Genomic DNA, 230,686 nt, shown 5'->3' on the forward strand with positions numbered 1-230,686 from the left:
AGTTCTGATTCCATTCAGTGTACTCTCTACCCTGTGTTTTCTTGGTGGTGCAGCCTTTGGGTACCTTGTAGTCTTTCCACCTGCCTTCCGTTTTCTCGTTGGATATAATAACGAGTTTCTTACTTCACTTCCTGCTGTCAGCGAATATTTTTCATTAGCACTCAGGCTTCTGCTTGCATTCGGGGCAATATTTGAAATGCCGATCTTAATGGTATTTCTTGCAAAAGCAGGAGTTGTTGATGTTGCTTTCCTGAACCGAAACAGGAAATATGCGATTTTGATAAATTTTATTATTGCAGCTATTCTGACCCCGACTCCTGATGTTGTCAACCAGATGATGATGGGTGTGCCTTTGCTGATTCTTTATGAGATCAGTGTTGTTTCTGTCTGGATGTTCGGGCGAAAGAAATTTCTGGGATTCCAGGACGAGCAGCATGCTGAAGATTGAAACATCATGTAAAGGTTGTTTATACGTGTGGGAAATATCTTTTTTATAACAGTCCCCTGTCAATAACTCGTAGAAATGCAGCATATTACAGCCTCTGCTTTAAGGATGTGGTCCGTGATAGCTGATGTGTTTCTTTTTGCATAAATCACCCAACATCTCAATTTGGCGCGGTTAATGCGCTGGCTCTAATTTCGGAATACTGAATCGAAGGGTCATTGTGTTAGGTATTTGTATGAAAAATCCAACAATATGAGAGGATAATGTTCTCTGGATTTCTGGGTGAGGGTGCAGTATAAAGAACTATGATATGACGTTTCTTGAATCTCATCAGAGATGAAATAACCTGAAAGTTCGCCTTGCGGTATCAGGTACACATTACATACCGCACAGCATCTATGAATAAACGGAGGATACTATGAGTTTCTCGGAAGAATATGAGAAAGTTCTTAAAATAGGCAGACCACCCAACATCACCAGACTGTTTCCTAACTCGAAAGCATTGCTCGTTAGTGGCAAGGTTATTGATCGGGCTATGCTTGCTAAAGGAAAGGCGATGACCATAGCTGCTAATGGCCGCAGTCATCTGGTAATTCGAGGTGCCTTAAAGGCCGCTCAGCGTGCTGATGCTGCAATTATTATTGAAATTGCAAAATCTGAAGCCACCTACTGCCCGGTCAATTTTTATAATATTGCAAGACAGGTTGATGCTCTATGCAATGAAATGGAAATTACCGTTCCGGTGGCTATCCATGCTGACCATTATGGGATCAAGACTGAGGCGGATATTCCTCATGCAAAAGTTGAAATCCCGTCTATGTTTGAAGCAGGCATTACTTCAATAGCTGTTGATGCCTCGCATATGCCAGACGATAAAAATCTGTTGGCAAATATCGAACTCAACACATTGATTCCCGCCTGGGCAGGTCTGGAAACCGAGGTTGGTGAAATAAAAGGTGAGCAGGGGCTATCTACTGTTGATGATGCTTCTTTTCTTATTAAGGGGCTTAATGCATACGGTATATCTGCAGACTGGATTGCTCTGAACAATGGCACCACCCATGGCCTGGAGTCGAGCGGCCAGGGTATTCAGGTCGATTTAACCGCAGAGATTCATAAGGCTCTTGAGCCGTATCGGGTTTCCGGAGCCCAGCATGGAACTTCTGGAAACAGCTCTGTAAAATTGCGGGCAATTGCCGAGCAGACTAAAACCACCAAGGCTAATGTAGCGACTGCGCTACAGATGGTTGGCTGGGGTCTTGAGGTAAATGATGACGGCAATGCCATTGTAGATGAAGCGGGCAACTTCAAAAAAATCTCTTCTGAAGGCGTAACCGATGAGCTCTGGCAGAAGATGACCAATTATGCAGCGGAGCAGGGGTGGGGCGGTGGAGATTACAAGAAATTGAATCTACCATTTGAAAACCAGATATTATCTCAGGAAAAGCCGATACGGGATCGAATGACCAAGCGTGTCGAAGATTTTATTTACTCGATCCTGACGAATGTTTTTAACGCCGATGGAACAGCGACCATTGCTAAGGATTTACTGCTTGAGGCTGGAAGTTACGATCTTGGCCCGAAGGCGGAGCCTATAGAGGATTTGGCTGAATGGAGCAAAGAACTTATTATCAAACGTGCGCAGACACTTGATGTAGATAAAGGTCCTGAAGGCGATTTTGATGACTAATTGAATGTGCTGTCGCTTCGCGCTTATAGTTGAGCAATCTTTGTACATCGGTACTGTTCAATCATGTTTCAGCAACCTACCCGACTAGTTGCAGATGATCAGCTTAACCAGTAAGTGTTTCTGTGCTTGACGTCAATCCGGGGTCCCTGGCATTTCTGGACCCCGGAATTTTTTTGCATACTCTCGAGGAAAGACATGAAAAAGATTTTAGTTACAGGAGCAGCAGGCTTTATTGGTGCCCATTTGAGTCAAAAACTCATTGCCAACGGTGCTGAAGTATTTGGTATTGATAATTTAAACGATTATTACGATCCGCAGCTTAAGCGTGATCGTATGGCGGCTCTGGCTGAAGGTGATAATTTCACTCATATTGATCTTGATATTGCTGACCGCCCGGGTATGGAAAAGCTGTTTCAGGAACATAGTTTTGATGCTGTGGTTAATCTTGCTGCTCAGGCAGGTGTTCGTTATTCGCTGATCAACCCTCACTCGTATGTTGATACCAACCTGGTCGGATTTGTAAATCTGCTCGAAGGCTGTCGGCATTCACATGTTAAGCATTTTGTCTATGCCTCTTCCAGTTCGGTATACGGGGCAAATACTAATATGCCGTTTTCCGTACATGACAATGTCGATCATCCCGTATCACTCTATGCCGCATCAAAAAAAGCTAATGAACTGATGGCACATACGTATAGTCACCTTTTTGGGCTTCCGACGACAGGTTTACGCTTTTTTACTGTATATGGTCCATGGGGACGTCCGGATATGGCATTGTTTCTGTTTACTAAGGCTATCCTTGAGGGGCAGCCAATCAATGTTTTTAATAACGGTAATATGGAGCGTGACTTTACCTACATTGATGACATTGTCGAAGGTGTTTTCAGAGTGATTTACAAAGTTGCTGAACCAAACGATGAGTGGGATGGCAATGCTCCTGATTCTGCAACATCATATTGTCCATGGCGGGTGTATAATATCGGCAATAACAACAAGGAGAGACTCTTAAAGTATATTGATGTGCTTGAGACCTGTCTTGGCAAGAAAGCTGATAAGAATTTTATGCCGATGCAACCCGGTGATGTACCTGCAACATACGCAAATGTCGACGATTTGGTGCGAGACTTTGATTATAAACCGGCAACAACCCTGGAGTTCGGCATTGAAAAATTTGTCGAGTGGTATAAACGCTATTATGCAATTGCCTGAACAGGCATTCTGTAGAGTGTAGATTAATCCCGTCAGTTACCAGAACTGACGGGATTTTTCGTTATCACCCTTTTTTTACAATCGCCATACCCGGCAACAGGGTCTGGGTAGCCTGTACACCTTTCCATTGCCGGATAGTAGTAAAAAGAAACTGTGTGAGCAGTTCTGCATCTGATGATAAGAGGTCCCGGTTCAGGACGACTTTTATTATAATGTCGATAGAGCCATGCACCGAGTGAACTTCACGCACTTCATCGAGTTCGGCTAATTTATCAAAGATCCTTTTTTCGTACTTCCCCTCGACATTGAGCAGAATAAAAGCGGTTATTTCACGCCGCATTTCCGGATATTCCTGTTCTTTATGTTCGGCCATTTTAGTCCTGAACTGTTCCATATCTTTAGGGATGAGTTTATCCACTCCTATTCCGTATTTCCTGGCTTTACCCTTTTCCCACTGATGAACAGAAATATAGAGGTAAAGATCGTCGACGGTTCGGTTCTTAAACGATTTTACTAAACCACTATTTTTAATGAGTGTTGAGAGTGGGCGGTAAATTGTACGATACCAGTCAGCAGCTGCCTGCTGGTAAGAAATCTCAGTGTTTTGCTTCGCGTGGAGGTGGTTGCGATGTTCTTCTATTTGTCTCCGTAAATGCTGAAACTGGCCAAGCTCTGTGAGATCAATGGTGTGTGGGATGCCAGCCTCATCACGAAATGCGGTTTTCTCTACATAAAGCCTGTTTTCGAGGGTATCGGCGGTAGGAAGCAGTTCAAGTATGCAGGCACGTATGTGGCTGTGCTGGAGTTCTTTTGCCGCTGTAACACGATGATGGCCATCAAGTATAAAATAGTCATCTTTAATCTGGTAAACAGAGACAGGAGGCAGGGATTTGCCTTCCCGCATGCGGTGGATTATGCCTTGTAATCTTTCGCTGGTTGCCTGATGAGCTCTTTTGGGCTTAAACTGGCTGTCGAAATCGCGATAACGGCCTACGCTGCCGACAATCCTGTCTAATGGAATCATTGAGGTGCCACGATCAACCGAATCATAGGCCATCTCTGATTCCTGGCGTTCACCAAAATTCTGGAGCTGGTCTTTTGTATAATCTTTATCCTGCGGCAAAAATCTTTTCAGGAATTCAAGAGGACTGAATTTCGAGGGTGTAGTAGCCATAGCAGTTGATTATCTTGGTTGCGTCGAAGGTTGTGGTACGTAGCGACTGGTCTTCAAACAAGGTATGGATGTGACCATGCAGAAGATAGCCGGGCTTGTAGCGCGTAATGAATTTTCGAAAAACATGAAACCCTCTGTGGCAGGGGTCTTCAGCATCATTGATATACCGTGGTGGGGCGTGGGTAATGAGCAGGTCAATACCCTTTTGGCGCCATAATTGAAACCACATTTTCCTTATTTTTCCAGCCATTTCCTGCTCTGTGTACTGGTTCAGTCCACCATTATACCAGCGACTGCCCGAAAATCCGGTAATGCGGATACCGCTATGCGTTATGATGGTTCTGTCGAGTAATCGGCATCCAATCGGCGGGGAAGCATCATGACGAATATCATGATTTCCAAGGACATAGTACAGTGGGACATCATATCTGGCACGGAGGTTGCTCAGGTATTCGGGTGGCAGGTCACCGCAACCGATTATGAGATCAACATCAGGAATATACGGCAAGCCGTCAGCAGTTTTCTCAAGTAATTTTGCTGTTACTGTATCTGCGACGGCGAGGATTTTCATAGAAGAGGTATGAGCGGCTGGATCTCATATTGAGCAGAGCAACCGCATTCAGGTGTTAAAGAAATTTCAGAGGATCTTTACCCATTATCTTCAGTGCGGCTTTGACTATTGCGGGAGTGTCGATGCCGCTATTTTTCCATAGCGTTCTCTGTGGACCATGCTCTATGAACTTATCTGAGTAGCCAAGTAGAGTGGTTTTTACTGAATGCATCTGTTGCATACTGAGTAGTTCCAGTATTGAACTGCCAAATCCGCCTGCAACTGCATTATCTTCAATGGTAACAACCCGACCTGTTTTTTCGGCCCAGTGGCAGATCAACTCGCCATCAAGCGGCTTTAAAAATCGCGGATTGATGACTGTGGCCTTAAAGCCAAGTTCAGCGAGCTTTTTAGCAGCGGCCAAAGCCGGGTAAACCCGATTGCCTATAGGGAGAAGAAGAACGTCATCTCCTTCAACAAGCACTTCACCTTTGCCAATTTCCAATCTATTCAGTTCATCTGTAAGTTCAACCCCTTCGCCTGAACCTCGTGGGTATCTAATACAGGTAGGACCGTCATAGTTGACTGAGGTAAAAAGCATGTGGCGAAGTTCTTCTTCATCTTTAGGTGCCATAAGCACCAGATTAGGGATGAATTTAAGAAAAGAGATGTCGAAGACACCATGGTGGGTTGGACCATCATCGCCAACTACACCTGCCCGGTCAATAGCAAACGTTACTGGAAGATTGGGAATGCAGATATCATGAATAATCTGATCCATCGCACGTTGAAGAAAACTTGAATATATAGCGACAACCGGTCGAATCCCTTCTGTAGACATTCCTGCGGCAAAGGTAACGGCGTGTTGTTCGGCGATTCCAACATCGAAAAATCGTTCAGGATAGGTGGATGAAAATTCAGATAAACCGGTCCCTGCTACCATCGCGGCTGAGATAGCTGTAATTCGACTGTCTTCTTTGGCCATTGAGCAGAGGGTATCCCCAAACACCTTAGTGTAGCTGATGTTTCCTTTTGAGGAATGTGGTTTCCCTGTTTCAAGATTAAAGGGACCGACACCGTGATATGCTCCGGGATTTTTCTCAGCAGGCTCATAGCCTTTGCCTTTAGTGGTCAATACATGGATAAGAGTAGGACCATGAGAATTTTCGCGTGCGGTTCTGAGGGTAGGGATCAGCTCTTCGTAGTTATGGCCCATAATGGGACCAATATAATCGAATTTAAATGCCTCAAACAGCATGCCGGGGGTGAAGAATGATTTAAATGATTCCTCACTTTTTTTGAGCACGCTTAATATGTTCTCACCAACATTAGGGATAGCGGTAAGTCGTTCCTCAATGTGGTTTTTGACCCTCCTCATAGTTCTACCTGTGAGCTTACGGCTCAGGAAACTGGAGAGTGCCCCGACATTTGGTGAAATGGACATTTCGTTATCGTTTAAGATAACAATCAGATCTTCGTTAAGATGTCCGGCATGGTTAAGTGCTTCAAAAGCCATTCCGGCGGTCATGGAACCGTCACCGATGATTGCTATAGCCTTTTTGCCGTTTTCACCGAGGTTCTTGCCTACAGTCATGCCAAGGGCTGCAGAAATAGATGTTGAACTGTGACCAGTCTCAAAACTGTCGAACTCGCTTTCTTTAAACTTTGGAAAGCCGCTCATGCCTTTATATTGGCGGAGGCTGGCAAACTGCTCCCGTCGTCCGGTGAGGAGTTTGTGAGTATACGACTGATGACCAACATCCCAGATCAATTTATCATTCGGTGTATCGAATATATAATGCAGAGCGATGGTTAATTCCACGACACCAAGGCTCGGCGCAAGATGGCCTCCAGTCTTGGAAACAGTATGGATAATCGTATCTCGGATTTCCTGTGCCAGTTGTTCGAGTTCGGGCATAGAAAAATCTCGGATATCTGAAGGTGAATTTACTCTGGGTAATAACAGAGTATTCGGGTCTTGATTGAGTGTGGGTAGCATAGCGGTGGTTACAGGGGGAAGGCAAGTCATTACGTATCAACAGTAAATTAAAAACAATGTTTCAGACTGTCTAATGTACAACACGTTGCATGATCTGCAAGCCATAGCCTGTTTGTCGTACTTATTTAGTTTTTGTCCGGCGCGAAACTAGTTGCTCCGGGTATATATATATGAAGCTAATTTGCGTAGCGGTTCTGCATTGCTGTCAAAGTCTGCAAGCGCATCAATCGCACGGTCAACTGCTTCTTTGGCAAGATCACGGGTTTTGTCGATCCCGAAATAGGCTGGGTAGGTTGCCTTGCCACGTTCTGCATCGCTTCCTGCTGCTTTGCCGAGCTGCTCAGTTGTCGCGGTTGCATTGAGTAGATCGTCTACAATCTGGAAAGCCAGACCGATATTATCACCATAGATTTTAAGCTTTTCCAGCTGGACAGGGGTAGCGTCTGCACCAATTGCACCGGCAAGTACGGCACAGGTTATTAGGGCACCTGTCTTGTTGCGATGGATTGTCTTTAATGTCTCAAACGGGAATTCTTTGTTCTCGTTGGCGATATCAAGCGCCTGACCGCCAACCATTCCGAGGGAACCGGAAGCTTTTGCGATGAGGTTAACTATTTTTAAACGGCTTTCCGGTCTGAGTGTACCATTGTTTTCATCACTCAGCAGATCAAATGCATAGGTAAGCAGTCCATCTCCAGCTAAAATAGCGCCAGCCTCGCCATAGAGAACATGGCTCGTAGGTTTGCCGCGGCGCAGGTCATCATCATCCATGGCAGGAAGATCGTCATGGATCAGCGAGTAGGTATGAATGCACTCAAGGGCGCAACTTACCGGAAGCAGGTTTTCATGGGTTGCCGGGCTTTGATCAATTGCAGCTCCGGCGGCAAGGCAGAGAATCGGCCGGACGCGCTTACCTCCGGCAAAAAGGCTATAGCGCATCGCGTCTATATGCTCAGTAAACGGCTCATCCGCTTTCAGCATATATCGGTTCATGGCTTTTTCAACTAGTATTCGCTGCTCACTCAGATAGGTCGTTATGTTCACTATTCCCCTCGGTGAATGGTACTGCTTCAATTTTACCGTCTTTTTCCAGTAGCAGTTCCACCTTTGCCCGTGCTTCATTAAGCTGTTCACTGCAGAAGCGTGCGAGTTGGATGCCTTCGTCAAATTTTTTCAGGCTTTTGTCGAGGCTTAATTCACCGTCTTCGAGTTCCTGAGTAATCTGCTCAAGACGCGATAGAGCTGCTTCGAATGATTTTTTGGCCATGACACATATCCGGTTGTTTGGAAAAAGATTGTTGGACCCGTTCCTGTTTCTTTTTTGATAGAAGCGAGTTACAACTGGTTGTATTTTATACACCAAAGCTTGGGTCGTTATCGATCAAAAGCCCGGTTATTAAACGGCTTTAAATTTGGTGTGAATATATCTATCTGCTCTGTTCCGCGCAAGGATTGATTGCATTAATTTGCTACGCCGTATTATCTATACCACATAATTCCTGGAAAACAGCGGGACTACGAGGCACAAGAGTGACTAAATAGAACGATATGGAGATATCCTTATCATGATTAAATCAATCCAATTGTTTGTTCGATGGCTCGAAGTAGAAAAAGGGTATTCAGGCCATACCATTAGCGGTTATACACGTGATCTTGAGGAATTTACTGTGTTCCTGGGAGACTCTGCAGACGTGACAACCATTGACGCAAGCAGGGTTCGGTCATTTGTCGTCAGCCTTCACGGGCATAACAGTGCTGCGACAGTTGGCAGGAAACTTTCTGCTTTGCGCACATTTTTTCGGTATCTGCAGCGACGAAAAATCGTAAATAATGATCCGCTGGCCGGTATATCAGGGCCGAAAGTAGGTCAGAGTATACCGGTATTCTTAACAGTTGATGAGACCTTCGCACTTCTTGAAGAACCTGGTGAGACGGATACTTTCAGGCTTCGGGACCAGGCCATGCTTGAGTTACTGTATTCAACGGGGATGAGGGTATCGGAACTCGTCTCACGTGACATCCCTGACCTTGATTTCAATGAGGAAGTGCTTAGGGTGAGGGGCAAAGGAAATAAGGAACGAATTGTTCCGGTTGGTCGCCCGGCTCTGGAGGCCTTGACAGCCTGGTTACCCGGACGTGAGAGATTACTGGTAAACAGGGCGGCACGAGGTAAAGCTGCAGGCACTAAGGCGCTGTTTCTCAATAATAGAGGCGGAAGACTTACAGTACGGAGCGTTGAACGATTTGTGCGATCCTATGGTGAGAGGGCTGGCATTATCCAGATCGTTACACCGCACGCGTTGAGACATTCATTTGCAACACATATGTTGGAGATGGGTGCAGACTTGCGTTCGGTACAGGAACTTCTTGGGCATGCGAGCCTATCGACAACCCAGCGGTATACACATCTGACTGTCGATCATCTGGCTGATGTGTACGACAAAGCGCATCCACTTGCGACTGGCGGTAACTGACAATTCGATTATTTTATCAACCCGAGCGACAGACTGCTCATTGAACGGATAGAGAAGGTTTTTTTCGATGAAAATACGATCAACAACAATTCTGGCAGTTCGCCATAAAGGTGAAGTTGTTATAGCGGGTGACGGCCAGGTATCTTTAGGCAACACCGTGATGAAGCATGATGCCCGAAAAGTGCGCAGATTATATAAAGACCAGGTTATTGTCGGCTTTGCCGGTGCAACCGCAGATGCGTTTACCTTGTTCGAGAAGCTTGAGCAAAAACTGGAACAGTACAACGGTAACCTTATGCGGGCATCTGTTGAACTGGCAAAAGATTGGCGAACAGATAAAATGCTGCGTCGTCTTGAAGCGATGATCATAGCTGTGGATAAAGACCACTCTCTGCTTTTAAGCGGGACCGGTGACGTGATTGAGCCGGATCAGGGTATTCTTGCTATTGGATCAGGCGGCCCTTACGCTCAGGCTGCTGCACTGGCACTGGTGCAGAAAAGTGACCTGAGTGCTGAGGAGATCGCCAGGACAGGACTTGAGATTGCCAGTTCTATTTGTGTGTATACCAATAATTCAATTGTTGTTGAGAAAATATGAAAGCTAACGATTCGTTAACGCCAAAGGAAATACTGGCAGAACTTGATAAATATATTATAGGCCAGGCCGCTGCAAAGCGCTCTGTTGCCATTGCTCTCAGGAACAGGTGGAGACGGCGCCAGGTGCCATTGCCACTGCGTGAGGAGATAGTTCCAAAGAATATTATCATGATCGGGCCAACCGGTGTTGGTAAAACTGAGATTGCAAGACGGCTTGCCTCACTTGCTCAGTCACCCTTTATCAAGGTTGAAGCATCAAAATTCACTGAAGTTGGTTATGTTGGGCGTGATGTGGAGTCGATGATTCGCGATCTGGTTGAGCTTGCGATCAGTATGGTGAAAGATGAGGAGAAAAAACGCATAAAAGGAATTGCCGAAGCAAATGCCGAGGATAAAATTCTTGATCTACTCCTTCCCGGTCCCGCTGCAAATGTCCCTTCCGGACCTGCAGGAGCTGATTCTTTCACTATCAAGGATTACGAACTGCCTGCAACTACTCCAGAGCCGAAAGATAACTCCACACGCGAAAAATTCCGACAGATGCTGCGCGATGGAAGGTTGGATGAACGCGAGGTTGAACTGGCGCTTCAGGAATCACAGTCAATGCCGATGATTGAGATCATGTCAACCAACTCCGGTATGGATGACATGCAGAACAATATTAAAGACGCATTTTCCAAGATGTTCCCGCGTAAGACGAAAAAACAGAAGCTGAAAATTCCGGAAGCGCTTGAATCTCTGACCAAAGAAGAGATGGAACGTCTGGTCGATATGGACAAGGTTACCAAAGAAGCGCTACGCAGGACGGAGCAGTCCGGCATCGTTTTCCTTGATGAAATCGACAAAATTGCCTCCCGCTCCGGAAGCGGTGGTCATGGGCCTGAAGTATCCCGTGAAGGTGTTCAGCGCGATTTACTGCCGATTGTCGAAGGTGCGACTGTTTCCACTAAGTACGGCATGGTAAAAACAGACCATATTCTATTTATTGCAAGCGGTGCGTTTCATGTTGCGAAACCTTCTGATCTCATCCCTGAATTGCAGGGTCGTTTTCCGATCAGGGTTGAGTTGCAGTCTCTTGGTAAGGAGGAATTTGTACGTATCCTTACAGAGCCTGAAAATGCGCTCACTAAGCAGTATGTGGCGCTTATGGCCACGGAAGGTATCGAACTCATTTTCACTGAAGATGGTGTTGAAGAGCTGGCCGATATTGCTGTACAGGTGAATGAAAAGACAGAAGAGATTGGTGCGCGCCGTCTGCATACTGTCATTGAAAGGGTGTTGGATAAGCTCTCTTTTGATGCCTCTGAAATGGGGGATGAACAATTTGTGGTCACCGGTGAGTATGTTCGTACACAATTGTCAGACATCGTTCAGGATCATGATTTATCACGATATATCCTGTAGGCAACTCAGGTAATATACAGCGAAAGAGAGGCACTGTTTTAGAAATGCTAAAGAAATTGTTTGGCTGGGGAAAGAACTCAGCTCAATCGCAGGACCCGGATGCTTTACGGCTCGGGGTAGACATTGAGATGAATTATTGTCCATCCTGCGGTGATGAGTATCGTGCGGATATTGAACAATGTGTGGCTTGCAACGTTGCACTGATTTCAGGGAGTGAAAAACTTGCCCAGAAACGCGAGAAAGAAAAAGCGTTCAACGGTAAGTCGATGGATATCTCTGCTAGTGATCAGTTGGTTACCATTAAAAATGGAAAGCTTCGTGACTTGAAGCCATATCAGATATTGTTGGGGCGACAACGAATCCCCGCATTACTCAGCAGTGAAGCTGGTGGTTGTGCTAAGGGCTGAGGCGGCCCGGACCTCCAGTTGGAGGTTAAAACCGAGGATGCTGAACAGGCTATTGCAATACTGCAGCAGGAGTATCTGCAGTCCACAGGGCTTGCCAGTCATGATTTGAGCACTGCTGGCGCAGTGTTTGATGAAAATGCAGTAACAACGGTATGTCCGGCTTGTGGTACGACGTTTGTTCCGAAAGAGACTGTGACCTGTCCCGAATGCGAATTACGTTTCGGCTGATTTGAAATAGCATTATATGCACAAAAAAAAGGGCTGACCGGCTATTCCGGTCAGCCCTTTTTTTATTCTGACAGTAGAATCGGATTACCACTTATCCTAAACTAATATAGTGAGGCGTTAGGTATGAGGAGTAAGAGGTATAAAGCCTTTCAGAATCTGACTACTGAGTATTGATTCAGTACCGTAAGTTACCATTTTTTCTGGACTGATGTTGTGTTCACCTCACTCCTTACTCCTTTCTATCTGGGGCTGATTTTCGGCAGTAATCATATAGATGAATCAATTGCCATTGCCATTACCGTTTCCATTCCCCCATTGCTTTTTTTTGCGAGGAATGAGCACAATGGGTTTTCTGGTAAAGGTAATGGCGTCGTAAGTCAGGATTTCTTCCATCCTGTCAGTCAGTTCACGGCAAGGCCTGATCGTAAGATCCTGGGTCACCTCAATATCGACCTCTCCTCTTCCCGGATAATGAAGGGTGAGTAGAAGCGGGCATGAACCATGGAACTGGTAGAGTGTCTTTTTAACCTGTTCGATCTGTCTTCGATTGATCTTGTCAGCTACCAGCTTCACTTTAACAAGCTCCGTATATTTTTCACGGGCATCTGGCAGTGTTTCTATATTTTCTGCAAGGATTTTAGGGCCGCGCTCATCCTGCTGAATTGTTCCCTGCACAATGACCGGATCAGTTGATGAGAGCAGATGACTACATCCTTCATAGGCACTTGGGAAAACGACAACTTCAACTGCTTCAAAGATGTCCTCAATGGTCAAAAATGCCATCGGGTCACCCTTTTTTGTCTTATGGAGCTTGCAGCTGCGAATAAGGCCGCCAACACGTACAGCCTGTTCATCTGCGATGTTAGCCAGATTCTGGATATCGCTGTCTGTTACGCTTTTGATTTCAGGCAAAACATCATCAAGGGGATGGCCGGTGATATAAAACCCAACGGTCTCTTTTTCCCGGGAGAGTCGTGTACGTTCATCCCATTCGGGGATATCCGGAACAACAATTTCATTAATTTCTGTTGTATTTTCCGTTTCAGGAGCGACGGCAAAAAGTGACATCTGGCCGCTTTGAAGATCACGCTGAACGGCTTTGGCCTGCTCCATGGCCTTATCAAGAATAGCCATGTATTGAGAACGTTTGCATCCCATTGAATCAAGTGAACCTGATTTAATCAATGCCTCAATAACACGTGAGTTTACACGACGGGAATCGACCCGGTTACAGAAATTGGACAGCGAGCTATATATGCCGCCCGCCTCACGCTCTTCAATAATAGAGTCAAGAGCGGACTCACCAACGTTCTTTACAGCAGCAAGTCCAAATCGGATATGGTCATTTTTTACAGAGAAATCCTTGAGGCTGGCGTTGACATCAGGTGGTAATACCTCGATTCCCTGTTCTTTACACTCATTGATATACATGACAATTTTATCGGTGTTTGTCATATCACAACTGAGCAGGGCGGCCATGAACTGGGCAGGGTAATGTGCCTTCAGGTAGGCAGTCTGATAGGATACCAGGGCATAGGCGGCGGAATGAGACTTATTAAAACCGTAGCCGGCGAACTTGGCCATAAGGTCAAAGACGTACTCAGCCTTTTTCTCATCGATTTTATTTTTTAACGCGCCTTTCATGAATTTAACTTTTTCCTGATCCATAACCTCGGGAATTTTCTTACCCATGGCACGTCGCAGGATATCCGCATCACCCAGAGAATAGCTCGCCAGGATGTTGGCGATTTTCATTACCTGTTCCTGGTAAACAATAACTCCGTAGGTTTCTTCAAGAACAGGTTTGAGTTGAGGTAACGGAAAGTTGGCGGTTGCACGACCGTGTTTTGTTTCGACAAAGTCATCAACCATACCGGAGTCCAATGGTCCTGGGCGATAGAGCGCTACCAGAGCGACCAGATCGCTGAACTGCTCGGGTGCCAATTTGACCAGCAATTCGCGCATGCCTGAACTTTCTAGCTGGAATACACCCAGTGCATCACCATCACACAGCAGTTTAAACGTTTTGGGGTCATCCAGAGGGATGGTATCGATATCCAGTTCAATACCGATATCGGCTTTGACATGTTTGACAGCCTTGTCGATAACCGTAAGTGTTTTGAGTCCCAGGAAGTCAAACTTGATAAGGCCGGTCATCTCAGTATGCTTCATATCATACTGTGTGACTGTCTCATCATTGCTGCCTCGGCAGGTGGGCAGAAACTTGGTCATCGGCCCGGGAGAGACCACAACACCTGCAGCATGGGTTCCCGTGTGTCGGGCAAGCCCCTCAAGTGTTTGAGAAACGGTGAGCAGTTCCTGCATCCGGGGATCGCGTTTGGCTTCCTCCAGGAGACGTGGTTCTTCGACAATGGCCTTTTCAAGGGTCATTTTAAGAGCGTCGGGAACCAGCTTGGCCATTTTATCGACTTCACCAAAGGGAATGTCGAGTGCGCGTCCGACGTCACGGAGAACTCCGCGTGCCTTCATCGTTCCGTAGGTAACGATCTGTGCTACATATTTTGCACCGCCATATTTTTGGCGGACATAGTCGATAACCTCACCACGCCTGTCCATACAAAAATCGATATCAAAGTCAGGCATAGACTTGCGTTCGATATTGAGGAATCGTTCGAAAATCAGTCCGTGGGGCATTGGATCAAGGTTGGTGATTTCCATACAATATGCGGCAAGACTTCCAGCACCTGAACCTCGTCCGGGACCGACAGGGATATCGTGATCAAGAGCCCAGTTAATAAAATCTGCAACGATAAGAAAGTAACCGGGAAAGCCCATGGTGTTGATAACATCAATTTCGACATCAAGACGTTCGCGATAGGATTTCTCCATCTCCGGCGTGAGTGTGCCGAGTTCCCGCATTTTCGCGAAACGCTTTTTCAATCCGGCATTGCAGGCATCGATAAACATCGAGTCAAGTGTCTGGCCTTCAGGAACAGGGAAATCAGGGAAATAGTAATTACCAAAATCAATCTCAAGATTGCATCGATCGGCAACTTCCTGTGTGTTGGCAATAGCTTCCGGTATATAAGAGAACGCTTTTTTCATCTCGTCCGGTGACTTGAAATAAAACTCATCGGTGGAGAAGCGAAATCTTTTGGGGTCGTTAATGGTTTTACCGGTCTGAATACACAGCAGAACCTCGTGGGCGTGGGCCTCTTCACGATTAAGGTAGTGGCAGTCGTTAGTTGCTACCAGCTTAATGCCGAACTCTTTACTCAGTTGTATAAGGCCCTTATTCACTGGAGTCTGTTCGGGGATACCGTTTTCCTGTATCTCGAAGTAGAGCCTGTCTCCAAAAATATCCAAAAGTTCCTGAGTCTTAGCGCGGGCCCCGGCCATGTCTTTTTTGCCGATCAGATATGGAACCTGGCCATGCAGACAGGCGGTAAGCGCAATAATACCCTCGTTATGTTCTTTAAGCGTGGCCATATCGATACGAGGCTTATAATAAAAGCCTTCATGCTGAGCGATACTGGCCATCTTCATCAGGTTCTGGTAGCCGGTGATGTCCATTGCCAGCAGGACGATATGGTAGGCGATCTGGCCATCCACCTGTTTTTTTACCGTGCGGTCTTCCGGGGCGACATACAGTTCGCAGCCGACAATCGGTTTTATACCTGCCTTTTTGGCCTTGGTATAAAATTCCAGAGCACCAAACATGGCACCATGGTCGGTGATTGCGACACTTTCCATGCCGTACTCCTCGCATTTTTTCAGCAGATGCGGAAGACGGATTGCACCATCCAGAAGACTGTATTGGGTATGAACGTGAAGATGGGTAAAGCCTGCAGACATAATATGTGTAATTCCTGTTGTAGAACCGGTTGATACCCGGCTGAAAGGCTTAGATTAATACTATTCCTGAGCCTGTTTAATTAAATAGGCTCGTGTAAACCGCCTGGATTCTGCTGAGAAAATATCTTACTGCGGTATACGAACAACTCACTTCAGTATACGAATAAGAGTATACGTGTTTTATGATGTAAGCATACGTAGTATTTGGAAATAGTATTGATCTTTAAGGAGTAGGTCAAATCAGGAATTAGTATTAGCACACCATGGCGATTTTTGCACCTGAAAGAGACGCTGTTTGACACAATAACCAAAGGCATTCGCCAATGGACTGGAGTGCGTTTTTATTAGCTAACGGTTTGAGCTTATATGGTGATCTATGATAGATTACAAACGTAATGAAAACCAATTGATATCTTGACTCTGCGTAATCTTCTACTATACCTCTACCTTAATCTTGACAATTCATGAGGTGGGGAGGTCGAGTTTATGTCATGGTTTGGTCTAATATCAAAGACAATAATCGTACTATTCAGAAGTTTGATTTTTTAGAACGTTTCAATTTGAAAATGTAAAACTGTTCCACATAGCCGACTGAGGACAATTAATGAGCGATGACCAGCAACTGTACATAACAAAGTTTTTGAAACTGGAATCTGCAGGTGGCATATTTTTAATGACTGCCGCTGTACTTGCTTTGATTGTAGCTAATTCACCGTTGAAGTCCTACTACGATTTATTGCTTAACACTCCTGTAGAGGTCCGCATTGGCGCTTTGGAAATTGCAAAGCCCCTTTTGCTGTGGATAAATGATGGTCTAATGGCGGTTTTCTTTTTTTTGGTGGGGTTAGAACTGAAAAGAGAAGTAGTAGAAGGTGAATTGTCAGATAAGCGAAACATCATCCTTCCAGGTGTCGGGGCTGTCGGGGGGATGGCGGTACCAGCCATTATATATTGGTTATTCAACAGCGGTGATGCTGTTGCCATGAAAGGTTGGGCTATACCAGCAGCAACTGATATAGCCTTCGCGCTTGGAGTGCTATCTCTGCTTGGGCCACGGGTTCCCACAAGTTTCAAAATTTTCCTCACCTCGTTGGCGATTTTTGATGATATCGGCGCGATCATCATTATAGCATTATTCTATACTTCAAAAATATCTATCAGTGCGTTGTTGGTTGTGGTTTTGTGTGTTCCGCTATTGTTTGTGATGAATATCCGGGGGACTACCTCCAAAAGTGCATACATTTTTGTCGGTATAATTATGTGGATATCGATGTTGAAATCTGGGGTTCACGCCACACTATCCGGGGTATTGCTGGCAATGTTTATTCCTCTAAAATCACATCGTGATACTTCGCATTCACCGTTGAAGGACCTGGAGCACGATTTGCATACCGTCGTTGCTTTCCTGATCTTGCCGGTTTTTGCTTTTGCTAATGCTGGTGTCGGTTTTGCAGGGCTTTCTGTAGAACAATTTTTACATAATGTGCCGCTTGGTGTGGCTCTTGGCCTTATTGTCGGGAAGCAGGTTGGGATATTCAGTTTATGCTGGGTTACAGTGCGGTCGGGGGTTACCACTCTGCCCAAAGATATGACGTATAAAGCTCTTTACGGAATATCTGCACTATGTGGTATCGGGTTTACCATGAGCCTGTTTGTCGGGTCACTGGCATTTGAAGAGACAGGAGTCAATAGAATCTTTGATGAACGGCTCGGAATTATCTTTGGATCGCTGATATCTGGAATTATCGGTTATCTGGTCTTAAAGAAGATGCTTGGCGGGGAACGGTGAAATCGGCAATTCACATTGTGGTGAGAGTTGCAGTTACCTAATGATGTAATAAGAAAACCCTGATCGAGACATTGCTCTGATCAGGGTTTTTCATGACTGAACAAGATGATAATTATCTTATAGTTTAATAATTCCGATCTTGGTCAAAAATACAATCAGCACTGCAACCGGTGCAATATATCTGATGGTAAAATACCAGATATTGAAGATAGTCAGAAAGCCGGTGCCATCTTCTGTGATTTCCGCCTGGGCAATACGCTTATCAAGAATATATCCGCTATAAATTGCGATCAATAGTCCGCCAATAGGGAGCATGAAGTTACTTGCGACATAATCAAGCGAGTCCAGAACTTCCATGCCTTTAATCAGTTTAAAATTACCAAGTGTGGAGTAGGAAAGTGCGGACGGAATACCTGCAATATATACGGCGATTGTCATGCAGATAGTTGCTTTCTTTCTATCGAATTTTTTCTCGTCAATCATGAACGCAGTGAGAACCTCAAGCAGGGAAATAGCAGAGGAGAGTGCCGCGAATGCTAAAAGCAAAAAGAAGAGAGTGGAGAGAACGGCTCCCATCGGTATAGTTGCAAAAACCTGTGGAAGAGTCTTAAAGATTAGGCCCGGGCCGCTTCCAGGTTCCATGCCAACAGAGAATACAATCGGAAATATTGCAAGACCGGCAACGATAGCTACCAGTGTATCAAGGAAGGCAATACGTATGGAAACAGGATAGATCGCTTCCTTTTTGTCCATATAACTGGCGTAGGTGATCATCGCACCCATCGCTAGACTCAGAGTGAAGAAGGAGTGTCCGATTGCCTCAAGCACACCATTGATGGTGAGTTTAGAGAAGTCCGGATACAGCATGAACTTCAATCCTTCCTTGGCGCCACTTGTGGTCATTGCGTAGGCAGCCATGAAAAATAGAATGCCAAATAATGTAGGCATGAGGATTTTGTTCCATCGCTCGATACCTTCTTTGATTCCGCTGATAACTGCAATAAGACAGAGAGACATGAAGGCGGTAAGGCAGACCATCTGACGTGTCGGGTCTGTAACAAGAGCTCCGAACATCCCTGAGATCGCTTCAGGTTCCTGTCCGGCAAATGCACCTGTAAGTGATTTGAACAGGTAGTCGAGAGTCCACCCGGCAACAACCCCATAGTACGACAGAATGATGAAGGCGGCAGCCAGATTAAGCCAGCCGATACTTTTCCAGAATTTGGAATGAGGGGTAAGTTCCCTGAAAGACCCGACAACATCTTTCTGAGAGTGCCGACCGATAAGAAACTCTGCCATAAGAATAGGTAAACCACAGCACAAAATCGCCACGAGATATACCAGTACGAAAGCACCGCCACCATTCATTCCTGTAATGAATGGGAACTTCCAGATATTTCCAAGACCTACTGCAGATCCGACAGCAGCTAGAATAAAACCAAATCTACTACTCCAATGGTTACGCATAAAATAATCTCCTTTTTGCTCAATTTATACGGAAGGCGACTAATGTAGAATAAAATATGCGTATGTCAACGAAATAGTAATCAGTATTTAATGTAAAGATAAATTAGTAGACATGGTAATTGATGAAAAACTCAGTAATAACATTTTTGTAGGGAAGGCAGAGAATGATTGAAATTATGTGTGCTATTAAAGCGTTTTGGAATTTCGGTGAGTTGCCAAGGTAGAAACTATGCCTGCTAAGGGGGAAAATATCTATCGACTGGTGTAACAATGTTACATTGACTTCCATATATCAGCGTTGCCACATTGTGGTATTCGCCGCTAATGAAACGGAGAGCCTGGTAAGAAAATGTATCGAAATAGAGCTGAAAAAGAAAAAAATATTTTAAAATATGCTTTATATAAAATCCACGAAGAAACCACGTTTTATACAGGGAACTTTCAAGATTTCTCAACTAAATTACATGATAACAGGGCCTACAGGAGTGTTACAATGTCGGATATTGTAGTTTTTCTCTTATGAAAGGTGTAATACTGTATTGAGTTGTAGGCCAATGCACACAATGTGGCATCTGGTCTGATGAGTTAGGAGAAAGCGAATGTGTTGAAGTCTTCTCTCAAGTGGTAACCATTTTTTTTACGGGGCAATATATGAAGAAATTACTCGTCATGACAGTGTGTGGAGTTGACCAGCCAGGTACAATAGATAATCTGGTATCCGTGCAAAATGATTTGGGTGCAGAGATTGTAAGCAGTAAAGTTATGAGGCTTGAGGGGCAGATGGCAGCTATCATGAAAATTGCTGTGTTGGAAACTCAGGAGAAGTCATTTGCGACTGGCATGGTAGAGAGATTCCCAAATTTGCAGTTTTTATATTCTCCGGTATCGGGAAGTGCTGAGAATACAAAAGTTGCAAAAAAGGTGAACGTAGTTGTGGATTGCAAAAATCGTCCAGGTGTACAGAACGAATTGAATGATATTCTGCAGGGACTAAGTTTTCATGTGGAAAAAATGGAGCACACACTTTGTCGTGTAGCAAATATCGGAGAGACACTGTTTTCAGCACGTTGTGAATTGAGAGTGCCTGAAAACCTGAGTAGTGAGGCGGTTGCTGATGAAATTGAAGCATTAACTGCTAATGCCAGGGTTAATGTTATATAGATATTTGTTGGAATGATTATCTGATGGCCATTATTTTTTAGGCGTGAGGCGCGTTGTATAAGCTGCCGAGGTGGTTTGGGTATACCCTTTTTTTTTCATTATCCAAATCTGATCATTTAAGGCAATGACATCTACGCTACAAAATCGTTTTAGTAACTCATGCTGAGTTACTAAGGTAATCAGGAAAAATACTTCTCCGAACACACAGAATAAAAAAGGCCGGTAGTGTAGATATTACCGGCATTTTTTATTCTGTGTGACGAGGGTATCACCCCAGATCTAAGATGTTTGGAGAGGTTTACGGCTCTTTTCTTTCTGCAGCGGCTTTTCCGGCAACCCAGCCAGTTGAAAATGCAGCTTGTAGATTGTATCCACCGGTATCTGCATCCACATCCAGAAGTTCTCCTGTCAGGTATAACCCATTTACCAGAAGTGATTCCATGGTATTTGGGTTGACCTCTTTAACCTTCACGCCGCCAGCCGTAACTATAGCCTCTCGTAAAGGCCGGTGTCCTGTAATTTGAAAACGTAAATCTTTTAACCAGGTTCGCAGTCTTGCCCGTTCTTTTGCAGAGACTTCTCCAGCTGGTTTATCCCCCACGAGATCGGTCTGGTTAAGACAGAGTGCAACCAGTTTCTGGGGAATCAGCCCCCGGAGGACACTTTGCATTTCTTCCTGGTTACGTTTCTGGAAATCGCGAAGGAGCCGTGCATCCAGTTTTGCATCATCGAGTGCCGGTTTAAGGTCAAGAGCTACGGTAACTTTCTTTTTTACTCGTAAATTTTCAATAATAAAACGGCTGTGGGTAAGGGTTAACGGGCCGCCAATACCAAAACGGGTAAAACCGACTTCGCCAAAGTCTGAGATTTTCCGTTTGCCGTTTATGTATATCCGCATACCGGTATTTCGAAGATCCAGTCCTGCCAGCTTGTGGATATGTTTATCTCTGGTTTCTAAAGGAACAAGAGCCGGGCATAACGGGGTCAGTGTATGGCCAGCATCAGTGGCAAATTTATAACCGTCGCCAGTGGATCCGGTTCCGGGGTAGGAAGAACCGCCGGTAGCGAGAATAACGGCATCGGCAAATATTTTTTGACCGTTGCAGATAACGCCATAAACACTCCCCGAATCAATGAGTAGTTTGGTAACCGTGGAAGATGGCTGAAGTGTCGCACCGGTTTTTTTGAACCAGGCAAGAAGAGTATCTATTACATCCTGGGCGTTTCCATGTTTAGGAAAAATCCGACCACCCCGCTCAGTAACAATGGGCAACCCCTGGTTCGTGAAAAAGTCGACTAATTGCGGAGCAAAAAAACGGGAAAACGCTTGATGTAAAAATCTGCCATTCCTGTTGAAGTGTTTAAGAAATTCCTGAATGTCCGAATCGTTGGTGATGTTACACCGGCCCTTGCCACTGATAAGAATCTTATTTCCCGGCTGTTTCATTTTTTCAAGAAGCAGCACCTCGGCGCCTGAAAGAGCGGCCTGGCCAGCTGCAAGGAGGCCGGAAGCTCCGCCTCCTACTACGATAACTGAGTGTGTCAAAACAGGTTCATCCTATAACGATAAGTGTTGTGTGTTTGGGGAATACATTCGCAGTCAACCTGTACATGCATCTGGTCCTGATTACAACATACAATGTTATCTGAAGAACGATTTGTACATAGCAAAGATGGTTTAGATGAATAGAAGGTAGTCGGCGATAAAGAGATTTGCGGTGATGGTAAAGGTGGTTAATGTGCAGAGCGTAATCGGAAGCAGATTGCAAAAGATAAAGCTGGAACAGATCATTTTCCAGCTCTATCTTTAAGGTTTTAGAATTTGTTGATTGAAATTGCACTCTTTTTCGATATATCCCAATCAATTATTGAGATAGAACGAAAAAAACACCGAAATTCTGTGTGAAATATACAGACCTGTTTTATTTTTATCCATTATAGAGTTAACACAAATAAGCACCCTTTAATGCGTTACTGCTGCATTCTTAACCGGGAGGAATTGCCGATGGGTTGTAACCATCCTGGAGAGTGATGGCCAGGTGAGCTGTATCCGCGAACTTTTTGTGTTTTAACTGGCGAAAAATGTCAGTTTAACTGAAGTCGCACAGATGTTTTTCAGATGAGGAGTAATATATGAAAAGTACTTTTGTGATGAGTATTGTTGGTCCGGATATTCCCGGTTCTATAAAATCAATTGCTGAAACAACCCGCGGAGCAGGAGGCGAGTGGACTACCAGTAAAGTTATGCGACTCGATGGTCAGTTGAGTGCCATGATGAAGGTTGTTATTGAGTCGGAAAGGGAAGATGAGTTGAAATCAACCCTTAAAAGTGCGTTTTCCGGGCTCCAGTTCTTCTTCTCAGATGCGGTGTCAAGGAGAGATGCCGCCACTAAAAGTATCAGCCTGGTTGTCGATTGCAAGGATCGTCCGGGGTTAACCAAAGATATTAACACAATTCTGACAAATCTGGATCTGGTAGTTGAGAATATGGAGTGTAATCGAGCTCATGTTTCATCGATTGGTGAAGCTGTGTTTACTGCGAAAGTTTCGCTGAGTGTTCCTGAAGATGTCACTGGTGAGGCAGTTGCTGATGAGATAGAGGCGCTCTCTGACGATGTCCGGGTGAGTGTGTTGTAATTCACTGTCTTTAAAAGAGAATAGTTTGATACGCAGGCCGGGTCCGGATAATTTTCGGATTCGGCCTTTTTTATTCTTTTTGAGGCAGGCTGCGAAAACCTGGTGTTGAATTGATACAAACAAAAAAGGGGCCTGCGAGAAAAAACTCACAGGCCCCTTTTTATCAGGTGGTAGTCAGATCAAATAATCAGCCACCAATGAGTGCAGGAATTCCTGGAAGCATACCAACTACTGCCATGGCAATAGTGCTCACCAGAAGGGCAAGGCCTGGTATTACCAGGCGATCAAGAACAGACAGTTTACCTGGGCGCTCTTTGTCACCAATGAGACCGTTGTTGTCGAGGAACATGGTAAGTGCCCAGCCGAAAACAGGGTTGACGATAGCAGAAGAGAATATACAGATACCAGCAGACTGAGTGTCTTTGCTGTCCTGAACCATTTCCATGCCCGCCTCAAGAAGAGGCAGGTAAACGCCAACGAGAAGAGCGATACTCAATACCGGACGCCATACAGCGATGTCCATAGGAAAACCTGCTATCGCAACAATGATAGCGAGTACACCTGTTGCAATTGCTCCACCCGGAATCGGACGTTTGGCGATTGCCGCAGGGATCATGTAAGTACCCCAGGAAGAAGTAATGCAACCTGAGCCGAAGAATGCAGAAGTAACCTGACGCACAGAACAGCCGATCATGGTGTCATCTACATCCATAAGGACGTTTTTGGCTTTTTTCGGGTAATTCATCTCCTGGAAGATACGGTGACCAAGGAAGTCAGGAGACCACATTGCTACTGCAAGGATAGCAAACGGAAGAGAAGAAATAATGTGAGAAAAATTAGGAAGACCAAGTTTCCAGCCTGTATCTTCACCCCACCAGTAGAATGGGTTGAAGCTTGGCAGACCCGGACCTGTGGTGAACTCAAACGGTGCGCCGAGTACAAGGGCTACAACAGCAGCAAGCAGAGAGCATATTGGAATAGCCAGCCAGCGTTTTTTCATACGTGCAAGTAATGCGTAAAGAACAAGGTTGGCAATCAGTACGATAAAAGCCACATAGCCCATATCAATGCCTGCTCCCCATTTACGCATGGCAGCAACCTGCCCGATTACACCAATGGCACCGAGGTAAACCAGAAGACCTCCGGCAACACCTTGACTCGTGACATTTACAAGACGCGAACCGCCTTTTGTTATACTGAGAATAATACCAAATATTGCAATCAGGGCTCCGAGTGCAAGCGGATGAGTTCCGGACACCGCCATGAGTGGAATAAGTGGCATCATTGGTCCATGGATACCAGCCAGGTTGGCGCGTGGGTTGAAAAGACCGGAAAAGAGAATTACGAACAGGAAGGATACAACAAGCATATCAACCCTGACGTTCTCAATGATGAACGCTTTGTCGAGACCGTAAGCACTTGCAAAAGCATTGGTTACAGCTGTACACATTACGGTCAGCCCAATGGTGCCGGCGATAGCCGGAATCATGTCTTCCCATTCGAAGTTGAAATCGCGGCCCGGAAGGTTTAGCGCCCAGCGCTTCGGTTTCATTATAGTGAGTTCGTGGTCCAGATATTCCGATCTGGTTGCGAACTCGCTACGCGGTTTGCGTAGTTTGCTGTAGCTTTGTGAATCAGCCATAATAACTTAACTCCCTAAATTAAGTATAGATAAAAGTTTGGCAGTCAATCCCCCTATGTGCTTCTTCTCCTGGAAGGAAACAATGGCGACTACCGTTAAATAAATACACGTATTAGTTCTGAGAGTGCGCAATTGGTTGGAAAACGCACCTCAGTAATTACACGAGTGTATGGGTGTTTGATAATTCGGGGTCTGAGCACAACGCGCATTAGCCCCCATGGACATGCCTGAGCATCATAGGGTAATGAAAATGTGTGCAGTAAATTCTCGTAAATATGCAGTTAATTCATCAAGGATACGGACATAAAAAGCAATTAATCCACTATCGTCCTTCTGTTATAGTGTCCGTTATGAGGTGGGGAGCTCGACCACTGGAAGTGGTAGGGAAACGGTACTGCTTAACAGATTTGACAATACTACAAAGTAGCACATTTATGATCGAAATATAGCGAAGTGTCAATCTTAAAAATTATGACAACATACTCTTGGAGTAATGCATTTGAGCAACTGTCTTGCGTCATAAGTAGTTACAGCCTTGCGAGCATAGTATAAAAAATATTGATGCATAACTGGTCAGAAAACACGGTGCACGTGTATAGCAGCACAAAGGACTAATGTGTTACAGAGGAGAAAATGTTTTTGAGATATGTGTTAAGGCTAGATATTTCAGGTTGATAGTTCTTGTGATGTGTATGACATATTGTGAGGGTATAGGTAGGTTGCTATAGATTGATGGAAGTAGTGTGTATACGTTTAATTGATAGGTTGCTCTTGTAATAGGCAGATTTCAGAGTAGAAAACAGTCTTTTTGCCAGTAGGGTGAAACAGGGTTTCGAAATTCAAGATGAGATCTATTGATGAGTTAGGCTGTGTGGCTGGATAGTAATGTGACATAGTGTCACGATGTGGTGTATTCTTTGTTGTTCCAGATGGTTTTCTCTATGGTATGATAAAATTGGTTCTAATGAGATGACATGAAGTCCAATGAATATGTTGATGGAGGTGAAGATGAATAGAAGAACCTTTCTCAAGGATGTCCTTTTGTGGTCTGCTGGGATGGGGATTCCTGTACTGGATATAACTGACGTATTCGCTGCGGCTTCCCAACCTGCAATTGTAAAAGTGACAGGTTCTTCATATCCTGAGCTTGTTGCGCGAGCTATTGAAAATCTTGGAGGAGCACAACGATTTATATCCTCAGGTGATAGCGTTGTGATAAAGCCTAACATAGGTTGGGACAGAAAACCGGAACAGGGAGCCAACACCCACCCTGAAGTTGTTAAGAAACTTGTGGAGTTAGCACTTGATGCAGGTGCTTCAAAAGTAAAACTTTTTGATTACACCTGTAACGAGAAAAGACGTTGTTATGTGAACAGTGGTATCAAGGATGTTATCGATGGGTTTGGCGATAAGCGTGTGCGGCTTGAGCATATTGATAACCGCAAATTCATAGAAGTAGATATCAAAAAAGGCAGATCATTAAAACGCTGGGAGATTTATCGAGATGCCCTGGATGCTGATGTGTACATCAATGTTCCGGTTGCTAAGCATCATGGGTTGAGTCGTTTGACTCTTGGCCTGAAAAATTCGATGGGGGTTATCGGGGGCAGCAGGGGCAGTCTCCATTTCAATATCGGCCAAAAACTGGCAGATCTGGCTACCGTGGTAAGGCCGACCCTCACCGTAATCGATGCTACTCGAATGTTGCTTCGCAATGGTCCTCAGGGAGGCAATATTAAAGACGTAAAGATAGCAGATACCATCGTTGCCTCCGTCGATCCTGTTGCGGCAGATGCCTATGCAACAACCCTTTTTGGTATGCAACCGGAAGAGATAGCTTCGACAAAAGCCGCCTACAAAATGGGGCTTGGTGAAATGAATCTTGATAAGATGGATATCCGGGAACTTACTTTATGAAAACGGGTAAAGCGAAACCCGGTAGGCAAAACGGGGCTTCGGTTGTGCTTCTAAGAAGACTATCCCAGCTGGTATTTTTGTGTGCTTTCGGATTTCTCTTTCTGCAGACCGACTATAAAGGCTCTGACACGATTGAATATGCAGTAAATATTCTTTTCAGAATTGATCCGTTTCTTGCTGCGATAACTCTACTTGCAACACAAACATTTATCGCACTCATGTTACCGGCTCTGTTTGTCTTGTTGCTTGCGCTGGTTTTTGGGAGGGCATTTTGTGGCTGGCTATGCCCGATGGGAAGTGTACTCGATGGTTGCAGCAAAATTGCGAAACAACGGGTCAAAGGGTTGCCGACTTGTTATCCGCGACTTGGTCGAATTGTATTGTTTGGCTCCCTGCTTCTTGCTCTCTTCGGGGTTCATTTTGCCGGATATGTTGATCCGTTTTCAATACTTGTCCGCGGGCTTGTCCAAGCATTCTATCCTGCATTTCATGCAGCCGCTGAATCCTTTTTTACATTCACCTATACTTCTGCACCTGCATCGGTAAATAATTTTACAGAGCCTATCTATCAGTGGTTGAAAGATACTGTTCTGCCGGTTGATAGAAAATATTATGAACTGGCTTGGTTGTCGTTATGTATTCTTGTCGGCATATTCAGCCTCGAAATTATCCAGAAACGATTCTTTTGCAGAAACGTATGTCCTGTAGGCGCAATGCTCGGATTGGTCAGTCGCTATAGTCTCTTACACGGAAAGGGGGGCAATAAACAGTGCGGAAAGTGCAGGGTCTGTTCCTCGATTTGCCGGATGGGTGCTGTTGATGATAATCGTGAAATGGATATGTCGACGTGTAATCTCTGTTTTGAGTGTGTTCAGAAATGTCCGCGCCAGATAATTAGTTTCAATTATGGATTTAAACGGTTTGCACAAACTGGTACCGGTTTGACACGAAGACAATTTCTGGGGATTGTTGCTACTGGTATCCTCCTGCCTTCTGTTAAAAAAGTACAGGGACTCGAATTGCGTAATGAGCCATATCGTATTCGCCCGCCTGGCGCTGTAATTGAAAAAGAGTTCTTAGGAAAATGCGTGCGTTGTGCAGAGTGTATTCAGGTATGTATTGGTAATGCATTGCAACCTGCACTGCTTGAAGGTGGGATCGACGCAATCTTTACTCCGAAGCTTGTGGCGCGCACCGGCTATTGTGAATTCAACTGTACGCTTTGTGGGCAGGTCTGCCCGACTGGGGCGATTAAGGTGCTTTCAGTTGCAGAAAAGCATACGCTGAAAATTGGCCATGCCTGGTTTGATAAAAATAGTTGCCTGCCATACGCCAAAGGAATTCCGTGCATGGTCTGTGAGGAACATTGTCCTACTCCGGTGAAGGCCATTCAATTTAGGGAAACGGAATATGCAGAAGCCGATGGAAGCGTGAAGGTGATTAAGCAACCATATATTGTTGATGAATATTGTATCGGGTGCGGTATCTGTGAGAATAAATGTCCGTTACCGGGAAAATCTGCAATTATTGTAACCAGTGCAGGTGAACATAGAGATCCAAAGAACACTCTGCCAACAGCAGGTGGATCGGTTTACGGTTGATATCTAAGAACTGCCCATTTCCCAATATCTTCTCAGTTTTTGCGGAATAATTTACTTTTCCAGCATTCTGCATAGGCTGGAATCAGGTCTAATGACTTAGGTAACAGGATTACGTGTTTCAGAAGCATATTGCATTATCAATGCAATTTACACAGTCCTCAGTCCTTTTTGTTGTGTTTTCTCGGAAGGATAATGGGCAAGCTCCGCAGGTGATGATGCGAGGAGATCAACGATATCATCTGGTTCAATCCCTATGCGCGAGAAAATATGATTTTCCAGCTCTCTGCAGAGATTGAAGTTTATAATGATTCTTCTTTCGTACTCCGGGTTACTGAGCGCATATTTATCCAGAATATATTCAAGGCGTGCATCAAGGTTGACCACTTCGTCATGTCGAACGCGTTTATCGGCATAGAAGACAAGTTCTGTAGCCCCGAATATTCCGTCTTCGTACTTTTCTTTTTCAAAATTGGTCAGGATAACATGGTTGAGCACTATCTCTGCAATGTGTGGATAACCAAGCTCACGACAGATCTCTGCACCGACCTCAGCATGTCGGCAATTCTCCTGTAAACACTGTGTCTTGGCGATGTCGTGGAGCAGTGCACCTGTGACAACATGCTCTCTTTCGGGCAGGGGTGTTAACCCGGACAGATGCATTTCGCGCAGCAGAATGTTGGATACCCGGGCAACCATAAAGGAGTGCCTGCGGATATTTTCCCACATGCCGAAATCTTCCATTAATTTCAGGCAGTGTAATATGTCAGGTGTGGTTGTTTGCATAGAAAAAAGCGGGGAATTATACAATTCCCCGCAATATTTAATGGTGGCAGAATTATTTGCTGCTCAGTTCATGAACAAAGTCGACTGTCATTTTCGCCTGTTCAGGTGGCGTGAACTGGTGGATGCCGTGTCCAAGGTTAAAGATATGACCATGAGCGTCTTTGGCATCATCAAGAAGACGCTGAATACGTGCTTTCAGTTTGTCTTTTGGTAATAGCAGAGCAAAAGGATCGATATTACCCTGAACGGCTTTGTTACCAACGCGGGCAATGGCATCTTTGATGTTGATACGCCAGTCAAGACCGATAACATCCGCACCCGATTTGATTGAGTAATCAAGCAGCGTTGCACCGTTGTTGGCAAAAAATATGAGTGGAATATCGTACGACTGAAGGCTGTCGAGTATCCGCTTAACGTAAGGAAATGCAAATTCTTCGTAATCACATGGGGCAAGAATGCCGGCCCAGCTGTCAAACAACTGCAATGCCTGTGCTCCGGCTCTGGCCTGTGCCTGCAGATAGAGGATTGTGGCTTCGGTGATTTTATCCATAATTCCGTGGAACACTTCAGGCTGAGTGAACATCAGCTTTTTCGTTTCCCAGAACACTTTAGAGCTACCACCTTCAATGAGGTATGTCGCACAGGTAAATGGTGCACCTGCAAAACCGATCAATGGAACCTTAAGTTCTTTTCTGAGCAACTTGATAGTTTCCATAACAAAGCCGGTGGCTTCATCAGGATCAGGGATGATGAGTTTATCAAGTGCCTGCTGATCGCGGATGGTGGTCGCAAATACCGGACCCTTACCTTCATGAAAATCAAGCGGTGCGCCCATCGCTTCCATCAGGATCAGGATGTCAGAGAAAAGAATCGCTGCATCCATTCCGAGAATATCAATAGGCTGGAGAGTTACCTCTACACAGAGTTCCGGAGATTTACACAGCTCAAGAAAGGTGACGTTGCCGCGCACTTTCTGGTATTCCGGTAAGTAACGACCGGCCTGGCGCATCATCCAGATTGGGGTGTAGTCGGTTTTTTCGCCCCGGCATGCTTTCAGAAATGTATTGTTCATACTTTCCCATTAATGTTTGGGTTGTGGTGTATTAGATTCACCAGTCATCGAAGAGCTTCTGAGATGTATTTCACGATCAATGCGTCATGAGTAAGAAAATCGATACTCACAGAAAATCCTTCGAAAATGTCCTGGTTGAATCTACTCGCTATCTTTTGCTCGCTGCACTTTTAATGGAGTATAGCTGCAGAATGGCTCCTGGGCAAGATAATCGCCGGTCATGGCGTATGATCTTGCGCGGCATCCACCGCAGACTCCAACGTATTCACACTGGCCGCAATTGCCTTTGTAACTCTTGAAATCGCGAAGCTGCAGGAAGAGGTCTGAATTTTCCCAGATGTCCTTAAATGGAGTGGTTTTAACGTTGCCAGCTGATTTCGGGAAATAACTGCATGGCAGGATCTCACCATCCACATCAATCAGACAGATAAGCTGTCCGGCAAGACATCCTTTTGAACCACCTGTAGAAAACTTCAGATTACGACGTACGTGCTTTTCACCGTCTTCTTTCGCTTTCTGGCGAACGATTCGATAATAATGCGGAGCGCAGGTTGGTCGCATCAATAGTTCATTTTCTTGTTTTTCCACCTCGTAATGCCAGTCAAGGATCTCGTCGTACAGTTTTTCCGGAATGAGCTCCTCCATAATATCTTCGCCACGTCCTGTTGGCACAATCATGAACATATACCAGGCTGATGCTCCAAGCTTTTTTACGAGCTTGTAAATATCCGGAATTTCTTTCTGGTTGCGGACTGTAAACGAGGAGTTGACGAGAAACGGAATCCCGTGCTTATTAAACAACTCAATGGCTTTAAGTGTCCCTTCAAAAGCACCTTTCTGGTTTCTGAAATCGTCGTGGGTTTCAGCGCAGGCTCCATCAAGACTGAGTGAAACCATACGGATATCTGCTTTTTTGATTTTCTCGCAGATCTCGTCAGTGACCAGTGTGCCGTTGGTAGCCAAACACATTCGAAATCCAAGATCTGTACCGTATCGGGCAATTTCAAAAACATCTTTTCTCAGCAGCGGTTCGCCACCGGAAAGAACCATAACCGGACTTGCGTAGGAGGCAATGTCGTCGAGGATTTTTTTTGCTTCATCGAGGGTAAAGTCTGGGTGTTCGTGTGCCTGTAACTCTGAAGATGAGCGACAGTGGACACATTTGAGGTTGCAGCGACGGGTAATCTCCCAGGCAATCCATTTGGGTTCAAAATCCATACAGTAACTCCGGTAATGTTCAATAGGTAGGCTCCAAGCGACTCACTATATTATCTTTTTAGCCTCTGGCAAGTCTATAATACGTTTAAGCGATACTAAATTAAGCACTCAGAAGAAAAAATAAAGTCAACACGGTAGGTAAGAGGATCTAATTGGGTGTAGTCGGGAAAATAGGCAGAGCTTGACGCAATTTGTTTGTATTTTGCAATAGGTGAGCTATATTCTGTCCCTTCCGAAGGTCTGCCGCTCTTTATTTTACGAGGGAAATGGCGTATAGTGTCCCGCACTACCAGCAACATAGCTGCATTAGAGGTGCGGCTAGCCATATCATTTAGGCGAAACGTGTATAGTTTCCCATACCAGCTACCTATATAAATATATCATGATAATTACACCTGTATCGACATCCAGCTCTGAGGGCGAGAAAACTATCACCTCCTTACTGCAGCGTTTTCAGGCTGCGGACAACTCCTGTCAAAAGGCAGTGGAAGAGATTATTCAAGCGGTTCGTGAGCGAAAGGATGAAGCTGTCGTTGAATATGGTCGTCGTTTTGATTCCCCAAACCTGACAGTTGAAACCTTGCAGGTTAGCAGTGAGGAATTGCAGGCCGCATATACAGAGGTTGATGAAAAATTTCTTGAAACCCTTAGCCTTGCTATCGATCGCATTCAGTCATTTCATGAGCGTGAGATGGAAGATTCCTGGATGCAGACCCGTGAAGACGGCACCATCGTCGGTAGGCTTGTTCGTCCAGTCGATACTGCCGGGCTCTACGTTCCGGGTGGGCAGGGTGGTTCAACTCCTCTTGTTTCATCGGTCTTGATGAACGGCATTCCTGCGGGAATCGCCGGTGTGCATGAGCGGGTAATGGTTACTCCTCCAGACGAGCATGGTAAAATTAATCCGCATCTGCTGGTGGCGGCGCAAGAGATAGGAATTACCCAGATCTTTAAAGCCGGATCTGCCTGGGCTGTTGCTGCTCTTGCTTATGGTACCGAATCTATCCCAAAGGTTGATGTAATTGTTGGCCCTGGTAATCAGTATGTAACAGAAGCAAAGCGTCTGGTTTCAGGTATGGTGCGAATTGATATGATTGCGGGGCCATCTGAAGTGTTGATTGTTGCTGACGACACCGCAAAAGTCGAAAATGTTGCAGCAGATATGCTCGCTCAGGCTGAGCACGATCTGCTGGCTCTTGCAGTGGTTGTTACAACCGATGCACAGCTGGCAGCAGCAATTCCAGCAGAGCTTGAGAGGCAGCTTGCAACGTTGTCACGTAAAAGTATAGCCCAGACTTCATTGAAAAACCGGGGTGTGATTCTGGTTGCTGCCGATTTGACTGAGGCTATTAGTCTGGCAAATGATATCGCAATAGAACATTTGGAATTGATGATTAACGATCCGTGGTCACAGGTGCCTCACGTACGTCACGCAGGTGCAATTTTCCTTGGTAATAATACCCCTGAAGCGGCCGGTGATTATGTGGCAGGCCCTAATCATGTACTGCCTACTATGGGCACTGCGCGTTTTGCCTCTGCGCTTGGTGTGGAAACATTTTTAAAGAAATGCTCAATCATCAGTTACTCGGAAAATGCCTTGAGAGCAGATAGTGAACATATCCAGCGACTGGCAAATCTTGAGGGGCTGACTGCCCATGCAAACTCTGTAGCAGTGCGTGTTAAGTGAGCGGGCCGTATTCTGTGAGTGATAAAAAGAATAGCAATACATTTAAGGAGCGACTTGTCGAAGGGCTGAGTCGCTTGAAAATCGATCTTGATGACGATGCCGTAGACCGGTTGCATATCTATTTTGTCGAGTTGAAAAAATGGAATCGTAAGGTCAATCTGATCGCTAAAGGATCTGGAGACGACCTGATCATCGAGAATCACTTTCTAGATTCGCTGACCCTCCTGCCGCTTTTGCAGGGTGGCGATGTGCATCTGCTTGATGTTGGTACAGGTGGCGGATTTCCGGGCCTCATACTCGGGGCTGCAGATCCGTCTATTCGGCTTACTCTGGTTGAGCCCCGGCTAAAGCGTGTTTCCTTTCTCAAACATATTGTCCGCACTCTGGCGCTTACACAGGTCGATGTTCTGGCGTGCAGGATTGAAGATGAAGTGCAGTTGCCCTCAGAGACAGTATTTACTCATATTACCAGCAGGGCTGTAAATGAGGTGGCTCCGTTTCTTGAGATGGTGGTACGGTTTAGTCATCCGGATCTACAGATAATCTGTATGAAAGGTCCTAAATGGCAGGAAGAAGTTGACAGGGCTAGCGACATTGTGCAGAGCTTGCATTTTGTGCAATCGCAGGTCGTGTCTAGTGTGTTGCCTTTCTCTTCTGCTGAGAGGGCTTTAGTCGTATTCAAGACCCGTTCCGGGTTATAGCAGTAGCAAAAAACGAGATAATTTGGTAAAAATGCTTCCCTGGACATAACTCATGTTATGATCTCAGGGTGGTGTGTAACTATGGTTCGCATTATGCGAATTGAACGTGTTGGAAGGAGATCAGATGAAGAAAATAGCGGTTCTGCCGGGTGACGGTATTGGTCCGGAGGTGATGGCAGAGGCTATCAAGGTACTTGATGCTGCCCAGAAAAAGTTCTCTTTTGAACTTTCGTACACCCACGCTGACGTTGGTGGTATAGCAATTGACAATCATGGTGAGGCGCTTCCGCCTGCTACTCTTGAGTTGTGTGAGAAGAGTGATGCTATCCTTTTTGGCTCCGTAGGTGGTCCAAAATGGGAAAGCCTGCCGCCTCAGGAGCAACCGGAACGAGCTGCTTTGCTGCCGCTGAGAAAACATTTTGATCTGTTTTGCAACCTGAGACCTGCCAAAGTGTTCAAGTCGCTTACAGCTGCATGTCCACTCAGGCCTGATATTGTAGGTGATGGTTTTGATATTCTCTGCATGCGTGAGCTGACTTCTGATATTTACTTTGGTCAGCCAAAAGGTCGTGAAGGTGAAGGGCCTGAAGAGCGTGCTTATGACACAATGACCTACACCCGTGCGGAAATCGAGCGAATTACCCGTATGGCATTTGAAGCTGCCCGACTTCGCAGCAACAAAGTTACATCTGTTGATAAGGCCAACGTTCTGACCACAATGGTGCTCTGGCGTGAGGTAGTTATCGAGATCCACAAAGAATATCCTGATGTTGAGCTTAATCACATCTATGTAGACAATGCGACCATGCAGCTTGTGCGTGATCCGCATCAGTTTGATGTTTTGCTTTGCGGCAACATGTTCGGTGATATTATCTCCGATGAGGCTGCAATGCTTACCGGTTCTATGGGTCTTCTGGCTTCTGCATCCCTTAATGCAGATAAGTTTGGTCTTTATGAGCCTGCAGGTGGTTCCGCACCGGATATCGCTGGTCAGGGAATTGCTAATCCTATAGCCGAGATTCTCTCTGCTTCAATGATGCTGCGTTACAGTTTTGGTCTTGATGAAGCTGCTGATGCTATTGATGCTGCGGTAGAGGCGACTCTTGAGAAAGGAATATGCACAGCTGATATAGCTATAGATAAGAGTAAAGCCGTAGGAACAGCAGCAATGGGAGACGCCATTGTCGCTGCACTGTAGTCTGGATAAGGAGAAGATGCTCATCACGGGCATTTTCTCCTGAACAGGAGATCTGGCATGACAGGTAAATCCGATATCGTCATCGTTGCCAATGAGGCATCGCGGGATCTGGGACGAAAGGTTGCTGAATATACAGGGGTTGCTTTTTCGGAGATGATCCGGAAACAATTTTCTGATGGTGAATGTTATCACGCCTTTCCTACTTCGATCTCAGGAAAGGATCTGGTGATAGTGGGGGCAACCCATACAGAATCATCATACCAGGAGATTCTTGATCTCATCCAGGGAGGACGGTACTGGAATGCTGCATCAATTAATGTGGTTATCCCGTACATGGGCTACTCTACCATGGAAAGGGCTAAACCCAATTCTTATGAAATTCCAAAAGGTATAACCCGTACCCGCCAGCTTTTCAGGACACGACCTGACTTTGTTGCTTTTGTGGATCTGCATTCCGAAGCTGTCCTTCACGCTCATGCCGGTGAAATCCGTACTCAACATATTTGGACTGATCGTTTGGTAGTCGATAAGATACGCGCATCTGGATTAACAGATTACGTGCTTGTTTCACCTGATTACGGTTTTTCGAAGCGGGTGGCACGACTTGCCAGTCTTCTTGATTGTCCACATACCGCAGCCGATAAGGACAGATATGATACAGACAAGACCATCGTCAGTCAGGTATCCAGCGTAGTTAAAGGCAAAGTGGCTATCGTTTGCGATGATATGATCAGAACCGGTGGATCGATAATACAGACTGCTGAGAGATGTCTCGACGCCGGAGCCCGTGATGTGGCGGTTATGGCAACCCATCTGGTGTTGGCCGGTGGAGCACGAGAAAAATTTGAAGCCAGCCCGGTGACCAGGATAATTGGATCCGACTCATTTCCGGGAAGGTGTAGTGATAATTTGTTGGATGTATATTCAGTTGCCCCTTTACTTGCTGAAGTTTTGCGTAGTCATCTTCGATCAATCGGGCAGCAGGAGCAGCCACAATAAGAAGTTGCAGTACTACGAAACCGTTCAGAACTGTTTGCATGTATTTTTATCAAATTTGCTACAGATTTTCGGTTTTTCCCAAGTGGTTGCGGCCTAGTATGGAGCAGGCAGGTCTGATAATTAAATGAAGAAACAACTGATAGCACAGCATCTGCACCACTCGATTCTGTTTGCTGATGTAAGTCAATCCGATCTTGAAACGTATGCTGATTTTTGCAGAGTACAGATCGTCCCTGAAGGTGATTATATCTACCAGCAGGGGGAAGCCAGTGAACTTTTTTATGTTGTGGCCCAGGGAGAGGTTGAGCTGGTTCTCGAAAGAGAAGATGGCGACAGCAGGGTTGTAGGCAGGGTATCGCAGGGTGGGCATTTCGGTGAAACCGGGATACTTACAGGTAAACCCCGATCGCTCAGTGTGAAAGCCCTCTTTGATCTTGTTGTAATCTGTTTTGAACCGCGTATTTTTCGTTCGGTTCTGCTTGGTAATCCTCTTATTCATAAACAGCTTGATGCTGTGCTCGCAGAGCGTCTACGTGTTGCTTATCTGGATCAGGCCGACACTGCCAGTTCCAATGATCCCCACGCCAAATCAAGTGCTGATGATGTTATTCTTTTCCGTGAAAGAAACCTGTCCCAGATAAAACTGCGACGGCTGGAAAAGAAAAAGCAGAACATTATCTACGATTCCAAATCGGCAAGACAGGCCCAGACAGTTATCAGCGCCTTCGCAGCAAATAACGCACCGTATGTATTAACTGGCGAATCCGGGACTGGTAAGAAGATCATTGCCAGGCAGATTCACGCTGAAAGCGGAAGATCTGAGGGCCCGTATGTCGAGTTTGATTTACGTGACCATGATCAGGTTCTTCTTGAGCGAAAGCTTTTCGGTACAAAAAAATCAAATTACCCTTTTGCGCAGGCTCAGCAGGCTGGTGTTTTTGAACGAGGTTGCGGCGGCACAATTGCCTTTCATCATATACGCCTCATGCCGCACGAGCTTCAGCGAAAGATCGTCAAGGCAATTGAGAGTAATACCTTTACTCATATAGACAGTGACAGCCCTATAGCTATGCAGTCCAGGGTAGTTTTTATCTCGATTTATGATCTTGATTACCTTGAGAAGACCGGAAAAATTGTGCCTGAAATGATGGAACTCTTCCGCAGGCAGCATTTCAGTGTTCCATCACTTAGGGAGCATAAACGCGATTTACCCCGCCTGGTCGAGCACTATCTTGGCAGGTTCAGCAAGGAGTATGGAAAGAATATCACAAAGGCTTCGCCCGAGACGCTTGGCAACCTGATGAATTACGACTGGCCCGGCAATCTGACTGAACTTTCCAGTGTGCTGCGTCGTGCAGTGATGCTTGCCAACGAAGATGAGTTGCTTTCCGATCACATCCTTCTTGGTCTTCCAAAGTCAGAAGGGAAATGGGAATTTAATATTCTTCGTTTCCCACTTGTTAAACGGTTTATAACCAGTAATAAGTTTCCTACTATTCCACAGGGTATTGTCGGCCTTATAATCCTTGCAACAGTGCTGGCGCTCTTTCTGGGGCCACGTGAACCTGATAAAAATATCGGCCTGATTATGAGCTGGGCAATCGGCTGGCCACTACTCTTTTTCTCCTTCTTCTTTCTGGCACGAACATGGTGCAGTGTCTGTAGTCTGGCAATGCCGGGTAAACAGTTGCAGAACCTCATAAAACCACGAAAGAATACACCTCAGTTTATAAAAGAACATTCTGGCTGGATAATGGCTGTTCTCTGTATAATTGTGCTGTGGGTGGAGGTGGTCTGGAACGCCTATGAGAACCCTCTGCTTACCGGATGGATTATTCTGGCAGTAACGATAGGCTCATGTATCTGCAGTGTTCTTTATTCCCGCAGGACCTGGTGCAGGTATCTCTGTCCGCTAGGCGCGATCAATGCAATTTTCGCAATGCCTTCTATTATCGAGTTGCGGTCAAACAGGCATGTGTGCATGAACAGGTGTACGGAACATAACTGTTTTGGAGGCGGAGAAAAGAAGGGCGGTTGTCCAATGTTTCGTCATCCTTATCTCGTAGATAATAATCGTGACTGTATTATCTGCGGTGATTGTATCAAAAACTGTAACAACAGCTCCATTCATCTTAATTTGCGATTGGCACCTCAGGAGCTTTGGTCTCTTGAGACTCCTCGCAGAGCTGATAGTTTTCTTATTGTTGCGTTGGGGGCAATCTTTTTCCCTTTTGCCCTGCACAGTGAGTTTAGTCTGCTGGTTGAGTGGCTCTCCGATTCTATACGTGTCTATGGAGTCGCTGTCCCTGAATTTCTTGGGGGAAGTTTAGTTTTCTTCCTGCTGATATTAATCTTTCAGGTTGGATATTATCTTATGGTGCAGGTTCAGTCCTGGCATGCCCGTATGGATAAAAACTTTCTTCTGCCTATGCTTGGGTACGGTTTTATTCCGCTCATTCTTGGTGGGTATATGGCTGTGCATTTTGAAGTGTTTGTCAGAGATGCCGGAAGCATCGTACCTGCCATTCAGGAGTTACTTGGGAAGTCGGTAGTTTTCGAGCACGGACGTATTCTGAGCCCTGACAGTACATATGTCTTGCAGATTTTCACAGTGGTTGGTGGATTACTGGCATCAATGTATGCGACCTATAGGGTTATAGCCAGGATCCTCGTAGATGATGAAGTGAGCTCTAGATCACTGATGCTGCCTTATAGTTTTCTGATAACACTTGCCGGGTTGTTTGTTTTTATGGTTTAACCCGAAATGTAAGCACCGCTGTTAACTCCTGATTTCAAAGTGTTTTTTACGATTGCAATCTCAACTAACAGGGTGTTTGTCGTTTGAAGTCAAAAGAACTACACCCTGTAGTGTCGATATATTTTACAACAGCGATAAGTGTTACAAGCAACTTTCGGTAGTGTACTGCAGCAGGGTGGCTTGTTTCCTGGAGGCTGTCGGGAGAATGGCTCTTCTGTGGAGTTTCGCTTTACTTGCTTACCAGTCAATCGTATCGAAATTTCAGACAATATTGCTGCAGGTAATCAAAGACTTCATCATCATGTATATGGTTGTGTTTATGTTGTGAAAAATACATGGATTTTGAGCAAAAATAGTATTCTTTGTCACTCTCCTGGATCTGCAAAAAACGGTGTTGATGCGGAATTCGGATTAACCACTATAGCAAGAAAACATTCAGGTGAATGGGGATGTACGAGGCTACAAAAGGGGATCGGGTAGACCTGTACTTGCTGTACTGATCTACCCGATAAGGGGGGCTGAGAAAAAGAGTGTGCATCTCTCTTGCACACACATGTACTTGCATGCATTGTGCCAGGTGCAAATAATACCTTCAAATATCAATAGCTGCCTGATTAAATAAAGGAGTTATAATGTGTTATTGCTATACATGAATATAACACAATGATTGATTCAAAAAGCCAAACACATATTTGTAATTCGTTTGCGTAATTCGTATAGGTATTATGTAATTACCTTCAGGCAACTTGAGCTATATACGCTTATCCAGATATGTGTTGATTTCTGATGTTGCCTGCATATCTTTTAACCAGCTTTCATCGATTCCATCCATCCCCTGATGTGCACCAAGTATCATCCCGATCACCAGACCACGGGCTGCAGAGTCACCGCCAGCCATTACGTTCTGAATAAGCGCTTCTCTCAGATCCCCCTGATAGGTGAGTATCAGGTGTACGGCACCCGGTAAAGCTGAGGATACTTTACACATTTGGCCAAACTCTGCGATAACATCCCTGGTATTTATAAAGGTGGAGTCAAGACAACGCCTGAGACGAATGTCGAGATCAATATCACGAACACCTTCATCCACGAGTTGATGGACAGCTTCTGACGGTGATCGTCCTTCAAGTACAAGCAGAGCCAGCTTTACAATAAATTCAGTCGCGACATCTACACCTGGCCCTGCATGAGTAAATCGTGTCTGGGCCTGAGCAGCTTTAATGAGTAGATCCGGATTATTTGCATACCAGTAGATGAGGGGGGCAATTCGAGCCGGTCCGCCCAGATCAGTAGAGCTGGATCCTCCGGCATCTGGTGAAGTTCCAGCGTTAAGAGCGGCAAGGGTCGACTTTGTTGAGTGGTCAACGTAGCCTGTGTAGGTTGTGTTGAATTCCTGCCATTCTTTGGCGAAAGTGGCGAGCGCAAAGCCGTTGTTGGATGCCAGATGTTTTAAGAGTAGTAGTGTCTGATCACCGTAATGTGTGAATTCTCCTGTGCTCTTGGTGGGGTGATAACTTCCTTCCCCGGGAGGGAGCATGTGATCTATTATTCCAAATGTTGCGTCAATCTGATTTGTGTCGTAAATCCAGTGAGCACTCAGTGAGAGCGCATCGGCTGCAAACGATGCCAATACCATGGCTCGTGTATTGTCTGTCATAGGTTTTTTCTCCTGAAGTGTATTCTTCTGAACCCAAATTTCATTTGTATGTCAAAATAGTAATCTGGCAGAGCATTGTCAAAAAAACGATATCGCAAACTGCATGAGATTCGCGAAAGAGATAGGAGATTTTAATTTGCTATTCAGGAAGGTTACGCTTATACATTCTACATACGAATGTAAAAAATCTTTTTACCGATAGCGATCTCAACCTGAGTCGAAAAACGGGATTAGGGGTTAACTGTTAAGAAGCAAACTGGAGCAAAATATGGGTAAACTATTAAAGATTTTATTATTTCTCTTGGGCGGAATGGTTGTGTTGGTGGTGGCAGCTGTTTTGATAGTCCCAAAGATTATCGATGTACAGCAGTACAAACCGATGATTGAGGAGAAGGTTGCAGAAGTGACAGGTCGAACAGTTTCTTTGGGTGGTGATCTGAATCTTTCTCTATTTCCATGGGTGGGTATTGAGTTTTCAGATTTTCAGCTTGGAAATCCGAAAGGGTATGGTAGTGAGAGTTTTGTAAAGGTTAAGTCTTTTGAAGCTCATGTGAAAGTGATGCCACTGCTGTCGAAAGAGGTACAGGTCGACAGCTTCGTCCTGGACAGTCCTCAGATTTATCTTGAAAGGCGAAAAGACGGAAGTGCTAACTGGGAAGGGCTAGGCGGTGCTGACAAGAAAGCAGAAGAACCAGAAGCGAAAAAAACAGAATCCGGTGGTGACTTTGCGCTGAAGTCTATTGAGGTTGGTGAGTTTGCAATTCTTAACGGTACTGTTACGTTCATTGATAAACAAAATGGAATCACTAAAGATATCAAAGGACTTACTCTTAAACTCAAAGATGTCAGTCTGGACCGGCCGATAGCTCTTGAATTCAGTGCTGTTCTTGATGGAAACGCTCTTGGGTTAGCCGGCCAGTTTGGTCCTCTTGGCAAAAAACCGGGACAGGGTAGCCTGCCTCTTGATCTTACATTGAGTGCTCTTGGTCAGCTGGAAGCAAAACTTTCAGGTAAATTGAACAATCCCGCAACAGATCTCAGCTATGATCTGACTCTGGATGTAGCAAAGTTTTCTCCACGAAAGTTAATGGAAGCATTGCAGATGTCGTTTCCTGTTGAGACTTCCGACCCTGCAGCGCTGAGTGCTGTCGCACTTGGTGTAAAGGTTGCCGGTGGACTAAACAGTGTCGCGATCTCTAATGGTAAAATTGTACTCGACAGTTCAAACATTGATTTCAAAGGCGACGTGAAGGCATTTGCACCGCTTAATCTGGTGTTTGAAGGAAATCTCGATGCAATTAACCTTGATAAATATATGCCTCCTAAAAAGGAACAGGCTCAAGAGACTGTAAAGAAAGAAGATGCTCAGGCGAAGGCGATTGATTACGCGCCACTTAGAAAACTGAAACTGGATACTACATTCACGGTCGGTACCCTCATGGTTCAGGGTGGCAAGGTGGAAAATATTCAGATGCATCTTACCGCAGATAAGGGTGTTTTTAATTTAACTCCCTTTTCAATGGATCTCTATGGTGGCAAATTCAACTCAACAGCTTCATTGAATGTTCAGGGGAATTCTCCGGTCACAGCAGTTGATTTGAAGACAGCTGCGGTCCAGGTCGGTCCAATGCTAAAAGATTTTGCAAAAAAAGATATGCTTGAAGGAACGCTGGAATCAAATGTTGCCATAACGCTTAAAGGCGATTCCGCAGAAATGATTAAAAAGACATTGAACGGCAATGGTCAGTTACTTTTTAAAGATGGGGCAATTGTCGGAATAGATTTAGCTGGAATGGTAAGAAATGTTCAGGCGAGTTTTGGTCTGACCGAGAACCCTACAGCGAAACCTCGCACAGATTTTGCCGAATTACGTGCACCGTTTACTCTGAAAAACGGCCTTTTCAATACTCCGGAAACAGCGATGCTTTCTCCTCTGATACGCGTCACTGTAGCAGGTTCTGCCGATTTGGTTTCCGAAGTCCTCGATATGAAAGTGAAACCGAAGTTTGTGGCAACCCTAAAAGGCCAGGGAGATACTGAACAACATTCAGGTTTACTCGTTCCCGTACTGGTGAAAGGTACGTTTAGTTCGCCTGAATTCAGTCCTGACCTTGAAAGCTTATTAAAGAGTCAGCTGGAAGGTGAATTGCCAAAAACTGAAGATTTGAAGAAGGCTCTTGAGGAGGAGTTGAACCCGGAAAAAATACTTCCTAAAACCGATAGCGATTCTGTTGAGAAAGCTATTAAAGGTTTAATTCCAAAGCTATCTTTTTGATGTACCAGAGCATTGCTGCAGTGAACCAATAATTATTTTGGAAATGTAAACTGTCGAAATGCAACTTTCATATAGGCGGGATCAATCGACTGTAGATTGCTCCCGCCTTTTTTATTTAAAAATACTGGTAAATACAAACATCTGTGGTGTACCATGGAAAATAATTAAACCTGACTAACCGGTGGAGGTCGATGTGGGGAAAGTTATTTCTTTTGGTTTTATGCTTTTACTGTTTATGACAATCAGCCTTGCTTCAGCCGGTGAACAGCCCGTAGGGTTCTTCAAAACGGTCACCGGAGTAGTAAAAATAATGCGGGTTGAAGATAACATTGATGTTACGCCCGGTATGAAATTCCATTCAGGGGACACCATTATCACCGAGTCTATGAGCAGCGCAGGTATAGTTTTTCATGACGGGACAGTATTAACTCTCGGCGCTGGTACTGAGTTGGAAATCAAAAATTATCTGTTTCAGCCGGAGGCAAAGGAATATGATTTTTCACTGTTTATGAAACGTGGTGAAATAATATACAATTCCGGGAAACTCAGTAAACTTGCTCCTGAGAAAGTGAACGTAGAAACTCCAAGAGCCACTGTTGGTGTTCGTGGCACTCGATTCATATTATCAGTTAAATAGTGCCTGAACGAAAACCTGTAGATGTTTTCAAGTTTGAGGCGGCATGCAAGTTAAAACTACTGAATATATACCGTGTTTTTAGCATTAAAATTTCTGACCAATGACGAACTTGGGAAAATTTACGATTTTCAATCGGGCATTAAATAGCAGGGGATGTAAAATATGCGATTATTGTACCTTTTCGGGGGAGTGTTAATTTTTTTGTTAGCGGGTTGCGGTCCGAAAACAACACTCATCCTGTTGCCTGAGGATTCAGGCGCTGTCGGGGAAGTAGTTATGACAGCTGAGGGAGGTGAGGTAGTTGTGAATACTGCGTATTCCTATTCTTCAGTTTCATCAACAGGAATTCTGCCAACGTTGCCCAAAGAGACTACACCGGGAAAAGTTGAGTTGGAATATGGAGCACTGCTTGCTGCGCAACCACCGGGTCCGGTCATCTATATCCTGTATTTTAGAAATGGTACTAGTGAATTAACCGATCAATCCAAGGGACTTCTCAAACAGATGAGTAGAGAGGTGGTACAGGATCTCCCCACTGAAGTCAGCATAATAGGTCATACAGATTCTGTAGGCAAAAAGGAGCATAACTATAAGCTCTCATTGATGAGGGCAAAAGTTGTTGAAGGATTGCTGCTTGAAATTATTCCATCTCTACAAAACATCACGATACGATCACATGGTGAAAATGAACCGCTGATAGCTACACCAGATAATGTTTCTGAGCCAAGAAACAGGCGTGTCGAAATAATGATACGTTAAATGGCGCTTGAAGATGCTCTCTATCCCCTCTAATTTATTCCCGGATAATTCGCTGTTCATTAAGCCTGAAGATAATGTCCATTCTCCTGGCTAGCTCCATATTATGCGTTACCATTATCACAGAAAGTGAACGTTCCCTGCAAAGCTGCTCCAACAGATTGAAGACCAGATTGCCGGCGCGGCTGTCAAGATTACCTGTGGGCTCATCGGCCAGGAGTAGGGCCGGTTTCATGATCAGGGCTCTGGCAAGGGCTGTACGTTGCTGCTCGCCGCCTGAAAGCTCGGCAACTCTGTGGTCCAGCCGATGGTCAAGTTCTACACTTTTGAGTAACTCTGTGGCTGGTTCTATAACATCTTTTTTCTTTTTTCCTGCAATGAGTGCCGGCATCATCACATTTTCCAATGCGCTGAATTCAGGTAACAAGTGATGGAACTGGAAAATAAAACCAAGAGATTTGTTGCGAAATTGAGCAAGCTCACCATCGTTTTTTTCGGTAAGTCGCTCGCCTTTAAAAAACAGGTCTCCGCCTGTCGGGGATGCAAGAGTACCCAATATTTGTAAAAGTGTGGTCTTGCCTGAACCAGAAGCGCCAACGATAGCGGCCATCTCTCCAGCATTGATAGAGAGATCAATAGTGTTAAGAACTGTTAACTCGTCTTTTCCGGAAATATAGGATTTACTAATACCCCGAGCTTCAAAAAGCGCACTCATGAAAGTACCTCGGCAGGTTGCACCTGGGAAGCTTTCCATGAGGGATAAAGCGTGGCAAGCAGTGTAATAACAATTGATGCAATAGCAATGAGACCTACATCAAAGGGGAGAACTTTTATCGGCAATGTAGTCATCGGATAAACATTAGACGGTAGCTCGATAAATTTGTATCTGGAGAGTAGTTCGCATAACCCGAGGCCTCCAAGCACACCAAGCGTGGTGCCTGTGAGGGCAATTATACTTCCCTGCAGAAAGAAAATCCGCATTATTGAGGCCGAGGTCGCACCCATTGACTTAAGGATAGCGATATCGCGACTCTTTTCCATAACAACCATAATGAGCGCACTGATAATATTCAGTGCAGCCACTAAAATGATTAGTGTAAGGCAGATAAACATGCCGATTTTTTCGAGCTTAAAAGCGGCAAATAAGTTGCGGTTCATTGACATCCAGTCTTTTGCCAGATGACCCGGGCCAAGTTTTCTGACGATATCAGCACCAACCTCATCGGCCTGATCAAGTCTGTTTTCCTTGACCGTAACCTCTATCCCATGTGCTATATTCCCTTCGCCAAGAAAAGTCTGAACTCCCTTGATAGACATATAGGCAAGTGTTGAATCGTATTCAAACATGCCGGTCTCAAAAATACCGCTGACCATGCATGTCTTTATTTTTGGAATAACACCCATCGGGGTGAGAGGACCGGAAGGAGAGACGAGACGAACCTTGTCACCTATTCCAACTCGCAACTCAGAGGCAAGTGCTTTGCCGAGTATGATGTTCGGGATACGAATATCCTTTTCCTGATCGAGGTCGTGGATCGAGCCACTAAGCATCTGTTTAGATAAACCCACTACATTTTCAGCTGTTTCAGGGTCAATGCCTCGCAATACAACACCGCTTCCACCGAAAGAAGAGCTGAGCAGTGTCTGAGTATAGAGGTACGGTGTGGCACCTGTTACATCCTTAACTGTCAGGATCTGCTCGCGTTTCAATTCATAATCAGCTATCGATCCACCATATCTCTGAACAATGATATGGGAGTTGACTCCTAAAATCTGGTCGCGTAAGCCGTCTGTGAAACCGGAATAGACAGACAGCACCACGATCAGCGCGATGACGCCAACCGTGATACCTGCAACTGAGATAAGCGAGATAAGCGAAATAAAACGCTGTTTATGTTTTGCCCGCAGATACCTGAGGCTGATAAACCACTCGTACATAGTATTATTCTGTCTCTTTCTGCTGGTCGTCCTGGTTTTTTTCCTGCTCTCTGCTGCTGACTTCAGGTTTCAGATGCGGGAAGAGGATGACGTCACGAATAGACGGAGCGTCTGTGAGCAGCATTACAAGGCGATCTATACCGATTCCTTCACCGGCAGCCGATGGCATACCATATTCAAGGGCGCGGAGGTAATCTTCATCAAGTACAGGATGAATTTCATCGTCGTTGCCACGTTCATTGATCTGCTTTTCAAACCGGCCACGCTGATCTACCGGATCATTAAGCTCAGAGAATGCATTAGCCAATTCACGACCGGTTATAAAGAGTTCGAAGCGGTCAGTTACGGTTGGATCTTCTTCGTTTCTTCGTGCAAGCGGTGAAACCTCTGTAGGGTAGGAGGTAATAAAGGTCGGATCAATAAGTTTCTCTTCTACGAGCAATTCAAAGAGTTCTGTCTTCGCCTTGCCCGGGCCAGCCATATCTTCAAGCTGAATACCTTTTTCTTTGGCAAGCGCCAGAACAGCAGCGTCATCTTTTAAGAGTTCCGCATTGATACCTGCAACCTCTACAAGAGCTTCATCCATGGTAAGACGTTTCCATGGTGGAGCAAGATTTACAGGTGTACCCTGATACTCAATCTGCATTGAACCATTTACTTTGTTACAGATTTTAGAAATCATATCTTCGGTCAGGTCCATCAGCTCTTCATAGGTCGCATACGCCTGGTAAAACTCAAGCATGGTGAACTCAGGGTTGTGCCTGGTGGAGAGTCCTTCATTTCTGAAGTTACGGTTGATCTCGAAGACGCGCTCAAACCCACCGACAAGAAGTCGCTTGAGGTAAAGCTCAGGGGCGATACGGAGGAATAAGTCCATATTCAGAGCGTTATGATGTGTCTGAAAAGGTTTTGCAGTAGCGCCACCAGGTACAGGCTGCATCATTGGAGTTTCAACTTCCATGAATCCGAGATTGTTGAGGTATTCACGAACCAGTCGGATAATCTCAACACGTTTTCTAAATGTCTCACGAGATTCAGGGGTAACAATGAGGTCAACGTAGCGTTGTCTGTAACGTGTCTCAACATCAGTAAGTCCATGGAACTTCTCAGGCAGTGGACGCATCGATTTTGAGATCATGTTGATTGAACTTGCTTGAACAGAAAGCTCACCAACTTTGGTTTTAAAGAGCGTTCCTTCAATGCCGATGATATCGCCGATATCCCACTTCTTGAATTTGGCGAACTCCTCATCACCCAGCAGGTCTTTTTTCAGATAGATCTGAATACGACCACTTCTGTCTGCGAGATGAACAAATGCAGCCTTACCGAATTTGCGCATGGACATTACGCGGCCTGCTACAGAATAGGATTTACCGCTTTCATCATGCTGCTGCGCTTCAAGATGCTCACCTAAGGGGAGCAGTTCTGTGACTATATTCGCAGGTTTAAAATGGTTGCTGTAGAGTTTTACACCTAATTCTTCAAGGGCTTCGGCTTTTTCACGTCGTTGTTGCAGAGTCTGGTTGTCTTTGCTCATGGTAGTCGTTTCTGTAAGTAGGGGTGTAACGATCAGAAGATTGAGAGTTTATCAGGAAAGAGTAAGCGGCCATGGTTTGGTATACCATGAAGCTGTTTAGCAGCTCATTTCGGGATAGAAACTGATCTATAAAAAAAGCGGCAGATATCTGCCGCAGGTAATAACGCCTATATGTTAAACACTGTTTGTGTTTCCAGCCAAAATCTATTCATTGTAATATGATTTCCGGTGATATTGCGGATATCTTTTTCTACTCTAAAAAGCAGAAATATATCCCGTGCGTTCCTGTGGTAAACATGGCGCTAATATCGATCAGGAAAAAATAATCACAGAGAGGATGAAAACTATCCTAAGGAAGTAACGGGAAACTCTCAATCTGTCAATTCTTTTCAAGTAGCACAACGGTTTCGATATGGTGTGTCTGCGGAAACATATCAACAGGTTGTATTTGGATAACTGAAAATCCTGTGCCGGTAAGATCTGCAATGTCGCGGCTCAGTGTTGCGGGGTCACACGATATATAGACCATACGTTTTATACACAGGGATGCAATCTGCTTTGCAAGACCAGGCATGCCTTGCCGTGGCGGGTCAACTACCAGACAATCAAAAGATTCTCCGGCGGCAACAAGATCATTGCATGCCTTGTGTATCGGGCTTTTTTTGAAAGTCGTGTTAGTGAGTCCGGCAGTGGATGCGTTGGCTTTTGCACTTCGAATTGCTGCTCCCTGACCTTCAATGCCGGTCAATGATTTTGCCGCTGCTGCAAGTGCGATAGAGAAATTGCCTGATCCGCAGAAGAGATCCAGGACAGTCTCATCTTTTTGAATATCAGCATATTGGAGCACGAGATCAATCAGCTGTTTATTCTGTTGAAGATTAACCTGGCAGAAGCCTCCCACTTCCCACGAAAGAGACAGTGGTGATGGGTATGCAGTTAGATCCTCATATATTATCTGCATTTTTTTACTACATTCTGCAGGAGCACCGACAGTCAGCGGAAATGCTTCGCCCTGAAAAAAGAGCCGTTCAAGTGACTCTATATCTGTGCACAGTTCTGCTGCGTATTTAAAATCTGTCGGACGGGGTTTTCTGGTGTAATGAAGCAGGGCTGTTACCTTACCTGTAGCCGGATGCCAGAGTAATTCCACCTCTGAAGAATGGTTAAGCAGGTCTTGAAATGCTTGGTGGTTATTAAGTTCAGCAAGCGTTTCGTTTATCTCTTTGCCTGCGATGGCACATTCTGAAATCGGGACAATTTCATGGCTCTTATGCTTTCTGAAACCGCAATTTTGGTATTCATCCACCCACAACCTGATGCGTTGCCTGTAATGAAATGTTTCAGGTGACGGAAGGGTGGGCAGGACGATAGTGTTTGCGTATTCTGTGAGAATTTCGGACTGTTGTCTTGTCAGATTGTTAATGACGATATCTGTTTTAATGCGGAGTTGTTCTTCGTAACTGCAATGCTGGATATCACAACCACCACAGACTTTGTAATACCTGCAGGGAGGAGTGATTCTGGAATCGCTTTTTTTATCAACGCTGAGAAGTTTACCGAGCAGGTAGGTTTTCTTGTCATCTATTGTTTTGAACGTAACTACTTCACCCGGCAGAGTGCGCGGTATCATCACCCTGCGGCCATCACTGAGTTTACCTAACCCGTAACCGCCCTTAATGACTTTTTCAATTGTAACAGAATGTTTATTCATTTTAAAAATAGAAACGAGTGGAGTATAAGTGTGAGTCCGGCCAGTCGACCGATGCTGTAGACAGCCAGTAGTGCTAATACAGCATAATTTAGAGTACGAGGTTCTACATAATATACCGGACGTGGATTGTCTAACCCTAATCCTCCTGCGTATTGCCCAGTCTTAACACAGGCACGCAGAAATAGCAGGCTGGCTACTCAAAGGGGGAGAGATACGTTTCTAAAATCGTGATGAGCGGAAACTTCGGGGCTAACGTCATTATTTACTCCATATGAATCTGTTTGAGGTATGGATACTGACCACATCCAAACAATTTGTCTTGCATTTCACATGGGATAAACACATATTTGGTGTGGAATTGAAGTGTTCAATCCGACAAACTCCTATTACAGCCAGTTAAATTTTACCATTCAGAGGACAGGTGCGTGGCAAGTCAGCAGACAACAGTATTAATTGTAGATGATGAACAGGTTCACCGCTATATGCTCAGCTCTATGCTGAAGGAGTGGGGGTGGCGCTGTATAGAAGCTGATGATGGGACCACTGCTGTCGCCGCAGTCGAGAAACACAATTATGATGCTGTGCTGATGGATATTCGCATGGTGAAGATGGATGGCCGGGAGGCATTTCATAAAATTCATGCAATGCGGCCAGCGCTTCCTGTGATCCTGATGACTGCATATTCCTCAGTGGATGATGCTGTAATTATGATCCGCGAGGGCGCACACGATTATCTGACAAAACCCCTCGATTTTGATCGTTTACGGCTGGCTCTTGAGCGGGCGGTGGATCATCGTCAAGTGACCGAGAAAAAACAGCAGCCGCGAGAGCAACAGACCACCCTGCAAACCGGAATTATAGGTGAATCACCAAAGATGCAGGAACTCCTTGAGATGATATCGTACGTTGCCCCGACAGAAGCAACTGTACTGGTTTATGGAGAGTCAGGGACAGGCAAGGAACTTGTTGCGGAGGCGTTACATAGTAATAGCGAGCGCAAAGGCGGGCCCTTTATCAAGGTGAATTGCGCAGCATTGGCAGAGAGTCTGCTGGAATCAGAACTGTTCGGCCATGAAAAAGGTGCTTTTACCGGTGCTGACCGCGAACGTGATGGGAAATTTGTCCAGGCGGATGGCGGCACATTGTTTCTCGATGAGATTGGAGAAACCTCACAGGCGATGCAGGTGAAACTGCTGCGAGTACTTCAGGAACATGAGCTACAGCGTGTCGGAGGTGAGAAAACTATTCAGGTTGACGTGCGGATAATCGCCGCAACTAACAGAAATCTTGAAGACGAAGTGAAGACCGGAAATTTCAGAGAAGATCTCTATTATCGGCTTAATGTAGTTATGCTGGAAGTGCCACCTTTACGCACAAGAGCAGGAGATATTCCATTACTGGTTAACCATTTCGTCAGGAAATTTGCCGAAAAAAACAGAAGATCTGTGCAGAGTGTGATTCCTGAATGCATGGAGGCCTTAAACAGCTACCCGTGGCCAGGTAATGTGCGGGAGTTGGAAAACGCCATTGAACGCGGAATTATTCTGATGCGCGGCGACCAGCTTACCCAGAAGAGTCTGCCGCTTTCTGTTCAAAATTATAAGCGACAGTCCGCCCCTGAAGCAGATACCGAACCGGCTTCGCTCTATGAAGCTGAAAAACGGCTTGTGATAGAGACGTTGGCAAAAACCGAAGGCAATAAAAGTGAAGCTGCCCGGCGTCTGGGCATTACCCGCAAAACCTTGCAGAACAAATTAAATAAATATGATGAGGAATGATCCCTGCTACAGTTTTCTCACAACCTCGGTGGTTTTTTGAGTGCTTTAGACAGGCATCTGTCCAATCTTAGGCTTTGAGCAGTTTTGCGCAGGTGATTACAGCTGCATAAAAATAGACTCTCGTTATTTTAATGCTGTGCTAACTCATAGAGGTTCCAAAGGAAAATTTTTACTATTATCTTGTCTGACAAATCTTGACATTGCTCATACTCTACTTATTGTTCGCACAGGTTTTTGAAGTGATCCGGTGGATGGCCTGATTCGGCGTTCAACCGATACTAAGAGATTATTTAGGGAAGAGAGATTGGAGGAATCGGTGAGCAAGGACAAAATGGACAATGATCTTCAGGACGAAAATGAAAATATCGAAGCTGATATCGACGCTGAAGAAGTAGCATCTGCTACAGAAACTGCTGAAATGGAGCCGGAAGAAGTAGAGCCGGATCTGGAGCAGGAACTTGCTGCTGCCCGTGCAGAGGCAGATGAACTACGTGACAAGATGTTGAGGATGGCTGCTGACTCGGAAAATTTTAAGAAGCGGATGGAGCGTGAGCGCTCAATGATGCTCAAATACTCCGGTGAGCAGATCTTCAAAGAGATCCTGCCGGTTGTCGATAACCTCGAACGTGCTATAGCTCATTGCGATGAGGTAGAAGAGGCCGAGGCCAATTTTAAAGGTCTTCTGGAGGGTGTTCAGCTCACCTTGAAGAGCCTTGTGAACACACTAGAAAAATTTGAAGTAAAGCCTGTAGTATCTGTAGGCGAGCCGTTTGATCCTAATCATCAGGAAGCGCTCACCATGGAGGCAAGCGACACCATTCCAGCAAGTCATGTAGTAAATGAATTCGAGAAGGGATACTACTACAAGGATCGTCTTCTGCGGGCTGCCAAGGTGATTGTGTCATCCGGTAAAGCTGAAAGTTGAAAAGGTATTGTATAGCTTGAAAAATTTGCTGATCTCTCTTGACAAAGAAAGGAACATGACCACTTTAGAAGAGGTTGATGAAAGCAGATTTTGATGAAATTATTTGAGGATTCTCGGAAATAAGAAACAGTCCGATTTAGATTGATATACAAGGAGAAAGAGACATGGGTAAGATTATTGGAATTGATTTGGGAACTACCAACTCATGTGTGGCAATTATGGAAGGTGGCGATCCTAAAGTAATCGCCAACTCAGAAGGTAACAGGACCACACCGTCCGTTGTTGCTTTTACTGATAGCGGCGAGCGACTTGTTGGTCAGGTTGCAAAGCGTCAGGCGGTTACAAATCCAGAACGAACCCTGTACGCTATTAAGCGTCTCGTTGGTCGCAAGTTTGTTGATGCAGAGGTAAAGCGATCTGCTGAAATCAGCCCGTTTAAAATTGTTGAAGGCACCAACGGTAGTGTATCTGTTGAGGTTGAAGGCAAAGTGTACCGTCCGGCTGAGATCTCAGCTATGGTACTTGCTAAAATGAAGCAGACCGCTGAAGAGTACCTTGGCGAAGAAGTTACTGATGCCGTTGTAACTGTACCTGCATACTTCAATGATGCTCAGCGTCAGGCAACAAAAGATGCTGGTAAGATCGCTGGTTTGAATGTTCAGCGTATCATCAACGAGCCAACCGCAGCTTCTCTTGCTTATGGTCTTGATAAGAAAGGCGAAGAGAAAATCGCGGTATTCGATCTTGGTGGCGGTACTTTCGACGTTTCCATTCTTGAAATCGGTGACGGTGTATTCGAGGTTAAATCCACCCACGGTGATACGTTTCTTGGTGGTGAAGATTTCGATATGCGTATTGTTAACTGGCTTGCTGATGAGTTTAAGCGTGAGCAGGGAATCGATCTTCGTGGCGACAAAATGGCTCTTCAGCGTCTTAAAGAAGAAGCTGAGAAAGCCAAGATGGAACTTTCTACCACAAAAGAGACCGATATCAACCTGCCGTTTATCACTGCAGATGCTTCAGGTCCTAAACATCTCAATCTGAAACTGAGTCGTGCAAAATTCGAGAACCTGGTTGCTGATCTTATCGAGCGAACAGTTCAGCCTTGTATTACTGCGATCAAGGATGCCGGTCTTACCGCATCTGAAATCGACGAGGTAATTCTGGTTGGTGGTATGACCCGTATGCCTAAGGTTCAGGAAAAAGTAAAAGAGATCTTTGGTAAAGAGCCAAACAGAGGTGTTAACCCAGATGAGGTTGTAGCTGTAGGTGCTGCAATTCAGGGTGGCGTTCTGCAGGGTGACGTTAAAGACGTTCTGCTGCTCGACGTAACTCCGCTCTCTCTTGGTATCGAGACCCTTGGTGGAATTACCACCAAACTGATCGAGAAGAACACAACCGTTCCTACCAAGAAAAGCCAGGTGTTCTCCACCGCTGCTGACAATCAGCCTGCGGTATCCATCCACGTGCTCCAGGGTGAGCGTGAGATGGCACAGGATAACAAGACAATCGGTAAATTTGAGCTGTCTGATATTCCTGCTGCTCCTCGTGGTGTTCCGCAGATTGAGGTTGCTTTTGATCTTGATGCGAACGGTATCCTTCACGTTTCTGCAAAAGATCTCGGAACCGGTAAAGAGCAGTCAATCCGCATCACTGCTTCTTCAGGTCTGACCGAGGAAGAAATTGAGAAGATGACCAAGGATGCAGAACTTCACGCTGAAGATGATAAGAAGCGTAAAGAGCTGATCGAGACCCGTAACCAGGCGGATGCCATGGTTCATGCAACCGAAAAGAGCCTGAAAGATTTGGGTGATAAGGTTGATGAAGAGACCAAGGGCAACGTTGAAAAAGAGATTGAGAACGTTAAGAAGGTAATTGACAGCGACGATATTGAAGCAATCAAGACTGCAGTCGATGCTCTTACCGCAGCATCTCACAAACTCGCAGAACTCATGTATGCGCAGGCTTCTAAGGATAACCCTGATGGAGCAGGCGGCGCAGGTGGAGCGGGTGGTGCTGGCGGCGCTGCAGGCGGACCTAAGAAGGACGACGATGATGTTGTTGACGCAGACTACGAAGAAGTAAAATAAGTCTGTAGTTATCCCCCGGAAGGGGAATAGCTAAAAAACGCAGGGAGTAAGGAAATAACTTTTCCTTACTCCCTTTTTTTTTGTTTTTACGGTATGGTGTTCGGGTTCTCGTATTTACATCATCCCTTTCAAATAACACATAACTACTCGCAATATCATGAAAGTATTATCAGGCATACAACCCTCCGGGCAGCTGCATATTGGAAACTATTTCGGAATGATGCAGCAGATGATTTCGCAAATGGATAGTTCCGAACTTTACGTATTTATTGTCGATCTTCACGCACTTACCTCGGTCCATGACCGGGAGAGATTAGCTACCGGCACACTCGAAGCCGCTGCGGATTTCCTGGCGCTGGGGCTTGATCCTGATAAATGCATCTTCTGGGTCCAGTCAGATGTTCCTGAGGTCTGTGAACTGACATGGGTACTCTCCACAATTGCACCGATGGGGCTCATTGAGCGTTGTCATTCTTATAAAGATAAGGTTGCTAAAGGCATTACCGCGAGCCATGGTCTTTTTTCTTATCCTGTGCTGATGGCGGCTGATATTCTTTTGTATCAGGCAGATAGGGTACCGGTTGGAAAAGATCAGAAACAGCATCTGGAAGTTGCACGCGATCTGGCCCAGAAGTTTAACAATGAGTTTGGTCATACCTTTGTGATTCCTGAGCCTGCAATCAGTGAGACCACTGCGATTGTACCCGGGCTTGATGGACAGAAAATGTCCAAATCCTATGGTAATACCATTCCCATCTTCCTTGAAGGTAAGCAGTTAAAGAAACGGGTTATGGCAATTGAGACCGACGCAACACCGGTTGAAGATCCCAAAGACCCTGATAACTGTAATCTCTACAGCCTCTTGAAGCTTTTCGCGACTCCTGAGCGTATGAAGGAAATCCGTGGCCTTTATGTAAATGGTGGCGCTGCGTACGGATATCTAAAGCTGGAGCTGCTTGATCTGTTGAATGAAAAATATTCTGATGCCAGAAAGAAAAAGGCTGAATTTTTGTCAGATCCTGCCGAATTGAAGGCAATTCTCGCGAAAGGTGCTGACAAAGCACGTGAGAAAGCTGTAGTCACTTTGGATCTGGTTCGGGACCGCGTCGGGTTGAAATATTAGGTAGTATCATTCTAGGCCGAACTTTATAGCATAATCAAGTCATTGAACGGAGCAGCAGGTTATGGGATACGGTATTGAAAGGGATGAAGCTTTAGCGCTGGTCAAAGACCACATAAAGAATGAGAACCTTGTTAATCATTCATTGGCGGCTGAGGCGGTATTACGCGCAATAGCCAAACGTCTTGATGAAGATGTTGAGAAGTGGGGATTGACCGGACTGCTACACGATCTTGATGCTGAGCTTGAGCCTGATCTGGCGACCCATACCACAAGAACTGTTACTGTTCTTCAGGATAAAGGTGTCGATGCTGAAATAATTGAAGCCATTAGATTGCATAACCTCGAAGCTTACCCAGGTGAAGCACGTACCACCAGACTTCATCATGCACTGGCAGCGGGAGAGACAATCACAGGGTTGGTTATTGCTTCCGCTCTGGTACGGCCTGAAAAACAGCTCTCATTTGTAAAAGCCAAATCTGTGCGTAAACGTTATAAAGAAAAAGCTTTTGCGCGTGGAGCAAACCGGGAAATCATCGCAGAGTGTGAGTTGATTGATATTCCACTCGCTGATTTTTGCGAATTGAGCCTTGTGGCCATGCAGGAAATTGCCGACCAGATAGGTTTGTAGAACTACGATTTCAAAACGCAGGACAGCTTAAAAAGGGGGATGACGGGTAATACTGTCATCCCCCTTTGTTGTTTGGTACTTTTTATGATTTCCCATTTTTCTTAATCGTTTTATACAAATGCTTATCAGCTTTGATTCTGGAAAGAGATGTGGTTGCTGCCATAGTGTGAGGGGACTGATGTATTTTCATGTCTTTTGAGAAAAGAAATCGGTCTCCTGTCTTTTTAGAGCGGGAATCAGGTAAAATTTTCGGTTTAAGAAATACGGGCTTGTACACATTTTAATTTGTGGTGATATACTTTGATCATCGCATGTAACCATTTATAATTCGAACACCATTTACACTGGAGAAACCATGTCAAAGGATGCATATGCAAAACTGGTAGAAAAATTTCAGCGACTTTCACGGCTGGAACATGCAATGACCTTTTTACAATGGGATCAACTTGTGATGATGCCAGCTGCAGGCAATGATACCAGATCAAAGTCAATTGCAGAGCTGGCTTCCATGCACCATGAGATGCTGACAGAGCCGGAGATGGGCGAGCTGATAGATACTGCGCAGGGACAGGTTACAGAACCTTCACTGCAGCGAAGTCTTCTTGAGATGGAGCGTACCTGGCGTCAGGCAGTATGTCTGCCCTCTACACTTGTAAAAGCGCAATCTCTTGCTGGCTCAAAGTGTGAACATGGCTGGCGAACCCAAAGAAAAGAGAACGATTGGAAAGGTTTTCTATCCAATTTTAGAGAAGTGGTAAATCTCTCCAGGGAAGAAGCGCAGGCGCGTCAGGCTGTAAAGCCCGAACGATTTCCGACACCTTACGACGCATTGCTCGATCTGTATTGTACCGGAGACAGCAGTGAATTTATTAAAAAGACGTTTGATCAATTAAAGACCACCTTACCGGGACTGATCGAAGAAGTTATCAGCCAACAAAACGAGACAGTTTCGTTAAGGGGCAGTTATCCCATTGATGCCCAGAAGCAACTCAACGAGAAATTGATGAAGGTTCTGGGCTTTAATTTTGAGGCTGGTCGTCTGGATGTGAGCATGCATCCATTTAGTACCGGAGACACAGGCGATCAGCGAATTACAACCCGTTTTCGTGATACTGATTTTGCCGATGCACTGCAGGGGACAGCGCATGAAACCGGCCACGCTAGTTACGAAGCCGGATTACCTGAAGAGTGGGCCGATTTGCCTGTAGGTAATGCACGGAATATGTGCCTACATGAGAGTCAGAGTCTGTTATTTGAAAAACAGATTTTTCTGTCAAGCCCGTTTACCCAGTTTTTTGCTCAGTCAGTTCATTCATATCTTCCTGATGCAAAACGCTTTTCGGCAGAAGAAATCTGGCATGCAAGCAAACGGGTTCAACCGAGCCTTATTCGGGTTGAAGCTGATGAGGTTACCTATCCGCTGCATGTAATCCTACGCTTTGAGATTGAGAGCAGCCTCATGAACAGTACCCTTGAGCCAGATGATATCCCTGAACTGTGGGATGAGAAGATGAAGAAGTACATGGGGCTTTCCACAAAAGATAACTATGCGGACGGATGCTTGCAGGATATCCATTGGACAGACGGTTCCTTCGGCTATTTCCCATCATATACACTTGGTGCGTTAAATAGTGCCCAGTTGTTTGCTGCAATAAAGAAAGAACATCCAGAATGGCAGGAGAAGCTCGCTCAAGGTGACATCGGCTTTATTCGTAACTGGCTGCAGAAGGCTATCTGGTCAAAAGCGAGTACCTTGGATTCGCAGGATATCATAATCCAGGCAACGGGAGAGGGAACTAATCCTGGTTACTTCCTAGAGCATATACAGGCGCGGTATTTGAGAAATCAATATTAGGTTCAGAGTGGACAGTATTAAATCCGAAGTGTGAGTGGTAGGCGTTTTTTAATCAGCTTTTGATTCGTTGGCTAAATCCAGCAGTGGCGCTTTAGTCCAGTATCGATTTCGACCTCCGCACCAGATTAAAATGGCGCAATCATCAGTGATGGTTGCGCCATTTTTGTATTTGATCGAAATCATTCTATTTAATAAAATAGAAACGGTTAATTTTTGATTGGTTCATAATTCAGTTCCTGCAGCTCTGCATGTTTTGCTCTAAGGTGTGCGTATAAGGATTTGCTATTTATCTTATGGTGGTCCGTAATCCTACCTGCAAAAGAGTATACCTTCTGTGACACTCAAGCTGTTGCACTATGTTCGCATTCTTTTGTGTCCAGAAAAGTCAATTGCTTAATGCTTGAGACGATGTAACGGATCGTTTTGGCAGTGTTGGACACTTGAAGCATGACACATCCTGTAAACATTCAGGAGGGCAGTACATTGCCAGGACAGCAGGTAACTTACATCATAGTCAGCAGTTTACCGATCCAGCACCCCTGAGTGTCCAGCACCGAAGGCCTGTGCGGCACATCTAAGAGCAAGTGACACACTGCCTGTTCACAGCATTGATAGGCTCGCTGGTAACCTGAAGAACTGACAGGAACTCGTTGCGGACATTTGGAGCTGTGATTGGTGCAAAGGGGCGTCGGGGAGTACCCTTATCGATATGGGCTCAGAGATTTTGTATTGAAAAATGCAGTTTGGCGGCACACGTCAGGATGTGCGGTTGGTGCAAACATTGCAAGCAGAAATGTTAGAGACGAATGAGCGTCATGCATATTTTCCTCACTATTTGTTGATTCTGAATGCTAACTTGAAATTATGAAGTGTAATGGTGCGCAGGCACTGTGCAAACTGTGCGGGCAGTCAGGACCTTGTTGAGATGCTTAATTATTTTTGTTTAATTAATTTAGCAACATACGAACATGTTTCAACGATGAAAACAATCTGAAATCACTGTGGAAAAAAACTAAATATAGGTAGTATACCCACAGTCCTCCAAGTAATCATGCCCATTTTCAACCTACCTACCTTGTGGTAGCTTTATTGTAACTCAATTACTCTTCACCAAAAAAATCATTGTCCAAGGAGGATTAACCATGCACCAAGTGAATGAGTTAATAGTGCTCTTCTGGCTACTGCCTGTTGTAATACAAATCATCATACCTTTAGTTATACTCGTGGTTCACGCAATGTCATCTCTATTGCCCACAGGTCAACGTCGGTAGAAAGAGTCTGAACTCTCTGCGGCGTAGTTACCCAAATGACACAAGATAGAAGAACCAGAAGTTAATACTGCCATATCAACCTCATGTTCTTCTTGTAGGAAGGGTCTGCCTGAGATCCTTCCTTTTTTAATTAGGAGCAGTATACACGACATGAAACAATTTATTGGATATTTTGAGGTGGTGTCTTCTGGGCAACTCAGACAAATTGTTGCGGTAAGCCAGGAGACTACAGTAAATGAAGAAGGTGTTGTTATGGCAGCCCGTAAGATGTTCACGCTCGATACTGTAGGTGGTGAAGAAGTAAAGCGCACAACTGATCCGCTGATTTTTCTAAAGGAAGACGGCACATTCCTCAAGAAGGTTGGCTACTGCCAGGTGAATGATTTGTCTTCAGTGTTACAGAAAGTTCGAAGGAGAGGGTAGTTTTTACTATCATAATAGCGATAACTCGATGCATGGAACAAATGGCTCTTAACATTCCCGTGATAGCCTTCAGATGGAGTGTAGACACTACCTGTATTACTTGAAGCTGATGTGGTAGGAATTTGACGCACACTTGACTGTCCACCCAGCATTTCAGGTTTTCAATAAATTATAAATACTCTCCGCCAGCCTGTTTTTCTCAACCGGTTTATACATCAACCCCTCAACTCCGAGAGTTTCAGGTGTCTGTCCCTGCAATTTGTCGCTGAATCCTGTGAGTAACAGTACCGGAAGGTCTGCGCGGATAGCTTTAATCTGCTCAGCTAGCTTTTCTCCAGACATTTCAGGCATAGTGATGTCGGAAATAAGCAGATCATAACTTTGCGGGTTTTCTTTAAACAGCAGAATAGCTTCATTGCATGATGTGGTAGCTGTTACCTGATATCCCAGTGAACCGAGAAGATTCTTACCGATATCCACCAGCATTGGTTCATCATCAACAAAAAGAATATGTTCCATGTCTCCGGCTGGCACTACTACTTCTCCACCTTCTGAGAGTGGTTCCGTTACAGTGGCGGGTATACGAATATGAAAAGAAGTTCCCTGATTCAACTTACTCTGTACAGTGATAGAACCTCCATAGTGCTGGACGATGCCATGCACCACGGCAAGCCCAAGACCTGTTCCTTTAGCCTTGGATTTGGTCGTAAAGTATGGTGTGAAAATATTATGTAGATGCTCTTCCGGAATACCCTGGCCTGAATCCTCAATGACAAGAGAAAGATAAACTCCAGGATGCTGATGTGGAAGACGACGTGAATCGTTTGTAGTCAGGTGCATCTTATCAAGAGTAATTGTGATCTTTCCACCTTCCGGCATGGCCTGGGCACTGTTGGTGCACAGGTTCATAATTATTTGATGAACCTGAGTAGGATCCGCGATAATATTGGGAACATCTGGCTGTATATTTGTGACAATTTCAATCGAAACAGGCAAGGTGGATCGTAATAATTTCAGTGCTTCTTTAATGAGTGGGGCAACGTTCAAAGGTTCGAGGCGACGTTCGTTCTGGCGGCTGAATGTGAGGATCTGCTGTACCAGATCTCTTGCCCGTAATCCTGCCAGGTTAATCTGTTTAAGCTTATGATGGACAGGTGAATCTGCCGGTACCTCAATCATGAGCAGATCGCAGTATCCGAGGATAGCAGCAAGTATATTGTTGAAATCATGTGCTATGCCCCCGGCAAGTGTACCGATTGCCTCCATTTTTCGTGACTGATGCAATGCAGCTTCAAGCCGCTGAGCCTCTTTTTCTGCCTGTTTTTTTGACGTAATATCGAGAAACATTGCCCGTATCCCTGTAACCTTTCCGTCTTCTGTTTCTTCAGGCGAGGCGTGTAACAGGGTATGCACTATCTGACCGTTACGGGTTACCAGGATTTGCTCTTCAGGTAAAAAGGTTCTCTGAGCAATTTTCTCATAATTTCCATTTTTATAGATCGTGGACCGTGTATCAGGGGCATAATACCTGCTCAGCGGAGTGTTTAGCACATCATCTTGCTCATAGCCAAGGGTCGCAATAAAGGTTTTGTTGGCATCTCTTATCCAGGCCTCACCGTCTCTGTCCTCAACAATGACATACATCACAGGAGCTTCATTAAAAAGCTCACGATATCTGCGTTCACTTGACTCGAGCTTATTGACCCACTCTTTTTGATCAGTAACGTCAATATGAAGTCCTGTCATGTGGACAATATTTCCATTGTGATCACGTTTGAATGTTTTGCCGATACCCTGAATCCATCTGTACCTGCCATCTTTTGCCCGCATGCGGAATTCTATATTGAATGAATCTGCACTGTCGGCAAGGAACTGAGCAATATACAACTTAATGCAGGGCTGATCCTCAGGATGCAAGAGGTTTGACCACGTTTCATAGGTATGAGGAAACTCATCAGGCTCATACCCCAGCATGGTGAACCAGGCGGGACTGAAGTACGTTTTTCCTGCAACAGGAAAAAATTCCCAAATTCCTTGTTGAGCGGCATCAACGGCCATACTCAGCCGCTGCTCACTTATATGGAGTGCTTCTTCGGCCTTTACTCGCTCAAGAACCTCTTTTTCGAGCTCCATGTTGATCTTCTGGATTGCTACCATACGACGTTTATGCTGATAGGCCTTGTATCCCATAAGCCCAAATACTGAACCTGTCACTATGAGCAGGTAGAGCAGATAGGCCCACCACCGCAACCAGGGCGGATCTGTAACTACCAGATTGATGCGAACGCCATCTTCATTCCAGAGGTTATGGTTGTTGGAGCCTTTGACCCGAAATGTGTACTTTCCACCATCCAGATTGGTGTAGGTAGCGTTACGTTGATTGCCGGCTTCCGTCCAGTCTCTGTCAAAACCCTCAAGGATATAGGCATAATTGTTTTTTTGCGGATTAGTGTAATCAAGAGCCGCGAATTCAAAACTGATAGAATTCTCTGTGTATTTCAGGTGGAGGCCTTTCTGGTTTTGTGGATCATCCGGATGTATGTGTCTGTTCTGCTGTTTGATTGCTGTTAATATAACTGGTGGGACATAGGTATTGCGTTCGATCCGGGAAGGATTGAAAATATTAATACCGTTTCTCCCGCCAATCACTATCAGGCCATCATGTGTTCGAAGATGAGCACGGCTGAACTCGCTCCCCTGCAATCCGTCACTCTTATCAAAGTTATCACATGTTTTATTCTTTGGCGAAAAGTGACTCAGCCCTTTAACCGTTGTTATCCAGAGCGAACCGTCATCATCTTCAAGAATTCCACGAATGGAATTACTTATCATCCCGTCTCTGCTGGTGTATTGGCTGAAAACGTTTCCACCGGCTTTCAAATAGTTCAGACCACCATTGGTGCCTATCCAGAGATTGCTCTCACGATCTTCATAGATGACTGTTATGTTGTTGTGACTCAGACTGGTATTATCGCCTGGAATAGCAAAATAGTGTTCGAAATTGCTGCTATCGGCCAACAGACGATTAAGGCCGTGATCGGTGCCTACCCAAATGTTTTTGCGACTGTCCTCAAAGACAGTCCATACTCCGTTATCGCTGAGAGACTGGGGATTTTCATGAGAATAGAAAAAGCGGTTGATCGTTTTTCGATCGGGCGAGAGGCGGTTTAGGCCATTTCTGGTGCCTACCCAGAGATAACCCTGATGGTCTTCCAATAGCCCCCAGATTCTGTTATCGGAGAGAGAATTCGGATTCGCAGGATCATTCAGGTACGTTTTGAAAGTACCTGATTTCGGATTATACGCTGAGAGCCCTTTATAGGTGCCGACCCAGACAACCCCCAGGCTGTCTACAAGAATAGCCTCTGCAAGGTCACTGGCCAGACTATCTGGATTACCGGGCTCATGCTGAAAAATTTGAGAGTCACCGCTTGTCGGATTAAGGTACTGAAAGCCACCACCGTCATTTGCCAGCCAGAGTAGACCGTCTGTCCCTTCTGCTACGCCGGTGATACCGTTGTAGCGTAACCCTTCAGTTTTTTTGGGATCACTTATCAGGTGATTGAACAGCATGTTACGTCTAACAAGCTTGTTTAATCCACCGCCGTCTGTCCCGACCCAGAGTACACCATCCCGGCTTTCAAAAATAAACCAGACAAAGTTATTACTGAGACTGGAGGGCACCGAGGGATTATGCAGAACTGATGAAAACTGCTCTTTTGAGGGGTCAAAGAGAATAACACCACCGCCAAATGAGCCGATCCATATAAGCCCGTCTTCATCTTCATAGATACTCCAGACATGCGAATGACCTATGGTATTTGCAACGTCTGCGTCGGGCTTATAACGAACTGATCTGCCGGTTTCCGGATCGAAACGGTTGAGGCCGGCGTCGGTAGAACCAATCCACATCCTGCCTTGACTGTCTTCGTAAATGGCCCCAATGATATCACTCGACAGTGTATCTGGATCATCGTCGCGAGAGCGATAGTGGGTGAAATTTTCATTATCAGGCATAAAAAGATCGAGACCGCCACCAAAAGTCCCGACCCAGATTCGTTCTTTTGAGTCCTGATAGAGATGCCATACTGAATCATTTGCCAGGCTTTCAGGGACAGTCATATTATGTTGAAAACGGGTGAACTCGTTACGATCTGGATCAAGCCTGTTTAATCCCCCACCCTCAGTCCCGATCCAGAGATACCCATTTGAATCCTCCATAATTGCAACAACCCCATTATGTGAGAGGGATTTCGGATCTTCAGGGTCATTTAGATAACGTATGAACCTGTCTGTGGAGGCATCATACTTGTTGAGACCACCACCGACCGTACCAATCCAGAGGGTTCCATGTCGATCAACCTCCAGGGCATAGACCAGGTTTGAGGATAGAGAATACGGATCTTCGGAGTTATAGAGAAACTCTTTGAAGGAGTAACCATCGTAGCGAATCAGACCATCTTCAGAGCCGAACCAGAGAAAACCACGCTGATCTTGTAATCCGCAGGTAATAGTACGTTTATGTAATCCTTGCGGTTCACCAATCTGGGAAAAGTGAAGTTGCCGGGAAGTAATTTCGTTCGTTTCAACCGCTGAAACTGAAATACCCTGAAAAGCTATGATCAGGAGTACGAGCAGGAAAAAATATTTCCAGAAAGAGGACTTTTCATGAAATTGATGAGACATATGACAAATCCCTGAACCCGGTATATTTGATCATCAATGGAGAATCATGATAATTTATTGTTTGAAAGAAAGGGAAAACAAACCTTTGCAGGAGAGCACAAGATCGTATTAATGCTATCAAGATATAATACAAACTGTCAAGAAAGGGACTATTCTACACTCTCCACAATCCGTTATCGCTGAACCGGTATGATGGCGTGTGTTTCCTGGTCAAATGAAGGATCACATCGGAGATGGATCACGATAAAAATGATTGGGAGGAAAATTAGTACTGATCGATGTGTCTAATATATACATTGTATGTCATCGATTCAATGAGGTCAGATATCGAGGAAACTGGTGAAGCTGATAGGAAGGTTATACTCGAAACGCGGCACGCTTCTCCATGATTCCAGTCGTAAACGGAATTATGAGAAAGCACATAACAAATAACACAACTCCGCTCCACTCTGCATGCTGATAAGCAAACCCGGCCCCGGTAATCCCAACCCAACCACCAGTATAATAAAAGAGAACATAGAGACTATTAGCTTTACCATGTCCACAGGAAAGCTTTCTATTGAGCAAGCCGACCGCTACGGCATGGATGGTGAAAAAACCAGCACACACACCCAGTAGACCGAATATAATTGCAATTGTTGAGGGGATGAGCAGGGTAGCCTGTGAGATACCCAGTATAATGGTACCTGCTATAAGTGCATTGCCGCCGCCAAACCTGTTACTCATTTTTCCGGCAACAGGACCGAGAAAAATGCCCATTACATAGACCAGGTAAATAAGGGTGATAAGTTCTGTTGAGAAGTTGAACGGATCACCGGCCAGCCGGTAGGGAAGATAATTGAATACCGGAGAAAACATCAAAAAACTGCTGGCACTGGTAAAAAATATGAGCAGTAGATCTTTTCGCTTAAGTAACGATAGTAAACTGATATTTGCTGTTGTTACCTCTTTTTCCTTATTACGTGGCAAAAATAGGTATGCCAGGATGGTTGTGGCAAGGATCAGTGTTGAGGCTGAGAAAAATGCATAGCGCCAGTGGAGGGGAGGGTGAATCCAGCCGCCGAGAAGACGTCCTCCTAAACCGCCAAGGACGGTAGCGGAAACATACGATCCCATGACTACGCTGAGTCTCTCCCCGGGCAATGTCTTTGCAAGGTAGGCTGCAATACTAGTGGTCAGGGCAGGAATAAACAGACCTTGAAAAAGCCGTGCACCAACAAGAAAATTAAAATCATCAGTCATGCCGCAAACAACGCCACCAGCAGCAACACACAGCCCGCCAACAAGAAGAATAGGATGAATGGAGAACTTGTCTGACAGATAACCGAAAAACAGGTTCGACAGCACTATACCAAGAATAACCGAAGATACAGTGAGAGATACCTGTACCGGAGTGACCGAAAACTCCTGCTGCAATACGGGGAGAATAGGTTGCGTGAGGTAAATATTGGTAAACGAGGCGGATACTAACGCGAATACAACAAACTGCAGCTTGATTGTTCCACGAACCACTAGTAACTCCTGAGATTGTTGGTTTCTATCCGAAAACTATCCTTTTGCTCAACCTCAGCGTTGCGTATCATGTTTTTATCCATTGAATATCGAATATATGCCTTCGGTAAATATATGATACACGCCTCAATCTTGAACAAAATGCTGACCTTGCGGATGGAAACCAGATTGATGGAGTACAGAAAAATCAATCTTACTAACTGATTGCCCACCAGTCACTATGTTTTGTTTACGTTGTCGTAAAATGTTTTTGTGAGATATGAAAACTTTCGAAGAAGCTGAAGATACTATCAGAAAATCTCACTGATTCAGTCTCTGGGGTATCCAGGCGAGCGGGCGGGTGGACCATAATACGGTGTTGGGTGATATCGTTTCCTGGCGTTTGGAACAATGATAATCGGGTAGATTTTTGTAGGTTGATATCCTTCCTGATAGGAAAATGAACTATCTCCTGATTGATATTGAATTCCCCATGAATCGCATGGTCTGTTGTAACAGTCACGATTACCGTTTTTGTTGATGATAATGGTTGTATTGCCATACAGATAGCGTTGGGCCTGAACGCGCCTCCGTTCTTCAAGTTCCTGCAGGTATGCCTGATTATTTATATGGCTGTTCCATTTAGCCTGTTCATCATCAACTTCGTCTACTGTGTTGTATGTTATTCCCGGCTGTTGAGCGATGGCTATATTGGCGTGAAGGGCAGAGGTAAATATAAAAGAGAGTGCAAATACAGTGTTTAAAGAGTGTGTTCTCATGGTCTCACCTCGTTATTTTCTTTAGCTATACCATAAGTCCGACAGGTCGATTAAACCGATTATTTCATTAAAACATGTGTGATAATAGAAAAAATGACAGGATTACCGTGATGTTGAGGTGTCTTATCTGAGATTATAGCATTCTGCTGCAATCACGCATTAAGCGGTAATTTGATTTGCATCGTTGAACCGACCCCAAATTCAGATTCAACCAGCAGTTCTCCTCCATGTTTGTCGACAACAATGTTTCGGGCAAGTGAAAGCCCCTGACCTGTTCCTTTTCCAACATCCTTGGTGGTGAAAAAGGGTTCAAAAACGCGTGATTGTGTTTCCTCAGTCATGCCTATGCCATTATCAGATATGGTGATACAGACAAATTCGTCGTCGGTAAAGGTGCGAATCGAAATGGTTCCTTGAGTGGATGGTTCATTTACCAGTTTATCCGCAATGGCATGTGCTGCATTAATGATCAGATTCAGAAGAACCTGATTCATATCACCAACGAAACAGGATGGTGAAGGCAATTCCGGGTCAAGATACGTTTGGATCTCTGCGACATGTTTCCACTCGTTTCTAGAAATTGTCAGTGTATTTTGAATGCCGTCATTGATGTCATACGTGCTGATTTTATCTTCACCCTGATGTGAGAATGTTTTCATCGCAGCAATAATGCGTGCAACGTGTTCGATACCTGAGAGGGCCTGATTAAGGGCTGGCGGGATTTCTTCAAGAAGGTATTCAATATCTACTTCCTCTTCTTTATTACGTAGGGTGTTCAGATCTTGGCGAACGGATGAGGTCATTTCAACATCCCCAAGCGAATTAATCAGCTGCTGATACAGAGAAAGAATCGAGAGAATATCATCAACAGCTTCTCTGGTGAAACGCACGTTGTCGCCTATATATTGAATCGGGGTGTTAATCTCATGGGCTACTCCTGCAGCCAGCGTGCCTATAGCTTTTAAACGGCCAGCAGTCTCAAGATCCTGCTCAAGAAGCTTTCGCTGTTTTTCAGCTTCTTTCTGTTCGCTAATATCTACAAAGGTGACGAGCAATACATCTTCTCCGCTTAACCGGATTGGTGTTACCAGGCGAAGCAGGTGTATCAAACGTCCATCAGAGTTGATGAACTCTTTCTCAATGGACGGTGCATCAGAGAGATCTTTTAGAATGTCTGGAAGAATATCCTGATTATTTTTTATGGCATTGTTATCAGTATGTTGCCACTCTGTACCGAATATTGCCAGTAGCGCGGCATTAACCATTTGCAATTTTTCTTTCTGGTTAACAATCAGTATTCCGATACTCATGGAATCAAGAATAGTCTGCAGGTTATTTTGCTGTTCTCTGAGAGCTTGTATTGATACTGTTGAAGATTCGATGTTTTTTGCCATCGCATTAAAGCTTCGGGCAACATTATTAAATTCGTTCGTTACGGCAGGCTGCAAAGGGTTGTCGAGCTTTCCATTCCGAAAGTCACGTATTCCCCGTAAAAGTTCCTGGATCGGGCCTGATATTTCGCGTCTCCAGAGAAGGAGAAGGGCAACGATACACACAAGAATGGCGCTCAGAGTAATGATAACGTTGAATCGTATGAGTTGAGCGGAGGCGGAATGATGTTCAGCTGACGGCACACTCAATATCAAGGTGCATCCGAGATCTTCAAGACGACCTGGATAGGCAATTGTCGGAATCCCGTCAAATGAGTACTCAAGAATCGCAGAAGTCTTTGATTTGAGATTTTCGGTATACTCGGCATTTTGGAAAAAGGTGTTCCCTAGCTGTTTAGCATTTGGGTGAGATATGATTGTAAATGTATGATCAAGCAGGAAAGCGAAACCTGATTTTCCTGCCTTTAGATCGTCAATAAAGAGGTTGTTAAACGGTTGCAGGGAATATTCAAAATAGAGTACGCCTCGAGGTTTCCCATCCACAGAAATTGCTGAATAGAGCCCAAACACCGGAGACTCATAAATTGAACTGCGCACGATCTGTGTTACTACAAGCTCTCCACTAATAGCCCGATTCATATACTCATCCTGAACTTGCAACATGGCTGCATCTTCATCAGGAAGATCTGAAACAAGTGCCTTGCCTGAGAGATCAAGCAGGCTGAGATTGTAGAAGAAAGGTGCAGAGAGGGCAATCCTGGCAAATCGTTCACCGGCAGCCTTTCGTGCCGCTTGGCCTTCTGGTGAATCTTCAAAAGCAGTTGTGTAGATAGTTTCGCGCCCGATGCTGGCCATTTGTGCACGCTGCGCTTCAAGCCAGGTGTTGATAAAACCTATAGTATCATCAACCTGTCGTTTTAGCTGGGTGCGAGCGACTTCTTCCATTGCACGATTGGTAATGATCGACGAGACAGTTGTGCCAAGGACCATCGCTGCAGCCAGAATGAGGATAGTAGTAAGTAAAAAACGAACAGCCAGGCTATTTTTGAATGTTCCGGTCATAAATCTCTTGGGTAAAAGTGGACATATAAAGAGTATATCAAAGCTTTACCCAAGATCATATAGCGCATAGTGATTCCATCAACCTGTCCGGGAATGGCGGCTTTTCTCAAATTTATCAAAACGCCGGAAAATGATGTGTGCAGGTAAGCTTAGACCCTGATGTCAAGTGCATGGTTGTGCCTGCTTTTTGGAAAAAGCTCAATTTTGACCAAAACTCCAATTCGTGAAATACCCCCTTAATAACCCATACCCGCTCATGGCGTTATGAGAAAAACGTGTCAATTCTGATCAAAACATGATGAAATACAAGGATGACCTGAAATTCTGGTTAGTTTTTATGCTGAAACGAGGGATGTTCATCTAAATTGAGGTGCTCTATAAATTCTACCACAACCATATGTACGTTATCGGAGTCTGTGTTTACCTGCGAGGGTAAAGTTTTGAGAGCAACGAAGAGTTAGATCGAATGCATCGTTTTCTGAATGAAACTCGTTAGTCGCTAACGTGTATCAGTAGGGTAGTTCAATTCAACTGAAATTGATGAGGTGGTAAAGGTATGGGTTTCGATGCAAGTAGATTGTTGGATATCGCAGGTATTACGACACCGGTTCTAGGGTTTTATGATGCCCCTGTAACCTTACCTTTTGCACCATTGATTAAGGCAAGAAGTTGTGTGTTTTCGAGTTACAGGAATTGGCTTAAGGGACATAGCGTATTACTTGGTAAAGATAATTACGGGTGTAACGGGGCTGGATACTGGCTGTGTGGAATAGAATCGATACCTCAGAAAGAATATGCTGATTATCTCGCAATAACGCAGGGCTTTAAGTCGAGTCCTTCGGTAATGAATCGCTGGATGGAGAAAAGGGCACCGTACAGGAAGGAGAATAGCAACATTATCATCGGCCCACTGAAGAATGATCAGCAGCAGTATTTGAAAACTGTCACTTTTTTTGTAAACCCTGATCAACTGGGGTTTTTACTGACTGGGTGCGAGTACCATAACAGCGATGTTGATACACATCCGGTAATTTCATCCTTTGGATCAGGTTGTGGACAGTTGATTACAATGTTTGAAAATCTTGATGTGCCAAAAGCGATAATTGGAGCAACAGATATTTCCATGAGAAAATATCTGCCACCTGAAATACTTGCTCTCACTGTAACCAAACCAATGTTTGAGCAGCTCTGCGCTTTAGGGGAAGATAGTTTTCTGTACAAGCCGTATTGGCGTGGACTGAAAGAAGTAAGGAGTAAAACTAAAAACGAAGAGCAGGTACTGCCTGGATAATAGTGAAGGTGTAGAATGAAAAAAACGGCATGCGGATTTTCCGCATGCCGTTTTGCTCTGTATAGCCTGATTTCAAACTCTACATGAGTCGTTGCTCGTCCAGGAGACTATTTGTAATGCCTGATTTGAGATGGAAAAAAGCTCAATCAGACAAGCTCCTGGTTTGTACAGTCGTCTGGCTATTAGAAATCTACCAGTTCCACATCGAATACCATGAAAGCATTAGGCGGAATCGGACCACGACCGGATGGACCGTATCCGAGATCTGGTGGTATAATAAGAACGCGTTTTTCGCCTTTCTTCATGTCGAGGAATGCTTCATCCCAACCCTTAATTACACGTCCCTGTCCTACAGGAAAGTCAATCGGGGTGCCGCGATCGTATGAAGAATCGAATTTGGTGCCGTCAAGAAGTTTGCCTGTGTAGTGAGCCTTAACCATGGTGCCTGAGTTTGGTTTAGCATCGCCATTACCTTCAGCAACAACAACATACTTGAGTCCGGAAGGAGTGGTGATCGCATCAGGCCAGTTTTTCTTGATCTGGTTAATCTCGCCTTCCATAGCAGCGAGTTCTTTTTCACGCTGAGCTTTCTCAAAGTTATTAAGCAAACTGTCAAAAGCGGCCTGGTCAGCTTTGAAAGCTTCTGCCTTTTTACCTACACGGATGATCTCAAGCTTGTTGATCACATCGTCCTGAGCAATTTTGTTTACCACGTCCATGCCTTCAACTACGTGACCGAAAACGGTGTGCTTACCGTCAAGCCATGGAGTTGCAACATGGGTAATGAAGAACTGGCTGCCATTGGTACCAGGTCCTGCGTTGGCCATAGAAAGAATACCTGGTCCTGAATGCTTGAGCGAAGGATCGATTTCATCTGGGAAGGTGTAGCCTGGTCCACCGGTTCCGGAGCCGAGAGGGCAACCGCCCTGAACCATGAAGTCCGGGATGACACGATGAAACTTAAGGCCGTCGTAGAAATTTTCGCCCTTCATTTTGGCGCCGCCGCCAAGTTCTTTGGTTCCCTCAGCCAGTCCAACAAAGTTGGTTACTGTCAGAGGGGTTTTTTCAAATTCAAGTGAGCAGATGATCTCTCCCTTGGTAGTATCAAATTTGACGTACAGGCCGTCCTGAAGCTGCTGGTTTGCCATTATGGGTTCTCCAATAAAGATTAATGTAATCAAAATGAGTACAAAATTTGCTGACACTCTACGCATGGTTACTCCATTTGAAAAGAGGGGATTGGGAAAAAAAATACATTCCATCAATAATTACTTCAGACCGTTAACGGATATACCCAATCTGCCTGTAAAAGAATCGGTATTCTCTGTTGACGATGTGATTAATTCTGGTTTTATTGACCGGGACTTGCATAAACTGTGGCATCAGGGGCTGTCTGAAAATGCACTTTTGCTCAAAATTTTCGTTATTTATAAAAAATAATGCGCGCAGGTAAGCCAAGACTCCTATATTATGTGGCTGTGCTTAATTTATCTACAATGCCTTGATTTGAGATGGAAAATACTCAATCTGACAGACTCCTAGCGACAGTCAAACACAAAGCATTATAACTGTTTGTTCCCCGGAGAGGAACCGTTTGTATACGATTTATCAGCTGTTTCTTACATTATTGTTTTTTTCTGCGTTGCCATTCATGCTTGTGTACGTGCTTTTAACGGGTAAACATCGTGAAGGTTTGAGTCAACGTATGGGGTTATACAAACGGCTGAAACGAAAATCTCCAGGATTTCGAATTTGGCTTCATGCTGCCTCTGTAGGAGAAGTGCAGGCTGCAGATGTGTTGATTGCGGAATTGCGTCAACAGCTTCCTGATGCCGAATACGTAGTAACCACCATGACAATCCACGGCAGAAAAATTGCGCAATCTCAATTGGGCGATGACATAACATGCCTGCTTGCACCTCTTGATGTGCCCGGCTTTGTTGACCTGGCAATATATAACATCTTTCCTGATATATATATCTGCCTGGAAACCGAACTCTGGCCTACGTTGTTGCGCAGGCTGAATAGCCGTTCGACCCCCGTAGTCCTTGCCAACGGAAGGATGTCGGAGCGGTCAGCTAAGCGTTACCTCAAGCACAGGTGGCTGTTTAAAAAAGTCGTAGATAATTTTGATGCACTCTGCATGATCAGTGAAATTGATAAAGAGCGATACCTGGCTATAGGTGTACCGGCTGATCAAATCGAAGTAACCGGTAATCTCAAGTATGATCGGCAGTCACCGAGTGATGTCGAAATGATTCGCAGACGTTACAGAGAGATTATTCAAATCAATGAAGATACAGAAGTCTTCATCACCGGCTCAACGCATACAGGTGAAGAAGAGATACTGATACCGGTCTATCAGGCATTGAGCAAAGACTGTGACATGGTATGGATAGTCGCCCCCAGGCATCTGACCCGACTGGGGCAGATCGAAGAATTGTTGAGACAGAACAGTATTGAGTTTGAGCTGTTCAGTAACCTTACTTCCGGGCAGCAGAGAAAAAACGCTGTTATTCTGGTTGATTCATTCGGCGAGCTGTCTGAACTCTATTCAATAGGTACCTATATATTCTGTGGTGGCAGCCTTGTTGAACGTAATGGCCATAATATTCTCGAGCCGGCCATCTGGGATAAGGTCGTAATGTACGGTCCGAGTATGGGAGATTTTCAGGATGCGATTGAGCTTCTTGAGATGGCTGACAGCGGTGTACAGGTTGACAGTGGCAAGGATCTGTTTGAAAAAATATCCAATTTCAGAGAAAACTTTGCCGAGTATAGTCAGGCCTGTGAGCGGGCAGGCATAGTTGCACGCGCGCAGCAGGGTGCTGCACGCAGGCAGGCACGAATGATCGTATCCCGACTTCTCGATCAGGGCGATCAGGGGTGAGGCTTCTCTGAAGTCATTTGTAGCGGTTTAACCTGAACGCGTATTTCAGACATTTTTTCTTTTTCTCCACGAACCACTTTCACCTCTATCGTGCTATCCGAGGCCGTATCGACCATGGCAATACGTATATCCTCCATAGTGCTGATTGGGTATCCATTCAGGCTAACAAGAATGTCTCCTTTTTGGAGGCCTGCTTCCTGAGCTTTGCTGTGTGGGCTGAAGTCAATAATCTCAATAGAGTTTTCACCTTCATTTTCATCAGTGCGTTCATTGAGAACAATCCCTATTTTCGGATCTTCTTCAGCAGGCATATGTTCAACCAGAAAAAAATAATCTGCAACCTTAGAAAGGTTAACGGGTGCAGAACCGTTAAGGATGTTAAGCACAGATGCCTGTTGTACGTTAATGCGTCGTGCGACCCTTGGCGGTATGCCGGAATCTTTTCGAGTATGTTGCGATCCCGCAAGTACCACCATTTTCTGACCGGGATTATCCTGCAGATGTTTGATGATGTTCTGAGCCATAGTTTCGTCCCACAAGGCCTGGGCCTGGATGAAACCACTTGCCAGTCCGTTGCCATGGTTTCCTTCTTGATGAATGGAGTGCATTGAACGCAGACGTTCGGCATAGCCGGGCATATCAAGATTTCGCTCTTTAGGTAGAGCGTTTTGTTCTTCTTCAGTCAGTTCATCGGTTGAGCCGCTTTTATAAACGGTTGAGACTATATCTCTGTTTAGATTGAGTCCGATAACAGGGAGTTTTTCTTTTTTGGCAATTTGGAAAATATCTCTAAAAAAACGGTAGTTATATCTCCAAACCTTGAAGTAGTCAGATTTTTTTAGAAATTCTTTTTCACTCATGGACTGATCTTCAAGCACATACTTGTCAAGTGACTCCTGACTGGTATATGGGAACATCTCCATGCCAATTGCAATGTTCGGGGTTTTCTGAGAAAGCGCTTCAATGAGGCGCAATTGAAGGCGGTGGTCGCTCACTGAATCGTGGGTTTCACCAATATAGATAACATCGTTTTTCGCTAATTCATCGACTATCGCATCAAAACTGTTCAGGTGGCTGGTTGCACCACCCTGAGGCAGCTGCTCAAGTATATACTCAAGTCCTGTAGCTGAAGGGGCGATGTCTTTGCTGGTATTTCTGCCGTTTGTAAAGGATAGATATGAATACTTTCCATAATGCGTGAGACGTGAGGCAACTGCAGTTGTCTGGTTAAGGCCACTGCTCGTAACAAGTACAGCCACATGATCAGGGTTTAAAGGGTTTTGCCGGACATCAAGGGTGAAACCATTTTCAGGATGAACGGGGTCCCCGAAAAGCGTATGGGCCGCAGTTTGGTTGAGGCCGAGGATGAGTAAATCTTTATCGCGAAGTTCACTATTTTTTACTGAGTTGCCTGCGCGTATGTTCTCTTCGGTTATTTCCAGAACTTCCAGCAGGGGCTGATAGATAGATTGTGCCTCCTGCGACTCAAACAGAATGAGCGGGTTTTCTGCTCCCATGAATCGTGACCAGACAGGCGGCAATTCTTCAAGAGTTAGCTGTCGCATAATCGTGTAATCAGGATCGAGATAAAATTGTAAAGGCCGGCCGGGTAAGGGAAGTCGTACTGTGGTCTCAGCGGTTTTGGTAATAACAGTAAAATCGTGAGCTCCTGAAAGCGTTACAACCTTTACCGGAATGTGCAGCGAGAACGGTGTGTCAGTTGTCTGGTGGAGTGTGAAGTTAAGAAACGTCTGACCAGTATCCTGTGAGACGACAACGTTGTCAGCGTAAACGTTTGGGGTATCAGTTCTGGAGAGACGTTCTTGAAAAAAATCTGTCAGATCGGTATCTGAAACAGTATTGAAGATAGCGATGAAATCATGCCATGAGGCAGATTTTCCGTTAAACTCGGAAAAAAATGATCTCACTGCTGCAGAGAAGGTTTCCTGGCCGACCCGTGTCTCTAACTCACTAAAGAGCATGAGGCCACGTGAATATCCTACAGCTCGACGTGAGCGTGACATTTGCTGGGTGTGGCTGGCGCTGGTGAATGATGAGAGTGGAATAATATTACTCTCATGGACGTAGCTGAAGTAATTAATGAGAGATTCTTTTCTATAGAGCCGAGCGTCTCCCAGCTCTTCTCTGTAAGCATGATCAGCTAAATATGATGTTAATGCTTCACACCAGTTGCCGTATTCCATACCTACATCGATACTGTTACCAAACCATGAATGGAGAATTTCATGGCGTAAAGATGTGTCTTTGATAAACGGTAATCGTAATACAGCCTGGCCGAGCAGAGTGAAGGTAGGCATTCCAAGACCGGTGGGCAGTCGGTTTGCTACAATCACATAATGGTTGTATGGGAAGGGGCCGATTTGTGCCTCATAGGTGTTTATATATGTTTTTGCTTTTTTGAGGTAATCATCTGCGAGGTTGGCTTCTTCAGGAAAAAACATGGAGTGAATATTCAGTCCTGCCCTGACCTTAACCGTGTTAATTGTATACGGTGCTGCTGCAAAATGGAGAGCGTAAGAAGGTTCTGAGAATGTTGCGGTAACTGTATTACCGACACGCCGCAGGGGAAATGAGTCTGATTCGCAGATAGCCTCGAACCCTTCGGGGATAGTTGCATCCAAACTGAAAACCATCTTTTTGTCGGGGATAGGGTGCCATGAATCAATGAGCGTGATGCCGGCATTGCTGATCAGATTGGAACTGTTGTTTTCAAAGGTAGCATCATATGAGATAAACAACTCGCGGTAAAACCTATCTGCGGGAATTATTAGACGGACTCCTTGTGGAGAGGCTATTTCGTTACTGCCTCCGTCTTGCCTTTTCAGCAGAATGCCTGTTATCTTCAGTTCACCTGTATGAAGTGAGAGCGTCTCACCTGCAGGTATACTGATGCGGGCGGTTGCAGTCAGTTGTTTGTGCGGGATATCAAAGGCAAGAGCTAACTGGTAGGTAGCTGCTGATGTATCCGGACCGTCTGCACTTCTGCCGGTATTGGGAATGGCTAAAAAGAATATGGACAGAGCGAAATAGAAGGCTATCTTTCCAGTAAGGATCATGGCATATGTCCTGAGCTAAAAGAAATAAATGAGATAATGAATTATCATGGCCCCGCAGAATCGGGGCTAATATGTATATATCTGGAAACAAATTAATGACAAATACAGGTTCGCGCCAAGAAAATTCAGAAGCAACTCAATCTACAGGTAAAATCAGACTTGTTGGTCTGAATGCGAAATTTATCCATTCCTGCCTGGCGCTTTTTTACATTCGCAATGAATTGTCCGCTCATCTGCCTGAAAATGATGTAGAGATAATGCAGCTGACCATTAACGATAACAGTTACGAGAGCTTGCTGCAAATCACAAGCGACAGCCCGATGGCAGTGTTTTTCTCAGCAGCAATCTGGAACAGTGATCTGGTAGCCCAACTTGTGCACGATGTCCGTGCCTGTTTACCGGATTGTCGGATAGTTGTCGGTGGCCCGCAGGCTGGTGTGTTGCGCGAACAGTTACCTGACGATCTCTGCACTATGGTAATCGGTGAGATAGAAGCAGTAGGTCAGGATTTTTATACTGATCTTCTTTCTGGCAACCTGTTGCCGGTATATCGTGGCTCATTTTTAAAGCAGCAGGATAAATCGCTTGATTACCCGTTTAACGATGATGATTTTGTCACTCACCTCGAAAATCGGCATATTTATTATGAGAGCTCACGAGGTTGTCCGTTTAGCTGCACCTATTGCCTCTCTGCTTCGGAGCGTGGACTCTATCATAAAGAACTCGATCAGGTGTTCACTGAGCTTCGTCATATTCTACGTCATAAACCACGAGTTGTTCGTTTTGTAGACAGGACCTTTAATGACGTTCCTGAAAGGGCATTTGCTATCTGGAAATTTTTGATAGAGCAGAATACTGATACCCTGTTTCATTTTGAAATTGCACCTGACCGCTTCAGCGAAGAGATGTTCACCTTGCTTGAGAAGGTTGAACATGGTCGTTTTCAACTTGAAATTGGTATTCAGTCAACCAACGAAGAAACCTTGGATGCCATAAGAAGACGTGTTGATACCACAAAGATTCATGCAATTATTTCGCGGTTGGCAGCTTTAAAAACAATCCATCTGCATGTGGATCTGATTCTCGGTCTGCCGTATGAAACTCCTGAAAGTTTCCGGAAATCATTCAGAGATGTCTTTGCCACAGGAGCACATTATATCCAGATGGGCCTACTGAAGATTCTGCCGGATACACCTATATGTCATGGTGTTGAGGAATATGGTTATAAACACAGCACACATCCTCCGTATTCGATATTTGCCAATGGTTGGATGAATCATGAGCAGATACGTCAGTTGTACTGGTTTTCTGAGTGTGTTGAGAAGTTTTATAACAATCGGTATTTTGTTTCTCTTTGGAAGTATTTGCGGGAATCAGGTGAAGAGATGTTTGTCTTTTTTCAACGTCTGCTGGAGGAGGGACAGAAGGTGAATGTCCTTCATAGGGCAGCAACTCAGGAACTACTCAGCTCAATCATTATGGCGGCGTGTGAGCAAAGGCAGGATAAGCAACTCATAGCTGAACTGCTGCGATATGACTGGCTCAGATGCGGCCATAGAAAGCTACCTGCCAGTCTGGATTTTGGCGAAGGAGAGGAGGATCTTGTCACCGCAAGAGACATACTTTATCGCAATTTTCCAGACAATGTAGATGAGTTTTTTACCTATAAAACGAGAAATCATTTCTTCAAAAAATCTATATTTATGAAGCTCTCTGCAGAAGCCGCCAGAAAATTGGGATTTACTGACGGGAACAACGATGCGCGCATCGTTGTCTTGCAGGAGAGGGATACAACTCTTTACCAACACAACATCACACATGTGATGGAATCCTTTCGCGATAGTGAAAATGTTTGATCCTTTAGGGATATAGCGTATAGTACTAGGCACTTTGCTTTGAAAACATACCTAAAAAAAATATGTTTACCATCGAAACTCAGCTAGCATCATGAGGCGTTAGGCGTTAGGTGTAAGGAGTGAGGAGTAAAAAATCTTTCAAAATTCAGTCACTCAAATATTACGCAGCCACGGTTGGTTGTGGGATGTTCGGTGGGTAGTGTAGTTAACGCCTCACACCTCACTCCTAACACCTCACCTGGTCACGCTGAGTTCCGGTGGTAATTCGAAAAAATATATATGTAGAAATTGTTTAAGGTGGCGCTGCAAAAAAAACGTGGTGCTTATAATCCGGGAAAGAGAATTCGAGGAGATAGAAATGTCCACGTTCAGAATAAAAAAGCAGAACGTAATCGCAGAAGAGGGTCTTCGCCTCTTTAACGATGCCTTTGAGGTTTCTGCTGATGAGCAGGATCCCCATGGTATTCTAGTGCGTAGTTCTCCTGTTGACGTAGATGACTATCCCTCACTCTATGCCGTAGCCAGAGCCGGAGCCGGAGTAAACAATATCAATGTGGCAAGGGCGACTGAAAAAGGTATTTGTGTATTTAATACTCCTGGAGCGAACGCTAACGCAGTTGTCGATCTTATCTTTCCCATGGTTGGTGTATGGAAGAGAAACATCTATAAAGGACTTCGTTTTTGCGAATCTCTTGCAGACCTTGAGCCTGAAGATGTGGGTCCTGTAGTTGAGAAGAGAAAAGCGGCCTTTAAAGGTGAGGAGATTGGTGGCAAGACTCTGGCCGTAGTGGGACTAGGGCAGATAGGTATGCGACTGGCTAATGGTGGCATTCAGCGGCGGATGATTGTCAAAGGGTACGATCCTTCCCCGGCCGTTGAAAATATCCATCAACTCTCACCTGATGTGAAAATCTGCAGATCATTAAAAGATGCCGTAGGTGACGCTGATCTGGTTTCTATTCATCTCCCTTTAAATGATAGAACCCGAGAGCTGGTTAACGCCGAATTTATCAGTAAGATGAAAAAAGGTGCGATTCTGATAAATTATTCCCGCGAGCAGATTGTTGATGAAGAGGCGGTGATAGAAGCGCTCGACAGGGGAGACCTTGAAGCATATCTGACAGATTTTCCCACATCGAGAAATGTTGGCCATGATAAAGTGCTGACCACTCCCCATCTTGGTGCTTCTACTTCCGAGTCTGAAGAGAATTGTGCCTGTATGGCTGTTAAGGAGCTTTCAGCATATCTCAAATATGGCAATGTTGTTCATAGTGTAAATTTCCCTAATATCGAATCCACTCCTGCAGATGCTGTACACAGCAGGCTGATTGTCATTAACAGGGATGTGCCGGGGATGATCGCATTTATTTCCAATGTATTTGGTAATCATAGTCTAAACATTGCCAGTTATTTGAACCGCTCTAATGGAACTGTCGGGTATAACATCATTGATGTTGAATCGGCAATTTATCCTGAACTTGTTAAAGAAATTGAACAGAATGAGGATGTTATACGTACTCGAATTATTCGTTTCAGTTAACCGTCTTTGACGCTCTCATGTTGCAGTATAAAAAACATTACGGCTAGACGCTTGTATTTAGGTGAAGGATGGGAATTTATACTACTTAGGAATGGGATAGTACAAAAAATTGTATGTTTTGACCCCTTAAAGGGATAGGCAAAAAGATGTGATTTTTATAACTACCTGAAAGTATTGATTGTTGTTTTGTGTTCTTCATTGTGGCATGGTTGGTGCAATAAAGATTATGCTTTTATCTCTTCTCTCCTTTCTCCTAAGAAAAACCGACCTGGCTCCCCCGCCTCGTCGGTTTTTCTTATTTAGGCTACCTTACTTTGTGTTTCTCTTTTAAATTATGAACGTTCTTTCTTCCAATCCCTCAGTAATATTACGTAGGTGCAAAGACTATTCAGAGCGAGCTCTTTTGGATAGTATTGATATTGCTCTGTCTAATCTTGAGTTACCTGCCAGCCTGACGGGTTTACGCGTTCTGGTTAAACCGAACCTTATCAGCAGCAGAGGGCCAGCGCTTGCCTGCACGCATGGTGCTTTTCTGGCGGCAGTTGTTCAGTGGCTGGGGGAGAACGGGGCGCAGGTGATAATTGGTGATTCACCTGCTTTTGGAACCACACAGTCGGTGATGGATAAGCAGGGGATTAGTCATCACCTGAGTGGCCTGCAGTACAAGCAAGTTAAATTCAGCACCCCTGTATCTAAAACGCTTTCAAATAATCTGAGTGTTGATGTTGCTGCAGAAGCGCTTGATTGCGACCTGTTTTTGAATCTGCCGAGATTGAAGGCTCATAACCAGATGTTTATGACCGGGGCTGTAAAAAATATATTCGGTATCGTTGTTGGCATGCGAAAAGCGATGCTGCATATGGTCCATGGAAGTTCACATCATGAATTTGCAGATATAATTATTCGCCTGTCGGAACTATTACCTCCGCATCTTTCACTTATAGACTGTATCGAGGTGATGCATCGTTCTGGTCCTTTGGATGGAGAACTGCTTGGCGTAGGATGTATTGGTGCATCCAGATGCCCTGTGGCTCTGGATACAAGTATGTTGGATATACTTGAAGTTTCACCTAATCGCAGTCCTCTCTGGAAAGCTGCAACTTCTCTCAATATTATCGGGAGTGACCCGCGAAGAATTGTCTACCCGTTTGATAATCCGGCTTGTTATCACGGTTCAGGTTTTGTGACGCCAGAAGGTCTTAACCCGGTCAGGTTTAATCCGTTCAGGTTTCTGCTGAGTAGTATCAGGCGGATACGACTTGCTATTCGTGCATGAATTGTAATAGTTATCACGTCAGCCTCCCCAAATAACCAAAAGAATAACCAGCATCCAGGATACAATACATGTTTAACATAGAAGGTAAAGTAGCTCTTATTACAGGTGGTTCTCGCGGTATCGGCAGAGCAATTGCTCTGAGACTAGCGGAAAACGGTGTCGATGTGGTGGTGAATTATGTTCGCCATAAAAAAGATGCGGAAGAAACGGCACATCTAGTTGAACAGAGGGGTGCCCGCTGTCTGGTGGTGAAAGCGAATGTGGCAAAAGAAGACGATGTCTGTTCGATGTTCGAACGGCTGGAAAATGAGTTTGGGCGGCTGGATTTTCTGGTGAGTAACGCAGCTTCAGGCGTTTTGAAACCCGCAATGGAATTGACCGAACGGCATTGGAACTGGGCGATGGATATCAATGCCCGTGCATTATTGTCCCTGGTTCAGCATGGTGTACGCATGATGCAGTCCGGCAGTCGCGTTATGGCGGTATCCAGTTTGGGGTCTGTTCGTGCCATAGAAAACTATACCACTGTTGGCGCCTCTAAAGCAGCACTTGAATCTCTGGTTCGTCATCTGGCTGTAGAATTAGGTCCACAGGGGATCATTGTCAATACAATCAGTGCTGGTGCAGTCGATACCGATGCTTTAAAACATTTCCCAAACAGAGATGAAATCCTTGCCACTGCTCTAGCACGAACACCTCTGGGAAGACTGACAACACCTGATGATGTTGCCAATATTGCCCTGTTTTTATGTAGTGATCTCGCTTCGATGATTCAGGGGCAGGTTATTACAGTTGATGGTGGTTATGCCATTCGCGGCTAAATAGTTTCGAACCTAAAACTACCCTTGGCTCAATCTCAGCGTTACGCTTGAAATTTTGTCATCAGGTAAGCGAGGAACAAGACTCCGGGATATCAATTATATACTTGCGGTAAAAATCCCAAGCGTGCCTTGATCTTGAACCAGGTGAGCGCAGACTCTGAATGTTGAGTTTTAGGATAGGAGCTAAATGGATTTTTCCTCTATTACGACTAAACGACTACAACGTTTGTTGTGCAACAACTACCATTTAATGAATTACTGGAATTATGATTTACAAAACGATTAAGCCGTTCACTCTTGCATCACAATCTCCGCGTCGAAAAGATTTTTTTACTGATTTAGGAATCGAATTTACTGTAAATTCCGCAGAAATTGATGAAACCCCAACGCCAGATGAATCTCCCAAGACCTATGTTGAACGCATCTCTCTTGAAAAAGCGCATGCAGTAAGCCGCCAAAAGAGAAACAGCTTCGTGCTCGCTGCTGATACTGCTGTCTGTCTTGGTGAGCGAATTCTTGGCAAGCCTGGAAACGAAGAGGAGGCTGTTGAAATGTTGCTTGCTCTTTCAGGGCACCGCCATATAGTCAGATCCGGATATTGCTTTGTAAATGAAGAGGAAGGGATCGAAGTCCTGGAATCGGTATCGACTGAAGTCTATTTCTCTGATTTCGATGAATCTGTGGCCAGAGGTTACGTGGCAACGGGAGAATCTCTCGATAAAGCCGGAGCATATGGCATCCAGGGGAATGGATCTTTTCTTGTAAAAAAAATAGTTGGTTCGTATACCAATGTTGTTGGATTGCCGATGGCTGAAGTTGTAGCTTCTATGGTTCAGTTGGGAATAATCTCACCTGCTGTGTTAATTACTCAGGATTAATCAATATCTTGAAATGACCGATATGTTCTGAGAGGTTGAAGCAGCCTTGATATCTTGACATTTACCATTCAAAAGAGTAATTGTTGCCGTAACATACTTATATGAAAAGTAATTTTATGTTTTTCCCGTATGCTGCTTTGTCCGCTTCACTCTTTAAGTTCTCTCTGGGGCTCTGTTGTAATGGAACCGGACTGGTCTGTAATGAGCGGGAAAAGGAGGCGAAGATCGCCTTCGCTTTACGATTATCGCTCTGTTGACTTGGAATTAAAGCCGATTTTCTGTACTATATTTCTTAGTTGACTCTTTGTATGCTGCAGCATCAATCCGGTAATTTTGCTGTGGTTTAAAGCTTGGGAGGTTGTCCGAAAATGCAATTTTATCCCGAATCTTCGTTGTTTGGAAATAATAGCGTATCCATATAGTTAATATTGCAACGTTATATTTTAAATATCACCGAGATGAGGATGTGCATTTTGAGACGGCTTCCTAGTGGACCGGCAGGAGTGACAGCACTTCATCAGGAGCCTGTTTAATGATTGAGGCAGCCCGACATCAAGAGTTTATTAATACTCTCAAAACATTCAATAATGCAGCCGTTTCCATTCGGTTGTACCCGGCGAATGCTCCCCAGATTACCAATGCGTTTGAGCGAGGGTATAAAGCCGTAAAACACCATCTGCGTCAGCATGGTAATTTTACTCTGAGGCTACGCGATGAAGGCCCTGAATTGTGTGGGGTTCCTCTTGATCTTGAAGTGCTTAAGTCCATATCAAATCTTATAGTGTTCAGGCAATTAGCACATCTTCAGGCTGATCTGTTTCAAATTGATCGAGGTCTTGATCGTAAAATTTTCCAAAAAATACTGGATGTATTTAGTGCCAAGGTCGATCTGATTAAGCAGCAGGGAGGAGGCCGGGCATACATTAGTGGTTTGGGTCTTGATCGCTATTTCCCAGAAGAAGATGAGTCTTCCCTCCAACCTGAATCCGCTGATACGAGTGCGTCTGCTGGAACGGAAGAAGAAGGTGATGTTGTCTCTGTTACTGTGCGTAAAGAGTATATCGATGTCCTTCTTGGTCGGGAGCGTCGGGTAGGAATTGTCACCGAGTTACAAACAGAGCTATCCATACCGGATCGAGGTGCTTCAATTTTGGCTACAGCCATTCGAGGGGTGCTTGAAAGTTTATTGAAGAAAAAGCAGTTTGTGACCTCTTCAGCCTTTGATATGGTTTTGGAAAACTGTGGCAAGCTGATTGATGCTGAAAAGCGTCAGCAGCTTGTAATGCAGACAGGTGAGATTTTACTTAAGAACATTGATTCCCGGTCTGCCATTTTGCTATTAGGTCAGACTCCTGAAAAAGAGAGTGCTAAATCGTTACTCATTTCAATATTGCAAAACATCTCTCTTGAATTTTTTGGAGAAATAATTCGCGAATTGCGAAAACGAGCTGCTCAGTTTCGTCTCACGCAGAATGAAGATTCAACGCAGGTTCGCTTTATCAATTCGGTTACTGAACGATTGCTTGCAACGCCGAAAGGTAAACAGTATCTAGGCCAGGAAAAGGCCAAGTCAATCATGCAGGCTGGTGAAAAGACACGCCTTGCCCGAAGAGTTCAAGCAAGCGTCAAGTCACTTATGCAGGGTAATAAGGAGGTGTTGAAAAGTGAAGAATTCAATGTTCATCTCCCTTTTGTCCTGCAGAAAATGGAAGCCGAGGGGCTTGAAAAGGAAGTTCAGGCGGTACTGAAAAGGTTGACTAAGAATTTCCTTGAAGGTGATGCTGAACTTCGGACCCGGGTTATTAGAAGTTTGTCTCAGGTTGGTGAAAATCTGGCAATGGAGAAGCGCTGGAACTCTCTGGCAACTATTGCAGATCCCTTATTGTATTGGATTAGGCACTCTGACAATGGTGATTTTATCTTCGAAAAGATATGTCGCGTATTGCAGTCGTTGATGGGGTATTCCTGGACAACTGGAGAACTCAAACAAGGAGATGCTATTCTTTCGGTTTTCTACCAGATCAGGTCAGGTACTGCAAAAAAATCAGAAGCTGTTCGAACAATAATTGAACGAACTCAGGATAAAAATCTGGATAGAGCGCTATTATCTCACCTGCTGGAAGAGAGCCTTGCAAAACCGAAAGATGAGATACTTAGTCGCAGGTTAATACTTCAGGGACCGATAGCTTCGCGATTTCTAGTAGATAGCCTCATCCGTGCAGATAAAACTGAGGACCGTATCAAGATAATTGATCTCTTGACGTATGGAGAACAGTTTCTGGCACCTATTCTTGTCGAGAAGCTTGATGAACCAATGCCGTGGTACGGCAAACGGAACCTCCTTAAACTTCTGGCAGAGACCGGAGCCCCAGAGCATGTTGACAGTGTATATCCATTCCTCCAGCACGATGATCTCCGAGTGCAACGCGAGGCTTTTGCCTGTCTGTATAAAATAAGTGGTAAAACGCGCAAAAAAGCGCTTCTGCACGCTCTTTCTGAAGCAAGCGAAACAATGAAGCTGCAAATAGTGAGAGCACTTATACCTTTTGCCGATGCTGAGGTGACAAGAGGGTTGAGTCAACTTCTTGAGGAACATGAGTTCTACTCTGCTGATTTTCGCGATACCCTGCTCTCTAATGTGTGTCTTGCCATAGCCAGGTGTCCCTATCCCGATTCCGAAAAAGTGTTGTTAAATTTTCTCGAGATGCAGGGCAAGCGAGGCTATAAAAAAATTGGCACTAAAGTCTGGAGCGCAGCTGAAGCTGCTCTCAAGCAGGCTGAAAACAGTCAATTGGGAGAGCGCCAGTTTAAGGCCAAGGTCAGTCAGATTCGAAAGAGTGCAATCAGTCAGGCCGGTGTTGGTCAGAAGGCTTCGACTGAGAAAAAATCTATTACCGGACTACCAGAAGAAAAGTCGATTCGTAAACTGCTTGCTGCTGATGATACAGATGTCGCAAAAGGTATGCTGCTTGAGTTGATCGCCAAAATATCGAGGTTAAGAAAGTTTTCACAGGCAGAGCAACTGCGTGACTGGCTTATCGATATTGATTCAATGGCTTTAACTGATATTATCAAAGCCGCCGAGATCATTGAAGAAGAAAAGCATGCAGCTGTCGACAAGGGACACTTGCAGATATGGTCCGGTCTTTTTGATGTGTTGAGCACAGAAGAATTCAGCATGTTTTATCACAGCCTTGAACATAAACTGTACGCTAACGAAGAGATTATAATCAAAAAAGGTGCTAAGCAGACCTCTCTATTTTTTATTAACTCTGGAAGGGTCAAACTATTTTATAATGAGCGGGATACTGAGATACTAATAAAGACCTTGCAAAAAGGAGAGATTCTTGGCGTGGGGACATTCTTTGATGCCTCACTCTGGACGCTGTCGGCAGCAGCTTTAGGGCAGACAAATATCTCGATGTTGCCTTTAGACAAAGTGAGGGCATGGCAGGATGACTTTCCTGCGCTCGAATCCAAGTTGCGCGATTTTTGTCACAGGTTTGAAAGTGTTAATGACATATTCAAAAACTCAGATAAAGACAGAAGGGAATACAAGCGGCATAAGGTGACCTCCCAGCGTGTAGCGATAACTTTACTTGATAAAAACGGCAAAACTACCGGTGTGAGCGGAAAAGGTGATCTGTTTGATTTTTCCCGCGGCGGAACGTCATTTTATATGCGGATCTCGAAAAGAGATAACGCACGACTGCTTCTTGGCAGAGGTCTAAAAGTTACTCTGCCTATTGAAGAAACATCCGGTACTCCTGTGAGTTTTATAGGGGATATCGTTGCGGTAAAGGCGCATCATGCAATGGAATATGAATATTCTGTACACATAGAATTTAATACTCCGCTGGGTAATTCCCAAATGCAGCAGGTATTGCGTTTGCTGTAAAAGAGTGAATGGCGTAGCTAATACTATATTAATTTGTAATCTCAGGAGATAACACTTTAGCAATGCCTCATCCCGATGACGCAGTATCATTATTTTATCTCAAACACCTTAACGGGGTGTGGCAGGACAAGGGTGTTTACACTGCAGAATGTCCGTTTTGCCGCGATCATGGCGTTACCTCTCCAGGAAAGCTTGTTGTCATCCTGAACCCCGACGGTTTTTTTCACGGATATTTCCGTTGCCTTTCCAGATGTACTGCGGGGGGCTTTGCTCTGCGCTTTGGTACTCTGCTCAATATAGATCTTGCAGAAGTACCGGGATATGATCCTGATCTGGATTCGCCGTTGAATCCGGCTGATTATCCGGTATCTAACCACAATGGTGAGATGCGTGCCTGTCATGATCGACTTCCTGATGATGTCTTGACTCTATTTGCCAAAATGCACGTCGGTCGAGATGTATTAGCTCAGATGCAAATTGGATTTAACGGCAGGTACATAACGTATCCGTATGTGCAGGCTGATGGCAATTGCTATTCTCTGCGTTGTGTCTTCCCGGACAGACCGGAAGATTTTTTCTGGCAGGGTGATGAACATTTTTCGGTTGATCCATACAGGATCTTCAACGTCCAGGAGATTGAGCGGTGTCATGGCGGCACCCTGTTTCTGTGTGACGGTGAAGAGAGTGTCCTGGTTCTGAAGAATCTTGGATATCCAGGTGTGGCAGTTCCCCAGTACCAGGCTTTTGAGGCAATTGATCCTGAACAGTTCAGAGATATTCATACGCTGTTTATCGTTGCCAGAAACAGTGCTGAGTCACTGGGGGCAGCAAAAGACTTAGCAGCACGCATCGGGTATAAAGTGCGAATACTCAGTTGGCCTGCAGGTACCGCGCGTAACGTCGGACTTGCTGATCTTGCTATTGAGTACGGAAAAGAGATACGAAAAGTAGTGGGCAGAATGATTCGATCATCCTCCGCCTTCTCACCTTTCGCCTCTCCTGAAAGAGAATACCTCCATTTTTTACAAACTCTCTCGGGTAAGCAGGAAAATGCCTACAACGAACTCCGTACCGGATTTCCATTGCTTGATCTCTCTCTTGACGGTGTGCATGGAATCAATGTGATAGGTGGAGCTCCGAAAGTCGGCAAGTCGGCCTTTACAATCCAGATTGCAAGTCAGATGGCTGAGAAGGGTATTCCTGTGCTCTATTATGATTTTGAGAATGGGCGACAGCAGGTGTATCAGCGTATATTAAGTCGACTAAGCCGTATTGAGGTGAAGCAGCTGGGCTCGGGAAATCTTACCGATGATGAGAATCAGAGGTATGAGGCGTCATGTGGTAAGCTTAAAAAAATGATGCAGAATTTCAGGGTGGTAAATGACCGCAAACTTACTCCTGATCTGATGCGCAGACATATCGATTTTATTCGCCATGAAACACGCAGTCAGTATACTGTCGTGATTGTAGATAGTTTACATAAATTACCTTTTAAGGAGTTCAGCGAGCGCAGAACAGGCATAGATGCATGGTTGCGACAGATGGAGTCTATACGGGATGAGCTTCAGGTGTCGTTTCTTGTTATTTCTGAACTCACCAGAGGAACAGCCGAGAAAGCCTATGCTGAAACACCTCATCTTGGAGTTTTCAAAGGATCTGGTGATATTGAATATAGTGCAGACAATGCGATGGTGCTGTTTGCTGATAATGACCAGGATGATGGGAATGAGAGCAGGGGGAGACAATCCACTCTTTGGATTGTTGCTTCCCGTGAGCACAGGCCTGGACCTGTAGCCCGTTATATGTTGGACTACCCCTATTGGGGATTTATTGAACAACCGTTTACGAATATAGATCCTGTTGTTACTTAGTGTCCGTTGGAAAATTACCAGTTGGCCTAATATCAGCGTTATGTGTACAATTTATAACCTTGGGATATTAAATATATGTCTGCGGTAAAAGTAGAACACACGCCTCAATTTTGAATCATCTGCTGACTTTTCGGATAGAAACTCTTTAGCTTTTAACATTCGATGTACTGCTTCTGTATACCTGTATCAACGATTTCAGAGTTGAGTTAACTCCTTTATTTACACTTGACCAGCAAGGGTAGGAATGAAGGGAAGAATGATTAACAGTGACGTCGGTGAGATTATATCCATCCTGCTTTCCAAAGGTATTCTGCGGGAAAAGGATGTGTTGTACGCTCGGCGTATTCAGGAAAAACTCACAAGCCCGCAGCCACTTCTCAATATATTAAAAGACCTTAAGCTGGTAACAGACGATGTTGTTCGTGAGACTATCCAGCAGTCAGATAAGACTATTCGTATAGGCGAGATGCTGGTTGAACTCGGTCATATTTCCAAAGATGATTTGCTTGCTGCCTTCAATATTAAAAAGGAAGATGAGAGTGACCTGAAAATCGGTGAAATCCTTATAAAGTATAATTTCATAGAGGCCGGTCAGTTTAATTCAATTCTATCAATGCAGTTGGGATATCCTCTGGTCTATCCTACTCTGGCAAATGTAGACAGGAAGGCGGTGGAGAAAGCATCACTCAATGTGCTGAGAAGAAACAAGTTTTTACCACTCAAGAAAAAAGGGGACGAAACTGTCGCAGCCCTAAGTGATCCCACTGATCTTGAGACCATTACTCTTGTAAAAAAACTTTTCGGTAATCAGGTCATACTGGCTTTGAGTGATCAGAAGGCGCTCAGGGATACCATCAGGTTTTTAGAACAGCAAAAGGATGGTACTGCAGTAATTGATATCGATAATAAGACGGTTGTCGGCATTGCAAACTCAATTATCCTTGCTGCTATAAAGGCTGATGCAAGCGATATTCATATTGAACCTCTCAATGACAAACTCCAGGTCCGTTTTCGTCTGGATGGAGTGTTAAGTCACTATCAGGATTTCCCTAAAGATGTAATCCTGCCTCTTTCCAGCAGGCTTAAAATAATGTGCAAAGCCAATATCGCAGAGAAGCGTCGTCATCAGGGTGGCCGGATGCTCTTTGACTATGATGAGGGGAAAGTCGATATACGTGCATCATTTTATATAACTGTCCACGGAGAGAAAACGGTATTGCGGTTGCTGCGCCAAAAGCAGGAACTGATTGATATACGATCTCTGGGCATGCCGTCTCGAATTCTTAATCGTTTTCTGGAAGAGGCACTTTGTCAGCCGGGTGGCGTTTTGCTGGTAACAGGGCCTACAGGGTCGGGTAAGACTTCTACAGTGTATGGATGTATTCACTATATTAATAGTCCCCAGATAAGTATAATTACGGCAGAAGAGCCGGTTGAGTATCTTATTGACGGCGTGGCTCAATGTTCGATTGACCCGGTTATAGATCTGACTTTCGAAGAGACACTCAGACATATTGTTCGCCAGGATCCTGATGTGATAATGATCGGTGAAATACGGGACAAATACTCTGCAGATATGGCAATGCAGGCGGCTTTAACCGGGCATAAGGTGTTATCAACGTTTCATACTGAAGATTCAATTGGAGGTCTCATCCGTCTTTTACATATGGATATTGCACCGTTTCTTGTGGCATCAACCGTTGTGAGTGTAGTGGCACAGCGTCTGCTTCGCAAGGTCTGCCCATCGTGTGCTGAACCGGCGAAGATAACCCCGGCTCAGTTACAGCGACTTGGTTGTAGTTACGATGATTTGGCAAGCGGCAGCTTTATGAAAGGTCGTGGTTGCAGAGAGTGCCGTCAAACCGGTTATCAGGGCCGTGTAGGTGTATTTGAACTACTGGTATTAAATGAATTGATAAAAGCAGCAATTCTTGAACAGAAACCAAGCCATGAAATTCGATCTATTGCTATAGAACATGCCGGGCTGGTAACGTTGTTTGAGGATGGTCTGGTTAAAGCGGCCCTTGGGATTACCACCATTGATGAGATAGTCAGGTGTTTACCACGATTGATGGCTCCGCGGCCACTACAGGTAATTCAGCGATTGTGTGGAGATGTATAATGAGTGGAACGAAATCATTTATTGATGCAATAGAAAAGTTTATCCAATCAGGCAAGGTCAATCTTCCGGTATTTAATCCTAACGCAATGAGGGTGCAGCAAGAGTTGATACGAACTGATCCTGATATGCATGTGATCGAAAAACTGATTGTGAGGGATCAGGCTCTGGCCAGTGAAGTGTTGAAAATTGCAAATTCATCGTTTTACCGTGGTCTCGTTGAGGTTAAAACAGTTAAGGCAGCAATTATCCGGCTTGGTATGCGGGAAATTGGCAGGGTTGTTTTGATTGCGGCTTCAAAAACACAATTCAGAATAGGTGATAAGGAACTCAGATATATTATGCAGAAACTTTGGCAACACTCGGCAGGTAATGGTATTGCTGCTAATTGGATTGCCAAAAAATGTGATTACGAAGAGCTCGGGGGGCACGCATTTTTTGCAGGCCTGCTGCATGATATCGGTAAACTCTTTCTCGTAACTGCTATTGAGCAGGCAAAGCTAAGAAAAAGCGGAAAAATAACCCGGGCTCTACTGATGGAAGTAATAGATACTCTCCACACCGCAGAGGGATATGCATTGATGAAAAAATGGAATATGCCGGATCAATATGCGGAAATTGTGCGTGATCATCATGAGCCTGAGGTAGATCCTAAAGACACACTGCTCGTCATTATCCGACTTGCCGACAAGGTCTGTCATAAGCTTTCTATCGGCCTCAAATCAGATCCGGATATCAATCTCGCAGCAACTCCTGAGGCCCATATCCTTGAACTTACTGAAGTTGATCTTGCTGAACTTGAGATCCTGCTTGAGGATTCAAAAGCACTGGTCAAATAAAGGTTCTGAGCATTCTCTTTATTATCCTTTCAGCGTGTGTATAGCCGTTTTGTGTCGTGCACTGTTTTGATGTTTTTTCTGTAATTAGACTGCGCCAATCCGGTGCTGTTGAACGTGCCACTGACTCTTGCTATCTCTAAAATATCCTTTTCTTTTCATCGTAAAAAGCCCTCCGGTTAATGGACAAGCCTAATCTGTATTTGGTACAGTTATCAGGACGGTGATAAAAGCGTAATCCTCCAGTAAAACCAAACCAATTAACTGAAAAGCATGATGAAAATAGCATATTCTCGATGGAATAAGCTTTGGGGATCGGTATTTGATCTAATTGTAATACTCTGTGTTTACGTGTCAGGTGGTGGTGCCCTGGCGACGGAAGATGATTTTCTTGAAATTGATCTTACCGAATTGATACAGGTAACCATTATATCTGTTGCTACAAAGAGTCAGCAACTTTCAGATGCCTCGGCCGCAGAATAACCCTTTCACCCGATACACTGAAACTGACACTGGGGCAAAAGGTTGAACACAATGATTTTACTCGAGTTGAGGTGCAGCCTACTGCTCAACTCCTTTGGAACGTCGCAGAAAATGCTGTAGCCTGGGCAAGTGGAACGTGGAGTGTATTTGAATGCAATGTTTACGTTTTAACGCTTCTGTTAGCAGTATCACATACCTTTTCCAACAGGTGAAATGCGTAAGATTTTCATAATAATAGCTCTAGCTATCGGTATGTTGTGTAACACCGGGGTTACCTTCAGTGCCGAGAGGGATGCTGTCGAGTATAAGCTCAAGGCAGCATATATGTTGAATTTTGCAAAATTCATCAATTGGCCGGATGTACATGACGGGGAAGAAACGTTTCGCATATGTGTTTATGGAAAAAACCCTTTTGGGTCGGCTCTTGCCGGCGCTGAGAGAAAGAAGATAAAGGGAGAAGTAATAGAGCTTGTTTTGACGAGTGACCCAGCCGAGCTTAAAGACTGCCGTCTGGCATTTGTCAGCTCTTCGGAAGTAGACAGAATAGATACGCTATTTGAAACGCTTTCCGGCAAACCAATAGTAACAGTTAGCGATATTGAAGGGTTTGCCACTGCAGGTGGTACGATTGAGTTTGTATCTGTAGGAGATAAATTACGATTTGTGATTAACCATACACAGGCAAAATCAAGTAACGTGAAAATTACAGCGTCACTCTTAGGGCTTGCAGTCGAGGTGTTATAGGAAATGTACGATAACTTTCATACACTGCCGATTAGAAACAAGCTCAATCTCATAATATTGCTCGCCTGTACCATGTCATTGGTCCTTACAGCAACCGTATCTCTGGTCAGCCAGTGGATTTTAGTGCGGGAGCAACTCGAGGATGAGCTGAAAACCCTGGTTGAAGTTATCAGCAAGAACAGTACAGCAGGTCTGACTTTTCAGGATCAGACCAATCTCAATCAAATTCTTGAATCGCTGGAGGCAAAGTCAACAGTTGTTTCAGCAGATGTCATCACTCCTGATGGAGAGGTGTTTGCCAGCTATAGAAACACAACACACATAGTACCTGAAGATCAAATCAAAAATAGTGAGGAAATACTCGCTGAGCCGTTCGGTGTGAAAAATTCGTTTAACTACGCACGATTTAACCAACCTATTCTCCTGGAAGATGAGCAGATAGGGTTACTCACGATGACTGTCAGCAGGAAAGAACCTAAACAGATTCTTCTCTTTGTAAGTTTTATGATACTCTGCATTAATGGAGTCGTATTAGGAGCAGCAGCACTGCTTTCAGGGAAAATGAGTAATGTGATTTCAGCACCGATCACAGCCCTATCCCGGGCAATGAAAAAAGTATCGGACGAACGTGAGTACAACCTCCGTGTACCGGTCTATCATGAAGATGAATTGGGCATGTTGGCTAGAGGGTTTAACGAAATGCTGGTGCAGATTGAGCAGCGGGATGAATATCTGGAAGAGCAAGTCATCAACAGAACCAAAGATCTTGTTGAGGCGAAGGAGATAGCTGAGAATGCTAATCGTGTGAAGTCTCAATTTTTGGCAAACATGAGTCACGAGATCCGTACACCCATGAATGGTGTTCTCGGAATGGCTGAACTTCTACAGTCGACTGAGTTAAATAGCGAGCAGGCAAGGTTGACAAAAACCATTCAAGGGTCTGGTGAGGCACTGCTTGAAATAATTAATGACATTCTCGATTTTTCAAAGATAGAAGCTGGAAGACTTGAGCTTGAAATGATTGATTTTGATCTGCGACTTTTGATTGAAGATGTTATGCAGCTGCTTGCGCCCAGAGCCCATGCTAAACGGCTAGAGGTTGCCGCATTTTTCGACGATGGGACCCGTACATCATTAAAGGGCGATCCAAACAGACTCAGGCAGATTGTTACCAACCTTGTAGGGAATGCAATTAAATTCACAGAAGTCGGGGAAGTTATCGTACGTGTTAAGACACAGCCTGTTGAGGGAGGCAGGGAACGGCTACTCGTAGATGTTGTTGATTCCGGTATTGGTATTAGTGATGAGAGTAAGCGACAACTGTTTACACCGTTTTCACAGGCTGATGATTCGATGACCAGAAAATTTGGTGGTACAGGACTTGGGCTGGCAATTTCGCGTCAACTCGTTGAGATGATGGGTGGGGAGCTTGACTGTACAAGTGTCCTGGGGAAGGGATCAACATTTCATTTTCATGTTGATCTTGTAGCAAGTTCTGCTGAAGATGTGAAAATGAAGCAAAAACACAAGAATGCATTGCGAGGATACCGGATACTGGTGGTTGATGATAATGCTACAAACAGGGCGATAGTTACCCATCAGTGTAAAATGTGGGGAATGTCAGCTGAAAGCGCACCGAATGGTAATGAAGGATTGGAAAGGCTCTACGCTGCAGAAAGAGAGGACAGCCCTTTTGATTTTGTTGTGCTGGATATGCATATGCCTGACATGAACGGCCTGGAGGTCGCGCAGGAGATTCGTAAAAATTCAGGGTTCGATAAGCTTCGGATGATAATGTTGACATCGGTAGGGCTTCGTGGTGACGCAAAAATGGCAAGGGAATGTGGTATTGCAGCGTATTTAACTAAACCTGTCAGGCAAGCTGAATTGTACGCTGCCTTTGTTAAGGTGTTAAGTTTCGACCATGAAGTGACCAGTCATCCAATAATAACCAAATATAATATAGTTGATAACGTACCTAAATTTTTTATCAAGGTTCTTGTTGCAGAGGATAATGAGACAAATCAGGAGGTTATTCGTGGTATGTTGCTGCAGTTTGGTTGTGAAGTGACTCTTGTGAATAATGGCCAAAAGGCTGTAGATGCTCTTAATAAGAATGACTATGATCTGGTTCTGATGGATTGTCAGATGCCACTAGTGGATGGGTATAAAGCAACAGAAATCATTCGTGAAAAAGAAGAGAGGGAAGGTAAAGAAAATACGGCGACAATTGTAGCTCTGACTGCTCATGCGCTTGAGGGCGACAAAGAGAGATGCATTGAATCAGGTATGAACCACTATATGAGTAAACCGTTCAGGCAGGATGATATTCAGGATCTCCTTACCAGGCTCTTTCGAAATAAAATGGAGCGTCCTGAACACGTATCCGGTGTTGAGTTACGTGAGGTTACGGAAGAAATTGAAGCACTTGAGAAAGCTGAAAGTGCTGAAGATATATCACTATTATCTGGCGAAAACGGCGGTTTTGGAGGCTTTGCTACTTTGGACCTGTCTGTTCTTGACAACCTCAAGGATCTGCAGATTGAAGGTGAACCATCCATTTTAAGTAAAATTCTACAAGCGTATTTAGAGAATTCAGATCCGCTCATGCAGATCTTACAGGATTATCATGTTGCCGGGGATAGAGACGAGCTGCAAATGGCTGCTCATACGCTTAAATCAAGTAGTGCAAATGTAGGTGCTCTTGCCCTTGCAGATATGTGTAGACGACTTGAAATGCGTTGCAGAGATCAGGTAATGGAAAATTGCAAAGATTTGATTCATGCGATTATGGAAGAATATGATGAGGTGAAACAATTATTAAGCCAGGAGTTGGTTGACTTATGATCTATGGAACACCTAACAGGGAAAACCCACTGGCCCTGATCATTGATGATGATCTGTCAATGAGACTGGCTATGGAGGCGGCACTGAAAAAAGTAGGGTTTGCTTGTATCCTGGCTGAGAATGGACGAAAGGGAATAGATCTGTTTAGGGAAAATAATCCAGATCTGGTTTTGCTTGACGTGGTAATGCCGGAGATTGATGGTTTCGAAACCTGTACAATGTTACGAGGATTGCCTGGTGGAGGATTGACACAAATTCTCATGGTGACCGGCCTTGATGATGTCGAGTCAATCGATTTGGCATTTAAAGTTGGAGCCGATGGCTTTATTTCCAAACCGATCAATTGGGTGATTCTCGGGCATAGAAGTCGATATATGCTGCGGGCGGGACAGGCATTCCAGGAGCTGAACCGGTCGAGATTCAGGCTTGAGAAAACCCAAAAAATGGCAAGGCTTGGCAACTGGGAGGTTGATCTCGTAAGTGGTCAGTTTCTCTGTTCAGATCAGGCGAGTTATCTGCTGGGACTTAATGGTAATAGCGGTAACGTTACGTATGATGGTTTCTTTCACAATATTGAGGCAGAAGATCGGGAAGATGTACAGGATAAAATTGATACGGCCATTAGAGAGGAAAAACCGGTACGGTTACTTTACAGGGTGTATCACGCTGATGGTACAATGCGTCACATCCTTAACCAGGCAGAAATTCTGTATAACGATCAGGATGTTCCGATCCTGCTTCTGGGTGCAGTACAGGATGTAACCCGACAGAAGGTCGCAGAGGAAGAAATACGTAAACTTGCTTTTTATGATGGATTAACAGGTTTATCCAACAGATTACTGTTTATGAATCGTATGGAGCAGGAGATAGTAGCCGCTAAGCGCAACAATTCAACGTTTGCCCTGCTGTATCTCGATCTTGATCAGTTCAAACGTATTAATGATACGTTCGGCCATTATATCGGCGATCATCTGTTGAAAAAAATAAGTGTTGCACTTCTAAAATCTATCAGGTGTACAGATACTGCATCCCGCATTGGTTGTTCCGAGAATCCTGAGGAAATGATTGCCAGGCTGGGAGGTGATGAATTCACCATTATTTTAAATGATATTCATGAAGCAGAGCATGTAGCATTGGTAGCACGCCGGATAATAAAAGAGGTGCCTAAATCTCATATTATAGAAGGGCATGAGATAACTGTGACGACAAGTATCGGAATCAGTATGTACCCCACGGACGGAAGTGACGCTAATGTTCTGTTAAAGAATGCCGATACTGCGATGTATCAGGCTAAGAACATAGGAAGAAATAACTATCAGTTTTATCGAGAATCATTAAATGTTCAGACTGTAGAACGATTTTCTCTCGAAAGAGACATTGCCAAAGGATTGGAACGGGATGAGTTTCTCCTCTATTATCAACCTAAAATTGATGTTAAAACCGGGAAAATAGTAGGTGCTGAAGCGTTAATCAGATGGGATCACCCGGAGCGGGGAATGGTGCCGCCGGGTAAGTTTATTTCAATAGCTGAAGAATCAGGTCAGATTGTTAAAATAAACAGATGGGTAGTTACGTCGGCAAGCAAACAATGGCAGCAGTGGATAGTTGACGGGTATGAACCTGGTGTGGTTGCTGTGAATCTGTCAGGGTACCAGTTTGCCCAGCAGAATGTGTTGGAGACACTGTCAGATGCTTTATCGAGTGCGGGGCTTGAAAATCGGTTTTTCGAGATTGAGATCACAGAAAATATTCTCATGCAGAATATTGAGGAGACATCCCAGATTCTCCAGGAGCTAAAAGCGATGGGGATTGCAGTTACTCTTGATGATTTTGGGACCGGGTATTCGTCCCTCAGTTATTTAACATCGTTTCAGGTGGATAGAATAAAAATCGACAGGGCGTTCGTTATGAGTTGTACTGAACAGCCGACGAACCTGATTATCATCAAGGCTATTATTGCAATGGGGCACAGTCTCGGCATTAAAATTGTAGCAGAAGGTGTGGAAACTCTGGAGCAACTCGATATTATACGCAATTACGGAGCTGATGAGGCGCAAGGGTTTTATTTTTCTAAACCAGTCCCTGCAGAAGAGTTTGTGGAGCTCCTCAAAAAATGGCAAATATAGCCCCCCGACAGCTGCCGGGGAGCATGTTGAAATCAGATAGTTACAGTATGTAAATGTTGTTTTCTAATCGCATTATCTGCTAAATAGTGCCCGACCGAAAACGGTGCATTCCATCTAACTCTTCGTTGCTTTTCAAATTTTTATTTATAGAATATCAATAATATACTTTGGGTGAAAATCTGAATCGCGCCTCGATATTGAACAGAATGGTGAGTTTTCGGATAAAAACTAAATAGAGTTTTCTTTCATCCAGTTTTCAAGATCGGCCAGGCCAGTCTCGGCCCGCATTTGACCACGAAATCTTTTAGGCACCTTTTTTTTCCAGGCCGGGAAGAGGCCAAAATTAACATTCGAGGGCTGGAAGTTTTTCGCCTCGCTCATCGTGAGGTGGTTAATCAAAGCACCGAGAGCAGTAGTTGGTGGCGGGGCAGGTGTTTCTTGTTCCAGAGCCTTTCTTGCAGCATTAATACCTGCAAGCAGGCCCATGGCGGCAGACTCCACATATCCCTCAACTCCTGAGAGTTGCCCTGCAAGCAACATGTTCGGCCGTGATGTAAATTCCAGGCCCGGAGTAAGAATTTCGGGCGCACAGATAAATGTGTTTCTGTGGATGGAGCCGAATCGTTCAAACTCCGCATTTTCCATACCCGGTATCATCCGAAAGATCCTTTTTTGTTCTCCGTAGGTGAGCTTAGTCTGGAAGCCAACCATGTTGTAGGTTGTTCCTTCCCTGTTCTCCATGCGCAATTGTACAACAGCATGCGGGTCATTTCCGGTTCGAGGATCAGGCAGGCCAACCGGCTTCATCGGCCCGAATCTGAGGGTTTCATCTCCTCGTGAACGAATAATCTCTATGGGCAGGCAGCCTTCAAAATATTTAGGATTTTCGAAGTCCTTTAAGGGAACATACTGCGCATTAGCAAGTTCAGTTATAAATGTCGTGTATTGCTCTTCATCCATTGGACAGTTCAGGTAGTCACCGGGACCGTCATCGTATCGTGATTTACGGTAGATAATATCCATATCCAGTGAATCCGCATTAACGATAGGGGCAATGGCATCATAGAAGGCGAGTCGGTCTCGTCCTGTGAGTTTTATAAGGGCTTCTGTCAGTTTTGGAGAGGTCAGGGGGCCGGTAGCGAGAATAACAATAGTATCGGGATCATCCGGGAATTCTGTAATTTCTTCCCGGACGATGGTGATATCGGGATGTTGCTCAAGCGTTTCAGTAATCTTTGCGGAAAACTGATCCCGGTTAACAGCAAGAGCTTTGCCGGCAGGAACTTCACACTCAAATGCTGTTTTCATGATAAGGGAATTACACTTCCGCATCTCTTCTTTGAGTAAACCTACGGCAGAGGTTACATCGTTAGACCTGAACGAGTTGCTGCAGACCAGTTCAGCCAGTCCGGGTGAGCTGTGGGCGGGGCTGTAGTTGTGGGGTTTCATGTCATAGAGAGTAACCTTACAACCACGTTGTACTGCTTGCCATGCCGCTTCTGATCCTGCGAGACCGGCGCCGATAATAGTGATATTTTTCATAGTGATATATTGTAAATCAAGCACAGATGCTTGAGTTTATCTGTAATTAATGAACTGATTACGGGAACTGAACCTGTACCCGCACTTTTCTTCTTCCCCAGACCAACGCTTCATTATGAGAGTTGAAATAGAGGTCAATCCTGTCTTTACCTTTGATGGCACTGCCTCTATCTTCCACGCGGCCCCATCCGTATCCTGGCACGTACATTTTGGTGCCGAAGGGATAGTAGCGCGTATCTGCAGCAATGGTGCCTTCATCGGCCAGTATCGACCAGGGCATTACGCGAAATGGGATCATATACGGTTTTTGAACTGTGTCCATGGAAAAGAGACCCGGTTGGGGCTCATGGGGCATTGTCCCGCTGGCGGTATGACCGCTGTATGGCTTGCCACCTTTGCTCGTATATTTATTCCAAAAATCGAGTTTAAACGCTGCACTGCTGCCACGTTCCCAGCCACAGCAGGAGGAACATCCGCAATATGCTGTTGCCTCAATCAGCCTGCCGACTGGTTTTTTGGCGCAACCGGCAAGCATTGCAAGAACCAGTAATGAAAGTAATAGGAACAGGCGGGCAGGTTGTGAAGGGGACGTTTGAAATATCATGTTCTGTGGAACCATTTTTTTAAGTCGTTCTGGTTGAATTGTTTCACTACCGGGCGCCCATGGGGACAATGAGAGAACAGGTTTGCTCTGGCCATCCTGTTAAGCAGGCTGTCGATCTCCCGGTGGCTTAGAGTTGTTCCGGCTTTCACTGCAGCCTTGCACGCCATTGTGGAAAGTATGGTGTCAATCCTGTCACCACTATCCCTGCGGTTGGATTCACTTCCGAACTGTTCAAGAACATCGTTCAGTAACTCGGTGGGATTGGCCTGCCCGGCGAGTGCCGGAATGGCAGATATAATAAACGAATTACCGCCAAACTCACGCAGGGAGAAACCCATATGATCAATTTCTTCTTGATGTTTTTCAACGAGCTGAACCTGAAATAGCGTCAGTTCGACAGTTTCTGGAAAAAGCAGAGTCTGACGGGCGACATTGTTTCCGAGATATTGCTGGCGAAGTTCTTCGTAGAGCAAACGTTCATGAGCAGCATGCTGGTCGATAACCAGCAACCCTTCACTGTTGCGACAAAAAATATAGAGATCACTAAACTGCCCGACTATCTGTAAACCATGGCCTACTGGTGCTTTGGGAAGCAATGACGCTGGCTGTGCAGGTTCCTGTGGCTTACTGACTGCTGCAACAGGTCGTTCCGTTTGCGGTACCGGTTCGCAGGTCTCGAATAGCCCGATGTCGTTGCCTGGATGAGGTGGTTCGGCCGGTAAATCATGTGGCGGCTCGGGGATGAACGGTTCGCTGCTGCTGAATTGCCGATCTTCCATCTGGGGAGACGGGGGAAACATTGGTGTAGGACGTGGTGCTGCATTTTTTGTCTTTCTGTCCTGAATGTCGGGAACCGGCGAAAAAGGGTTTTCAACAGGCTGTTCTCTTTCGACAGGAACTGTAGTCGCCGTTGGTTTATTATGACCGAACATTGCAGTCTGCAAACGTCTCTGCTCATTATTCATTGCAGAAGCTACAGCCTGGCTGATCAAATAATGAATATCCCTGCTATTGCCGAATCTGACCTCATGTTTCGCCGGATGAACGTTTACATCAATCTCGGAAGGAGGAAGAATCAGGTGGATAAGTCCTGCTGGATTTTTACCCTTCATCAGAAAACCGCGTAAACCTTCTGCGACCCCATGGGTCATCATGCGGTCTTTGATAGCTCTACCATTGACAAAAAGTCTGAGCCGTGCGGGACCAGTATGGAGTTTTTCCGGTGGAATTAGAAATCCGTAAACTCTGCGTTCAGGAGTGGTCGCATGTTCATCTCCTATACAGATATACCTGCCGTTGTAATGTATTAACTGAGACAGACGTTCTTCGAGTGAAAGTGTATTATCCAGATATATTGTGCGCTTACCGTTTACAGTAAGTGAAAAAGTGATCTCAGGATTAGCGAGTGCGTAATTTTTAATTACCTCATCAATATGGTTCAGTTCAGTTCTGACTGTGCGTAAAAACTTCTTTCGGGCCGGTGTGTTTCCAAAGAGATTTTTGATCTCAAATATTGTACCTACACTGCAACCTGCCTCATGCACTTTCTGCAATTTGCCAAACTGAATTTCAGCTCGTGTACCAAGTTCGGCATCAGCACGTCTGGATATAATGGTCATCTTTGAGACCGATCCAATTGATGGGATTGCCTCGCCGCGAAATCCAAGCGTACCAATAGCAGTAAGATCTTTGTCTGTATGAATTTTAGATGTACCGTGTCGCTCAAGACTGAGGAGGACGTCATCTTCATCCATACCTTCACCATTATCAATAATGCGAATCAGTCTGGTTCCACCACCTTCAATTTCGACTTCGATTCGGCTTGCACCTGCATCAAGGCTGTTTTCTAAAAGTTCTTTGACGACTGAAGCGGGACGTTCAACAACTTCACCAGCGGCTATCTGGTTAGCTAGCTGGTCAGGGAGAATACGGATTTTGGACATAAGAGAAACGAATTAGTTGCGAGTTCAAGGGTAAGTGGTACATTGATTTTGATTCTCAAAGATACAGAACCATACATATTTTACCAATAGTATTCTCCACGTGTCAGACAAAAATACCAGCTCACCACGACAAACGCAGGCCCGTAAGGCGACTAAACGAAAAAAACCCTGCAATGAAAAGCACATAATAGGATTTCTCTTTTTTATCTGTTTTCTGCTTACCGGTTTTCTCGGGTCAATGTTGTTTACCCTGAAAAGTCTTGAAATACCGGACGTTCGTTCTGTCGCAAAATATACTCCTCCACAGGCGACTGTCATTTATGATCGTCATGGCCAGGTGATAGAGCGGGTCTTTGCAGAGAACAGGACGGTGGTTTCTCTTGATGCGATGAATCCGCTATTGCCAAAAGCCTTTGTTGCAGCCGAGGATGGCCGTTTTTTCGAACATGCCGGCCTTGATCTGATTTCTGTTTTACGTGCTGTTTTTGTAAATATTCGTAGCGGACGTAAAAGTCAGGGTGGTTCCACTATTACTCAACAGGTGGCTCGTGCACTTCTGCTTACGCCAGAGAAAACATATATACGAAAATTCAAAGAAGCTATCCTGGCCTGGAGGATTGATACACTCCTTACGAAAAATGAAATACTGTATATCTATCTCAATCAGATTTATCTTGGTGAGGGAGCTTATGGGGTAGAAGCTGCCGCCCAGGTCTATTTTGGTAAACACTCCTCTAATCTGACCCTCTCAGAAGTCGCACTTCTTGCGGGTCTGCCTCAGGCACCAAGCAGATATTCACCAATTAAACACCTTAAACGTGCACGTGCCCGGCAACGATATGTGCTGAACAGGATGGCTGAAGACGGCTACATTTTACCTGATTCAGCGCGCAATGCGTTTGCTTCAAATCTTCGAATAAAGAAAAGTCGCAGTTCCTATGATAGTGCTAACGGCTATTATCTTGAAGTGGTTAAGAAGCAGGCTTTCGAAAAAATTGGTATGCCGTTGGAGCAGGCAGGAGCACATATTTACACATATCTTGATCCTGCGATGCAATATAATGCAACTCAAGCTGTTATCAATGGTATTCAGGCTGCAGGAGCCCGGCAGACTCTTCGCAAAGATAGACCCGGAAAGGCCCCGCAGGGAGCCCTTGTCTGTTTGGAAAGAAATAGTGGAAGGGTGCGGGCCTTGGTAGGAGGGGCAGATTTTAAAGTATCTCCATTTAACAGAGCAACTCAGGCAAAAAGACCGGCGGGATCAATTTTCAAACCTTTTGTATATGCTGCCGCTTTACAGAGTGGCTGGCAGCCGCTCTCAATTATCAGTGACGCCCCCCTCTCTATTTCAGGGGGTACGCATGGAAAATGGCAACCGAAAAATTATTCCGGGGAATATCATGGTGACACTACACTTGAGACAGCACTTGCTAAATCGTATAACGTCGCGACAGTCAGGTTGATGCAGAAGGTTGGAGTGAAAAAGGTTCATGCAATGGCTGAAGCAGCGGGGATACAATCAAAAATGCCCCCTGACCTTTCTCTGGCACTTGGAGCGGTAGATGTTTCTTTACTAGAAATGACTGCAGCTTACGGTCCATTCGCAAATGGCGGAAGATACACCAGCCCTACGTTTATTGATCATATTACCTATGGTGGAGAACGGCTTAAAAATGACCTTCCGATGAAAATTCAAACCTTATCTGCCGATACAGCGCTAAAAATGAGAACTATGCTTGAAGGTGTTGTGAAGCAGGGAACAGGTACGAGGGCTGTGGGTTTGCCAGGTATTACCGGTGGTAAAACCGGGACCTCGGATGAAAACAGAGATGCGTGGTTTGTTGGTTTTAACGGTAACTATGTAACCGGCGTCTGGGTTGGGCACGATCGTAATGAAACTCTGGGCAATAAGGAAAGCGGTGGGAGAACTGCGGTACCGATATGGCGAGAATTTATGGGAGCAGTACGAAGTGTGAAGTGATTGTATAGAGAGCGTGAAGCATTTATAGGCGTATTATGGGGTGGGATATCCGTGAATGGACAGGCGGTTTGTACAAGCTGTGACAGCGGAGAAAATCCGCTGTCACAAAGAGCTATATGACTAGATCTTTTTTACATCTTTTGCAGCTGGTCCTTTCTGACCATCTGTAATCTCAAAGCTTACTCTGTCACCTTCAGCAAGAGATCTGAAACCATCGCTCTGTATTGCTGAGTGATGAACGAATACATCCTGTCCACCATCTTGCTCGATAAAACCAAACCCTTTTGCGTCATTAAACCACTTGACTGTACCTTCTGGCATTGCAGCTACTCCTGTGTTTGTTAGTGGGGTGTGCCCCTGTTTTCAATACCCCGAAATGCCTAAGCAAACTCAGGGCGCCAACCTGATAACCAGATTGGATGGTACTACGTAGTTTTATTAGAAAATATAGAATGGAATCTGTATTTTTAAAATCTAGGCTACGTATATCTTTTACGTTTATTTACGTCTAATACTTACACTGCTTGTGTACAACATGAGGCGAGTACGTACAAGCCTTTTATCTGCGACGTTTACCCTTTTTCTGGGGTTTTGCTTCACGACACACTAGCTGACGATGTTTGTACTCATGCTTATTGAGTGTTTCCATTGCCTTATGGCCGTCTGAGCGGGTCGCCATCTCAATAAAGGCAAAACCTTTTGATCGACCAGAAAATTGATCGGTGACAAGGTTTGCAGTTATAACCTCTCCGTATTGTGTAAAAAGCTCAAGAACTTCAGCTTGATTAATATCATAAGGGAGGTTGCCAATAAAAAGTTTCAATTCCTGCTCCACTGTCTGTGACCAGCACGATTTTTTGTCGGCAGCGAAAATGCAAAGGAAACTGCAAGAAAGTGTCGAGAAGCACTATGCGTGATCTGATTTTTGTTAGGCGTGGTTGCACGCTACACCAGTTGCGGCTACCTTACAAGAAAATAACTGTCTGAATCCAGAACAAGAAAACAGCGTATAACTATATAGAAAACGGTAAGACAGGGTCTTCACGAAGAAAAGTGAAGACCCTGCTTGAAAAAGGGAGTGGCAAAAATATTAACCGAAAATACCTTTTAATGTAAAGAAGAACAGCATGGCCATAAGGGCACCTGCAGGCAGTGTTACCAACCATGAAATTATGATATTGAAGACAACACGGAGATCAAGTGCGCCGACACCTCTGGCGAGGCCAACACCAAGGACCGAGCCTACAAGAATATGAGTTGTTGATACGGGTAATCCTGTTCTGGAGGCTAAAACTACAGTTGTAGCAGCAGCAAGCTCAGCACAGAATCCACGAGATGGTGTGAGTTCAGTAATCTTCTTACCAACAGTGAGCATTACTCTGTAACCGAGAGTGATGAGACCAAGAACGATACCGCCACCACCGAGAAGCAGAATCCATATTGGAAGTTCTGATTCCTGCATTACTTCACCGCCGGAAGATACGATACTGACAACTGCAGCCAGAGGACCGATACCGTTTGCCACATCATTTGAGCCATGGGCAAAAGCCATCGCACACGCAGTAAAGAGCATCATTGGTGTGAAAACCTTCTCAACGCTGGCAAAGTGAAATTCACGATTTGCCCCTATATCTTCTTTAATATTTCGGATAAAGAACCATCCGAGGCCGGCTGTTGCCAGGCCGATTAGAAAAGCGACAGCGAAACTCTGACCAGAAGAGAGATCAATACTCAGGTGTTTAAGTCCTTTAAATAAGGTGACAAGAGAAATAACAAAACCAACAAGAAAAATGTAGGCCGGGGCATATTTCTTTGCATTTCTGAGTGGGTGATCTGTGTCAAATATCAGTTTTCTAGTACTCATCACGAGTAGAAAAGCAATAGTTCCACCAACCATTGGGGAGATGACCCAGCTGGCGACTACGCTACCAACTTTGCTCCATTTGACGGCATCTGGCCCAATGCCGACAAGGGCAAAACCAATAAGCGCACCAACAATAGAATGTGTAGTGGATACCGGCCATCCTTTGGTGGATGCTATCATCAACCAACAGGCTGCGGCAAGCAGCGCTGCTAACATACCATATACAAGAATTTCAGGGTTGTTTACGATGGCGGATGGGTCAATAATACCTTTACGAATTGTCTTCGTAACATGACCACCAGCTAAAACAGCTCCGAGAAATTCGAAGATAATGGCAATACAAATAGCCTGCTTAACTGTTACCGCGCCTGCACCAACCGAGGTACCCATTGCATTGGCAAGATCGTTAGCGCCAATACCCCAGGTCATATATAAACCAAAAATAACCGCCAGAATTACTAATGCGGTTCCATAAGTTGCGATGATTTCCATTTTCTCCCCTTACTTGGACAGGAAAAGCAATAAGCGGTCAGCCATGTTCTCTGACTGGTCGGAAATATTTCCGAGTAACTCTAAAATCTTGTACCAGAACATAACTGAAACAGGATCAAGCTCAGATTCGATACTAAAGAGTGCACGACGTGCTCGATGCAGAATGGTGTCGATGTTATGCTCACTGCGACGTACACCGGCGATCATCGCATTTACTTTGTCGAATTCACGGCCTCCAAATCCAACCTCGAGCAGCTCATCAAGTTGCTCGATCATGTCTTTGGCATCAGAGGTGATTTCCATTGTGCCTTCGAGCAGTTCATCAAGTAACGCCTTGATCCCTTCAGGCACATCCATGTCGCGAAAAGAGACAATCTGGCTGATTGATTCAGCGGTATCTGCTATCGAATCCTGATCACTTATGAGGCCAAGTAAATCTTTTCTGTCTACCGGCATGAGAAGTGAAGTTGGCATATTGAGTCGAAACGTCGATTTTACTTTATCTGCGGCGGTTTCAAGTTCATCAATCTGCTTGGAGAGTTCCTTGATCTGTTGCTGGTCCTTGACATAAAGGGCATCAAACAGTGGTGGAACAAGGCAGATACAAGAGAAAACAATACGCATGTGTTCCTGTATCGGCTTGAAAGGTGAGCGTCGGAACAGGCCCGACAAAGGGGTGGTTGATCGAATAGGCATGATCATTAACCTCTTTTTTAAAAGTGTTTTGCCAAATGGCTCGTTGCAAATAAGCGACACGAATCGCTACGACAATGTTCTCTATGTTAAGAACACATTAAAAATCGGATAACTTAACCTGAAGTGGTCTTAAATGCCACCTGAATTGTCAACGTTTATTTACACTGAAATGTCTGTAAAACAACGGCTTAACCTTGTCCTAATGAAACTCTAACATAAATTTAATATATGGCAAAATGCCTGGTTTGAACTTCACCTTTTCTGCAGTCCGGCTGAAGAGAAGGTGATATATTAAGGTTTTGCCTTGGCGGATCATAGCCGGGATGTACTCGTGTAAAATGATATCGCTATGATGGCATGATATCAAGAACTGAAATTTCGGTAGGTGACGAATTGTCGTTGGTGATTTGGAGAAGGTGTTTGGATAACACTGTCTAAAAGGCTGTCAGAAATTGGCATTTCTGTGGAATTTTCCCTTATCTGCCAAACTCTTCAAAAATTTTTTAAGAATAATGATCGCAGGTAAACGAAGACTCCGATATCAAAAGTATGGGAGTACGTATTTTCTGAAAATGTCTCGATCTTGAGCAAAACACCTATTCCGGGCCAACCTTCTGGGAACTAATCTGAGAATAGTGATTTGTATATAAGCACCCTTTATTCGAGATCATTAATAAGTTTTGTAAGAGGTTCTGCTGGATAACTGAGTGGTATGAGATCGTCTTTAATTTGTTGCAGGATGGTTGCTCCTTCCTGGTGAGCACTGAAAATAATGTGATGATTTTTGATGGTCCCTACATTTTTCCATATAGATCCAAACGGATCGAGAGGCGTGTGGCCAACGACAAATGGTACTCCTTTGGGCATATCCAGCGTTTTTCTGAATCGTTTTATATCGCTTTTATTATATCCGCTTAAGTAGTGAGGGCGCTGGAGACGATTTTTGGTTATTTCGTGTTGCAGGATTGGATTATTTGCTATGTTGATAAGGTCATCAAGGGTGGCATCGGATCGCGGTGGCGCAGCATGGCAGGCGTAAAAGTATGGAGATTTTATTATATATGGGAGTTTTGAATAGTATGTTTCCATCTCGTCTACATACTCCTGCCCCCGAAGTTCACGAAGCCGCTCCTTCATCAGGATCCCCTGAGATATACCGTTTTTAGATATATCTGCAGAGAAGCTGTCGTGGTTTCCTCTGAGATAAAAGAAATTTTCAGGAAATCGAAGTTTGAGTGTGAAGATAAGATCCATCATCAGGATCGAACTATCCATATCTTCCATTTCTTCAAGAATCTCAGAGTGAATGGCATCGCCTAATAGCACAAGTGTTGCAGATTTACTGCGCAGGCATCCGATGAGGCAATTCTCACTAAGAATTTTCAACAAGTTATCGACCTGAGCGTGCAGGTCTCCGACAATGACAGGAACAGCGCGTTGCTGAAGGTCGACAATTCCTCCGGCTTTTCCTTCAGAGGTCAATGGACGCATTGGCTCTGCATCCATGAGTTCATTCACCTTACGGATACGGTCCAGTGCAATATCAGGCGGGAGTAACGTGATGGATCCGCCAAAGAGTTGCCGCAGGGATATAAATGCTTTGTAGCGATTAGCCTGAACACGCTCACGATAATCAAGGTTATCAAAACGGACAAGCTTCACTCCGATTTCCTCTTCGAGTGGGGTGATGGTGAGATCACCACGGCTATTAGTTATTGCAACATGTCGTTTTGCTACTTTTTTGGAAAATCGAAGAATGTCGTCATACTCTTTGTTTGAGCGACCAAGAATTACAGTTTCTCCATTTTTAATTCGTACAAATCCAGATGGTGCCATAGTTGAACAGGCAAGAGGAGTATTAATTATCCAGTTCTTCTTCATCTCCTTTCGCTTAATGCCAAGAGGGAGTTCTGGATGAAAGCAAAGTCGCTGATCACCAAGGAGCATTTCAAAGGTTTTGCCATCATGAGCAATGCGATTGACACCTGTAATTCGCTGAACATCATGGGTAATTGTGAACCAGTTGCTTTGACGCAACCCGAAAATCTCCTTCCAGCCGGAAATGTTTTTTAAACTAGGGCGTGGAGGCTTTTTGGTAATCGCCCACCTCGGGACAGCTGCAACACCTTTCTCGGCAATGCGCATAGGTGGCCCATCCAGACCTTTACGAATATAGACGTTAATTCCGGCCCTATGCATATAGAGCGCCATCTCCTGATAAGCAAGATTCTGTTTGTTCACCATTTCGATGGTCAAATCAGAATCTACAGGGAAATACCCCTGAATCTGCCGTGCCTTTCTTCGCTCATAAATAACTTCAGGATCTGGCAATAGAAATTCGAAAATATATCGGTTGATATAATTTGTACGAAAGATGCTGTCGCCACCCGGTGGAATCCTTACCCTTGAAAGTTCAAGGGGAGGAGGAGGTGAAATATCAAGCCATTCTTTGTCAAAAACTGTAAAAGCTTCTTTATATCCCTTAAACGGCATGCCGAGGTGTACTTCACGCGGTCTGTAAATAAGGGATTGATCCCGCCACCATCCCTTACGGGTGAGGTCGATATAGCCTTCATTCGGCCAGCCTCTGATCTGGTTTATATAATATGATTTTCCTGCACCCGGGGGGCCTGTGACAACAAGCTGAAGGTACTCGAGGCCAATCGGCATAGCAATGCCGCGTATTTCCTGAATGTCCTTGATGGGGACAAGTATTTTTTTTAGTAAATCTTCCATGTATGCTCATATTCGTGAAGGTAATGCGAGAATGATAGTTTAATCCTGCTATTGCAAGCGTGTCAAGAACAGGTGACGAACAGGTGTTGATATTGTACATTTTCGTCTTCAACACTTTTGAAGCGGGATAACTATGCTATGAATAATACAATATCTACACACTTCTTCCCAGTTTCCGGGAAATCCTCCTGTCCGTTTCTGGGATTTAATCTATCTGTAGACAGGGAATGTCTGGTTCGTGTTGATTTTGTACTCTCTATTGAACAGCGATGGCAAAACGTAGATGAGCCTACAGAGGTGATGCAGCTTGCAGGAGAGCAGATATTTGCCTACCTGACATGCGAATTGCGGGAGTTTTCATTGCCGATATTTTTGCATGGAACGGAATTTCAACGCGATGTATGGCGTGAAATTCTAAATATTCCATTTGGTAAAGTCAGGTCATATGGACAAATAGCAAAAAATCTTGGAGATTTGAATTTGTCGAGAGCTGTCGGCCAGGCAGCAAATAAGAACCCGATACCACTAGTTATTCCATGTCATAGGGTTGTTGGCAGTTCAGGAAAGCTCACTGGGTTTGCATCCGGGCTACCAGCAAAGTCATTTTTGCTGGCTCACGAGATGGGGGGATTGCTTTGGTGATTTTTGTGGAAAAAAAAGCGTATTATCAGTTGAATACAGATGTATTTTTTTTCTCAGCCTTTTAGTATGCAATACGAGATAGTTCATAACTGTTAAGAAGCATTGAAAAATACAACACCTTTTTCCGTAATGATTATATAGTATGTTTATATGACACGTATAATCGGCAAAGGAGTGACCTTTTATGGAAATAATTATTGGCTCTATGCCACCTCTTGCACCACAGCCAGAGAAACCATTAGAAAAAAACAGTCCTCTCATTGAAGGCCAGCTTTTGCACGTACGTAAGCCGAGAAAGGGTATCGCCGGTCCGTCGGGGATGGAACGGAGGGGGAAGAAGGTCAGGGATCCTCTTAAGGGCCGGGTGTTGACCATCATGGTACCTGATGGGAATCTTCTCCCTTCGGACATTGACAGTGCAAACTATAGTGTTCAGGTGCGTTTTGTTCGTAAGTGATGAGACAATATAAGGATAGAAATAAAAAAACCCGTCAGTAACATGTTACTGACGGGGGATACGAGTGGTCTATCTATCTCGTATTAGTATGGATTCATCGTCCATATTCCACAAGGGCAGGTGTCTGCACAAAATCCACAGGCAATGCACTTCTTATCATCAGAAACATACTCAAAACCGTAGTCAGTTTTGAACTCATCGCTGTTTTGTGATCCCTTTGCGATATCCCTTCGGCTGATAGCTCCGGTAGGGCAGATGGTTTCACAAAGATGACAGTCACGGCACGAGGCGCAGGACAGACATCGGTCTGCCTGATCAGTCTCAGATAAACCTGTATCGGCTGGTGAGTAGTGACTTATTGTCAGTGCCTGCTGGAGGATCACCGGTTTTTCAAACGGTCTCCACTCTGTACCTTTACACTCGGCGATAATGAATTCCGCAGCCTCTTTACCGGCACCGAGGGCATTGGTTGCAAGACCAGGCTTCTCGACGTCACCGATAGCGAGAACTTTGCTGTTTGAAGTGACATGGGCTTTGTTTGTAGTAATCCATGCCGCACCACCAACAGTGATTGTTTCAACACTTTCAGGAAGAAACGAAAGAGCAGGTACATCACCGATGGAAATTATTACCGATTGCGCGGGAATGAGATCTCCTTCCTGAGTTATCAGTCCTTTATCGGTAACTTCTTTGGTGAAAACAGGCCAGCGGAACTGGGAGCCAAGAGCTTCGGCCGCTTCTTTTTCTTTACCGAAGGCAAGTGGTTTCTGAATATCAACCAGAGTGACCTTTTCTGCCCCGAGTCGATATGCTTCACAAGCCACGTCGCAACCTACGTTACCTGCACCGATTACAACAACTTCCTTACCTACTGGTATTGGAGAATCACTCTTTGCGGCTTTCAGGAAATCAAGAGCGGCTGTTACTTTTTCGTGGCCGGGGAACTGAAGCCTGCGTGGCTCGTGGGTACCGATTGCTATAACGACATAATCAAAAGAATCCTGTAATTCAGCAAACAGAGATTTAGTCATCTCGGTGTTGAGCGATACTGTTACATTGGGCATGGAAGTAAAACGCTCGATTTCGATATCCCAGATAGCGCGAGGCAATCTTTCCCATGGAATTACCTGGGCGAGCTTGCCACCAAGCTGGTCACCTGATTCATATATGTGCGTCTCAACTCCGGACAGGGCAAGTTGCCAGGCAACGTTCATACCGGCAGGACCACCGCCGATAATAGCTACCTTTTTGCCCAGTGCCTCAGCAGGTTTGGGGGCATCAAAGTTTCCTACTGATCGTCCGAGAATCTGCATGTCAATGGAGTCATCGACATTTGATCGTGAACAGTTATCCATACAGAGGTTCGGGCAGACAGCACCACATACTGATGCTGGAAGCGGGGTGTACTTCAACAGCATTTCATAGGCTTCGTCAGTTTTACCTTCACGAATGAGGCGGAGTCTATCTACGGTGGGGATATGAACAGGACAGTAATAGGTACATGGTGCTGCCGATTCGCAATTAGCCCACCAGGGTTTCTTGCGGCGCAACTCACCTGTAACAATTGCAGGGATAGGAGATCTATCAAGACCCGGAGCCAGGTCGCGCAGCGGGTCACCACCAAGTGCCTTTTTCCAGTGATTGTCACGAAACTCTGCCATAGGCATAGGGCCGGACCACATCAGTGCACGTTCCTGGGGGGTAACAGCGATCAGCACCTGCCACTCGTCACGTTTTGTCAGATCTTCAAGCAGCTCTGTGCGGTTAACCTTTTGCAGGTAGTCCGGCATGTTATCAGTCAGCCACTGCCACTGTTCATCGTTTGGTTTATCCAGTCGTGCATTGGTTGTGGAGTAGGACTCATCTGTTTCACCACGGAAATAGATAACTCCACCAACCATTCCAACGCATGGACGATAACCGAGAACGTTATTAGGATTTTTGGCATCAACACCGCAGACAACCGCAATTCCGCCACAGTTGAACTCGGCGAATGAATCACCGGTTGAACCCATAACCCAGAGTTCGGGTTTGGCGTATTCAGGGTTCCATTTGGTCATGGATAGGCCACGGGCCCCGATGGAGCCACCGATAAAGACCTTGCCTGCGGCCATGGCGTTACATATACCATTGGTCGCATCGCCAAGAACAGTGATCTCTGCACCGATATTGAGATAGCCTACATCATCGGAAGAAGCGCCATCGCAGACGATGGTGGTTCCTGGCATACCCATACAGCCGAGTCGCTGGCCGGAAGGCCCTTTAACATGTATATGTAATCCGTCTTCATGCTGCAGCCGGATACCGATATTATGCTGACCATAGGATTCGAGAGATAGCGACGCTGACTCAGACGCAGCCTTGCGCACCAGCTTCTCAAACTCCATGGAACTGATTCGTTGGCCGTCTTGATTCAGGCCTTTAACAACAGTCGTAGTCACTTATAAACTCCTCATGTCAGATAAGAGGGCAGCATTGCCGGCCCTGTTATTAGCGTTTTCGTTAGATCGTCTAGCAGACATACTTGATCTGCAGTCTGTCAGCGGCATCTTTATCAGCAATTCCCAGTGCATCGGACATGCCGATAGGCAGACTCTGTGAACGACCAAGCGGAGCCATGATCTTTTTCACCTCGGTGTTGATGGACATGTAGACATCTGCTACACGTTCGGCGACCTTGTCTGGATCGAGGCGACGATAGAGTTTTGTATTCTGGCTGGTGATACCTTTGGGGCAGATACCTACATTACATACATTGCAGCGATTCTTTTCGTTACCGAGACATCCCGCCACAGCCTGCATAATGTATTTACCAATGTGTACACCGGATGCTCCGAGCATGACCAGAGCCATGCCGTTTTGGGCAACGTTGCCATTTTTACCAATACCGCCAGCAGCAAAGATTGGTATCTCGTTCTGCTTACCCTGGGCAGCAAGATCGAGGTAACACTCACGGACACAGGAGGCAACAGGATGGCCGGTGGCGTCCATGGAAACGTTATACGCTGCACCTGTTCCGCCGTCGATACCATCGATCATCAGGCCTGCTGCATACGGATTTCGTACGAGGTTGTTCAGAACTGACTTGGCAGAGGTTGACGCGGAAATCTTAGGATATACCGGCACCTTGTGATCAAAGGCCATTGATAATGTCTGGATCATCTTCATAACACTTTCCTCAATAGAGTAGAGTGTCTGATGGACAGGGGGCGAAGGCAGATCAACAGCTTCAGGTACACCTCGTAAACGGGCGATAAGCTTTGAAACCTTGTACCACATGAGAAGTCCGCCATCACCCGGCTTTGCGCCCTGGCCGTATTTGATTTCAATGGCGGCAGGCATGCACTGCATTTCGGGTATTGCACGGATGATTTCATCCCAGCCAAAATAACCGGATGCGATCTGCAGGATGATGTATTTAAGGTAAGGACTCCTGAGGACCCATGGAGGACAACCACCCTCACCGGTAGCCATAACAACCGGGATACCGAGGACTTCGTTACAGTAAGCAACACCCTGGAGCATTCCCAGCCACATGTTTGGCGAAAGTGCGCCAAACGACATCGAACCGATGACAAACGGGAAGATCTCGCGAGTAGGAGGAATCCAGCCACCGTTTAACGTCTTGTCGAGATAGTCTTCCGGTGAAAGAACACGACCCAGCGTTGTCGAAACGTTGAACTCATGGCGTCCTGCATCAAGTGCGGGATCTGTAAGCATCGATATCCTGTCGAACATGATGCGATCAAGCAGGGTCGGTCCTGAAACGTTTCGACGTCCACCACGTTTGCTTGGTTCGCCTTTTATATTATTAAAAAAGACGGAACGGTTTTCGTTGGTGTTCGGGACGGGCATGATAGCCTCGTTCGGACACACCATAGAGCACATGGAACACCCAATACAGGCATTGCCCATAGTGGTCTTCTGACGAATACCAACAAACGTCTGGTAATCGCTTCCACGTTTTTTGCTCAGTATATCGAGTTTTGGCATCCGCTGTCGCCGGTAAGTAAGCTCGATAGCCTCTTTCGGGCAAACGGAGGTGCATTGTCCACAGAGTGTACAGCGGTCTTCACGATGTTGGATGATCCACTGTAAGTCAGTGTATGTCAGGCTGCTTGGGGTAACGGAAACTGATCGTGTTGAGACCATATGGTTAATTCCTTTCTATGGGGAGGGATTATAACTGTATGTTCACGCATTGGCTGGAAATCGAGCGAAGGATCGCGATCCGGAACCATAGCATCTACACCGCAAATTTCTGAGGCAATTGCCCAGACGCCTTCTCGGCCACCAACAGTTGCAGGACGGAGTTTCTTCTGGTCCATAGCAAGCATGCAGGTTTCGTCGGGAAGAGTGCCAATTACAGCGTTGGGGCCATCAATGATGAGTCGGCGGCAAACATTGCGCAACCCTGTGAGAAATTCTCCCTGAGGGTGTGCGGCAAGTTCTTTGGTTGAGAGCGGAGTAATAATGTGCTTATACGCCTCAAGCGGAAGTTTAAGCTGCTTCAGGGTATAATGCAGAATATGGGCGAAAACCTCAGAGTCACTCTGGTAACCCATATAACCCGGAATGTCTTTTCCGAGCAACCAGTCTCTAACAGGGACAAAAGCACTGTTCTCACCATTGGTCATGGTGGCAATTCCCTGAATAAAAAATGGGTGACATGCATAGAGGTTGATACCGTAATTGGTATTCTGCCGTCCCTGTGCCATGCACACTCGTGATTTAATCTGATTATCCCATAACGAGAGCGCATTTCCGATCTCAAGAGGCCAGCCGACCTCTTTGATCACCGCTACATCAGGATAAAAGGAGAATACTGTCAGGTCGTTACCGTTTTCCTCACCTAGCTTGCGCAGCGCAAGGCGGGTGTCAAGAAGTTCAAGCTCACGATCTTCAGTAGATTTCTCTTTGAAAGCGGTAGGCATTCTGTAAGCACGGAGGAAATACCGATAGCGGTCCTTGGCTTCAATGAGCTCGGGGCGCATGGTGAAGCGATGATCATACTTGAGTTCATAGCCTCTTTCGTCCATGTATTGGTCCAACCGGTGCTCTGCTTTTTTGGAGTGAGCAATACCTGAAAGAATGGGGAAACGAGGGTTGTATTTGAAATCTTCGAACTCCATACCGCGAAGCAATAGGCCAAGTCCGGAGCCATCATAACCTTCCTGCATGGCTTCCATTGCCTGGAGCACTTCGTACGGAGAGAATGGTTCATTCGCTGTTTTTAGGGCTAAGCGACACATGATTTCTCCTGCTGATAATAGAAAATATGCCCGAGAGGGCTAAGTTAACGAGTCTATAGGATACAAGCCGGGATGGGTGTTCCTGCCGGATGAACAAAGACAAAAGATGGTGCTGTAGTGCTGAACACGAATATCTAGAAAAATATGCCAAGAAAGTCAAGAAAAACTGCAAATATTACAAAAATGCAATATTTGGTGCTTTAGCTTTTTAGGAGTATGACCGAAAAGTATATGATGCAATCCGATTAATAAAAGACGTAGGAGGGATGCAATGAAAATTGTTTCTTCAGCTTTGGGCATGGACGCGTCGACGGGTTACACGGATGTAACAAAAACAGGAGTGAAATTGACAGCTGGTTCAATTTCGCAATCGGGAGTTGATGGATTTAACTTACAGCTTCCTGAGTGGAATTCAGGTATTTCAAAAGTAGAGGTGAACAGGCAGAAAAACGGCATCGAAAGTGTCTCAGTAGTCCAGGGGACAGAAGAACAGAAAGTTCATACCCAGTCTCAGGAACAGGTTGTTGAGAATCTGGTGACAGAGGTGATTGGAGGTAGAGTCACTGTTCGAGAGTTGAATGGAAATGGTCCATTAAGCGAATTACCTCAAAATAGAGATACTGCAACTGGCCGAAACGTGGTAGCTGGTCTGGAAGGAGGGTTGACCAGGATATCGTTGGGATTGGAGCGGGTGGAATATTCCCGTGAAGCTCTTGAGGTGCGAACTGCCGGAACTGTTGTTACAGAAGATGGGCGTGAAATTGCAATGCGTATGCAGCTAAACATTGAAAATGAAGAGGTCTCGCGGGAGAGTTTTTGGGCCGAGAGAATTTCTTCACGATTCATAGATCCTCTGGTGCTCAGTTTTGATGATGGTCTTGCTGTATTAGATGACAGCGAATTCTGTTTTGACCTTAATTGTGATGGGGTGACAGAAGAGATAAGCAGGCTAAAGTCAGGAAGTGGTTTTTTAGTGTTTGATCAGAATGGTGACGGAACCGTAAATGATGGAAACGAACTTTTTGGTCCGCGTACCGGTGCCGGCTATGAAGAATTACACATATACGACGAGGATGGTAATAACTGGATTGATGAAGGCGACCCGATATTTGACAAACTTCAGCTCTGGATGGGTGCGGGTCAGGATGATGCTGTGCTCGTCAGTTTAAGAGATGCTGGAGTAGGAGCTTTGTCGCTTGCAAGCATTGATGCACATTTTAACCTGAAAGATAATGGCGGCAGGGTTATTGGCCAGGTGAGCCAGGCCGGTCTATTTATAACTGAAGACGGAAATGTTCGCCCTATGTCTGAAGTGGATCTGGCCGTTAAGGATGATGAGTTGCCTGATGAACAGTCAGGATTTTCATCGATTGTCCAGGGGGTTTTAAGTGACTTGCGGGAGATTATTTCGGAAAGACGAAGAAGAATGACGCGTCTTGCGGAGTTGCAATTACGTAATGATGATGTCGAAAAGCGTGAAGATTGGCTTTTACGACGCCTTTGGGAGTTGCGTGAAGAAGAGCCCTTTCAGCGTAAGAGCTAATTCCAGTATCTGAAACGCATATCTTTATCGGCACATTTTTATGTGGTGTGCACTGGTATCAGAATATGTGTGGTACTGCGCTTTCAGTCCAAAAAAAACCCGGTCTTTCTACCAGTTGGAGTAGTGAGGCCGGGTTTCAATTATTGGGACAGTAAGATGCTGCAGGAAGAAACTGTATCTTCTACTTAAGAATTTTGCCGATGTTTTTTACCTGATCAACTTTACTCTTGATCTCAGCTGCTTCTTTCACGCCAGGAATGTCACCAACAAGATTCTTGGTTCCATCTTCAACATCGCCAATACCTTTCTTAAACGATGATATTGCTTTGCCAAGCCCATGGCCAATCTCCGGGAGTTTTTTGCCACCGAACACCAGTACGGCAATTGCGAGTATGATGGCCAGTTCTGGGGCGCCGAGTCCAAACATGAGATACTCCTGTGAGGTTGTTAATGATTAGGGCGATGGAATGCGATCAGGCGGTTTTGTCGCTATCTTCTTTTTTTTCGTCGTCCAGTTTCTTTGGCTCACTATCCTGGCGGGTAGCTTCTTTAAAGTTTTTAATGCCTTTTCCAATTCCGGAGCCAATCTCAGGAAGTTTACCAGCTCCAAAAATGATTACTATAATAACCAGAATAACAATAAGCTCTGGCATTCCAAGTCCGAACATAATTGTACCTCAGCAAAAGAAATTACTGTAAACAGGCGTTCTTCATAGTGTTGAAGGTGGCCTAAAAATATACCAACGTGACTTTAGAGTAGTATCTGCATAAAGTCAAGTGTGTTGCTGCATGGACCAGTTCAAGAGTGTATAGGCAGATGATTAAAATTTAAATTATGTGATAACATAGCGTTAGGGTGTCAATGTACATTAATCTTCACCGTATTCGGTTAGTGCATTGCACGAATCATTTTGCCCATGGATGTCATTTTTTCAAGAATATCGTTTTCGTCGATCGTTGTTAAGCGTTTGTCCTTCATTACTATCCTGCCATTAATCACAGAGTGAATAACATCACCTCCCCGTGCTGCATAAACAAGATGCGACGGAATATTATAGCATGGAGTGAGATGAGGTTGGTTCATATCCAAAACGATACAGTCTGCTTTTTTTCCTGCTTCTATTGATCCTATCATATTTTCAGCTCCGAGGGCGATTGCTCCACCCATGGTCGCAGCATGAAGTGTGGTTTCAGCGTCCATGACGGTAGGATCAAGAAGTACTCCTTTATGGATTTTGGCGACGCTACTCATTTCGCCAAACATATCCACATCATTGTTGCTTGCGCTACCATCGGTCCCTAGAGCGATATTGGCTCCGGCTTGGAGTAGTTCGACAACAGGAGCTGTGCCGGAGGCGAGTTTCATATTGGATTCAATGCAGTGACTGATCTTGACTCCACGCTTGGCAAGAAGTGTTATCTCGTGATCTTCGAGTATAACACAGTGAGCAGCAAGAGTGTTGCTGCCAAGTACACCAAGATTTTCGAGATGCATGGTTGGAGTTAATCCATATCGTTCCATGCAGGTTGCAACTTCCGGTCTGTTTTCTGAAAGGTGTATATGGTAGAGACAATTCTCTTTATCAGCGACGTGTGCCAGTCGTTGAAGAAGTTCCGGGGAGCATGTGTAAACACTGTGCGGGTCTGCTGTTATATTTACCAGAGGATTGTCGCGATATTGATCGAACATCTCGGCAATATAGGCAAAACCATTTTCGAGATTTCCATAGTTTGGGGAGGGGAAGTCGTAAAGAACTTCTCCGACCCAGGCACGGATTCCGGATTCGTCTGCGGCTTTGGCCACTTCTTTTGCAAAGAGGTACATGTCACAGAAACTCGTGGTTCCAGATTTAATCATCTCGGCAATAGAGAGCATTGTCGAATGGTAGACCATTTCCGGGGTAAGTTTCGATTCAATAGGAAAGATATGTTCTTCAAGCCAGGTCATGAGTGGCAGATCGTCGGCAATTCCACGAAAACACGCCATTGCTGCATGGGTGTGGGTATTGATAAGACCGGGCATGATAAGACCATTCTCTGAGTGTAGCCTTTCAGTATCAGGGTATTTTTCCCAAAGTGCATTTGTGGGACCAATCTCGAGGATGGAATCACCTGCAACAACAACTCCGTGTTGAGTTAACAATGCGCTCTGTTTTGCTGATGGAAGGAGGTATTCTCCGCTGATAATGAGATCGGGTTGCGACATTGTTTACTCCCGTAGCGAGTGAGATAATGTGATTATAAGCTGCTATTACAGTAGACTAAGCAAGTCGTTCTGGAATAGGTCGTACTGAAGATACCAGTCAAATGCTCAAGGGACAACCGTTTAGCTGATTTCCGGTGGTTGGGATTTAGATGTTTAGCTGAGTTTAGATCCGGACAGTATTCAGGTTGCCAACTATCTTAGCGATAAGGCGTTGAAGTTGCGGCGTAACTCTGGCGGCAGTTTCCAGTATGTCCTCAAGCAGTATCGGTTGAAAATTGTCAGGGTCATTTACGTTGGAAACGACCGAAAGTCCAAGAACTTCCATTCCTGCATGCCTGGCGACCAATACCTCTGGAACCGACGACATTCCAACGGCATCCGCACCACTGTCACGTAAAAATCGTGTTTCGGCAGGAGTCTCAAGACTTGGGCCTGGAATACAGACATACGTACCGCTGATAACATTTTTAAGACCGCACTTGCTGGCACAGTCAAGTGCAGTTTTGATAAGGCCGGGATGATAGGGTACGGAAAGGTCGGGAAAACGTGGGCCCCATTCATCATTGTTGGGGCCTCTCAGCGGGTTTTCTCCCAAAAAATTAAGATGGTCCCTGATGGCCATGATAGACCCCGGAGCAATTATCGGATTAAGGCCGCCGGCAGCATTGGTCACCAGTAGGAGTTTTGCACCGAGTAATGAGAGGACCCGAATGGGAAAGGTTACCTCTTTGGTCGAATATCCTTCATAGAAGTGGAATCGACCCTGGAGTACCGCGACAGGTTCGCCATTAAGGCGACCCAGAACAAGATTGCCTTGATGGCTCTCTACGGTGGATGCAGGAAAGTGAGGGATTTCGCTGTAGGGTAATACTGATTCTACATCTATCTCTTTAACAAAATCGCCAAGTCCTGTACCAAGTTGAATTACAGTTTTTGGCATGAACGGGAGTGTGTTGCGAAGAAACGCAACACACTCATTAACGTTCAGAACGTATTCGGAAAATGGAATCTCAGGCATGACGTGCATGAGCCTTGAGGTAATCCTGAATTGCGTTGCTGTCAGCATCCATCAGCTCGCAGCGGGCTTCTTTTTCCATAAGACCTGCAATAGATTCAGGAATTTCTGGCTCACGCCCTATGGCATTGAGAACTGCGTCACCAAATTTCGCAGGGTGGGCGGTTGCCAGACAAACCATTGGCACTCCCTTCTTACGATGATGTTGAGCAGCTTTTACACCAATAGCTGTATGGGGGTCGAGAATATAGTTGTGATCTTTATAAAATTGCTTGATCGTCGCGGTAACATCTTCCTCTGAGACAGCTAAGGAAGCAAAATCGCGTCGAACCTGATCATCATAGCTACTTAAGTCAATCTTTCCTTCACGGCTGAATTCAAGCATGAGATCTCTAGTACGCTCAGGCTCACTGTCAAGCAGGTAGTAGAGGTAGCGTTCGAAGTTGGATGCAGACTGAATATCCATTGAAGGACTTGAGGTCTGAACTACCGAACTAAGCGAATAGTCACCATCTTTTACAAATCGTGACAGGATATCATTTGAGTTTGTTGCTAGAATCAGGCGGCGAATGGTTCCCTCAGGCAACATACGCTTAGCGATGTAGCCTGCAAAGATATCACCAAAATTTCCTGTCGGGACAGAGAAGTCAAGGGTACTGTCTTTCTCATGTGAACTGATATGCAGGCAGCTCCAGACATAGTAGACAACCTGTGCCAGGACACGCGCCCAGTTAATGGAGTTGATCGCGCCAAGGTTGTAGGTGTTCTTGAAGTCGATATCGCCGAATATTTTTTTGACGATAGCCTGCCCGTCATCAAAAGAACCGCGGATAGCTATGTTGTAGACATTGTCATCTAACACAGTAGTCATCTGCTTTTCCTGAACCGGACTGACTCGCTGATGCGGGTGGAGAATGAAAATATTAACCCGCTCTTTACCTCTTACGCCGTAGATTGCAGCACTGCCGGTATCTCCGGATGTTGCACCGAGAATATTCAGTACGGAGTCGTCACGATCGAGCAGATACTCGAACAGGTTGCCGAGAAACTGCAGGGCCACATCTTTGAACGCCAGTGTCGGGCCATGAAACAGTTCAAGTATGTGAAGATCTCCGCAATGAACAAGCGGGGTGACGTCCTTGTGATTGAAAGTGCTGTAGGACTTGTCGATAAGTGCGCGAAGATCACTGTTGGGTATATCATCGATAAATCGTGACATGACCTCAAAAGCGAGTTCACTATAGCTCAGTTCCTGCCATGCCTGCATTGTCTCGCTGCCGATTCGGGGGATGGTCCTTGGCAGAAGAAGGCCGCCATCTTCAGCGAGCCCCATGAGTACAGCACGGGTAAACGGAATGTGGGCGATGCCGCCTCGTGTACTTAAGTATTGCATAGTTATGAGTTCGAAGTGTTTGTGGCCATAAGCTCGGGCACTATATTTGTTGTGCATTGCAGAATGTTTTGGAATCGTCTGTTTTGCATAGTGACCCGAGATGGCTATTGAGGGAAGTTATTCTTCGTCTTCAAGCGGGATTCGAACAGCATCATGCCATAACCCTTCAAGGTCATAAAAGTCGCGCTGCTCATGGTAAAAAATGTGAACTACAACATCGTCGAAATCAAGCAGCACCCACATACCTTCCTGCAGACCTTCTGCTTTGGATGCTTTGACTCTTTTGGAGCGAATGCCGCCTTCAATTGCTTCGGCAAGGCCCTGGACGTGCCTGGTGGAACGACCACTCATGATAACAAAATAATCAGTGAAGGAGGAGAGGCCATGAACATCTAAGAGGACAACATCTTCACCTTTGGTATCGAGTGCGATTTGTGCACATACTTTGGCAACTTCAAGTCCGCTTCTATCGCGGTATTCTTTTTTGATTTGTTTCATAATTACTTGTGCCCTTTAATATTGGGGCTGTCAAATTTTTTATGCCTTCTTGCGTGGCTTGCGCGGTGGAAATTCAAAACTGATTTTTCCATTTTTGGCAATGAGCAAGTAGGCGTCAAACGGTCTTCTCTTCTTGGAAATAAAGCCTGTAATTAATTCTGTTTTCCCATTTGTGAGAAGTTGATTTATGTTAGCAGGTTGAATTTCTTTTGAAAGAATTATTTTACCAATTTTTAGTCCTTTTTTGTCATCTCCGTCAAGAGCTGACTCAGACATGTAGCCGACAGGTGTTTCATAAACGGGGGTGTTGTCAATAGGCGAGTTACCAAGTGACGGTCCCTGTTTAATAGCTTCAATATCCAGATCGTCAGTGGAGTCGGCGAACATAAAGTCCACTTTCTTGTTGGTAATCTTAACTGAAGCGGTAAATTGTTTACCCCGTTTTGACCGGAAATCACTAAAGGGCCCAAGTGTTTCTCCCTTAAGGAGGCAGACGATTTCGTCTTCACTCATGACGCGACCACCAAGTATTTTTCGTAAGGATATCGATTCATCTTCAGATATCCAGGCAGTAGGGGTGCTGAAAAAACGGATACCATTAACAGGGCTGAATGGAGCTTCAGCCCGGACTTCTGTTTTTTCAAAGTTTTTAATCTGATTGGTTATATGGGCAGTGAGGTCACGAATATCTTTCATGAAACGCTCACGAGTCATTTGGCCCCGTAATATCTGGTTGAGTTTATATTCCCACTCGCCGGTCATCTCTGGAGATGCAAGAACTTCGATTTTCATAGCTTCAAGCAGTGAAAGCAGCTCAAATGCTTTTCCTGTTGGAGTAAGTTCCTTACCCTCTCTGACCAGATATTTCTCATGAAGGAGTTTTTCAATGATTGCTGCACGTGTGGCCGGTGTTCCGAGACCACGTTCTTTCATTGCATCAGCAAGCCCTTCATCGTCGATAAGCTTGTCAGAATTCTCCATGGCCGAAAGGAGTGTTGCTTCTGTGAATCTTGGCGGCGGTGTTGTTTCCTTACTTTCTTTTTCAACTTCAGTACACAGAACTTCTGCTCCGTCAGGGAGTGGTTGCAGGAGTTTCTCGGCTTCTGCACCTCCACCATAGATAGCTTTCCATCCAGCCTCAAGGAGTATTTTCCCTTCAGTGATGAAGGTTTCTTCCTGTACTATTGAGAGCCTTTTTGTGTTCTGATACACCGCTGCAGGGTAAAATACTGCAAGAAATCGCTGAACGATCATCTGATATATCTTTTCTTCGGGCTCAGAGAGTTTGGAAGGGATAACATTGGTAGGGATAATCGCGTGGTGGTCAGAAACCTTTGCATTATTGAAAATGCGTTTATCCGCTTTTATATACCCTTTTTCAAGAGAAATTCCCGCATATTTAGCAAACTTCCATTCTGTCTGCTTTTTTGTTGTTTTTATCGCAGTCTGGACATAATCCTCGGGGAGGAATCTGCTATCAGTACGAGGATACGTTAATACTTTATGCTTTTCGTACAATGCCTGGGCAAGTCCCAGAGTATTTTTTGCAGAAAAACCAAATCTTGAGTTTGCTTCGCGCTGGAGAGCTGTCAAATCATAGAGTTGGGGTGAGTTTTGGGTAGAACGTTTGCTGGTTTCTTTGACGTCAGCGGGTTTTCCTGAACATTTTTCTATGATCGAAACAGATTTTTCCGGCTCCCAGATTCGGTCAGCCTTGGCGTAAGCGTTATTCGGGTCTTTTTTGAAGTGTGGATCTATCCATTTACCGGTATAACGGCTTCCATCTGCATCGAAAGTGGCCAGCAGGTTGTCGTATGGCACGGGAACAAATGCACGGCGAAAATTTTCCCGCTTAACAATAAGAGAGAGAGTTGGTGTCTGCACCCGACCACATGGCGTCAGGAAAAAACCACCTTTTCGTGAGTTGAAGCCTGTCAGAGCTCTGGTAGCATTGATACCTATCAGCCAATCAGACTCGGAGCGGCAAAGGGCTGTATCTTCGAGAGCTGTCATTTCATCGTTGCTGCGAAGGGAATCAAATCCTTTCTTGATGGCATCTGTGGTCATTGACTGAAGCCATAAGCGCTTAAAACTCTTGCGTGCTACGGAATTGTTCCACACATAATTAATTATGTATTTGAAGATGAGCTCGCCCTCACGCCCGGCATCACACGCATTAATAATTTCTACGACATCTTTGCGACGAATGAGTTTTTGGAGCACGTTGAGCTGACTTTTAGTGCCATCAAGTCCTTTGAGTGGAAATTTTTCCGGCAGAATAGGAAGGGTCTCCATATTCCACTTCTGATATACGGGATCAATCTCTTCGGGATAGCAGATGGATACAAGATGGCCGATAGCGTATGAGACTATATATTCGTCACTTTCATAGTGTGTTTTGAATTTTTTAAATTTACCGGGGAGGACTTTGACAAGGTCGCCGGCAACGCTTGGCTTTTCTGCTATTATGAGTGTTTTTACCGTCATATTATATAAGGGGTGAAAGTTGGCTGGATGAGTTTTCAGTCCGACCGCTCACCGTTGTAAGCTCACGATGGTTATAAGAGCATATAGGAATAGAGTAGGTTTGGCAATTCGTGAAAACTCATGCTTAACCCTGAACTGACAAATTCGTGTATTGACTGAGGGGCATACCCTCGTAGAAATAGAAGGTTGTTCTATAAGCCAGTTTGCAGTTTGTCAAATGTATTTTCAAATATTTTTATAGCATAGCGGCTGTTTCAAGCGGTAATTATATTACGAATTTGTTGTAATCCCGTTGGGGTTGGGCTACTTAAAGTAGCTGGCAGCAATGTTTATTTAGAGTTCAAAATCATCCTATGAATGATTTATTGCTAGCTTTCAGTGACTTTTTTTAACAGAATTGCAAGAATATACGTTAGTAACTTTCACTGCTTTGCCAATGCGTATTGCATGCTTCGCACTTGACAGGGGGGGAGTTATGTGTTTAATTTGTTCAATTGAAAGGCCGGGTTTTCATAACAATCAGGTCGCTAGTCACTGCAGTTCAGGTGTCTGGCATTTCTCTCGTCTTTCAATAGGTTGGTTTGTTGCAGAGGCAAGAAATTAACCTGATTCGCTGGCATATTTCCGGTGTTCGTTTGCTGGAAGGATTTTGAAAGTGGGCTTTGCCCGCTTTTTTTTATGTCTGATTGCCGGTGTTAATAATAAATATGTGTGTAATTTAATCCGGTTAGAAAAAATTTAAATTTGCACCTCATGTCGACCAGGTGCCGTGCTGATGAGTGAATTTGTAATAGAAAAAATTGAAGAGTTTGCCGCAACCTTACTACCTGCGATGGGCCTTGAGCTGGTTGAAGTTCAATTTCGCCGTGAAGGGCATGGGTGGGTGTTGAGGGTGTTTATAGACGCTGTGGATGGCATCACTGTTGAGCACTGCGCCGATGTAAGTCGTGAAGTGAGTGTTTTTCTTGATGTTGAAGAGTTGATTGATCATCCGTTTAACCTTGAGGTCTCTTCGCCGGGCGTCGAAAGGGCACTAAATACTTTAGCTGATTTTGAACGACACATCGGCAAAAAATCCCGAATTAGAATGCGGGAGACAGTTGATGGACAGAAAGTTTTCGTGGGAATTATTCATCAGGCAGATGAGGAAGCAGTTGAGTTGCTACTGGAAGATGAAAGCGTGGTCCGGCTACCTGTTGAGTTCATCAGGAAAGCTCGTCTGTCATTATAGAATCTGGACTGCAATAGAAATTCAGGAATACTGAATGCGGATTTCCTCATGCAGGTAGAGGCAGGAAGTAATAAGCATGGAGCAAGAGAATGGTATCGGAGCTTAAGCGCATAATCGACCAGATCAGCAGGGATCGCGGGTTTGACAAACGGTTGCTTGTCGAAGCAATTGAAGAGGCAGTCCAGTCTGCCGCAAGAAAAAAACTTGGCAGCCGAAGGGATATCGAGGTTCGTTACAATGACGAATTTGGCGAAGTCGAGGTGTTCCAATTCCGCAGTGTTGTGGAGGAACCCGAAGACGAGCAAACCGAAATAGCCTACGAGGAAGCAATCGCTCTTGATCCTGATGTTCAGATGGGCGATGAGCTTGGCGAGAAGATGGAAGACATTACGGATCTTGGCAGGATTGCAGCTCAATCAGCCAAACAGGTAATTATCCATAAAATGAAGGATGCCGAGCGTGAAGTTATTTTTGAGATGTTTAAAGATCGGCAGGGTGAAGTTGTAAGTGGTATTGTTCAGCGTTTCGAGCGAGGTAACATGATAGTTAACCTTGGCCGAACTGATGCAATACTCCCGAAAGATCAACAAATCCCTAAAAGATCGTTCAAGCAGGGTGACCGTATTCGTGCTTATCTTATGGATGTTCGACAGAATGCCAGGGATTCGCAACTTATTCTTTCACGGACCTGTGATGATTTTCTCGGTAAATTGTTTCAGATGGAAGTTCCTGAAATTGCTGAGGGAATTGTGAGGATTATGGGCGTTAGTCGTGAGCCTGGATTCAGAGCAAAAATAGCTGTAAGTTCTTCAGAGAGTGATGTTGATCCTGTTGGTGCCTGTGTAGGTATGAAAGGATCGAGGGTTCAGAACGTGGTTCAGGAACTTCAGGGAGAACGAATTGATATCGTAACATGGTCTCCTGATCCTGCGAAATATGTCTATAATGCGCTCGCTCCGGCACATGTGAGTATGGTGCGGGTAGATGAAGACGCAAATTCAATGCTTGTTGTAGTACCGAATGACCAGTTGTCGCTTGCCATTGGTCGCCAGGGGCAGAATGTTCGACTGGCGTCAAGGCTGCTTGGTTGGAGAATTGACGTAAAGAGTGAACAGCGATGGAACAATCTTCAGGATGCCGGCTATCAGACGATTCTGGCACTTCCCGGAGTTGAAGAGTCTCTTGCTGATCAGATTTTTGCAAAAGGAATTACTTCAGTTGCCGATTTGGCAACAAAGAGTGTTGAAGATTTGCTGGTGATTAGGCAATTAGATACCGAAACTGCAGGACGTCTTCTTGCTGCTGCTAAAATTGCAGCAGCAGATATGCCGCCTTTACCAACCGAGCCTGAAGCCGATGAGATTGAAGTAACCGGTGAAACGGACGTGGTAGAAGCTGTTGATACGGATCAGTCTGAAATTGAAGAAGAAGTTCAGGTGTTACCGGAAGAAGAGGGAAGCGAGGTTGAAAGTGATAACTCGGATTCTGATTCTTCAGATACTGAAGTAGAGCAGCAATAACAGGTTCGTAAGTGAGAGAACCGATTCGAACTTGTATGGCATGTGGGCAAAAAAACGCAAAAACCAATCTGATGCGTTTTGTATGGCACAATGATGCCCCAATGCCAGATAAGTCTGGATATAAATCTGGCAGGGGGGCTTACTGCTGCAAGTCTGAAAAATGTATGCAGAAGTTCCTAAAGCAGAACAAAAAATGGAAAAGAGTATTTCGCCTTTAAGGAAATAGTATCTATAATAGCTCATAAGGACGGAAAAACACCGCTGACGGAGTTTCCATTCCATGGGTTGGATGGCTTGGAGAGAAGGAAATACGGGAGTAAAGAATGAGCAGGGTTAGGATTTATGAACTGGCCAAAGAGGCCGGAATGAGCAGCAAAGCGTTAGCTGATAAGCTGGTGGACGAAGGGTATGATATTAAAGGCCATAGTTCCACAGTGGATGAAGAGACAGCTGCCCGAATCCGTAAGACAGTATTAAAGGATTCAGACACGGAAATGGTCGAAAAGAGAATCAGTGGAGATCAGGGAGCAACTGTGATTCGTCGCAGGTCTACAGTTATACGCCGAAAAGCAAAAGCAGACGCTGACGATGCTGAAGATGCCGATCAGATCGACACGGATTCTGAAGATTCGTATGAGTATGATGCTGATGATGAGGCAATACTTCGGGACATGGCTAATGATGATGCTGATGAATTCGATGAACATGATGTTGCTGAGCAAGCAGATGAATCTTCTAAGCCTGAACCTGTTGCTCCACGAAACGACAACGTCGCCAGAGTAATCGCAAGGCCGGAAGTCAAGGTGACCCCAGCCGTTGAACCTGTTGAAGCAGTGACCCCTAAGGTTGAAGAAACTGCTCATGTTGAAGCTGCGCCGGAAGACGAAATAGCGTCCAGCGGTACTGAAACTGTGCAGGAAACACCTGTAGAACCAACCTCAGCCGGAGCTGAAGTGATAGAATCTGTAAAGAAAACCGAAGAACGGACTACTGCGAATAAGGCAGAAAAGCCAGCTAAAGAAGTTACGTCTGCAAAATCCGTAAAGCCTGAGAAAAAACCAGTTAAGCCGGCTCAAAATCCAGCTCGAAAAGGTATGGCCCGGATTGTGGGTACCATAGAACTTCCTATCGAAAAAGAGGCAGCTCCCTCCAGGCATCGCAAAAAACCGGTTAAGCCTTCTACTGCTCCCCGTAAACCACGTCCTGCTCAGCCAGCGAATGGCGGACCTGTTCCACCAGCACCTGTAGCAGATGCAGCACGCGGAAAAAAACGTGGCAAGCGTGGAGCTGATGCGACTGCTGAGGACAAACGTCGTCAGAAGGGTGGGAAGAAGGGCGGCAAAAATGTCAAGTTTACCCATTTTGGTGATGATTATAATCGCAGTCATGGTAAACGCGGCAGAAAAGGCAGAGGGGCGAAAGAGAGACTTGTACAGCCTGCTGCTGAGATGAAGGCCAGCAAAAGACGTATTGTCATTTATGAAACCATGAGTGTAAGTGAGCTTGCCAGCCGCATGCGGATTAAGGCGAGTGAGGTTATAGCAAAACTTATGGGTCTTGGTGTTATGGCGACAATCAACCAAGCTGTTGATGTTGATACCGCAACCTTGATTGCAGCGGATTTTGGCTACGAAGTAGAGCAGGGTATTACTGAGGAAATCGGTATCCAGTTGCTTGAAGAGACTCAGGAGGGTGGAGAAGTTGAAGCACGTTCTCCTGTTGTTACTGTCATGGGTCACGTTGATCACGGTAAAACCTCAATTCTTGATGCTATTCGGAAAACTGACGTTGCTGAGGGCGAGGCTGGAGGTATTACTCAGCATATAGGTGCATATCACGTGCGTTCAAGTGCCGGCGATGTCACATTTGTAGATACTCCAGGCCATGCCGCGTTTACTGAGATGCGCTCACGAGGAGCACAGGTCACAGACCTTGTTATTCTTGTTGTAGCAGCTGATGATGGCGTGATGGATCAGACCCGTGAAGCAATTAACCATGCGCAAGCTGCTGGTGTACCGATTCTTGTAGCTGTAAACAAGATCGATAAGGACAACGCTGATATTGATCGAGTTAAGCGTGAGCTTGCTGATTACAACCTTATTCCTGAAGAATGGGGTGGCGAGACAATTTTCTGCGAGACTTCAGCAAAATCTAACATCGGCATAGATGAGTTGATGGAATCAATTCAGCTCATGGCTGAAATTCTTGAGCTTAAAGCTGATAAGAAAAGAAATGCAAAAGGTCGGGTTATTGAAGCAAAACTCGATAAAGGACGAGGTCCTGTTGCCACTGTATTGGTTCAGGAAGGTACTCTGAATGTTGGCGATAACTTTGTTGTCGGTCAGCATGCTGGTAAAGTTCGTGCGATGCTGGATGATCGGGGTCGCAATATCATGAGTGCCGGACCTGCTATACCTGTTGAGGTTCATGGCCTTTCAGGTGTTCCACTGGCTGGTGACGAATTTATTGTTGTTACCGATGAGAAGATGGCGAAAAATGTCAGCCAGGTACGTGCGATGAAAGCACGTGAGGTTGAACTTGGTTCAATTAGTAAAATCTCTCTTGATAAACTCTTTGAGCAAATGAGTGAAGGTGAGGTTCAGGAACTGCGCGTTATTCTTCGTGCTGATGTTCAGGGAACTCTTGAAGCTTTTGCCAAGGCTGCGGAAGAATTATCAACCAAGTCTATCAAGGTTCGTGTACTTCATGAAGGCACAGGAACGATTACTGAATCAGACATTTTGCTTGCCTCGGCATCAGAAGCAATCATTATAGGGTTCAATGTTCGTCCGAGCATGAAGGTTAAAGAGCTTGCAACCAAAGAAAATGTTGATGTTCGCTCTTACGATGTAATCTACCACGCTCTTGATGATATCAGGAAAGCGATGGTAGGTATGCTCGAGCCTACCTATGAAGAAGACGTTATTGGTACTGCTGAGGTTAGAGAAACATTCGGTGTACCAAAAATCGGCACCATCGCTGGTTGTGGTGTAATGGATGGCAAGATTCAGAGAAATGCAGGTGTTCGCGTTCTTCGTGATGGCGTTGTCATTTACACTGGTAAGATCAGTTCCCTCAGGCGCTTCAAAGATGATGTTAAAGAAGTGGCCTCTGGTTACGAATGTGGAATTGGTGTTGAAAACTTTAATGATATCAAAGTTGGTGATCACCTCGAAGCATTTGTTATGCTTGAGGTAGAAGCGACTCTGGAGTAGTAGGTATAACGTGAGTATTTGGGATCCAAAACAAACGCTGGACTCTGTCGGCCTCGGCCGACAGGAACAGAAGAGGTCGACAAGGGTGGCTGACGCCATTCGTAATGAGTTGGCGGTATTTATGTTGCAAAAGGTTCGTGATCCAAAGCTTGCCGAGGTTTCTATCTCGCGAGTGGAGGTCACGGATGACCTGAGAGTGGCACGTATTTTTTTCACCTTGCTTGCTGGGAATAAGCGGGCAAAGGCGACTGAAAATTCGCTGCACAAAGCGAAAGGTTTTATGCGAACGCACCTTGCCAAAACGCTGAACATGAGATACACACCTGATCTTCAGTTCAGATATGACGAGACTGCAGATAAGGTTGCTCATGTTGAATCCATCTTCCAGGAAATCGAAAACGAACGAAAAGAGCGTGGCGAAGATTCCTGAACTATTGGTAGAAAGAATTCATTCTGCCGATCGTATTGTTCTACTGACTCATGTGCGCCCTGACGGGGACGCACTTGGGTCATCTTTCGGTTTTGCCGATATCCTTAGAGGTCTCGGCAAAACTGTCTGTGTTTTTCTTGAGGAAGCTGTATCTCCCCTTTACCAGTTCCTGCCCGGTTGTGATTCTATCGTCACTGATGTTGGTCAAATAGTTGAATTTACTAAGGAAAGCGGCGCGTGTCTGACAATTGCGCTTGATGCTGGAGATGGTAATCGCCTTGGTATTACTCCGGAAGAACTGAAAAGCCTTGAGCCTGTACTGGCAATTGATCATCATAAATCTCACAAAGACTACGGGCTGGGCCGCTGGGTCGACCCGACTAAATCGTCTACTGGAGAAATGATTTATGAGCTTGCATTGAAACTCGGTGCCGAGGTTTCGTATGCTGCTGCAGTAAATCTTTATGTTGCTATCTGTACAGATACGGGGTCGTTTAGATACGACTCAACCCTACCGCGAACCTTCCAGATTGCTTCCGAACTTGTGGAAAAGGGTGTGAAACCTCATGATGTTTCACAGTGTTTGCACGACAATGTAAGTCTGCAAAGGATTAAATTACTTAAAGAAGTTTTGGAAACCTTGAAGGTTTATGAAGACGGCAAGCTGGCATTTGTCCATGTGACCGGTGACATGCTTGATCGAAGCGGTGCCAGTACTGATGATCTCGAGGGGTTAGTAGATTATCCAAGATCTCTTGGAAGTGTTAAAGTTGCTGTCTTTATTAAAGAGATTATGGAAGGAGAGATTTCTGTGAGTCTCCGAGCTAAGGGCGAATGTGATGTTGCCGAAGTAGCAAGCCGTTTTAAAGGCGGTGGGCATAGAAATGCAGCAGGTTTTCGTTTTAGTGACAAAACAATTGATGAGGTTCACTTACTTGTTCTCAATGAGTTAAGTGGTACTTTGAAAAATAGTGTGGAATAGTCCGCTCGTAATACGTGTATATTTATGTCAGAGTTTCATGCGGGAATATTCCTGATTGATAAGCCTGTTGGACCGTCGTCTTTCACTATGGTCCGGCACATGAGAAAATTACTTGGTATAAAAAAAGTCGGTCATGCAGGAACGCTTGATCCTTTTGCATCCGGGTTATTGATTGTCTGTGCTGGTAGACCGGCCACCAAGATGATATCATTGTTTATGGATGGCGAGAAAGAGTATATCGCTACCCTTTGCCTCGGTAAACAGACCACAACACTTGACCCTGAAGGCGATGTTGTGGAGGAGCACCCGGTTGGCTCGTTGAAGCACGACAGAATTGAGGCGTGCCTTGCAAATTACAGAGGGGAACAGATGCAGACTCCCCCTGCATATTCAGCGTTGAAGCATAAAGGAAAACCTTTATATTACTATGCTCGTAAGGGTATTGAAATTATAAAAGATCCGCGTAAAATTCATATACACGAATTAGAGCGTATTGACAGTTCCTCTGATCTGAGTGGTGATTTCCCCGAGATCACTGTGCGTGTAGTCTGTAGTAAAGGTACGTATATCAGGACATTAGCAGCAGATATTGGAGACGCACTTGGCTGTGGAGCATACCTTACCGCGTTGAGAAGAACTCGAAGCGGTCCTTTTTCCATAGAGCGATCAGTTGATGGAAAGTTGCTTTCAACACCTGAGGAGCGTGAAATGATTCTGCAGAAGATGTTATCGGTTGAAGATGTCGCTAATCTGTTGCAATATTCTTCAGAGTTGACTATTCTGAAAGATTCGTAATTGGAAGTTTTTTTTATTATGATTCATTGGGGCACGCCACCTGTTCAATGAATCATGCACCGGTTCAGTAATCTGACCCGGATTTTTGCCTCTGAGTCCATCTAACTCAATGGCGAAAATAAAATTGAAATTAAATTATACCTATTTGATCATATAGTGCATACCGTAACAGGAGGAATGCTGTGGCCCAGACAACAGTAACAAAAAACGAGATAATCGAGAAATATAAGACTCATTCATCAGATACAGGTTCATCAGAGGTGCAAATTGCTCTTCTGACAGATCGTATTCTTTATCTTACCGAGCACTTCAAAACTCACAAAAAAGATCATCATTCCCGCCAGGGTCTGTTGAAACTTGTTGGTCAGCGTAGAAGCTTGCTCGACTATCTCAAGAATAAAGATGTTAACAAATACAGAGAACTCATTCAAGAACTCGGTATTCGTAAGTAGTCAGCACTCGTCTGTGGTATTCACTTACCTACGGTAGTGCCATTGTATGCCTCAGGTTGTTCCGGTACCACTGGAAACAGCCTGAGGTTTTGTCGTTATAGGAAATCCGGAAATATAGAGCATACGGGGCTGGTGGATAATCCAGTCAGGAAAACGGCAATTGGCATTGCCCTGATGCTGAACACTTGGAGACATTATGTTTACAAAAGTAGAAGCCGAAATCAGTGGAAAGAATATTTCTATTGAGACCGGTAAACTCGCAAAACAGGCATCAGGTTCAATCGTCATTCGTTGTGGCGGAACAGTTGTACTTGTAACAGTCGTTGGTTCAAAAACTGCACGTCAAGACCAGTCATTTTTCCCACTCACCATCGAGTATCAAGAAAAACTCGCATCAGTTGGACGAATCCCAGGCAACTATTTTCGCCGTGAGATCGGACGGCCAAGTGAGCACGAGATTCTCACCTGTCGTATTATAGACAGACCGCTCCGTCCGCTTTTCCCTGAAGGATACATGTGTGAGACTCAGGTTATCGCCACTGTATTGTCTGCTGACCAGCAGAACAATCCTGATGTGCTGGCATTGACCGGTGCATCTGCTGCATTATCCATTTCAGATCTTCCTTTTGCCGGCCCTGTTGCTGGTGGCCGTGTGGCATGTATTGATGGTCAGTATATGTTGAATCCGACTCTTGCAGAGTTAGAGAATTCAACTATGGACATCGTTGTTGCATGTACCAGAAATGCAGTTGTTATGGTTGAAGGTCAGGCAGATGAATTGACCGAAGAAGAAGTACTTTCAGGTATCTTCTATGCTTTTGAGAATCTTCAGCCTCTCATTGATCTTCAGGAAGAATTGCAGAAGAGCAATGGTAAGGTGAAACGTGAAGTTGTTGAGCCGGAAATTGATGAAGCATTGAAGGCGAAAGTCGCTGAGATTGCAGCTGAAGGTATGAGCAAGGTTGTTTCCTGCTCTGACAAAATGCAGCGTTATGACATGTATGATGATCTTAAAGATGCTGTCGTTGCTGAGCTTGATCCTGAAGGTGAGAAGAAAGGTGAGATTTCAGATTACCTGTCTTCATTCAAGAAGAGTCTCATGCGATCTAAGATTGTTGAGGAAGAAGTTCGCATCGATGGAAGATCTTTTGATGAGGTCAGAGATATCAGTTGCGAGGTAAAGTGTCTGCCCATGACCCATGGATCCGCACTGTTTACTCGTGGTGAGACCCAGGCCATTGTTACTGCAACACTTGGAAGTGAGCGCGATAAGCAGAGAGTTGAGACTCTTGTCGGCGAAGATAATAAGCGTTTGATGCTGCATTACAACTTCCCGCCATTTTGTGTTGGTGAGGCTCGTATGCTCCGCGGACCCTCTCGTCGTGATATTGGTCACGGAACTCTTGCATTACGCGGACTTTCCGCAGTTATGCCGAGCGAGGAAGATTTTCCATATTCAATTCGTGTTGTTTCAGAAGTACTTGAATCAAATGGTTCTTCTTCAATGGCCACCGTATGTGGCGGTTCTATGGCACTGATGGATGCTGGTGTACCTATTAAGACTCCGGTCTCAGGTATCGCCATGGGACTCATTAAAGAAGGTGACAAGGTTGTCATTCTTTCTGATATTCTCGGTGACGAGGATCATCTCGGAGATATGGACTTCAAAGTTGTCGGTACTCGCGATGGTGTCACATCTTTACAGATGGATATCAAAATTGATGGTGTCGATCGAGACATCATGGGACGTGCTCTTGAACAGGCCAAGGCCGGTCGTGATCATATCCTCAAAGAGATGACCAAAGGTATTTCTGTTGCTCGTGAAGAAGTTGCAGATCACGCTCCAAAATATTTTGTTCACAAAATCAACCCTGACAAGATTAGAGACCTCATTGGTCCTGGCGGAAAAATTATCAAAGAAATCTCTGCTGAATTCGATGCAAAGATTGAAGTTGATGACAGCGGCCTGGTGAAAATGTTCACTCTTAATGGCGCACTTGGTGATGCTCTTGTCGCCAGGGTCAAAGAGATTACTGCAGAAGTTGAGATTGGGACTACCTATAAAGGTACCGTTAAGACCATTAAGGATTTCGGCGCATTTGTTGAAATCCTTCCAGGAACAGACGGCCTGGTTCACATCTCAGAGCTTGACACTAAGCGTGTGGCTAAGGTTTCTGATGTTGTAAATGAAGGTGACGAGATTGAGGTTATCGTTCTTGATGTTGATAATCGCGGACGTATTCGCCTCAGCCGGAAAGCACTGATGACTGAATCATAAACCATCTGGTGGTATGTAAGTAAATGAAGCCGACTCGTTATTCTTTCGAGTCGGCTTTTTTTGTTTAAGACTGATTTAAAACGGATAATTATGAACGAAATATTTCAGAAAGAATCATCCTGCAAGGTAGTAAATATCTCCTGGCTCATTCCTGAAGAGGAACGCGATCTCCCGCTTCCCTCTTACGAAACCTCAGGTTCGGCAGGTATGGATGTTTGCGCAGCTGTAACAGCTGACCATGTACTTGCACCTGGTGAAATTATACTTGTTCCTACCGGATTTGCGATGGCCATCCCTGTCGGCTTTGAGGTGCAGGTACGTCCGAGAAGCGGTATTGCTGTTAAACATGGGGTAACCATAATTAACAGTCCTGGTACTATTGATTCTGATTATCGTGGTGAGGTGAAGGTAGGCCTGATCAATCTTGGCAAAGAACCCTTTGTTATATGTCGTGGAGACAGGATAGCACAGATGATACTTGCACCTGTGGTTACAGCAACCTGGCATGAAACTGCTCAATTGGATGAAACAGACAGAGGAGCTGGTGGTTTTGGGCACACCGGAGTGAAATAAGATGCAGTTTAGTGTTCTCGGAAGCGGTAGTCGCGGAAACTGCGTCTATATTGAAGAAGGGAAAAACGGTATCCTTATTGACAACGGATTTTCAGGTAAAGAAGTTGAAAAACGATTGTCAGCCATAGGCCGATCACTTGATAATCTTACAGCGATCTGTGTGACACACGAGCACAATGACCATATTGCAGGTGTTGGCGTTCTATCACGACGTTGTAAAATTCCTGTTTATAGTAATTATGGCACGTTCAAAGGTGCTGAAAATAAGATGGGTAAACTCCATAAGTTGATCGAATTCGGTACAGGCGAAGATATTGAAATACAGGATCTGCAGGTACGATCATTTCGTGTATCTCATGATACAGCAGACCCGGTCGGTTTTGTGGTGAGTAATGGTAGTGAATATCTCGGTTATTGTACAGATACAGGTAAGGTATCCAAACTCATGGAACTACGACTTGCAGGTTGTCACGGGTTGATCTTAGAGTTTAACCATAATCTTGAAATGTTAAAAAATGGGCCGTATCCGCTCTTTTTGCAACAACGTGTGAGGTCAAGTCAGGGACATTTGTCAAATGAGGATGCGGCAGAATTTCTACACAACCTCATGCATCGTCACCTTAAGGTGGCTGTGCTTGCGCATTTGAGTGAGACTAATAATACACCTGAACTGGCGAGTAAGGCTGCTGGGCAATGTTTTAGCGAAGAGTATAAGGCCAAGATGGTGGTTGCCAGGCAGGAGACCCCGACTGTTCTGACAGCTCTCAAATAGCAGAGTATTGAATATTCTTTAAGTGGTTAGTTTCAGCTGATCTGCCCCGGACTTCTCATTGTTTGATTTTTAATTTCAAACGAGACACGCCTGTTGTTTGAGATGGTCATTTTTCAATCTGAATGCCACTAATCCGCAGCGAGTATAGTGAGGGGTTTAAACCTTTCAAAATCTGACCATTAGTATTGAGGTAAGTGCAGTAATTTGCCAATTTGTTATGGATGTAGTTGTCACCTCACTCCTTACAGCTTTCTACCTAAGGTTGAGTTTCAGTGATAATCAATTTTTCAATATAGAATTATATTGCTGATATTATACTCAAAAAGATATTGAGGAATTAGACAAAAAAAATGGGCGCCTTTAATTAAAAGACGCCCATAGATATCTCACAACAAAGATGTGAGCTCGAAGAACTCTGTTTTAGTTCTTCGGCAAACGTATACGCTCTTCCTTGTTTCTCTTTGGGTTGGCACGATAGAGAATGAGTGTTTTTCCGATAAGTTGAACCAAGGTGCTTTTTGTCGCTTCTGAGAGTGTAATACCCGCCTGATCCTTTTCTAATCCACTGTTCTTACCAAGTTTGACCTTAATAAGTTCACGGCGGGTCAGTTCCAGATTTGTTTGCTCAATGAGCGATTTACTGAATCCCTCTTTGCCGACCTGAACAAGTGCTGGAAGATCGTGGGCCAGGCCCTTGAGGAACTTTTTCTGCTTGCTGGTCAGTTCTGGCACCAGCTTTTCGTCTTGTTTTTTTTCTGTCATATTGTCCAATGTTCGAATTACGATACTTTTTTGTTAATCGTTTTTCTATGTAGAGTGTTTGCTCTGCTCAGCCTGAAAAATGTTAGCTGAAAAGATTCTTGAAAATTTCGTATCCCCCGACCCAGGTACCAACAGCAGAGCCGAGGCCTGTGAAGAAGAATACAAGAAATACACGGAGCAGTTTATTTTTCCACCAACCGGTGAACGATGAAATATCATCGCCGACCGATTCAAATTCACGCACGACCGGAGGCCTGGTCATAACCTGGATGAAGGCTGTCACATAGCCTGCTCCTATGACCGGGGTAAGGCTGGTGATCGGTGCAGCGGTGAATGCACCTATTGTTGTAAACGGATGAGCAAGGGCTATCAGAGCACCACAGGCTGCAGGAATGCCATTTGCCAAAATCCAGAACATAGCATTGGAACCTGCAACTTCGGCACCCTTGAGGTAACCTATCGCTGCAAGTGAGGCAAGTATCATAAAAGGAACTCCCCAGCCTGCTATCTTCCAGCCATTTGATACTGGTGGGATTGCAATGATTTCATCTAGCTTGTGTTGTAGGTTGGATGTAATTACCTTTTTTATTCCAGCTACATGTCCGGCACCAACTACGGCAACAATCGTGTTACCTGTTGTATCTTTAATTTTTTCGGCCAGATAAATATCACGTTCATCAATTAGAACGCGCTTGAGCTCAGGAAGTGATTCTCCCATCTCTTCCATGAGATTAGACAGGACATCTTTCTGTTTTAATTCCTTAAGTTTGTTTTCGTCGATTTCTTCGGAATCAAACATGCTGGCAAGGAGCGAAGTCAGCAGATATCCTTTTCGAAAAATTGAGGTCGACTTCCACGCTCGCCGCAGGGTAATCCTGACGTCCCGGTCACAGAGACTGATCGGAATTCCCAGTTCCTTTGCAGTGGTTGCGGCGCCAAGCAGTTCTGCACCGGGTTTTACACCGAGCTGATTACCAAGTTTTTTCTGGTAGGAGCTCATAAGCAGACTGACAAGCAGTGTGGATAGCTGTTTGTTGCGAATTATCTGTTTGAGATCGAGTGATTGCCAGTTTTCTTTGCTTGACATGGCCTGGTAGCGCTTGTCATCAAGTTCAAGACATACACAATCAGGCCGTTCTGTGGTGATCACGTGTTTAACAAGATCAACCGACTCCTGTGATATGTGAGCTGTACCGATAAGTATTACGTGTTTGTTTTCAAGGTCAATTGAATGGACATCTGGCCCATAATCATGGGTAGCCGTGGCTGGTATGGTCATTGATTTTGATACGCCTGGTGTAAATGATAAATAATTATATGATATGCGGCGGTTTTATTCTGCCGGATATATGTCTCGAATTTCGTGCTAAGAAATAGGGTCGTGTGAAAAGATACATCCTGCCAAAGTAACTCCAATACATGTAATCACTACTGGATACATCTGACAGGATTATTCTTATACTTTTTTCACTTTAAGGCGGCTGCCGGGCTGAATAAGGTTGGATTTCAGATTATTCAACTGCCTGATCTCAGTTGCAGAGGTATTAAATCTGCGGGATATTGTCCAGAGAGAGTCACCGTTCCTGACCTTATACCAACTGTAAACAGCTTTTGCAGGGGATTCCTTTGGAGCTGTCTTTTTAGAGGCTGTCAAAGTGGGTAAGGAAGACGTAACTGGTGATACCTGAGACGTATCAGGCGCTGCTGCAAGTAATTTACCGGTTGTGGCCAGTATACGGTTCTTTTGAATGTCCCCCCGAGGAGTACCGTTATTCTCAATATACAGTGCCAGTTGTTGACCTGCCCTGATTTTGTGAACACTGGGTAGTCCATTCCAAGAGACAATCATCTCTTTAGGGACACAATATTTTTTAGCAATTTTTGAGATGGTTTCACCCTTTGCTATACGATGGAGGATGAGGTTCTCTTTATACTGTGCTAATTGTTGATCGCTACCGGTAGGGAGAAGCTGGTATTTTACTGTCGAGTAAGGAATACGAAGATTTGTACCTTTTTTAAGCTGTGCAGAGCGAAGATTATTCACTTTAAGCAATGTGGTCGTATTGATGTCGTATTTACGGCATATACTGGCTACAGATTCACCTTTTTTGATTGTATGTGTTTTATAGCCTGTGCTTACATATGAATGTAAGCGCTTCATGTTGTTACTGGCCAGTGCTTTTGTTCCTGCCGGAATTTTCACTGTATACGATGACCTGTTTGCTGGTGTCTTGGCTTTGTGAAGCTCCTGATTGAGTTCTTTGATGAGCTTTGTTTCAGTTCCTGAAGCTATTGCAATAGCGTCCAGGCTCATTCCGGATGGCACATCCAGCGTATCGTAAGCAAGGGGTTCCGCATAGTCAACGTTGTTGAAACCATATCGATCAGCATCTCTTGAAAGAATAATGGCTGCAATCAGTTTTGGAACGTATCTCTTGGTTTCCAGTTTGAGGTAGTTATGTTTTGCAAGGTCCCAGAAATTGTCTACTTTATATCGCTTTAGCCCGTTACGTATTTTCCCGGGTCCTGCATTGTAAGCAGCTACCGCGAGATGCCAGTCGCCGAACTCAGTGTAAAGATCATTTAGGAAAGCAACAGCAGCTTTTGTGGATTTCTCAGCATCACGCCGTTCATCAACATAATTATCTACTGTAAGATTGTATTGCCTGCCGGTTGCACGCATAAACTGCCAGAGACCTACAGCCCGTGCCCTGGAATATGCTCTCTGGTTATATCCACTTTCAATCATTGAAAGAAATATAAGATCTTTCGGGAGGCCGGCTTTGCTGAGTTCAGATTCCATGAGTGGTGCATACTTACCTGAACGCGCCAGCCACTTTTGAAAGTGTCTGCGTTGTTTACCCTGAAACAGGTTGAGGTACATTTCGACCTGTTTGTTCATGACTATTGGAAAATCGTAGAGTGGTACAGATTGGTCTTTCTCTGTAGGCTCTGGTACTGATGTCTTTTCACCCCACTGCCCGGTTTCACTGAGAGCTACAAGCTCCTGGTCGAGAGCAGTTTCGGGTTCAGGTGTTACGAGTTGAAGATCAGGATCGTCAGCTTGTTGAATTTCCTGCTCTTCTGTGGTTCCTTGGAACTCCGGCATAGCCAGCCGTGTTTGATTTGCGATACAACCACTGAGTATAAGGGTAGATGCGGCAATAGCCACAAGGGTAATTCGCCTGGGAAAAAAATGAAACATGAGTGTTTTCAAGCTCCTGTGTAGGATGCTATGGTGCACTTCCGTGCAATCAGCCCCGGAAAAGTCTGTTGTTATATGTTTTATAACCTTGTACATTCAGGTCTGTTTTTTACAGAGCCATTGAGAATTCGCAATTATTTAAAACCTAAGTGGTCGAGAAATGCAACAATAATACGACCAGCTGAAAGTTGTTATGATTAACGCAATAATGTTATCACATTTATCTGTCTAAGATGGCAGAAAAAACGACTATGATAAAGAAGATATTATATTTTTTCCTGTTTCTTTCTTTCGCTGCAGTCCTTGCTGGAGCCGGAGGATTACACTGGCTGATAGTGGTCAACCCCGGGCCTGAGATTGAATCCAGCTACATAGAGAACATACTGGGTCAGGAAAGTCCTGTATTTTACAATGATAACGAGACTAAACTCGGCGTCTTTTTTGATCAGTCGCACCGTCAGTACGTGCGTTATGGTGAGATCCCCTCCGATTTTGTTAATGCGCTCGTAGCAGCTGAAGATAATCGTTTTTTTGACCACTTTGGATTTGATGTCCTCGGTATTGCCAGGGCAGCTATCAAGAACATAGAAGCTAGAAGGGTGGTGCAGGGAGGCAGTACACTAACTCAACAGACTGCTAAGAACCTTTTCAAACGAAAGGACCGTTCATTCAAAGCTAAGCTCAAGGAACTCCTGTTTGCCCTCCGACTTGAATATCACTACCCCAAAGAGAAGATTTTTGAATTTTACTCCAACCAGTTTTATGTAAGTGGTAATGGTCATGGTCTTGGAATCGCCGCACGGTATTATTTCGATAAAGTGCCAAGCGAACTTAATCTTGTAGAGAGTGCATTTATTGCCGGTAGTGTTAAGCGACCCAACTATTACAATCCATTTATTAAGAAAACCCGTGCTGCTGCAGAACTGGCAGAGACGAGGGCGAAGGTCCGGTTGAAATATGTGCTCACCAAGATGCTCCAACTTGAGATGATAGGACAGGGCGCATATAACGAAGCTTTGGCATCTCCTATCGGCTTCCGGCAGGGACAGGTTGGGTATTCACTTGATTACGTGATGGAGATGGTCAAAGATGTCGTCTCTTCAACTGAAGTGATCGAGGCATTGGAAAAGCATGGTATTGAGAATGTTTCCACATCAGGGATCAGGATAGTGACCACTGTTGATAAAAAAATACAGCAAAAGACCCTGTATGCCCTCCGTCATGATCTTTCCCGACTCGATGTATTGTTACGCGGCTATGAACGTGAAGAGGTGCAGGAAGAATATGCACAACTTGATTATAGCGGTGATACTTCTCTTGAGCATTGCGCATTTCTGTTTGGCCAGATTGTAAGAATAGAGGGCAAAGGTGATGATATTGAGGTGACTGTCGATTTTGGCCGAAAAAAGGGTACCGCAATTATAGATAAAAAAGGGTTTGAACAGCTGGTTGCAGCACGGGTTCAGTGGCAGAAAGATATATGGACACAGCCCAAAAAAAATGATCTGAATAAACTGCTTGAGCAGCTTCAGGTCGGTGATCGTGTTTGGGTCAGTGTACGCGAAATTACTGAAAATGGTGATGCTCTTCTTGATTTGGAGAAGTATCCTAAGGTTCAGGGCGGCGCCATTGTAGTCAAAGACGGAGCAATCAGAGCAATGGCCGGCGGTACTGAGAACAGAAATTACAACAGAGCCGTATATGCCAAACGAACCATGGGGTCATCGTTTAAACCTTTTGTTTTTGCTGCAGCTCTTCAACTTGGCTGGAATAGCACGGATCAGTTGAGGAATTCCCGTGATGTTTTCGTATACCATAATCAACCGTACTTCCCGAGACCTGATCATGATAGCCCGTACGAACATGTCTCCATGAGCTGGGCCGGCGTAAAATCAGAAAATCTCGCTTCCGTATGGTTGCTTTCACACTTGTGCGACAATCTTAATTCTATTCAGTTTAAAGATCTGGCTGATCATCTTGGACTCGCTCCACGAATAGTTGATGGTGACACTGAATCTTATCGCACATATCGCGCCCGTGTGCGTGATCGTTACGGGATCGTCGTAAACAGAGATATGTTGCGTAAAGCTGCATATAATGCTGCTGTCCGAAATAGTGAAGCTGACTTCATGTTTGAGAACATGGTAGATGAATACAGTTTTTTCAAATCACTTCACTATGGCTTGAATTTCGCGACATTTGACGAGGAGATAGCAGATCAGCTCAAAAATGATAAGAATCTTAAGAATTATGAGATCAGCGAGTTGAAATTACGCCAAAAACTTCTTGAGAAAAACTTCCTTGTTTATGAGGAATTACGTGGCAAATTAGGTGCATATAGAGAGAAGATAGAAGCCCCAATGGGGTTTATGCGACAGGATGCGTATGGCGATGATCTCGACACGCCTGATCTCTATTTTGACAGCTCGACCGGCAGATATGTATTTCAGGCAAAACGGCATATCCGGCCGTATTTGCAATCCGTAAACCGTCGATATCTTGAGGAACAACTGTATAATTTGTCGGAAGGTGAACAGCGTCAATTCTGGCAGCAGGTGCATCTGAACGGTGAGGTTTCAGTAAACGGATTTGACTTGCTTACTAAGCAGATGGATTCTGAATATAAACGTCTTCAAAGAGGTTTGCCATATAGCTTTGAGGTTCTGACCGAGGTAAATGATTTCAGGATCTATGTTGGATTGAAATACCTTATTGCCCTGGCCCATGAAATGGGAGTCAAATCCGATCTTGAGCCTGTTCTCTCATTTCCGCTTGGTTCAAATGTTGTAAGTTTACTTGAGGCCACCAGAATGTATGAGGCTATGGTTACCGGTAATGTGACCACGTATGGTGCAGATCCAAGTAGTGAAGAAAATGACAGTTTGCTTATTCTCGATCGCATCGAATCAGAAGATGGTTTGGTGCTCTATAAGCCTGAGCGACATGAAAAACGGGTATTGGGTGAGGCGGGCCGAATAGGTATCGGACATATTCTTGAAAATGTCGTGAAGTTCGGGACCGGTCGAAAAGCTGATAAAGAGGTCAGACTTATTTCTGAGAATGACAGCGAGATAAACTCACTGGATTTGCCTGTTCCGTTGCTTGGGAAAACCGGCACTGCCAACCGCTACACCAATGCTTCGTTTTTTGGGTATCTGCCGGGATTGAATAGGGAGGCTCACTCAATGAGTACCGACAGCGGTTATGCCATCGGCGTTTATGCAGGGTTTGACGATAATAGTCCAATGCGTAAATCCACCATAAAGGTTAGTGGTGCTGCCGGGGCATTGCCCACCTGGATTGGGATTGTCAAGGAACTCTTGAGTCAGGACGGTTATGCAGAGGCTTTTGATCCTGTCGATTTGTCATTTTACGGACTTCAGTTGCAACGCGGTCAGGCTGAGCAGATTAATCTGGTCGCGAATCCTGATAATGGTGGTTTGCTGGCTACGCCAGCCAGAAAAGCCAGTGATAGAAATCGCTACCAACCGTCGATCATGACTTTTGGTGATTTATCGACCAGTGGTCGATTTTCACCGGAAAGACAATATGAACCGTACTGGCGGGTTGGTGACACGATCAATTAAGCAGTATATTTCAAAAATTAGTCACCTGTGAAGGTGCATCACCCCACGATTCATGCAGGTTGTGATGCACCGTACTGACATGGAAGAAAGATAGCCTTCCCCCCTTTTTCTTTTCTACGTCCGTTCAGCTCGAAAGCACTGGATAAATCAGTTTATCAGGTTATCTGTGCTTTGCCTTGGCCTGAACCCCTCTATGTGGTAACATGACAACCGGATTGGTTGCGAATGTAAAGAGTTGTGCGTCACCAGCCGATATGACAGTCAAGAATCCTATTCCTTAGATAATCGTTGTGCATAACCTGATTATTGAACATCTAATATTCCAGCATATTATGAAAAAGAGATTATATATCAGTTCAGTAGCATGTTGCCTTCTGGCATTAACCGGATGTGTCCAAACTCAAAAACGTGTTGTAAACCCATCACAATCCCCGACGTACGAGCGTCCAACGCAGACAACTACTGACATTTATTCCGAATCTGTGCGCACGCAACCGACAGGGACTGAAGGTCAGAAGCCGCAACCACGTTATCTTGATATTTCTGATGATACTGATATATCCCTGGAGCAGGTGACAGCTGAAACCGTTATACCTTCGATGAACTACATCAATGATCGAATTTTCGAGTACAGTCGAAAACTTGATCGTTGGAAAGATCTTGATAGTCAATCTCTTGCAGTAAACTTAAGTCAGGAAGACACCGAACAGATGGTCAGGTGCTTCAGGCGATTGCAGAATGTCTTAAACGGGTATACCGGCCTCCAGGAAGAAATACTGCAGAGCCGCCGTCTTGCTGGCTCTGGTGAGGTCAGCAGTTCAGTTATTCAGGATTTACAAAAGAACGATATAGAATTCCTCGAAAGTGTTTGCGGTAGGTTGCTTTCAGCGCCTGATGATAAAGGAGCCGGCTGGGGACAGCGTGAGGAAACTGCTGACCTTGCGCAGATCGAGACGCTTATCGAGCGCTATGCAGGCAATCAGGAGTATGAAGAGGTTGTTCAGGTCTGGTTGCAGATCCCGCAAGGTCAGATTGAACGTGTAGATTTGCTCTCCAAACTCCGTTATGGAAGTGCCCTGATGTATTTGCATCAGGAGGAACAGGCTGCAGAAGTGTATCAGCAGATAGTTGATCAGATGTCCTCATCCGAAGAGCAGTCAACAGATCTTATTTCACTTAGAAAGATATTGGCAGATCTCTATACTGCAAGTGGTAATTTTCCTGCTGCTGAATTGCAATACGATAAAATCTCTCAGGATTATGTTATGCTTGGTGAGATTGATGAATGGTCCAAACTGCAACTTTCTATTCTTGAAAGAAGTTTGAAAGGGAGCCCGGAGTTAACTGAATATTCTGGTCTTCTTCGTAATTATCTTGGATTTATACCAGAGAAAGACGGGTATAAGATCGCCTGGCAGGCAGAAGATTTCCTTTTGAATTACCCATATTCAGCCGTTTCCTCTAATGTGGATATAATTAAATCAAAGTCCAGGGAGCGGGCGGATAAGTGGTTCAACGGATTTATGGGGAAGGTTGATCAACTTGTAGAGAATAAAAAATTTCAGGAAGCAATTGAACTTCTCGAAACAGTACCGACTGATCTTATTGATGATGAAAAACGGGAATTGCTCAAGTTGAAAAAGGATGATCTTGTTCTGGCTGAAGCTGTTGATAGAGAAACAGATAAGCTTGCAAAAGTTCAGGAATTGCAGCGAAAGTGGAACAACGGAATGCTGATGGTTAAAGCCGAACGATTCGATGAGGCAATTACCATTTTTACAGAGATGCTTGATACTGAGTATGCGGTGAAAGCCGAAGACAAGATAAGTGAAGTCTCCTTGCTGGCCGCTAAAGCTGAGCGTAGAAAAGCGGCGAGTCTCTTTATCCGGTTTACTAAAACAACTGATCTAGACAGTCAGAAAAAATTGCTGCTTGAATCACGAAAAATGCTCAAGGATATTCTTGTTAAATATCCCGATGTCGAGATAGCCGAGAAGGTTCGCGGAAATATCCAGCGTGTTGAGCAGGAGATGAATACGCTTGATCCAATGCTTCTGCAGAATGCTGACAATGCTCTGCTTGATGATCAGCGTGAGGACAAGGATGTTTTCGATATAAATATCAATGATCAGGTTTTGCCTGAAGAACAGACACCTATTATTGAGGAGACACTCATTCAATAGACTGTAATCAGCTTTAAATATACAGATTAAATAGTGCTTGAACGAAAACCTGCAAATTTTTTCAAGTCCAAGGCGGGCGAGAATTTTATCCGGGAGAATACACAAAGTATTTCGGAGTCTCGTTCCTCGCTTACCTGAGGATTAAAATTTGAGATCAACGAAGAAATTGGAGAAATTGGCGGTTTTGGTCGGGCACTAAATAGTCATCGACTTAAGCCCTCTGGAGTTTTAACTCTAGAGGGCTTTTTTTGTTTTGTTGGGCCAAAATCACGCTGTGAGAGAGGGGACTGATTCTGTGATCTTCCAGGCTTTATAAACGAACAGAAGAATATTCCCTGACTTTTTTTAAACTCCATGAAATGATGATTATACATTGATTATTATAGTCTTCATGGAAATCTCTTTAGTGCTGTTCAAGAGTCTTTCAGTGTTTTGAAATAGTTTTTAGGTGAAACGTATGGCAGGTAGACAGTCCGATTCGGCGTCAGATTCCTTTGAGGTGCACTTTAGAAAGCTGATGAATGAAATCCATTCGGCTTCTAGTCCAAATGCAATAATGGTTGGACTGAAAAATAAAATTCTTAAGGTGTATGATGTTGAAATGGCAACTATATTTCTAGTAGATGCCAAAAAACAACAGCTTGTTTCGTGGGTTCTGCTTCCGGGGGAGTCATTACGCAAGATACGCATGAGTATACGGCGTGACAGTATTGTCGGTTTTGTCGCAGATACAAGGAAAACACTCAATATATCTAACGTTTACGATGATGATGAATTGAAACGAGTCCATCCGACACTTGGTTTTGATAGAAATTGGGACAAGAAAGGAGGGTGCAGGACCAAACAGGTTCTTTCAACCCCGATTGTTCACCAGAATAATCTCCTTGGTGTTATCCAGCTGATAAATAAAAACAGCGGAGCTGATTTTGATACAGTCGATGAATCTCGAATTCATGAACTTTCAGAAACTCTTGGCATTGCGCTGTTTAATCATTACAAAACCGGTAAGAAAATCCCCCTTCGATATGAAGAACTGGTAAGGCGTGAAATTATTTCCGGCCAGGAAATGGAACGGGCAATGGTCATTGCAACCCAGCAGGAAAAAGATGTAGAAACTGTTCTCATGGAAAATTTCCTTGTCGATAAAGCCGAGCTGGGCGAGGCATTGGCTGTTGTTTATCAGACACGTTTTATGGACCTGAAGAAAGGTCTGCATTCCTTTGAGAAGCTTTTCCCAACCGGTGATATTGAGATTTTTAAGAGAAATCTTATTCTTCCTCTTGAAAAGAAGCAGGACACGCTCTTTCTGGCTGCAAAGGATCCGGTAAATCAGAGTGACATTCCTGCTCTCAAAAAGAGCTATGGTGTATTGCATTCTAAAATATATCTTGCCTTCGGCGATGATATTCGTGAAGTGCTCGCAAAATATGATACCAGTGAGAATGTTGAAGATGAGAATATGCTCGCAGGTGGTGAAGGTGGTGATAAGGAGGTTCCTGAAGCTATCGAAATTGAGGTGAATAGCAGTCCAGCTATTCAGTTGGTTAACAAGTTGATTGAAGATGCCTATTACGCTGGTGCTTCAGATATTCATATTGAGCCGTATGGAGATGCCCAGGATTCAGAGGTTCGATACAGAATAGACGGCCAGTGTAATGAGATTCTCAGAATCCCTAAAGATAATGTTATTTCTGTTGTTTCACGTATTAAGGTGCTTGCTGATCTGGATATCTCGGTCAAAAGAAAACCTCAGGATGGCAAAATCAAGTTCACCACCACAAGAGCCGACAATATTGAGCTCAGGGTGGCGACTATCCCGACCTCCGGCGGTAATGAGGATGTAGTTATTCGTGTGCTTGCAGACAGTAAGCCACTACCTTTAAAGGACATCACTCCCCCCCGCATATTCGATAGAATGACAGAGGTGATTATTCGTCCCCATGGGCTGTTTCTGGTGGTTGGGCCTACTGGGTCTGGTAAGACAACGACCCTTCATTCTGCTCTACACTACATAAATACACCTGAAAAAAAGATATGGACCGCTGAAGATCCGGTGGAGATAACCCAGTATCGCCTTCGTCAGGTTCAGGTCAAACCGAATATTGGGTATACCTTTGCAACTGCAATGAGAGCGTTTCTTCGAGCTGATCCTGACATAATCATGATTGGTGAGATGCGTGATAAGGAAACTGCAGGCATGGCAATTGAGGCGTCATTGACTGGTCATATGGTTTTCAGTACATTGCATACCAACTCGGCAGCCGAAACTATTGTTCGCCTCATAGATATGGGGCTTGATCCATTTAACTTTTCAGATGCTCTGGTTGGCATCCTGGCGCAGCGTCTGGTGCGAACCTTATGTGAAGAGTGTAAGGAAGCATATACTCCCAGCCAGAAAGAATTTGATCATTATGTGGAGAGTTATGGAATTCTCTTTTACGATCATATTCAGACCCATTATTCAGATTCGCTGACATTATTTAGATCAAACGGTTGTGAAAAATGTAATAATAGCGGATACAAAGGGCGAGCAGGTTTGTTTGAGCTGTTGATTGCCAACCAGAAAGTTAAAGATATGATAATTGACAAAGCAACATCTGAGGAGATTAAGCAGGAGGCCATTAACAACGGCATGACAGTGCTTCTGCAAGAAGGCATCCAGCTGATTTTTGACGGCAAAACTGATCTGAAGCAGGTTATGACTACCTGTAATTAAAACGGAATTGTCATGAGCCATATACCAATCAGGTGGTATTCCTGTCTCAGCAGTTCTCTTGAATGTCGTATCACTATTATGATTGTTTGTTTAATAGTTTTGGGGGAGTAGGGGCTGTAACTTTCAGAGCATCGATCAAAAGATCTGGCTGGAAATATTCAGCAAGAAAATCTCTCTGCTCTTCAAGCACCACAACGGCCTTGCCTGCCATTTTTTTTGCCTGAGGGATAAAGCCGTGTTCGAGCTTTATATACATTCCCGCTGCACGAATAAGTGCCTGGAGCAGCATTTTTTTGTCACCCTCTGCAGTATACCAGGCGTGTTCCAGTACTTCGTGCATCTCAAAAAACAGTTCCAGGTCCCAGAGTACTAAGCCGCGCCAGAAAGGATCCTCGCTCCCTCTTGAAATGGTTGTCACAGCTTTGCCGAATCTGCTGAGACGTTCTTTGATATAGAGGCGATAGTGATCTTCGAGTTCTGGGTTCAGAAACTTTTCGGCTGCTTCCGCTGCTGGAGCTATACTGTTCTTTTCAAGACATTCAACCAGCGAACTTGAGAGTGTATTTCGAATGTCTCTGCTCTTTCTGTCGTTAAAAGGATCGAATGCTGTAACTTCTGTCATCTCTGACTCCTGCAGGTAAGAGGGATGTTGTGAGTGTATAATACCTATATTCATTTAGTGTAGCATGCCTCTATGTCAATCTAAAGGAGATGCTCTTTTGCCTAGGAGGCTGTCCGACAATGCTCTTCTCGGAGTCTACGCTTACCGACCCATATCTTCGTTAAACTCGAAAAATTATCCTCCGGTAAGCGAGGGACGAGACTCCGAGATATTAACTATATGCCTCCGGTAATTTTGCGAGTTTGCCTTGATCTGAGCGAAAATCCCTATTGTCGGACAGCCTCCTGGGACTACTTATTCCCCACAAGTTAAAACCCCTGCCTTGCAGATTGCGCGGGGTCCTTGAAAACACAACAAAAGGACTGAGGGTAAAGGGGAGAGGGCTGAGTAAATTGCATGGAAAATACTATAAGCTTCTGAAGCACTCAGTCCTCTTACCTTTGGCCTCAGTCCCTATGACGCTTCCAGTCTTTGCAAAATGCTGGAAAAGTGTACTTCCTTAAAGGTTTTTACTTTTCAGCATGAAATAGAGTACAGGAACCGCCATCCGACTAATAAGCAACGAGGCAATCTCTCCAAACATGAGCGATATTGCCAACCCCTGAAATATCGGATCAGCGAGAATTACAGAGGCTCCAACTACAACTGCAAGGGCGGTTAAGAGCATGGGTCTGAATCGAATTGCCCCTGCATCAACAACGGCTTGAGCGAGGGGATGTCCGTCTTGTACCCGCAACTCGATGAAATCCACTAGAATAATAGAATTACGCACTACAATTCCAGCGCCTGCCATAAAACCGATCATTGAGGTGGCGGTAAAGAATGCACCAAAACCCCAATGGGCCGGGAGTATACCGATAAGAGAAAACGGAATAGCTGCCATAACGACAAAAGGGGTGAGATAGTCTTTAAACCAACCAACCATCAGCATGTATATGAGTATCATGACAACACAGAAGGCTATACCGAGATCGCGGAATACCTCGAGGGTAATATGCCATTCACCGTCCCATTTCATTGCTGGTTCTGATTCTGAAAAGGGTTGATTAAGATTATAGAGCGTTACTCCCTTGTCACTGCCGCCAAATGATTTGGCATTAAGTTCTGCCAGTTTATTATTCATGTCAAAGATTGCATAAACAGGGCTTTCAACTGATCCCGCCACATCACCGGTTACATAGATTACCGGTTTGAGGTTTTTACGATATATTGGTTGTTCGACCGCCATATCGGTAATATGAACCAGCTCGCGTAAAGGCACCAGCTTGGAGTTCGGAGAACTGTTATCTTTGAGCGAAATGTTAAGCAGATTTTCTATCCGTGCCCGATAGGCTGCCGGAAGCTCTATGACCATATTGACATCTTCTTTATCACGCGGTTGGTGGAAGATATCGAACGAGAGTCCACCAATAGCAATGTCGATGGTTGTGGTAATCTGTTCTTCCGAGATACCATTAATAGCAGCTTTTTCTTTATCTACAGTTATTACTTTTCTGGTTCTGTCATCTTCTCTGAACCAGTCAACATCCACCACTCCCTCGGTACTGTTGAATATCTCTTTAACAGCGGTGGCAAGCTTGACTCTGCTGTCATCATCAGGTCCATAAATCTCTGCGACAATGGTCTGCAGCACAGGGGGGCCTGGAGGTACTTCGGCAACTGCCACAGTTGCGTCATATTTTTTTGCAATTGCGGCAATTCCCGGTCGGATTCGCTGCGCAATATCATGGCTTTGCAAGTTGCGGTCATGTTTAGGGCGCAGGTTGACCTGAATATCAGCCACGTTTGAACCGGATCGAAGGAAGTAGTGCCTGACGAGTCCATTGAAATTGTAGGGCGAGGCGGTGCCCGCGTAGATCTGGTAGTTGACCACAGCAGGATCGTTCTTAACTAATGCACCCATTTCAATTGCTACTTTTGCAGTATGTTCAAGGGTTGAACCCTCGGGCATGTCGAGAATAATCTGGAACTCACTTTTATTGTCGAAAGGAAGCATTTTCACTTTAACAAGGCCCATATAGACCATACTGGCTGATCCGAGAAGCAAAGCAGTGATGGTAATGAAAAAGAGAATCCGCCATCCCCTGTGAGCCAGTAGAGGATCCATAATAATATGGTAGATCCTGGTGAACCAGTCGTCTGGCGACTGATCTTCAGGTGAAGCGTGTGACTTTCCATGACCATTATTTTTCAGCAGGCGTGTTGCCGCCCATGGCGTAACCGTAAAGGCTATCAGTAGAGAGAATATCATAGCAGCTGATGAACCGATCGGGATAGGTCGCATATATGGACCCATCAACCCACCGACAAATGCCATCGGCAGAATCGCAGCAATAACGGCAAGTGTTGCAAGGATGGTCGGGTTACCAACCTCTATCACGGCATCAAGTGCAACAGTCATTCTGGATTTGTCACGATTTTCGGGTAAGTGCAGATGCCGTACAATGTTTTCAACAACAACTATCGCATCATCAACCAGGATACCTATTGAGAATATCAGGGCGAAAAGAGTAATACGGTTGAGTGTGTAGCCATAGAGGTAGAAGACGAGAAGGGTAAGCGACAACGTGGATGGGATGGCTAGCATAACCACCATTGATTCACGCCAGCCGAGAAACATGAGAATGAGCAATGCAACACCAAACACTGCAATACCCATATGCAACAGAAGTTCGTTTGATTTTTCTGCGGCTGTTGCTCCGTAGTCGCGGGTAATCGTCACTGATATATCTTCCGGTATAAGTGTACCCTTAAGACTTTCTACCTTAGTGATAACATCCTGTACTACCGCTACTGCGTTAGCGCCAGGACGCTTTGCAATGGAGAGAGTAACGGCAGCATCAAGATCAGGACTGTCTGCTGAACCGAACATAACATAATTCTCAGGTTCTTCAGGGCCATCGGTTATTTCGGCGATTTCGTCAAGATAGACGGGAAGACCGCCATATACGCCGACAACAACCCTGCCAATTTCCCGTGCGCTTTGCAGGAATGTACCTGCCTGCACGAGTATTTCCTGATCGAGGGATTCAAGATTTCCTGAGTAAGATTGCAGGTTAACTTGCTTGATATGCTGGATAACTTCGGTAACTGTCAGGTTCCTGGAGGCAAGCAGCAATGGAGAAAATTTAATAGAGAGTTGTCGTTTAGTTCCGCCGATAAGTTTTGTTTCGGCGACGTTTTTGATACTTTTAATACTGTTATCAACTTCAGCAGCGAGTCTTCGCAGCATCATATGGTCGTATTGGCTGCTGTGAAAGGTGAGCGCAAGTATAGGTACATCATCAATCGTATGAGGCTTTATAAGCGGCTGGGAGACGGTGTGAGGTATCCTGTCAAAATTCGTTTCGAGCTTTTGATTCAGGCGGACAATAGAGCTCTCGATATCTTCGCCAACATAAAATCTCACTACCAATAGAGTACGTCCTGTCATGGATGTAGAGTAGATATATTCGACTCCGGGCAGTTCATAGAGCAGTTTTTCCATTGGCACAGTGAGGCGCTGTTCAACCTCCTGGGGTGTTGCTCCCGGCATAGTGACCATAACATCGATCATTGGAACTTTGATTTGCGGTTCTTCTTCCCGCGGCAGCATGAACAGTGCAAGAGAGCCAAGCAGAATAGAGGCAAAAATGGTGAGTGCCGTGAGCTTTGAATCAATAAATATTGCGGCCATTCGACCTGCAAATCCCTGATGTTCGTTTTGGAGTTTTGTCATGATCGTTCTATTGTCGATGCTGAATTATCAGTGAAGTTTTACAGGCTGACCGTCTTTAACAGTGTCCTGTCCTTTGGTAATGATCAAATCGCCGGGTTTGACTCCTGAAAGAATTTCGATCCCATCGTCGTAGGTTGTTCCGCTTCGTACTAATCTGAGGCGTGCCTTGTCGTCTTCTACAACAAAGAGCTGTTCCATCTGGCCTGAAATGCGAATAGCATCGTGTGGGATAATGATAGTCCCTGCACCTTTTTGCAGGAGTGAGACCCTGGCAAACTGACCTGAGCGCAGGTTTTCTTCATGAGAAATATTCAGTTTAACTGCTCCGGTACGAGTTGTAGGGTTGGCTATAGGTGCAATCTCTGCAATTGTTCCGGTGGTGGTAACAGCAGCTGATGGGATGGTGATAGAAAGCTGATCTCCTACGCGTAATTCACTGATCATTGCTTCGGGAATGTCGGTGATAACCTGCAACTGTTTATCATCTTCAATATAGAGTAATGGTTTGCCCGGAGTTGCCATATCACCCACATTTGCTTCTTTACGGGCAACTAACCCATTAAATGGTGCAAGAATTTGTGTATACCCCTGCAAGGTTTGAGCTTCTTCGTAGGCAGCTTCCGCAATTGCCAGTGAATCTTCATATGATCGAACTGTTTCAGGTGTTGCGGCATTTTTTTTCAGCAGTTTCTTCTCACGTTCAAGATTTCTGGAGGCCTGATTGAGCTGGGCACGAGATTTCCTGAGCTGGGCATCAATTTCTCCTGCACTGATTTTAACAAGCAGGTCACCTTTTCTTACAACAGAGCCAAGCATAACAGGTAGTTCTGAGATGGCACCGGTTACTTTTGCGGCGATCTCTGCTCGGTGTGCTGACTGGACTGTACCCAGTATCTCAATAGGATTGCTTACCGAAACCTGCTCTGCTTTTTGGGCAGTCACGGTAACCTCAGTGAGTTGTGGTGTTTGAGATGTACCGTTTTCATGATTTTCACAGCCACTTATCACGAGGCTGATAGAAATCGCAGTGGCAATTAACCAGTATAATTTCATTATACTCTCCTGGAGATATATTAACGGTTGTGCGACAGCTTTGTACGTGACTATACGAAATTGCAGCGATGTAAAAGTGCGTGTTATCCTGAATAGATGATAAATTTAAGGCAATAGTTAAATAGAGTAGGATCTATCCTAATATTTGTCAAAGGAAATGTCGAGAAAATCAGATTAAAAAATTGTGCAACATGCTGAAATATAATGTTTAATGTACTACTTTGTAGCTGTCGTAATCAATGTAACGGTAGTTTTCTGCCGGTATGTCCGATCAGCTTTCAGGTCCAGGTTATTCGACTGTACCCATAATGGATTTTTGCCACATAACTATCTTCTCATCAATTGAATAACGGGCATTTGCCGGGCTGGTCGATGTAAGACCAACACAACGGATGTTTTTCAACTGTTCACCGAGTAGAGGGTGCACATAGCGCTTAAATGATTGCTCGGCTTTGCCGCCGTTAAAAAAAATACGATCTATTTTTTTGTGTTTACTGAGCAACGAATGAAAATCATTTGGAATGATTGATTGTTCTTCTATGTCAGAATCGAGACTGGTAGATCGCGAGCATTGTTCTATAACATCCCATAGTGCTATCCCGTTATCGAGAAGAATTGCAAGTCGCTTCTGATACGGTTTGTCAGGGCCTGCACCAAAAAGGTTTCCCATGATATGCCAGAAACCGTTACGCGGGTGAGCATAATACTGCACTTCTGTAAGAGATACTTTCCCAGGCATACTGCCTAAAATGAGCGTGTGAGAATTTTCGTTGATAACTGCCTTAAAGCATACAGGATTGTCCATTGCTGCCTTGTCTCTCATTGCACGTGGTTTTCGCTAAATTGGTATGGGGATACGCGTGTCATTCTGTTATGAAATGGACGATAAGATTACTACGAATCTATGAATACTGCGAGAATAACCCCGTTAGTTTCATCATCTCTGGATGATTATTATGATTACCTGCGCAAAATATATGTTGATGATGAGGTGCAACGACCATTTTTTCTAAAGAAGTATTGTTCGTATCAGTATAGCTGATTTTCAGGTAATCGTTCATTTTTTTGCATGATTGCGGTCTGATATTATAAAGTATTTGGCTTTAGATGTATTTGCATATAAACGCATAAATCTAGATGCTCGTCTACAATCGTCATTCTTACACTTGCTCTGTAATACGAGTTTGAAAAAAATATCTGATATTACTGAGAATTAAAGAGGAGAACGATTGTCAGTAACCTGCCAGTAAGTCTCGATTATCTATCGACACCTTTAAATTAGAGAGAAAAGAATCAAACACGGACCTTGGAAAATTTTAGCTTAGCCGATAATAAATTCTGTCGAAAGCTGCTATTAAATGATAGGCTTTGTGGTGGAATCACAGGCGATCGGAATATGGTCATGTCAAGAGTTTCCATAGCATCACCTATCGTTGCCGATAACAGTGCTCCGGCTTGTGCCTTTACTGGTTCTGTTTCCGATGCAGTAACATCACAGGCCGCATAAATCGAAGAAATCTCAAACTCAGTAAAGAGATCAGTGCCCAGGTGGAGGCAAATTCAAGCAACGCTGAAGCGGCGAATAAAGTTACGACCGAGGCAAGCGAAGCTGCAGAAAAGGGTAGTGAACTGATGAAATGAATGATGCAGGTGATAGATGATATGAGTATTTCGAGTAAGGAAATTTCTAATATTATTAAAGTCATTGATGAGATCGCTTTTCAGACGAATCTACTTGCCTATAATGCGGCTGTGGAGTCGGGACGGGCGGGAGTTCATGGCAAAGGTTTTGCTGTTGTGGCTGAAGAGGTAAGAAATCTTGCTGCACGAAGTGCCAAAGTGGGAGAAATCAATTCTGCGCTTGAAGAGATTCTTGATCTCACTAGCAGCGCAGGCAGACTTGTTGCTGAAATGAGTGTGGCCTCAGGTGAGCAGTCCAGTGGTCTTGCGCAAATCAGGGAAGGGTTGGCGCAGATCGACAAAGCAATCCAGCAGCATTCAGCAAGTGCTGAGCAGACAGCATCTGCAATGGCGGAAATCTCTGTTAAAGCAAGAGGGTTGCAGGCTACTTTTTTGAGCAGGTTTCGTTTAAATAGTGCTCTGGAAACGCATGGACCCGGACAACACTACCTTGCTGAGATAGCATCAGGTTACGGGCATCAGCAGCAACCTCGTCCAGACTCAGGAAAAAAGAAGGGCGGATGGTCAAGTATGCGCTGATAGTACGATGGCGAATGGTGCCATTACATCTCAAGTTTTGGTCGGTTGCTGCAGCATTTCCTGAAGGACGACTATGTTAACAGGCTTAGAGAGGTAATCGTTCATTCCTGCTTCCAGGCAGCGCTCTCTGTCTCCAGTCATGGCAAAGGCTGTTAATGCAATTATCGGAATATCAACAAATTCTTTGAAATCCTCGTGGGTACGAATGTACTTTGTAGCTTCGAAACCATCCATTTCAGGCATCTGTATATCCATCAGAACAAAATCATATTGTTCTTTTCGGAGTGCGTCGAGTGCCAGGCGACCGTTTGGAACAATGTGAACACTGTGACCTAATTTTTCGAGTATAGATCTGAGGATAAGCTGGTTGATAAGGTCATCTTCTGCTAGCAGAATGTGTTGACTCTTGTCAGTATGCTGGGATGCAACTTTAACCTTTGGCTTGATCGTTTCATCAAGCTGCTTACCAGAACTTACTCCGGCTATAATATCGAAGATCACTCTGGTTCCTTCGTTTTCCCGGCCCTGAATGTCTATTGTACCACCCATCAATGTAACCAACCGTTTGACGATGCTGAGGCCAAGTCCTGTGCCCTTGTATTTGCGTCGAAAGGTCCCCTCGACCTGGGCAAAAGGTGCAAAAAGCTCACTCCCTACCTGATCAGGCAAGCCAATACCGTTGTCGGTTACTGTGCAGAGTAATCGTATCTTTCCTTCAGCAGGTGGAGATCCGAGTTGGAGATTGATATGTATTGTACCTTTTTCGGTAAATTTAATAGCGTTGCCTACGAGGTTGGAGAGTACCTGGCGATAGCGGACCTGATCTCCGAGGCACGTAGAAGGTACATCAGGACTGATTTCATGAGATAGTATCAAATCAGGATCCGGAGCCACGGTTTTAAACGAGGCTATAAGCGAAGTAATCAACTCACGAGGCGAGAACACTTCACTTCGGATTGAGATTTTACCTGCTTCTATCTTTGAAAAATCGAGAATGTCATTGATGATTGTTAAGAGGGTTTGGCCGGACTTGAGAGCGGTATCAACATAATCGCGCTGCTCTATTGACAGGTGTGTCAATCCGAGGAGTTGCAACGTGCCGAGTACACCATTCATCGGGGTACGAATTTCATGACTCATATTAGCCAGAAACTCTGATTTTGCCATGTTTGCCTTATTAGCCTGCTCTTTGGCTAGTTCAAGCTCCAGCATAATCGCTTTTCTATTGGTGATGTCACGAGTCACGCCAATAATACCACTGAAATCTCCGGAACTTTCCCATAGAGGGGAGGCAATGCTTTCAATCCATATGGATGAGCCATCTTTTTTAAAGAGTTCAATTTCCCAATAGATAGGTTGGATATCCGTTTTTCTAGGAACTTTATCAAAAATATCTACTAGCGGCGAATCCAGAATAATCGAATGATATAGTACAGGTAAAGCTTCAGAAGGGCTATGGCCGCTCAGATTTGTTATTGAAGGGCTTATAAAAACAGGGGTCAAGTTGGTGTCTGTGGTCCAGATAACATCATGAACATTATCAGCCAGTAATTTATAGAGTCGCTGGCTTTCTTTAATGCTCTGCTCGGCCTTCAATCGTTCGGTAATATCACGGGAAACACTAAGGATGAAATCCTCACCATCTACATTGAGCAGTTGTAAACGTAATTCAACAGGTATATGCCTGCCATCTTTGGCTACATGAGTAGTTTCAAAAGAACATGAACCTTTTTTATGAAGTACTTCATAATATAAATCTACATCCTGATCATAGCTGGCGAGGTTGATATCACGTGGGGTCATTCTGAAGAACTGATCACGGGTATATCCAAGTCGTTTTGTAGCTTCTTTGTTTACATCAACAAATTTACCAGGCATGCCGGATTTTGAATCTGTACTAATGACAAACATGGCATCGGTTGCATAGTTGAAATATTTACGATACCTGTTCTTGCTTTTTCGTAGAAGTTCCCGGGAAGCCTCACAGTTATTCAGGCTGTTTTGGCGAGGTATGCAATGCTGTAATGCATTGGTGGTGATCTCCAGCTGCTGTTCAAGTTCAACTACACGTTGTTCAGCTAAAGTGAGATGGTTGCGTAAGCGATTGATTTCGTTAACTGGTAGTGAAGACATAGGCTGAAAATGCGCAGTTTGTAAAAATTCCCACCAGATTAGAAAGACTGGTAAAATGTGGGTGGGACAGAGATTAATTCATTTTGTAAAGAATGATAACTTCGAAAACTACAGTATTTATACGGTGGTCGTCAAATAGAAAGATCATTCGAGACGAGTGTGAAGGATAAAAATACGAAGATTTTTGCATGTAATATGCAATTAACAACACAATTGCAGAGATGCGTGTAAAGTTTGTTACATGTAGGTCACCGTTTTCTTACCACTTCAGGAACCTTGATAAAGAGAAATATCCCTGCAGCAACAGATAACAGCAGCAGGCAGCAACCTGCAATTATGAGTGCGAGGGAAAGGCTCGCCTGTCGTGCTCCGTAGCCGATAAGCGGGCCGAGTATGCTAAAACCAGTCCGGATAATAAGACTGCGGATAGAGAGAACTGTGGCTCTGATATCTGAGGTACAGTATTTATTGGTGAGATCTTTTAATATTGGCGTTGCATACCCTCTGGCAGCGTAAAAGAACAGCAGGGTGAGTATACCAAGGGTAAGCGGCATGGCACCCAGCAAAATATACCCGGCAGGAATGAAAACGCTAATAAGGATGACGCCCAGTCGTGTCCCCAGAATAGTGTTGATCCTGTAAACATATGCCGAAACCAGTGCAACAGTCAGGTTGAGAGCAACCCAGACAGGGGTGATCACTACTTCATTGAGTCCGTTATTAACAAAATATACTTGAGAGGTCCATGCCATGCACAGTGTGCAGGTCCCGATAACAGAAGAAATCAGGATGGTGGCGCTCAGTTTGATGTTTACAAACAGTGATTGATGGCAGATGGAGAGAATTTGTTTAAAACTCGGACGGTTGATGAGTTTTTCCCGTTGCGGTTCAACAAGCATAAGTGATGCCGGAATGGCAATGGCAGCAATTATCGCCTGAGCAATATATACCGACCGATAGCTGAGCAGCGCTGCAATCAGGCCACCACCGATAGCTGCAAAGGTTTCTGCGAAGTTGCCGAGCGCAGTGATCCTGCCTTCGTATTGCAGATATTTTTGCTCTTCACCCATATCAGCCAGACTGTCGTACAGCAGGGCAGAATCAGACCCTGATATAAAACTGCCACCAAGTCCCAGAATAATTTCTGCCACCAGAAAATGCTCAAACGAACTTGACACAGAGTAGAGAACAAAACCGAGCGTCCCAAGAATTGAGCCCATAATGAGCGATTTCTTTCGCCCGATAACATCCGCCATATATCCGGATGGAATTTCCATGAAGGCAACACTCAACGAGTAAATGGCCTGCAACAGGTAAATGTCAAATTCATCCAACCCGTTATCGCTATAAAAGAGCGCGACAATTGGCATGATCAACATCAGCCATTTAGAGAGCTTGATAAGATATAGATAGTAAATATTGGCGGGAACTGATGGGCGCATAAGTCAGATGATAAGGTTACTGCGTTAATTGAACTTCAGTGAGTGTAATTTTGAATATGTCCGTTTACCTCTTGAGGATGTTTTTTTCAAGGGGTGAGGGACGGCATTATAGCCGCTGGAGCGAAAAAGGCCCGTATTTCTGTATTGGTGGCTGGAGCTGTGGTAGAGGATACACCATTAATTAGTTCCCGTCCGAAAACTGTCAATTTGCCTGATATGTTCGTTATGCACAAAATATTATCCTCAGAATATCAGCGTTATATGTCTATGGAAAAACCTCACACACGTCTCGATCTAAAGCCATCTGCAGACTTTTCGGTTGAAAACTACATAGTTGTAACCTAACCGGTATGTGATGTTTAGCTGGTGCTGGATCTGCAAGATGGTGATTGCGAACTGATCGGATCGACCCTCCTCATTATGCGAATTGTCTCGTTGAGCCTGGCGAGTGCATTGGGTCTAATCGTGGCCGAAAATACTTGCTGTGCGGCTTGTTCTTAGAAGAATCCTTACCACTATTATTAGAGATGAGCAAAACACAATAGTCCATCTTTCCATACCAATCGTGTAATGCATGAAAAGGTTATATAGTTGATGTGTATCAGCACCTTAGCCTTTTTATCGTGTTCTCGAAGTAATTGAAAAAACGGAAAAAACATTGACATAGATTGAATGTTAGAGTATTCTAATTTGTCAACATAGTGAAATAGACGTTATAATTTCTGATAATTCATCGTCTTTTTCCATCTCACTTCTTGTGTTAATTCTACTATCAGATTTCTGCCCTTCAGCTATTTCGACTGAGCCAATCGGCACAAAAGAAAAGTTACATTTCTTACTTTTTGCCATCCCCAATTCGCACAAATCCGTGTTGAATGTCCATCCGGTTTGGTTTGGCTTAAATTCTGGAGGAAATTATGAGTACCAGAACTCTCTATGCAGATCTCGGAGAAGAACGGGTTAGTACGGCTTTGCTGCTCGCAGCAGGAACAGGAAGCCGCCTCTCCCCTTTAACCGATATGACGCCTAAATGTCTTGTCCACGTCAACGAAATATCAATTCTTGAGAGATTGGTTCTTTCGCTTCAGGAGTATAATTTCAAGCGCCTGGTCGTTGTTGTTGGCCATCAGGCTGAGTCGGTCCGTGAATATCTTGGATCAAGAGCCGGGGGAATGGAGATATCGTATATCACAAGCCCACTCTACAAAACCACAAATAATATCTACTCTTTATGGTTAGCAAGAAAAGTCATAAAAGAACCATTTATGCTTATTGAAAGTGATTTGGTTTTCGAGCCGACGATGCTAAAAGAGATGCTGGTTCCTGATCGAATAGCGGTTGCCAAGATACGTCCCTGGATGAACGGAACGACAGTAACTGTAGATAAGCTTAATGAGGTTGATGCATTTCACTGCGGTATTAATAAGCTCAACAAAAACCATTTCAAAACCGTTAATATTTACAGTCTTTCGAGTGCTACCTGGAAATTGGTTTGTGAAAGACTTGATCTATATATATCTAACAAACACGTGGATGGTTACTATGAGACCGTCTTTGCAGATCTGGTAAGTGAGGGTTGCATCAGCTTTTCACCGGTCTTCTTTGATTCCAGTCTCTGGTATGAGATTGATACTCTAGCCGATCTGAGAGCTGCCGGGACAGTCTGTGAACTCTATGATCAGCCACTTCCCATTAAAACACATATCAATCGTTCAAAGGTGATGGGCCACCCTTCAGATTTCGGTATTCAAGTATCATCCACACCGGGCCTAAAGGCAGTTCATTAATATTATGGCGAACCAAAAAAATACTGCCAAAGAGCGGTACACAGATATTTCAAATAAACATGGCGGTTATTGGCGTTATGATTTTATCGATCACAACTATCTGTATAATCTCTACTTTCCGCCTGAAGATTTTTTTACACATATCACCGAAAATATTCATCAACTGGTCCTCAACTATCCTGTCGGCCAGAATGAGTTAGCTGATTTGACAGGTAAATTAATTAACCAGTCACCAGATCACATCGTGGTTGGTAATGGTGCGGCAGAGCTCATCAAGATTATTGCCGGGATGAATCAGCAAATGATTGTTCCTGTCCCGTCGTTTAATGAGTATGTCAATGCTGCTCCAGAAGGTGATGTCATTGAATTTGTGCTGGAGGCACCTTCCTTTCAGCTCGATATCGACAAATTTGCAGAAGAGGCTATTAGAAGAAAAGCCCGTATAGCAGTGGTTGTTTCTCCGAATAACCCTACCTCATTGCTGGTACCTAAAGCAGAGTTGGTTCGGTTGCTTAAAATCCTGGCTGATCACAGTTGCATGCTCATTGTTGATGAATCCTTTATAGATTTTGCCGAAAACGGTGAGAGTGAAACGCTTGAAGATGAGATTGGCAATTATCAAAATCTTGCAGTGATGAAGAGTATGAGTAAGGCCTTTGGTATCTGCGGTATACGCATAGGCTATTTACTTACAGCTAATGCAGAGTTTAGAGCGCAAGTCCGGAAAGGGCTCCATATCTGGAATATAAATGGTTTTGCCGAAGAATTTTTACGGCGTGCACCAACATACATTCAGCAGTTCAGGGAAAGTTGTAATACGGTAAAAGCAGATCGGGATGAATTTTATATGCTTCTCGGTGAAATTCCGGGAATGGATGTCTATAAGCCAGATGCCAACTATATTTTTTGTCGTGTACCTGATAATGGACCATCTGCTCCTGAGGTAACTGAAAGACTGTTTGTTGAGCACAATATTTATATAAAACACTGTCAGGGAAAAACGCTGCCGGAATCTGATCGTTATGTACGTATAGCCAGTCGAACTAAGACTGAAAATTGTAATCTTGTAAATGCATTACGCAGTGTTCTTGGATTGGTGTAGTAAGAATGAAAACATCAATGTTAGCAACTTCACGAAAATCTATCTTGTCATACGCTGCAGATCTGCCAAACGTTTGTTCGCTGGTTGGTCTCTTCTGTTCGCTGCTCGCAATATACTATTCAATATTGGGTCTGTTCCATGCGGCAATGATTGGTATGATCTGGGCTGTATTTTTTGACTGGAGTGATGGCATTATTGCAAGAAAAATGAAAGGGCGTACTGAAGTCCAGGGCCTTTTCGGAGCACAGCTTGATTCACTCATTGATATTGTCAGTTTTGGGATTTGTCCGGCAATTTTGTTATTAAGCTATGGTGATTTCAGTGGTTGGTACATACCAGGTGCTTTTATAATTGTTGCGACGGGTGTTATTCGTCTAAGCTATTTCAATGTCTTTGGGCTGGTTGATAAATCAACCTACATGGGCCTTGCTCTGGACAATAATGTTATCCTGCTGAGTGTTGTGTTCCTCTTTAATTCAATGATGAGTCGCCCCGCATTTTCCATTGTTCTTTACATAGCACTCATGGTTTTGGCCGCACTGAATGTTGCTCCGATCAAAACACCAAAATTTGCAGGCAAATGGTATTACATTCTCTTTGTTTATACTGTGATGATGTCTGCGATATTTATCTGGCAGTGGTATAGCCTGTGATTGAATATCATTTTTCATTTTGTGTAATTATATGAATATACGCATGACTGTACCTGGATCTCTGCTGAGTGAATGCATATCAAAAAGCAATGATGAACTCGTCATATATGCTACGGATAATTTTGCTCAGTTCCCACGCCGTGATGGCTCCATACGATCAAGCTGTGACCGAGCGCTTCCTGCTGCGTCTACAAACGATCTGGTTGTCTTACGTGGTAAACAGAACCGTGAATATTACAGATGGCTTCGTTCTCTTAATCTGGGACCTGAGCACGTTATTGAATATCACCAACTGTCTTCAGAATTCAGCCTTGCAGAGTGTATAGTCAGAGACCCTGACCCTGTTTTGAAGTTCATAGACGAAACTGGCCGGAAACCTGTGTACGTTCCCTGGTTTTCTGGACGCATGGAAGCTGAGGCGGCAAAAATACTTGGTGCTGAGCTTTTCGGTGCGACAGAGACATCGACCATAAAATACAACGATAAAGCAGAATTTAAAAATGTTTGTAAGGAACTGGAGATCCCAGTTGTCGCAGGAACTACCTTTGAGATAAACCCGAAAGACACCGAAAACGCCGGTAATATGGTTCGTATAATTCTCAGGCTTCTGACAGGGTGTGATGAGGTTATCATACGGGGTACCTTAGGGGAATCAGGCATGTCTTTATACAGGACAGGTGGAGATAACATCCTGAATGTATATGACGCTATTGTTAACAGTGGTGAGAAGACAGTTATAATCGAGCCGTTTCTGGATGTCATATCAACACCTAATGACCAGTGGGCAATCGGTAACGACGGCACTATACATCATCTTGGTCTGGCTGATCAGATTTGTGAAAGTGGCATGGTCCATATCGGTACTCAGAATTGTCCGCGTTCCTCGAATCGCATTTATGACTATGTCACTGAGACATCACGTCTGATAGTAGATCACATGTCAGCATTCGGTTACAAAGGGGTGCTTGGTATCGATTATATTGTTACTGACGAGGGCGTATTCCCAGTTGAAAATAACGCACGTTTCAATGGTTCGACATTTGTTCGACTCATTCACGATAAAATAGTGACCAGCCTGCCTTCAGCTGCTTGCTGGAAATTTCTTAAATTCAAGATAAAGAAAGGTACATTCACTGATCTTGTCGAAAGACTTGGATCATTCATGTATGACGGCAAAAAATCAAATTCGGTTTTTCCGTATAATTGCAATTCATTAGAATTAAACGGTTATTTCTCAATTATCTTGCTCGCTGAAGACTACAACCATCTTGTGCATCTTGAAAGATCCCTGGCTAATAGTGGTATTAAAAGGGAATGACAGGTGTCAAACAGCTGAGGAGCTTCTACAGCCTCAGAAATATTCAACATACCCGGAGATTAACCCATGGGAAAAGATAGAAAGAGTAACAAGGAAGATAAAAAGAAAGCGGCTCTGACACCGAAAGAGAAGAAGGCTGCCAAGAAGGCTAAAAAAGGCCCTGGTGATTCTGTTATTAATACAAAATCAACGTGAAAAGGTCTCTGACCCAAAACGCTTTGTATCGCTTTTTTGCAGGTGGTTTTCAAAGGAGCGATTCATCAATACACGTTTGACTAACACGGGTATGCATTAATGAGACATACATGAATATTTTACATATTTCGGATATACATTTCGGCCCTCGTCACTGGCTGGGCGATGATGCTATCCTGTTGGAAAAGATTAACTCCTATGATGCTGATATTGTAATAAACACTGGTGATAATACAACAGATGGGCTGGAAGATGAATATGCCAAAGCAGGGCAATTTCTAGGGGCCATCAAGTGTAAACAGGTCATTTCGACTCTAGGAAACCATGATAAAAGAAATATGCGCTCGCATGAGCTTTTTCGAAAATATATTTCTGATATCGAAATAATACGTGTGCTTGAGTCTGATAAAACCTCTAAGAAACATCTCTTTCTGAATCGTGACGTTACTAAAATCGATGATCATTTCACCGATGTGAACTTTGTTAAACGTGTTGAGATAAATGGCGTGGCGGTACTGTTTATCAGTATTGATTCTAATGAGCTTTACTCTGATGACGGATTTGTAGAAAAAAAGGTACTGAAAGCAGTTTCTGAGAAGATTAACCAAACCGAATACGATCTTGCATTATTGCTGACGCACTATTCAATATTGGGTACGGACGAATGTCCTCTGAAAAACTCAGCAGTCCTGATTGATTTTGTTCAAGAACATAAAATCGAGTATGTCTTCTGCGGTCATACCCATGATCTCGAATTAATGCGAACTACTGATTTGTATCAGGGGCATTCATTCAACCATTTTATGTGCGGTACCCTTTCCTCTAGTAATATTGAGAATAATGATAACATGTTTCTCTATTATAAAAATCTGGGGAAAGAAGATATGCATCTCATTTTAGTCCGGATTTTTCTAAAGAATGGTCACATGCATTTTACTGAAGAGACAGTTTTTTAAGCCAGTGTACTATACAAAATAGCGGATTAATTATCATAATCTGCCAAAGAACCAACTACTACAGCGAACCAGTGAAATTACACTGGAGTTTTGAGTAAAAAAATTACATTTGAAAGTTTTGAAAACGAGCTGTCTGACTTTCTGCAACAGGGAAGGAACCCTGTAATATATCATTATTATGGCATCATCAGATTTCGAAAAAGAAAAACAAATATTTCTCGATTATGTAAATGACAACATCGAATTGTTGCGTAACGCAGAGTCATCATTTTCAACGCTAGTGCAGTCGCTTCTGGCCACGTCGCCTGAACTTTCTGTGGCAACAGTTACATCGCGTGTTAAAGGCCGAAAAGAAAGCATTAAGAAGTTTTCCAGAAAATATCAGTCAGATCTTGAGAAAGAAAAGAAAGAATATGAGATCAAAGATTATATCACCGATCTGATAGGCGTACGGATCATTTGCCTCTATGAAAAAAACATACAGGAAATAGGGGATATTCTCGGAAACAACCTGTGCCTGATTGATTCGACAGATAAATCTCAACTCATTGAGCTGGCAGAAAACACTTTTGGCTATAAAGGGTTACATCTGGATTTGAAACTCGATGAGGCAAGAGAAGTAATGCCTGAATATAGCAGGTATAAAAATATAATATTTGAAGTTCAGATACGAACAATTATCCAGGATGCCTGGAGCGTTCTTGATCATAAAATAAAATATAAAAAGTCGATACCGCATGGCCTGAAGAGGCGAATTAACAGTCTTGCAGCTCTTTTTGAAACTGCGGATCGGGAATTTTACAGTATTCAGGAAGAAACAGAGAAACTTGAACAGAAAACCAAAGAAAAATCAAAGACTGATGATAACGAGAGTGAACTATTAAACGTTTTCCACTTCGCAAAAATCTCTGAGACCTATTTCCCCGGAATTCGCCTGGCATCGTATAAGGTGGATGCACTGGTCGATGAAATATTGAAAATGAAAAAGATCACCAATGGCTCTTTTGAAAAAATGATTCGCGAGAACATTGAAACCATACGAGTGTATAAAGATCTTCTCGATGGGAAACACAATCTGACATTTTATACGGTTATTCGGCATATATTGTACTTCTGTGACAGGTCATCATTTGCACACATATTGTATGATAATCAAAGGAATTCTTTTGATAATTGGCTTGGAAAACAGAATTTGAATAGCTGATTAGGGGAGGATCTTTTATCAGAATGAAAAAGGAGTTCTATGGGTGCGTTACGAATTCGTTACCAGACTATTGAGATTGAGAATATAGATATTCATGTCATGACGCTGCGCGATAATCAGCAGTTTTCTGACCCGGAAGGAGTCGCATCACGCCTGGGAATATCGTCTGCTATCTGGCCATTATTTGGAATTATCTGGGATTCCGGTGAAGTACTCGCGCATATAATGTTCGATTATGAGATTGAGGGGAAGCGGATATTGGAAGTGGGTTGCGGTATTGCCCTCGCCAGTCTGGTTTTGAATCATCGCCTGGCTGATATCACAGCTACAGATTATCATCCAGAGGCTGAGTCGTTTCTTAGAAAAAATGTTAAACTCAACAATGGTCCGGCGATTCCGTTTCTTCGTACAGCATGGGAGGACGAAAATAATAGCCTGGGTGGGTTTGATCTCATTATAGGAAGTGATCTCCTCTATGAAAGAGGGCATGCTGTTGATTTGTCGAGCTTTATCGATCAACATTCAAAATTGCATTGCGATGTGATAATTGTTGATCCGGGAAGAGGGCAGTCTGCCAAATTTAGTAAAGAAATGATAGAATTTGGTTATGACCTTAACGAAGATGAGCCTGGCAGGCGTAATTTTTTAAGCGATAAGGGAAACGGAAGAATTCTGCATTATCACAGGTAGAACATTGTAAATCACATTGTGACTGGTCTGAGAAACAAGCACCTCTGAATCAATCCCCCCCACAAAGTAGCTCCCAATTTTCTAATCTTCGCTCACCTTATCGCATTAAAGTAAGAAAATGTTCTTTGTATTGCATCACACCACTTGAGAGAACACTCCACCCACTAAACTACTGCCTAAGGTATAATATCCATTTCCTCAATGATTCTTCATGGTGTTAACAGTTTCATAGTCATGTTTCAACCATTTGAACATAATGAAGGCAAGAGGTCTCTAAAAGTAATTGACGATGAATGCCTAACTATATAAAGTAGTATAACGGTTTTTTTATTTCCTCAAGAACGCTTTTAATCTCAATTATTCGATCCTCAATTGTAGCAAGCCCCTGACCGAACTACATGTATCATAAAAAATGATTTTCAAATGAATTGGAAATGAGAAATGAAGAAGAATTGTAAAAGATTTATCCTTTCTCTTTGTGTTTACTCACTATTATTGTTCGCCCAATCAATTCTTGCTGATGATATACGTACTGTTGGACAAGACCCGGAATCTATCAAATCGGCATTCTCCAAACCCGGCTACTCACCATATGCTGGTCGCAATTATCCGACTCAAGTGCTGTGGGGCGATACGCACCTGCACACCTCGTTGTCGCTTGATGCCAGGGCATTTGGAGTTACAATTGGGCCTGAAGGCGCCTATAGGCTGGCACGCGGAGAAGAAATAACCACTTCTCATGGCGAACGACTAAAACTATCCCGTCCTTTGGATTGGCTGGTGATAGCCGACCATTCGGATGCTATGGGTGCCATGAGCAAAATCATCGAGGGCGACCCTAACTTGTTACGAGACCAGACTATCAAGGATTGGCATGAACGAATAGCAAAGGGTGGTGAATCTGCTTTGATGGCAACTATGGATGTGATTCAGACTTTCACTGAGGGGAACACACCTGATGTAATCATGGAAGATGCATTTGCGAAGTCAATCTGGAGTCGATATCTGGAGACTGCCGAAAAGTATAATGAGCCTGGGCGATTCACTGCAATGATAGGGTATGAATGGACTTCAACACCAGGCGGTGACAATTTACACCGTAATGTGCTCTACCGTGGCGATGCAGATGAGGCTCAACTGATGCTGCCTTTCACTGCAGCAGATAGTATGAATCCAGAGGACCTGTGGTCGTGGATGGAGGCGTATGAGAAGAAGACCGGTGGCCAGATATTGGCCTTGGCACACAATGGAAATCTCTCAAATGGACTTATGTTTCCGGAGATCAATCCCGCTTCGGGTAAACCGCTTACATTGGCTTATGCAGAAACCCGTATCAGATGGGAACCGCTCTATGAAGTGACGCAAATCAAGGGCGATGGTGAGGCTCACCCATATCTCTCTCCAAATGATGAGTTTGCCGGTTACGAAATTTGGGATAAAGGCAATCTCGGGCCAGTTGTAAAGAAGAAAGGGATGCTGCAATATGAGTATGGTCGTGAGGCCCTTAAAAATGGTCTTAAATTGGAACAGAAACTCGGTGTCAATCCATATAAATTCGGCATGGTTGGCTCTACCGATTCTCATACCGCACTTGCAACTGCCGAGGAAGAGAACTTTTTTGGTAAACACAGTGGCAAGGAGCCTAAGCCTGAGCGATGGAGTGCTCTTGTCGCTGAAATGGGGGACGTCAGATATTTTGGATGGGAGCAGGTGTCCTCTGGTTATGCAGCAGTTTGGGCTACAGAGAACACTCGTGAAGCTATCTGGGACGCAATGAAGCGCAAAGAGGTCTATGGTACAACCGGCCCGAGAATGACGGTTTGGTTTTTTGGTGGTTGGGACTTCAATGCCAAAGACGCTCAGGCACGTACTCCTGGTTTGATAGGCTATTCCAAAGGTGTATCCATGGGTGGTGACCTGAACAAGGTGTCAGAAAAAAAATCACCGAGTTTTTTGGTTGCGGCACTTAAAGATCCCTACAGCGGTAACCTTGACCGTATCCAGATTGTTAAGGGCTGGCTCGACAAACAGGGGCAGACTGGAGAAAAGGTCTATGACGTAGTCTGGTCTGATGCAGATAGACGTCAGCCTGGTCCTGATAGAAAACTGCCGATGGTCGGTAACACTGTTGATGTCGCAGAGGCTACCTGGACAAACACTATCGGCGCCCCTGAACTTATTACAGTTTGGCAGGACCCCGATTTTGATCCATCAGTGAGAGCTTTTTACTATGCCAGGGTAATCGAGATACCAACACCGCGTTGGACCGCCTACGATGCCAAGCGTTATGGCGTTACAATGTCTGGCGAGGTTCCGATGATTACTCAGGAACGAGCCTATACCTCACCTATCTGGTATACGCCTTAAAGAAAAGGAGCGGACAAAATGCAGATGAACAGGAAATTCAGGATCTTGATGTTTGCAGCGGCGGTTGTTTTGATAACCACTGGATTTGCCCATGGTACAGATCCAAATGCTGGCGAGATGCAAGCCGACAGAGATGCCCTGAAGCAACGATTCGGACAACGACCATATTCTCCCTATGCGGAAAGCGGCATTCCCCGCAGGGTATACTGGGGGGATTCTCATCTTCATACCGGGCTTTCAGTTGATGCCGGGCTGTTTGGTGCCCGTCTTGGGCTTGAAGATGCCTATCGTTTCGCACGAGGCGAACAGGTAACAACCTCAACCGGACAACCAGCAAAGCTCTCTCGTCCTCTTGATTGGCTGGTAATTGCTGATCACTCCGACGGCATGGGCATGGTTGGAGATCTTGCAGCAGGCAAGCCGGAAATCACCCGCTATGAGCAGGGTGCCCGCTGGTCAAAAGGGCTGCGACATGGCGGACAAAAAGCCGTTGATACTGCACTTGATTTGATCACCACTTTCTCTCAGGGGAAGGTGAATCCAGATCTGATGGGAATGTATTCTCCTGGCTCAAAAATCTACGCATCCGTTTGGGACAGTGTGGTCAAAGCTGCAGAGGAATATAATGACCCAGGAAGATTCACTACACTGATCGGCTTTGAGTGGACCTCGCTGGTAATGGGAAATAACCTCCATCGTAATGTCCTCTTCCGTGATAATGGGGAAAGAGCCTCAAGGGTAGTCCCCTATACCACTCAGGAGCCCATCGGCAGCACAGATCCTTTAAAACTCTACGAGTGGATGGAAACCTATGAGGCCAAGACCGGTGGAACAGTTTTGGCACTGGCGCATAACGGCAATCTATCCAACGGATTGATGTTTCCGGTTGATGCCCAGTATACCGGGCGCAAGCTCGATGCTTTTTATGTTGAACAGCGGGCCAAATGGGAACCAATGTATGAAATTACCCAGATAAAGGGTGATGGCGAGACCCACCCCTTACTCTCACCAGATGATGCCTTTGCCGATTATGAAACCTGGGATGCCGGTAACCTGGATCTCAGTGAAGCAAAGAAACCAGAGATGCTGGCAGCTGAATACGGACGAGAGGCACTCAAAAAAGGATTGGAACTCGAAGCACGTTTCGGTACTAATCCTTATAAATTTGGCCTTGTGGGATCTACTGACAGTCACACCGGATTGGCAACGGCTGAAGAGGATAATTTCTTTGGTAAGCATTCCGGTGGGGAACCGTCTCCTGATCGAATGAAACACCCCTTCACTGAAACAGAAAATGGTAAATTTGATGGTTGGCAGACAGTGGCTTCAGGACTTGCTGCAGTCTGGGCAACTGAGAACACACGGGAAGCCATCTTTGACGCAATGGCACGAAAAGAGGTCTATGCAACCACTGGGCCGCGCATGATGGTACGTTTCTTCGGTGGTTGGGACTTTACACTCGAAGACCTCAACAGTCGCCAGCCTGCCTTTAGTGGTTATGAGAAAGGCGTTCCAATGGGCAGCGACCTGCCTTCAGTTAAAGGCACCAATGCGCCAAGTTTTATGGTGTACTCGCTGCGCGACCCCGTTGGTGCAAATCTCGATCGTATCCAGATCATCAAGGGCTGGCTGGATAAGGATGGTAAGACTCACGAGAAAGTTTACGATGTCGCCTGGTCAGATGGCCGCCAGCCTGACAATGACGGTAAGCTACCACCGGTTGGCAATACCGTGGATATCAAGAATGCAAATTGGCTCAACACCATTGGTGCCGCAGAACTTGGTACAGTATGGACCGATCCTGATTTTGATCCAAATCAAAGTGCCTTCTACTACGCCCGTGTAATCGAAATCCCCACACCGCGCTGGATCGTCTATGACGCCTTCCGTTTCGGTGTAGAGATCCCCGAAGGGGCTAAAACGATTCATCAGGAAAGGGCCTACACTTCGCCTATCTGGTATACGCCTTAGGAGTGTATGGGAAGCAATGAAATCAATATTGCGAGAACCGCTGGTTCATTTTTTACTGATAGGCGCAGCGCTTTTTATTGCTTTCGCTTTTGCAGACAATCCGGTCGATAAGGAATCTGACCGGATTGTTGTGACACAAGGTAAAATTGAATTTTTGACGGCAAATTTTAAGCGAACCTGGCAGCGGCAGCCGACCGGATCGGAACTCGAGGGGCTTACTAACGGTTATGTGCGTGATGAGATACTCTACCGTGAAGCATTGGCTCTAGGTCTGGATCGGGATGATCCGTATATCCGCATGCGGCTGAAACAGAAACTGGAGTTCATGAGTGATGATCTCGCTGGAGTTGTCACGCCTTTAGACGAGCAGCTCAACCTATACATGACAAATCATCCTGAAGATTTTCGCCAGGAGTTTCAGGTGGCTTTCCGCCATGTTTACTTGAACGCTGATCAGCAGGAAAGTATGTCAATCGACAGGGCAACCAAACTTATACAACACCTATCGGATGAGAAGAGCACGACGGACCCTGATACAATGGGTGACAGTCTAATGCTTCCAAAAGTATTCGATCTTTCATCCGAAAGCGAAATAGCTCGGCTATTTGGTAGACCTTTTAGTAGAGAACTCTTACACATCACGCCTGGCACATGGACCGGTCCCATCAGGTCCGGTTATGGTCTGCACCTGGTTTTAGTCAGTGAAAAGGTTGCTGGAAGACTGCCAGAACTGGATGAAGTGCGTGAAATCGTTGAGCGGGATTGGTTTTCAACTCGGAAAAAAGAACACAGGGAGAGTATTTACAACAGCCTTCGTGAAAAATACACTGTTGTCTTTGAAGCGGATGCAGGAGAGAAAAAAGCATTTACAGTAATCTCAGAAGCACAAGCAGCAGGGGAAAAACGGAAATGATGCATCTGATCTTGCGCTTTGCATTATTGCTCATTATCACCTGCAGTGTCCCGGCCCTGGCACATGAATCACAACCGGGTACCCTGGAAATAAACCAACTTACTGCAGATCGTTACGATGTAATCTGGCGGGCACCGATCTATTATGGCAAGCCGCATCCGGCGAGAATACAATTGCCTGAGAACTGGAAGGATATCGTTCAGCCAACCGAGCGTCGCATGGCGGACTCTATCGTCTTTCACCGGGTGGTTGACATTGGCACAAAGAGTGTTGAAGGGGCTATCCTCCGCTTCCCTGGACTTGAGTCAACCATAACAGATATTTATGTTCGGCTTACCCGGCTTGACGCTACCATAATGACAGCGGTGGTGCGGCCGACCAGTCCTTCTGTTGAGCTTCGAGGTGAGAGGTCGTGGAGTACCACGACAATCACCTATACAGGCCTTGGGTTCCAGCACATCATGCTGGGTGTCGACCACTTGCTCTTTGTTCTCGGCTTGCTGTTAATCGTGTCAAACAGGGTAATGCTCATTAAGACAATCACTTCGTTTACCTTAGCCCACTCCATTACCCTGGCGATTGCGACACTGGGGTATGCCAGTGCACCACTACCGCCGCTCAATGCCGCAATTGCACTCAGTATCCTCTTTCTTGGACCTGAGATTGTTCGTTCCTGGCGGGGGGAGACGAGTCTTACCATTCGATATCCCTGGGTTGTCGCTTTCATGTTCGGCCTGCTTCATGGTTTCGGTTTTGCAAGCGGCCTCTCAACAACAGGCATGCCAAAGGCTGAGCTGCCATTTGCCTTGCTGTTTTTTAATGTAGGGGTAGAGCTGGGACAGCTGATCTTTGTGTTTGCTGCTTTAGCAATGGCCCGTTCTTTCAAGATTCTTGAAGTTCGCTGGCCGGTGTGGGCCGAGGCAATACCGGGTTACACTGTTGGCAGTCTCGGGGCTTACTGGACTATTCAGCGGACATATATTCTTTTTGGAGGAGTATTATAATGGAAAAGCCATCCGTGCAGATGCGACGTATCTTCTGGTCTTGGGTGATTATGTTGAGCATAGCAAGCCTGACAGTAGCGCCATCGGCATTTGCCCATATTGAAAGCGGCCAGGCTGTTGGATTTATAACTGGCCTGGAGCACCCCTGGTCTGGACTCGACCATGTGTTGGCCATGATCGCAGTGGGGCTATGGGGAGCTCAGCTCGGTAACCCTGCCCTGTGGATCTTACCTGTAATCTTTCCTATGGTCATGGCATTGGGTGCTATGATGGGCTTATTGGGCATACCTTTACCGGGAATCGAAATAGGCATAGCCTTTTCTGCAATCCTCCTGGGTGCAATGGTTTTGGGTGAAGTACGCCTGAAAATACCTGTTGCCGCACTGCTTGTGGGTATTTTCGCAATTTTTCACGGACATGCCCACGGCACCGAACTTCCAGCCGGACAAAGCGGGCTTCTCTATAGTATTGGATTTGTTATGGCGACGGGTGTTCTCCATGGAATTGGCATTACAATGGGATTGATACACCGATGGCCTGCCGGGAGATTGGCACTACGTAGTGCCGGCGCATTTATCGCCTGTATGGGATGTTTCTTTCTGTGGAATGCTGTTGTATGAAAAGACTTACCCCACATGCTTCACCCCTGTTTTTTTGCAGCGTGATTATTGGTTTAGTGCTGGTCCCTTCCATTGCATCCGCTCACCTCGTTACCACCGGAATGGGGCCGGTCTACGATGGGATTGGTCACCTGCTGCTAACCCCTGAAGATCTGGTGCCAGCCCTTGCAGTTGCGATTTACTCGGGGATGTTAGGTGTCGTAGCTGGTCGACGTGCCATTTTTTTATTACCACTAGCCTGGTTGACGGGAGGATTAGCAGGTCTGTTCGGCGGGAGCCAATTTTCAGATCTGCTACCTGCATTATCATTTCTTGTTCTTGGTTCACTCATTGCGTTTGATCTTCGTCTACCTCTCATAGGTTTCACCTTGCTGACAGTCATGGTGGGGCTTTTCCATGGCTTTTCTAATGGTGTGTCTATAGAAGAAGGGGCCGGAGAGTTGGGATTGATCGGAGTTGCCGTGGCTCTTTTTGTTATGGTGACTGTAGTTTCGGCTTTTATAGTGTCGCTTCAGCGTACATGGACACGGATAGTAGTTCGTGTTTCAGGTAGTTGGATAGTGGCTATAGGTATGCTAATGATTGGTTGGTTTGTTCGAGGACGTGGTTGATCTTTCAAGCAATGAGTAAGTGCAAAGAATATATTTCCAAATAGCTTATCTGCAAAGGGAGCATTTTGAAGTTCTTGTTTGTTCCAGGTAACCAATACTATTTGAAATAATCTTCTATCATGTACAGATGCTTTTGGCCGAATATTCCATGGAAATCAGTCAAGAGGAGTGTTTATGATATCCACTGCCAGGTAATACAGACTCCTGGCGTTTTAAATGAGTCAGAGAGCCAAACCCTTTTCTAAATAGTGTGAAAGATAAATTATGAAAAAAATACAGATTGCATTAGCAGTTATTATATTATGTGGAGCGACGTCCACATTTGGTCAGAAATCTGGACAGAGTACACAGATTTCTATCGGCATCGTTGAGAGTGCGGGGCAGGTTGAGCTTAAGCAGAGCAATACAGGTAAAGGCCTTGCTGCTGGTACGGCCGTTGGTGCCCTTCGGAGTTCTAACAATAGAACGCGTAGTGTTGTTACTGGTGCTGTTATTGGTGGTGCTGTAGGTAAAGTGGCCAGTAAAAGTGAACAAGGCCGGGAGTATTCTGTTAGAACAGGACCAAATAGTGTTATAGCTGTAGTCTCCAATCAGACGGAAATTCATGTTGGTGATTGTGTAACGGTTCAGCAGTCTGGAGGGATGGCTAATGTAACCCGTATTGACCAGAGTAAATGCTCTCAAGTGGCGTCCCTGGATCCACAAGATCAAGCATCAGCACCATCTGGTAACACCCCTTGTGAAACAGCGAAGACCGATTTTGCCAACGCCTCTACTCAGGAAGCGTTAGATATGGCGAAGCAGAAAATGGATGTGCTGTGTCAATAATGATTGTGAGTTTATGTGGGATTATTGGTAGTCAATCAGATCCGATATCACATGTTGTAATTGTTGGTTTAAAATGAATCTGACAACCCGCAATCTTAAACCCACCTATTTTTAATAGATGAATGTAGTGTCATGTCATGTGTCAGATGTCGTAATCATGTGAAGCTTTTTCTCTTCCTGCGAGGCACGAGCGATGGAGCATAGCAGTGCTATGTAACAGAACGAGTAACGAAGTCAGGAAGTGAAAAGGGCGAACAGAATTAGACATCTGAGGCATGACAGGACAGTAGTGCCTACTCCAGTGTTTCAGGCACTACCTTCGACCCTGATTTTTCTAAATCTGCTCGTGTTGCAACGAAATTGTAAACACATCATATGCATGCATGTGTTTGTATATGAAAGTGACGACATCTCTGCTTGTTGTCTCTAACACGCTATAGAAATGCATAGTACTTAGCGATAATTTAATCATATTGATATTTATCCATGTAATAAGAGAAATTATCTTGACATTCGTAGGTTAAGAATTTAATTAAATAGCGAACCGGGGATGTTTGCATTGATCCGATCAAGACTATTTCATTGACTCGTGGTCTTCTCGTTTACCTTGAATATGATATAAAAATACAAGAGATGAAAAAAGAAATTGATGGAAGGAAGAAAATGCAGTGGCTTACTATGCCCCTGGTTCCTCTTGTCATTGTTGGCGGCTATTTCTATCCCCTGTTGGGTTTGGTAATTGTCGGAATGATCGCGGTTTTTATGAACATCGCGCTATTCAGAGGTCGCTATTTTTGCGGGTGGTTCTGTGGGTTGGGAGGTGTGTTTGAGCGCATCCTGTCCAAAGTGAGCCTCAATAAACCTATGCTACCGCTTTTTACTAAAAAATGGTTTCGTTGGTTGATGTTTGGTTTGATGATGAGCCTCCTGGGATCACGACTCTATATGTCAGGTAGTGACCCGGAATTGATCGGCTCGACCTTTCGCATGATGTGGATTGTCTCGCTCGGTTTCGCAACCGCCTTTGGCCTGATCCTAAAACCGCGTACCTGGTGCACTGTCTGTCCTATGGGGACAATGCAGGGACTCATTTCAAAGAACACCTATCTACTCCGCGTGGATCAGGGCAAGTGTAAAGAATGCGGGATATGTAAGAAATCCTGCCCAATAGAGACAGATCCCGGCGCCCTCAAGGCGGAAGGGCAGGTGCCAAGTCTGGATTGCATGCGGTGTTCCAATTGCGTTGTGAACTGCCCGACGAAGGCGCTTTCGTTTGGTTCTGAACAGAAATCTATGAAATCTATGAAATCTATGAGTAAGTAGCATTGTACTATTGATGTGCTTGAAGGAAATTCTGAAAACATGCCTGTCGTCATGGTGGTGCAAGTTTGAGTGGGATGCCGTATTTCAATACAATCCCCGTTGAAATACCTCTATCGGAGATTGGGTGATTTCCAACGCTTTCTCTTTGCAGAAAATTGCACACAGCTCGCAACCGGTACATCGGGTAGCATCATAGTATAATCGTTTATTACCATTTGTTTGTTCAATCCTGATTGCTCCTGTAGGACACATGCCCGTGCATCGAGGACAGAGATTGCAGTTTTCTGTTATTGATAAGGTGGGGAAGCACAGGGCTGAAATTTTTTTGTATCGTGAAATATCTGCAGAATTTACAGCCTCATTACGTAGGCGTGTCTTTTGGGGAATTCTACGATGTGATTTGATGGTAAGATCTTTCGAAACTCTTCGGGTGGCAAATTTCTTTTCGGCAAATGATGTTAGATTCGCAGCCAGTTCAATCAGAAATTTGCGTCTGTTTTCAGAATTCGTTTGGGGCAGATCCGCACGTTGTTTACACAGTATGCATTCCGTTTGTAACGAATCTCCAAACAACCGGCCGATTTGAGAGAAGGTCTGGTTAAGTATTTCGATTAATGGTGAATTTTTACAAGATGTGCAATCACACGTTTGAAAGTATACACGTTCGATGTCACTGATACCAAGTGCAACAATTACTTCAATAGGTAAGGCCCCCAGGCAGGGAAGAAGGTATGCGCCAGAATGCTGATTTTGCCTGAAGCAGGAGACAACAGGAGAGTCGCTTTTTCGTATTAAATTGATGAATTCAGAATAATCCAGCCCTGGAATTGAAAAAACATCTGCTGGGCACGCGGTGACACATCTTCCGCATCCGGTACACGTATCGCGCCTGATGACTATTTCACCATCTTCAACCTCCAACGCCCCGTGAATACAACTCTTCAGACATGTATTGCATTCAAAGCCTCGTAGTCGTTTTCGCAGGCAATTCTGTCCTTTTATCGATAACGATATTTCAATATATTTATTAGTGGTTGTGTCGGAAAGAGTGGTCATTGGCAGGGGATGGTTCCCATTTCAGAGGTCGTAGCACTATACTGCCAGTTACAGGAGTCATGAAAACTCTCAAGACATTCTGCCAGTGACTTGTAATATAGCGTCTCTGCTCCTTTATGGAGAAGTATACAAAATTCAGGAATCCAGCTCATGGCTCCCTGAAAAAACTGCATTTGAAGATTACGTAGCGTATTCGCTACGTTTTCATCGTTATTATGTAGTGCCTCTGCTTCCTGCATCAGCAGGTAATACATGAACTCAAGTTCGATTGCGATATGGTCGGCGGGCTCATATACATCTACGGCAATACCTGCATCGTGGTAATGTTTTTGGATATCCAGGGTGGAATTACCCATTACCTGCCTTTTTCCTTCAAGATATATAGAGCCGTAGGGTGGTGCTATCAGTTCAAAAGGGCCGACAAAAAGTGCTGCATAGTCAATGCTCAACTGCTGCTGAGTACTGCATTCGAGGCCTGATTTCATCTCCTTCGCAGCTGAAGCAGCTTTTGGGGTTAAAGGAGCCATTAGGCTAATCAGATTGTCACAAACATGTTCCTCGCGGAGCAATTGGCGATCTGGTTCATAGAAGCAGGCAGCAAGCAATTTGAACGCGTTGCCGAGTGTAATGCTATTTGTAGGATTATTCATAGTGTTTAGGTCCGATTTTTTGGAAATCATATGTATAAAACACTCAAATGTAGCAGCATTATTCGTGAAGAGACGCTGCTATTGGGAGGCTGTTTGACAATAGGAATTTGGGTCAAATTCCTATTGTCAAACAGCCTCCTGGGTGCCAACCGGTCATGCTGTTTTTAGGCACAAACTATCTGGCTGAATATTCCCTGATATAGTAAACGTTTGGTAACGTTCCCTCTTTGTCTTTCAGGACGAAATTCTGATACTTTTTCAGAAGCTTTGCAGCTTCGCTTGATTTGTCATTTAGATCCCCGAAAATCCTGGCATCGGCAGGGCATGCCTCAACACAGGCGGGTAACTCGTTGTTTTTCAGGCGGTGATCACAGAAGATACATTTTTCGACAATGTTGTCCCTGCGCACATTTTTATAGTCTGAGTGATAGTAATCAGTTCTATGTGGCGGCGACGCTCCTGTAGCCTTCACCAACTCGGCAGCAGATGTTGAACAACCAGGTATGAGCTCTTCTTTTGAGGTGAAAAACGGGTGAGCGGCTACGCCTTCTTCATTGTAGCTGATAACGCTGTATTCTCCGGAGGCGCCATCTTTTTCAACCTCATCCATACTGTATGGGCATGCATCCTGACATGCGCGACAACCTATACAGCGATCGTTGTTATGCATGGTGATACCGTCTTCGGTCTTGTACATAGCTTTGGGGACTACGGGACATGCTTCGACACAGGGAGCCTCAGAACAATGGTTGCAGAGCACGGGGAGGGTGCGAAACTGTGTGTCCGGGAAGGTCCCGCTGGTCTCATGAAGAAAGTCCGCCCAGTTGTGTGTCTGGCCATTATTGCGCAGGGATGTATTGTTTTCGGTCTTACAGGCAAGAGCGCAGGCACCGCAGCCTACACATTTTCTCAGGTCGATTATCATTCCATATTGTTTCATTGTTTACGCCCTCCTTTATTCAGGCTGGATCTTCTCGATACGAACTGCTGCATGGCCGCCGTTTCGTGCGTTGGAACCGGAGAGTCGCTCGAGTTCCCATGGAATGATAGTATTGTTATTGACTCCTCTTGTGGCACTTTCACTAAAGTCGCCTGTGGCGGTGCGGCCATAGGCCCAGTGACCCTGGCCATAGGATTTACTCACAGTGCCCGGGCGAACGCCTTCCCAGGTTCGAGCGATACATTCACCGCTGCCGCCCATTGAAGTAATCTTGACCTTATCGCCATCGTTGATGTTCAGTTTGACCGCATCCGCAGGGTTGATGCGCAGAGTGTCCTGTCCACCTATATCGCCTGGATCTACATGCTTGAATTCATAATACCATGGGCTGTTCTGGCTCCTGCCTTCACGGTTTAACCGTGATTTGTAATCAATGAAAACAAAAGGAAACTCCTCTTTACTGCCATGGCGCAGGGGAGGTTCGTAGTGTGGAACAAAGGCAAGTTCCCCGCGGGCGGTGTAATTGGCCTTTGCCATAACCGTATCTACATCAACCTCATGTTTTTTTGCATGGCCGGAAAGTGCCTTCTTTAAGGTCTCGCTGTAAAATTCAAACTTCTTACTCTCGGTTTTGAACTTGCCACCCCAGTGTGACTTGTATTTGTAAGGCTCTGAATTCCACATGCCTTTTTGCAGCATGTCGGCCCATCCGTTTATTGTGTCACCGTGGGTGTCTTTCTTTCCGTCCCAGAGAGGCATGGTGTAATACTTCAGAGCATTTACGGTGAATTCTTTTGAATTTGCAGGGACTGCACCTGTCTCAGGGTCCGCATACATTTCGACCAGGCAATCATAGAGGTTAGAGAAGCCGCGTTCTTTGAGTTTTTCAGCGATCAGGTAAGGGAATTCTGTTTCATCCTGAATCACATCCCATAACGGCTTAACTACAGGTTGCAGAAGGGTGCAGGTTGCATAGCGGTTTGCTTTGGTTTTAACAAAGCCGTAGCGTTCAAACATATTCACGGTACATGGCAGGACAATGTCCGCGAACATGGTGAATTCCGAAGCGTTGGTCGTAAGATGGACGGTAAACGGTACGGATGAGAGTGCTTTTTCCCAACGATCAGTACCATTACATGAGAAGACAAAATTATTCATATAGCCAACCAGCACTTTAATTTCATATGGATCTTTGTTGACGATGCCGGTTGCTGCGTTGTTGGTTGAGACACCTCCTCCTGATTTACCTTTGGCAATAACAGGAAGCTCAAGGCGGCCGCGTTGATCGATTTTTTCAAACTTGGAATGTTTTTTTGCCAGTGCGTCCTGATGCTTTTTCAGGATCTCACTATTGAGGGAATTAACAGGAATTTTGGCAGTCTGCAGTGAGCCACCAATATTATCAACGCTTCCAAGCAAACCGGCTAAAGCGTGGACAGCCATTGCCGAATAGGCGCCACGAGCCTGCATTGCGGCACCGGGACCCATCCAGACAGCAACATTGGGAGCGGCAGCCGCAAGTCCCATTGCAACACGGGTGATCTGGATGGCGGAGACACCGCAAATCTCTGCTGCTTTATCTGCAGTCATGTCTTTTACAGCTAAATTCCACCAGTGTATCAATCCATGAGTTTCTTTTTCCATAAAGGAACTTTCGGCAACCACCATACCGGCCTTAAACAAATTAATACCGCCAATGAAATCACCTACAAACTCTTTGTTCCAGACTCCACCAGTGAGAATTACATGCGCTATGGCAAGAGCTAAAGCTCCATCGGTGCCGGGAATGATGGGCAACCACTCTTTAGCCTTGGCGGCGCTGGTGGTAAGTCTTGGGTCGACAGCGGCTACGGTGGCCCTGTCTAAAGCATCACCGAGTCGCTTGATTGCTGCGGGAACCATCCGGTTGCTGGCAACCGGATCGCAGCCCCAGATAAGAATGTAGTTCGAGTTAGAAAGGTCATAGTCCCGGTAGTCCCAATACCCTTCAGTGTAATAGGCACCGAACTTCTCAGCTTCAGCGCAGGTGGAACTATGGGAGATATTGTTTGGAGATCCAAATACCTTGGGCATTACATCGTAAATGATATCGCGCAAATAGGTGTATCTGCCGCGCATCAGACAGAATTTTTCGGTTTCTTCATTGTTGCGTAGATCCATCATCTTATCGGCTATGGTGTTTAATGCTTCATCCCAGCTGATTGGTACGAATTTCGGGTCATGACCTTTACCCTTATTGGGATTGGTCCGTTTCATCGGGACTTTTACTCGATCAGGGTCGTACAGCTGCTGCATTGCAAGATGACCGCGCGGGCAGACCTTACCGTCATTCTGCTTTGAGTACCTGTTTCCTTTTACTTTGACTGCACGGCCATCCTGAACGAAAACTTCTACCGGGCACCAGGTTGTACAGCCCTGGCAGGTGGTGGGTTTCCATTCACCCGGTTCGACACCAATAGTCATCGAACGCATTTTTTCTGACGAAAGAGCGTTCATTTCAGGTTCAGATCGGGAGCATCCACTGAGCGCAGCGCTTGCGCCAGCTAATGCTGTCAACTTGAGAAAGTCCCTTCGTTTAATCCTCATGCCAACCTCCGTTCCCCTCTCGGGGGCAGTTTATTGGAACATTTAACACACTGCTGCAGGGCAGCAGTGTGTATCTATGTAATGGTAAGGATGTCTTGTGTCACCTGGAGTAAAGGAAACAGCGATATGCTACTAAATAGTATATGTGGTACATCGTTGTCAGGTCAAGTGAAGGGGACTGATGCGGAGAGGTTGTGAGGCTAACAAAGGTTCTATGGTTCGATGTGATAAAAATAATGTATTTTGATCGTCTAGCTATGGCCCCATAATATCGGAGATGGTTAAGAACGTACGAGAGCAAGCAAAGAATATACCCAGTAACCAAGCCACTCATGCATAACCTGACTGCTGAGTTCAAGGCTGCTTGCGCTTGGGATGAACGAATTGATGGTCATCTGGTCATGATCGAGAAAATCCGTTGGTGCAGGGATTACTGTAAATCCAACCTGTTCAAAACTCCATTTTGATCTCATCATATGTCTGGCGCTGGTTACCAGCAGGATAGTTGTCTTATTTTCTGCAGCGAGAATCGTATAACTATTTTTGGCGTTTTCCGCGGTGGTCCTGCTTGTATTTTCAAGCCAGTCCACTTTTCCGCCATAACCGCTGACCAGATCAAATGCCATGGTCGCTGCAAGGCTGCGCTTTTCATCTCCCCGAACAGATCCACCGGCAAGTAAGACCGGAATCTGTGTTTTTCTTTGCAGAAATGCTCCGTACCTCACTCTAACCAGTTGCTGGTCATCACTCACCGATTCCCCGAACTCAGGTGCGAATTCATTCTGACTCGAAGATAAAATAACAATGGCATCCGCTTTGATGTCGCCCAGTGCGCTTACTGTTAATGGTGGATTCTGCTCAAGGGTTCTGGCAAGGTAGGTGGCAACAACAGGACTGCCAAGAAGCCATAGGCTGAAGATGGCAATAAACGATATGGCTTTAGATATTCGGGGGGCACTATGCCGAATTTTCAAGGCAAAGAGCAGCATAAGAATCTGCGTGAATGGCGGCAGCAGTATCGTTTTTAGAAAATATCGTAAATCCATAGGCGTTGGTTGCTTCCTGCGTGTTTAAAAAACGTTTTCACCCTCATGAGCATAATACTAAAAAGGGGGCAGTGCCGACTGGCACTGCCCCCTTTGTTTTACGTCTACATGAAATCTAATTGAGCTTAAGAAAGATGCTCAAGACCCGGAGCCGGAAAATTCGCACAGAGTGCTTTGACTTCCGCAGCAATTTTTTTATGTAATTCTACGTTTTCCGCATCATTTATGACTATATTCATTTTTTCACCAATGAAAATCATCTCTTTCTCAGTGAAACCGCGGGATGTAACGGCGCAAGCGCCCATGCGGATTCCGGAGGGGTCGAACGGCTTTCGCTTATCATATGGTACGGCATTGTAGTTGAGAACCATGCCGGCAGCATCAAGTGCCTTGGCAGCTTTCTTGCCAGGTATACCTTTGTTGGTAAGATCAACGAGCATCAGGTGGTTGTCTGTGCCATTGGTAACAAGCTGGAATCCTTTAGCTATAAGGGTGTCAGCAAGTGCTTTGGCATTTTTCACAACCTGGGCGGCGTATGCCTTGAACTCATCGGTGGCAGCCTCTTTCATGGCAACGGCGATAGCAGCAGTGGTTGAGTCGTGCGGTCCACCCTGAATTCCAGGGAAAACTGCCTTGTCAATTGCTGCGGCATGTTGTGCTTTACAGAGGATCATCGCACCGCGTGGTCCGCGTAATGACTTATGGGTGGTTGTAGTAACAACGTCTGCATAAGGGACAGGTGATGGATGTACACCACCGGCAACAAGACCTGCAAAATGCGCCATATCAACCATCAGAATTGCGCCGACTTCATCTGCAATCTCTCTGAACTTTTTGAAATCAGGGATACGCGGATACGCCGAATGACCTGCAATTAAAAGCTTTGGCTTACATGCAAGAGCGGTCTGCCGGATGGTTTCGTAATTTAACAGACCGGTTTCTTTATCAAGGCTGTAGGACTGCGCATCAAAGTATTTACCGGAAATAGATACATGTGAGCCGTGGGTCAGGTGACCGCCGTGAGGCAGAGCCATACCAAGAATAGTGTCTCCCGGGCTAAGGAATGCAAGGTAAACAGCGAGGTTTGCAGGAGAGCCGGAATAAGGCTGCACGTTTGCGTGCTCAGCACCGAAAAGTGCTTTGGCGCGGTCGATTGCAAGTATCTCTATCTGATCGATGAGCTGCTGGCCTTCATAGTAACGTTTGCCGGCGTAGCCTTCGGAGTATTTATTCGTAAGTACAGAGCCGCTTGCCTGCAGGACTGCATTAGAGACATAGTTCTCAGAGGCGATCAGACGAATTTTTTCAGCCTGACGCAGTTCTTCCTGTTTGATCAGCGAGTGAATCTCCTGATCTTCGATAAGTAAGTCTTTCATTGTGGCTCCTTCAGGCTTGCTGCTGCAGGGATAGTGGTGAAAGGCCAACCCTGCAGGGTGAATTCGCAAAGCGAGAATTGTATTGGTGTTTTCAATAAAAAAACGGTGATAATAGACCGTTTGGGATCATTATTCACCGGCAAGTTAGCCCGACCTGAAGCGCCCGGATAACGGGGACCTCCGGTCAGTAGGCTGCCAACTATACCCAAAATTATGAGATTTTAACAGAGGAAATTCTAAAAAAATGTGAAAACCGTAGAAAATTCGTTTCTCTGTGTGACAAACATCGCATATGCTACGCTCTGTATGCTTAATTTTATTGAATAAATAGTGGGTGTACATGTTTTGGGCAATCCGTAAAACGTAGTTATTTTGACCTGTGCTAGTATGTAATTCGTAGCCATTACTCAAGGCTGGGTGAAATACGTTTTAAATACGGTCTCTTGTGATCTCAGTGGTTGACCTGGAAAAAATGCTCATTCCTCATTGTGATAACCATTTTGCTTGGTTTTGGTCATGCTCGGACAGCCTCCTGGGGGCGATGAACAGGCAAAATACCCCAAAAAGTGCGGTGGCAGCAAAAAGTTGCAACAGGTCGATTACTCCAAGTGGGGTCACATGAAACAGTTTTGCCAGTGGGCTGTACATGATAATTGCCTGCATCAGGATTGAAAAAATGACAGCGCTCCATAACCAGAGGTTGGTAAACAGTTTGACCTGATAACTGCGACGTATGACAAAAACAAGCAGCATCTCATAAAGGACAATATAATTGAAAGTCATTGTCTGAGCACGTTCAAGTGTAGATGCACCAGCAAGATTTCCGCCCGAAAAATGAAAAAGTGAAAGCCCGATAACTGTGCCGGCCACACCAAGTGCTATGAGCAGTCGTAATCTGGCGGCGGGTAGTATTCCTTCACTGGTAGGTATTGGTGGGCGCTGCATTATTTTTTCACCATAAGGATCGACACAATAGGCAAGTGCCGGAGCACCATCAGTAATGAGATTTATCCAGAGCAGTAAAAGCGCGGTAAGCGGCAGGTTAAAACCGAGTAAGACCGCAATAAAAATGATCAGCACCTCCATAAGGTTGCCGGAGAGCAACAGCATAATAGATTTTTGAATGTTTTCGTATATACCGCGACCTTCTTCGACACCGTCAACAATTGAGGTAAACGAATCATCGAGTAACACAAAATCGGATGCCTCCCGCGCAACATCTGTGCCGCTACCCACAGCAATACCAATGTCAGCTTTCTTTAAGGCCGGGGCATCGTTTACGCCGTCTCCGGTCATCGCTACAATATGGCCATTCTCCTGCAGTGACTTTACGATTCGCTGTTTATGCTCGGGTATTACTCTGGCGAAAATATTTGTATCGGTAAGTGCTCTGGTCAGTTCACTGTCATTCATGCTGTCGATCTCAAGGCCTGTGAGACGTTTTCCTTTTATCCCTATTTCTCTGGCGATGGCTGCAGCGGTTTCACTATGGTCACCTGTTATCATGATTACCCGGATATGTGCACGGTGGGCTCGCCGGATTGATTCGATCACATCATCCCGCGGAGGGTCGATCATTGCCTGAAGACCGATAAAAATCAGGTTCTGTTCATGGTTGTCCTGTACGTCATTTTGCTCACGGTATGCAAAAGCCATAACCCGCATTGCAAGAGAACCGAGATGATGATACGCGCTGGTGATTATCTCTTCATATTTTCTGGTAAGTTCGACGGTCTGCTGGTCTATTCTGGCGTGTGAACATCTCTGTATGAGATGGTCGGGAGCACCCTTGGCATAGAGAAAAATCCTGTCGTTTTCTTGGACTGTTACGCTCATACATTTTCTTTCAGAGTCAAAGGGCCGCTCGTTTATGCGGAGACCTGTAAATGTAATACCTGCTTCATTTACGGCTTGTAAGAGTGCCAGTTCTGTCGGGTTTCCACCTGTGCCGTTTTTATAGTGAAGCACACTATTGTTACAGGCAGCACCAGTTTGTAAAAGAAGAGCAAATAGTCGATCAACTTTGGCTTTCTCTTCCACATTGTCATGGTTGAAGTCTATTTCACCATCAAGGGTCCATGCCCGCTTAACAGTCATTATATTTTTAGTGAGCGTCCCTGTTTTGTCAGAGCAGATAACATCACAGCTACCCAGTGTTTCTACCGAGGTGAGCCGCCGTACCAGCATGTTTTTAGCCAGAAGTCTTTTTGTACCTATTGAAAGTGCAATAGTAACAACTGCAGGGAGGGCAGTGGGCACTGCAGCAACAGCAAGGCTGATTGCTATAAAGGCAAATTCAAGAAAAATCAGTTGAGTGATAATTTGATGATCTATGCGTAACCGGCCAATAGAGAGGGTGAATACAACGATGCAGATACAGATAATAACGATGCCAAGATTTCGGCCAAACCTATCTAGCCGGCGTTGTAGCGGTGTCTTTTCTTCTTTGGCTTCAGAAACCATCTGTGAGATTTTGCCAATCTCGGTTTCCATACCACATGCCGTAACAATAGCCAGCCCTCTGCCGCCAACGATGGCTGTTGCGGAAAAGACCATGTTGAGCTGATCTGCCGGGCCGGACTTGCCTTGAATAGGGGTGATCTGTTTTCGTACAGGTTCACTCTCACCCGTTAAGGCCGATTCTTCAACCTGCAACTCAATGGCGTGTATCAACCTTGAGTCGGCAGGTACTTTATCGCCATTCTCAAGCTGAATAATATCACCGTACACAAGTTCCTCACTGTTTACTTGCCTGGTGATTCCGTTACGTGTTACCGCAGCTTCCACGGTGACCATTTTCTTTAAAGCTTCTAGTGAACGGTTAGCGTTTAATTCCTGAAAGAAACCGATCAGGCCGTTCATGACGAGAATGGCAAGGATGACCAGTGAATCAGTATATTCACCGATGATAATCGAGAACACCACTGCAAAGAGCAGAAGATAGATAATGAAATTGGCAAACTGACTGATAAGAATCTTCCAGGCAGGAACAGGCGGACGGGACTGCAGTCGGTTAAATCCTTTTTCGGCCCGTCGTTCCGCTACTTCTTCCTCAGTTAGTCCGGTTATTGAGCTTTTAAGAGTTGACAGGACTTCATCCACCGACATTTCCGAATACTCAGGCATTAGCTTTTCCCCTCTGTACAAGGTGTTTTGACGCATAATACCAAGCCATTATCTGCGTTATGTGAACAGGTAACGACGGTGAGGTCGTTGAACAGCATCACACTATAAATAATAGCTCAACTGATGTACGGTATGCAAAGTGTACAGCGGTAATAAGGGGAAAAGCAGGAGGGTAAGGACAGCCTCCTGGTCAATATAAGCCATAAAATCCGCACGCCGATGAATGCTATCCTTGGCTTTAATGATTTGCTCAAGCGCGATTATGTCAAAATAAGCAGAAAAGTTTGAAATACCTCTTAACCATCCACTCAAGTGGTAGAAGCCTGCTTGAACTCATTAATTGAACCTGTTAGTTGTCGGAAAACTTGAGGTAAAAGGGGGAATGCCAGAGAGCGATATGGGGTGGTTAATGCGGGAATGTGCTATATCATTGATGATATGACCCGCTGAAATATTTCTCTAAATATGCTGGAATGTTCTTTTGTTTAGATATGTTACAACGTAAAATTCAGCATTCTGTTCAAGAGCAATGCATAGGTGCAGGCTGCTGTTGCACACCTGATACGATTGTCGTAAAAGTCTAGAACTATGAGTTATTTTTTTTCAGATTACAAATGTAGAAATACTTGTAACTATTCAGTCAAGACCTAAGACGTACCCTTTTTTCCAGGCCGTAACTGTTTAGCAGTGCTCCAGATGGCCTCAAGCGGGACGATTGGCTATAGTATGTCTATGCGAAGCGTCCCGATCGGGGGCAGGTGGGGTGCTGCTGAATAGTCACTAATACTTTAAGTAATACAACTTAAAAGGAGCAGGGAATGCATGTAATTATGGATCTATGTATTGTGCCATTGGGAGTAGGTGTATCTGTGTCAAAATATATTGTTGAGTGTGAAAAGATAATCAAAACTGCAGGGCTTAAAAGTGCGCTGCACGCCTACGGCACCAATATAGAGGGTGATTGGGAAGATGTGATGAAGGTTGTCAGGCTCTGCCATGAAAAAGTTCATGAGATGGGTGCGCCGCGTATAACAACAACCATCAAGATGGGAACCCGCACAGATCGCGCACAGTCAATGAGTGATAAGGTCACCAGTGTAGAAGAAAAGATGATGTAACATTGAGCGATAGTAGTAATGTTTTTAAGGATTAGCGACCTGGCTGTATCTAAGGACTTTATTATCTGTCTCTGTATCAGTTTATAAATATTGATGAAAAACCTAAGTGTATTCAAGGGATTGCTGTGACTTAAATGCTTGCAGCTGACTTTTGCAAAAAAAACGGTGAATGGGGAGGTTGATAGCCCAGTCACGAGGAGATTGGGAGATTGCAAATTTGAAATCATTACAACCCACTCAAAATATCTTGAATACGAAATTTTCGTCGATTTCCCCAAAAGTGTTTTTTGCACTCACCATCCTCTGCTTCCTTACTACGGGATGCGTCCTGATAAAGTTGCAAAGCGAAGTAGATAGAAGCCTGGAGTCTACTGTTATAATCGGGCATGTTGATATAGAGCCAATCGGATATGGCAGGCTTATTGTCGCCGCGTGCTCAATGAACGAAGAACTGGAGATAGCACATTATACAGTTTTACACGAACCTGGTGAGTATGAACTCATAGTTGAAAAGAGGGAGTATTACGTTTTTGCCTTCTGGGATAAAAACAGCAATCTTGTGTATGAGGCTGGCGAACCTGGGGGCCATTATGGCGACCCCACACTGGTCAGCGCTCCGTCTGTTGGTGTTGTTCATAATATTGATATAGCTATCACGGGAGAAGGGAGAACATTGGATATCCCCCCTGGAGCTACAATGTCATCGGTTATACCTCCGAAACTTCGCAGTAGGCAGGCGGGCGCGATCACGAATTTAGACGATGAACGTTTTGCTCATGAATATGGAGTTAAAGGCTATTGGGAGCCTGGTTCATTTTTTGAGGAATTGGGTGGGAACATCTATTTTCTTGAGGAGTATGATCCTGAAAAAATACCCGTTCTTTATGTTCATGGTGCAACCGGTACTCCAGGTGACTGGAAATATTTTATCGAAAACCTGGATAGAACCCGTTTTCAACCGTGGTTTTTTCACTATCCTACGGGAGCCCGCATAGACAGCATGTCCTATCTGTTGTTATGGAAACTCACTAACCTTCAGGTGAAATATCATTTCAGCACAATCTATTTTACCGCACATAGTATGGGGGGATTGGTCGCCAGGTCATTTATTGTAAATTACGGCTGGCAATTCCCTTATGTAAAACTCTTTATCTCTCTGGCCACTCCATGGGGTGGCGACAGAATGGCGGAATATGGTGTTCAACGATCTCCTGCGGTAATTCCGAGTTGGATAGATATGCAGCCGGAGAGTGACTTTATCAAATCATTGTACAGAAAGAAAATTCCTGAACAAACTGAATTTTATATGTTTTACGGGCACAAGGGAAGCCGCAGCCTTTTGTCGACTGACAACAATGATGGGACGATAAGCCTGTCCAGTCTTCTCGACTTCAGGCCTCAAGCCGAGGCTAAGATGAACTATGCATTTAATGAGGATCACATAAGTATACTTACGAGTAAGGAAGTGGTGGCGCAATATAATGCAATTCTCAATGAGTTTGATGAAAACCATAATGATCAGGTTAATCGACCCCGTGGATACCTCAAAACGCACTATGTATATAGTTACGATTTTGACGGCATACGTCCCAGGCCTACGCTTATACTTCGTCCTGCAAAAGAACGTAACGGGGAAACGATCACGTTCTTAAGTGAAATAGAAAATGATAGCGTTCTGGGGCCTTTTCCTGTTGGGGAATATTTAGCGAGTATCGTTTCAATGGCAGGAAAACCAACGAAAAAATATGTACCTGTATCAATTGAAAAAGGTACAATGCACAACCTCGATTTTGTCATTCTGCCTGACGGTGTGATTGGTGGATGCGTGACAAATTCACGTGAACCTGAAGATACTGCTGTTGGAATGCCTGAATATCGATATCGATCAGTTGACTCAAAAATTAAGATAGACTCAGTTACATTAAAGGGCGATGGAATTGAAAGAACACTTCAACAGATTGAAGGGGAAGATACCAGAAATAGTGATTACCTGATTTTACGGGATGATATCTGTTACAATAGATGTTTTGTTTTCTTCGGGTTACCTGCAGGGAGTTACGAACTTACGGTTAATGCCCAAGGGTATAAGCCCAACGTAAAACACTACACTGTTGAACCGGGTGTACCTGACTATTTCAGGGCTACTGAATTGACAGCTGATTGATTTTTGAACAATAACGAGATGATAATGGATGAGCTGAAGACGAAGCTAACTATAGATGCATATGACAGGAATGCAGAACATTATGCACTGAAATTTGAAAATTTCTCTACATACACCAAGAAAATACTTGAATTTCACAAGGGCTATGTGCCTGAAGGTGCACGAATAGTAGATTTGGGTTGCGGACCAGGTCATGTCATTAAAACACTCATGAGTCTGGATAGTACCTGTTGCTGCACTGGTGTCGATTTATCTACTGAACTCATTAGTATTGCAAAGCTCAATAACCCTTCGTGCACGTTCATTACTGAGGATATATGTACGATACAGTTACCTGCTGAATTTGATGTAGTAATCGCATCATTTTGTATAGTTCACTTAATCGAGAATGAAGCAGAGAATGTCATAGAAAGCATTTCAAAATGTCTTGATAAAAATGGACATCTTTACCTGAGTTTCATGGAAGGAAGTACTTCTGGATTTGAATCAACAAGTTTTTCAAAAGAACAGATATTCTTCAACTACTATGATGTCGATTATATTTTGGAATTATTAAAAAAATACGGGATAGAACCTCAAGAAATCAGCAGGGAAGAGTATCTGGAACAGGATGGTTCAATAACCATAGATATATTTATTTTTGCTTCAAAACAATAGCGCTGGGAGTCTTTCTGAAACCAACCATTTTCTATAGACTCACACGTGCAAACTAGTCCTGAAAATTCACGAGTTATCTCTTGTTACAATTTCTCGCGCGGTGGAAAAATCTTTCTATTCAAAGGGTTTTGTGACTCGCAGGGGACTTTGGTCTGGCATAGGCCGCAACTATTCACCTTGAAACCTAATTGCTCCTTTTCGACGTAAACTGCAGTTACATTGCGGATATATTCCTTGCATTTGGTCTTATCATGACCAGATTCAGAAATCGCCCCTGCCGGGCAGCGACGCATGCAGGCGAGACATTTACCGGTAGCCTGAAAAAGGCACCATTCGTTATGTTGAGTATAAGGCCGTATCTGCATGGTGGGAGAATATCTCTTGCGAACAATAACCGAACCGACACGCACAGCCTTTCCTGCGGGCGTAATCAGACCATCTGACAGGCCAAAAGTGCCAAGTCCGCAGGCATGGGCAGCATGGCGTTCAGACCAGGATGAGGCAAAACCGTATTTTTCTGAGACCGCTCCGGACCATTCAGGGAGTAAAACCGGAGCACAGGCTTGAAGCCCTTCAGACGTAAACAGATCCACAACATACCGTCGGAGGTTTTCGTTTACCTTTTCACCGTAATGTCGAACTTTGCTCCACTCTATGCTGGGTAAAGCTTCAGCCTTTCTATGGGCGATTCTGGTCTGTTCTGTTTGCGGTAAAATCCATGCGATGACGCTCAATTCATCAGCCCGAACTGATTCATCCTTGAAAGCGAGTGAGAATGCTTCCTGTGGTGTCCAGTAGAACTCATGTCCTATATCAGATTTCAAAAAGTCGAAGAGCGAATCTTCCGCTGAAGCTATACCAACAAGAGGGAATGAAAAGGCATGTACATCTGAACCGGGTTCAATTGCGTTATTTGCGTGGTCATTCATCCATGATGTAATATGCTCTTTTATCTGATCCATTTTAAGGCGATTTGTAGAGGTTCAGTTGGTATTTTCGCTATGTAAGAGAGTGATTGAGTTTTCTACTAATGGCTGAATGATATCCAGCAGATCTTCACGGTCAAGATACGGGCAGGGCTCATTATACGGGAAATCACGGCATTGCCGTGGTCTTGCCAGATGGATAGAGCATCTTCCGCGCATTTTTTCATTGTTGAGGAAAATACATGAGCCGTCCTTGCGCACTTTAAAGGTGTTTTTCCCTTCGATATATTGTTTGCGTACCTCGCCGTCACTTATGGCAAAATGTCGTGCAATCCTGTTGATATCTGTGGCATCAACATACAAGGTTGATCCTTCGAGCCTGTAACAGCAGTAGCCGGGACAGAAATTACAATAGAGTTTACTGCTGGCCAGTACATATTGGTCAGGTTGCTGGGCTGTCATTATTGCGCTCCGGGGGACTGCTGTGAACCTGCCTGTTATGTATATATGTGTATAGATCAGGCCGTCAGTAATACCGGTTTAGATCTATTCTGCCAATGAGTATTAACAGTATATGAGTGGAATATGTCGGGATCATATTTCGATATATCCAGAAGTATATAGTTTGCGATATCAAATCTTTGATATTGCAGCAGAGATGGTTTTAGAAAGTTCTTTCAGCAGATTAGAATAGAGCTTCTCGAAATCGCTCATTGAATAGCGTGCTGTGGATGAGTCAAAGCTGACACCACCGACAACCTCGGAGGTTCTAAGGTTGAATATCGGCGCGCCCATAGCGATCAGGCCTGGCAAAAATTCTTCTTTGTTTATTGAATATCCGCGTTTTTTTGTTTCTTCGAGATCCGCCAGCAGTTGCTGTTTATCTGTAATACTTGCTCCGGTAACCGGTCGCAGCTCAATTGCATCAAGCATGGTTTGCTGTTTATCTTTATCGAGAAAAGCCATGGCCGCTTTGCCCGTTGCCAGATTGTACATATCAGCATTAACGGTGAAATGAGCAAAGGCGAGGGTATCTATTGATTCGCGCCTGTAGACCAGATATATCGACTGGTTTTGAATGATCCCCACATCAATGTGAATGCCGTGCTGTTTGTGAATCTCATCAACAAAGGGCTTAATTGTCTGTACAATCTCAGCTTTTTGCAGGAATGAGTGCGCGAGAGGGATTGTTCTCAGGCCTAGCCTGTAAAGTTTGTCTTTCGTGCCTTTTTGCAGATAACCATGCTCGCAAAGAGCACCAACATAGCGGAGTACAGACGTTTTATTGATTTCAAGGCGTCTGGAAATTTCACTCAGGCTAAATGATGTGTCATCCGCACAGAAAAGGTCGAGAATTCGAAGCCCTTTGTCGAGAGTTTCTGAAATGCTGCTTTTATTACTCATAATAAATCAGATATAGCAGATGAAGGTGGATGTGACTGATTGTTACCGGATAGACTGCAGCTAATCAGAAACTGATGTCGTTGTCAATACGCTGCGAAAATAACGGGTTGGCAGGTGGGCCCGATCTGGCAAGTGTGATAGTGTGCTTCGGGCCCGTCAGGTATGACTATACATAATGAGAGATGTAATCCTTCATTACGCTGGGAGGTAAAACTAAAAATAGTAATGGGTTTCAGGGTGTTCCTGAATGTCACCGTTTACGGGAGTTTCGACAAGCTCTTTGACTTCCTGCATCGTAGAACCTTTAGCCAGTGCCCACATAAGTTTAGGAACAATAGCCTCGGTATTCATATCTTTTGCATAAATGATATCTTCCCTGGGCAGGCTGCGGCCGACTTCGTAAATATCTAAGTCTACACCTTCCATCAGGCACTGTGTGGTTACAACGACCGCAACACCAGCCTCTGTTAATTCACGGACTTTTGATGCAAGATCCAGAATGCCGGATGAGACACCACCAATTCCATAACTTTCAATAATGACCCCTTTGACCTTTGTCTTGAGATAGTCAAAAATGTCAGGGTTGAGTCCTGGAAAAAGTTTTAATACAAAGACGCTGTCTTCAATTTCGGTTGCGATATTGAGTGCTGCGGGTGTGCCCGTCGCATCGGTATCCGATCTGAAAAAGACATTGTTGGCTGCTTCATTGTAACGAATCTTGTTATGCTTAATAACTGCAACTGATGGAAAATTGACGCTGTTAAACGCGTCATAACTTCTGGTTTTAGTTTTTATAGCTCGTGTTCCGTTTATCAGTTTTCCATCAAAGGCGATAAATACTCCGGCGAGTTCTTCGCAGGCAAACAGCAATGCATCGTTAAGATTCTGGATAGCATCAGTTGTGGCATCTATCAGAGAATATTGTGACCCTGTGAGGACTACCGGTTTGTTGAGCCCTTGTAACAGATACGTGAGTGCTGACGCGGTGTAGGCCATGGTATCAGTGCCATGGGTTATGATAAATCCGTCAAATGAGTCGTAATCATCAGCTATTGCCTGAGCAATACTAAGCCAATTCTGAGGAACCATGTTTGAGCTGTCAATATTCATGACAGTTTTTCCCTCTATATGATGCTTCCTGGCAGCAGGTTGAATACACTCTATCAGTTTCTCAACGGTGTAGTGGGGGCGAAGACCGGTTTCGGTATGATCACATACGATTGTCCCGCCAGTGGCCAGAATGAGGAGCTTACGAATTGGGGAGGTATCTTTCATTGATTCCTTTGAATGAAAGGTCATTCCTCAGGGCGGAATAGTTAAGCCCTGAGGAATGAGGAGCTTTCGGGCAATTAATTTTTCAGGTCAACGCTGGCTTTAACTCTGTTGGCCTCGAGCTTTTCGACCCAGATGTCAGCATTTTCAATGCCAAGTTCACGCGGGTCAAATACTGGATCAAGGCCCGCCTTTTTCTGTGCTTCGTAATCTTTCAGGGTCTTAACACCAGTGCGGGTAAGCAGAATAATGGCAATAATGTTGAGCCATGCCATCAAACCAACACCGATATCACCGAGTGCCCATACCTGACCTGCAGAGTTAATTGAACCGACAAAAACCATGATCAGCAAAACGACACGGGTAACATTAAAGACAAGTTTGTGGTTCTTAAACTTTTTGGCCAAAAAGGCAACGTTTGATTCACAGTAATAATAATATGCCATTAATGTGGTGAAGGCGAAGAAAAACAGTGCAATCGCAACGAATCCACTACCAAGACCCGGGGCAAGCGTATCAACAGCTGACTGGGTGAAGATTGGTCCAGGTGCAGCACCACTTAAGGAAGGGTTTTGGAACAGGAAACCGCCGGCACCATCAACAGTGTTGTACATTCCGGTAATAAGGATCATCAGCGCAGTTGCGGTACAGACAAACAGGGTGTCTACATATACAGAGAACGCCTGAACAAGGCCCTGCTTGGCAGGATGACTAACTTCTGCTGCAGCTGCGGCCATAGGTCCGGTACCCTGACCAGCTTCGTTTGAATAGATTCCACGCTTAACACCCCACATAATAGCCTGACCGATGATTGCGCCAAACGCTGCATCGCTGCTGAATGCGGAGGTAAAAATAAGAGAAAACACAGAAGGAACTTTCTCTATATTGATAAGAATAATTGTCGCGGCAACAAGGATGTAGGCGATAGCCATGAATGGTACTACGACTTCAGCTACTCGTCCGATACGTTTAACACCACCAAAAATGATCAGGGCAAGAAGGGCAACAACCACACCGCCGGAAACAGGGGCAGGGATGCCGAAGGCATTATTCATTGCAGCAGCGATGCTGTTTGCCTGAATTCCAGGAAGGAAAAAGCCCATTGCGATGATAGCTGAAATTGCAAAGGCGATTGCATACCACTTCATGCCAAGACCTTTTTCGATGTAGTATTGCGGTCCACCGCGATACTCACCATCCATCTCTTCTTTGTAAACCTGAGCAAGGGCAGACTCTATATACGCAGAACCGGCACCGAGAAAAGCGATGGTCCACATCCAGAAGACTGCGCCAGGACCACCAAAACCAATTGCCGAAGCCACACCAGCAATATTACCGGTACCGACACGACCACCAAGGGCCATTGCAAAACTTTGCAGAGAAGATACGCCGGACTTAGAGGATTTACCATGGAACAACTGGCCAACCATATCCTTTATTAATCGAACCTGAGGGAATTTCATCAGAATCGAAAAGTATACACCTGCGCCAAGGCAGAGAAAAACCAGTGCCTTACTCCAGATAATTCCATTTAGAAAATCAATAACCTGTCCCATTTATAATTCTCCTTACTGCGTAGTTGTTTGGGTTAACTGTTTACATGTAGATGACGCTCGGGTCCTTCCGGTTACGCGTGGTATCCCGTTTGTTTCGTTCCTCTTGGGTAAGAAATGTTTATTTCACAGACACATGTGTTCCTTTCAAAGGAACACATGTAATTTTGAGGGGAAATTAAATCGGCATCGGAGGGATATGTCAAGGGGAAATGTGACGTGCTTTAGACAGGATGCAGAGATTAGACCAATCTGGTGGTGAATGAGAATCGGGTTGTTCGTATTTCTCTACTCCAAAGAAGGAAAGGTTATACGATTAGATTTGAGCTGATAGATTATGTGATTATACGTGATTATCAGTGTTTAGAGGTGGTTTTGGCTGGTTCCCACTTAAGGAGGTTTAGGAGTAGGCTGAGTGCAGGTTCTGAGAGTTACCCGAGATTGAAAGTTTTTAGATGAAAACACCACTGGGTGGTAGCGAAATTTGTTGACACTAACTTTTCGATAGTTTAGGTTTGCCGAAAATTAATTGGTTGCTCTAAGTGAGTACGAAGAGCATTATATTATTATGAGTTTAAAACTTGTTTCCAGCTGTAAGCTATCACTTCACATCAAGATGACGATCTTGAACAAGGTGGCGAGTTTTAGATTGAAAACGAACAAAAGATCAGGAGAAGAGAAAATGTTGTCACGAATGTTAGCCGCCCTTATGTTGGTTCTTATCAGCCTTCCTGCATATGTTTCAGCAGCAGGTAATGAAATTATTGTATATTCAGCACGTAATGAACATCTTATTAAGCCTCTTTTTGAAATGTACACCAAGAAAACCGGTGTGCAGGTTAAGTACATAACAGGAAAGGCCGGAGCCTTGCTCGAACGGTTGAAGGCTGAAGGTGCCAATACACCTGCAGATGTATTTATCACTGTAGATGCAGGTAACCTCTGGCAGGCTGCAGAGGCCGGTGTACTTCAGCCGCTTACTTCTGAAATACTTGAGGCAAATGTACCTGCGAACCTTCAGGACCCGAACAACACCTGGTTTGGTTTATCAGTACGCGCTCGAACCATCGTCTACAATACCACCTCCGGTGCTGATAAAAAGCTTTCAACCTATGAAGATCTTGCTGCTGATAACTGGAAGGGGCGCCTCGCTCTCCGCACCTCTAAAAAAGTGTATAATCAATCGCTGGTAGCATCTCTCATTGCAGAGCATGGAGCAGAAAAGGCAGAGCAGATTGTTAAAGGCTGGGTAAATAACCTCGCTGCAGATCCTTTTAGTAATGACACCAAAGCACTTGAAGCAGTCGCTGCAGGAATCGCTGATGCGACAGTTGTAAACACCTATTACTTTGGTCGTCTCATGAAAAAGCAGCCTGACCTTCCTCTTGCGATTTTTTGGCCGAATCAGGAGACCAACGGTGTGCATATGAATGTCAGTGGTGCAGGTGTTACCACCCATGCTAAAAATAAGGATGCTGCGGTAAAACTGATTGAGTGGCTCTCGGGTGAAGAGGCACAGGCTCAGTTTGCCGGTCTCAATATGGAGTATCCTGTGAACACGAACGTTGACGTTGACCCAATTGTAGAAAAATGGGGAACATTCACCGGCAACCCAATGAATGTCGCTAAATATGGCGAACTTCAGGGTGAGGCGATAAAACTTATGGATCGTGCAAGCTATAAGTAATTGACTCTCATGCGAAAACACCTCAAATCGCTATCTATCCGGCTGGATGCCTGGCAGCTGTCAGCGCTAATTCTGGCTGGATTGGTAGCGGTTCCTATCGGGATTATATTTTCCTCAGTATTTCGGCCGGAAAGAGAAATCTGGAATCACCTGGCCGATACTGTTCTTTCTTCGCTGCTGCTCAACACCTTCTGGTTGAGCAGCGGCGTTCTTGTGTGTACCGCTTTACTCGGGGTTTCTCTGGGGTGGCTGACTGGTGCCTGTAATTTCCCCGGTCGATCATTTTTTTCCTGGGCCCTGACTTTACCTATGGCGATTCCCGCCTATGTAATGGCGTTTATATTTGTCGGGGTTATGGATTTTACCGGCCCTGTTCAGTCCGCCATGCGCACTTTACCAGGTCTTGAACGTACTATAATCGAAGTGCGATCTACGCCATTTGTGGTACTGGTAATAAGCCTTACGCTCTATCCGTATGTGTATCTGCTCAGCCGTTCTGCATTTCTCAGCCAGGGACGAGTGCTTATGGAAGCGGCCCGTACATTGGGTGTCGGCCCGTGGGTTGCATTTTGGCGGGTGGCTTTGCCTATGGCCCGCCCATGGATTGTCAGCGGGCTGGCGCTTGTTCTCATGGAGACGCTGGCGGACTTTGGAGCAGTTTCTATTTTTAACTACGATACCTTTACTACTGCGATCTACAAAGCATGGTTCGGGTTCTTTTCATTACAGGCTGCTGCCCAGCTCTCTTCAATACTCGTCATATTCGCTTTGGTTCTTGTTCTGGTCGAAGCAATGTATCGCTCAAAGATGCGATATTATGCCAATGCCAGAAGCGGCAGTGTCCATTCTCGAATAGTGCTCTCTGGTGGAAAGGGGCTGGCAGCCACACTTTTTTGTTCATTAATTGTGCTTGTCGCCTTTGTTCTGCCAGTTACCCAACTTGCACTTTGGGTGGTTGAAGCCGCACAGGATAGTGCCTTACCGGATTACATGGCACAAACATGGCAAACGTTATTTTTAGGTGGTGGTGCAGCTATTCTTACCTGTATCTGCGCTGTATTACTTAGTTATGCAAAGCGCAGAAAGCCTGGCAAGCTGAACGTATTGCTCTGTAAAATATCGACAGTCGGTTATGCGCTTCCCGGAACTGTTCTTGCTGTAGGCATCTTTCTACCTATTGCCTGGTTTGATAATCAGCTGCAGGGGATATTACACACAGTGTTCAATATCGATTCAGGGCCATTGTTGCAGGGCACTGTTATCGTAATGCTTATGGCGTATATGGTGCGATTTCAGGCAGCAGGGTTTGGAGCCATTGATAGCGGCATGCAGGCGATCAGTCCAAGTCTTGATGAGGCTGCGGCGATTATGGGGGTTAAAGGTGCAAAACTTGTCTGGATCATTCACCGACCACTTTTAAAGAAAGGCCTCTTAACTGCATTCATTCTGGTGATGGTTGATGTCGTAAAAGAAATGCCGATCACCCTGATGACACGACCCTTTGGCTGGGATACGCTGGCTGTGAAAATCTATGAACTTACAAGTGAAGGGGAGTGGGAGCGTGCAGCATTGCCCGGACTTTATCTGGTGATGGCATCAATCATTCCTGTAGTGCTGCTGATTCGGCAGACGGAGAAATAGAAATGGAAAAGCAACAGAAAACACCGCTTCTGCAGGTAGATACTGTATGTAAATCATATGGTGATAATCAGGTTGCCTATGATGTGAGTTTTGTATTGGAAAAGGGTGAGATAGGCTGCCTGCTTGGCCCCAGTGGTTGTGGCAAAACAACACTTTTACGAGTCGTAGCCGGTTTTGAGCATATTCAGAGTGGCAGCGTGAGTATTGATGGTGAGCGGGTATCTGCATCGGATATAAATGTTCCGCCTGAAAAACGATCTATTGGTATGGTCTTTCAGGATTATGCTCTTTTTCCACATCTTTCTGTGTTTGATAATGTGGCCTTTGGCATTCGATCAAAGCAGTATAGTGAAGTGAAAAAGAATGTGAAAGAATTGCTTGATCTTGTTGGTCTTAGTGATGTTGCTGAAAAATATCCACATGAACTTTCAGGTGGACAGCAGCAGCGTGTTGCCCTGGCAAGAGCACTTGCACCTCAACCTGAACTGCTGCTGCTTGATGAACCATTTTCAAACCTCGATGCTGTTTTGAGAGACAGGCTGACAGTAGAGGTTCGCGATATTCTGAAAGAACTCGGCACTACCGCTTTGCTTGTTACCCACAATCAGCATGAGGCGTTTTCGGTGGCAGACAGGATTGGTGTACTGTTCGAAGGCAGGATGAAGCAGTGGGACAACGCACATGATATTTACCACAGACCTGCAAGTCTTGAAGTGGCAACATTTGTCGGTGACGGAGTTCTTGTTTCAGGAACGGTGATAGGTCCAGGGCAAGTGAAAAGCGGCCTGGGTCTTTTGCAGGGAAATCTTTCACTGCCATGTGAGTCAGGTTGTGAGGTAGATCTGCTTGTGCGACCTGAAGATGTTGTTCATGTTGAGGATGCCTACGTAAAGGGCAAAGTATTACATAAATCATTTCGTGGGCCCAACATTCTCTATCAGCTTGAATTACCTTCAGGCGAGAAATGTCAGGCGCTGGTATCCAGCCATCACAATCATGCTCTTGGTGAATTGATAGGGATTATACCGGAGGTTGATAATCTGGTTGTCTTTCCACGGAAAACCATGCTGTAAAAAAAAATAGCAGAAATCCTATTGAATAAGCTCTGCTTCTCTAACATAATGGGTTCAGATAGTAGTTGAATATGACTAAAGAAGAGTATGTTGAAATGGTCATATTTAAACCTACACGTAATGAAGATTTGATAACCGGGATTTGAGGGGAAGCATGCAGCTGGTTGATACACATTGCCATATTGATATAGAACGTCATTTTCCGGATTTTGATGCAGTTCTGGATAGAGCCGTCAAAGCGGGTGTGAGTGATATTGTTCTGGCAGGGGTTCATCGCCAAGGCTGGCAACGGCTTATGGCTTTGAGCAGGAAGCACCCTGAGTTGCATGCGGCATCTGGAATGCATCCCATGTATCTTGATTACCATGCACCAGAAGATCTGGCAGAGCTTGAAAAACTCGCAGCCAGCGGCGAACTGGTAGCCATTGGGGAGGTGGGGCTTGATTACCATGTCGAAAACAGTGACCATGCTGTGCAGCAACGACTTTTTGAGGCGCAGATTGATATTGCCGCCAGTGCTGGTCTGCCGCTTTTGCTTCATGTCAGAAAAGCTCATGATCAGGTGCTTGCAACCATTCGGCGAAAAAAGTTCAACAATGGAGGAATAGTCCACGCCTTTAACGGAAGTTATCAGCAGGCCACGCATTATATTAAGCATGGTTTTATGATTGGAATCTGCGGCACAGTTACCTATGACCGTTCCCGAAAAATCCGGAAAGTGGCAAGCGAATTACCCCTTGAAGCACTGGTTCTCGAAACAGATAGTCCAGATATTCCTCCTTCAGCCCATTGGGGCGAAAGAAACCTGCCTGAATATTTACCCGAGGTGCTTTTGCACCTAACTCAATTACGCAGTGAAGACCAATCTGGTATAGCTGTACAGACCAGCAAGAATGCCAGAGCAGCACTGACACGCATTGATCTCCCTTAAGAAAACTCCGTAGTTTTCGGGCTGGAACTACGAAGTACATAGTATATGGTATGCGATATATAATTCATCCTGTGAAAAAAAGTTTCGTATGAAATAACCAACAATTAAGGCGTTGTCGGCAGTTCAGGAGTTGATGCCTCAATATGTTGGGTATGTCACGGAAAAAGCTGTTGTCATTAAATATATTATGAGGTAGATAAGTGTTAGGGATGGCGTTTGATAGCAATTCTTCTATGTTGTCTTAATAGAAAGAAGCTCCATCAAACCAAAGTTTCCTGCAGATTAGGGGGGGACACCTGGCTGCTATTTGTTTTACCAAATCAGATGAAACAAATTAAGTGTGACAAAATAGAACCGAAAATGTGGATTTTATCATTGATAATAAGATGTTATTCTGTGCCGGGATGCTGAATGGATTGTAGTTTGAGTCTATGCTGAAAGTCTCGGTGTATCGTTCCTCATTTACCCATGTACTCCATTTATCTATGGGAAAAGTTTTCAAAATAATGAGGTAAGTGAAATCTCAGGGAACGGGATGATAAACACTGTATTGAAATGAAATCTACCTGGTTTTCTTTCTGAAACTACGTAGTATTCAATACTTTCTATATTGGCTTATGTTTTGTTTTTTTTATTAATACCAGGAGATAAGCATGGAACTTGAGCATGTCGTTGCAATGTCTGAAGACCGCGAACGTCTAAGGCTGAACAGTAACGCAACTGTTAAAGTCGAAACTGTAGATCGCAGAGTGGTTGAGGGGCAGTTACGTGATATAGGGATGCATAGTCTTTACCTTTTTACCCATGAAGAGAATGATGATTTTTTAATTCATGGCGAGCCGGTAAAGGTCAAAGTGAAAATGCGAAGCGGCAGCAGTAATCTCATAATTGAAGCTGAAGGAAATATTGCCAGAATGGATGCGTTTGGCTTTGTCGTTCAGTTTAATGATTCGTTGAAATGGTGGCCGGTATTTACCATGTTTCCGATATCTGAAGATCATTAATTCGTTGTTGAAAGTACATACAATTATACCAGTATAATCCGCAAGTGTGCCTGATAAACCGTAGTCAGGTTACAGGCACCCTGCCGGCCGTTTTTCTCTCTTTTTTTCTCTGAAGATTTCCTAACCATTCTGCGTAATGCAAATTCGCAAAATATACCATTGAGCAGTAAATGCTCTACATTGATTCATCGTATATACGCTGGCCATTCAGCTATAATCATGAATGGTGTGTGTCTGATAGAGTGCATATAGCGAGTTATTGGGTAGTTTGAGGTTTCCCATGCATTTTAGTTTGCAGAGTCTAGATGATTGTTGGTGATTTTTGTGCCTTTTATAAAAACACCTATGAGAATTATCTGTGAATATAGTAGAAATCCCTCAGTGAGATGATACGGATACATAACATGTAAGCGGAATATATTAAAAACGAGGTGATTGATGAGCAGGGAAAACACCTGTAATTCAGATAGTATGATAATCCTGGATAAAATTTTCAGGGCAGGCCTGCTGCGAGTAGATCCCTATCAGATGATTAAAGATCAGCTGCATCGTGATGGCTCCTGTCTGTCCATTCATAGTGATGATGTTCAGCTTTCAATCGATCTTGATGACTATACTGAAATAGTGATTCTTGGTGCGGGGAAGGCGACAGCACCTATGGCAAGAGCCATGGAAGAATTGCTCGGCGAAAGGCTGACTAAGGGGCTGGTAGTCGTCAAATACGGTCATACTGATAGCTTGAAAAAGGTCGAGATTATTGAAGCCGGTCATCCTGTACCCGATGCTGAAGGCGTACGGGGAGCAGGTGAAATTTTACAACTGGCAGCAGATGCGGGAAAAACAACTCTGGTTATAAACCTCATTTCCGGAGGTGGTTCGGCGTTATTACCGTATCCCGGTTCATTTGAAAAAAATGGGCAGACGTTTCAGCTAAGTTTGTCAGATAAGCAAAAGACCACTCAGGCGCTATTGGCCTGTGGAGCTGAAATTAATGAGATTAATTGTGTGCGTAAACATCTCTCCGGGATAAAGGGTGGCCGATTGCTTGATGCAATTGCTCCGGCACGATCTATTAACCTCATATTATCTGATGTAGTGGGGGACGACCTAAGCAGTATTGCCTCAGGCATGACGGCGGCAGATCCGACAACATTTACTGATGCGCTTTCAGTATTGCAACATTACAACATAGAAAAGGACGTTCCTGAACTGGTTGTGCAATACCTTAAAGCTGGGGCGAATAAAGAAATTCCTGAGTCATTAAAGATTGGATCAAGCGCGCTGGCTCTGAGCGCAAATATCCTGCTTGGTACAAATCGTACGGCATTAAACGGTGCCGCCACCGAAGCTGAAAAGCATGGATATTCCGTGATTCGACTAACATCACGACTAACCGGAGAAGCCAAAGAGCTGGCCCGGACCTTATCAGCTATAGGTGCAGATGCCAAAGAGCATAAAATGCTGGGCAACCTGCCTCTGTGTATTATTTCAGGGGGGGAGCCGATTGTAACAATTCAAGGCACAGGCAAGGGCGGCAGAAATCAGGAGATGGCACTGGCGTTTTTACGTGAGATGCAAAAATGCCCTGACCTCTATGAAGACATTCATTTTCTGGCTGCTTCTACTGACGGTAACGATGGTCCGACTGATGCTGCAGGAGCTTTTGCTAATCTCGAGCTGCTACAGAGATGCAGGGATGAACAGCTTGATATAACCGAATATTTGCACAATAATGATTCATACAATCTCTTTGACAAGATTGGTGGGTTATGCAAAACCGGCCCTACCAATACCAATGTCTGTGATCTTCATTTTATGCTGATTCTCTAATATAAAGCAGACCGTGATAAGCCATAAACTCTGTTGAAACTTCATCGTATTCTTGAAAAATACAAACCACCAGGCACCTGATATGAAACAGGAAAACGGAATCGAATATAAAAAAACAATTTGTCCTCTGGATTGCCCTGATAGTTGCGGCATAATTGCCAAAGTTGACAATGGCACAGTCGTTTCTTTAAAGGGGGATCCCGATCATCCTTACACTCAAGGGTACATTTGCAGGAAAATGCGTTCATACATTGAGCGCGTGTATTCTAGCGAGAGGGTACTCTACCCGCAACTTCGGGTAGGTGAAAAAGGGGAGGGGAAGTTTAAGCGCATTAGTTGGGACGAGGCGCTGGAAATTTTCGCCCGAAAGGTGACAGAGGTGCGCGAAACCTATGGTGGTGAAGCCATCCTGCCATATCAATATGCCGGTAACATGGGCGCAATAAATAAAAATGCGGGATATGCTCTGTATCATAAACTGGGAGCGAGCAGGATACTTGAGACTATCTGTTCCGCTGCGGCAGGGGCCGGAATGGCAATGCATCTACCCGATGTGCCAGGAAGCCCGCCTGAGGTCGCTGAAGATGCAGATCTTATCGTTGCCTGGGGTATTAATATCAAGGTGACGAATATTCACTTCTGGCAATATGTTGCGGCTGCCAGAAAGCGTGGTGCCAAACTCCTGGTGATTGATCCGTACAAAAACGACACAGTGAAGTCGGCCGATCTGTATATACCGGTACAGCCGGGAGGTGATGGTGCGCTGGCACTTGGTGCTATCAAGCTGTTACTGGAGAGCAGGCTGATAGACAGGCAGATGCTGGAGAAGCAGACTACAGGTTTTGATGCGCTTGAAAAATACCTGAGAGCTACTCCCTGGGATGAGTTTACACGCCTAAGCGGGGTAGAGAAAAGCGGGATTGAACAATTTGCTCAATTGCTCGCCGGGCATCCAAAGACTTTTATTAGAATCGGTATTGGCCTGAGTAGAAATAGTCGTGGCGGAATGAGTGTCCGCTCTATTGCTTCTCTTGGTGCGGTACTGGGGCTCCTTGATGGCCAGGATGGCAAGGGGATGCTGCTTTCTAGCAAATCGTTTACTGGGGATAGTTCAAAACTCCGTTTTCCTGAGCTGATGGAGAAGCCCACCAGACACATCAATATGGCCCACCTGGGACATGCTTTAACCAGTCTTAAGCCGCCGGTGAAAATGTTTATCTCCTATAATTGCAATCCGCTCTGTGTAGCTCCGGATGCATCTATTGTTCGGAAGGGGTTGGAAAGAGATGATCTTTTTACGGTGGTTCATGAGCAGGTGATGACTCCAACAGCCAGATATGCCGATCTATTGCTGCCTGCCACCACTTTTCTCGAAAACAGAGATCTCTATACGGGCTACGGTCATTTTCAGTTTGGAGTTGTTGATTCGGTGATTGAGCCTCTTGGTGAGGCCAAAAGTAATTTTCAACTTTTTCAGGATTTGGCAGGAAAGCTTGGGTTTACTGATGAACCTTTCAGGCAGACTGTGGATGATCGTCTCAGTGCGTATATTGCAACTATTGAGGGATTACCCCCAAACTTTGAGTTTATACCAGACAAACCGACTGAGTGGATTACTTCAACACGCAAGAGACTGTCTGAGTCAGTGATTGATTGCTGGCAGACTTTTTTTGCTTTTAACGTTGAGGGTGATGAGCAGACTCCTTCGATCCCCTGCCTGCTTGAAGCGGATGAGTTTTCAAATAAAGATCTCTGCTCACGTTTCCCGTTGCAACTTATTACTCCGCCTCATATTGATCTGCTTAATTCGACGTTTGGCGAGAGGTATCCTGAAGAGTCGGGGACCGTGCTTATTCATCCGAATGATGCTGAAATATATAACATTACAGATGGTTGTGTGGTGAAGATTTACAACCATCGTGGTGGAGTGAACCGTGTGGCAAAAGTAACTGAAGATACACGTCAGGGGTTAATAGTGGCTGAGGGGATCTTCTGGCAGACTGCGAGTTGCCCGGCTGGGATTAACGATCTTACTTCTCAGAAAACTACGGATATTGCGGCGGGACCAACCTTCCACGAATCGTTGGTGGCAATCACTCCGATTGATGGCCATTGAGCAATTCAGCATGAAGGCTGAAACATAAAGTATACGGTCTGAGGTGCACCAACTCCGGCATTATTACAATTTAGACCGGAGTTGTGTTGCGCGTGAGAAAAAAAACAGTATCAAAAGCATGACAGATATTGTCAGGAAACAAACAAAAAAAACTTCCCCGTTAAAATACACTTTTTTTTCTTTTTTCGCTCCATTTCCCCTTTTCTGCATCAGTATATTTTCTAGTTGAATTTATTGGACTGATAACCATTACTCGACGTGTTTATACCTCTTTCAAAAGATCAAATTACTAATTCTCCACAACTTTTGTTGTACCCCTAGCTGCAATATATTAATGAAGAAAGGCATAAAAAATGTTGATATGACAGCGTGGAACAGATAGGATCTAACACTGATATCGAAGGACAATGGTTGGGCAGACCTACTTTTCACCAAAATTTAGCATGAGTATTGTGCAGTCCAGAGTAACGTATTGATTTTTTTAATACATTGGGTTTGGTCAGTCAACTAACCGATTGAAATCAATGTTTACCAAGGGAAGCTGAGCTTATGGCGTTGTCACTGTTACTGAAGAAAGAAACAGGGGATGCTGTGGTTTAATGCTTCGCTTCGCGGATTTCTGACAACCGCGACTGGTGAGAAATCAGAGTTAAAGCTGTCTGCAAAACAATATTTTATCAGACCATTGTAATTATAAATACCGTGTAAACACGCAAGGAGGTTCCTCTCTGCAGTATGTCTATCTTCGAAACCGGGTGATGCTTCGTAGGTGGTTAGCTGCAGCTGAAAGTAACATGTAATAGGTACACGAATACTTAACCATCAGCACTGAAGGAGTCATCATGGGATTTGAGACGCACAAGATGAGTGGATCGGTTATGGTTGTAGGAGCAGGTATTTCAGGCATGCAGGCATCGCTTGATCTGGCTGAGTCTGGCTATTATGTTTACCTTGTTGAAAAATCCTCCGCTATCGGCGGAGTAATGTCGCAGCTTGATAAGACCTTTCCGACCAACGACTGTGCAATGTGAGTAATCTCACCTAAACTGGTCGAGGTCGGCCGGCATCTCAATATCGAGCTATTGACGAACACTGAGCTTCTGGGCATCGAAGGCGAGCCTGGAAACTTTTCCGCTAAAATTCATCAGAACCCCCGATATGTAGACCTGACAAAGTGCACGAGCTGTGGCGAGTGTGCAAAGGTTTGTCCGGTTTCCCGCCCAAACGAGTACAACGAAAAACTCGATTTTCGCAAAGCAATCTACAAACAGTATCCGCAGGCTATTCCTGGTGGATTCGGAATAAACAAAGAGGGAACTGCCCCGTGTAAGGCCACCTGTCCTGCCCATGTCAGCATCCAGGGCTTTGTTGCTCTGATTAATGACGGCAGGTATGACGAGGCTTTAAAACTTTTCAAGGAAGAGCACCCGTTCCCGGGAATCTGCGGCCGCGTCTGTCATCACCCCTGTGAAGGCGAGTGTACACGTGCCCAGGTGGATCAACCCCTTAACGTCCGTGAGCTGCATCGCTTCCTAAGCGATTATGAACTTGAGAAGGGTGAATTTTACCTTCCTGAAATCAAGGCTGAAAAACGTGACGAGAGGGTTGCGGTAATCGGTTCAGGTCCTGCAGGCGTAACCGCTGCATGTGAATTGCTCAAGCAAGGCTATCAGGTCACCATCTTTGAAAAACTTGATGAACCTGGCGGTATGATGCGATACGGCATTCCTGAATATCGTTTGCCACGCGACATCCTCGCAGGCGAAATCAAGGTTGTTCAGGATATGGGTGCCGAGCTCAAGTGCGGAGTTACCTTTGGTACAGACATCACCCTTGAGAGCCTGAAAATGGATGGCTATTCAGCGGTGTTCATCGCAATAGGATTACATAGCGGTAGAAATCTCGGCATCGAAAACGAGGAGATGGAAGGGGTTTTGCAGGGCGTTGATTTTCTGCGGGAAGCCTCTAAGGGCACAAAGATTGAAGTCGGTAAAGAGGTTGTTGTCGTAGGTGGTGGTAACGTTGCTGTTGATGTTGCCCAAACTGCAAAACGTCTTGGAGCCGAGAATGTGACGCTGATTTGTCTTGAGCGCCGCGAGGAAATGCCCGCCTGGGAATATGAGATTATAGAAGCCCTGGAAGACGACATTAAAATCGTCAATAGTTTTGGTCCTCATAATTTTCATATAGACAAGGATGCGAACCGTATTGCAGGTATCGAATTCAAGAGCTGTAAGAACGTTTTTGATGAGAATGGACGTTTTAATCCTGAGTATGACGAGAGTGTCTGCGAGATCTTTAATTGTGATACGGTCATCGTTGCTATCGGTCAGAGTGCCAATATGGATGGCATCAAAGATCAGGGAATCGCTATTTCACGGCCTGGTGGTCTCGAAGCTGATTCTGTAACTCTGCAAACCCCGATCGACTGGGTATTTGCTGGTGGTGATGCCTTCTACGGTCCAAAATCGGTTGTAGACGCCGTTGCCTGTGGTAAAGAAGCAGCTATTTCTATCCATCGTTATATCAACAATATGGATCTCAGGGAAGATCGCGACAAGGTCTGGGAATATGTGCGACCTGCCATTGAAGGCGAAGGCATCATTGAGCGCATCAAGGCTAAAGCTCTTGCACCGAAGGATCGCGCCGGTAACTTCCTTGAAGTTGCAAGCGGCTATAACGAGGAGCAGGCGAGACGCGAATCAACACGATGTATGAGCTGTGGTATCTGTTCGGAATGTTATCAGTGCCTGGACGCCTGTCTGGCAGGTGCAATCGATCACGATATGGTTGCAGTTGATAAGGATCTCACCGTAGGCTCTGTGGTTCTCGCCACAGGTGCTAAACCCTACGATCCGACTCCGCTTTCCGATCTGTATTTGTATAAACAAAATCCAAACGTTATGACGAGCCTTGAGTTCGAGCGATTGCTCAGCTCTGGCGGACCAACAATGGGTCATCTGGTTCGGCCATCGGATCACAAGGAACCAAAGAAAGTCGCCTGGCTCCAGTGTATCGGTTCACGAGATAATAATAAATGCGGCAACTCCTATTGCTCCTCCGTCTGTTGTATGTACGCGATGAAAGATGCAATGATAGCCAAGGAACATGCCACCGAAGATCTCGACGCCGCCATATTCTATATGGATATCCGCTCGTTTGGTAAAGACTACGAGATGTATTATGACCGTGCACGGGACCGTGAAGGAATCCGTTTTGTAAAGTCCAGGGTCCATTCGGTGACGGAAAATCGTGAGAACCAAAATCTCATTCTACGTTTTGCCGATGAGAACGGCGCGATCATGGAAGAAGAGTTCGATATGCTCGTACTCTCGGTCGGCTTAGAAGTTCCAAAAGAAACTCTGGAGTTAGCAGATAAACTCGGCATTGCTGTTAATAAAAACAAATTCTTAGAGAGTAAACCGTTTAATCCTCTCGAATCTACGAGACCGGGAATTTTCGCCTGCGGCACCTTTCAGGGGCCAAAGGATATCCCGGCATCGGTTACTGAAGCCAGTGCGGCGGCAGGTCTTGCCGGTTGCCTGATAGCTGAGGCGCGGGGAACTGATACAAAGGTTCTTGAAGTGCCCGAAGAGATAGATATCTCAGGACAGGAACCGCGGGTAGGCGTCTTTGTCTGTAATTGCGGCTCTAACATTGCCGGTGTTGTTGATGTGCCAGCAGTACAGGATTATTCGGCAACGCTGCCGGGTGTCGTCTTTACCGATAATAACCTGTTCACCTGTAGTCAGGATACGCAGGCAAAGATAAAAGATAAGATTCTTGAAGAACGATTGAATCGTGTAGTTGTCGCATCCTGCAGCCCTAAAACCCATGCCCCGATGTTTATGGAAACTCTGGAAGCATGCGGGCTGAACAGATATCTTTTTGAGATGGCAAATATCAGAAATCAGGACTCCTGGGTTCATTCAGACAGTCCGGAACTGGCAACTGAGAAGGCCAAAGATCTGGTGCGTATGGCTGTTGCTCGTGCAGTCACGTTGAAGCCGCTCCATGGTAAGGTCATCCCGGTTAACAAGCACGCCCTGGTAATTGGTGGCGGAATTGCAGGTATGAACGCCGCACTTGATCTCTCAAGACAGGGGTTTGAATCCACGCTTATCGAGAAGCAGCCCGAGCTCGGTGGAATGGGCAGAAAACTGCATCACACAATCGAAGGTGCAGATATTAAGACCTATGTCGATCAGCTTGCGACAAAGGTAAGCTCCGATGAGAAGATCAATGTGATCACAGATTCGGAGATTGTTGAATTTGAAGGTTTCCAGGGTAACTTCAAGACCGCGGTACGCGCAGGTGGTCAGGAAGAAGCGCAGGAAATTAAGCACGGTGTCATCATTGTCGCCACAGGCGCGAATGAATACACGCCGAAGGAATATCTCTACGGTGAAGACGATCGCGTCCTCACTCAGACCCAGCTCACTGACAGACTGGCTGAAAAGGGTGCTGCTGATCTTGATAATGTCGTCATGATCCAGTGTGTCGGCTCCCGTAATGAAGAGCGGCCTAATTGTTCGCGGATCTGCTGTCAGGCAGCTGTTAAGAATGCCTTGGCAATTAAGAAGAGCAGCCCGGATACTCAGGTGTTTATCCTCTATCGCGACATGCGCATGTATGGCCAGATGGAAGATTATTATACTGAGGCCAGGAAGCAGGGAGTCCTTTTTGTACGCTATGCCAAAGACAATCCACCGACTGTCAAAACCTCTGATGAGGGCGTGCTGATAACGGTGAAAGATCATGTCCTGCAACGGGATATAGAGATTTGTGCCGAAGTACTCGCGCTATCTGCGGGTGTTCAGCCGAGCCGTCCGGAAGAGTTGGTTAACAAGATGAAACTGAATACCAACCCTGAAGGGTATTTCCTTGAGGCGCATGTCAAGCTGAGACCGGTTGATATGGGAAGTGACGCCGTCTTCTTATGTGGTACTGCACACGGCCCGCAATTGATCTCTGAAGCGATTGTTCAGGCTAACGCTGCTGCATCGAGAGCCGTTACCTTCCTCTCTAAAGATGAGATTAAGCTGTCGGCAATTAAGGCGGAGGTATTCCCCGAGCAATGTGTGAAGTGTCTGACCTGTGTCCGGTCATGTCCGTTTGAGGTTCCGCAGTTTGATGTGGCTGCAGGAGAGATTAAGATCGATCCGGCTCTCTGTCAGGGTTGTGGTGTTTGTGCATGTGTCTGCCCGAGACAGACCATCAACCTCAACAATTACGAAGACGACCAGATCACCTGCGAGATTGAAACCCTGCTGGAGGAAATATAATGGCTGATTTCAAACCGACTATTGTGGCATTTTGTTGTGACTATTGAGGGTATTCAGCTGCGGACCTGGCAGGTTCGATGAGACTGACGTACCCAACAAATATAAAAATACTCCGCGTACCATGCACAGGTAAAGTGGATGTGATGTATCTGCTCAGATGCTTTCAGGAAGGTGCCGACGGCGTTTTTTGCGTCGGCTGTCTTGAAGGTAACTGTCATTATAATGAGGGAAACTTGAGGTGCCGGGAGCGTGTCGAGCATATCCATGAACTGCTCGAAGAAATCGGCATCGAAGGCGACCGTGTCAGGATGTATAACCTGTCTTCGGGAGAAGGACCGACCTTTGCTAAATATGCTCAGGAGATGACCGAGCATATTCTGGCTCTCGGCCCCAATCCTTTAAAGGGAAAGCCCAGAAAAGCAGTTGAGCCTGCATAATATCGCAGGTTCAACTGGGGGTTCAAGAAAGAACTTTAAAGGATGCGTCGAAATAACGGCACCTCATGTAAGGAGTCAATTATGTCTGAAGGAGCATTACGAATAGGCGGTAAAAAGAAAAGCAGGTTTATGGACCAGGTCAAGGACCTTCTGCCCGAAGGCGGAAACCTTGACATGTGTCTTACCTGTGGGGCCTGTACTTCCGGCTGCCCGGCAACAGGGCTTGAAGGATTGGACCCGCGAAAAATGTTACGCATGGCAGCCATGGGCATGGATGAGGAACTCATGGCCTCTGACTGGCCCTGGATGTGTACAATGTGCGAGCGTTGTGTCTACGTTTGCCCAATGAAAATCAATATTCCCCAACTGGTCTTTAACCTGAGGGCGGCACGGCCTCGGGAAGAGCGCCCGAAAGGTATTCTGGGTTCGTGTGATATGGCTCTTCGCAGTGATACCTGCAGTGCCATGGGAGCAAACGAGGAGGACTGGCGTTTTGTGGTTGAAGATGTCGCCGAAGAGGTTCGCACGGATCAGCCGGGTTTTGAAAACCTGCTGGCCCCGATGGACAAGGTGGGCGCAAATTTCTACCTCAATCAGAACTCAAGGGAGCCGATGACAGAGCCGGATGAGATGGTTCCGCTCTGGAAGATTCTTAATACGGTCGGAGCTGACTGGACATATGGCTCCAAAGGTTGGGCGGCGGAAAATTACTGTTTATTCCTCGCTGATAACGAGAGCTGGAAACATATCATCGAGGTCAAGGCAAAGGCTGTTGATGACCTTGGCTGTAAGGTGTGGCTCAATACCGAATGAGGACACGAACTCTTCGCAGTCCGGGCCGGACTGAAAAAATTCAACATTCCTCATAAATTCGAGATAGCAAGCATCATTCAGTATTACGCAAAATGGATCAGGGAAGGGCGGTTGCCTGTGAGTTCCGACTGGAACAAGGATCTAAAAGTTACCTTTACCGTTCAGGACCCGTGTCAGTTAGTACGAAAATCCTTTGGCGACCCCGTGGCCGACGATCTGCGCTACGTGGTGAAAAAGGTTGTCGGTGAGGAGAACTTTATCGACATGACACCGAACAAGTCCAACAACTATTGTTGTGGCGGCGGCGGTGGATTCCTGCAATCAGGTTTTCCTGAACAACGTCGTGAATATGGTCGCCTGAAGGCCGAGCAGATAGCGGCCACAGGCGCTCAATACGCCATCACGCCATGTCATAACTGTCATGCTCAGGTTCATGATTTATGTGAACATTTTAACGGGAGTTGGCATACCCTGCATCTCTGGACACTTATATGCCTGTCCATGGGAATGCTCGGAGAGAACGAAAGAGTATACCTCGGGCCTGATCTCGCTAACGTCGGCCTGTAGCATTATTTAAATCATTGAATCAATCGGACCGGAAGGGAAGTTCAACACAATCCGGTCCGTATTGGAGGATATACTATGATAGTTGCAAATAGAAAGCCCTTTGCCGAGATCAAGGAGATGCTCCAGGGGTATACCAAGGTCCTGAACATCGGCTGCGGAACCTGCGTCTCCGTTTGCCTGACAGGCGGGGAAAAGGAAGTGGCCATCCTCAATACCGAACTTGAGATGGCACGACGCTTAGACGAGGAGCCCATCGATATTTACGCGCACACAGTCGAGAGACAATGTGACCGCGAATACCTGGCCGAACTCGATACCATCATCGAAGAAGGGAAATACGATGCGCTGCTGTCAATGGCTTGTGGTGTAGGTATTCAATTTCTCGCAGAACGATATCCAAAGATACCCACATTTCCGGCAGTCGACACCAGCGGTCTTGCGGTAAATCAGGCCGTGGGCTGGTATGAAGAGCGTTGCCGTTCGTGTAGCCAATGTGTTCTCGGCTTTACTGGCGGTATATGTCCGATAACCTTGTGCGCAAAAGGGTTGTTGAATGGCCCCTGTGGAGGAACGAACAAAGGGAACTGTGAGATTAGTAATGATCAGCCGTGTGCCTGGTTCAGGATCTATGATCGTCTCAAAGGCCAGGACAGGTTGGATGCCATCAAGAGTATAAACGTCACCCGCGGCTGGAAGGATCAGGCCCCGAGAGACCTGGTTCAACCCGGATACAAAAAACCGGAAAAAATGGCAAAGTAATGGGGTTGAATGACCCAATCTTTTTTCCTCTAAATAGAGCCTGAACGAAAATATCGAATCAGAGGATGATATATGAGCACAGAAACGAACAATAATTGCCAAAGTAACCTGGAAAAAGTCCTGAAAGGGGGACATTTTGCCTTCACTGGTGAGCTGGGCCCCCCAAGAGGAACAGATGCCGCTGAAGTGAAGGAGAAGGCAAAATTTCTGAAAGGGAATGTCGATTCCGTTAACATCACTGACAACCAGACCGCAGTAGTGAGAATGTCCAGCTGGGCGGCATCGCTATTGATACTTGAGGAAGGGCTTGAGCCCAACTATCAAATGGTGTGCAGGGACAGGAACCGTCTGGCTATGCAGGCGGATATTCTTGGCGGGGCAGCCATGGGTATCAAAAATATGCTGTGTCTGTCTGGTGATCATCAGCAGTTCGGTGATCATCCGGATGCCAAGGGTGTTTTTGATATTGATTCGATTCAGCTGATCGCAATGGTCAAACAGATGCGTGATGATGGATTGTTTTTAAGCGGTGGTGAAATCGAGCATCCGCCGAAGATGTTTATTGGCGCGGCCAGTAATCCATTTGCAGAACCGTATGAGTGGCGCGTCAACAGATTGGCCAAGAAGATCGAAGCCGGTGCCGACTTTATCCAGACACAATGTATCTACAACATGGATAGATTCCGTGAATTTATTCACGTGGCTAATGAAGAAGGCCTCACCGATCAAATTTATATCCTGGCAGGTGTCACACCGATGAAGAGTATCGGTATGGCGAGGTATATGAAAACCAAGGTGCCGGGAATGGATGTGCCCGATGAAATCATCGATCGCCTAAAAGGGGTCGACAAGAAAAAGGTCGCCGATGAGGGCATCAAGATTGCCTGTGAGCAGATTGAAGAGTTCAAGGAGTTGAAGGGGGTCCACGGTGTGCATATGATGGCGATTGAATGGGAGCATAAAGTGCCTGAGATTGCTGAGCAGGCAAAGGTGTTGCCTCGACCTGTTTTCGATTAGGCTGAGAATAACATACGTGTTTTACATACAAAACCCGGTTCGTTTAGAACCGGGTTTTGTGGTTTGAGGGTTCAGGATATAGGCTTTAGCAAAAAAAGAAGATTCATATTAGTCTGGATATTTGGAAGAGGGCAGAGTATTCAATCAGAATTACAATTACCTATGTTTTTTTACACACGAAATAGAATTTGAGAAGAGTCAATGCCCAAAGATTATGCCTGTTCAGAGTGCGAACTTACAATCTCTATCGGATCGTATCACGGTTATGACGGAGAATATATTACCGCAATGTATTGCCGCCACTGTGGAGCTCAATATTATTTGCAACAATCTACATCACAGTTTTATGCAGGTAATGAGCAAACAGAGGAGGAAATAGCTCTATATACAGTTCGGGGCCCAGCTTGTATTCAGGATATTGTTGTTAGTGAGCATGAACCAACGCCAAGCCTGATCTGTGATAATTGTAGGGTGGAGGGGCAGTTTGGGTCAGCGGGACCAATTACTGATAGGCCACCAGAAGGTTTTGGAGATGACTACGATCCATTCAGCGGAAGTGATTCCATGCCAGTTGGGATCTGTCCGGGATGCAGGAGTAGAACAATGAAATTTCAGGATGAGTGGACGACGTAAACGGTACTACCTAGTCATCTAATTTCTCGAACCAATCCTGAAATAATGAGTAAGGCAATTGGGATGGACCATATCTACCACCACAAATATCGATGAGCAAAAAGCGGGAGGGGGAGGGCTATGCGCTCAACGTCATGCAAAATGGCGGTAAGGACTTATCAACAATTGAAATATATCAGAGAATATCTATTACAAAGCCAAAATTAGATATGGAACATTGCTCCAAAATTACCAAAAGATACATTTACCCTTCTCAGTAAAAGATCCATAATCCTAGATAATTACCACCAAAACTCAGCCTTAGGTAGAGAGGTCGCTTTCACAATTTTTCCTTATTCATTATGTCTATTTTTTAATGATTAAATTTTTGATCCCATTATTTTCAAATTCATCATGATATTTATCAGAGAATTCCTCTGTTTTGGTCATTCGTTCAATAGGTTTCATTTCAACAACTGCATCATAGCCTTTTTCTTCAATCAAATCGCGTTGGGATAATCTACTAGTTAATTCATCCCAAAAGAATTCCTCTTCATATTCTTTTATAAATTCGTTAGATATTGCTTCATCATCATCCATATGAGTCAAATAATATGTATTCGAATTCTTATCTGACTCAACGACATCATCGCAACCAAAGTCTCTTGCGTATGATAATATTTTCTGTTGTAATTCATTATACGGTTTACACTTAGCTTCCACTTCATTACGATGTGCATTCATTACCCAATCAGAAATAGACAGTATATCTAGAAGGTTTCTATATTCTTTTTTTGTTAAATGTATTTTCATCTATACTCTCATTGTAATTTTTGATGATGCAACCCATAACTCCCGCAGTGAGTTTGGCGGTGAGTTTCAGTTAGTCCGTTTTGATGGTTCTGTTGTTTAATATTTTAATTCGATTTGTAAAATATCATTTAACACATTTAACATCTACCATTTTTAGAAACCAATTGTCTGCATGTTTTTTGCTGATTTTGATTTTGTCTTTTCCTTTGAATTCTGTGATTGTTTTATCGTAATCTATTAGGCTTTTATCTATTACACATTTCGCTGCTGGATCTTTCGTGTTTTCTAGTGTGACTGTCAAATTCAGACTTGGACATGCTTCACCATTAGATACACTACCCCAGACTTTCACTTTCTTTTTACCTATTTGTTCCCACTTCACTTCTACATCATAACCATCAAGGTGTATATTTTTTGCTAAAGCATTACCTGAAAAAAAGAAACCAATTATAATAGTCAATAAAATAAGCTTAATTTTCATAGTTATCCTATATTTTGAATTTTGAAGGAAAAAAGAATAATGTGATGTTGAGGGACGAACTTCAGCTAGTCCAATCCGAAAGTTTGGTTGTAGAAAATGTTAATTAAATTCTTCATAGTTATTTTCTAGTTCGATTCTACCTTGTTTTTCAAATTCAGCGAAATTTTTGAGAATTTGGTTTTCTGGTTCCTGTTGTAATGCTTTTTGCAAATCTAGCGTGTTTCCTGGGCCTGGGTACTTAGAGTAGAGGTCATAAAAATCATTTTCATTATCTAATGTTTTCAAATATTCTCTGAAATCGTTCAATAACTCAGGATTGACATTTGGATGCATTAATATGCCGACATGAGTGTTGTTTTCAGGTTTGTAATGAATGGAAACTTTAATTATGGTGTTTTTGTCAGAGTTTAACCACCCCTTATGATAAATTGCAGGAGGTTGATTCCAGTTGCCATCTGCAATGAATTCACTATTAGAGATGTCGTATTTATAGAAAGTATTTCGCATATTCTCTTGGAAACTGAAACTCGATAATTTCTGATTGTAGTACTTAAATATTTTATCGGGTGAAAAGCTGCCATTCAATTCATAATTGACCTTCTTAGCCATGATGTAAGAATCATTACTCAATATGACATTACGTCCTGAAGGATATATTGGCATATCAAAGTTTTCATAATATGCAATTTCGTTGTCATTTGAACATGACTGTAAAATCAAAAGACATATGATGATAAGAGCATTTTTCATTGTTTTATTGTATGGCTTTGTGGTAACCAGCTGGAACGATTTTTACGGTTCCACGTTTATTGGCTAGTTATGTTAATTGTATATTGTTGTATTTAAAGCTCTATTGTTCGTCTTTGTCTTTCAGTGCAACATCTACTTTTATTGTCATAGATAAAAATCTATATCCCAAATAAAGACCTGTAATTATTAGTACTGCCAGAGGATATTTCTTAATAAACGGTTCAAGTATTGGGCCAACCAAGACTTCTGTGTATTTAAACCCATAATATGAATCAATTACTCTAAATATTAATATACCTATTGATGGTATAATTATAATTGTGGTAAGGAGGGTTGATTTAATGTTCTTTTTATTCATTGTCAAAACATAACATCGAACTAAGTGGTGAGTTGAATTTGAAACTGTTGTTTTTAGTTGATATCGAAATATATTGAACCCCCTCTTTTCAATAACTCACCGACCTCAGTAAATCACCTGGAGTGACTGGGTATGTAATATTTAATTGCTTTTAGTATTTTATTACCAAAACTACTCGTAGTAAACTATTGATGCGAAAATCAACAACAAATATAGTACCAAAATGAACCTTGATGGATGGGGAAAATTAAGTGGATAACGAGCTGGAAAGATAAAGGGACTCCTGATCCTCTTGAACCTAAATACAACCCAATCATAAAAAATACACATAAAACTAGCCCAACTATATCCATTGCTGTTGAATGTGGATCAATTGGTTATAATAATCCTGATATTTTTGCAAAAAATTAAATAAATATCAACCATCGACTTGTTGCATATTTGGTGTTGTTATTCATGGATTAGTTTCTGGAAAAATATAACATGAAGCTAGAAGGCTGCTGGCACTTTTGAACTCTCAAAGGATTTTAGAATTTTTATTAACCACGTAAGTTTTAAGAAATGATTCGCCGTCTGACAGCAGTCCTTGTTGAACATTTTGTTATCTATAATTTGTTTTTGATTTACTGCTTACCTATTGTTGAACTCAACACCAGATTCGGATATTATTTCTAAAGTTACATTATCTTTTGGAATAATTCTCTTAACACTGCCACTAATTTCTGAACTTGTGGCTTTAATAGAACTTTGAAGTGGGTTATGGCTCATAATTTTTTGGTGATAATTATGAACTCCAGAAATTGTGTCATTGAAACAAAGTAATACCTCAATAAAATTGTCGTGTTCTTCAATTTTTAAAATCGGATCAATTCTAGTGTTAACTTCATTAGTGGCTGCTAAGTTATGTGTGTAAAACATTGCCTTTTGGAAATTTGTGAAATAGGATTTTTCCTTGTAATTTAAGTGAGTAAGCTTGTACTCCAAGTTTTCGATCTCCTTCTTTAATTTTACCTCTTCTTCACTGACCACACGATCTCGTCTGATTACCTCACCTACAACCTTTCTCAACTTTTGCTTTAAATCATGAAGTCTCAGTTTTTCGGCCTTCTTAACTTCCCTCAGATTCTCCAATATAATTTTTTCATTCTTTTCGAACTGTTTTTTTGCACTTGCAATTTCTTCCTTTTGAACAGCTATAATCACTGCACCTTTTCCATATCTTAAATGGTAAAAATCATACTCTAACAATGATTCGAAATTGAATGTTTTAGTCATGTCTGCTTACTGTTTTTGTGTTTTTTATTGATAACGATTTAATAACCGGACCGCGCTGTTTGCGAGTCCGCGTTTATGGTTTTGTGTGCGCCCGGCATGGGCGTGAACTAATGGGGTTAAAGTCCCCTGTGTGTGATCCTGTGTTAAGTTAAAGGCTTAACACGAAACACTAACCGAAGGCAAGAGCATTACCGCGAGGTGGTGTTTGGAGGAAGCCTAAGTGTAACGATGTGGGTCGACGGACAGAAATGTCATATAAGGCCGAGTCTCTGGGTAAGACAGCATATGAATGCCCGGTAGTTAGGGTGCAACATGTTTAAGCCCTAGGATCAGGAGATACGGTAAATGACACGATCGGAGTCTCCCTTTGGTCGCTTACCTGCTCATCAGAAGTTCACGCAATTACACCCCTCAAGGGGGTACTGAAAAGAGCCCGGGAAGGCCTGTCTCTCTCGCGTCTGGAAACAGGAGCGCGGTCGGTGGTAACATCGGCTGTGATGAGGCAGGAGTCAGCAGCGGCCATAGTAGATGTAGGACGACACCAAACGTGGATAGGTGTCTGGAAACGAGCTCGGTGAATAGAAAAGCCGGGAAGACTCACCCCACTGAAGGGCCAAACATGAAGAACAAAGGAAAAGTCCTCGTAAGCTATATTGTTGCACCGATCCCGACCGGGAGAGCAGCATCTATGCGCGTTACGGGAAAACAGCCTTTACATCCCATTTCACTTGAGCGTATCGTTTCATCCGAAAATATTTCTCAGGCATGGCAAAAGGTAAAGTCGAATCAAGGTGCCTCTGGCGTAGACCGAGTAACCATTGAAGACTTCCCTTACCATTACCGAGAATGTTGGCGGGAGATACGCACCACTATTCTAGCAGGTAGATATACTCCCCAACCGGTACTGCGCGTCGAGATCGAAAAAGGACGATGGAAGTATGCGTCCGCTTGGTATCCCGACTGTGCTTGACCGGGTCATACAACAGGTAATAACTCAGGTTATAGGGCCGTGGTTCGATTATGAGTTCTCGGAATCGAGCTTCGGATTCAGGCCAGGTAGATCAGCGCATGATGCGATTCGGAGTGTCCAGTCATATATTCGTGAAGACCGTTGCTATGCAGTAGATGCAGACCTATCGAAGTTTTTCGATCGGGTGGATCATGATCTGCTCATGGCGCGAGTATCTAGACGAATAGAAGATAAGCGGGTACTCCAACTCATTGGTAAGTATTTACGGGCAGGCGTGGTTCAGCCCGGACACCAAAAAACGGAAAAAATGGCAAAGTAATTGGTTTGAATGACCCAATCTTTTTTCCTCTAACTACTATATCGAACCAGAGGATGACATATGAGCACAGAAACGAACAATAATTGCCATAGTAACCTGGAAAAAGTCCTGAAAGGGGGGGGCATTTTGCCTTCACTGGTGAGCTGGGCCCCCCCAAGAGGAACAGATCCCGCAGAAGTGAAGGAGAAGGCAAAATTTCTGAAAGGGAATGTCGATTCCGTTAACATCACTGACAACCAGACCGCAGTAGTGAGAATGTCCAGCTGGGCGGCATCGCTATTGATACTTGAGGAAGGGCTTGAGCCCAACTATCAAATGGTGTGCAGGGACAGAAACCGTCTGGCTATGCAGGTGGATATTCTTGGCGGGGCAGCCATGGGTATCAAAAATATGCTGTGTCTGTCTGGTGATCATCCGGATGCCAAGGGTGTTTTTGATATTGATTCGATTCAGCTGATCGCAATGGTCAAGCAGATGCGTGATGATGGATTGTTTTTAAGTGGCGGCGAAATCGAGCATCCATTAAAGATGTTTATTGGCACGGCCAGCAATCCATTTGCAGAACCGTATGAGTGGCGCGTTAACGGATTGGCGAAGAAGATCGAAGCTGGTGCCGACTTTATCCAGACACAATGTATCTACAACATGGATAGATTCCGTGAATTTATTCACGTGGCGAATGAAGAAGGCCTCACCGACCAAATCTATATTCTGTCAGGTGACACGCCGATGAAGAGTATTGGTATGGCGAGGTATATGAAAACCAAGGTGCCTGGAATGGATGTGCCTGATGAAATTATCGATCGCCTAAAAGGGGGCGACAAGAAAAAGGTCGCCGATGAGGGCATCAAGATTGGCTGTGAGCAGATTGAAGAGTTCAGGGAGCTGGAGGGCGTCCACGGTGTGTATATGATGGCGATTGAGTGGGAGCATAAAGTACCTGAGATTGCTGAGCAGGTAAAGGTGTTGCCTCGAACTGTTTTTGATTAGGCTGGGAATAACATACGTGTTTTACATACAAAACCCGGTTTGTTTAGAACCGGGTTTTGTGGTTTATGATTCAGACTGTGACTCGACTCCTTTGGCTACTAAAGCTAAAAACAGGTGAATCAGTGATGCACCAGCCAGGGCTGTAATACCGGCGTTGTCTTGAGCTGGCATGACTTCAACCAAATCCATTCCTTTTAAATCCATGCCCAGACATGAACGCACCATTAACTGCAATGCCTGGTGCGTTGTGAAGCCTCCTATTTCGGGTGTGCCTGTGCCTGGTGCATAAGCTGCATCAAGAAAATCTACATCAAAACTCACATAAACCGGCTGCCCTTTAATACGCTTCCTGATGGCTTTCACTGATTCATCTATACCTTTTTCGTGGAGCTGAGGGCCCGTAATAATTTCTAACCCTTTGTTTTTTGGGTAGTCAAGTGCATCTTTGCTATAAAGTGGACCCCGAATACCAACTTGAATTGAGTGTTCTGGATCAATCAGCCCTTCTTCAATGGCCCAATAAAAGGGAGTACCATGGTTATATTTCTGTCCAAAGTAACCTGGAATAGTGTCGCTGTGAGCATCAAAATGTAAAAGGGAAACAGGTGTTCCTAAGGCCTTGGTCAGCCCTCGTAGAAGAGGGAGGCTTATGGAGTGGTCTCCCCCCATGCATACGGGAATTACACCAGCCCTGCATATGTCTTCCATGTTGGCTTCTATTCTCTGGAAACTGTCTTCTATGTAGCCTGGTACAGTATTTATATCTCCATAATCGAGAACTGAAATATTTTCAAAAATGTTAACATCAGTTAGGGGGCAATAGGGCTTAAGGATTGAAGATTCATCTCGGATCGCAGCAGGCCCGAATCTCGCCCCGGGGCGAAAAGAAACACCGGTGTCAAAAGGGACACCAAATACTGCAACATCTGCATCTTCAAGCTCTTGACCATGGGGTAATCGCATATAGGTTCTAACTCCGCTGAATCGCGGAGATTGTAGGGAGTCAACGGGTTGATATACGATTTTCTTAACTGGCATTGCAACTCCTTATTGCATAAGGGATTTAATTTGTTGATGAGAATCAAGAAAATGTTGACTCTGCTGTAAAAATTCGTTCATTGCTGGAAACTGTATTAACCAATCGTTCTCAAGTAGCATTGTAACGAATTCAGGACTGCTGATCAGGAATTTCTGAAAATCCGAATTGTTAAAAAGAATACTTGTAACTTGGGTGTTGCTTAAAATATTGGTCATGTTTCCAGCATCAAAGAGCATTTGCGGGTTATTGATCAACACCTTATAAAGACTGGGGTAATGAATGAGTACATCCAGTTTACTCAAGAGAAGGTCTGGATGGATCATCATTTGAAAATAGTCAAACAGCAGACTTGGTAACCATAGTGCTATTTCAGGAAACGCCAGGAGTAAACCAAGTGCAATAGCCTGAAGGGCTAAGAAAGGAACAATAGATCGATAAATATCACTGAGTGTAACCTCTTTCGGGGCGACCGCTTTCATGTAAAAAAGATTAAGGCCGTAAGGTGGTGTAATATAGGCCATTTGCATATTCATAACATACAAAACAGCAAACCAGACTGGATCAAGTCCCAATGTCTTAATAATTGGAACGTAGATTGGCATGCAAAGAAAAAGAATAGCAATGTCATCTAAAAACATTCCGAGGAAGAAAAAACTTAGCTGCATCATGACAACGACAACCCATGGGTTGACGTTCATGCTGGTTAAGGATTCTCGTATCATATTCGATGCGCCCAATCCGCTATAGACTGAACTGAATACTATCGCTCCTAAAATAATGTAGGCATTGAATCCTGACAGGCTTAAGGTTCTCATTAAGCTTTCTTTGAAATTTTCAAAGGTAAGGGTTCTGCGAATGGCAGCACTGATAATTGCTCCGGCAGCACCAAGCGCTGCTGCTTCAGTAGGGGAGGTAATTCCTGTAAATATGCAGCCCAATACACCAAAAATAATAATAGAGGGAAGGATGAGATATTTGAGGGCAACGACCTTTTCCTTTATCGATCCTCGTTCTTCTGGGGGAAGTGCAGGAGCCAGCTCCGGATGAGCATATGCTTTAATTCCGATATAAATCATGTACATTGAGGCAAGCATAAGTCCAGGGACAAGCCCTGCAGCGAAGAGCCGACCGACTGATTCCTGCGCTACAAAGGCATACATGATCATCATAATGCTTGGAGGTATGAGAAAACCTAGTGCTCCACCAGCCTGGACAATACCCGTTGCGATTTTTTTATCGTAATTTCGAGATAACATTGCCGGGACGGCAATAATTCCCATAGAAAGAGTGGCCGCACTACTGACGCCAATCATAGCTGCCATAATAGCACAAATGAGGATTGTGCCCATTCCAAGGCCACCCCGCAGGCCACCTGCCCATAGATAAACAGCATCAAAAAGATCTTTTGCAATTCCGGAACAATGAAGGATGAATCCCATAAAAATGAATAATGGAATACATATTAATGTCTTGCCGGATTCCAATGTGAAGTCCTTAAACTGGAATAGCAGCATGTTTATCAGGTTGGGTTCAAAAATCAATGCAGTAACGATGGCAACAGTAGAAAGACAAAAAGCAATAGGTAGACCTGTGCTCATGAGAAGTAGCATGCTGCAAAACATGAAGATTGAAACCCCTACTGTGTTTGTAGGGTCAAACATGTCCGCCAAATACAATCCACCAACAATACAAAGGTAGAGGCAATATAAAATCGATAATATTTTTAAAGAGGTGTTAGATGTTATATTACTCACAGCAAGGCCTCATTGTGTATGGCAAACCATAATTTTTTAATAAATTCAGCCATACCTTGAAGAAAGAGAAGCAGAAGCCCGATGACGAGGCTTGCACGCCACTGATAAAGAGGTTGGGCCAGTGTTGAGTTGGATGTTTCTTTGAATGATATGGAATTCAGAGCGTCTGATGTAACAAGGTAAAGTAACAGCAATAGGGAAAGTGCAAAAAAAATAAATGTGATCGAATCGATTGTGGCTTTAGCCCGCGGAGACCACTTACTATAAAAAATATCCATACTTACATGTTCTCCACGTAATAGAGTATAGGCTCCTGCCCAGATCATGTAGAGACCAAATGACATTTTGCTGAACTCGAAAGCCCAAATAGTAGGGTTGTTGAAAAAATGCCTGGATATTGCTTCGTAAAGCATGGTGCCACCAAAAAACAGTAAGATAATGGCTGTTCCATAGGCAATGATTTGATTTGTTTTTGTTATCGCAATAACAAATAATGATAGAGCTTTTTTATAGTTTTGCATGAACTCGATGGAGGAAGTGCGGGGCGATTATACTACTATCCACCCCGCAGAAATCTTAGTGGACTTACTACTTACAAGCGACCTGAATCCTTAGCTGCTTTTTCAATTATTTTAACAGCTTTGTAATTCTCATCAGATTTTTTAGCTTCATCTTCCCATACAGAGAGTGCTGCTTTGGTCATTTCCTTCATGTCTTTCTTTGGAAAAGCAAAGCTGGTATTTTTGAACAATTCATTAATGGTTGCTTCATCCTGAGTGGTTATCCAGTTGTAATAGCCGGTTCTAAACTCGTCTGCGGCATTTTGTATAACGTCCTGCAGGTCTTTTGGGATAGAGTTCCAGAGTTCCATATTTATGACAAGATTGTCTACAATCGGATCTAACACTGGAGATGTGTTAAAAAAACGGGCGCCTTCGTAGTATTTTGTTGTTTTGTATTCAAAAGCAGAGCCGTATAAGACGCCATCGATCTGTCCTGTTGTCAGGGCTAGATAGATGTCTTCTGGAGGCATTGAAACAGTTTTTACTCCAAGTTTATTGAGCATTTTTGCAGAAGCACCCACTGCCCGAATTTTCATTTTGCGCATATCCTCCAGACTCTTGATAGGGCGCTTGCTGAGAAAGTGGTAAGGTGCAGCCCAGATTGGCCCCAGGTACTTAACTCCATGTTTACCATACTCACTTTCAATAATTGTCTTTAAGCCACCATCCATAAAGATTGACTCAGCCTCTGCCGGAGATGTCCACGATAATGGCATGCCGGATTCAATCGGTCCTATTGGAGTTTCTGTGAAGTGGTGCCCCATCCCGCGGCCCATTCCGATGGTTCCTGTTTTGACAGCACTCAATATCTGACTGGAAGGGACGAGTTCTCCTCCGGAATATGGAATAATTTGAATTTTTCCATTGCTTTCTTTTGCCACTTTTTCGGCAAATTGTTTTTCAGCATTCATCATGCCGGCGGGATAGTAACTTTGTAGTTTGATGTTGAAATCTGCTCCAAGTGTCAGTGCTGGAACGGTTAGGTGAGCTGCAAAAATAGCCACAAGTAAAATCCTAAATTTTTTCATTCGTTTCTCCTTTCTGTTTCGTAGTGGATTTGAGGCAGGGCGGACTATAGGTAGTAAACTTTCTGAATATATTCTTTGTTGTATTGAAAATTCCAATGGAGATCCTTGAGGCATGAAACCGCCTTGTGGATGTCTTTTTCCGATAGGGCATCAATGATCATTTGATGTTCTGCACATGCATTCAGATACCATTGCTTTGGGAATGTTTTTTGCGGGAAATCCCATAATCGATTCTTTATTGGACGTAAAATTCTTTCTGCAAAGACGTTGGGTGCCATCTCTATGAAAATTTGATGAAATTCATAATGGAGATTCCCATATGATGTCAGATCCATATCTTCGATACAGGATTTCATCTCTGCATTCAGCGCATTCATCCGTTTTATTCTCTCAGGGGAATATTTTTGACATCCTTTAGTTATAAGCGTGCTCTCTATAGTTCCTATTATTTCATAAAGATATTGAATGTCTTCTTCTTCCAGTTTGTTGACAGTCACTCGACTTCGGGGGTGAATAGTTACAATCCCTTCTGCATCAAGTCGTATGAGGGCATTGTTTAGCGGAGTTCTGCTTATATTCAGTTCTTTGCAGATTTTTTTTTGGTCTATTGTTGAACCTGGAAAAAGCTCACCCTTTCTCAGCATGCTGCTGAGCTTTTCATAAACTTGGTCTTTGAGTGAGTGCCCTTTGTCGAGAGATGGGTATTCTCGTTTTTCTAAGCTACTGCTTTCAGATGTTTTTTCTGACATATTTGGTCCTTTTACGAATTGGCATGCTTGTTTGATTTACAAGAATGAAACACAAACTGAAATTTCAGTCAATATTTAAGTTAAAGTTCAATAAATAAAAAAGTATTACAAATATGTGTGTCAAAAATGTGATAAACGAAATAGGGAATTGGATTGAATGAGTTTATGATCCCGAAAATACAGTTTATTTATGCTCGAGTTGGTAGGTAGGTAGATTAGCAGGTTGGCAGGTTGCTATTAGTCAGTGGAGACAATTATTCAGCCATCGTATGACATCGTGAGTAATTGCTAAATGACTAAGGAAAGATTGGGTGAGATCGTAGCGAGTCATAAGCTCTCTCTAAGGTCATAGGCTCCGGCATCTTTCTGTTTATTCGCGAATATATTTATATGGATAGGAGGTGGGGAAATACGGTGTGAAATTGATGAAATGACGAATTTGTAATAAGACGCGAAAAACTGCTTGCATCCAATAGCAATGCGATGTTGTTTCAATAAAAATTAGAATATTGTGAAATCTTCAATTTGAGACTGAGATTTGCCGACGAACGCTTGTCGTTCTCTGGTGTGGTCGGCTTTGTTTAACCAGGTGTTCATGAACCCTGATAGAGTTTGAATAAGCGTAAAAGTCAGCAAGTCTATTGGGCTACTGGAGAACTGTCATTTATTGCCCCTTATTCGTTTATAGAGTTGGCCAGTTCAACTCTATTAAACTACAATGAATCTGTGTCAAAAAAGTTGTTTTGGCGGGGCGACGCCAAAGTATACTTTAGCCGGATGAACCTGAATTAAACTGACGAAGTAGATTATCAATATTCTTCCTGTTCCAAGAAGCATCGGTTGACCTTGTTGCTGCGAATCTCTGAGAGAGCTGATGTTGATAAGAACGTAAAGAACTGGAAGTAAGCGGCAGAGAATAAACGAGATAGTTTCGAGCTGAGTTTATTCCACATAGTCATCAGTCGGAAAGGAAGAACCTCTTGATATCCAATTCTTTGCTTCATTCAAGTCTCTAAAAACACGTACTATTTCAGGGGAATCTTTCGATAGTGTTTCATATGTTTTAACTATTCCATATTGTAAATCATCAGGGCAATAAGCGGCTGTTTGAGTTTTTCGGATGTTATTAGCTTTATACCAGGATTTGGTGAATTGATTAAAATTGATCAAACCTTCTGGTGAAATGCTGGTAAAGTCAACTTCACTTAGGTCAGCTAGTTCCCACATCCCAGGAACCCAGTCATCACTTTCGAAAAAAGATTTATATCCTTCTATCATATCTGAATCATATATTTTCCCTGACCATTTTGAGAGAAAGTAATTTTCGCTTTTATGAGATTTGAATTCGATCGGCATTTGCACTCCATTGGATAATGGTCAAAATGAATTGTATTATATAGCTTACTTTATATTACAAATGGGAAGGGTGTTAGGCAAAGTCGTAGTTATCTGATGTAGTCAAAAAAATAGACACTTTTAGCACCCGCGTGGATGACACAGATGATGTTCAGCCGAAAATGGATGGTGTGTTTGTTGAGGGCGTCGCTGAGATCCTCGATTATGATCAAGAAGGTAGGCAGTTGTTTGTTACAAATGTTAAGGGAAAGGTATTTACTCTTAATGGAGTCTATGACCTTAGTAATATGAAATGTCAGGAAATATCAATTTCTCTTAGCATGTAGACAGCTTGCAGAGTGTAGCTGTGAGAAATTGTCTGGTGAATATTGCGGTTGCGTCAAAGTAACATCACCTCCCACAGTACAAACTGCAAGACCCGGCTATTTAAAACCGGGTCTTACTCTATCAATCCACCAATGTGATTCCATTATCTTCAATCACAATAAGCCTCTTTTTATAGAGGGCACCTATGGACTTTTTGAATATTTTTTTACTTACCCCGAACATTGCGTAGATCTCTTCAGGCGCGCTTTTATCAGTAACTCCAACCACTCCGCCTTTTTCCTTGATCAAGTTTAAAAT

Annotated in this window: 173 protein-coding genes and 2 pseudogenes (2 of these 175 only partly in view); 101 read left to right on the plus strand and 74 right to left on the minus strand. The window is 44.6% G+C overall.

The annotated features are described in order from the left end of the window. The 3 genes and pseudogenes from tatC to FCL46_RS05840 all read left to right on the plus strand — a co-directional run. Positions 1–448 (plus strand): annotated as a pseudogene (gene tatC, locus FCL46_RS05830) (twin-arginine translocase subunit TatC) (it extends 331 nt beyond the left edge of the window). 415 nt (positions 449–863) lie between these two features. Continuing rightward, positions 864–2,135, plus strand: coding sequence for a class II fructose-bisphosphate aldolase (locus FCL46_RS05835; protein WP_136805438.1), 1,272 nt, complete (start codon positions 864–866; stop codon positions 2,133–2,135). Positions 2,136–2,330: 195 nt separating this feature from the next. Further along, the gene (locus FCL46_RS05840; RefSeq protein ID WP_136805439.1) at positions 2,331–3,344 is read left to right on the plus strand and encodes an NAD-dependent epimerase; all 1,014 of its coding nucleotides are present in this window, start codon (positions 2,331–2,333) and stop codon (positions 3,342–3,344) included. Between the two features lie 64 nt (positions 3,345–3,408). On the opposite strand, the gene FCL46_RS05845 is transcribed toward FCL46_RS05840, so the two are convergent. The 5 genes from FCL46_RS05845 to FCL46_RS05865 form a co-directional block, all read right to left on the minus strand. Continuing rightward, positions 3,409–4,518: an Lrp/AsnC ligand binding domain-containing protein gene (locus FCL46_RS05845; protein ID WP_136805440.1), complete on the minus strand. Its 1,110-nt coding sequence runs from the start codon at positions 4,516–4,518 to the stop codon at positions 3,409–3,411. Then, positions 4,484–5,089: a metallophosphoesterase family protein gene (locus FCL46_RS05850; RefSeq protein WP_136805441.1), complete on the minus strand. Its 606-nt coding sequence runs from the start codon at positions 5,087–5,089 to the stop codon at positions 4,484–4,486. Before FCL46_RS05850 ends, FCL46_RS05845 begins: the two co-directional genes overlap by 35 nt. Before the next feature lie 55 nt (positions 5,090–5,144). After that, positions 5,145–7,067, minus strand: coding sequence for a 1-deoxy-D-xylulose-5-phosphate synthase (gene dxs, locus FCL46_RS05855; RefSeq protein ID WP_136805630.1), 1,923 nt, complete (start codon positions 7,065–7,067; stop codon positions 5,145–5,147). 147 nt (positions 7,068–7,214) lie between these two features. Next, complete coding sequence (locus tag FCL46_RS05860) at positions 7,215–8,111, minus strand: polyprenyl synthetase family protein (RefSeq protein WP_136805442.1); 897 nt, start codon at positions 8,109–8,111, stop codon at positions 7,215–7,217. Continuing rightward, a complete protein-coding gene (locus FCL46_RS05865) occupies positions 8,086–8,334 on the minus strand; it encodes an exodeoxyribonuclease VII small subunit (RefSeq protein WP_136805443.1) in 249 nt (82 codons plus the stop codon). The genes FCL46_RS05860 and FCL46_RS05865 overlap by 26 nt, the downstream gene beginning before the upstream one ends. 298 nt (positions 8,335–8,632) lie before the next feature. Between FCL46_RS05865 and xerC the strand changes: the two genes are divergently transcribed. The 4 genes from xerC (at position 8,633) to FCL46_RS29015 (ending at position 12,177) form a co-directional block, all read left to right on the plus strand. Continuing rightward, positions 8,633–9,541, plus strand: a complete 909-nt coding sequence (xerC, locus tag FCL46_RS05870) for a tyrosine recombinase XerC (RefSeq protein ID WP_136805444.1) — start codon at positions 8,633–8,635, stop codon at positions 9,539–9,541. 67 nt (positions 9,542–9,608) lie between these two features. After that, on the plus strand, positions 9,609–10,139 hold the full coding sequence (gene hslV / locus FCL46_RS05875; RefSeq protein WP_136805445.1) for an ATP-dependent protease subunit HslV: 531 nt from the start codon (positions 9,609–9,611) through the stop codon (positions 10,137–10,139). Then, on the plus strand, positions 10,136–11,542 hold the full coding sequence (gene hslU / locus FCL46_RS05880) for an ATP-dependent protease ATPase subunit HslU (protein ID WP_136805446.1): 1,407 nt from the start codon (positions 10,136–10,138) through the stop codon (positions 11,540–11,542). Before hslV ends, hslU begins: the two co-directional genes overlap by 4 nt. A gap of 44 nt (positions 11,543–11,586) precedes the next feature. Next, a complete protein-coding gene (locus FCL46_RS29015) occupies positions 11,587–12,177 on the plus strand; it encodes a zinc ribbon-containing (seleno)protein DG (protein WP_419249778.1) in 591 nt (196 codons plus the stop codon). A gap of 279 nt (positions 12,178–12,456) precedes the next feature. Here the strand turns inward: FCL46_RS29015 and dnaE are convergent, their stop codons facing one another. Next, positions 12,457–15,993, minus strand: a complete 3,537-nt coding sequence (gene dnaE / locus FCL46_RS05895) for a DNA polymerase III subunit alpha (protein WP_136805449.1) — start codon at positions 15,991–15,993, stop codon at positions 12,457–12,459. 604 nt (positions 15,994–16,597) lie between these two features. Here dnaE and nhaA point away from each other — a divergent pair. Next, positions 16,598–17,782, plus strand: a complete 1,185-nt coding sequence (gene nhaA, locus FCL46_RS05900) for a Na+/H+ antiporter NhaA (RefSeq protein WP_136805450.1) — start codon at positions 16,598–16,600, stop codon at positions 17,780–17,782. Positions 17,783–17,899: 117 nt separating this feature from the next. On the opposite strand, the gene FCL46_RS05905 is transcribed toward nhaA, so the two are convergent. Continuing rightward, on the minus strand, positions 17,900–19,249 hold the full coding sequence (locus FCL46_RS05905; RefSeq protein ID WP_136805451.1) for a sodium-dependent transporter: 1,350 nt from the start codon (positions 19,247–19,249) through the stop codon (positions 17,900–17,902). 651 nt (positions 19,250–19,900) lie between these two features. Between FCL46_RS05905 and FCL46_RS05910 the strand changes: the two genes are divergently transcribed. Next, positions 19,901–20,410: an ACT domain-containing protein gene (locus tag FCL46_RS05910; protein WP_136805452.1), complete on the plus strand. Its 510-nt coding sequence runs from the start codon at positions 19,901–19,903 to the stop codon at positions 20,408–20,410. A gap of 298 nt (positions 20,411–20,708) precedes the next feature. Here the strand turns inward: FCL46_RS05910 and FCL46_RS05915 are convergent, their stop codons facing one another. Beyond that, the gene (locus FCL46_RS05915; RefSeq protein WP_136805453.1) at positions 20,709–21,956 is read right to left on the minus strand and encodes a BaiN/RdsA family NAD(P)/FAD-dependent oxidoreductase; all 1,248 of its coding nucleotides are present in this window, start codon (positions 21,954–21,956) and stop codon (positions 20,709–20,711) included. A gap of 587 nt (positions 21,957–22,543) precedes the next feature. On the opposite strand from FCL46_RS05915, the gene FCL46_RS05920 reads away from it, so the two are divergent. Beyond that, positions 22,544–23,047 carry an ACT domain-containing protein gene (locus FCL46_RS05920; RefSeq protein WP_136805454.1) on the plus strand — a complete coding sequence of 168 codons (504 nt, stop codon included), beginning with the start codon at positions 22,544–22,546 and terminating at the stop codon, positions 23,045–23,047. Between the two features lie 187 nt (positions 23,048–23,234). Here FCL46_RS05920 and FCL46_RS05925 read toward each other — a convergent pair whose 3' ends face one another. After that, positions 23,235–24,689 carry a DUF3360 family protein gene (locus FCL46_RS05925; protein WP_136805455.1) on the minus strand — a complete coding sequence of 485 codons (1,455 nt, stop codon included), beginning with the start codon at positions 24,687–24,689 and terminating at the stop codon, positions 23,235–23,237. Positions 24,690–25,697: 1,008 nt separating this feature from the next. Here FCL46_RS05925 and FCL46_RS05930 point away from each other — a divergent pair. Both FCL46_RS05930 and FCL46_RS05935 read left to right on the plus strand, forming a co-directional pair. Then, complete coding sequence (locus tag FCL46_RS05930; protein WP_136805456.1) at positions 25,698–26,606, plus strand: DUF362 domain-containing protein; 909 nt, start codon at positions 25,698–25,700, stop codon at positions 26,604–26,606. After that, a complete protein-coding gene (locus FCL46_RS05935; protein ID WP_136805457.1) occupies positions 26,603–28,207 on the plus strand; it encodes a 4Fe-4S binding protein in 1,605 nt (534 codons plus the stop codon). The genes FCL46_RS05930 and FCL46_RS05935 overlap by 4 nt, the downstream gene beginning before the upstream one ends. A 147-nt stretch (positions 28,208–28,354) precedes the next feature. On the opposite strand, the gene FCL46_RS05940 is transcribed toward FCL46_RS05935, so the two are convergent. From FCL46_RS05940 to FCL46_RS05950, 3 genes are all read right to left on the minus strand, one after another. Continuing rightward, positions 28,355–28,990, minus strand: a complete 636-nt coding sequence (locus FCL46_RS05940) for an HDIG domain-containing metalloprotein (RefSeq protein ID WP_228723336.1) — start codon at positions 28,988–28,990, stop codon at positions 28,355–28,357. 52 nt (positions 28,991–29,042) lie between these two features. Next, positions 29,043–30,062, minus strand: coding sequence for a uroporphyrinogen decarboxylase (gene hemE, locus FCL46_RS05945; RefSeq protein ID WP_136805458.1), 1,020 nt, complete (start codon positions 30,060–30,062; stop codon positions 29,043–29,045). Between the two features lie 141 nt (positions 30,063–30,203). Next, positions 30,204–31,280 (minus strand): radical SAM/SPASM domain-containing protein, encoded by a 1,077-nt coding sequence (locus FCL46_RS05950; RefSeq protein WP_136805459.1) that lies wholly within the window; start codon positions 31,278–31,280, stop codon positions 30,204–30,206. A gap of 382 nt (positions 31,281–31,662) precedes the next feature. On the opposite strand from FCL46_RS05950, the gene hisD reads away from it, so the two are divergent. The 6 genes from hisD (at position 31,663) to FCL46_RS05980 (ending at position 39,103) form a co-directional block, all read left to right on the plus strand. Then, complete coding sequence (gene hisD, locus FCL46_RS05955; protein WP_136805460.1) at positions 31,663–32,967, plus strand: histidinol dehydrogenase; 1,305 nt, start codon at positions 31,663–31,665, stop codon at positions 32,965–32,967. A gap of 14 nt (positions 32,968–32,981) precedes the next feature. Continuing rightward, entirely contained in the window at positions 32,982–33,668 is a 687-nt protein-coding gene (gene rsmG / locus FCL46_RS05960; RefSeq protein ID WP_228723337.1) for a 16S rRNA (guanine(527)-N(7))-methyltransferase RsmG, read from the plus strand. A 124-nt stretch (positions 33,669–33,792) separates the two neighbouring features. Beyond that, positions 33,793–34,866: a 3-isopropylmalate dehydrogenase gene (gene leuB / locus FCL46_RS05965; protein WP_136805461.1), complete on the plus strand. Its 1,074-nt coding sequence runs from the start codon at positions 33,793–33,795 to the stop codon at positions 34,864–34,866. A gap of 57 nt (positions 34,867–34,923) precedes the next feature. Continuing rightward, a complete protein-coding gene (locus tag FCL46_RS05970; RefSeq protein ID WP_136805462.1) occupies positions 34,924–35,865 on the plus strand; it encodes a ribose-phosphate diphosphokinase in 942 nt (313 codons plus the stop codon). Between the two features lie 124 nt (positions 35,866–35,989). Continuing rightward, positions 35,990–38,623: a sigma 54-interacting transcriptional regulator gene (locus FCL46_RS05975; RefSeq protein WP_136805463.1), complete on the plus strand. Its 2,634-nt coding sequence runs from the start codon at positions 35,990–35,992 to the stop codon at positions 38,621–38,623. Positions 38,624–38,761: 138 nt separating this feature from the next. Continuing rightward, positions 38,762–39,103, plus strand: coding sequence for a hypothetical protein (locus tag FCL46_RS05980; protein WP_136805464.1), 342 nt, complete (start codon positions 38,762–38,764; stop codon positions 39,101–39,103). Between the two features lie 271 nt (positions 39,104–39,374). Here FCL46_RS05980 and FCL46_RS05985 read toward each other — a convergent pair whose 3' ends face one another. Then, the gene (locus tag FCL46_RS05985; protein ID WP_136805465.1) at positions 39,375–40,280 is read right to left on the minus strand and encodes an ADP-ribosylglycohydrolase family protein; all 906 of its coding nucleotides are present in this window, start codon (positions 40,278–40,280) and stop codon (positions 39,375–39,377) included. Positions 40,281–40,548: 268 nt separating this feature from the next. Between FCL46_RS05985 and FCL46_RS05990 the strand changes: the two genes are divergently transcribed. The 3 genes from FCL46_RS05990 to FCL46_RS06000 all read left to right on the plus strand — a co-directional run bounded on the left by FCL46_RS05990 (position 40,549) and on the right by FCL46_RS06000 (position 43,951). Then, the gene (locus tag FCL46_RS05990; RefSeq protein ID WP_136805466.1) at positions 40,549–42,555 is read left to right on the plus strand and encodes an AsmA family protein; all 2,007 of its coding nucleotides are present in this window, start codon (positions 40,549–40,551) and stop codon (positions 42,553–42,555) included. Between the two features lie 193 nt (positions 42,556–42,748). Further along, positions 42,749–43,192 carry a FecR family protein gene (locus tag FCL46_RS05995; protein ID WP_136805467.1) on the plus strand — a complete coding sequence of 148 codons (444 nt, stop codon included), beginning with the start codon at positions 42,749–42,751 and terminating at the stop codon, positions 43,190–43,192. Positions 43,193–43,354: 162 nt separating this feature from the next. Beyond that, positions 43,355–43,951, plus strand: coding sequence for an OmpA family protein (locus tag FCL46_RS06000; RefSeq protein ID WP_136805468.1), 597 nt, complete (start codon positions 43,355–43,357; stop codon positions 43,949–43,951). 34 nt (positions 43,952–43,985) lie between these two features. Here FCL46_RS06000 and FCL46_RS06005 read toward each other — a convergent pair whose 3' ends face one another. From FCL46_RS06005 to rlmD, 4 genes are all read right to left on the minus strand, one after another. After that, positions 43,986–44,663, minus strand: coding sequence for an ABC transporter ATP-binding protein (locus FCL46_RS06005; RefSeq protein ID WP_136805469.1), 678 nt, complete (start codon positions 44,661–44,663; stop codon positions 43,986–43,988). Then, complete coding sequence (locus tag FCL46_RS06010; RefSeq protein WP_136805470.1) at positions 44,660–45,886, minus strand: lipoprotein-releasing ABC transporter permease subunit; 1,227 nt, start codon at positions 45,884–45,886, stop codon at positions 44,660–44,662. Before FCL46_RS06010 ends, FCL46_RS06005 begins: the two co-directional genes overlap by 4 nt. A gap of 4 nt (positions 45,887–45,890) precedes the next feature. After that, positions 45,891–47,423, minus strand: coding sequence for a lysine--tRNA ligase (gene lysS, locus FCL46_RS06015; RefSeq protein WP_136805471.1), 1,533 nt, complete (start codon positions 47,421–47,423; stop codon positions 45,891–45,893). 379 nt (positions 47,424–47,802) lie between these two features. Continuing rightward, positions 47,803–49,134 carry a 23S rRNA (uracil(1939)-C(5))-methyltransferase RlmD gene (gene rlmD / locus FCL46_RS06020; RefSeq protein WP_136805472.1) on the minus strand — a complete coding sequence of 444 codons (1,332 nt, stop codon included), beginning with the start codon at positions 49,132–49,134 and terminating at the stop codon, positions 47,803–47,805. Between the two features lie 482 nt (positions 49,135–49,616). Here rlmD and FCL46_RS06025 point away from each other — a divergent pair, with 482 nt between their 5' ends. From FCL46_RS06025 to FCL46_RS06055, 7 genes are all read left to right on the plus strand, one after another. Then, entirely contained in the window at positions 49,617–50,912 is a 1,296-nt protein-coding gene (locus FCL46_RS06025; protein WP_136805633.1) for a sigma-54-dependent transcriptional regulator, read from the plus strand. A 316-nt stretch (positions 50,913–51,228) separates the two neighbouring features. After that, positions 51,229–51,837, plus strand: a complete 609-nt coding sequence (locus tag FCL46_RS06030) for a nucleotide exchange factor GrpE (protein WP_228723338.1) — start codon at positions 51,229–51,231, stop codon at positions 51,835–51,837. A 164-nt stretch (positions 51,838–52,001) separates the two neighbouring features. Beyond that, positions 52,002–53,927 carry a molecular chaperone DnaK gene (dnaK, locus tag FCL46_RS06035; RefSeq protein ID WP_136805473.1) on the plus strand — a complete coding sequence of 642 codons (1,926 nt, stop codon included), beginning with the start codon at positions 52,002–52,004 and terminating at the stop codon, positions 53,925–53,927. A gap of 157 nt (positions 53,928–54,084) precedes the next feature. Next, entirely contained in the window at positions 54,085–55,050 is a 966-nt protein-coding gene (gene trpS / locus FCL46_RS06040) for a tryptophan--tRNA ligase (RefSeq protein ID WP_136805474.1), read from the plus strand. Positions 55,051–55,111: 61 nt separating this feature from the next. After that, on the plus strand, positions 55,112–55,678 hold the full coding sequence (locus FCL46_RS06045) for an HD domain-containing protein (RefSeq protein WP_136805475.1): 567 nt from the start codon (positions 55,112–55,114) through the stop codon (positions 55,676–55,678). Between the two features lie 355 nt (positions 55,679–56,033). After that, a complete protein-coding gene (locus tag FCL46_RS06050) occupies positions 56,034–57,533 on the plus strand; it encodes a carboxypeptidase M32 (protein WP_136805476.1) in 1,500 nt (499 codons plus the stop codon). Positions 57,534–58,954: 1,421 nt separating this feature from the next. Next, positions 58,955–59,227, plus strand: coding sequence for a hypothetical protein (locus FCL46_RS06055; RefSeq protein ID WP_136805477.1), 273 nt, complete (start codon positions 58,955–58,957; stop codon positions 59,225–59,227). A gap of 153 nt (positions 59,228–59,380) precedes the next feature. Here the strand turns inward: FCL46_RS06055 and FCL46_RS06060 are convergent, their stop codons facing one another. The 4 genes from FCL46_RS06060 to FCL46_RS06075 all read right to left on the minus strand — a co-directional run bounded on the left by FCL46_RS06060 (position 59,381) and on the right by FCL46_RS06075 (position 68,636). After that, positions 59,381–63,913, minus strand: coding sequence for a two-component regulator propeller domain-containing protein (locus tag FCL46_RS06060; protein WP_136805478.1), 4,533 nt, complete (start codon positions 63,911–63,913; stop codon positions 59,381–59,383). A 357-nt stretch (positions 63,914–64,270) separates the two neighbouring features. Beyond that, a complete protein-coding gene (locus tag FCL46_RS06065) occupies positions 64,271–65,425 on the minus strand; it encodes an MFS transporter (RefSeq protein ID WP_136805479.1) in 1,155 nt (384 codons plus the stop codon). 308 nt (positions 65,426–65,733) lie between these two features. Continuing rightward, entirely contained in the window at positions 65,734–66,183 is a 450-nt protein-coding gene (locus FCL46_RS06070) for a hypothetical protein (protein WP_136805480.1), read from the minus strand. A gap of 152 nt (positions 66,184–66,335) precedes the next feature. Next, entirely contained in the window at positions 66,336–68,636 is a 2,301-nt protein-coding gene (locus FCL46_RS06075) for a PAS domain-containing sensor histidine kinase (protein WP_136805481.1), read from the minus strand. 556 nt (positions 68,637–69,192) lie between these two features. On the opposite strand from FCL46_RS06075, the gene FCL46_RS06080 reads away from it, so the two are divergent. Next, positions 69,193–69,927 (plus strand): DUF169 domain-containing protein, encoded by a 735-nt coding sequence (locus tag FCL46_RS06080; protein WP_136805482.1) that lies wholly within the window; start codon positions 69,193–69,195, stop codon positions 69,925–69,927. Between the two features lie 182 nt (positions 69,928–70,109). On the opposite strand, the gene FCL46_RS06085 is transcribed toward FCL46_RS06080, so the two are convergent. Next, complete coding sequence (locus tag FCL46_RS06085) at positions 70,110–71,075, minus strand: peptidylprolyl isomerase (protein WP_228723339.1); 966 nt, start codon at positions 71,073–71,075, stop codon at positions 70,110–70,112. 34 nt (positions 71,076–71,109) lie between these two features. On the opposite strand from FCL46_RS06085, the gene FCL46_RS06090 reads away from it, so the two are divergent. Then, positions 71,110–71,367, plus strand: coding sequence for a hypothetical protein (locus FCL46_RS06090; protein ID WP_167505716.1), 258 nt, complete (start codon positions 71,110–71,112; stop codon positions 71,365–71,367). A gap of 211 nt (positions 71,368–71,578) precedes the next feature. After that, the gene (locus tag FCL46_RS06095; protein ID WP_267313776.1) at positions 71,579–72,817 is read left to right on the plus strand and encodes a 3-deoxy-D-manno-octulosonic acid transferase; all 1,239 of its coding nucleotides are present in this window, start codon (positions 71,579–71,581) and stop codon (positions 72,815–72,817) included. On the opposite strand, the gene FCL46_RS06100 is transcribed toward FCL46_RS06095, so the two are convergent. Then, positions 72,808–75,894 (minus strand): ChaN family lipoprotein, encoded by a 3,087-nt coding sequence (locus FCL46_RS06100; RefSeq protein WP_136805485.1) that lies wholly within the window; start codon positions 75,892–75,894, stop codon positions 72,808–72,810. The genes FCL46_RS06095 and FCL46_RS06100 overlap by 10 nt on opposite strands. A 95-nt stretch (positions 75,895–75,989) precedes the next feature. Between FCL46_RS06100 and FCL46_RS06105 the strand changes: the two genes are divergently transcribed. From FCL46_RS06105 to FCL46_RS06170, 14 genes are all read left to right on the plus strand, one after another. After that, positions 75,990–77,750 (plus strand): B12-binding domain-containing radical SAM protein, encoded by a 1,761-nt coding sequence (locus tag FCL46_RS06105; RefSeq protein ID WP_167505743.1) that lies wholly within the window; start codon positions 75,990–75,992, stop codon positions 77,748–77,750. A 358-nt stretch (positions 77,751–78,108) separates the two neighbouring features. After that, on the plus strand, positions 78,109–79,290 hold the full coding sequence (locus FCL46_RS06110; RefSeq protein WP_136805487.1) for a phosphoglycerate dehydrogenase: 1,182 nt from the start codon (positions 78,109–78,111) through the stop codon (positions 79,288–79,290). A 403-nt stretch (positions 79,291–79,693) separates the two neighbouring features. Then, positions 79,694–80,566, plus strand: a complete 873-nt coding sequence (locus FCL46_RS06115) for a DUF362 domain-containing protein (protein ID WP_167505744.1) — start codon at positions 79,694–79,696, stop codon at positions 80,564–80,566. A gap of 77 nt (positions 80,567–80,643) precedes the next feature. Beyond that, positions 80,644–81,387 carry an enoyl-[acyl-carrier-protein] reductase FabL gene (fabL, locus tag FCL46_RS06120; RefSeq protein WP_136805635.1) on the plus strand — a complete coding sequence of 248 codons (744 nt, stop codon included), beginning with the start codon at positions 80,644–80,646 and terminating at the stop codon, positions 81,385–81,387. Between the two features lie 266 nt (positions 81,388–81,653). Further along, on the plus strand, positions 81,654–82,265 hold the full coding sequence (locus tag FCL46_RS06125; RefSeq protein WP_136805489.1) for a Maf family protein: 612 nt from the start codon (positions 81,654–81,656) through the stop codon (positions 82,263–82,265). A gap of 101 nt (positions 82,266–82,366) precedes the next feature. Next, positions 82,367–82,522: a hypothetical protein gene (locus tag FCL46_RS06130; protein WP_153307102.1), complete on the plus strand. Its 156-nt coding sequence runs from the start codon at positions 82,367–82,369 to the stop codon at positions 82,520–82,522. A gap of 275 nt (positions 82,523–82,797) precedes the next feature. Beyond that, entirely contained in the window at positions 82,798–86,163 is a 3,366-nt protein-coding gene (locus FCL46_RS06135) for a cyclic nucleotide-binding domain-containing protein (RefSeq protein ID WP_136805490.1), read from the plus strand. 62 nt (positions 86,164–86,225) lie between these two features. After that, positions 86,226–88,034: a DnaB-like helicase C-terminal domain-containing protein gene (locus tag FCL46_RS06140; RefSeq protein WP_136805491.1), complete on the plus strand. Its 1,809-nt coding sequence runs from the start codon at positions 86,226–86,228 to the stop codon at positions 88,032–88,034. 256 nt (positions 88,035–88,290) lie between these two features. Beyond that, positions 88,291–90,156 carry a GspE/PulE family protein gene (locus FCL46_RS06145; RefSeq protein WP_176371593.1) on the plus strand — a complete coding sequence of 622 codons (1,866 nt, stop codon included), beginning with the start codon at positions 88,291–88,293 and terminating at the stop codon, positions 90,154–90,156. After that, a complete protein-coding gene (locus FCL46_RS06150; RefSeq protein WP_136805493.1) occupies positions 90,156–90,992 on the plus strand; it encodes an HDOD domain-containing protein in 837 nt (278 codons plus the stop codon). Before FCL46_RS06145 ends, FCL46_RS06150 begins: the two co-directional genes overlap by 1 nt. Positions 90,993–91,262: 270 nt before the next feature. Then, positions 91,263–91,472, plus strand: a complete 210-nt coding sequence (locus FCL46_RS06155) for a hypothetical protein (RefSeq protein WP_136805494.1) — start codon at positions 91,263–91,265, stop codon at positions 91,470–91,472. A gap of 213 nt (positions 91,473–91,685) precedes the next feature. Continuing rightward, complete coding sequence (locus FCL46_RS06160) at positions 91,686–92,216, plus strand: YfiR family protein (protein ID WP_136805495.1); 531 nt, start codon at positions 91,686–91,688, stop codon at positions 92,214–92,216. A 3-nt stretch (positions 92,217–92,219) separates the two neighbouring features. Beyond that, positions 92,220–95,063 (plus strand): response regulator, encoded by a 2,844-nt coding sequence (locus FCL46_RS06165; protein WP_136805496.1) that lies wholly within the window; start codon positions 92,220–92,222, stop codon positions 95,061–95,063. After that, positions 95,060–97,189, plus strand: a complete 2,130-nt coding sequence (locus FCL46_RS06170; protein ID WP_136805497.1) for a two-component system response regulator — start codon at positions 95,060–95,062, stop codon at positions 97,187–97,189. The genes FCL46_RS06165 and FCL46_RS06170 overlap by 4 nt, the downstream gene beginning before the upstream one ends. Before the next feature lie 228 nt (positions 97,190–97,417). On the opposite strand, the gene trmFO is transcribed toward FCL46_RS06170, so the two are convergent. From trmFO to mutL, 3 genes are read right to left on the minus strand one after another with little or no spacing between them, the layout of a single operon-like run. Then, positions 97,418–98,731 (minus strand): methylenetetrahydrofolate--tRNA-(uracil(54)-C(5))-methyltransferase (FADH(2)-oxidizing) TrmFO, encoded by a 1,314-nt coding sequence (gene trmFO, locus FCL46_RS06175; protein WP_136805498.1) that lies wholly within the window; start codon positions 98,729–98,731, stop codon positions 97,418–97,420. Positions 98,732–98,789: 58 nt separating this feature from the next. After that, a complete protein-coding gene (locus FCL46_RS06180; protein WP_136805499.1) occupies positions 98,790–99,335 on the minus strand; it encodes a 3D domain-containing protein in 546 nt (181 codons plus the stop codon). After that, positions 99,332–101,278 (minus strand): DNA mismatch repair endonuclease MutL, encoded by a 1,947-nt coding sequence (gene mutL / locus FCL46_RS06185; RefSeq protein WP_136805500.1) that lies wholly within the window; start codon positions 101,276–101,278, stop codon positions 99,332–99,334. The genes FCL46_RS06180 and mutL overlap by 4 nt, the downstream gene beginning before the upstream one ends. Before the next feature lie 100 nt (positions 101,279–101,378). Here mutL and FCL46_RS06190 point away from each other — a divergent pair, with 100 nt between their 5' ends. Then, the gene (locus FCL46_RS06190) at positions 101,379–103,259 is read left to right on the plus strand and encodes a penicillin-binding protein 1A (RefSeq protein WP_136805501.1); all 1,881 of its coding nucleotides are present in this window, start codon (positions 101,379–101,381) and stop codon (positions 103,257–103,259) included. Positions 103,260–103,379: 120 nt separating this feature from the next. Here FCL46_RS06190 and FCL46_RS06195 read toward each other — a convergent pair whose 3' ends face one another. The 5 genes from FCL46_RS06195 to FCL46_RS06215 form a co-directional block, all read right to left on the minus strand. Then, on the minus strand, positions 103,380–103,580 hold the full coding sequence (locus FCL46_RS06195; protein WP_136805502.1) for a cold-shock protein: 201 nt from the start codon (positions 103,578–103,580) through the stop codon (positions 103,380–103,382). A gap of 238 nt (positions 103,581–103,818) precedes the next feature. Continuing rightward, positions 103,819–104,082 carry an RNA recognition motif domain-containing protein gene (locus FCL46_RS06200; protein ID WP_136805503.1) on the minus strand — a complete coding sequence of 88 codons (264 nt, stop codon included), beginning with the start codon at positions 104,080–104,082 and terminating at the stop codon, positions 103,819–103,821. Between the two features lie 267 nt (positions 104,083–104,349). Further along, positions 104,350–105,615, minus strand: a complete 1,266-nt coding sequence (locus FCL46_RS06205) for an inorganic phosphate transporter (RefSeq protein ID WP_136805504.1) — start codon at positions 105,613–105,615, stop codon at positions 104,350–104,352. Between the two features lie 9 nt (positions 105,616–105,624). Then, positions 105,625–106,311 carry a TIGR00153 family protein gene (locus FCL46_RS06210; RefSeq protein WP_136805505.1) on the minus strand — a complete coding sequence of 229 codons (687 nt, stop codon included), beginning with the start codon at positions 106,309–106,311 and terminating at the stop codon, positions 105,625–105,627. A gap of 657 nt (positions 106,312–106,968) precedes the next feature. Continuing rightward, entirely contained in the window at positions 106,969–109,047 is a 2,079-nt protein-coding gene (locus FCL46_RS06215; protein WP_136805506.1) for a metallophosphoesterase, read from the minus strand. Between the two features lie 138 nt (positions 109,048–109,185). Between FCL46_RS06215 and FCL46_RS06220 the strand changes: the two genes are divergently transcribed. Further along, the gene (locus tag FCL46_RS06220; RefSeq protein ID WP_136805507.1) at positions 109,186–109,689 is read left to right on the plus strand and encodes a methylated-DNA--[protein]-cysteine S-methyltransferase; all 504 of its coding nucleotides are present in this window, start codon (positions 109,186–109,188) and stop codon (positions 109,687–109,689) included. 184 nt (positions 109,690–109,873) lie between these two features. Then, the gene (locus tag FCL46_RS06225) at positions 109,874–110,146 is read left to right on the plus strand and encodes a hypothetical protein (RefSeq protein WP_136805508.1); all 273 of its coding nucleotides are present in this window, start codon (positions 109,874–109,876) and stop codon (positions 110,144–110,146) included. Positions 110,147–110,229: 83 nt separating this feature from the next. Here the strand turns inward: FCL46_RS06225 and FCL46_RS06230 are convergent, their stop codons facing one another. The 3 genes from FCL46_RS06230 to FCL46_RS06240 form a co-directional block, all read right to left on the minus strand. After that, positions 110,230–112,587, minus strand: a complete 2,358-nt coding sequence (locus FCL46_RS06230; protein WP_136805509.1) for an FAD-dependent oxidoreductase — start codon at positions 112,585–112,587, stop codon at positions 110,230–110,232. Positions 112,588–112,657: 70 nt separating this feature from the next. Beyond that, positions 112,658–114,298 (minus strand): glutamate synthase-related protein, encoded by a 1,641-nt coding sequence (locus FCL46_RS06235; protein WP_136805510.1) that lies wholly within the window; start codon positions 114,296–114,298, stop codon positions 112,658–112,660. Further along, positions 114,256–115,398: a class II glutamine amidotransferase gene (locus FCL46_RS06240; RefSeq protein ID WP_136805511.1), complete on the minus strand. Its 1,143-nt coding sequence runs from the start codon at positions 115,396–115,398 to the stop codon at positions 114,256–114,258. The genes FCL46_RS06235 and FCL46_RS06240 overlap by 43 nt, the downstream gene beginning before the upstream one ends. 271 nt (positions 115,399–115,669) lie before the next feature. Between FCL46_RS06240 and FCL46_RS06245 the strand changes: the two genes are divergently transcribed. Further along, entirely contained in the window at positions 115,670–116,941 is a 1,272-nt protein-coding gene (locus FCL46_RS06245) for a hypothetical protein (RefSeq protein ID WP_136805512.1), read from the plus strand. 181 nt (positions 116,942–117,122) lie between these two features. Here FCL46_RS06245 and tatA read toward each other — a convergent pair whose 3' ends face one another. The 7 genes from tatA to FCL46_RS06280 all read right to left on the minus strand — a co-directional run bounded on the left by tatA (position 117,123) and on the right by FCL46_RS06280 (position 124,540). Next, the gene (tatA, locus tag FCL46_RS06250; RefSeq protein ID WP_136805513.1) at positions 117,123–117,368 is read right to left on the minus strand and encodes a twin-arginine translocase TatA/TatE family subunit; all 246 of its coding nucleotides are present in this window, start codon (positions 117,366–117,368) and stop codon (positions 117,123–117,125) included. 46 nt (positions 117,369–117,414) lie between these two features. Then, positions 117,415–117,609 (minus strand): twin-arginine translocase TatA/TatE family subunit, encoded by a 195-nt coding sequence (locus FCL46_RS06255; protein WP_136805514.1) that lies wholly within the window; start codon positions 117,607–117,609, stop codon positions 117,415–117,417. A gap of 221 nt (positions 117,610–117,830) precedes the next feature. After that, positions 117,831–119,147: an amidohydrolase family protein gene (locus tag FCL46_RS06260; protein ID WP_136805515.1), complete on the minus strand. Its 1,317-nt coding sequence runs from the start codon at positions 119,145–119,147 to the stop codon at positions 117,831–117,833. A gap of 163 nt (positions 119,148–119,310) precedes the next feature. Then, on the minus strand, positions 119,311–120,213 hold the full coding sequence (locus tag FCL46_RS06265) for a purine-nucleoside phosphorylase (protein ID WP_228723340.1): 903 nt from the start codon (positions 120,211–120,213) through the stop codon (positions 119,311–119,313). Beyond that, entirely contained in the window at positions 120,158–121,555 is a 1,398-nt protein-coding gene (gene thrC / locus FCL46_RS06270) for a threonine synthase (RefSeq protein WP_136805516.1), read from the minus strand. The genes FCL46_RS06265 and thrC overlap by 56 nt, the downstream gene beginning before the upstream one ends. 117 nt (positions 121,556–121,672) lie before the next feature. Then, a complete protein-coding gene (gene rsfS, locus FCL46_RS06275; RefSeq protein ID WP_136805517.1) occupies positions 121,673–122,053 on the minus strand; it encodes a ribosome silencing factor in 381 nt (126 codons plus the stop codon). Between the two features lie 39 nt (positions 122,054–122,092). Continuing rightward, on the minus strand, positions 122,093–124,540 hold the full coding sequence (locus FCL46_RS06280) for a DNA topoisomerase III (protein WP_136805518.1): 2,448 nt from the start codon (positions 124,538–124,540) through the stop codon (positions 122,093–122,095). A gap of 775 nt (positions 124,541–125,315) precedes the next feature. Between FCL46_RS06280 and FCL46_RS06285 the strand changes: the two genes are divergently transcribed. From FCL46_RS06285 to FCL46_RS06335, 11 genes are all read left to right on the plus strand, one after another. Then, entirely contained in the window at positions 125,316–125,771 is a 456-nt protein-coding gene (locus tag FCL46_RS06285; protein ID WP_136805519.1) for a ribosome maturation factor RimP, read from the plus strand. A gap of 89 nt (positions 125,772–125,860) precedes the next feature. After that, positions 125,861–127,291: a transcription termination factor NusA gene (gene nusA / locus FCL46_RS06290; RefSeq protein ID WP_136805520.1), complete on the plus strand. Its 1,431-nt coding sequence runs from the start codon at positions 125,861–125,863 to the stop codon at positions 127,289–127,291. Positions 127,292–127,362: 71 nt separating this feature from the next. After that, entirely contained in the window at positions 127,363–127,509 is a 147-nt protein-coding gene (locus FCL46_RS28740) for a DUF448 domain-containing protein (protein ID WP_420811265.1), read from the plus strand. 105 nt (positions 127,510–127,614) lie between these two features. Then, complete coding sequence (gene infB, locus FCL46_RS06300) at positions 127,615–130,506, plus strand: translation initiation factor IF-2 (protein WP_136805522.1); 2,892 nt, start codon at positions 127,615–127,617, stop codon at positions 130,504–130,506. Between the two features lie 10 nt (positions 130,507–130,516). Beyond that, entirely contained in the window at positions 130,517–130,936 is a 420-nt protein-coding gene (gene rbfA / locus FCL46_RS06305) for a 30S ribosome-binding factor RbfA (protein WP_136805523.1), read from the plus strand. Beyond that, positions 130,920–131,918, plus strand: coding sequence for a DHH family phosphoesterase (locus FCL46_RS06310; RefSeq protein WP_228723341.1), 999 nt, complete (start codon positions 130,920–130,922; stop codon positions 131,916–131,918). Before rbfA ends, FCL46_RS06310 begins: the two co-directional genes overlap by 17 nt. Before the next feature lie 24 nt (positions 131,919–131,942). Beyond that, positions 131,943–132,713, plus strand: a complete 771-nt coding sequence (gene truB, locus FCL46_RS06315) for a tRNA pseudouridine(55) synthase TruB (protein WP_167505745.1) — start codon at positions 131,943–131,945, stop codon at positions 132,711–132,713. 182 nt (positions 132,714–132,895) lie between these two features. Beyond that, positions 132,896–133,165, plus strand: coding sequence for a 30S ribosomal protein S15 (gene rpsO, locus FCL46_RS06320; RefSeq protein WP_136805526.1), 270 nt, complete (start codon positions 132,896–132,898; stop codon positions 133,163–133,165). 196 nt (positions 133,166–133,361) lie between these two features. Continuing rightward, a complete protein-coding gene (pnp, locus tag FCL46_RS06325; protein ID WP_136805527.1) occupies positions 133,362–135,443 on the plus strand; it encodes a polyribonucleotide nucleotidyltransferase in 2,082 nt (693 codons plus the stop codon). 90 nt (positions 135,444–135,533) lie between these two features. Further along, positions 135,534–136,016 (plus strand): dUTP diphosphatase, encoded by a 483-nt coding sequence (gene dut / locus FCL46_RS06330; protein WP_136805528.1) that lies wholly within the window; start codon positions 135,534–135,536, stop codon positions 136,014–136,016. Position 136,017: 1 nt separating this feature from the next. After that, positions 136,018–136,788: an MBL fold metallo-hydrolase gene (locus FCL46_RS06335; RefSeq protein ID WP_136805529.1), complete on the plus strand. Its 771-nt coding sequence runs from the start codon at positions 136,018–136,020 to the stop codon at positions 136,786–136,788. Between the two features lie 420 nt (positions 136,789–137,208). On the opposite strand, the gene yhbY is transcribed toward FCL46_RS06335, so the two are convergent. The 3 genes from yhbY to FCL46_RS06350 all read right to left on the minus strand — a co-directional run bounded on the left by yhbY (position 137,209) and on the right by FCL46_RS06350 (position 140,755). After that, a complete protein-coding gene (gene yhbY, locus FCL46_RS06340; RefSeq protein WP_136805530.1) occupies positions 137,209–137,550 on the minus strand; it encodes a ribosome assembly RNA-binding protein YhbY in 342 nt (113 codons plus the stop codon). An 82-nt stretch (positions 137,551–137,632) separates the two neighbouring features. Beyond that, complete coding sequence (locus FCL46_RS06345) at positions 137,633–138,829, minus strand: TraB/GumN family protein (protein WP_136805531.1); 1,197 nt, start codon at positions 138,827–138,829, stop codon at positions 137,633–137,635. Between the two features lie 177 nt (positions 138,830–139,006). Beyond that, positions 139,007–140,755 carry a LysM peptidoglycan-binding domain-containing protein gene (locus tag FCL46_RS06350; RefSeq protein ID WP_167505746.1) on the minus strand — a complete coding sequence of 583 codons (1,749 nt, stop codon included), beginning with the start codon at positions 140,753–140,755 and terminating at the stop codon, positions 139,007–139,009. A gap of 251 nt (positions 140,756–141,006) precedes the next feature. On the opposite strand from FCL46_RS06350, the gene FCL46_RS06355 reads away from it, so the two are divergent. From FCL46_RS06355 to FCL46_RS06365, 3 genes are all read left to right on the plus strand, one after another. Beyond that, positions 141,007–144,342, plus strand: coding sequence for a transglycosylase domain-containing protein (locus FCL46_RS06355; RefSeq protein ID WP_167505747.1), 3,336 nt, complete (start codon positions 141,007–141,009; stop codon positions 144,340–144,342). A 332-nt stretch (positions 144,343–144,674) separates the two neighbouring features. Next, positions 144,675–146,525: a hypothetical protein gene (locus FCL46_RS06360; RefSeq protein WP_136805534.1), complete on the plus strand. Its 1,851-nt coding sequence runs from the start codon at positions 144,675–144,677 to the stop codon at positions 146,523–146,525. 457 nt (positions 146,526–146,982) lie between these two features. After that, positions 146,983–149,241, plus strand: coding sequence for a GspE/PulE family protein (locus tag FCL46_RS06365; protein WP_136805535.1), 2,259 nt, complete (start codon positions 146,983–146,985; stop codon positions 149,239–149,241). A gap of 76 nt (positions 149,242–149,317) precedes the next feature. Here FCL46_RS06365 and FCL46_RS06370 read toward each other — a convergent pair whose 3' ends face one another. The 4 genes from FCL46_RS06370 to FCL46_RS06385 all read right to left on the minus strand — a co-directional run bounded on the left by FCL46_RS06370 (position 149,318) and on the right by FCL46_RS06385 (position 155,457). Next, complete coding sequence (locus FCL46_RS06370; RefSeq protein WP_167505748.1) at positions 149,318–149,863, minus strand: DUF309 domain-containing protein; 546 nt, start codon at positions 149,861–149,863, stop codon at positions 149,318–149,320. Between the two features lie 499 nt (positions 149,864–150,362). Then, positions 150,363–153,581, minus strand: coding sequence for an efflux RND transporter permease subunit (locus tag FCL46_RS06375; protein WP_136805537.1), 3,219 nt, complete (start codon positions 153,579–153,581; stop codon positions 150,363–150,365). A gap of 27 nt (positions 153,582–153,608) precedes the next feature. Next, positions 153,609–154,634 (minus strand): efflux RND transporter periplasmic adaptor subunit, encoded by a 1,026-nt coding sequence (locus tag FCL46_RS06380; RefSeq protein ID WP_136805538.1) that lies wholly within the window; start codon positions 154,632–154,634, stop codon positions 153,609–153,611. A 289-nt stretch (positions 154,635–154,923) separates the two neighbouring features. Then, positions 154,924–155,457 (minus strand): DNA-deoxyinosine glycosylase, encoded by a 534-nt coding sequence (locus FCL46_RS06385; RefSeq protein WP_217909568.1) that lies wholly within the window; start codon positions 155,455–155,457, stop codon positions 154,924–154,926. A gap of 839 nt (positions 155,458–156,296) precedes the next feature. On the opposite strand from FCL46_RS06385, the gene FCL46_RS06390 reads away from it, so the two are divergent. Then, positions 156,297–156,854 carry a methyl-accepting chemotaxis protein gene (locus tag FCL46_RS06390; protein ID WP_167505749.1) on the plus strand — a complete coding sequence of 186 codons (558 nt, stop codon included), beginning with the start codon at positions 156,297–156,299 and terminating at the stop codon, positions 156,852–156,854. A 30-nt stretch (positions 156,855–156,884) separates the two neighbouring features. Here FCL46_RS06390 and FCL46_RS06395 read toward each other — a convergent pair whose 3' ends face one another. Both FCL46_RS06395 and FCL46_RS06400 read right to left on the minus strand, forming a co-directional pair. Further along, complete coding sequence (locus tag FCL46_RS06395; RefSeq protein WP_136805540.1) at positions 156,885–158,987, minus strand: PAS domain-containing hybrid sensor histidine kinase/response regulator; 2,103 nt, start codon at positions 158,985–158,987, stop codon at positions 156,885–156,887. A 248-nt stretch (positions 158,988–159,235) separates the two neighbouring features. Continuing rightward, a complete protein-coding gene (locus FCL46_RS06400; protein WP_136805541.1) occupies positions 159,236–160,429 on the minus strand; it encodes an MFS transporter in 1,194 nt (397 codons plus the stop codon). Positions 160,430–161,346: 917 nt separating this feature from the next. On the opposite strand from FCL46_RS06400, the gene FCL46_RS06405 reads away from it, so the two are divergent. The 16 genes from FCL46_RS06405 to FCL46_RS06475 all read left to right on the plus strand — a co-directional run bounded on the left by FCL46_RS06405 (position 161,347) and on the right by FCL46_RS06475 (position 177,971). Next, positions 161,347–162,216, plus strand: coding sequence for a phosphocholine cytidylyltransferase family protein (locus tag FCL46_RS06405; protein WP_136805542.1), 870 nt, complete (start codon positions 161,347–161,349; stop codon positions 162,214–162,216). A gap of 4 nt (positions 162,217–162,220) precedes the next feature. Beyond that, a complete protein-coding gene (locus FCL46_RS06410; protein WP_136805543.1) occupies positions 162,221–163,318 on the plus strand; it encodes a pyridoxal phosphate-dependent aminotransferase in 1,098 nt (365 codons plus the stop codon). 5 nt (positions 163,319–163,323) lie between these two features. After that, positions 163,324–163,971, plus strand: a complete 648-nt coding sequence (locus FCL46_RS06415) for a CDP-alcohol phosphatidyltransferase family protein (RefSeq protein ID WP_217909569.1) — start codon at positions 163,324–163,326, stop codon at positions 163,969–163,971. Positions 163,972–164,014: 43 nt separating this feature from the next. After that, a complete protein-coding gene (locus FCL46_RS06420) occupies positions 164,015–165,289 on the plus strand; it encodes a hypothetical protein (protein WP_136805544.1) in 1,275 nt (424 codons plus the stop codon). 66 nt (positions 165,290–165,355) lie between these two features. Beyond that, the gene (locus FCL46_RS28430) at positions 165,356–165,484 is read left to right on the plus strand and encodes a hypothetical protein (RefSeq protein ID WP_267313711.1); all 129 of its coding nucleotides are present in this window, start codon (positions 165,356–165,358) and stop codon (positions 165,482–165,484) included. A gap of 110 nt (positions 165,485–165,594) precedes the next feature. After that, positions 165,595–166,440 carry a metallophosphoesterase family protein gene (locus tag FCL46_RS06425; RefSeq protein WP_136805545.1) on the plus strand — a complete coding sequence of 282 codons (846 nt, stop codon included), beginning with the start codon at positions 165,595–165,597 and terminating at the stop codon, positions 166,438–166,440. A 178-nt stretch (positions 166,441–166,618) separates the two neighbouring features. After that, positions 166,619–167,644, plus strand: coding sequence for a GTP pyrophosphokinase (locus FCL46_RS06430; protein ID WP_136805546.1), 1,026 nt, complete (start codon positions 166,619–166,621; stop codon positions 167,642–167,644). A gap of 39 nt (positions 167,645–167,683) precedes the next feature. Further along, a complete protein-coding gene (locus FCL46_RS06435; protein ID WP_136805547.1) occupies positions 167,684–168,334 on the plus strand; it encodes a class I SAM-dependent methyltransferase in 651 nt (216 codons plus the stop codon). A 441-nt stretch (positions 168,335–168,775) separates the two neighbouring features. Further along, positions 168,776–170,701, plus strand: a complete 1,926-nt coding sequence (locus FCL46_RS06440) for a DUF3604 domain-containing protein (RefSeq protein ID WP_136805548.1) — start codon at positions 168,776–168,778, stop codon at positions 170,699–170,701. Positions 170,702–170,725: 24 nt separating this feature from the next. After that, positions 170,726–172,672: a DUF3604 domain-containing protein gene (locus FCL46_RS06445; RefSeq protein ID WP_420811266.1), complete on the plus strand. Its 1,947-nt coding sequence runs from the start codon at positions 170,726–170,728 to the stop codon at positions 172,670–172,672. Positions 172,673–172,688: 16 nt separating this feature from the next. After that, positions 172,689–173,585: a peptidyl-prolyl cis-trans isomerase gene (locus FCL46_RS06450; RefSeq protein ID WP_136805549.1), complete on the plus strand. Its 897-nt coding sequence runs from the start codon at positions 172,689–172,691 to the stop codon at positions 173,583–173,585. Further along, entirely contained in the window at positions 173,582–174,589 is a 1,008-nt protein-coding gene (locus FCL46_RS06455) for a HupE/UreJ family protein (RefSeq protein WP_136805550.1), read from the plus strand. Before FCL46_RS06450 ends, FCL46_RS06455 begins: the two co-directional genes overlap by 4 nt. Next, positions 174,589–175,209 (plus strand): HupE/UreJ family protein, encoded by a 621-nt coding sequence (locus FCL46_RS06460; protein ID WP_217909571.1) that lies wholly within the window; start codon positions 174,589–174,591, stop codon positions 175,207–175,209. Before FCL46_RS06455 ends, FCL46_RS06460 begins: the two co-directional genes overlap by 1 nt. Beyond that, complete coding sequence (locus tag FCL46_RS06465; protein WP_167505750.1) at positions 175,206–175,820, plus strand: HupE/UreJ family protein; 615 nt, start codon at positions 175,206–175,208, stop codon at positions 175,818–175,820. Before FCL46_RS06460 ends, FCL46_RS06465 begins: the two co-directional genes overlap by 4 nt. 264 nt (positions 175,821–176,084) lie before the next feature. Beyond that, on the plus strand, positions 176,085–176,648 hold the full coding sequence (locus FCL46_RS06470) for a hypothetical protein (RefSeq protein WP_136805552.1): 564 nt from the start codon (positions 176,085–176,087) through the stop codon (positions 176,646–176,648). A gap of 663 nt (positions 176,649–177,311) precedes the next feature. After that, on the plus strand, positions 177,312–177,971 hold the full coding sequence (locus FCL46_RS06475; RefSeq protein ID WP_228723342.1) for a 4Fe-4S binding protein: 660 nt from the start codon (positions 177,312–177,314) through the stop codon (positions 177,969–177,971). An 84-nt stretch (positions 177,972–178,055) separates the two neighbouring features. Here the strand turns inward: FCL46_RS06475 and FCL46_RS06480 are convergent, their stop codons facing one another. The 7 genes from FCL46_RS06480 to FCL46_RS06510 form a co-directional block, all read right to left on the minus strand. Next, positions 178,056–179,027: a 4Fe-4S dicluster domain-containing protein gene (locus tag FCL46_RS06480; protein ID WP_136805554.1), complete on the minus strand. Its 972-nt coding sequence runs from the start codon at positions 179,025–179,027 to the stop codon at positions 178,056–178,058. Then, the gene (locus tag FCL46_RS06485) at positions 179,024–179,677 is read right to left on the minus strand and encodes a TorD/DmsD family molecular chaperone (RefSeq protein ID WP_167505751.1); all 654 of its coding nucleotides are present in this window, start codon (positions 179,675–179,677) and stop codon (positions 179,024–179,026) included. The genes FCL46_RS06480 and FCL46_RS06485 overlap by 4 nt, the downstream gene beginning before the upstream one ends. 175 nt (positions 179,678–179,852) lie before the next feature. Next, the gene (locus FCL46_RS06490) at positions 179,853–180,617 is read right to left on the minus strand and encodes a 4Fe-4S dicluster domain-containing protein (RefSeq protein WP_136805556.1); all 765 of its coding nucleotides are present in this window, start codon (positions 180,615–180,617) and stop codon (positions 179,853–179,855) included. A gap of 15 nt (positions 180,618–180,632) precedes the next feature. After that, on the minus strand, positions 180,633–183,203 hold the full coding sequence (locus FCL46_RS06495; RefSeq protein ID WP_136805557.1) for a molybdopterin-dependent oxidoreductase: 2,571 nt from the start codon (positions 183,201–183,203) through the stop codon (positions 180,633–180,635). Positions 183,204–183,484: 281 nt separating this feature from the next. After that, positions 183,485–184,249, minus strand: a complete 765-nt coding sequence (locus FCL46_RS06500; protein WP_136805558.1) for a YdcF family protein — start codon at positions 184,247–184,249, stop codon at positions 183,485–183,487. 125 nt (positions 184,250–184,374) lie between these two features. Next, a complete protein-coding gene (locus tag FCL46_RS06505) occupies positions 184,375–185,625 on the minus strand; it encodes a serine hydroxymethyltransferase (protein WP_136805559.1) in 1,251 nt (416 codons plus the stop codon). Positions 185,626–186,108: 483 nt separating this feature from the next. After that, on the minus strand, positions 186,109–188,751 hold the full coding sequence (locus FCL46_RS06510; RefSeq protein ID WP_167505752.1) for a cation-translocating P-type ATPase: 2,643 nt from the start codon (positions 188,749–188,751) through the stop codon (positions 186,109–186,111). Positions 188,752–188,958: 207 nt separating this feature from the next. On the opposite strand from FCL46_RS06510, the gene FCL46_RS28745 reads away from it, so the two are divergent. The 4 genes from FCL46_RS28745 (at position 188,959) to FCL46_RS06530 (ending at position 192,690) form a co-directional block, all read left to right on the plus strand. Further along, a complete protein-coding gene (locus FCL46_RS28745; protein WP_420811267.1) occupies positions 188,959–189,039 on the plus strand; it encodes a hypothetical protein in 81 nt (26 codons plus the stop codon). A gap of 530 nt (positions 189,040–189,569) precedes the next feature. Beyond that, the gene (locus tag FCL46_RS06520) at positions 189,570–189,869 is read left to right on the plus strand and encodes an MTH1187 family thiamine-binding protein (protein WP_136805561.1); all 300 of its coding nucleotides are present in this window, start codon (positions 189,570–189,572) and stop codon (positions 189,867–189,869) included. A gap of 217 nt (positions 189,870–190,086) precedes the next feature. Continuing rightward, positions 190,087–192,033, plus strand: coding sequence for an alpha/beta hydrolase (locus FCL46_RS06525; protein ID WP_167505753.1), 1,947 nt, complete (start codon positions 190,087–190,089; stop codon positions 192,031–192,033). 24 nt (positions 192,034–192,057) lie between these two features. After that, positions 192,058–192,690 carry a class I SAM-dependent methyltransferase gene (locus tag FCL46_RS06530; RefSeq protein ID WP_167505754.1) on the plus strand — a complete coding sequence of 211 codons (633 nt, stop codon included), beginning with the start codon at positions 192,058–192,060 and terminating at the stop codon, positions 192,688–192,690. Positions 192,691–192,773: 83 nt separating this feature from the next. On the opposite strand, the gene FCL46_RS06535 is transcribed toward FCL46_RS06530, so the two are convergent. The 5 genes from FCL46_RS06535 to FCL46_RS06555 all read right to left on the minus strand — a co-directional run bounded on the left by FCL46_RS06535 (position 192,774) and on the right by FCL46_RS06555 (position 197,848). Then, entirely contained in the window at positions 192,774–193,619 is an 846-nt protein-coding gene (locus tag FCL46_RS06535; protein ID WP_217909572.1) for an epoxyqueuosine reductase, read from the minus strand. 54 nt (positions 193,620–193,673) lie between these two features. Continuing rightward, on the minus strand, positions 193,674–194,078 hold the full coding sequence (locus tag FCL46_RS06540) for a YkgJ family cysteine cluster protein (protein ID WP_136805565.1): 405 nt from the start codon (positions 194,076–194,078) through the stop codon (positions 193,674–193,676). A gap of 171 nt (positions 194,079–194,249) precedes the next feature. Next, entirely contained in the window at positions 194,250–195,020 is a 771-nt protein-coding gene (locus FCL46_RS06545; RefSeq protein WP_136805566.1) for an IclR family transcriptional regulator, read from the minus strand. A 213-nt stretch (positions 195,021–195,233) separates the two neighbouring features. After that, entirely contained in the window at positions 195,234–196,277 is a 1,044-nt protein-coding gene (locus FCL46_RS06550; protein ID WP_136805642.1) for an asparaginase, read from the minus strand. Positions 196,278–196,369: 92 nt separating this feature from the next. Then, positions 196,370–197,848, minus strand: coding sequence for an alanine/glycine:cation symporter family protein (locus FCL46_RS06555; protein WP_136805567.1), 1,479 nt, complete (start codon positions 197,846–197,848; stop codon positions 196,370–196,372). A 679-nt stretch (positions 197,849–198,527) separates the two neighbouring features. Here FCL46_RS06555 and FCL46_RS06560 point away from each other — a divergent pair. The 13 genes from FCL46_RS06560 to FCL46_RS06620 all read left to right on the plus strand — a co-directional run bounded on the left by FCL46_RS06560 (position 198,528) and on the right by FCL46_RS06620 (position 217,638). Then, complete coding sequence (locus tag FCL46_RS06560) at positions 198,528–199,532, plus strand: extracellular solute-binding protein (RefSeq protein WP_136805568.1); 1,005 nt, start codon at positions 198,528–198,530, stop codon at positions 199,530–199,532. 9 nt (positions 199,533–199,541) lie between these two features. Next, complete coding sequence (locus FCL46_RS06565) at positions 199,542–201,173, plus strand: ABC transporter permease (protein WP_136805569.1); 1,632 nt, start codon at positions 199,542–199,544, stop codon at positions 201,171–201,173. Positions 201,174–201,175: 2 nt separating this feature from the next. Continuing rightward, entirely contained in the window at positions 201,176–202,246 is a 1,071-nt protein-coding gene (locus FCL46_RS06570) for an ABC transporter ATP-binding protein (RefSeq protein WP_136805570.1), read from the plus strand. Positions 202,247–202,400: 154 nt separating this feature from the next. Continuing rightward, positions 202,401–203,177, plus strand: coding sequence for a TatD family hydrolase (locus FCL46_RS06575; protein WP_136805571.1), 777 nt, complete (start codon positions 202,401–202,403; stop codon positions 203,175–203,177). A 653-nt stretch (positions 203,178–203,830) separates the two neighbouring features. Beyond that, positions 203,831–204,181: a hypothetical protein gene (locus FCL46_RS06580; RefSeq protein ID WP_136805572.1), complete on the plus strand. Its 351-nt coding sequence runs from the start codon at positions 203,831–203,833 to the stop codon at positions 204,179–204,181. A gap of 438 nt (positions 204,182–204,619) precedes the next feature. Then, positions 204,620–206,011 carry a glycerate kinase type-2 family protein gene (locus FCL46_RS06585; protein ID WP_217909573.1) on the plus strand — a complete coding sequence of 464 codons (1,392 nt, stop codon included), beginning with the start codon at positions 204,620–204,622 and terminating at the stop codon, positions 206,009–206,011. Positions 206,012–206,093: 82 nt separating this feature from the next. Beyond that, the gene (locus FCL46_RS06590; RefSeq protein WP_136805573.1) at positions 206,094–208,127 is read left to right on the plus strand and encodes a molybdopterin-containing oxidoreductase family protein; all 2,034 of its coding nucleotides are present in this window, start codon (positions 206,094–206,096) and stop codon (positions 208,125–208,127) included. An 842-nt stretch (positions 208,128–208,969) separates the two neighbouring features. After that, positions 208,970–213,412, plus strand: a complete 4,443-nt coding sequence (locus FCL46_RS06595; protein ID WP_217909574.1) for an FAD-dependent oxidoreductase — start codon at positions 208,970–208,972, stop codon at positions 213,410–213,412. Next, a complete protein-coding gene (locus FCL46_RS06600; protein ID WP_136805575.1) occupies positions 213,412–213,849 on the plus strand; it encodes a hydrogenase iron-sulfur subunit in 438 nt (145 codons plus the stop codon). Before FCL46_RS06595 ends, FCL46_RS06600 begins: the two co-directional genes overlap by 1 nt. Before the next feature lie 81 nt (positions 213,850–213,930). After that, positions 213,931–215,229 (plus strand): (Fe-S)-binding protein, encoded by a 1,299-nt coding sequence (locus FCL46_RS06605; RefSeq protein WP_136805576.1) that lies wholly within the window; start codon positions 213,931–213,933, stop codon positions 215,227–215,229. A gap of 75 nt (positions 215,230–215,304) precedes the next feature. Further along, on the plus strand, positions 215,305–215,988 hold the full coding sequence (locus FCL46_RS06610; protein WP_136805577.1) for a methylenetetrahydrofolate reductase C-terminal domain-containing protein: 684 nt from the start codon (positions 215,305–215,307) through the stop codon (positions 215,986–215,988). Positions 215,989–216,060: 72 nt separating this feature from the next. Continuing rightward, positions 216,061–217,005 carry a methylenetetrahydrofolate reductase gene (locus FCL46_RS06615; RefSeq protein WP_136805578.1) on the plus strand — a complete coding sequence of 315 codons (945 nt, stop codon included), beginning with the start codon at positions 216,061–216,063 and terminating at the stop codon, positions 217,003–217,005. A 201-nt stretch (positions 217,006–217,206) separates the two neighbouring features. Beyond that, complete coding sequence (locus FCL46_RS06620; RefSeq protein WP_136805579.1) at positions 217,207–217,638, plus strand: hypothetical protein; 432 nt, start codon at positions 217,207–217,209, stop codon at positions 217,636–217,638. 345 nt (positions 217,639–217,983) lie between these two features. Here FCL46_RS06620 and FCL46_RS06625 read toward each other — a convergent pair whose 3' ends face one another. From FCL46_RS06625 to FCL46_RS06645, 5 genes are all read right to left on the minus strand, one after another. Next, on the minus strand, positions 217,984–218,430 hold the full coding sequence (locus tag FCL46_RS06625; protein ID WP_136805580.1) for a hypothetical protein: 447 nt from the start codon (positions 218,428–218,430) through the stop codon (positions 217,984–217,986). Positions 218,431–218,554: 124 nt separating this feature from the next. Beyond that, the gene (locus FCL46_RS06630) at positions 218,555–218,911 is read right to left on the minus strand and encodes a hypothetical protein (protein WP_136805581.1); all 357 of its coding nucleotides are present in this window, start codon (positions 218,909–218,911) and stop codon (positions 218,555–218,557) included. A 99-nt stretch (positions 218,912–219,010) separates the two neighbouring features. After that, on the minus strand, positions 219,011–219,661 hold the full coding sequence (locus FCL46_RS06635; protein WP_136805582.1) for a hypothetical protein: 651 nt from the start codon (positions 219,659–219,661) through the stop codon (positions 219,011–219,013). Positions 219,662–219,761: 100 nt separating this feature from the next. Beyond that, positions 219,762–220,019, minus strand: coding sequence for a hypothetical protein (locus FCL46_RS06640; protein WP_136805583.1), 258 nt, complete (start codon positions 220,017–220,019; stop codon positions 219,762–219,764). 630 nt (positions 220,020–220,649) lie between these two features. After that, entirely contained in the window at positions 220,650–221,294 is a 645-nt protein-coding gene (locus FCL46_RS06645; protein ID WP_136805584.1) for a hypothetical protein, read from the minus strand. Positions 221,295–221,913: 619 nt separating this feature from the next. Here FCL46_RS06645 and FCL46_RS28160 point away from each other — a divergent pair. The 3 genes and pseudogenes from FCL46_RS28160 (at position 221,914) to FCL46_RS06655 (ending at position 223,573) form a co-directional block, all read left to right on the plus strand. Further along, complete coding sequence (locus FCL46_RS28160) at positions 221,914–222,264, plus strand: reverse transcriptase family protein (RefSeq protein ID WP_228723344.1); 351 nt, start codon at positions 221,914–221,916, stop codon at positions 222,262–222,264. After that, a complete protein-coding gene (locus FCL46_RS06650) occupies positions 222,233–222,583 on the plus strand; it encodes a reverse transcriptase domain-containing protein (protein ID WP_267313714.1) in 351 nt (116 codons plus the stop codon). Before FCL46_RS28160 ends, FCL46_RS06650 begins: the two co-directional genes overlap by 32 nt. Positions 222,584–222,643: 60 nt before the next feature. Continuing rightward, positions 222,644–223,573 (plus strand): annotated as a pseudogene (locus FCL46_RS06655) (methylenetetrahydrofolate reductase). Between the two features lie 63 nt (positions 223,574–223,636). On the opposite strand, the gene speB reads toward FCL46_RS06655, so the two are convergent. The 6 genes from speB to FCL46_RS06685 all read right to left on the minus strand — a co-directional run bounded on the left by speB (position 223,637) and on the right by FCL46_RS06685 (position 230,062). Continuing rightward, the gene (gene speB / locus FCL46_RS06660; RefSeq protein ID WP_136805585.1) at positions 223,637–224,611 is read right to left on the minus strand and encodes an agmatinase; all 975 of its coding nucleotides are present in this window, start codon (positions 224,609–224,611) and stop codon (positions 223,637–223,639) included. A gap of 9 nt (positions 224,612–224,620) precedes the next feature. After that, positions 224,621–226,210: a TRAP transporter large permease gene (locus FCL46_RS06665; RefSeq protein ID WP_217909575.1), complete on the minus strand. Its 1,590-nt coding sequence runs from the start codon at positions 226,208–226,210 to the stop codon at positions 224,621–224,623. A gap of 152 nt (positions 226,211–226,362) precedes the next feature. Then, positions 226,363–226,887 (minus strand): TRAP transporter small permease subunit, encoded by a 525-nt coding sequence (locus tag FCL46_RS06670; RefSeq protein ID WP_136805586.1) that lies wholly within the window; start codon positions 226,885–226,887, stop codon positions 226,363–226,365. Positions 226,888–226,958: 71 nt separating this feature from the next. Then, positions 226,959–227,957: a TRAP transporter substrate-binding protein DctP gene (dctP, locus tag FCL46_RS06675; RefSeq protein ID WP_167505755.1), complete on the minus strand. Its 999-nt coding sequence runs from the start codon at positions 227,955–227,957 to the stop codon at positions 226,959–226,961. A 44-nt stretch (positions 227,958–228,001) separates the two neighbouring features. After that, entirely contained in the window at positions 228,002–228,706 is a 705-nt protein-coding gene (locus FCL46_RS06680) for a GntR family transcriptional regulator (protein ID WP_136805588.1), read from the minus strand. A 942-nt stretch (positions 228,707–229,648) separates the two neighbouring features. Continuing rightward, on the minus strand, positions 229,649–230,062 hold the full coding sequence (locus FCL46_RS06685; protein WP_136805589.1) for a hypothetical protein: 414 nt from the start codon (positions 230,060–230,062) through the stop codon (positions 229,649–229,651). 131 nt (positions 230,063–230,193) lie between these two features. Here FCL46_RS06685 and FCL46_RS06690 point away from each other — a divergent pair, with 131 nt between their 5' ends. Further along, positions 230,194–230,388 carry a hypothetical protein gene (locus FCL46_RS06690; protein ID WP_136805590.1) on the plus strand — a complete coding sequence of 65 codons (195 nt, stop codon included), beginning with the start codon at positions 230,194–230,196 and terminating at the stop codon, positions 230,386–230,388. A 121-nt stretch (positions 230,389–230,509) separates the two neighbouring features. Here FCL46_RS06690 and FCL46_RS06695 read toward each other — a convergent pair whose 3' ends face one another. Further along, a protein-coding gene (locus tag FCL46_RS06695) for a CvfB family protein (protein ID WP_136805591.1) crosses the window boundary here: on the minus strand, positions 230,510–230,686 show its final stretch. 654 nt of this gene lie beyond the right edge of the window; 177 of the gene's 831 nt are visible here — the last part of the coding sequence; its start codon lies beyond the right edge, outside the window; the stop codon is at positions 230,510–230,512.

Source organism: Desulfosediminicola flagellatus, from assembly GCF_005116655.2.
Taxonomy (GTDB): Bacteria; Desulfobacterota; Desulfobulbia; order Desulfobulbales; family Desulfocapsaceae; genus Desulfopila; species Desulfopila flagellata.

Bases quoted from the DNA above. Each gene is read 5' to 3' on its own strand.
- FCL46_RS05835 (WP_136805438.1), top strand. From the start codon at position 864: ATGAGTTTCTCGGAAGAATATGAGAAAGTTCTTAAAATAGGCAGACCA.
- FCL46_RS05840 (WP_136805439.1), top strand. From the start codon at position 2,331: ATGAAAAAGATTTTAGTTACAGGAGCAGCAGGCTTTATTGGTGCCCAT.
- FCL46_RS05845 (WP_136805440.1), bottom strand. From the start codon at position 4,518: ATGGCTACTACACCCTCGAAATTCAGTCCTCTTGAATTCCTGAAAAGA.
- FCL46_RS05850 (WP_136805441.1), bottom strand. From the start codon at position 5,089: ATGAAAATCCTCGCCGTCGCAGATACAGTAACAGCAAAATTACTTGAG.
- dxs (WP_136805630.1), bottom strand. From the start codon at position 7,067: ATGCTACCCACACTCAATCAAGACCCGAATACTCTGTTATTACCCAGA.
- FCL46_RS05865 (WP_136805443.1), bottom strand. From the start codon at position 8,334: ATGGCCAAAAAATCATTCGAAGCAGCTCTATCGCGTCTTGAGCAGATT.
- xerC (WP_136805444.1), top strand. From the start codon at position 8,633: ATGATTAAATCAATCCAATTGTTTGTTCGATGGCTCGAAGTAGAAAAA.
- hslV (WP_136805445.1), top strand. From the start codon at position 9,609: ATGAAAATACGATCAACAACAATTCTGGCAGTTCGCCATAAAGGTGAA.
- hslU (WP_136805446.1), top strand. From the start codon at position 10,136: ATGAAAGCTAACGATTCGTTAACGCCAAAGGAAATACTGGCAGAACTT.
- dnaE (WP_136805449.1), bottom strand. From the start codon at position 15,993: ATGTCTGCAGGCTTTACCCATCTTCACGTTCATACCCAATACAGTCTT.
- nhaA (WP_136805450.1), top strand. From the start codon at position 16,598: ATGAGCGATGACCAGCAACTGTACATAACAAAGTTTTTGAAACTGGAA.
- FCL46_RS05905 (WP_136805451.1), bottom strand. From the start codon at position 19,249: ATGCGTAACCATTGGAGTAGTAGATTTGGTTTTATTCTAGCTGCTGTC.
- FCL46_RS05910 (WP_136805452.1), top strand. From the start codon at position 19,901: ATGAAGAAATTACTCGTCATGACAGTGTGTGGAGTTGACCAGCCAGGT.
- FCL46_RS05920 (WP_136805454.1), top strand. From the start codon at position 22,544: ATGAAAAGTACTTTTGTGATGAGTATTGTTGGTCCGGATATTCCCGGT.
- FCL46_RS05925 (WP_136805455.1), bottom strand. From the start codon at position 24,689: ATGGCTGATTCACAAAGCTACAGCAAACTACGCAAACCGCGTAGCGAG.
- FCL46_RS05930 (WP_136805456.1), top strand. From the start codon at position 25,698: ATGAATAGAAGAACCTTTCTCAAGGATGTCCTTTTGTGGTCTGCTGGG.
- FCL46_RS05935 (WP_136805457.1), top strand. From the start codon at position 26,603: ATGAAAACGGGTAAAGCGAAACCCGGTAGGCAAAACGGGGCTTCGGTT.
- FCL46_RS05940 (WP_228723336.1), bottom strand. From the start codon at position 28,990: ATGCAAACAACCACACCTGACATATTACACTGCCTGAAATTAATGGAA.
- hemE (WP_136805458.1), bottom strand. From the start codon at position 30,062: ATGAACAATACATTTCTGAAAGCATGCCGGGGCGAAAAAACCGACTAC.
- FCL46_RS05950 (WP_136805459.1), bottom strand. From the start codon at position 31,280: ATGGATTTTGAACCCAAATGGATTGCCTGGGAGATTACCCGTCGCTGC.
- hisD (WP_136805460.1), top strand. From the start codon at position 31,663: ATGATAATTACACCTGTATCGACATCCAGCTCTGAGGGCGAGAAAACT.
- leuB (WP_136805461.1), top strand. From the start codon at position 33,793: ATGAAGAAAATAGCGGTTCTGCCGGGTGACGGTATTGGTCCGGAGGTG.
- FCL46_RS05970 (WP_136805462.1), top strand. From the start codon at position 34,924: ATGACAGGTAAATCCGATATCGTCATCGTTGCCAATGAGGCATCGCGG.
- FCL46_RS05975 (WP_136805463.1), top strand. From the start codon at position 35,990: ATGAAGAAACAACTGATAGCACAGCATCTGCACCACTCGATTCTGTTT.
- FCL46_RS05985 (WP_136805465.1), bottom strand. From the start codon at position 40,280: ATGACAGACAATACACGAGCCATGGTATTGGCATCGTTTGCAGCCGAT.
- FCL46_RS05990 (WP_136805466.1), top strand. From the start codon at position 40,549: ATGGGTAAACTATTAAAGATTTTATTATTTCTCTTGGGCGGAATGGTT.
- FCL46_RS06000 (WP_136805468.1), top strand. From the start codon at position 43,355: ATGCGATTATTGTACCTTTTCGGGGGAGTGTTAATTTTTTTGTTAGCG.
- FCL46_RS06005 (WP_136805469.1), bottom strand. From the start codon at position 44,663: ATGAGTGCGCTTTTTGAAGCTCGGGGTATTAGTAAATCCTATATTTCC.
- FCL46_RS06010 (WP_136805470.1), bottom strand. From the start codon at position 45,886: ATGTACGAGTGGTTTATCAGCCTCAGGTATCTGCGGGCAAAACATAAA.
- lysS (WP_136805471.1), bottom strand. From the start codon at position 47,423: ATGAGCAAAGACAACCAGACTCTGCAACAACGACGTGAAAAAGCCGAA.
- rlmD (WP_136805472.1), bottom strand. From the start codon at position 49,134: ATGAATAAACATTCTGTTACAATTGAAAAAGTCATTAAGGGCGGTTAC.
- FCL46_RS06025 (WP_136805633.1), top strand. From the start codon at position 49,617: ATGCTCAGCTCTATGCTGAAGGAGTGGGGGTGGCGCTGTATAGAAGCT.
- dnaK (WP_136805473.1), top strand. From the start codon at position 52,002: ATGGGTAAGATTATTGGAATTGATTTGGGAACTACCAACTCATGTGTG.
- trpS (WP_136805474.1), top strand. From the start codon at position 54,085: ATGAAAGTATTATCAGGCATACAACCCTCCGGGCAGCTGCATATTGGA.
- FCL46_RS06045 (WP_136805475.1), top strand. From the start codon at position 55,112: ATGGGATACGGTATTGAAAGGGATGAAGCTTTAGCGCTGGTCAAAGAC.
- FCL46_RS06050 (WP_136805476.1), top strand. From the start codon at position 56,034: ATGTCAAAGGATGCATATGCAAAACTGGTAGAAAAATTTCAGCGACTT.
- FCL46_RS06055 (WP_136805477.1), top strand. From the start codon at position 58,955: ATGAAACAATTTATTGGATATTTTGAGGTGGTGTCTTCTGGGCAACTC.
- FCL46_RS06060 (WP_136805478.1), bottom strand. From the start codon at position 63,913: ATGTCTCATCAATTTCATGAAAAGTCCTCTTTCTGGAAATATTTTTTC.
- FCL46_RS06070 (WP_136805480.1), bottom strand. From the start codon at position 66,183: ATGAGAACACACTCTTTAAACACTGTATTTGCACTCTCTTTTATATTT.
- FCL46_RS06075 (WP_136805481.1), bottom strand. From the start codon at position 68,636: ATGACCGGAACATTCAAAAATAGCCTGGCTGTTCGTTTTTTACTTACT.
- FCL46_RS06080 (WP_136805482.1), top strand. From the start codon at position 69,193: ATGGGTTTCGATGCAAGTAGATTGTTGGATATCGCAGGTATTACGACA.
- FCL46_RS06085 (WP_228723339.1), bottom strand. From the start codon at position 71,075: ATGGCAAACCAGCAGCTTCAGGACGGCCTGTACGTCAAATTTGATACT.
- FCL46_RS06090 (WP_167505716.1), top strand. From the start codon at position 71,110: ATGAGTACAAAATTTGCTGACACTCTACGCATGGTTACTCCATTTGAA.
- FCL46_RS06095 (WP_267313776.1), top strand. From the start codon at position 71,579: ATGCTTGTGTACGTGCTTTTAACGGGTAAACATCGTGAAGGTTTGAGT.
- FCL46_RS06100 (WP_136805485.1), bottom strand. From the start codon at position 75,894: ATGATCCTTACTGGAAAGATAGCCTTCTATTTCGCTCTGTCCATATTC.
- FCL46_RS06105 (WP_167505743.1), top strand. From the start codon at position 75,990: ATGACAAATACAGGTTCGCGCCAAGAAAATTCAGAAGCAACTCAATCT.
- FCL46_RS06110 (WP_136805487.1), top strand. From the start codon at position 78,109: ATGTCCACGTTCAGAATAAAAAAGCAGAACGTAATCGCAGAAGAGGGT.
- FCL46_RS06125 (WP_136805489.1), top strand. From the start codon at position 81,654: ATGATTTACAAAACGATTAAGCCGTTCACTCTTGCATCACAATCTCCG.
- FCL46_RS06130 (WP_153307102.1), top strand. From the start codon at position 82,367: ATGAAAAGTAATTTTATGTTTTTCCCGTATGCTGCTTTGTCCGCTTCA.
- FCL46_RS06135 (WP_136805490.1), top strand. From the start codon at position 82,798: ATGATTGAGGCAGCCCGACATCAAGAGTTTATTAATACTCTCAAAACA.
- FCL46_RS06140 (WP_136805491.1), top strand. From the start codon at position 86,226: ATGCCTCATCCCGATGACGCAGTATCATTATTTTATCTCAAACACCTT.
- FCL46_RS06145 (WP_176371593.1), top strand. From the start codon at position 88,291: ATGATTAACAGTGACGTCGGTGAGATTATATCCATCCTGCTTTCCAAA.
- FCL46_RS06150 (WP_136805493.1), top strand. From the start codon at position 90,156: ATGAGTGGAACGAAATCATTTATTGATGCAATAGAAAAGTTTATCCAA.
- FCL46_RS06155 (WP_136805494.1), top strand. From the start codon at position 91,263: ATGATGAAAATAGCATATTCTCGATGGAATAAGCTTTGGGGATCGGTA.
- FCL46_RS06160 (WP_136805495.1), top strand. From the start codon at position 91,686: ATGCGTAAGATTTTCATAATAATAGCTCTAGCTATCGGTATGTTGTGT.
- FCL46_RS06165 (WP_136805496.1), top strand. From the start codon at position 92,220: ATGTACGATAACTTTCATACACTGCCGATTAGAAACAAGCTCAATCTC.
- FCL46_RS06170 (WP_136805497.1), top strand. From the start codon at position 95,060: ATGATCTATGGAACACCTAACAGGGAAAACCCACTGGCCCTGATCATT.
- trmFO (WP_136805498.1), bottom strand. From the start codon at position 98,731: ATGAAAAATATCACTATTATCGGCGCCGGTCTCGCAGGATCAGAAGCG.
- FCL46_RS06180 (WP_136805499.1), bottom strand. From the start codon at position 99,335: ATGATATTTCAAACGTCCCCTTCACAACCTGCCCGCCTGTTCCTATTA.
- mutL (WP_136805500.1), bottom strand. From the start codon at position 101,278: ATGTCCAAAATCCGTATTCTCCCTGACCAGCTAGCTAACCAGATAGCC.
- FCL46_RS06195 (WP_136805502.1), bottom strand. From the start codon at position 103,580: ATGCCAGAAGGTACAGTCAAGTGGTTTAATGACGCAAAAGGGTTTGGT.
- FCL46_RS06205 (WP_136805504.1), bottom strand. From the start codon at position 105,615: ATGGAAATCATCGCAACTTATGGAACCGCATTAGTAATTCTGGCGGTT.
- FCL46_RS06210 (WP_136805505.1), bottom strand. From the start codon at position 106,311: ATGCCTATTCGATCAACCACCCCTTTGTCGGGCCTGTTCCGACGCTCA.
- FCL46_RS06215 (WP_136805506.1), bottom strand. From the start codon at position 109,047: ATGGAAGATTTACTAAAAAAAATACTTGTCCCCATCAAGGACATTCAG.
- FCL46_RS06220 (WP_136805507.1), top strand. From the start codon at position 109,186: ATGAATAATACAATATCTACACACTTCTTCCCAGTTTCCGGGAAATCC.
- FCL46_RS06225 (WP_136805508.1), top strand. From the start codon at position 109,874: ATGGAAATAATTATTGGCTCTATGCCACCTCTTGCACCACAGCCAGAG.
- FCL46_RS06235 (WP_136805510.1), bottom strand. From the start codon at position 114,298: ATGGTCTCAACACGATCAGTTTCCGTTACCCCAAGCAGCCTGACATAC.
- FCL46_RS06240 (WP_136805511.1), bottom strand. From the start codon at position 115,398: ATGTGTCGCTTAGCCCTAAAAACAGCGAATGAACCATTCTCTCCGTAC.
- FCL46_RS06245 (WP_136805512.1), top strand. From the start codon at position 115,670: ATGAAAATTGTTTCTTCAGCTTTGGGCATGGACGCGTCGACGGGTTAC.
- tatA (WP_136805513.1), bottom strand. From the start codon at position 117,368: ATGTTTGGACTCGGCGCCCCAGAACTGGCCATCATACTCGCAATTGCC.
- FCL46_RS06255 (WP_136805514.1), bottom strand. From the start codon at position 117,609: ATGTTCGGACTTGGAATGCCAGAGCTTATTGTTATTCTGGTTATTATA.
- FCL46_RS06260 (WP_136805515.1), bottom strand. From the start codon at position 119,147: ATGTCGCAACCCGATCTCATTATCAGCGGAGAATACCTCCTTCCATCA.
- FCL46_RS06265 (WP_228723340.1), bottom strand. From the start codon at position 120,213: ATGCTGACAGCAACGCAATTCAGGATTACCTCAAGGCTCATGCACGTC.
- thrC (WP_136805516.1), bottom strand. From the start codon at position 121,555: ATGCAATACTTAAGTACACGAGGCGGCATCGCCCACATTCCGTTTACC.
- rsfS (WP_136805517.1), bottom strand. From the start codon at position 122,053: ATGAAACAAATCAAAAAAGAATACCGCGATAGAAGCGGACTTGAAGTT.
- FCL46_RS06280 (WP_136805518.1), bottom strand. From the start codon at position 124,540: ATGACGGTAAAAACACTCATAATAGCAGAAAAGCCAAGCGTTGCCGGC.
- FCL46_RS06285 (WP_136805519.1), top strand. From the start codon at position 125,316: ATGAGTGAATTTGTAATAGAAAAAATTGAAGAGTTTGCCGCAACCTTA.
- nusA (WP_136805520.1), top strand. From the start codon at position 125,861: ATGGTATCGGAGCTTAAGCGCATAATCGACCAGATCAGCAGGGATCGC.
- FCL46_RS28740 (WP_420811265.1), top strand. From the start codon at position 127,363: ATGCGTTTTGTATGGCACAATGATGCCCCAATGCCAGATAAGTCTGGA.
- infB (WP_136805522.1), top strand. From the start codon at position 127,615: ATGAGCAGGGTTAGGATTTATGAACTGGCCAAAGAGGCCGGAATGAGC.
- truB (WP_167505745.1), top strand. From the start codon at position 131,943: ATGTCAGAGTTTCATGCGGGAATATTCCTGATTGATAAGCCTGTTGGA.
- pnp (WP_136805527.1), top strand. From the start codon at position 133,362: ATGTTTACAAAAGTAGAAGCCGAAATCAGTGGAAAGAATATTTCTATT.
- dut (WP_136805528.1), top strand. From the start codon at position 135,534: ATGAACGAAATATTTCAGAAAGAATCATCCTGCAAGGTAGTAAATATC.
- FCL46_RS06335 (WP_136805529.1), top strand. From the start codon at position 136,018: ATGCAGTTTAGTGTTCTCGGAAGCGGTAGTCGCGGAAACTGCGTCTAT.
- yhbY (WP_136805530.1), bottom strand. From the start codon at position 137,550: ATGACAGAAAAAAAACAAGACGAAAAGCTGGTGCCAGAACTGACCAGC.
- FCL46_RS06345 (WP_136805531.1), bottom strand. From the start codon at position 138,829: ATGACCATACCAGCCACGGCTACCCATGATTATGGGCCAGATGTCCAT.
- FCL46_RS06350 (WP_167505746.1), bottom strand. From the start codon at position 140,755: ATGTTTCATTTTTTTCCCAGGCGAATTACCCTTGTGGCTATTGCCGCA.
- FCL46_RS06355 (WP_167505747.1), top strand. From the start codon at position 141,007: ATGATAAAGAAGATATTATATTTTTTCCTGTTTCTTTCTTTCGCTGCA.
- FCL46_RS06360 (WP_136805534.1), top strand. From the start codon at position 144,675: ATGAAAAAGAGATTATATATCAGTTCAGTAGCATGTTGCCTTCTGGCA.
- FCL46_RS06365 (WP_136805535.1), top strand. From the start codon at position 146,983: ATGGCAGGTAGACAGTCCGATTCGGCGTCAGATTCCTTTGAGGTGCAC.
- FCL46_RS06370 (WP_167505748.1), bottom strand. From the start codon at position 149,863: ATGACAGAAGTTACAGCATTCGATCCTTTTAACGACAGAAAGAGCAGA.
- FCL46_RS06375 (WP_136805537.1), bottom strand. From the start codon at position 153,581: ATGACAAAACTCCAAAACGAACATCAGGGATTTGCAGGTCGAATGGCC.
- FCL46_RS06380 (WP_136805538.1), bottom strand. From the start codon at position 154,634: ATGAAATTATACTGGTTAATTGCCACTGCGATTTCTATCAGCCTCGTG.
- FCL46_RS06385 (WP_217909568.1), bottom strand. From the start codon at position 155,457: ATGAGAGACAAGGCAGCAATGGACAATCCTGTATGCTTTAAGGCAGTT.
- FCL46_RS06390 (WP_167505749.1), top strand. From the start codon at position 156,297: ATGAGTATTTCGAGTAAGGAAATTTCTAATATTATTAAAGTCATTGAT.
- FCL46_RS06395 (WP_136805540.1), bottom strand. From the start codon at position 158,987: ATGTCTTCACTACCAGTTAACGAAATCAATCGCTTACGCAACCATCTC.
- FCL46_RS06400 (WP_136805541.1), bottom strand. From the start codon at position 160,429: ATGCGCCCATCAGTTCCCGCCAATATTTACTATCTATATCTTATCAAG.
- FCL46_RS06405 (WP_136805542.1), top strand. From the start codon at position 161,347: ATGAGTACCAGAACTCTCTATGCAGATCTCGGAGAAGAACGGGTTAGT.
- FCL46_RS06410 (WP_136805543.1), top strand. From the start codon at position 162,221: ATGGCGAACCAAAAAAATACTGCCAAAGAGCGGTACACAGATATTTCA.
- FCL46_RS06415 (WP_217909569.1), top strand. From the start codon at position 163,324: ATGAAAACATCAATGTTAGCAACTTCACGAAAATCTATCTTGTCATAC.
- FCL46_RS06420 (WP_136805544.1), top strand. From the start codon at position 164,015: ATGACTGTACCTGGATCTCTGCTGAGTGAATGCATATCAAAAAGCAAT.
- FCL46_RS28430 (WP_267313711.1), top strand. From the start codon at position 165,356: ATGGGAAAAGATAGAAAGAGTAACAAGGAAGATAAAAAGAAAGCGGCT.
- FCL46_RS06425 (WP_136805545.1), top strand. From the start codon at position 165,595: ATGAATATTTTACATATTTCGGATATACATTTCGGCCCTCGTCACTGG.
- FCL46_RS06430 (WP_136805546.1), top strand. From the start codon at position 166,619: ATGGCATCATCAGATTTCGAAAAAGAAAAACAAATATTTCTCGATTAT.
- FCL46_RS06435 (WP_136805547.1), top strand. From the start codon at position 167,684: ATGGGTGCGTTACGAATTCGTTACCAGACTATTGAGATTGAGAATATA.
- FCL46_RS06440 (WP_136805548.1), top strand. From the start codon at position 168,776: ATGAAGAAGAATTGTAAAAGATTTATCCTTTCTCTTTGTGTTTACTCA.
- FCL46_RS06445 (WP_420811266.1), top strand. From the start codon at position 170,726: ATGAACAGGAAATTCAGGATCTTGATGTTTGCAGCGGCGGTTGTTTTG.
- FCL46_RS06450 (WP_136805549.1), top strand. From the start codon at position 172,689: ATGAAATCAATATTGCGAGAACCGCTGGTTCATTTTTTACTGATAGGC.
- FCL46_RS06455 (WP_136805550.1), top strand. From the start codon at position 173,582: ATGATGCATCTGATCTTGCGCTTTGCATTATTGCTCATTATCACCTGC.
- FCL46_RS06460 (WP_217909571.1), top strand. From the start codon at position 174,589: ATGGAAAAGCCATCCGTGCAGATGCGACGTATCTTCTGGTCTTGGGTG.
- FCL46_RS06465 (WP_167505750.1), top strand. From the start codon at position 175,206: ATGAAAAGACTTACCCCACATGCTTCACCCCTGTTTTTTTGCAGCGTG.
- FCL46_RS06470 (WP_136805552.1), top strand. From the start codon at position 176,085: ATGAAAAAAATACAGATTGCATTAGCAGTTATTATATTATGTGGAGCG.
- FCL46_RS06475 (WP_228723342.1), top strand. From the start codon at position 177,312: ATGCAGTGGCTTACTATGCCCCTGGTTCCTCTTGTCATTGTTGGCGGC.
- FCL46_RS06480 (WP_136805554.1), bottom strand. From the start codon at position 179,027: ATGACCACTCTTTCCGACACAACCACTAATAAATATATTGAAATATCG.
- FCL46_RS06485 (WP_167505751.1), bottom strand. From the start codon at position 179,677: ATGAATAATCCTACAAATAGCATTACACTCGGCAACGCGTTCAAATTG.
- FCL46_RS06490 (WP_136805556.1), bottom strand. From the start codon at position 180,617: ATGAAACAATATGGAATGATAATCGACCTGAGAAAATGTGTAGGCTGC.
- FCL46_RS06495 (WP_136805557.1), bottom strand. From the start codon at position 183,203: ATGAGGATTAAACGAAGGGACTTTCTCAAGTTGACAGCATTAGCTGGC.
- FCL46_RS06500 (WP_136805558.1), bottom strand. From the start codon at position 184,249: ATGGATTTACGATATTTTCTAAAAACGATACTGCTGCCGCCATTCACG.
- FCL46_RS06505 (WP_136805559.1), bottom strand. From the start codon at position 185,625: ATGAAAGACTTACTTATCGAAGATCAGGAGATTCACTCGCTGATCAAA.
- FCL46_RS06510 (WP_167505752.1), bottom strand. From the start codon at position 188,751: ATGCCTGAGTATTCGGAAATGTCGGTGGATGAAGTCCTGTCAACTCTT.
- FCL46_RS06520 (WP_136805561.1), top strand. From the start codon at position 189,570: ATGCATGTAATTATGGATCTATGTATTGTGCCATTGGGAGTAGGTGTA.
- FCL46_RS06530 (WP_167505754.1), top strand. From the start codon at position 192,058: ATGGATGAGCTGAAGACGAAGCTAACTATAGATGCATATGACAGGAAT.
- FCL46_RS06535 (WP_217909572.1), bottom strand. From the start codon at position 193,619: ATGAATGACCACGCAAATAACGCAATTGAACCCGGTTCAGATGTACAT.
- FCL46_RS06540 (WP_136805565.1), bottom strand. From the start codon at position 194,078: ATGACAGCCCAGCAACCTGACCAATATGTACTGGCCAGCAGTAAACTC.
- FCL46_RS06545 (WP_136805566.1), bottom strand. From the start codon at position 195,020: ATGAGTAATAAAAGCAGCATTTCAGAAACTCTCGACAAAGGGCTTCGA.
- FCL46_RS06555 (WP_136805567.1), bottom strand. From the start codon at position 197,848: ATGGGACAGGTTATTGATTTTCTAAATGGAATTATCTGGAGTAAGGCA.
- FCL46_RS06560 (WP_136805568.1), top strand. From the start codon at position 198,528: ATGTTGTCACGAATGTTAGCCGCCCTTATGTTGGTTCTTATCAGCCTT.
- FCL46_RS06565 (WP_136805569.1), top strand. From the start codon at position 199,542: ATGCGAAAACACCTCAAATCGCTATCTATCCGGCTGGATGCCTGGCAG.
- FCL46_RS06570 (WP_136805570.1), top strand. From the start codon at position 201,176: ATGGAAAAGCAACAGAAAACACCGCTTCTGCAGGTAGATACTGTATGT.
- FCL46_RS06575 (WP_136805571.1), top strand. From the start codon at position 202,401: ATGCAGCTGGTTGATACACATTGCCATATTGATATAGAACGTCATTTT.
- FCL46_RS06580 (WP_136805572.1), top strand. From the start codon at position 203,831: ATGGAACTTGAGCATGTCGTTGCAATGTCTGAAGACCGCGAACGTCTA.
- FCL46_RS06585 (WP_217909573.1), top strand. From the start codon at position 204,620: ATGAGCAGGGAAAACACCTGTAATTCAGATAGTATGATAATCCTGGAT.
- FCL46_RS06590 (WP_136805573.1), top strand. From the start codon at position 206,094: ATGAAACAGGAAAACGGAATCGAATATAAAAAAACAATTTGTCCTCTG.
- FCL46_RS06610 (WP_136805577.1), top strand. From the start codon at position 215,305: ATGATAGTTGCAAATAGAAAGCCCTTTGCCGAGATCAAGGAGATGCTC.
- FCL46_RS06615 (WP_136805578.1), top strand. From the start codon at position 216,061: ATGAGCACAGAAACGAACAATAATTGCCAAAGTAACCTGGAAAAAGTC.
- FCL46_RS06620 (WP_136805579.1), top strand. From the start codon at position 217,207: ATGCCCAAAGATTATGCCTGTTCAGAGTGCGAACTTACAATCTCTATC.
- FCL46_RS06625 (WP_136805580.1), bottom strand. From the start codon at position 218,430: ATGAAAATACATTTAACAAAAAAAGAATATAGAAACCTTCTAGATATA.
- FCL46_RS06630 (WP_136805581.1), bottom strand. From the start codon at position 218,911: ATGAAAATTAAGCTTATTTTATTGACTATTATAATTGGTTTCTTTTTT.
- FCL46_RS06635 (WP_136805582.1), bottom strand. From the start codon at position 219,661: ATGAAAAATGCTCTTATCATCATATGTCTTTTGATTTTACAGTCATGT.
- FCL46_RS06640 (WP_136805583.1), bottom strand. From the start codon at position 220,019: ATGAATAAAAAGAACATTAAATCAACCCTCCTTACCACAATTATAATT.
- FCL46_RS06645 (WP_136805584.1), bottom strand. From the start codon at position 221,294: ATGACTAAAACATTCAATTTCGAATCATTGTTAGAGTATGATTTTTAC.
- FCL46_RS28160 (WP_228723344.1), top strand. From the start codon at position 221,914: ATGAAGAACAAAGGAAAAGTCCTCGTAAGCTATATTGTTGCACCGATC.
- FCL46_RS06650 (WP_267313714.1), top strand. From the start codon at position 222,233: ATGCGTCCGCTTGGTATCCCGACTGTGCTTGACCGGGTCATACAACAG.
- speB (WP_136805585.1), bottom strand. From the start codon at position 224,611: ATGCCAGTTAAGAAAATCGTATATCAACCCGTTGACTCCCTACAATCT.
- FCL46_RS06665 (WP_217909575.1), bottom strand. From the start codon at position 226,210: ATGAGCACAGGTCTACCTATTGCTTTTTGTCTTTCTACTGTTGCCATC.
- FCL46_RS06670 (WP_136805586.1), bottom strand. From the start codon at position 226,887: ATGCAAAACTATAAAAAAGCTCTATCATTATTTGTTATTGCGATAACA.
- dctP (WP_167505755.1), bottom strand. From the start codon at position 227,957: ATGAAAAAATTTAGGATTTTACTTGTGGCTATTTTTGCAGCTCACCTA.
- FCL46_RS06680 (WP_136805588.1), bottom strand. From the start codon at position 228,706: ATGTCAGAAAAAACATCTGAAAGCAGTAGCTTAGAAAAACGAGAATAC.
- FCL46_RS06685 (WP_136805589.1), bottom strand. From the start codon at position 230,062: ATGCCGATCGAATTCAAATCTCATAAAAGCGAAAATTACTTTCTCTCA.